The organism is Streptomyces sp. NPDC002676 (genome assembly GCF_053592455.1).
On sequence record NZ_JBSFVT010000008.1, the window covers coordinates 1 to 226748 of the forward strand.

At 70.5% G+C, this 226748-nt stretch carries 214 protein-coding genes, 2 pseudogenes and 1 riboswitch (1 of these 217 running past the window's edge); of the genes and pseudogenes, 96 read left to right on the forward strand and 120 right to left on the reverse strand.

What is annotated here, in order from left to right:
• Positions 1-267 precede the first annotated feature (267 nt).
• The gene (locus tag ACWD3E_RS22790; RefSeq protein WP_451389381.1) at positions 268-2451 is read right to left on the reverse strand and encodes a DEAD/DEAH box helicase; all 2184 of its coding nucleotides are present in this window, start codon (positions 2449-2451) and stop codon (positions 268-270) included.
• Positions 2452-2527: 76 nt separating this feature from the next.
• On the opposite strand from ACWD3E_RS22790, the pseudogene ACWD3E_RS22795 reads away from it, so the two are divergent.
• Together ACWD3E_RS22795 and ACWD3E_RS22800 are read left to right on the forward strand one after the other, a co-directional pair.
• A pseudogene (locus ACWD3E_RS22795) lies at positions 2528-2614 on the forward strand (type II toxin-antitoxin system Phd/YefM family antitoxin); the annotation flags it as partial.
• Positions 2607-2687: pseudogene (locus ACWD3E_RS22800) on the forward strand (type II toxin-antitoxin system RelE family toxin); the annotation flags it as partial. The pseudogenes ACWD3E_RS22795 and ACWD3E_RS22800, both read left to right, overlap by 8 nt.
• Before the next feature lie 95 nt (positions 2688-2782).
• On the opposite strand, the gene ychF reads toward ACWD3E_RS22800, so the two are convergent.
• Positions 2783-3871 carry a redox-regulated ATPase YchF gene (ychF, locus tag ACWD3E_RS22805; protein WP_451389382.1) on the reverse strand — a complete coding sequence of 363 codons (1089 nt, stop codon included), beginning with the start codon at positions 3869-3871 and terminating at the stop codon, positions 2783-2785.
• Between the two features lie 357 nt (positions 3872-4228).
• On the opposite strand from ychF, the gene ACWD3E_RS22810 reads away from it, so the two are divergent.
• Positions 4229-4645, forward strand: a complete 417-nt coding sequence (locus tag ACWD3E_RS22810) for a DUF6542 domain-containing protein (protein WP_451389383.1) — start codon at positions 4229-4231, stop codon at positions 4643-4645.
• Positions 4646-4721: 76 nt separating this feature from the next.
• Here ACWD3E_RS22810 and ppgK read toward each other — a convergent pair whose 3' ends face one another.
• Together ppgK and ACWD3E_RS22820 are read right to left on the reverse strand one after the other, a co-directional pair.
• Positions 4722-5480 carry a polyphosphate--glucose phosphotransferase gene (ppgK, locus tag ACWD3E_RS22815; RefSeq protein ID WP_451389384.1) on the reverse strand — a complete coding sequence of 253 codons (759 nt, stop codon included), beginning with the start codon at positions 5478-5480 and terminating at the stop codon, positions 4722-4724.
• A 73-nt stretch (positions 5481-5553) separates the two neighbouring features.
• Complete coding sequence (locus tag ACWD3E_RS22820) at positions 5554-6570, reverse strand: 4-hydroxy-3-methylbut-2-enyl diphosphate reductase (RefSeq protein WP_451389385.1); 1017 nt, start codon at positions 6568-6570, stop codon at positions 5554-5556.
• Positions 6571-6696: 126 nt separating this feature from the next.
• Here ACWD3E_RS22820 and xseA point away from each other — a divergent pair, with 126 nt between their 5' ends.
• The 3 genes from xseA (at position 6697) to ACWD3E_RS22835 (ending at position 8960) form a co-directional block, all read left to right on the forward strand.
• Positions 6697-7905, forward strand: coding sequence for an exodeoxyribonuclease VII large subunit (xseA, locus tag ACWD3E_RS22825; RefSeq protein WP_451389386.1), 1209 nt, complete (start codon positions 6697-6699; stop codon positions 7903-7905).
• An 85-nt stretch (positions 7906-7990) separates the two neighbouring features.
• Positions 7991-8236, forward strand: a complete 246-nt coding sequence (locus tag ACWD3E_RS22830) for an exodeoxyribonuclease VII small subunit (protein WP_451389387.1) — start codon at positions 7991-7993, stop codon at positions 8234-8236.
• A gap of 133 nt (positions 8237-8369) precedes the next feature.
• On the forward strand, positions 8370-8960 hold the full coding sequence (locus ACWD3E_RS22835) for a malonic semialdehyde reductase (RefSeq protein ID WP_451389388.1): 591 nt from the start codon (positions 8370-8372) through the stop codon (positions 8958-8960).
• A gap of 85 nt (positions 8961-9045) precedes the next feature.
• Here ACWD3E_RS22835 and ACWD3E_RS22840 read toward each other — a convergent pair whose 3' ends face one another.
• A complete protein-coding gene (locus ACWD3E_RS22840) occupies positions 9046-9579 on the reverse strand; it encodes a DUF4245 domain-containing protein (RefSeq protein ID WP_451389389.1) in 534 nt (177 codons plus the stop codon).
• Positions 9580-9706: 127 nt separating this feature from the next.
• Here ACWD3E_RS22840 and glpX point away from each other — a divergent pair, with 127 nt between their 5' ends.
• Positions 9707-10741: a class II fructose-bisphosphatase gene (gene glpX / locus ACWD3E_RS22845; RefSeq protein WP_451389390.1), complete on the forward strand. Its 1035-nt coding sequence runs from the start codon at positions 9707-9709 to the stop codon at positions 10739-10741.
• A gap of 118 nt (positions 10742-10859) precedes the next feature.
• Here glpX and ACWD3E_RS22850 read toward each other — a convergent pair whose 3' ends face one another.
• Positions 10860-11234 (reverse strand): WhiB family transcriptional regulator, encoded by a 375-nt coding sequence (locus ACWD3E_RS22850; protein ID WP_451389391.1) that lies wholly within the window; start codon positions 11232-11234, stop codon positions 10860-10862.
• 128 nt (positions 11235-11362) lie between these two features.
• Positions 11363-12085 (reverse strand): DUF1707 SHOCT-like domain-containing protein, encoded by a 723-nt coding sequence (locus ACWD3E_RS22855; protein ID WP_451389392.1) that lies wholly within the window; start codon positions 12083-12085, stop codon positions 11363-11365.
• Between the two features lie 155 nt (positions 12086-12240).
• Here ACWD3E_RS22855 and ACWD3E_RS22860 point away from each other — a divergent pair, with 155 nt between their 5' ends.
• Complete coding sequence (locus ACWD3E_RS22860) at positions 12241-13911, forward strand: fumarate hydratase (RefSeq protein WP_451389393.1); 1671 nt, start codon at positions 12241-12243, stop codon at positions 13909-13911.
• Between the two features lie 211 nt (positions 13912-14122).
• Here ACWD3E_RS22860 and ACWD3E_RS22865 read toward each other — a convergent pair whose 3' ends face one another.
• Entirely contained in the window at positions 14123-15628 is a 1506-nt protein-coding gene (locus ACWD3E_RS22865) for a ricin-type beta-trefoil lectin domain protein (RefSeq protein WP_451389394.1), read from the reverse strand.
• A gap of 104 nt (positions 15629-15732) precedes the next feature.
• Here ACWD3E_RS22865 and ACWD3E_RS22870 point away from each other — a divergent pair, with 104 nt between their 5' ends.
• From ACWD3E_RS22870 to ACWD3E_RS22880, 3 genes are all read left to right on the forward strand, one after another.
• Positions 15733-17130: a class II fumarate hydratase gene (locus tag ACWD3E_RS22870; RefSeq protein WP_451389395.1), complete on the forward strand. Its 1398-nt coding sequence runs from the start codon at positions 15733-15735 to the stop codon at positions 17128-17130.
• 288 nt (positions 17131-17418) lie between these two features.
• On the forward strand, positions 17419-18108 hold the full coding sequence (gene fomD / locus ACWD3E_RS22875; RefSeq protein WP_451389396.1) for a cytidylyl-2-hydroxypropylphosphonate hydrolase: 690 nt from the start codon (positions 17419-17421) through the stop codon (positions 18106-18108).
• A gap of 295 nt (positions 18109-18403) precedes the next feature.
• On the forward strand, positions 18404-20509 hold the full coding sequence (locus ACWD3E_RS22880; protein ID WP_451389397.1) for a SpoIIE family protein phosphatase: 2106 nt from the start codon (positions 18404-18406) through the stop codon (positions 20507-20509).
• A 72-nt stretch (positions 20510-20581) separates the two neighbouring features.
• On the opposite strand, the gene ACWD3E_RS22885 is transcribed toward ACWD3E_RS22880, so the two are convergent.
• On the reverse strand, positions 20582-22936 hold the full coding sequence (locus tag ACWD3E_RS22885; RefSeq protein ID WP_451389398.1) for a transglycosylase domain-containing protein: 2355 nt from the start codon (positions 22934-22936) through the stop codon (positions 20582-20584).
• A gap of 216 nt (positions 22937-23152) precedes the next feature.
• Here ACWD3E_RS22885 and ACWD3E_RS22890 point away from each other — a divergent pair, with 216 nt between their 5' ends.
• The 5 genes from ACWD3E_RS22890 (at position 23153) to ACWD3E_RS22910 (ending at position 27976) form a co-directional block, all read left to right on the forward strand.
• Positions 23153-24091: an SPFH domain-containing protein gene (locus ACWD3E_RS22890; protein ID WP_451389399.1), complete on the forward strand. Its 939-nt coding sequence runs from the start codon at positions 23153-23155 to the stop codon at positions 24089-24091.
• Positions 24088-24324: a hypothetical protein gene (locus ACWD3E_RS22895; protein WP_451389400.1), complete on the forward strand. Its 237-nt coding sequence runs from the start codon at positions 24088-24090 to the stop codon at positions 24322-24324. The genes ACWD3E_RS22890 and ACWD3E_RS22895 overlap by 4 nt, the downstream gene beginning before the upstream one ends.
• A gap of 93 nt (positions 24325-24417) precedes the next feature.
• Entirely contained in the window at positions 24418-24942 is a 525-nt protein-coding gene (locus ACWD3E_RS22900; RefSeq protein WP_451389401.1) for a PadR family transcriptional regulator, read from the forward strand.
• Entirely contained in the window at positions 24939-25628 is a 690-nt protein-coding gene (locus ACWD3E_RS22905) for an ABC transporter ATP-binding protein (RefSeq protein WP_451389402.1), read from the forward strand. The genes ACWD3E_RS22900 and ACWD3E_RS22905 overlap by 4 nt, the downstream gene beginning before the upstream one ends.
• Positions 25625-27976, forward strand: a complete 2352-nt coding sequence (locus tag ACWD3E_RS22910; RefSeq protein ID WP_451389403.1) for an ABC transporter permease — start codon at positions 25625-25627, stop codon at positions 27974-27976. Before ACWD3E_RS22905 ends, ACWD3E_RS22910 begins: the two co-directional genes overlap by 4 nt.
• Before the next feature lie 20 nt (positions 27977-27996).
• Here ACWD3E_RS22910 and ACWD3E_RS22915 read toward each other — a convergent pair whose 3' ends face one another.
• Positions 27997-28950, reverse strand: a complete 954-nt coding sequence (locus ACWD3E_RS22915) for a LysR substrate-binding domain-containing protein (protein WP_451389404.1) — start codon at positions 28948-28950, stop codon at positions 27997-27999.
• Between the two features lie 133 nt (positions 28951-29083).
• Between ACWD3E_RS22915 and ACWD3E_RS22920 the strand changes: the two genes are divergently transcribed.
• On the forward strand, positions 29084-29638 hold the full coding sequence (locus ACWD3E_RS22920) for a peroxiredoxin (RefSeq protein WP_451389405.1): 555 nt from the start codon (positions 29084-29086) through the stop codon (positions 29636-29638).
• A gap of 5 nt (positions 29639-29643) precedes the next feature.
• Positions 29644-30177, forward strand: coding sequence for an alkyl hydroperoxide reductase (locus ACWD3E_RS22925; RefSeq protein WP_451389406.1), 534 nt, complete (start codon positions 29644-29646; stop codon positions 30175-30177).
• A gap of 26 nt (positions 30178-30203) precedes the next feature.
• Here the strand turns inward: ACWD3E_RS22925 and ACWD3E_RS22930 are convergent, their stop codons facing one another.
• The 5 genes from ACWD3E_RS22930 to ACWD3E_RS22950 form a co-directional block, all read right to left on the reverse strand.
• Positions 30204-31658 carry an AI-2E family transporter gene (locus ACWD3E_RS22930; RefSeq protein ID WP_451389407.1) on the reverse strand — a complete coding sequence of 485 codons (1455 nt, stop codon included), beginning with the start codon at positions 31656-31658 and terminating at the stop codon, positions 30204-30206.
• A gap of 150 nt (positions 31659-31808) precedes the next feature.
• Positions 31809-32510: an aggregation-promoting factor C-terminal-like domain-containing protein gene (locus tag ACWD3E_RS22935; protein ID WP_451389408.1), complete on the reverse strand. Its 702-nt coding sequence runs from the start codon at positions 32508-32510 to the stop codon at positions 31809-31811.
• Positions 32511-32909: 399 nt separating this feature from the next.
• A complete protein-coding gene (locus tag ACWD3E_RS22940) occupies positions 32910-34235 on the reverse strand; it encodes a PhoH family protein (protein ID WP_451389409.1) in 1326 nt (441 codons plus the stop codon).
• A gap of 398 nt (positions 34236-34633) precedes the next feature.
• Positions 34634-35407, reverse strand: coding sequence for an isoprenyl transferase (locus tag ACWD3E_RS22945; protein WP_451389410.1), 774 nt, complete (start codon positions 35405-35407; stop codon positions 34634-34636).
• Between the two features lie 632 nt (positions 35408-36039).
• A complete protein-coding gene (locus ACWD3E_RS22950) occupies positions 36040-36825 on the reverse strand; it encodes a methyltransferase domain-containing protein (RefSeq protein WP_451389411.1) in 786 nt (261 codons plus the stop codon).
• A 52-nt stretch (positions 36826-36877) separates the two neighbouring features.
• Between ACWD3E_RS22950 and ACWD3E_RS22955 the strand changes: the two genes are divergently transcribed.
• Positions 36878-37399, forward strand: coding sequence for a DinB family protein (locus tag ACWD3E_RS22955; protein WP_451389412.1), 522 nt, complete (start codon positions 36878-36880; stop codon positions 37397-37399).
• A 19-nt stretch (positions 37400-37418) separates the two neighbouring features.
• Here the strand turns inward: ACWD3E_RS22955 and ACWD3E_RS22960 are convergent, their stop codons facing one another.
• Complete coding sequence (locus ACWD3E_RS22960; protein WP_451389413.1) at positions 37419-37889, reverse strand: GNAT family N-acetyltransferase; 471 nt, start codon at positions 37887-37889, stop codon at positions 37419-37421.
• A gap of 119 nt (positions 37890-38008) precedes the next feature.
• On the opposite strand from ACWD3E_RS22960, the gene ACWD3E_RS22965 reads away from it, so the two are divergent.
• On the forward strand, positions 38009-38377 hold the full coding sequence (locus ACWD3E_RS22965; RefSeq protein ID WP_451389414.1) for a DUF192 domain-containing protein: 369 nt from the start codon (positions 38009-38011) through the stop codon (positions 38375-38377).
• Between the two features lie 6 nt (positions 38378-38383).
• Here the strand turns inward: ACWD3E_RS22965 and ACWD3E_RS22970 are convergent, their stop codons facing one another.
• The 14 genes from ACWD3E_RS22970 to ACWD3E_RS23035 all read right to left on the reverse strand — a co-directional run bounded on the left by ACWD3E_RS22970 (position 38384) and on the right by ACWD3E_RS23035 (position 49615).
• Entirely contained in the window at positions 38384-39010 is a 627-nt protein-coding gene (locus ACWD3E_RS22970; RefSeq protein WP_451389415.1) for an OmpA family protein, read from the reverse strand.
• A 7-nt stretch (positions 39011-39017) separates the two neighbouring features.
• A complete protein-coding gene (locus ACWD3E_RS22975; protein WP_451389416.1) occupies positions 39018-39596 on the reverse strand; it encodes a hypothetical protein in 579 nt (192 codons plus the stop codon).
• Positions 39597-39629: 33 nt separating this feature from the next.
• Complete coding sequence (locus tag ACWD3E_RS22980) at positions 39630-40220, reverse strand: pilus assembly protein TadG-related protein (protein WP_451389674.1); 591 nt, start codon at positions 40218-40220, stop codon at positions 39630-39632.
• On the reverse strand, positions 40217-40414 hold the full coding sequence (locus ACWD3E_RS22985) for a Flp family type IVb pilin (protein WP_451389417.1): 198 nt from the start codon (positions 40412-40414) through the stop codon (positions 40217-40219). The genes ACWD3E_RS22980 and ACWD3E_RS22985 overlap by 4 nt, the downstream gene beginning before the upstream one ends.
• A gap of 98 nt (positions 40415-40512) precedes the next feature.
• Positions 40513-41268: a response regulator gene (locus tag ACWD3E_RS22990; protein WP_451389418.1), complete on the reverse strand. Its 756-nt coding sequence runs from the start codon at positions 41266-41268 to the stop codon at positions 40513-40515.
• Positions 41269-41291: 23 nt separating this feature from the next.
• Positions 41292-42608, reverse strand: a complete 1317-nt coding sequence (locus ACWD3E_RS22995) for a sensor histidine kinase (protein ID WP_451389419.1) — start codon at positions 42606-42608, stop codon at positions 41292-41294.
• A 101-nt stretch (positions 42609-42709) separates the two neighbouring features.
• Entirely contained in the window at positions 42710-43597 is an 888-nt protein-coding gene (locus ACWD3E_RS23000) for a DUF5936 domain-containing protein (RefSeq protein ID WP_451389675.1), read from the reverse strand.
• 30 nt (positions 43598-43627) lie between these two features.
• Positions 43628-44572, reverse strand: a complete 945-nt coding sequence (locus ACWD3E_RS23005) for a type II secretion system F family protein (RefSeq protein WP_451389420.1) — start codon at positions 44570-44572, stop codon at positions 43628-43630.
• 11 nt (positions 44573-44583) lie between these two features.
• Positions 44584-45921 (reverse strand): CpaF family protein, encoded by a 1338-nt coding sequence (locus ACWD3E_RS23010; protein ID WP_451389421.1) that lies wholly within the window; start codon positions 45919-45921, stop codon positions 44584-44586.
• Positions 45922-45938: 17 nt separating this feature from the next.
• On the reverse strand, positions 45939-46289 hold the full coding sequence (locus tag ACWD3E_RS23015; protein WP_451389422.1) for a TadE/TadG family type IV pilus assembly protein: 351 nt from the start codon (positions 46287-46289) through the stop codon (positions 45939-45941).
• A 1-nt stretch (position 46290) separates the two neighbouring features.
• Positions 46291-46674 carry a TadE/TadG family type IV pilus assembly protein gene (locus ACWD3E_RS23020; protein ID WP_451389423.1) on the reverse strand — a complete coding sequence of 128 codons (384 nt, stop codon included), beginning with the start codon at positions 46672-46674 and terminating at the stop codon, positions 46291-46293.
• 6 nt (positions 46675-46680) lie between these two features.
• Complete coding sequence (locus ACWD3E_RS23025; RefSeq protein WP_451389424.1) at positions 46681-47919, reverse strand: AAA family ATPase; 1239 nt, start codon at positions 47917-47919, stop codon at positions 46681-46683.
• Positions 47920-47932: 13 nt separating this feature from the next.
• Positions 47933-48640 (reverse strand): Flp pilus assembly protein CpaB, encoded by a 708-nt coding sequence (gene cpaB, locus ACWD3E_RS23030; protein WP_451389425.1) that lies wholly within the window; start codon positions 48638-48640, stop codon positions 47933-47935.
• Positions 48641-48721: 81 nt separating this feature from the next.
• On the reverse strand, positions 48722-49615 hold the full coding sequence (locus ACWD3E_RS23035) for a hypothetical protein (RefSeq protein ID WP_451389676.1): 894 nt from the start codon (positions 49613-49615) through the stop codon (positions 48722-48724).
• A 361-nt stretch (positions 49616-49976) separates the two neighbouring features.
• On the opposite strand from ACWD3E_RS23035, the gene ACWD3E_RS23040 reads away from it, so the two are divergent.
• A complete protein-coding gene (locus tag ACWD3E_RS23040) occupies positions 49977-51692 on the forward strand; it encodes a chitinase (RefSeq protein ID WP_451389426.1) in 1716 nt (571 codons plus the stop codon).
• Positions 51693-51810: 118 nt separating this feature from the next.
• Here the strand turns inward: ACWD3E_RS23040 and ACWD3E_RS23045 are convergent, their stop codons facing one another.
• On the reverse strand, positions 51811-52476 hold the full coding sequence (locus ACWD3E_RS23045) for a hypothetical protein (RefSeq protein ID WP_451389427.1): 666 nt from the start codon (positions 52474-52476) through the stop codon (positions 51811-51813).
• Between the two features lie 311 nt (positions 52477-52787).
• On the opposite strand from ACWD3E_RS23045, the gene ACWD3E_RS23050 reads away from it, so the two are divergent.
• On the forward strand, positions 52788-54134 hold the full coding sequence (locus ACWD3E_RS23050; RefSeq protein ID WP_451389428.1) for a M14 family metallopeptidase: 1347 nt from the start codon (positions 52788-52790) through the stop codon (positions 54132-54134).
• 25 nt (positions 54135-54159) lie between these two features.
• Here the strand turns inward: ACWD3E_RS23050 and ACWD3E_RS23055 are convergent, their stop codons facing one another.
• Together ACWD3E_RS23055 and ACWD3E_RS23060 are read right to left on the reverse strand one after the other, a co-directional pair.
• The gene (locus ACWD3E_RS23055; protein ID WP_451389429.1) at positions 54160-54687 is read right to left on the reverse strand and encodes a hypothetical protein; all 528 of its coding nucleotides are present in this window, start codon (positions 54685-54687) and stop codon (positions 54160-54162) included.
• Positions 54688-54751: 64 nt separating this feature from the next.
• On the reverse strand, positions 54752-55162 hold the full coding sequence (locus ACWD3E_RS23060) for a RidA family protein (protein WP_451389430.1): 411 nt from the start codon (positions 55160-55162) through the stop codon (positions 54752-54754).
• A gap of 236 nt (positions 55163-55398) precedes the next feature.
• On the opposite strand from ACWD3E_RS23060, the gene ACWD3E_RS23065 reads away from it, so the two are divergent.
• Both ACWD3E_RS23065 and ACWD3E_RS23070 read left to right on the forward strand, forming a co-directional pair.
• Positions 55399-56664, forward strand: coding sequence for an alanine racemase (locus ACWD3E_RS23065; RefSeq protein ID WP_451389431.1), 1266 nt, complete (start codon positions 55399-55401; stop codon positions 56662-56664).
• Between the two features lie 80 nt (positions 56665-56744).
• Complete coding sequence (locus ACWD3E_RS23070) at positions 56745-58355, forward strand: N-acyl-D-amino-acid deacylase family protein (protein WP_451389432.1); 1611 nt, start codon at positions 56745-56747, stop codon at positions 58353-58355.
• Positions 58356-58362: 7 nt separating this feature from the next.
• Here ACWD3E_RS23070 and ACWD3E_RS23075 read toward each other — a convergent pair whose 3' ends face one another.
• Positions 58363-59229, reverse strand: a complete 867-nt coding sequence (locus ACWD3E_RS23075) for a trypsin-like serine peptidase (RefSeq protein WP_451389433.1) — start codon at positions 59227-59229, stop codon at positions 58363-58365.
• Positions 59230-59413: 184 nt separating this feature from the next.
• Positions 59414-60148, reverse strand: a complete 735-nt coding sequence (locus ACWD3E_RS23080) for a hypothetical protein (protein WP_451389434.1) — start codon at positions 60146-60148, stop codon at positions 59414-59416.
• Positions 60149-60275: 127 nt separating this feature from the next.
• On the opposite strand from ACWD3E_RS23080, the gene ACWD3E_RS23085 reads away from it, so the two are divergent.
• Both ACWD3E_RS23085 and ACWD3E_RS23090 read left to right on the forward strand, forming a co-directional pair.
• Complete coding sequence (locus ACWD3E_RS23085; RefSeq protein WP_451389435.1) at positions 60276-61487, forward strand: pyridoxal phosphate-dependent aminotransferase; 1212 nt, start codon at positions 60276-60278, stop codon at positions 61485-61487.
• Between the two features lie 102 nt (positions 61488-61589).
• Positions 61590-62015, forward strand: coding sequence for an SCO4983 family protein (locus ACWD3E_RS23090; RefSeq protein WP_451389436.1), 426 nt, complete (start codon positions 61590-61592; stop codon positions 62013-62015).
• An 84-nt stretch (positions 62016-62099) separates the two neighbouring features.
• Here the strand turns inward: ACWD3E_RS23090 and ACWD3E_RS23095 are convergent, their stop codons facing one another.
• Both ACWD3E_RS23095 and ACWD3E_RS23100 read right to left on the reverse strand, forming a co-directional pair.
• On the reverse strand, positions 62100-63845 hold the full coding sequence (locus ACWD3E_RS23095; protein WP_451389437.1) for an Ig-like domain repeat protein: 1746 nt from the start codon (positions 63843-63845) through the stop codon (positions 62100-62102).
• A gap of 222 nt (positions 63846-64067) precedes the next feature.
• Positions 64068-65891: a phosphoenolpyruvate carboxykinase (GTP) gene (locus ACWD3E_RS23100; protein ID WP_451389438.1), complete on the reverse strand. Its 1824-nt coding sequence runs from the start codon at positions 65889-65891 to the stop codon at positions 64068-64070.
• 290 nt (positions 65892-66181) lie between these two features.
• Here ACWD3E_RS23100 and trhA point away from each other — a divergent pair, with 290 nt between their 5' ends.
• Entirely contained in the window at positions 66182-66865 is a 684-nt protein-coding gene (gene trhA, locus ACWD3E_RS23105) for a PAQR family membrane homeostasis protein TrhA (RefSeq protein WP_451389439.1), read from the forward strand.
• A 51-nt stretch (positions 66866-66916) separates the two neighbouring features.
• Here trhA and ACWD3E_RS23110 read toward each other — a convergent pair whose 3' ends face one another.
• From ACWD3E_RS23110 to ACWD3E_RS23155, 10 genes are all read right to left on the reverse strand, one after another.
• Entirely contained in the window at positions 66917-68266 is a 1350-nt protein-coding gene (locus ACWD3E_RS23110; RefSeq protein WP_451389440.1) for a phosphomannomutase/phosphoglucomutase, read from the reverse strand.
• A 40-nt stretch (positions 68267-68306) separates the two neighbouring features.
• On the reverse strand, positions 68307-69071 hold the full coding sequence (locus ACWD3E_RS23115) for a nucleotidyltransferase family protein (protein WP_451389441.1): 765 nt from the start codon (positions 69069-69071) through the stop codon (positions 68307-68309).
• A gap of 27 nt (positions 69072-69098) precedes the next feature.
• Positions 69099-69974, reverse strand: coding sequence for a polysaccharide lyase (locus tag ACWD3E_RS23120; protein ID WP_451389442.1), 876 nt, complete (start codon positions 69972-69974; stop codon positions 69099-69101).
• An 80-nt stretch (positions 69975-70054) separates the two neighbouring features.
• Entirely contained in the window at positions 70055-72094 is a 2040-nt protein-coding gene (locus tag ACWD3E_RS23125; RefSeq protein ID WP_451389443.1) for a right-handed parallel beta-helix repeat-containing protein, read from the reverse strand.
• 253 nt (positions 72095-72347) lie between these two features.
• Positions 72348-74174 (reverse strand): right-handed parallel beta-helix repeat-containing protein, encoded by a 1827-nt coding sequence (locus ACWD3E_RS23130; RefSeq protein WP_451389444.1) that lies wholly within the window; start codon positions 74172-74174, stop codon positions 72348-72350.
• Positions 74171-75400 (reverse strand): glycosyltransferase, encoded by a 1230-nt coding sequence (locus tag ACWD3E_RS23135; protein ID WP_451389445.1) that lies wholly within the window; start codon positions 75398-75400, stop codon positions 74171-74173. Before ACWD3E_RS23135 ends, ACWD3E_RS23130 begins: the two co-directional genes overlap by 4 nt.
• A 114-nt stretch (positions 75401-75514) precedes the next feature.
• Positions 75515-76402, reverse strand: coding sequence for a 2-dehydropantoate 2-reductase N-terminal domain-containing protein (locus ACWD3E_RS23140; RefSeq protein WP_451389446.1), 888 nt, complete (start codon positions 76400-76402; stop codon positions 75515-75517).
• 502 nt (positions 76403-76904) lie between these two features.
• Positions 76905-77636 carry a Mut7-C RNAse domain-containing protein gene (locus tag ACWD3E_RS23145; RefSeq protein ID WP_451389447.1) on the reverse strand — a complete coding sequence of 244 codons (732 nt, stop codon included), beginning with the start codon at positions 77634-77636 and terminating at the stop codon, positions 76905-76907.
• Between the two features lie 108 nt (positions 77637-77744).
• A complete protein-coding gene (locus ACWD3E_RS23150; protein ID WP_451389448.1) occupies positions 77745-79799 on the reverse strand; it encodes a thioredoxin domain-containing protein in 2055 nt (684 codons plus the stop codon).
• The gene (locus tag ACWD3E_RS23155; RefSeq protein ID WP_451389449.1) at positions 79780-80370 is read right to left on the reverse strand and encodes an ArsR/SmtB family transcription factor; all 591 of its coding nucleotides are present in this window, start codon (positions 80368-80370) and stop codon (positions 79780-79782) included. Before ACWD3E_RS23155 ends, ACWD3E_RS23150 begins: the two co-directional genes overlap by 20 nt.
• A gap of 199 nt (positions 80371-80569) precedes the next feature.
• On the opposite strand from ACWD3E_RS23155, the gene ACWD3E_RS23160 reads away from it, so the two are divergent.
• Positions 80570-80995: a hypothetical protein gene (locus tag ACWD3E_RS23160; RefSeq protein ID WP_451389450.1), complete on the forward strand. Its 426-nt coding sequence runs from the start codon at positions 80570-80572 to the stop codon at positions 80993-80995.
• A 76-nt stretch (positions 80996-81071) separates the two neighbouring features.
• A complete protein-coding gene (locus tag ACWD3E_RS23165; protein WP_451389451.1) occupies positions 81072-84278 on the forward strand; it encodes a tetratricopeptide repeat protein in 3207 nt (1068 codons plus the stop codon).
• A gap of 9 nt (positions 84279-84287) precedes the next feature.
• On the opposite strand, the gene ACWD3E_RS23170 is transcribed toward ACWD3E_RS23165, so the two are convergent.
• Both ACWD3E_RS23170 and mca read right to left on the reverse strand, forming a co-directional pair.
• Positions 84288-84524: a hypothetical protein gene (locus tag ACWD3E_RS23170; protein WP_451389452.1), complete on the reverse strand. Its 237-nt coding sequence runs from the start codon at positions 84522-84524 to the stop codon at positions 84288-84290.
• Between the two features lies 1 nt (position 84525).
• On the reverse strand, positions 84526-85407 hold the full coding sequence (gene mca, locus ACWD3E_RS23175) for a mycothiol conjugate amidase Mca (RefSeq protein WP_451389453.1): 882 nt from the start codon (positions 85405-85407) through the stop codon (positions 84526-84528).
• Positions 85408-85555: 148 nt separating this feature from the next.
• On the opposite strand from mca, the gene ACWD3E_RS23180 reads away from it, so the two are divergent.
• Together ACWD3E_RS23180 and greA are read left to right on the forward strand one after the other, a co-directional pair.
• Complete coding sequence (locus ACWD3E_RS23180) at positions 85556-85954, forward strand: DUF4307 domain-containing protein (protein WP_451389454.1); 399 nt, start codon at positions 85556-85558, stop codon at positions 85952-85954.
• A 200-nt stretch (positions 85955-86154) separates the two neighbouring features.
• Positions 86155-86655: a transcription elongation factor GreA gene (gene greA, locus ACWD3E_RS23185; RefSeq protein ID WP_451389455.1), complete on the forward strand. Its 501-nt coding sequence runs from the start codon at positions 86155-86157 to the stop codon at positions 86653-86655.
• A gap of 79 nt (positions 86656-86734) precedes the next feature.
• Here greA and ACWD3E_RS23190 read toward each other — a convergent pair whose 3' ends face one another.
• The 3 genes from ACWD3E_RS23190 to ilvA all read right to left on the reverse strand — a co-directional run bounded on the left by ACWD3E_RS23190 (position 86735) and on the right by ilvA (position 90053).
• Positions 86735-87604, reverse strand: coding sequence for an ABC transporter permease (locus ACWD3E_RS23190; protein ID WP_451352402.1), 870 nt, complete (start codon positions 87602-87604; stop codon positions 86735-86737).
• Positions 87601-88629 carry an ATP-binding cassette domain-containing protein gene (locus ACWD3E_RS23195; RefSeq protein WP_451389456.1) on the reverse strand — a complete coding sequence of 343 codons (1029 nt, stop codon included), beginning with the start codon at positions 88627-88629 and terminating at the stop codon, positions 87601-87603. Before ACWD3E_RS23195 ends, ACWD3E_RS23190 begins: the two co-directional genes overlap by 4 nt.
• Before the next feature lie 194 nt (positions 88630-88823).
• Complete coding sequence (gene ilvA / locus ACWD3E_RS23200) at positions 88824-90053, reverse strand: threonine ammonia-lyase (RefSeq protein WP_451389457.1); 1230 nt, start codon at positions 90051-90053, stop codon at positions 88824-88826.
• Positions 90054-90216: 163 nt separating this feature from the next.
• Here ilvA and ACWD3E_RS23205 point away from each other — a divergent pair, with 163 nt between their 5' ends.
• The 3 genes from ACWD3E_RS23205 (at position 90217) to ACWD3E_RS23215 (ending at position 91628) form a co-directional block, all read left to right on the forward strand.
• A complete protein-coding gene (locus tag ACWD3E_RS23205) occupies positions 90217-90723 on the forward strand; it encodes a MarR family winged helix-turn-helix transcriptional regulator (protein WP_451389677.1) in 507 nt (168 codons plus the stop codon).
• A 130-nt stretch (positions 90724-90853) separates the two neighbouring features.
• Entirely contained in the window at positions 90854-91354 is a 501-nt protein-coding gene (locus tag ACWD3E_RS23210) for an RNA polymerase subunit sigma-70 (RefSeq protein ID WP_451389458.1), read from the forward strand.
• Between the two features lie 25 nt (positions 91355-91379).
• On the forward strand, positions 91380-91628 hold the full coding sequence (locus ACWD3E_RS23215; RefSeq protein WP_451389459.1) for a hypothetical protein: 249 nt from the start codon (positions 91380-91382) through the stop codon (positions 91626-91628).
• Positions 91629-91921: 293 nt separating this feature from the next.
• Here ACWD3E_RS23215 and ACWD3E_RS23220 read toward each other — a convergent pair whose 3' ends face one another.
• Positions 91922-93076 (reverse strand): cystathionine gamma-synthase, encoded by a 1155-nt coding sequence (locus ACWD3E_RS23220; RefSeq protein WP_451389460.1) that lies wholly within the window; start codon positions 93074-93076, stop codon positions 91922-91924.
• A gap of 167 nt (positions 93077-93243) precedes the next feature.
• On the opposite strand from ACWD3E_RS23220, the gene ACWD3E_RS23225 reads away from it, so the two are divergent.
• The 6 genes from ACWD3E_RS23225 to ACWD3E_RS23250 all read left to right on the forward strand — a co-directional run bounded on the left by ACWD3E_RS23225 (position 93244) and on the right by ACWD3E_RS23250 (position 101855).
• Positions 93244-94362, forward strand: a complete 1119-nt coding sequence (locus ACWD3E_RS23225) for a hypothetical protein (protein WP_451389461.1) — start codon at positions 93244-93246, stop codon at positions 94360-94362.
• Positions 94363-94617: 255 nt separating this feature from the next.
• The gene (locus ACWD3E_RS23230; RefSeq protein WP_451389462.1) at positions 94618-95259 is read left to right on the forward strand and encodes a DUF6230 family protein; all 642 of its coding nucleotides are present in this window, start codon (positions 94618-94620) and stop codon (positions 95257-95259) included.
• Entirely contained in the window at positions 95250-95690 is a 441-nt protein-coding gene (locus ACWD3E_RS23235; protein WP_451389463.1) for a DUF6114 domain-containing protein, read from the forward strand. Before ACWD3E_RS23230 ends, ACWD3E_RS23235 begins: the two co-directional genes overlap by 10 nt.
• A gap of 149 nt (positions 95691-95839) precedes the next feature.
• Complete coding sequence (locus ACWD3E_RS23240; protein WP_451389464.1) at positions 95840-98275, forward strand: SpoIIE family protein phosphatase; 2436 nt, start codon at positions 95840-95842, stop codon at positions 98273-98275.
• A gap of 97 nt (positions 98276-98372) precedes the next feature.
• On the forward strand, positions 98373-100994 hold the full coding sequence (locus ACWD3E_RS23245; protein ID WP_451389465.1) for an amino acid permease: 2622 nt from the start codon (positions 98373-98375) through the stop codon (positions 100992-100994).
• A 123-nt stretch (positions 100995-101117) separates the two neighbouring features.
• The gene (locus ACWD3E_RS23250; protein WP_451389466.1) at positions 101118-101855 is read left to right on the forward strand and encodes a hypothetical protein; all 738 of its coding nucleotides are present in this window, start codon (positions 101118-101120) and stop codon (positions 101853-101855) included.
• Positions 101856-101912: 57 nt separating this feature from the next.
• On the opposite strand, the gene ACWD3E_RS23255 is transcribed toward ACWD3E_RS23250, so the two are convergent.
• Positions 101913-102953, reverse strand: coding sequence for an NAD(P)-dependent alcohol dehydrogenase (locus ACWD3E_RS23255; RefSeq protein ID WP_451389467.1), 1041 nt, complete (start codon positions 102951-102953; stop codon positions 101913-101915).
• A gap of 203 nt (positions 102954-103156) precedes the next feature.
• Here ACWD3E_RS23255 and ACWD3E_RS23260 point away from each other — a divergent pair, with 203 nt between their 5' ends.
• Positions 103157-104056 (forward strand): helix-turn-helix domain-containing protein, encoded by a 900-nt coding sequence (locus ACWD3E_RS23260; protein ID WP_451389468.1) that lies wholly within the window; start codon positions 103157-103159, stop codon positions 104054-104056.
• Here the strand turns inward: ACWD3E_RS23260 and ACWD3E_RS23265 are convergent.
• The 7 genes from ACWD3E_RS23265 to ACWD3E_RS23295 all read right to left on the reverse strand — a co-directional run bounded on the left by ACWD3E_RS23265 (position 104053) and on the right by ACWD3E_RS23295 (position 113102).
• Positions 104053-104565, reverse strand: coding sequence for a hypothetical protein (locus tag ACWD3E_RS23265; RefSeq protein ID WP_451389469.1), 513 nt, complete (start codon positions 104563-104565; stop codon positions 104053-104055). The two genes, ACWD3E_RS23260 and ACWD3E_RS23265, sit on opposite strands and share 4 nt — an antisense overlap.
• Before the next feature lie 58 nt (positions 104566-104623).
• On the reverse strand, positions 104624-105394 hold the full coding sequence (locus ACWD3E_RS23270) for a globin domain-containing protein (RefSeq protein WP_451389470.1): 771 nt from the start codon (positions 105392-105394) through the stop codon (positions 104624-104626).
• Between the two features lie 91 nt (positions 105395-105485).
• Positions 105486-108788, reverse strand: coding sequence for a S8 family peptidase (locus tag ACWD3E_RS23275; protein ID WP_451389471.1), 3303 nt, complete (start codon positions 108786-108788; stop codon positions 105486-105488).
• 156 nt (positions 108789-108944) lie between these two features.
• Complete coding sequence (locus tag ACWD3E_RS23280; protein ID WP_451389472.1) at positions 108945-109628, reverse strand: ABC transporter ATP-binding protein; 684 nt, start codon at positions 109626-109628, stop codon at positions 108945-108947.
• Between the two features lie 56 nt (positions 109629-109684).
• A complete protein-coding gene (locus ACWD3E_RS23285; RefSeq protein ID WP_451389473.1) occupies positions 109685-111148 on the reverse strand; it encodes an ABC transporter permease in 1464 nt (487 codons plus the stop codon).
• 144 nt (positions 111149-111292) lie between these two features.
• Positions 111293-112540, reverse strand: a complete 1248-nt coding sequence (locus ACWD3E_RS23290) for a L,D-transpeptidase (RefSeq protein ID WP_451389474.1) — start codon at positions 112538-112540, stop codon at positions 111293-111295.
• Between the two features lie 217 nt (positions 112541-112757).
• On the reverse strand, positions 112758-113102 hold the full coding sequence (locus ACWD3E_RS23295) for a hypothetical protein (protein ID WP_451352419.1): 345 nt from the start codon (positions 113100-113102) through the stop codon (positions 112758-112760).
• 109 nt (positions 113103-113211) lie between these two features.
• On the opposite strand from ACWD3E_RS23295, the gene ACWD3E_RS23300 reads away from it, so the two are divergent.
• Together ACWD3E_RS23300 and ACWD3E_RS23305 are read left to right on the forward strand one after the other, a co-directional pair.
• Positions 113212-113538, forward strand: coding sequence for an LPXTG cell wall anchor domain-containing protein (locus ACWD3E_RS23300; protein ID WP_451389475.1), 327 nt, complete (start codon positions 113212-113214; stop codon positions 113536-113538).
• Positions 113539-113590: 52 nt separating this feature from the next.
• A complete protein-coding gene (locus ACWD3E_RS23305) occupies positions 113591-114313 on the forward strand; it encodes a hypothetical protein (RefSeq protein ID WP_451389476.1) in 723 nt (240 codons plus the stop codon).
• Between the two features lie 60 nt (positions 114314-114373).
• Here the strand turns inward: ACWD3E_RS23305 and hutH are convergent, their stop codons facing one another.
• The 3 genes from hutH to ACWD3E_RS23320 form a co-directional block, all read right to left on the reverse strand.
• Positions 114374-115912, reverse strand: a complete 1539-nt coding sequence (hutH, locus tag ACWD3E_RS23310) for a histidine ammonia-lyase (protein ID WP_451389678.1) — start codon at positions 115910-115912, stop codon at positions 114374-114376.
• A 123-nt stretch (positions 115913-116035) separates the two neighbouring features.
• Entirely contained in the window at positions 116036-117178 is a 1143-nt protein-coding gene (locus tag ACWD3E_RS23315; RefSeq protein ID WP_451389477.1) for a diguanylate cyclase domain-containing protein, read from the reverse strand.
• Positions 117179-117255: 77 nt separating this feature from the next.
• Entirely contained in the window at positions 117256-118050 is a 795-nt protein-coding gene (locus ACWD3E_RS23320; protein ID WP_451389478.1) for an enoyl-CoA hydratase/isomerase family protein, read from the reverse strand.
• A 201-nt stretch (positions 118051-118251) separates the two neighbouring features.
• Here ACWD3E_RS23320 and ACWD3E_RS23325 point away from each other — a divergent pair, with 201 nt between their 5' ends.
• Positions 118252-118863, forward strand: coding sequence for a hypothetical protein (locus tag ACWD3E_RS23325; protein ID WP_451389479.1), 612 nt, complete (start codon positions 118252-118254; stop codon positions 118861-118863).
• A 7-nt stretch (positions 118864-118870) separates the two neighbouring features.
• On the opposite strand, the gene ACWD3E_RS23330 is transcribed toward ACWD3E_RS23325, so the two are convergent.
• Both ACWD3E_RS23330 and ACWD3E_RS23335 read right to left on the reverse strand, forming a co-directional pair.
• Positions 118871-119977, reverse strand: coding sequence for an adenylate/guanylate cyclase domain-containing protein (locus tag ACWD3E_RS23330; RefSeq protein ID WP_451389480.1), 1107 nt, complete (start codon positions 119975-119977; stop codon positions 118871-118873).
• 477 nt (positions 119978-120454) lie between these two features.
• Entirely contained in the window at positions 120455-121315 is an 861-nt protein-coding gene (locus ACWD3E_RS23335) for a biotin--[acetyl-CoA-carboxylase] ligase (protein WP_451389481.1), read from the reverse strand.
• 111 nt (positions 121316-121426) lie between these two features.
• Between ACWD3E_RS23335 and ACWD3E_RS23340 the strand changes: the two genes are divergently transcribed.
• Genes ACWD3E_RS23340 through ACWD3E_RS23355 form a run of 4 tightly spaced genes read left to right on the forward strand, consistent with a single transcriptional unit; the run spans position 121427 to position 124094 of the window.
• Entirely contained in the window at positions 121427-123022 is a 1596-nt protein-coding gene (locus ACWD3E_RS23340; RefSeq protein ID WP_451389482.1) for an acyl-CoA carboxylase subunit beta, read from the forward strand.
• A 42-nt stretch (positions 123023-123064) separates the two neighbouring features.
• Positions 123065-123274, forward strand: coding sequence for an acyl-CoA carboxylase epsilon subunit (locus tag ACWD3E_RS23345; RefSeq protein WP_451352427.1), 210 nt, complete (start codon positions 123065-123067; stop codon positions 123272-123274).
• 47 nt (positions 123275-123321) lie between these two features.
• Positions 123322-123450: a morphogenic membrane protein MmpB gene (mmpB, locus tag ACWD3E_RS23350; protein WP_451389483.1), complete on the forward strand. Its 129-nt coding sequence runs from the start codon at positions 123322-123324 to the stop codon at positions 123448-123450.
• Positions 123451-123476: 26 nt separating this feature from the next.
• Positions 123477-124094, forward strand: a complete 618-nt coding sequence (locus ACWD3E_RS23355; protein WP_451389484.1) for a Maf family protein — start codon at positions 123477-123479, stop codon at positions 124092-124094.
• On the opposite strand, the gene ACWD3E_RS23360 is transcribed toward ACWD3E_RS23355, so the two are convergent.
• On the reverse strand, positions 124066-124674 hold the full coding sequence (locus ACWD3E_RS23360) for a hypothetical protein (protein WP_451389485.1): 609 nt from the start codon (positions 124672-124674) through the stop codon (positions 124066-124068). The two genes, ACWD3E_RS23355 and ACWD3E_RS23360, sit on opposite strands and share 29 nt — an antisense overlap.
• Before the next feature lie 375 nt (positions 124675-125049).
• Here ACWD3E_RS23360 and ACWD3E_RS23365 point away from each other — a divergent pair, with 375 nt between their 5' ends.
• A complete protein-coding gene (locus tag ACWD3E_RS23365; RefSeq protein WP_451389486.1) occupies positions 125050-126822 on the forward strand; it encodes an acetyl/propionyl/methylcrotonyl-CoA carboxylase subunit alpha in 1773 nt (590 codons plus the stop codon).
• A 102-nt stretch (positions 126823-126924) separates the two neighbouring features.
• On the opposite strand, the gene ACWD3E_RS23370 is transcribed toward ACWD3E_RS23365, so the two are convergent.
• A complete protein-coding gene (locus ACWD3E_RS23370) occupies positions 126925-127866 on the reverse strand; it encodes a DeoR/GlpR family DNA-binding transcription regulator (RefSeq protein ID WP_451389487.1) in 942 nt (313 codons plus the stop codon).
• A gap of 168 nt (positions 127867-128034) precedes the next feature.
• Positions 128035-129483: an NAD(P)H-quinone dehydrogenase gene (locus tag ACWD3E_RS23375; protein WP_451389488.1), complete on the reverse strand. Its 1449-nt coding sequence runs from the start codon at positions 129481-129483 to the stop codon at positions 128035-128037.
• A gap of 86 nt (positions 129484-129569) precedes the next feature.
• Here ACWD3E_RS23375 and ACWD3E_RS23380 point away from each other — a divergent pair, with 86 nt between their 5' ends.
• From ACWD3E_RS23380 to ACWD3E_RS23400, 5 genes are all read left to right on the forward strand, one after another.
• On the forward strand, positions 129570-130007 hold the full coding sequence (locus ACWD3E_RS23380) for a gamma-glutamylcyclotransferase (RefSeq protein WP_451352434.1): 438 nt from the start codon (positions 129570-129572) through the stop codon (positions 130005-130007).
• A 130-nt stretch (positions 130008-130137) separates the two neighbouring features.
• Positions 130138-130962, forward strand: a complete 825-nt coding sequence (locus ACWD3E_RS23385) for a purine-nucleoside phosphorylase (protein WP_451389489.1) — start codon at positions 130138-130140, stop codon at positions 130960-130962.
• A 66-nt stretch (positions 130963-131028) separates the two neighbouring features.
• A complete protein-coding gene (locus ACWD3E_RS23390; RefSeq protein ID WP_451389490.1) occupies positions 131029-132660 on the forward strand; it encodes a phospho-sugar mutase in 1632 nt (543 codons plus the stop codon).
• A 118-nt stretch (positions 132661-132778) separates the two neighbouring features.
• Entirely contained in the window at positions 132779-133654 is an 876-nt protein-coding gene (locus ACWD3E_RS23395) for a helix-turn-helix domain-containing protein (RefSeq protein ID WP_451389491.1), read from the forward strand.
• Positions 133651-133857 carry a DUF397 domain-containing protein gene (locus ACWD3E_RS23400; protein ID WP_451389492.1) on the forward strand — a complete coding sequence of 69 codons (207 nt, stop codon included), beginning with the start codon at positions 133651-133653 and terminating at the stop codon, positions 133855-133857. The genes ACWD3E_RS23395 and ACWD3E_RS23400 overlap by 4 nt, the downstream gene beginning before the upstream one ends.
• A gap of 563 nt (positions 133858-134420) precedes the next feature.
• Here ACWD3E_RS23400 and ACWD3E_RS23405 read toward each other — a convergent pair.
• Together ACWD3E_RS23405 and ACWD3E_RS23410 are read right to left on the reverse strand one after the other, a co-directional pair.
• A complete protein-coding gene (locus tag ACWD3E_RS23405; protein ID WP_451389493.1) occupies positions 134421-134576 on the reverse strand; it encodes a hypothetical protein in 156 nt (51 codons plus the stop codon).
• Positions 134577-135045: 469 nt separating this feature from the next.
• Positions 135046-135735: a PH domain-containing protein gene (locus ACWD3E_RS23410; protein WP_451389494.1), complete on the reverse strand. Its 690-nt coding sequence runs from the start codon at positions 135733-135735 to the stop codon at positions 135046-135048.
• Positions 135736-135850: 115 nt separating this feature from the next.
• On the opposite strand from ACWD3E_RS23410, the gene deoC reads away from it, so the two are divergent.
• The 3 genes from deoC to ACWD3E_RS23425 are packed head-to-tail and all read left to right on the forward strand — an operon-like array spanning position 135851 to position 139150.
• Positions 135851-136810, forward strand: coding sequence for a deoxyribose-phosphate aldolase (deoC, locus tag ACWD3E_RS23415; protein WP_451389679.1), 960 nt, complete (start codon positions 135851-135853; stop codon positions 136808-136810).
• A gap of 5 nt (positions 136811-136815) precedes the next feature.
• A complete protein-coding gene (locus ACWD3E_RS23420; protein WP_451389495.1) occupies positions 136816-138252 on the forward strand; it encodes an aldehyde dehydrogenase family protein in 1437 nt (478 codons plus the stop codon).
• A complete protein-coding gene (locus ACWD3E_RS23425) occupies positions 138245-139150 on the forward strand; it encodes an aldehyde dehydrogenase family protein (protein ID WP_451389496.1) in 906 nt (301 codons plus the stop codon). The genes ACWD3E_RS23420 and ACWD3E_RS23425 overlap by 8 nt, the downstream gene beginning before the upstream one ends.
• An 86-nt stretch (positions 139151-139236) precedes the next feature.
• Here ACWD3E_RS23425 and ACWD3E_RS23430 read toward each other — a convergent pair whose 3' ends face one another.
• Positions 139237-139662, reverse strand: coding sequence for a hypothetical protein (locus tag ACWD3E_RS23430; RefSeq protein WP_451389497.1), 426 nt, complete (start codon positions 139660-139662; stop codon positions 139237-139239).
• 127 nt (positions 139663-139789) lie between these two features.
• Here ACWD3E_RS23430 and ACWD3E_RS23435 point away from each other — a divergent pair, with 127 nt between their 5' ends.
• A complete protein-coding gene (locus tag ACWD3E_RS23435) occupies positions 139790-140434 on the forward strand; it encodes a uridine kinase family protein (protein ID WP_451389498.1) in 645 nt (214 codons plus the stop codon).
• A gap of 223 nt (positions 140435-140657) precedes the next feature.
• Here ACWD3E_RS23435 and ACWD3E_RS23440 read toward each other — a convergent pair whose 3' ends face one another.
• A complete protein-coding gene (locus ACWD3E_RS23440; RefSeq protein WP_451389499.1) occupies positions 140658-141395 on the reverse strand; it encodes a SigE family RNA polymerase sigma factor in 738 nt (245 codons plus the stop codon).
• Positions 141396-141643: 248 nt separating this feature from the next.
• Between ACWD3E_RS23440 and afsQ1 the strand changes: the two genes are divergently transcribed.
• From afsQ1 to ACWD3E_RS23465, 5 genes are all read left to right on the forward strand, one after another.
• Complete coding sequence (gene afsQ1 / locus ACWD3E_RS23445) at positions 141644-142321, forward strand: two-component system response regulator AfsQ1 (protein WP_031024517.1); 678 nt, start codon at positions 141644-141646, stop codon at positions 142319-142321.
• The gene (locus ACWD3E_RS23450; protein WP_451389500.1) at positions 142318-143913 is read left to right on the forward strand and encodes an ATP-binding protein; all 1596 of its coding nucleotides are present in this window, start codon (positions 142318-142320) and stop codon (positions 143911-143913) included. Before afsQ1 ends, ACWD3E_RS23450 begins: the two co-directional genes overlap by 4 nt.
• On the forward strand, positions 143903-144523 hold the full coding sequence (locus ACWD3E_RS23455) for a hypothetical protein (protein ID WP_451389501.1): 621 nt from the start codon (positions 143903-143905) through the stop codon (positions 144521-144523). The genes ACWD3E_RS23450 and ACWD3E_RS23455 overlap by 11 nt, the downstream gene beginning before the upstream one ends.
• Positions 144524-144621: 98 nt before the next feature.
• Positions 144622-145206 carry a VanZ family protein gene (locus tag ACWD3E_RS23460; RefSeq protein ID WP_451389502.1) on the forward strand — a complete coding sequence of 195 codons (585 nt, stop codon included), beginning with the start codon at positions 144622-144624 and terminating at the stop codon, positions 145204-145206.
• Positions 145207-145318: 112 nt separating this feature from the next.
• Entirely contained in the window at positions 145319-145522 is a 204-nt protein-coding gene (locus tag ACWD3E_RS23465) for a PspC domain-containing protein (protein ID WP_451352447.1), read from the forward strand.
• A gap of 76 nt (positions 145523-145598) precedes the next feature.
• Here ACWD3E_RS23465 and ACWD3E_RS23470 read toward each other — a convergent pair whose 3' ends face one another.
• The gene (locus ACWD3E_RS23470; protein ID WP_451389503.1) at positions 145599-145955 is read right to left on the reverse strand and encodes an ATP-binding protein; all 357 of its coding nucleotides are present in this window, start codon (positions 145953-145955) and stop codon (positions 145599-145601) included.
• A gap of 147 nt (positions 145956-146102) precedes the next feature.
• A complete protein-coding gene (locus ACWD3E_RS23475) occupies positions 146103-147278 on the reverse strand; it encodes an adenosine deaminase (RefSeq protein WP_451389504.1) in 1176 nt (391 codons plus the stop codon).
• A gap of 133 nt (positions 147279-147411) precedes the next feature.
• Here ACWD3E_RS23475 and ACWD3E_RS23480 point away from each other — a divergent pair, with 133 nt between their 5' ends.
• Positions 147412-148176, forward strand: coding sequence for an alpha/beta hydrolase (locus ACWD3E_RS23480; RefSeq protein WP_451389505.1), 765 nt, complete (start codon positions 147412-147414; stop codon positions 148174-148176).
• On the opposite strand, the gene ACWD3E_RS23485 is transcribed toward ACWD3E_RS23480, so the two are convergent.
• On the reverse strand, positions 148173-149132 hold the full coding sequence (locus ACWD3E_RS23485) for a LysR family transcriptional regulator (RefSeq protein ID WP_451389506.1): 960 nt from the start codon (positions 149130-149132) through the stop codon (positions 148173-148175). The two genes, ACWD3E_RS23480 and ACWD3E_RS23485, sit on opposite strands and share 4 nt — an antisense overlap.
• A 63-nt stretch (positions 149133-149195) precedes the next feature.
• Here ACWD3E_RS23485 and ACWD3E_RS23490 point away from each other — a divergent pair, with 63 nt between their 5' ends.
• Entirely contained in the window at positions 149196-150497 is a 1302-nt protein-coding gene (locus tag ACWD3E_RS23490; protein WP_451389507.1) for an MFS transporter, read from the forward strand.
• A 198-nt stretch (positions 150498-150695) separates the two neighbouring features.
• Positions 150696-151709, forward strand: a complete 1014-nt coding sequence (locus tag ACWD3E_RS23495) for a sigma-70 family RNA polymerase sigma factor (RefSeq protein WP_451389508.1) — start codon at positions 150696-150698, stop codon at positions 151707-151709.
• Here the strand turns inward: ACWD3E_RS23495 and ACWD3E_RS23500 are convergent.
• Positions 151593-151979: an STAS domain-containing protein gene (locus ACWD3E_RS23500; RefSeq protein ID WP_451389509.1), complete on the reverse strand. Its 387-nt coding sequence runs from the start codon at positions 151977-151979 to the stop codon at positions 151593-151595. The genes ACWD3E_RS23495 and ACWD3E_RS23500 overlap by 117 nt on opposite strands.
• A 92-nt stretch (positions 151980-152071) precedes the next feature.
• On the opposite strand from ACWD3E_RS23500, the gene ACWD3E_RS23505 reads away from it, so the two are divergent.
• A complete protein-coding gene (locus tag ACWD3E_RS23505) occupies positions 152072-152701 on the forward strand; it encodes a hypothetical protein (RefSeq protein WP_451389510.1) in 630 nt (209 codons plus the stop codon).
• 60 nt (positions 152702-152761) lie between these two features.
• Positions 152762-153682 carry an AEC family transporter gene (locus ACWD3E_RS23510; RefSeq protein WP_451389511.1) on the forward strand — a complete coding sequence of 307 codons (921 nt, stop codon included), beginning with the start codon at positions 152762-152764 and terminating at the stop codon, positions 153680-153682.
• An 85-nt stretch (positions 153683-153767) separates the two neighbouring features.
• Here ACWD3E_RS23510 and ACWD3E_RS23515 read toward each other — a convergent pair whose 3' ends face one another.
• From ACWD3E_RS23515 to ACWD3E_RS23570, 12 genes are all read right to left on the reverse strand, one after another.
• Complete coding sequence (locus ACWD3E_RS23515) at positions 153768-155051, reverse strand: thymidine phosphorylase (protein ID WP_451389512.1); 1284 nt, start codon at positions 155049-155051, stop codon at positions 153768-153770.
• 84 nt (positions 155052-155135) lie between these two features.
• Positions 155136-155540 carry a cytidine deaminase gene (locus tag ACWD3E_RS23520; RefSeq protein ID WP_451389513.1) on the reverse strand — a complete coding sequence of 135 codons (405 nt, stop codon included), beginning with the start codon at positions 155538-155540 and terminating at the stop codon, positions 155136-155138.
• Positions 155537-156823 carry an ABC transporter permease gene (locus ACWD3E_RS23525; RefSeq protein WP_451389514.1) on the reverse strand — a complete coding sequence of 429 codons (1287 nt, stop codon included), beginning with the start codon at positions 156821-156823 and terminating at the stop codon, positions 155537-155539. Before ACWD3E_RS23525 ends, ACWD3E_RS23520 begins: the two co-directional genes overlap by 4 nt.
• Positions 156823-157950, reverse strand: a complete 1128-nt coding sequence (locus ACWD3E_RS23530; protein ID WP_451389515.1) for an ABC transporter permease — start codon at positions 157948-157950, stop codon at positions 156823-156825. Before ACWD3E_RS23530 ends, ACWD3E_RS23525 begins: the two co-directional genes overlap by 1 nt.
• Positions 157947-159506, reverse strand: a complete 1560-nt coding sequence (locus ACWD3E_RS23535; protein ID WP_451389680.1) for an ABC transporter ATP-binding protein — start codon at positions 159504-159506, stop codon at positions 157947-157949. The genes ACWD3E_RS23530 and ACWD3E_RS23535 overlap by 4 nt, the downstream gene beginning before the upstream one ends.
• Before the next feature lie 165 nt (positions 159507-159671).
• Positions 159672-160724 (reverse strand): BMP family lipoprotein, encoded by a 1053-nt coding sequence (locus ACWD3E_RS23540; protein ID WP_451389516.1) that lies wholly within the window; start codon positions 160722-160724, stop codon positions 159672-159674.
• 311 nt (positions 160725-161035) lie between these two features.
• Positions 161036-162277: a M20 family metallopeptidase gene (locus ACWD3E_RS23545; RefSeq protein ID WP_451389517.1), complete on the reverse strand. Its 1242-nt coding sequence runs from the start codon at positions 162275-162277 to the stop codon at positions 161036-161038.
• A 327-nt stretch (positions 162278-162604) separates the two neighbouring features.
• Entirely contained in the window at positions 162605-164443 is a 1839-nt protein-coding gene (locus ACWD3E_RS23550; RefSeq protein WP_451389518.1) for a protein kinase domain-containing protein, read from the reverse strand.
• Positions 164444-164530: 87 nt separating this feature from the next.
• Positions 164531-165685, reverse strand: coding sequence for a hypothetical protein (locus ACWD3E_RS23555; protein WP_451389519.1), 1155 nt, complete (start codon positions 165683-165685; stop codon positions 164531-164533).
• A gap of 41 nt (positions 165686-165726) precedes the next feature.
• Complete coding sequence (locus tag ACWD3E_RS23560) at positions 165727-166665, reverse strand: N-acetylneuraminate synthase family protein (RefSeq protein ID WP_451389520.1); 939 nt, start codon at positions 166663-166665, stop codon at positions 165727-165729.
• Between the two features lie 12 nt (positions 166666-166677).
• Positions 166678-167907: a cytidylyltransferase domain-containing protein gene (locus ACWD3E_RS23565; RefSeq protein ID WP_451389521.1), complete on the reverse strand. Its 1230-nt coding sequence runs from the start codon at positions 167905-167907 to the stop codon at positions 166678-166680.
• Between the two features lie 32 nt (positions 167908-167939).
• Positions 167940-169253: a DUF6716 putative glycosyltransferase gene (locus ACWD3E_RS23570; RefSeq protein WP_451389522.1), complete on the reverse strand. Its 1314-nt coding sequence runs from the start codon at positions 169251-169253 to the stop codon at positions 167940-167942.
• Positions 169254-169451: 198 nt separating this feature from the next.
• On the opposite strand from ACWD3E_RS23570, the gene ACWD3E_RS23575 reads away from it, so the two are divergent.
• The 9 genes from ACWD3E_RS23575 to ACWD3E_RS23615 all read left to right on the forward strand — a co-directional run bounded on the left by ACWD3E_RS23575 (position 169452) and on the right by ACWD3E_RS23615 (position 179238).
• Positions 169452-170429, forward strand: a complete 978-nt coding sequence (locus ACWD3E_RS23575) for a glycosyltransferase family 2 protein (RefSeq protein WP_451389523.1) — start codon at positions 169452-169454, stop codon at positions 170427-170429.
• Positions 170426-171739, forward strand: a complete 1314-nt coding sequence (locus tag ACWD3E_RS23580; RefSeq protein ID WP_451389524.1) for an alpha-2,8-polysialyltransferase family protein — start codon at positions 170426-170428, stop codon at positions 171737-171739. Before ACWD3E_RS23575 ends, ACWD3E_RS23580 begins: the two co-directional genes overlap by 4 nt.
• A gap of 144 nt (positions 171740-171883) precedes the next feature.
• Positions 171884-172864: a glycosyltransferase family 2 protein gene (locus ACWD3E_RS23585; RefSeq protein ID WP_451389525.1), complete on the forward strand. Its 981-nt coding sequence runs from the start codon at positions 171884-171886 to the stop codon at positions 172862-172864.
• Positions 172861-174252 (forward strand): polysialyltransferase family glycosyltransferase, encoded by a 1392-nt coding sequence (locus tag ACWD3E_RS23590; RefSeq protein ID WP_451389526.1) that lies wholly within the window; start codon positions 172861-172863, stop codon positions 174250-174252. Before ACWD3E_RS23585 ends, ACWD3E_RS23590 begins: the two co-directional genes overlap by 4 nt.
• Positions 174253-174343: 91 nt before the next feature.
• Positions 174344-175534 carry an acyltransferase family protein gene (locus tag ACWD3E_RS23595; RefSeq protein ID WP_451389527.1) on the forward strand — a complete coding sequence of 397 codons (1191 nt, stop codon included), beginning with the start codon at positions 174344-174346 and terminating at the stop codon, positions 175532-175534.
• Between the two features lie 21 nt (positions 175535-175555).
• A complete protein-coding gene (locus ACWD3E_RS23600; protein WP_451389528.1) occupies positions 175556-176509 on the forward strand; it encodes an AraC-like ligand-binding domain-containing protein in 954 nt (317 codons plus the stop codon).
• Positions 176510-176560: 51 nt separating this feature from the next.
• Positions 176561-177499, forward strand: coding sequence for a helix-turn-helix domain-containing protein (locus ACWD3E_RS23605; RefSeq protein WP_451389529.1), 939 nt, complete (start codon positions 176561-176563; stop codon positions 177497-177499).
• Between the two features lie 93 nt (positions 177500-177592).
• On the forward strand, positions 177593-178081 hold the full coding sequence (locus ACWD3E_RS23610; RefSeq protein ID WP_451389530.1) for an RICIN domain-containing protein: 489 nt from the start codon (positions 177593-177595) through the stop codon (positions 178079-178081).
• Positions 178082-178137: 56 nt separating this feature from the next.
• Positions 178138-179238 (forward strand): S1 family peptidase, encoded by a 1101-nt coding sequence (locus tag ACWD3E_RS23615; protein ID WP_451389531.1) that lies wholly within the window; start codon positions 178138-178140, stop codon positions 179236-179238.
• 25 nt (positions 179239-179263) lie between these two features.
• Here the strand turns inward: ACWD3E_RS23615 and leuE are convergent, their stop codons facing one another.
• Both leuE and ACWD3E_RS23625 read right to left on the reverse strand, forming a co-directional pair.
• Positions 179264-179917: a leucine efflux protein LeuE gene (gene leuE / locus ACWD3E_RS23620; protein ID WP_451389532.1), complete on the reverse strand. Its 654-nt coding sequence runs from the start codon at positions 179915-179917 to the stop codon at positions 179264-179266.
• 72 nt (positions 179918-179989) lie between these two features.
• Positions 179990-181570, reverse strand: coding sequence for an acyl-CoA mutase large subunit family protein (locus tag ACWD3E_RS23625; RefSeq protein ID WP_451389533.1), 1581 nt, complete (start codon positions 181568-181570; stop codon positions 179990-179992).
• Positions 181571-181650: 80 nt separating this feature from the next.
• Between ACWD3E_RS23625 and ACWD3E_RS23630 the strand changes: the two genes are divergently transcribed.
• Positions 181651-182469: a L,D-transpeptidase family protein gene (locus tag ACWD3E_RS23630; RefSeq protein WP_451389534.1), complete on the forward strand. Its 819-nt coding sequence runs from the start codon at positions 181651-181653 to the stop codon at positions 182467-182469.
• Between the two features lie 215 nt (positions 182470-182684).
• Here ACWD3E_RS23630 and ACWD3E_RS23635 read toward each other — a convergent pair whose 3' ends face one another.
• The 13 genes from ACWD3E_RS23635 to ACWD3E_RS23695 form a co-directional block, all read right to left on the reverse strand.
• Entirely contained in the window at positions 182685-183770 is a 1086-nt protein-coding gene (locus ACWD3E_RS23635) for a hypothetical protein (protein ID WP_451389535.1), read from the reverse strand.
• Positions 183770-184432, reverse strand: coding sequence for an RNA polymerase sigma factor (locus tag ACWD3E_RS23640; RefSeq protein WP_451389536.1), 663 nt, complete (start codon positions 184430-184432; stop codon positions 183770-183772). The genes ACWD3E_RS23635 and ACWD3E_RS23640 overlap by 1 nt, the downstream gene beginning before the upstream one ends.
• Before the next feature lie 261 nt (positions 184433-184693).
• Positions 184694-185548 (reverse strand): hypothetical protein, encoded by an 855-nt coding sequence (locus ACWD3E_RS23645; RefSeq protein ID WP_451389537.1) that lies wholly within the window; start codon positions 185546-185548, stop codon positions 184694-184696.
• Between the two features lie 256 nt (positions 185549-185804).
• Complete coding sequence (locus ACWD3E_RS23650; protein ID WP_451389538.1) at positions 185805-186449, reverse strand: RNA polymerase sigma factor; 645 nt, start codon at positions 186447-186449, stop codon at positions 185805-185807.
• 166 nt (positions 186450-186615) lie between these two features.
• Positions 186616-187332, reverse strand: coding sequence for a L,D-transpeptidase family protein (locus ACWD3E_RS23655; RefSeq protein ID WP_451389539.1), 717 nt, complete (start codon positions 187330-187332; stop codon positions 186616-186618).
• Between the two features lie 135 nt (positions 187333-187467).
• Positions 187468-187638: a hypothetical protein gene (locus ACWD3E_RS23660; RefSeq protein WP_451389540.1), complete on the reverse strand. Its 171-nt coding sequence runs from the start codon at positions 187636-187638 to the stop codon at positions 187468-187470.
• A 47-nt stretch (positions 187639-187685) separates the two neighbouring features.
• Positions 187686-187811 (reverse strand): hypothetical protein, encoded by a 126-nt coding sequence (locus ACWD3E_RS23665; protein WP_451389541.1) that lies wholly within the window; start codon positions 187809-187811, stop codon positions 187686-187688.
• A 42-nt stretch (positions 187812-187853) separates the two neighbouring features.
• A complete protein-coding gene (locus tag ACWD3E_RS23670) occupies positions 187854-188744 on the reverse strand; it encodes a hypothetical protein (protein ID WP_451389542.1) in 891 nt (296 codons plus the stop codon).
• A 167-nt stretch (positions 188745-188911) separates the two neighbouring features.
• Complete coding sequence (locus ACWD3E_RS23675) at positions 188912-189361, reverse strand: DUF5959 family protein (RefSeq protein ID WP_451389543.1); 450 nt, start codon at positions 189359-189361, stop codon at positions 188912-188914.
• Positions 189362-189425: 64 nt separating this feature from the next.
• A complete protein-coding gene (locus ACWD3E_RS23680; RefSeq protein WP_451389544.1) occupies positions 189426-189815 on the reverse strand; it encodes a hypothetical protein in 390 nt (129 codons plus the stop codon).
• Positions 189816-189937: 122 nt separating this feature from the next.
• Positions 189938-190519 (reverse strand): hypothetical protein, encoded by a 582-nt coding sequence (locus ACWD3E_RS23685; RefSeq protein WP_451389545.1) that lies wholly within the window; start codon positions 190517-190519, stop codon positions 189938-189940.
• Positions 190520-190622: 103 nt separating this feature from the next.
• On the reverse strand, positions 190623-191393 hold the full coding sequence (locus ACWD3E_RS23690) for a DUF4328 domain-containing protein (protein ID WP_451389546.1): 771 nt from the start codon (positions 191391-191393) through the stop codon (positions 190623-190625).
• A gap of 138 nt (positions 191394-191531) precedes the next feature.
• A complete protein-coding gene (locus ACWD3E_RS23695) occupies positions 191532-193190 on the reverse strand; it encodes a beta-N-acetylhexosaminidase (protein WP_451389547.1) in 1659 nt (552 codons plus the stop codon).
• Positions 193191-193344: 154 nt separating this feature from the next.
• Between ACWD3E_RS23695 and ACWD3E_RS23700 the strand changes: the two genes are divergently transcribed.
• The 7 genes from ACWD3E_RS23700 to ACWD3E_RS23730 all read left to right on the forward strand — a co-directional run bounded on the left by ACWD3E_RS23700 (position 193345) and on the right by ACWD3E_RS23730 (position 199715).
• Complete coding sequence (locus ACWD3E_RS23700; RefSeq protein ID WP_451389548.1) at positions 193345-193914, forward strand: 2-oxo-4-hydroxy-4-carboxy-5-ureidoimidazoline decarboxylase; 570 nt, start codon at positions 193345-193347, stop codon at positions 193912-193914.
• Positions 193915-194107: 193 nt separating this feature from the next.
• On the forward strand, positions 194108-194488 hold the full coding sequence (gene sdhC / locus ACWD3E_RS23705) for a succinate dehydrogenase, cytochrome b556 subunit (protein WP_451352491.1): 381 nt from the start codon (positions 194108-194110) through the stop codon (positions 194486-194488).
• A 5-nt stretch (positions 194489-194493) separates the two neighbouring features.
• Positions 194494-194973, forward strand: coding sequence for a succinate dehydrogenase hydrophobic membrane anchor subunit (locus tag ACWD3E_RS23710; RefSeq protein ID WP_451389549.1), 480 nt, complete (start codon positions 194494-194496; stop codon positions 194971-194973).
• Between the two features lie 19 nt (positions 194974-194992).
• On the forward strand, positions 194993-196747 hold the full coding sequence (gene sdhA, locus ACWD3E_RS23715) for a succinate dehydrogenase flavoprotein subunit (protein ID WP_451389550.1): 1755 nt from the start codon (positions 194993-194995) through the stop codon (positions 196745-196747).
• Complete coding sequence (locus ACWD3E_RS23720; protein WP_451389551.1) at positions 196747-197511, forward strand: succinate dehydrogenase iron-sulfur subunit; 765 nt, start codon at positions 196747-196749, stop codon at positions 197509-197511. Before sdhA ends, ACWD3E_RS23720 begins: the two co-directional genes overlap by 1 nt.
• Before the next feature lie 152 nt (positions 197512-197663).
• Positions 197664-198284, forward strand: coding sequence for a Uma2 family endonuclease (locus tag ACWD3E_RS23725; RefSeq protein ID WP_451389552.1), 621 nt, complete (start codon positions 197664-197666; stop codon positions 198282-198284).
• A 51-nt stretch (positions 198285-198335) separates the two neighbouring features.
• The gene (locus ACWD3E_RS23730) at positions 198336-199715 is read left to right on the forward strand and encodes an FG-GAP and VCBS repeat-containing protein (protein WP_451389553.1); all 1380 of its coding nucleotides are present in this window, start codon (positions 198336-198338) and stop codon (positions 199713-199715) included.
• A 7-nt stretch (positions 199716-199722) separates the two neighbouring features.
• Here ACWD3E_RS23730 and ACWD3E_RS23735 read toward each other — a convergent pair whose 3' ends face one another.
• A complete protein-coding gene (locus ACWD3E_RS23735; RefSeq protein ID WP_451389554.1) occupies positions 199723-200367 on the reverse strand; it encodes a Uma2 family endonuclease in 645 nt (214 codons plus the stop codon).
• A 296-nt stretch (positions 200368-200663) separates the two neighbouring features.
• Here ACWD3E_RS23735 and ACWD3E_RS23740 point away from each other — a divergent pair, with 296 nt between their 5' ends.
• From ACWD3E_RS23740 to ACWD3E_RS23755, 4 genes are all read left to right on the forward strand, one after another.
• Positions 200664-201074 carry a VOC family protein gene (locus ACWD3E_RS23740; protein ID WP_451389555.1) on the forward strand — a complete coding sequence of 137 codons (411 nt, stop codon included), beginning with the start codon at positions 200664-200666 and terminating at the stop codon, positions 201072-201074.
• A 94-nt stretch (positions 201075-201168) separates the two neighbouring features.
• Positions 201169-201576, forward strand: a complete 408-nt coding sequence (locus tag ACWD3E_RS23745) for a hypothetical protein (protein WP_451389556.1) — start codon at positions 201169-201171, stop codon at positions 201574-201576.
• Positions 201573-202091 carry a thiol-disulfide oxidoreductase DCC family protein gene (locus ACWD3E_RS23750; RefSeq protein ID WP_451389557.1) on the forward strand — a complete coding sequence of 173 codons (519 nt, stop codon included), beginning with the start codon at positions 201573-201575 and terminating at the stop codon, positions 202089-202091. Before ACWD3E_RS23745 ends, ACWD3E_RS23750 begins: the two co-directional genes overlap by 4 nt.
• An 11-nt stretch (positions 202092-202102) precedes the next feature.
• The gene (locus ACWD3E_RS23755) at positions 202103-202867 is read left to right on the forward strand and encodes a TetR family transcriptional regulator (protein ID WP_451389558.1); all 765 of its coding nucleotides are present in this window, start codon (positions 202103-202105) and stop codon (positions 202865-202867) included.
• On the opposite strand, the gene ACWD3E_RS23760 is transcribed toward ACWD3E_RS23755, so the two are convergent.
• Both ACWD3E_RS23760 and ACWD3E_RS23765 read right to left on the reverse strand, forming a co-directional pair.
• Entirely contained in the window at positions 202868-204427 is a 1560-nt protein-coding gene (locus tag ACWD3E_RS23760) for an ABC transporter substrate-binding protein (RefSeq protein WP_451389559.1), read from the reverse strand. It lies immediately after the preceding gene.
• 223 nt (positions 204428-204650) lie between these two features.
• Complete coding sequence (locus tag ACWD3E_RS23765; protein WP_451352508.1) at positions 204651-204890, reverse strand: SCO4848 family membrane protein; 240 nt, start codon at positions 204888-204890, stop codon at positions 204651-204653.
• A 91-nt stretch (positions 204891-204981) separates the two neighbouring features.
• Between ACWD3E_RS23765 and ACWD3E_RS23770 the strand changes: the two genes are divergently transcribed.
• Positions 204982-206229, forward strand: coding sequence for a D-alanyl-D-alanine carboxypeptidase family protein (locus tag ACWD3E_RS23770; protein WP_451389560.1), 1248 nt, complete (start codon positions 204982-204984; stop codon positions 206227-206229).
• On the opposite strand, the gene ACWD3E_RS23775 is transcribed toward ACWD3E_RS23770, so the two are convergent.
• Positions 206177-207121: a YihY/virulence factor BrkB family protein gene (locus ACWD3E_RS23775; protein WP_451389561.1), complete on the reverse strand. Its 945-nt coding sequence runs from the start codon at positions 207119-207121 to the stop codon at positions 206177-206179. The genes ACWD3E_RS23770 and ACWD3E_RS23775 overlap by 53 nt on opposite strands.
• Before the next feature lie 116 nt (positions 207122-207237).
• Here ACWD3E_RS23775 and ACWD3E_RS23780 point away from each other — a divergent pair, with 116 nt between their 5' ends.
• Positions 207238-208041, forward strand: coding sequence for a decaprenylphospho-beta-D-erythro-pentofuranosid-2-ulose 2-reductase (locus ACWD3E_RS23780; RefSeq protein ID WP_451389562.1), 804 nt, complete (start codon positions 207238-207240; stop codon positions 208039-208041).
• On the opposite strand, the gene ACWD3E_RS23785 is transcribed toward ACWD3E_RS23780, so the two are convergent.
• The 3 genes from ACWD3E_RS23785 to ACWD3E_RS23795 all read right to left on the reverse strand — a co-directional run bounded on the left by ACWD3E_RS23785 (position 208038) and on the right by ACWD3E_RS23795 (position 211297).
• Positions 208038-208622 (reverse strand): 2'-5' RNA ligase family protein, encoded by a 585-nt coding sequence (locus tag ACWD3E_RS23785; RefSeq protein ID WP_451389563.1) that lies wholly within the window; start codon positions 208620-208622, stop codon positions 208038-208040. The genes ACWD3E_RS23780 and ACWD3E_RS23785 overlap by 4 nt on opposite strands.
• 133 nt (positions 208623-208755) lie before the next feature.
• Positions 208756-209769, reverse strand: a complete 1014-nt coding sequence (gene trpS, locus ACWD3E_RS23790) for a tryptophan--tRNA ligase (RefSeq protein ID WP_451389564.1) — start codon at positions 209767-209769, stop codon at positions 208756-208758.
• A gap of 76 nt (positions 209770-209845) precedes the next feature.
• Complete coding sequence (locus ACWD3E_RS23795) at positions 209846-211297, reverse strand: glycine hydroxymethyltransferase (protein WP_451389565.1); 1452 nt, start codon at positions 211295-211297, stop codon at positions 209846-209848.
• A gap of 32 nt (positions 211298-211329) precedes the next feature.
• Positions 211330-211436: riboswitch (ZMP/ZTP riboswitch) on the reverse strand.
• A 130-nt stretch (positions 211437-211566) separates the two neighbouring features.
• Between ACWD3E_RS23795 and rocD the strand changes: the two genes are divergently transcribed.
• Positions 211567-212772 carry an ornithine--oxo-acid transaminase gene (rocD, locus tag ACWD3E_RS23800; RefSeq protein WP_451389566.1) on the forward strand — a complete coding sequence of 402 codons (1206 nt, stop codon included), beginning with the start codon at positions 211567-211569 and terminating at the stop codon, positions 212770-212772.
• A 195-nt stretch (positions 212773-212967) separates the two neighbouring features.
• Here rocD and ACWD3E_RS23805 read toward each other — a convergent pair whose 3' ends face one another.
• From ACWD3E_RS23805 to ACWD3E_RS23835, 7 genes are all read right to left on the reverse strand, one after another.
• Complete coding sequence (locus tag ACWD3E_RS23805; protein ID WP_451389567.1) at positions 212968-213489, reverse strand: hypothetical protein; 522 nt, start codon at positions 213487-213489, stop codon at positions 212968-212970.
• A gap of 79 nt (positions 213490-213568) precedes the next feature.
• A complete protein-coding gene (locus tag ACWD3E_RS23810; RefSeq protein ID WP_451389568.1) occupies positions 213569-217882 on the reverse strand; it encodes a golvesin C-terminal-like domain-containing protein in 4314 nt (1437 codons plus the stop codon).
• Between the two features lie 423 nt (positions 217883-218305).
• A complete protein-coding gene (locus ACWD3E_RS23815) occupies positions 218306-218776 on the reverse strand; it encodes a hypothetical protein (RefSeq protein ID WP_451389569.1) in 471 nt (156 codons plus the stop codon).
• Between the two features lie 211 nt (positions 218777-218987).
• Positions 218988-219521 carry an RICIN domain-containing protein gene (locus tag ACWD3E_RS23820; protein ID WP_451389570.1) on the reverse strand — a complete coding sequence of 178 codons (534 nt, stop codon included), beginning with the start codon at positions 219519-219521 and terminating at the stop codon, positions 218988-218990.
• 60 nt (positions 219522-219581) lie between these two features.
• Positions 219582-220556, reverse strand: a complete 975-nt coding sequence (locus ACWD3E_RS23825) for an AraC-like ligand-binding domain-containing protein (protein ID WP_451389571.1) — start codon at positions 220554-220556, stop codon at positions 219582-219584.
• A gap of 141 nt (positions 220557-220697) precedes the next feature.
• Complete coding sequence (locus tag ACWD3E_RS23830; protein WP_451389572.1) at positions 220698-221882, reverse strand: glutathionylspermidine synthase family protein; 1185 nt, start codon at positions 221880-221882, stop codon at positions 220698-220700.
• A gap of 13 nt (positions 221883-221895) precedes the next feature.
• A complete protein-coding gene (locus ACWD3E_RS23835; protein WP_451389573.1) occupies positions 221896-222270 on the reverse strand; it encodes a hypothetical protein in 375 nt (124 codons plus the stop codon).
• A gap of 118 nt (positions 222271-222388) precedes the next feature.
• Here ACWD3E_RS23835 and ACWD3E_RS23840 point away from each other — a divergent pair, with 118 nt between their 5' ends.
• On the forward strand, positions 222389-223246 hold the full coding sequence (locus tag ACWD3E_RS23840) for a DMT family transporter (protein ID WP_451389681.1): 858 nt from the start codon (positions 222389-222391) through the stop codon (positions 223244-223246).
• An 85-nt stretch (positions 223247-223331) separates the two neighbouring features.
• On the opposite strand, the gene pdxR is transcribed toward ACWD3E_RS23840, so the two are convergent.
• A complete protein-coding gene (pdxR, locus tag ACWD3E_RS23845; RefSeq protein ID WP_451389574.1) occupies positions 223332-224729 on the reverse strand; it encodes a MocR-like pyridoxine biosynthesis transcription factor PdxR in 1398 nt (465 codons plus the stop codon).
• Positions 224730-224776: 47 nt separating this feature from the next.
• Between pdxR and ACWD3E_RS23850 the strand changes: the two genes are divergently transcribed.
• Genes ACWD3E_RS23850 through ACWD3E_RS23860 form a run of 3 tightly spaced genes read left to right on the forward strand, consistent with a single transcriptional unit; the run spans position 224777 to position 226433 of the window.
• Positions 224777-225274 (forward strand): carboxymuconolactone decarboxylase family protein, encoded by a 498-nt coding sequence (locus tag ACWD3E_RS23850; RefSeq protein ID WP_451389575.1) that lies wholly within the window; start codon positions 224777-224779, stop codon positions 225272-225274.
• Complete coding sequence (locus tag ACWD3E_RS23855) at positions 225271-225714, forward strand: carboxymuconolactone decarboxylase family protein (RefSeq protein ID WP_451389576.1); 444 nt, start codon at positions 225271-225273, stop codon at positions 225712-225714. The genes ACWD3E_RS23850 and ACWD3E_RS23855 overlap by 4 nt, the downstream gene beginning before the upstream one ends.
• Complete coding sequence (locus ACWD3E_RS23860) at positions 225711-226433, forward strand: isocitrate lyase/PEP mutase family protein (RefSeq protein ID WP_451389577.1); 723 nt, start codon at positions 225711-225713, stop codon at positions 226431-226433. The genes ACWD3E_RS23855 and ACWD3E_RS23860 overlap by 4 nt, the downstream gene beginning before the upstream one ends.
• Positions 226434-226456: 23 nt before the next feature.
• On the opposite strand, the gene ACWD3E_RS23865 is transcribed toward ACWD3E_RS23860, so the two are convergent.
• On the reverse strand, positions 226457-226748 hold the 3' portion of the coding sequence (locus ACWD3E_RS23865; protein ID WP_451389578.1) for an ABC transporter substrate-binding protein. 671 nt of this gene lie beyond the right edge of the window; the window shows 292 of its 963 coding nt (coding positions 672-963); the start codon falls outside the window, past its right edge; its stop codon occupies positions 226457-226459.

A 226748-nucleotide genomic window follows, 5' to 3' on the forward strand; every position in this document is an offset into this window, starting at 1 on the left:
TGGGCCGTTCCGACGAGTGAGACTTTAGCGGATTCCTTGCTCCCGAGCTAATCGGGGCTGCGCTCTTTCGAACGCGGATTCCTCATTTCGCAAATACGCATGCCAAAGAGGTCGACGCAGGGGCGCCGAGTCTTGGCTGGTACTTGCGGAATGGCTGTCCGGGGACCGACCGGAGTCGACGCTCACGTCGGACAGCTCGCAGAACAGTACGGATCGGGGAGCCCTGTGTCAACTTTGGCCCTGGGGCTTGCCCACCGGGCACGTCGCCTACGGGTGTCCCGCGGACTCTTTGCCGACAGCTCCCAGCCGCGCCTGCTCCTCCTCGACGATCTGGCGGGCCATCGCCGTGTCCGAAACGTCGACCGCGTCCGGCGTCGACTCGGCGACCGCGCTGCGGCGCGCGTACGCGTCGAACAGGCGGGTCTTGTTCTTCAGCATCTCCACCATCCGCTCGTCCACCCCGCGGGTGGTGAGCAGCCGGTGCACCCGGACCGAACGCACCTGCCCCATGCGATGGGCCCGCGCCACCGCCTGGTGTTCGATGGTCGGTTTGATCTGGGGCTCACAGATGATCACGACGGACGCGGCCTGCATGTTGAGCCCCACCCCCGCCGCCTCGATCTGCGCCACCAGCACCGCATGACCCGGCACGGCGGCAAACTCGTCCACCAGCTGCTGACGGCGCGCGGGTGGCACGCTTCCCGAGATCGGACCGAACACCTGAGCGCCACCATTGCTCCGCGCGCCATCCAGCGTGTCCTTCACCGTTCCAAGGACATCCCTGAAGTTGGAGAACACCACCACCTTCAGCCCGTTCTCGGCGGCGTCCTCGACGATCTCGCGCAGCCGGTTCAGCTTGGCCGACTTCTCGGGGCGCGCGTACGCCGCTCTGCGCATCGCCATGAAGTTGCCGGCGCGCACGGCCTCGCGGTAGGCATCTTCGTCCGACGCACTCAGTTCCTCCCACTCGTCCGTCTGCTGGAGCGCGGGCAGTTCGGTCAGGACATCCTGCTGGTTGCGGCGCAGATAGACCGGGGCGACGGCCTTCCGGAATGCCTTGGAACCGGCCACTGCGTCACGGTCGCCGACAACCCCTGCCAGGTGCGGCTGGAGAATCTGCACGAGGCTGCGGAACTCGGCGACTCGGTTCTCCATGGGCGTGCCGGTCATGAAGAGAACGCGTTCGCAGTGCCCGGACCACTCCGTCACGGCTTGGGAGCGACGCGTCTTCGCATTCTTCACGTAGTGCGCCTCGTCCACGACCAGCATCCCCAGCTCGCCGCCGCCAGGGGCCGGGAAGCCGCGCAGGGCGTCGAAGGTAGTCACCCCTACGCCGCCCCGGCCCTTCCAGTCGGCGAACGCTTCCTGTCTGTCGGGGCCGTGAAGAGGCGTCACGCGCAGCTTGCTGCGGGCCTCGATCTCGCGTGTCCAGTTGATCAGGACGCTGGCCGGGCAGACGACCATGAAGTGAGTCTGCCCCTCGGCAGCGAGATGAGCCAGAGCGGCGATGGCCTGGATGGTCTTGCCGAGCCCCATCTCGTCGCCAAGGATCACCTTGCGTTGCGCCAGGGCGAAGCGCGCCCCGAAGGCTTGATAGCCGCGCAGCGACACCCGCCGGTGAGTGTCATCAAGCATCTGGTCGCGGACCCGCTCGGCAACCTCGTCGGGCAGGAACCCCTCGGCAGCGGCAGTGTCGGGGCTGCGGCCGGAGATCTCCGCGAGCAGGCTGTAGTACTCGGCGGAACGCAGCTCGAAGTCGACCCAGGCGGCAACCTCGGTCGAGGTACCGCGCAGCAGATCCACCGAGGCCTGTGCAAGCAGCTCCGGCACACCGCCCCGCGCCGCTTCCTCGGCCAGCCTGCGGACCTCTGCAACGGCCTCCAGCACCCGAGCTCGTTTGGCCTGTCCCACCAGCAGCATCCGCAGCCGTCTGGCGGCCGGCTTGGCCTCGGCCAGCAGCGGACCGAGCCGCTCCGAGAGAGCCACGGCCGTGTCGACGGCTCGCCGCGCATCGGGGCCCGCTTCCACCAGCACATGCAGGGCCATGACGAGTGAGGTGGTTCGCGGCTCCGGCCGATCCACGTCGATGTGGACGGCGACGGTCTCCCGGACGGCATCAGATATCTGACGTGCCGCCGCGATGACCTGATCGGCGGTCCGCTGCCCCACGCCAGGAATCTGTCGCAACCGGTAGGAACCGGCATCGAGTACCTGCCGGACCGATCGCAGGCCACTCTTCTCGACTTCCCCGAGCCTGAGCCGACCCTCGGTGACCTCCTTCAACCGGGCCACCGGGATGGCGTCCAGCGCTTGTTCCGCCGCCGTGTCGCAGATCGGCTTCAGCGCCGCCCGAACCGCCTCGACAGCCCGCCCGTGGTCGCCGGCCACCGCCTGCGCCGCCTCGTACAGCCGCCCTCCCGCGGCAACCGCCTCCCGCTCACTGCGCCCCATCCCGCCCCGGCCCCTCTCGCCATGTCCCCGCATACTGCCACCGCCGACCCCGGCACCGGCCGGGGCCCGCAGGTGCCGCATCATCGACGAGCGCATGGCGAGCCCGGCCGTCGGCGTCCCGATCGAGGACGTGATGAGGGAGACGCCGGCACGCAGTGAGTGACTACCGCACGGTGTTCCGGCCCGAGGCCCAGGCCGAGCTGCGCAAGATCCCGCGGGACATGGCGCTTCGCATCCGGCTTCCCGGTTCTGCGGACTGCTGCGGACAGCTGCGGACAGCACAACGGCCTGACCTGCATTCTCGCAGGTCAGGCCGTTTGTCCACGTCCAATCAGACGTTGAAGCGGAACTCCACCACGTCCCCGTCCTGCATCACGTACTCCTTGCCCTCCATGCGGGCCTTGCCCTTCGCGCGGGCCTCGGCGACCGAGCCGGTTTCCAGCAGGTCGGCGAAGGAGATGACTTCGGCCTTGATGAAGCCCTTCTGGAAGTCGGTGTGGATCACGCCGGCCGCCTCGGGGGCCGTGGCGCCCTTCTTGATGGTCCAGGCGCGGGACTCCTTGGGGCCGGCCGTGAGGTAGGTCTGCAGGCCGAGGGTGTTGAAGCCGACGCGGGCCAGGGTGGCGAGGCCGGGCTCGTGCTGGCCGACGGACTCCAGGAGTTCCAGGGCCTCCTCCTCGTCCAGCTCGGCGAGGTCGGCCTCCAGCTTGGCGTTCAGGAAGATCGCCTCGGCGGGGGCGACCAGGGCGCGCTGCTCGTCCTTGAAGCCCTCGTCGGTCAGCTCGTCCTCGTCGACGTTGAAGACGTAGAGGAAGGGCTTCGTCGTGAGCAGGTGCAGGTCGTGGAGCAGCTCGGCGCGCTCGGTGCCCTGGACGATGCCCTGGGAGAAGAGGGTGTCGCCCTTCTCCAGGATCTCCTTGGCCTCTTCGACCGCCTTGACCTTCGGGGCCACGTCCTTCTTGATCCGCGACTCCTTCTGGAGGCGGGGCAGGACCTTCTCGATGGTCTGGAGGTCGGCGAGGATCAGCTCGGTGTTGATCGTCTCGATGTCGTCCTTCGGCGAGACCTTGCCGTCGACGTGGACGACGTTCTCGTCCTTGAAGGCACGGATGACCTGGCAGATCGCGTCGGACTCACGGATGTTCGCGAGGAACTTGTTGCCCAGGCCCTCACCCTCGGAGGCGCCGCGCACGATGCCCGCGATGTCGACGAAGTCGACCGTGGCCGGAAGGATGCGCTCCGAGCCGAAGATCGAGGCCAGCTGGGCCAGACGGCCGTCGGGGACGCCGACCACGCCGACGTTCGGCTCGATCGTGGCGAACGGGTAGTTGGCCGCCAGCACGTCGTTCTTGGTCAGGGCGTTGAACAGGGTCGACTTGCCGACATTCGGCAGGCCGACGATTCCGATCGTGAGCGACACGTTGCGACTTCCCGTAGATGAGTGGGCCAGGGGTGGTGTGCCAGGGGCCAGGGACCAGAGACCGACACTGGCCGATCCACCAGTTTACGGGGTTCCGGGCCACGCCCCCCTGTGAGCTTCGATGCTCGGGCCAAGCTCCCTTCATCGGCGTGTCTGAGGAGCGATTGAGCACATAAACAGACCTAAGTTGGTCCAGTGGAGCAACACAGAACGCGACCCCCGAACGACGGACCGCAAGGAGCGCGACGCGGCTCGCCGCCGCCCGCGTCCCTGCCGCCGCAGGCCCGGCGCCGCCCGGCGGGTGAGCGCAGGCCCGCCCCGGGTCCGGCCGCGCGGCAGGCACATGCTGCGCGGCAGGTGCGGGTCGCACGGCCGGTGCCGCCGGGCCGGAGGATGGCCCGGCCCCGGCTGACGGGGCTCGGTGGCGGGCTGTTCTGCGCCCTCGCGATGTTCCTGCTGGGATGCCTGGACCAGCTGCTGTTCGGCGCGTCCCTGCCGGTGTACGGCGTGCTGTTCCTGCCGGTGTGCGTGCTGACCGCGCTGTGGGTACGCGACAGTGATCTGCTGACCGCGCCCGTGGTCGTGCCGATCGCCTTCGCCGTGGGCCTGTTTCCGGTCTCCGACGGCAGCGCGGGGCTGCCGAGCCGGCTGATGGGGCTGGTCACCGGGCTCGCCACGCAGGCGGGCTGGCTGTACGGGGGGACGCTCGTCGCCGGGGTGATCGTGCTGGCACGCCGGGTGCGGCGGGTACGGCGCCGGCGTCGCCGGGGCTGACCAGCCGCCCCCAGCTCCCCCGGCCGCCCTCAGCTCCCCCGGCCCCCGGCTCCCTCGTCTCCCCCGGCGGCCCGTACTACGCCTGCGCCCCCTGCTGCGCCGCGTGCATCGCCGCGCCCACGATCCCCGCGTTGTTCTCCAGCTGGGCCGGGACGATCTCGGCCTTGATGCCTTCGATGAAGTGCAGGAACTTGTCCGCCTTGCGGCTCACCCCGCCGCCGATGATGAACAGCTCCGGCGAGAACAGCATCTCGACGTGCGCGAGGTACTTCTGGACGCGGCGGCCGGCCCAGTGCTCCCAGGTCAGCTCCTCGTCGTCCTTGGCCTTGCTGGAGGCACGGGTCTCCGCGTCGTGGCCCTTCAGCTCCAGGTGGCCCAGTTCGGTGTTGGGGACCAGGGCACCGTCCACGAAGACGGCGCTGCCGATGCCGGTGCCGAAGGTGAGCAGGATGACCGTGCCTCTGCGGCCCCGTCCGGCGCCGAACTGCATCTCGGCGACGCCGGCCGCGTCCGCGTCGTTGACCACGGTCACCGGCAGTCCGCCGAGCCGGCCGCTGAACAGCGCGCCCGCGTCCGTGTCGATCCAGCTCTTGTCGACATTCGCCGCCGTACGGACCGTGGCGCCGCCCGTGACCACCCCGGGGAAGGTCAGGCCGACCGGGCCCGTCCAGCCGAAGTGGTCCACGACCTGCTTCACCCCGTCGGCGACGCCGTCGGGCGTCGCCGGGTGCGGGGTGAGCACTTTGCACCGCTCCTGGGTCAGGTCGCCTCGCTCCAGGTCCACGGGAGCGCCCTTGATCCCGGATCCGCCGATGTCCACGCCGAAGATCTGCATGGCTCTACGTTACGACGGGCCACTGACAGTCACGCCGCGGACGTACGGGACGGAGTTCAGGACGCAGGGACGGTCACGCGTCCGCCGTACCCGATCCGCCGCGCTCGGCGACCAGGGCCGCCGCCTCCTCGCGCAGGTCACGGCGCAGTTCCTTGGGCAGCGAGAAGGTGATGGACTCCTCGGCCGCCTTGACCAGCTCCACGTCGCCGTAGCCGCGCTCGGCGAGCCAGTCCAGGACCTGCTCGACCAGGACCTCAGGGACGGAGGCGCCGGAGGTGACGCCGACCGTGGTGACGCCCTCCAGCCAGGCCTCGTCGATCTCGGCGGCGAAGTCCACCAGGTAGGCCTCACGGGAACCGGCCAGCTTCGCGACCTCGACCAGCCGCTTGGAGTTGGAGGAGTTCCGCGAGCCGACGACGATGACCAGCTCGGCCTCGGCGCCCATCTGCTTCACGGCGAGCTGGCGGTTCTGGGTGGCGTAGCAGATGTCGTCGCTGGGCGGGGAGACGAGCCCCGGGAACTTCGCCTTCAGGGCGTCGACGGTCTCCATGGTCTCGTCCACGGAGAGGGTGGTCTGGGAGAGCCAGACGACCTTCGACTCGTCGCGGACCTGGACTTTCGCGACGTCCTCGGGGCCGTCGACCAGCTGGATGTGGTCGGGGGCCTCGCCGGAGGTGCCGATGACCTCCTCGTGGCCCTCGTGCCCGATCAGGAGGATGTCGTAGTCGTCCTTGGCGTAGCGGACGGCTTCCTTGTGGACCTTGGTGACCAGGGGGCAGGTCGCGTCGATGGTGGCCAGGCGGCCCTGTCGGGCCTCCTCGTGGACCACCGGGGCGACGCCGTGCGCGGAGAACATCACGATGTTGCCCGGCGGCACCTCCTCCGTCCGCTCGACGAAGACGGCGCCCTTCTTCTCCAGGGTCTGCACGACGTACTTGTTGTGGACGATCTCGTGCCGGACGTAGATCGGGGCCCCGTACTGTTCGAGGGCCTTCTCGACGGCGATCACGGCGCGGTCCACACCGGCGCAGTAGCCACGGGGGGCGGCGAGCAGGACACGGCGGCCAGGCGAAGCGGTCATGGGACCCATCGTAAGGCCGCGTCCGGCGGGCCCTGTAAGCCGCTTCGGCCCTGAACGGGCCACGTCCTCACATGTCGGACGGGCCGGAAAGGCGGCGTCGGACAGAATGTCGGCGGCGGCCATTACCCTCGCGGCATGGCTGCCAACACGTCCCCGGAAGCTCCGCTCCCCGTCGGTGAGGTCTCCCGGCTCATCGGGGGGTGGATCGATCGGCTCGGGGCGGTGTGGGTCGAGGGGCAGATCACGCAGTTGTCGCGACGGCCGGGGGCCGGCGTGGTGTTTCTGACCTTGCGCGATCCGTCGTACGACATCTCCGTCAGCGTGACCTGCTTCCGGCAGGTGTTCGACGCCGTGGCCGACGTCGTCGGCGAGGGCGCCCGGGTCGTCGTCCTGGCGAAGCCGGAGTGGTACGCGCCGCGCGGGCAGCTGTCGCTGCGGGCCGCCGAGATCAGGCCGGTCGGCGTCGGCGAGCTGCTGGCCCGGCTGGAGCAGCTGAAGAAGGCGCTCGCGGCCGAGGGGCTGTTCGCGCCGGAGCGGAAGAAGCCGCTGCCGTTCCTGCCGCAGCTGATCGGGCTGGTCTGTGGCCGCGCCTCCGCGGCGGAGCGGGACGTGCTGGAGAACGCCCGGCACCGCTGGCCCGCCGTCCGCTTCGAGGTGCGCAACGTCCCCGTGCAGGGTGTGCACGCCGTCCCGCAGGTCGTGCAGGCCGTGAAGGAGCTGGACGCGATCGAGGACGTGGACGTGATCATCGTCGCGCGGGGCGGCGGCAGCGTGGAGGACCTGCTGCCGTTCTCCGACGAGCAGCTCGTGCGGGCGGTGGCGCAGTGCCGTACGCCGGTCGTGTCGGCCATCGGGCACGAGCCGGACAACCCGCTGCTCGACCACGTCGCCGACCTGCGTGCGTCCACGCCCACGGACGCGGCCAAGAAGGTCGTCCCGGACGTGGGCGAGGAGTTCGAGCGGGTGCGGATGCTGCGGGACCGGGCCCGGCGGTGCGTCGAGGCGTTCGTGGAGCGCGAGGAGAGGGGGCTGGCGCACGCGCTGGCCCGGCCCTCGATAGAGGATCCGCACCGGATGATCGACGAACGGGCCGATCATGTGGCCGCCCTGCTCGACCGCTCCCGGCGCACCCTCGGCCACCTGCTGGACCGCGCCGACTCCGAGCTGACGCACACGCACGCGCGCGTGGTGGCCCTCTCCCCCGCGGCGACGCTCCGGCGCGGGTACGCCGTCCTCCAGAACGCCGAGGGGCACGTGGTGCGCGGGCCGGACGAGGTGACCGCGGGCGAGCGCCTGCGGGCGCGGGTCGCCGGAGGCGAGTTCTCCGTACGAGTCGATGGCTGAGTTCTCCGTGCGAGTTTGTGGCTGAGTTCGCCGTACGCGTCGATGTCCAGTCGATGCCCAGTGGATCTTCGAGAAGGGTGAGTGGATGACCAGCAAGGTGGACGAGGCGCTCTCGTACGAGCAGGCGCGGGACGAGTTGATCGAGGTCGTACGGCGGCTGGAGGCGGGCGGCACGACGCTGGAGGAGTCCCTGGCGCTGTGGGAGCGCGGCGAGGAGCTGGCCGCGGCGTGCCGGCGCTGGCTGGAGGGGGCGCGGGCCCGGCTGGACGCGGCGCTCGCCGAGAAGGAAGAGGGAGCCGGGGAGGGCGAGGGAAGCGGGGACGCCGGGTAGGCAGGCGCGCCTCGCTGTGAAGCGGATCACCATGCTCCCGTTTTGGTTGAACGTTAAACCTAACCGGCGTATGGTCGGTGTTGTCAGCCGGTCCAGCACCTCGGACCGGGACACGCACCTGAGGAAGTCACGTATGTCTCTCGTTCTTGACCCCGCCGCCCAGGACCTGCTGTTCCGCGAGGCCCGCACCGCCAACACCTTCACCGACGAGCCGGTGACCGACCAGCAGGTCCAGGCCATCTACGACCTGGTCAAGTACGGCCCCACCGCCTTCAACCAGAGCCCGCTGCGCATCACCCTGGTCCGCTCCGCCGAGGCCCGTGAGCGCCTGGTCCAGCACATGGCCGAGGGCAACCAGCCCAAGACCGCCACCGCCCCGCTGGTCGCGATCCTCTCCGCGGACAACGAGTTCCACGAGGAGCTGCCGGCCCTCTTCCCGCACTTCCCGCAGGCGAAGGACGTGTTCTTCGGCGAGCGCCCGGTCCGTGAGGGCTCCGCCGCGCTGAACGCCGCCCTGCAGGCCGCGTACTTCATCGTCGGCGTCCGTGCCGCGGGTCTCGCCGCCGGCCCGATGACCGGCCTCGACTTCGAGGGCGTCCGCAAGGAGTTCCTGGACGACGACCACACCCCGCTGATGGTCGTCAACATCGGCAAGCCGGGCGAGGACGCCTGGTTCCCGCGCTCGCCGCGCCTGGCCTACGACGACGTCGTCACGACCGTCTGATCCGAGACGGCAGCACAGCGCAGTGAACGAGAAAGAGGCCCCCGGCACCGCCGGGGGCCTCTTCTCACGTCCGCTTCCGGACCTGCTAGCCCTTCGCCATCTTCAGGGCCGCCGCCATCTTCGTCAGCTGACCGAAGGACGCCGTGCCCGCCACGACCGTGGTGGAGCCGGAGGTGTCCTCCAGGACGAGGGCCTCGTACCGGCCGCCCGAGTAGCGGGTCCAGGTCCGGCCGCCGATGTTCTCGGTCTGCTTCGTCGCCTTCGCGCCCTGGCTGGCCTCGTGGATGAAGTCCCCGCGGTTCTGCCTGCCCTGCTCGATCTGCACGTACTGGCCCTCGGGGTCCTGGAAGCCCAGGTGCCAGTGCTGGGCGTCCTTGCTGTCGTAGGTGACCGAGGTCGCCTTCCAGTCCTTCGACAGCCCCTCCGGCGCGGCCACCGGATAGCTCGCCGCGCGGCGCGCCGTAACCAGCTCCACGCTGTAGTCGACCCGCTTGATCCCGGGAGCGTGATCGTCGTGCGGGACGACGAGATAGACGATCGCCGCCGCCATCACGCACACGCCCAGGGACTGGACCAAGCCCCGGACCGTCTTCTTCTGCTTGCCGTAGGAACCTGCCACGCCCCCTATCGTCGCAGGTGCCCGAGGCGCTCATCCGTGGGGTCCCCTGCTCATTTTGTCTGCCTAACGATAGAGTCGTGGCCATCACCCTCATCCGGCCGTCGTCGTATCAGAAAGGTGCGCTCCGATGACCGAGCACCATCACCTGCCGTCAGAACTCGATGTGCCCTCCGAGGCCCCCGACCGCAACCTCGCCCTGGAGCTCGTCCGGGTGACCGAGGCCGCGGCCATGGCCGCCGGCCGCTGGGTCGGCCGCGGCGACAAGAACGGCGCCGACGGTGCCGCGGTGCGCGCCATGCGGACCCTCGTCTCCACCGTCTCGATGAACGGCGTCGTCGTCATCGGTGAGGGCGAGAAGGACGAGGCCCCGATGCTCTTCAACGGAGAGCGCGTCGGCGACGGCACCGGGCCCGAGGTCGACATCGCCGTCGACCCGATCGACGGCACCACGCTGACCGCCAAGGGCATGCCGAACGCGATCGCGGTCCTCGCGGCCACCGAGCGCGGCGCCATGTTCGACCCGTCCGCCGTGTTCTACATGGACAAGCTCGTCACCGGGCCCGAGGCGGCCGACTTCGTCGACATCGACGCGCCCGTGGCCGTGAACATCCGCCGGATCGCCAAGGCGAAGCGGTCCGCGCCCGAGGACGTCACCGTCGTCATCCTCGACCGGCCCCGGCACGAGGGCATCATCAAGGAGGTCCGGGAGGCCGGCGCCCGCATCAAGCTGATCACCGACGGCGACGTCGCCGGCTCGATCCTCGCCCTGCGCGAGGGCACCGGCATCGACCTGCTGCTCGGCATCGGCGGCACCCCCGAGGGCATCATCTCGGCCTGCGCCGTGAAGTGCCTGGGCGGCACCATCCAGGGCAAGCTGTGGCCGAAGGACGAAGCGGAGCGGCAGCGGGCCCTCGACGCCGGGCACGACCTCGACCGGGTGCTGACCACCGAGGACCTGGTCCAGGGCGAGAACGTGTTCTTCGTCGCCACCGGCATCACCGACGGCGAGCTGCTGCGCGGCGTCCGGTACCGGTCGGAGACCGCGACCACCGACTCCATCGTGATGCGCTCGAAGTCCGGCACCGTGCGGCGGATCGACTCCGAGCACCGGCTGAGCAAGCTGCGGGCCTACAGCGCGATCGACTTCGACAAGGCGAAGTAGGCGGACGGCCGGTGTTCACATGACCGGCCCTTGAACGGGGAAGCGCCCTCTGTGCGGAGAGGGCGCTTCCCCGTTCGGCGTATCAGCCCGCCAGGCGGCTCAACCCGTCATGCGGCGCTCAACCCGCCATGCGGTTCGCCGTCGCCCTCGCCGCCTTCTTCAGCTCCACGTCGCGGCGGCGGCGCCGCGCCAGGACCACCCGGCGCTCCGCCGCCGTCAGGCCGCCCCAGACGCCGTACGGCTCGGGCTGCAGCAGCGCGTGCTCCCGGCACTCGACCATGACCGGACAGCGGGCACAGACCCGCTTGGCGGCCTCCTCGCGGGACAGCCGGGCGGCGGTCGGCTCCTTCGACGGAGCGAAGAAGAGGCCTGCCTCGTCGCGCCGGCACACCGCCTCGGTGTGCCAGGGTGTGTCCTGGTCCCTGTCACGCGCCGGCACCCGCTGGACCGGAACGGCGGCTAGCTGCAGGGACGAATGCGGCGGTTGAGGCACGGTCTACTCCTGACGACGGCTTCGCGAGCGAGAGACGATGCAGCAAGGCCTACCCGCTGTGCGCGGGCCTATGCACAGAGTTCCCAACAGCGGGCGCACAGGGGCTTGTTCACGCCCCTCGCGGGCCGTCAGCCGTCCAGGTGTTTGCGCAGCTTCCGGTCGACCTTGTCCTGCACCTTCTCCTGGACGCGTTCGAGGATGTCCGCCACGCGCTTGCCGCGCCTGGGGCGCGCCTCCACATTGCCGAGTACGGCCCACCCGTCGACGTAGACGACGGGCGCGTCGGACTCGACGGAATCCAGCGTGTCCACCTCGAAGTTGCCGAGCACACCGCCGCCGGTGCCGCGCAGCGACACGTTCTCCGGGACCCTGATCTGCACGTCACCGAAGACGGAGACGGCCTTGATGACGACCTGCTGGTACTCGAAGATCGCCTCGCTGAGGTCGATCTCCACGCTGCCGAAGACCGAGTACGCATGCAGCCGGCGGCCCGCACGCCAGCGGCCCTTGCGCGCCGCCGCACTGAAGACGGCCACCACGTTGGCGTCCGCCACGGCCGGGACCGCGCCGGGCGTGGGGCCGGGCGGGGCCGGGGTGTACGCGCGGGCCGTGGGCCGCTGGTGGGCGGCGGGCAGGTCCCGGATGAAGACGTCCAGCTCACCGACCGTCTTGGCGTGCAGCACCCCCTCGACGCGCTCGGCGTGTTCGTCCGCGGTCAGCCGGCCCTCGGCGAGGGCCTCGCGGAGGATGTCGGCGACGCGGTCACGGTCGGCGTCCGAGGCGCGCAGTTCGGTGACGCGCGGCTCGGCGTCCTGGAGTCGGGCGGGCTGGGCGGGCTTCTGAAGGTCCACGACAGCAGCGTACCGAAACGCGATAGATCGCGACTAGGGGGTGTGGACACGTACTGAGCCCTACCTCACAGGTTCCGCGCCCACGGCAGGTTCTACGCTGGTGTGGCCCGCCAGCGTCGGCGGGCCGCCGTCGTCAGAGTGAGGAATGGGCTGAGATGCCTGAGTTCGCGTACACCGATCTGCTCCCCCAGGGTGAGAACACCACCCCGTACCGGCTGGTGACGTCCGAGGGCGTCTCCACCGTCCAGGGGCCCGACGGCCGTACGTTCCTCAAGGTGGAGCCGGAGGCGCTGCGCAAGCTGGCCGAGGAGGCCATCCACGACATCCAGCACTACCTGCGCCCGTCCCACCTCGCGCAGCTGCGCCGGATCATCGACGACCCCGAGGCGTCGAGCAACGACAAGTTCGTCGCGCTCGACCTGCTGAAGAACGCCAACATCGCGGCGGCCGGCGTGCTGCCCATGTGCCAGGACACCGGCACGGCGATCGTCATGGGCAAGCGCGGCCAGAACGTCCTCACCGAAGGTGAGGACGAGAAGAACCTGTCGCACGGCATCTACGACGCCTACACCAAGCTCAACCTGCGCTACTCGCAGATGGCTCCGCTCACCATGTGGGAGGAGAAGAACACCGGCTCCAACCTGCCCGCGCAGATCGAGCTGTACGCGACCGACGGCGGCGCCTACAAGTTCCTGTTCATGGCGAAGGGCGGCGGCTCGGCCAACAAGTCGTTCCTGTACCAGGAGACGAAGGCCGTCCTGAACGAGGCCTCCATGATGAAGTTCCTGGAGGAGAAGATCCGTTCGCTCGGTACGGCCGCCTGCCCGCCCTACCACCTGGCGATCGTCGTCGGCGGCACGAGCGCCGAGTACGCGCTGAAGACCGCGAAGTACGCCTCCGCGCACTACCTGGACGAGATCCCGGCCGAGGGCTCGGAGCTGGGCCACGGCTTCCGGGACAAGGAGCTGGAGGAGAAGGTCTTCGAGCTGACGCAGAAGATCGGCATCGGCGCGCAGTTCGGCGGCAAGTACTTCTGCCACGACGTGCGGGTCGTCCGTCTGCCGCGGCACGGCGCGTCCTGCCCGGTCGCGATCGCCGTCTCCTGCTCGGCGGACCGCCAGGCCGTCGCCAAGATCACCGCCGAGGGTGTCTTCCTGGAGCAGCTGGAGACGGACCCGGCGCGCTTCCTGCCGGAGACGACGGACGAGCACCTGGAATCGGAAGGTGACGTCGTCAAGATCGACCTCAACCAGCCGATGGACACGATCCTCGCGGAGCTGACCAAGTACCCGGTCAAGACCCGCCTGTCCCTGACCGGCCCGCTGGTCGTGGCGCGTGACATCGCGCACGCGAAGATCAAGGAGCGGCTGGACGCGGGCGAGGAGATGCCGCAGTACCTGAAGGACCACCCGGTCTACTACGCGGGCCCGGCGAAGACCCCCGAGGGCTACGCCTCCGGTTCCTTCGGCCCGACGACGGCCGGACGCATGGACTCCTACGTCGAGCAGTTCCAGGCGGCGGGCGGCTCCAAGGTCATGCTCGCCAAGGGCAACCGCAGCAAGCAGGTCACCCAGGCGTGCGACGCCCACGGCGGCTTCTACCTCGGCTCCATCGGCGGCCCGGCCGCCCGTCTCGCCCAGGACTGCATCAAGAAGGTCGAGGTCCTGGAGTACGAGGAGCTGGGCATGGAGGCCGTCTGGAAGATCGAGGTCGAGGACTTCCCGGCGTTCATCGTCGTGGACGACAAGGGCAACGACTTCTTCCAGGACCCCGCTCCGGCGCCGACGTTCACGACGATTCCGGTGCGCGGCCCGGGCCTGGCGTAGTGCCTGTGGGCGGCGGGGGAGGGTTCTCGCCCCCGCCGCCCCGACCCGTCCCATCCCCCAGGGGCTCCGCCCCTTCGACCCCGTCGGCCCCTGAGGGCCTCGTCCTCAAACGCCGGACGGGCTGGTTGATGGCCCCCCGCCTTTCTTCCGACCGAGTCGGGTGGTGGGTGGGCAAAGGCCGGGGGGCAAGGGGGCGGAGCCCCCTGGCCGGTCAGCTGAAGTGCTGGCCCGCTGAACCGTCGCAGCTCTGCAGCCGGACCCGGTCCCGGGCGGCTGCGTGCGTCAGGCACAGCCCCTGCGCCCCTGCCGGGCGGATCGTGCCGGACTGGCGGACGAACTGCTGGTTGGTGCCGCCGTGGCAGTTCCAGATGATCAGGCCCGTGCCGGCGGTGTAGTTGCCGCCCGGCACGTCCAGGCACCGGTCCTGGGTCAACTCCACGTGCAGGGAGCGCTGTTCGGGGTCGTACCACCAGCCCTGGTTGCGCCCGCCGTGACAGTCCCAGCCGAGCACCTCGGTGCCGTTCGCGCTCGACCCGCCCGAAGCGTCCAGGCAGTTCCCGGTGGCCTGGTCGGTCAGCGGGCGGTAGGCGTCGTCCCAGGCGCCCTGGTACAGCTTCGGGCTGCCGGTGCTCGCCGGGTCGGTGCAACCGGCCTCACGGTAGCCGGAGTTGTAGAACTGGGTCAGGCAGGACGCGAAGGCCCCGTGCCCCCGGTAGTTGGGGTGGAAGGACTGCCGTACCGAATTGGAGTCCGGCGGGAACGGGTTGGAGAGGTCGACGTACAGGCCCCGCGCCCACGTGTCCTCCATGCAGACCTCGTGGCCCTGGAAGAGGCGGGAGTTGTCGAGGTAGTACGCCCCGCTCTCCTCGGCCGCCCTGCGCATCCCGCGCTCGAAGGCCGGCACGGCGGTGTTGCGGCCCCAGGCGGCGTCGGAGTCGTAGCCCTCGCAGCCGCCGGCGAGCTTGCCCGGGAAGTTCGGGTTGTCGCGGAAGTCGGGGCTGATCGGGCTCGGGTAGCCCATGAGGACGAGCTTGTAGTCGTCGTCGCCGTAGCCCGCGTCCCGCATGACCGTCTTCAGGTCGGCGACGGTCGACTCCACCTTCGGGACCAGCCCGTCGACCCGGGCCTGCCAGCCGGGGGCGTACTTGGGCTCGCAGGTGCCCTGGAGGGTGAGATAGCGGGTGACGCAGTCGGTCATGACCGGGCCGAACTGGAGGTCGTCGTTGGCGCCGACGACCAGCACGATCATCTTGATCCGGGTGTTGCGGGCCTTGATGGCGAGGCTGTCGCTCTGGACCAGTTCGTCGGCGTACTGCTTGCTGCCGCCGATGCGGATGTTGCCGGTGTAGGCACCCGAACAGGCGACGTTGTAGGTGACGTCCGCGGGGATGCCGGTGCGGTGGATGGCCGAGTCGGGCGAGCGGTGGCACCAGTTGTCCGGGCCGTTGGTGCCGGGTTCGTAGGAGCCGACGCCCTCGCCGGAGATCTCGCTGTCGCCCAGGGAGATCAGGGCGGTCTTGCGGTCGGCGAGGGGCCGTTCGGCCGGGTCGCCGTAGAGGGCGGTGGCCTCGGCGGCCCGGATGCGTTCCAGGTCGGCCGGGAGGGGGGTGGTGGTCTGGGCCGCGTGGGCGGCGGGGGCCGCGAGGCCCGCGAAGACGGTGGCCGCCGCCGCGACAGCGACGGCCGTCGATCTGATCCTGGATCTGACGCGTTTCATGACGCCTCCCCGAAGCAGGTGTTACCCCCGGTATTTACTGGTGGGTAGGCCGCTTTGGGAATACGCGCGACATGACAAGTGCTCACCTTTTCGGAGGTACGACGATGACGACCGAAGATCCGCAGTACCGCATCGAGCACGACTCCATGGGCGAGGTCCGGGTCCCCGCCCATGCCAAATGGCGCGCGCAGACACAGCGCGCCGTCGAGAACTTCCCCGTCTCCGGGCAGCGGATCGAGCGGGCGCACATCGAGGCGCTGGCGCAGATCAAGGCGGCGGCGGCGAAGGTGAACGCCGAACTGGGCGTGCTGGACAAGGAGGTCGCCGAGGCGATCCAGGAGGCGGCCGGCGAGGTGGCCGAGGGGAAGTGGGACGAGCACTTCCCGGTGGACGTGTTCCAGACGGGCTCCGGGACCTCCTCCAACATGAACGCCAACGAGGTCGTCGCCACGCTGGCGAGCGAGCGGCTCGGGCGGGACGTGCATCCGAACGACCATGTCAACGCCTCGCAGTCGTCCAACGACGTCTTCCCGTCGTCCATCCACATCGCGGCCACCGCCGCGGTCACCAACGACCTGATCCCGGCGCTGGAGCACCTCGCCGCCTCGCTCGCCCGCAAGTCCGAGGAGTTCGCGGACGTCGTGAAGTCGGGGCGGACGCACCTGATGGACGCGACGCCCGTGACGCTCGGGCAGGAGTTCGGCGGGTACGCCGCCCAGGTGCGGTACGGGGTCGAGCGGCTGCGCGCCTCGCTGCCCCGGCTGGCCGAGCTGCCGCTGGGCGGGACCGCGGTCGGGACCGGGATCAACACCCCGCCCGGGTTCTCCGCCGCCGTGATCGCAGAAGTGGCCCGGACCACCGGGCTGCCGCTCACCGAGGCCCGCGACCATTTCGAGGCGCAGGGCGCCCGGGACGGGATCGTGGAGACCAGCGGGCAGCTGCGGACCATCGCGGTAGGGCTGACGAAGATCGCCAACGATCTGCGCTGGATGGCGTCCGGACCGCGCACCGGGCTCGCCGAGATCCGGCTGCCCGACCTCCAGCCGGGGTCCTCGATCATGCCCGGGAAGGTCAACCCGGTGATCCCCGAGGCGGTACTCATGGTCGCGGCCCAGGTCATCGGCAACGACGCGACCATCGCGACGGCCGGGGCCGCCGGGAACTTCGAGCTGAACGTGATGCTCCCGGTCATCGCCAAGAACGTGCTGGAGTCCATCCGGCTGCTGGCAGGCGTCTCCCGGCTGCTGGCCGACCGCACGGTCGACGGCATCACCGCGGACCGCGAACGCGCCCGCGAGTACGCCGAGTCGTCACCCTCCGTGGTCACCCCCCTGAACAAGTACATCGGCTACGAGGAGGCCGCGAAGGTCGCCAAGAAGTCGCTCGCCGAACGCAAGACGATCCGCCAAGTCGTGCTGGAGAGCGGCTATGTGGAGCGCGGCGATCTCACCCTGGAGCAGCTCGACAAGGCCCTGGACGTCCTGCGGATGACCCGCCCCTAGGTCCTGTCGTCAAATTCCCGTCGTCCGCCCGGAGGGCGGGCCCGGCGGCGTCTGGTGCGTGCGATCGCAAGGCGCCGGAGCGCCCTCGTGGCGGAGTCACGTGGGCGCTCCGGCAACGCGGCGAGCGTGCGTGCCAGGCGTCGCCGGGCAGGCGGGAATTTGACGACAGGGCCTAGGTCCTGTCGTCAACGCGCCGGCAACCGCCCGTGATCGCCTGCGAGAAGTGGCGCGGCTTCAACCGTGACCCGCGCCGCAGCGTCCTATGCCCACGGCACCTAATATCTGTCCATGGCGGACGACGGAGCGGTGAGTCGAGTGGGAGCGGGAGCTGCGCGGTACTGGACGCCCGGGACGCAGATCCTGTGGCGCTACCGCGAGAACGCCGGGGAGCACGTCCACATCGCCCGGCCCGTCACGGTCGTACGCGACGACGCGGAACTGCTCGCGGTGTGGATGGCGCCGGGCACGGAGTGCGTGAAGCCGGTGCTGGCCGACGGCACCCCCGTGCATCTGGAGCCGCTCGAGTCCCGCTACACCAAGCCTCGCGCCGTGCAGCGCGACCGCTGGTTCGGCACGGGTGTGCTGAAGCTGGCCCAGCCCGGCCTGCCCTGGTCGGTGTGGCTGTTCTGGGATCCGGGCTGGCGGTTCAAGAACTGGTACGTCAACCTCGAACGCCCGTTGGCCCGTTGGGCGGGCGGGGTGGACTCCGAGGACTACTTCCTGGACATCACCGTCCACCCGGACCGCAGTTGGCACTGGCGGGACGAGGACGAGTTCGCGCAGGCCCAGCGGGACGGGCTGATGGACGCCGAGACCGCCGAACTCGTACGGGCATCCGGACACTCCGCGGTGGAGGTGATCCGCGCCTGGGGCGCGCCGTTCTCGGACGGCTGGCAGCACTGGCGTCCGGATCCGTCCTGGACGGTACCGTCACTCCCCGATGACTGGGACCGTACTCGCGCGTACGTGTCCTCATGAGACCCTTGATGCGCCCCCGGGCAAGAAACGTAGGATCATCCTCCGCAAGGGGCCGCAACAGCAACTCCCGGAACACCAGCCGGGCCTGACCATACGTCACCGAGGGGCATCAGGACGTGAGCGAGGGGTACGAGGGCATTACGACCGCGAGCCGCACAGGGTTCGCCGGTGGCACAGGCACAACCTCTGACCACGCGGGAATTCCGTTCCTGGGGCACGTATTCCGGGTATCGGCATTTCGGCGGGACCAACTGCGCGCCAGGCCTTTGGCCCCCGACGGATGGATGCGACACCCGTGACGGAGCAGCCGACCTCCTACGAGCGCCCGCAGCCGGGCCTCGACCCCGCGGAGGGCCGCGGGGCGCTTCTGCGTACCCCGGCGCCGCCCGGCAGCCCCGCCTTACCGGCGCAGGCCCGCTCCGAGGGACCGCCGTCCGGGCCGGGCACCACCACACCCTGCGCCAAGGGGGACAAGGGGAACAAGGCGAACCAGGGGAAGGAGCCCGCAGTCAACGGCCCCGAGCACTCGCAGCCCGCCGCCGCCGAGCCCGGCACCCACCGGCCGCGCCCCGCGCCGGAGGGCATTCCGCCGCAGCCCGGCGCCGAGCAGGAGCGGGCGCCGGGCGGCCAGGAGCGCCGTACCGGGCGCGGTGTGCCCGCGGGACGGCCGATGCCGATGCGGCGCGACGGGGACCGGCTCAGGTTCGTGGGCGCGGCGACCCGCCGGATCGCCCGCGGCATCGACCTGGACGAGATCGTGATGGGGCTGTGCCGGGCCACCGTGCCGACGTTCTCGGACGCGATCCTGGTCTATCTGCGCGACCCGCTGCCCGTCGGTGACGAGCGGCCCACCGGCCCGGTGGTGCTGCGGCTGCGCCGCACCGACCGGATACCGGAGGAGCGGGACACCGACGGCGGTTTCCTGCTGCCGCCGGTGCCCGAGCCGGCCGAGGCCTCGCCGCTGGCGGAGCTGTCGACGCTGACCGCCGAGCTGTGCGAGGTGCGGCCGGGCGGCGCCCTGAACGAGGTGCTGCGCGGAGTGCGGCCGGTGTTCGCGGACGCGCCCGCCGCCCGTGCCGCGCTGCCCGAACTGCTCGGCGAGGGCGGCGAGGCGGTCGTACCGGAAGGGCAGCACGCGATCCTCGCGCCGCTGCGCGGCCGGCGCCGGGTGATCGGCGCGGCGGTGTTCCTGCGCCGCCCGGAGCGGCTCGCGTTCGAGGCGGACGACCTGCTGGTCGCCGCCCAGCTGGCCACGCACAGCGCGCTCGGCATCGACAAGGCGGTGCTGTACGGCCGCGAGGCCTACATCGCCGACGAGCTGCAGCGCACCATGCTGCCCGAGACCCTGCCCCGCCCGACCGGCGTCCGGCTGGCCTCCCGTTATCTGCCCGCCGCGGAGACCGCGCGGGTCGGCGGCGACTGGTACGACGCGATCCCGCTGCCGGGCAGCCGGGTCGCGCTGGTCGTCGGCGACGTCATGGGGCACTCCATGACCTCGGCGGCGATCATGGGCCAGCTGCGCACGACCGCGCAGACCCTGGCCGGGCTCGACCTGCCCCCGCAGGAGGTGCTGCACCACCTGGACGAGCAGGCGCAGCGCCTGGGCACCGACCGCATGGCGACCTGCCTGTACGCGGTCTACGACCCGGTCACGCACCGCATCACCATCGCCAACGCCGGCCATCCGCCGCCGGTCCTGCTGCACCTGGGCGGCCGGGCCGAGGTGCTGCGGGTGCCGCCGGGCGCGCCCATCGGGGTCGGCGGGGTCGACTTCGAGGCCGTGGAGCTGGACGCGCCCGCCGGGGCCACGCTGCTGCTCTACACCGACGGCCTGGTGGAGTCCCGGCTGCGGGACGTGTGGACGGGCATAGAGCAGCTGCGCGAAAAGCTCGCCGCGACGGCCCAGTTGACCGGCCCGGACCATCCGCCGCCGCTGGAAGCGCTGTGCGACGAGGTGCTGGACATGCTCGGCCCCGGTGACCGGGACGACGACATCGCGCTGCTCGCGGCCCGCTTCGACGGGATCGCGCCGAGCGATGTGTCGTACTGGACGCTGGAGCCGGACGATACGGCCCCCGGCCAAGCCCGCCGGCTGGCCCGGCGCGCGCTCGCCCGCTGGGACCTGGAGGACCTGACGGACTCGGTCGAGCTGCTGGTCAGCGAGGTCGTGACGAACGCCGTGCGGTACGCCTCGCGGCCCGTGACGCTGCGCCTGCTGCGCACGGACGTGCTGCGCTGCGAGGTCGGCGACGACGTGCCGCAGCTGCCCAGGCTGCGGCAGGCACGGGCCACGGACGAGGGCGGGCGCGGCCTGTACCTGGTCAACCGGCTGGCCCGGCGCTGGGGCGCGACCCGGCTGAGCACCGGCAAGGTGGTCTGGTTCGAGCTGAACCGGGCCTGAGCCCGGTCCTCCCCGTACGACAGCGCGAAGGGCGCCCGGTGTCCGCCGGGCGCCCTTCGCCGTGTCCGCCTGCTACTGCTGGTCGCCCCCGCCGGGGTCGAGCGGCTTCTCGGTGATGTCGCTCGTCGGCGGAGTGCTGAAGGTCGGCGTCTGGGTCGGGGTCTGGGTGGGCGTCCGGGTCGGGGTGTGACTCGGCGTCTCGGTCGGCGGCTCGGAGGTCGGCTTCTTCGACGTCGGCGGTTCGCTGGTCGGCGTCTTCGACGGGGTCTGGGACGGCGTGTCGCTCCACCTCACCGTCGGAGTCGGCTCGACGGCCGCGCCCTGGGTGGTGTTCAGGTCGAAGGTGGACTTGTGGGTCACGCCGAAGGTGTACGCGGCCCAGATCTCGGCCGGAGGGCCACCGCCGTTGACCCGGCCGGGCGGCGGGATCTGGCCCGTGGCGCCCTGCAGGCTCACATGGCGGCCGGACCCCTTCTGCTCGCCGAACAGGCCCACCGAGGTGACCAGGTCGGGCGTGTAGCCGGTGAACCAGGCGGACCTGTCCTCGTCGGAGGTACCGGTCTTGCCGGCCACCTGCTGCCCGTCGCGCAGCTGGTTCTTCGCCACCGATCCGTTCGCCGTACCGTCGTCGACCACGCCGGTCAGCACGGAGGTCACGGAGTCGGCGGCGGTCCGGCTGATGACGCTGCCGCCGACAGGGTTCGGCATCTCGACCGAACGGCCCTTCTGCTCCGCCGACTTGACGATGCTCGGGGTCACCTTCTGGCCGTGGTTGTCGAGCGTGGCGTAGATGCCCGCCATCTCCAGCGGGCTCGCGCCCATCGAGCCGAGCGTCTGGGCGGGCACGGCCTGCATGCCCGTGGTGTCCATGCCCAGCTTGTTCGCGGTGCTCATGACCTTGTCCATGCCCACGTCGACGCCCATCTGCGCGAAGACGGAGTTGACGGACAGGTTCATGGCCTGCTGGACGGTGATCGGGCCGTAGCTCCGGTGGTCCTCGTTCGGCGGGCCGAAGCCGACCTTGCCACCGTGGTCGACGGCCTGGCGCCCGCTGGTGCCGTCGTAGATCGTGTCGGCGTTGATCGGCTTGCCGTTCTGCGTGGTGGCGTTCTGCTCCAGCGCGGCGGCGAGGATGACCGGCTTGAAGGTGGAGGCGGGCTGGTAGTCCCGGCGGGTGGCGTTGTTGTAGAAGTGCTTGAGGTAGTTCTGGCCGCCGTACATCGCGACGATCTTGCCCGTCTTCGGGTCCACCGAGACGGCGCCGGCCTGGACGTTGGCGTCGACCTTGCGCTGCTTCGGTTCCAGCTTGCTGGTCAGCTGGTCCCTGACCGCCTGTTCCAGCGCAGCCTGCTTCTTCTTGTCGATGTTGAGGGTGATGGTCCAGCCGCGCTTGACCACCTGCTGTGCGGCATCCGTGCGGCTGATGCCCTCCTGCTTCATCAGCTGGTCCTCGAGCTGCTGGTTGGCGAGCTCGACCAGATAGCCCTTCTGTCCTTCCTCGCCGGGCGCGCCCTTGGGCTGCTTCGGGAACGGGAACTTCATGCCCTGCCGCTGGGCCGGGTCCAGCCAGTGCTTTTCGACCATGTTGTTCAGGACGTAGTTCCAGCGTTCCCGAACCAACCTCTTGCCCACGGGACTCGCGGTCGCCCAGTCGTACTGGTTCGGCGCCTGGAGCAGCGCGGCGAGGTAGGCACCCTGCGCGACGCTGAGGTCCTGGGCGTCGACCTGGTAGTAGGCCTGGGCGGCGGCCTGGATGCCGTAGGCGTTGCGGCCGTAGTAGCTGGTGTTGATGTAGCCCGCGAGGATCTCGTCCTTGGTCTTCTTCTGGTCGACCTTCAAGGAGATGACCATCTCCTTGAGCTTGCGGGTGACGGTCTGATCCTGGTTCAGGTAGTAGTTCTTGACGTACTGCTGAGTGATCGTCGAGCCGCCCTGGGTGCCGCGGCCGGTCACCGTGTTGAACAGACCGCGGGCGAGGCCGCGCAGGTCGAGGCCGGAGTCCGAGTAGAAGCTCTTGTTCTCGGCGGCGACGAAGGTGTGCTGCACCTCCTTGGGCACCTTGGCCAGGTCCACGCTCTCGCGGTTGGTCTCGCCGACCCGGGCGAGGAGCGTGCCGTCGCTGTACTTGTAGATGTTGCTCTCCTGCTTGGCGAGCGCGTTGCCCTCAGGGACATCGACGTACAAGTACAGGGCGGCGAAACCGCCGATGCCGAGCAGGCAGAAGCCGAAGAAGGTGCCGAGGATCTTCTTCCAGGTGAAGAGCCGGCGTATTCGGCCCTTGGGCGGCTTGGCGGCCGGGCCGGCGCCGCTCGCGGTGGCGGTCGCGGGTGCGCCCGCGGGTGCGCTTGCGGGGGTGGAACGGCGGCGCTTGGGCGCCGCGCGGCGGCCACCGCGCTGTCGCGCTCGTCTCTCTTCCGCTCGTCCCATGGGTACCTACGCTCCGCTTCCTCATCGGGGTCAGCTCCGAAAGCTAACACCCGTCTCTATGACAAAGGCCCTGCGATCCGCACTTTTACGGACGTGACAATCAGCACCCGCCCCAAAGGAACCGACGGCTGTGGCTGCCCCGGGGTTGCCCGGAGCGTTAAAGTGATATCACTTAGATAGACCGAAGCTAGGGCTTACGAGAACGGGGGACCACCCATGTCCGCACACGCCCACGAGGCGGCCACCGCCGACGTACCCGACATGCCCGCACCACGCGTGAGGGAGTTCACCGCGCACAGCATCGGCGGCGGGCTCGCCCTGCTGCTCGGCCTGCTCGGACTCGGCGCCGCCGTCGCCCTGTTCGCGGCGGGCTCGGCGGTCTCCGCGCCCGGCGCCAAGGCCGGGCTGATCGTCGCCGGGGCCCTCGTCCTCCTCGCCGCCCTGACCGCGATGCGCGGCCTGAACACGGTCGCGCCGGGCGAGGCGCGGGTCGTCCAGCTCTTCGGCCGCTACCGGGGCACGATCCGCGAGGACGGCCTGCGCTGGGTCAACCCGTTCACCTCGCGGACCCGGATCTCCACCCGGGTGCGCAACCACGAGACCGCCGTCCTGAAGGTGAACGACGCCTACGGCAACCCGATCGAGCTGGCCGCGGTCGTGGTGTGGAAGGTGCAGGACACCGCCCAGGCCACCTTCGAGGTCGACGACTTCGCCGAGTTCGTCGCCACCCAGACCGAGACGGCGGTCCGGCACATCGCGATCGAGTACCCCTACGACGCCCACGACGAGGACGGCCTCTCGCTGCGCGGCAACGCCGAGGAGATCACCGAGAAGCTCGCGGTCGAACTCCAGGCGCGGGTGGAGGCGGCCGGAGTGCGGATCATCGAGTCGCGCTTCACGCATCTCGCGTACGCTCCGGAGATCGCCTCCGCGATGCTCCAGCGCCAGCAGGCCGGCGCGGTCGTGGCCGCGCGGCGGCAGATCGTGGACGGCGCGGTCGGCATGGTGGAGGCGGCGCTCTCCCGGATCGCCGAGCAGGGCATCGTGGACCTGGACGAGGAGCGGAAGGCGGCGATGGTGTCCAACCTGATGGTGGTGCTGTGCGGCGACCGGGCACCCCAGCCGGTACTCAACGCGGGGACCCTCTACCAGTGACGGACCCGGCGGAGCAGACTCCGCGGCGCCGGCCGCAGCAGCGCAAGCAGGTGCTGCTGCGGCTCGACCCGTCGGTGTACGAGGCGCTGGCCCGCTGGGCCGGGGACGAGCTGCGCTCGGCCAACGCGCAGATCGAGTTCCTGCTGCGCAGGGCCCTGGCGGACGCCGGGCGCCTGCCGCGGGACGCCGGACCGCTGCCACGCAGGGGCCGGCCGCCTGTCGCAGAACCGTGACAATGGCCCCTCACCTGCACTGAAACCCTCCAGGCCGTGATCTACACACTGCGCGTATACACACGACGTATACACCATGTGTAGAGTGCGGCCATGTCCATCGGTCACACCCTCCTAGGGCTCCTGGAGTCCGGCCCGCGTCACGGCTACGACCTGAAGCGGGCTTTCGACGAGAAGTTCGGTCACGACCGGCCGCTGCACTACGGCCAGGTCTACTCCACGATGTCCCGGCTGCTGAAGAACGGCCTCGTCGAGGTCGACGGGATCGAGGCGGGCGGCGGGCCGGAGCGCAAGCGGTACGCCATCACCGACGCCGGCATCACCGATGTCGAGCGCTGGCTCGGGACCCCGGAGAAGCCCGAGGAGTACCTCCAGTCGACCCTCTACACCAAGGTCGTCCTCGCGCTGCTCACCCACCGCAACGCGGCCGACATCCTCGACACCCAGCGCGCCGAGCACCTGCGCAGCATGCGGATCCTGACCGACCGCAAGCGCAAGGGGGACCTCGCGGACCAGCTGATCTGCGACCACGCCCTGTTCCACCTGGAGGCGGACCTGCGCTGGCTGGAGCTGACCGCCGCGCGCCTCGACAAGCTCCGTGCGGAGGTGGCCAAGTGACTCCCCCTCCCGGTTCCCTGCTCATCGCCCAGGACCTGCGCAAGGCCTACGGGCCGACCGTCGCGCTCGACGGCGCCGGGTTCTCCATCCACCCCGGCGAGGTCGTCGCCATCATGGGCCCCTCCGGCTCCGGCAAGTCGACGCTGCTGCACTGCCTCGCGGGGATCGTGCCGCCGGACTCGGGCTCGATCACGTACAACGGGCAGGAACTCGTGACGATGAGCGACGCCCAGCGCAGTGCGCTCCGGCGGTCCGAGTTCGGCTTCGTCTTCCAGTTCGGGCAGCTCGTACCGGAGCTGACCTGCGTGGAGAACGTGGCACTGCCGCTCAGACTGAACGGCACCTCCCGCAAGGCGGCCGAGAAGGCGGCCCTGGGCTGGATGGAGCGCCTCGAGGTCGACGACCTCAAGGGCAAGCGGCCCGGCGAGGTCTCCGGCGGCCAGGGACAGCGGGTCGCGGTGGCACGCGCACTGGTCACCGGGCCCCGCGTGCTGTTCGCCGACGAGCCGACCGGCGCGCTGGACTCGCTCAACGGCGAGCGCGTGATGGAACTGCTCACCGACGCGGCCCGCTCGACCAACGCGGCCGTGGTGCTGGTCACGCACGAGGCGCGGGTGGCCGCCTACTCCGACCGCGAGATCGTTGTACGCGACGGGAAGTCCCGGGACATGGAGCGCGCCATATGAACGCCCGGCAGTGGACCAGGGATCTGAGCATGGGGGCCCGGTTCGCGTTCGCCGGCGGGCGCGAGGGCTGGGTCCGGGTGCTGCTGACGGCGGTCGGTGTCGGGCTCGGCGTCGCGCTGCTGCTGCTGACGACCGCCATTCCGAACGCCCTCGCGGTACGGCACCAGCGCGACGAGGCCCGCCTGGACTACACGTACGACCAGAAGCACAGGCCGAAGGCCGCCAACACCCTGGTGATCTCGGACGCCGACACGAACTACCACGGCTCCGACATCCGCGGCCGTCTGGTCGAGCCCGAGGGGCCGCGTGCGCCGCTCGCACCGGGCCTGGCCAAGTACCCGGCGCCGGGCGACATGGTGGTCTCCCCGGCGCTGAAGCGGCTGCTCGACTCCACCGACGGGAAGCTGCTGCGCGAGCGGCTGCCGTACCGGGTGGTCGGGACCATCGGCGAGCAGGGGCTCATCGGCTCGCACGAACTCGCCTACTACGCCGGCGCGAAGAACCTGGCACCGCGCATCAACGGCTGGCAGACTGCCCGGATCAGCGCGTTCGGGAATCCGCACCCGAGTCCGCCCGACAGGACGGACCCCGTGCTGATCCTGCTGGTGCTGGTCGTGTTCGTGGTGCTGCTGATGCCGGTCGCCGTGTTCATCGCCGCGGCCGTACGGTTCGGCGGCGAGCGGCGCGACCGCAGGCTGGCCGCGCTGCGGCTGGTCGGCTCCGACAGCCGGATGACCCGGCGGATCGCCGCGGGCGAGGCGCTCGCGGGATCCCTGGTCGGGCTGGTCTTCGGCACTGTCTTCTTCCTGCTGGGCCGTCATCTCGCCGGTTCGGTCGAGATCCTGGACATCAGCGTGTTCCCCAGCTATCTCAACCCGACGCCCGCCCTGGCCCTGCTGGTCGCCGTCGCCGTCCCGGCGGCAGCGGTGCTGGTCACCCTGTTCGCGATGCGCGGGGTGGTCATCGAGCCGCTGGGTGTGGTCCGCGCGGCCAGGCCCTCGCGGCGCCGGCTGTGGTGGCGGCTGCTGCTGCCGCTGGGCGGCCTCGCGATGCTCGCCCCGATGCTCGGCCAGGGCCGGTCGAACGGCGATTTCAACCAGTACCTGGTGATCGGCGGCGTCCTGCTGCTGCTCGTCGGCGTGACCGCGCTGCTGCCATGGGTCGTCGAGGCCGTGGTCGCCCGGCTCGGCGCGGGCCATGTCGGCTGGCAACTGGCGGTACGGCGGCTGCAGTTGAACAGCGGTTCGGCGGCCCGCATGGTGAACGGCATCGCCGTCGCGGTGGCCGGGGCGATCGCCCTGCAGATGCTGTTCTCGGGCGTCGAGAGCGACTACACCAAGGCCACCGGCCAGAACGTCGAGCGGACGCAGATGGAGGTCCAGATATCGCGGGACGGCGCCTTCTTCTCGGTCGCCGACAAGTTCTCCGCCACCAAGGGCGTACGGAAGGCCACCGCGCTCGCTGTCCTCGACGTGGCCAACCGGAGCTGGAACAACGACGACGGGCCGATCACCTCGACGAGCGTGACCGTCGGCGACTGCGCCGCGCTGCGCGAGGTGGCACGGCTGACGTCCTGCCACGACGGGGACATCTTCGTGGCGCGGGGCGGGGACAAGGAGATGGACGCCGACGTGGCGAAGCTCGCCAAGCCGGGCCGCAAGCTCTACTTCGACACGGGCAACGGCTTCTACAAGGGCCGGGATTTCGTCTGGTCCGTGCCTGGCGGCCTGAAGCAGGTGCGCTCGATCGAAGGCCCGAACAGATACAGGGACAGCGGCTTCCTGATGACCCCCTCCGCCGTGCCGCACCGGATGGCCGGGCTGGCAAGAGGTCAGGTGTACCTGTCGCTCGACGAGTCGGTGCCGGACGTGCACGAGTACGTCCGCAACACGGCGGCCCACGTCGACCCACTGGCGAGCACGATCGTGTGGGCGTCCAGCGAGAAGTCCACGAAGTTCACCTCCATCCGGACCGGCCTGCTCGTCGGTGCCACCTGTGTGCTGGCGCTGATCGGCGCGAGCCTGCTGGTCTCCCAGCTGGAGCAGCTGCGCGAGCGGCGCAAGTTGCTGTCGGCGCTGGTGGCCTTCGGTACCAAGCGCCGCACGCTGGGCCTGTCGGTGCTGTGGCAGACGGCGGTCCCGATCGCCCTCGGTCTGCTGCTGGCCTCGGTGGTGGGCCTGACGCTGGGCGCGGTCCTGCTGAAGATGACGGCGACACCGGTAACCGTGGACTGGTCGAGCGTGCTGTCGCTGACCGGCATCGGCGCGGTGGTGGTCCTCGCGGTGACCCTGCTGAGCCTGCCGCCGCTGCTGCGCCTGATGCGCCCGGACGGGCTGCGGACGGAGTAGCCCGTCCTTACCGAATCCGGCTAGGCCCGCTCGTCCAACACCCGTACCGGCAGCAGGCGCATGGCCTCGCGGAGGGCTGATGCCAGTTCCTGGTACTCGGCGCCGCGGGCCGCGCCGGTGCGCATGGCGAGGGCGATACGGCGGCTCGGGGCCGGGTCGGCGAAGTAGCCGGTGAGCAGCTGGTTGCTGCGGGTCGTCTCGACCCGCAGCGCGGTGCGCGGCAGCAGTGTGCAGCCGAGGCCGCCGGCGACCAGCTGGACGAGCGTGGACAGACCCGCCGCGGTCGTGGTCACCGGATTGTCCTCGCGGCCGGCCTCCCGGCAGATGTCGAGGGCCTGGTCGCGCAGGCAGTGGCCCTCGTCCAGCAGGAGCAGGTTGAGTTCCTTCAGCGCCTCGCGCGGGATGCCCTCCCGGCCGCCGAGCCAGTGGTCGAGCGGGGTGACGAGCACGAAGTCCTCGTCGAAGAGCGGGAGTTCGACCACTCCGGGGATGCCGAGGGGGACGGCGAGGAGCAGCAGGTCCAGGCGGCCGGTGTTCAGCCCGTCGAGGAGGCTCGCGGTCTGCTCCTCGTGCACCTGGAGGTCGAGGTCCGGGTAGCGCTCGTGCACCAGCCGCAGCACGGTGGGCAGCAGATACGGCGCGACGGTCGGGATGACCCCGAGCCGCAGCACCCCGGTGAAGGGCGCCCGGACCGCCTCGGCCTCCTCCATGAGCGCCCCGACCTCCGCCAGCACCGCCTTCGCCCGTACGGCGAGACGCTCGCCGGCGGGCGAGAGCAGTACCTTGCGGGTCGTACGCTCGAGGAGGGTGACTCCGAGGGTCTCCTCCAGCGCCGAGACGGCGCCGGACAGCGCGGGCTGGCTCATCCCGATGGCCGCCGCGGCGTCCCGGAAGTGCAGATGCTCGGCCACGGCGGCGAAGGCACGCAGCTGCGCGAGGGTCGGCTGCCTCCGCTTGCCGTTACTACTGGTCACTGATAGCTCCCTCCGATCAACATGACCGAGTGTAGCTATTTCCCTAATCAATGCCGCCTGTGCCACCATCGTCGGCGTCCAACCCAAGGGAAACGCCCTCAAAAGGGGTGCTCCCTCGCTGCAAGGAGAGCGTGTGCTCACTGTCGGTGACAAGTTCCCCGAGTTCGAACTGACCGCCTGCGTCTCGCTGGAGAAGGGCAAGGAGTTCGACACGATCAACCACAAGACCTACGAGGGCAAGTGGAAGATCATCTTTGCGTGGCCCAAGGACTTCACCTTCGTGTGCCCGACCGAGATCGCCGCGTTCGGCAAGCTGAACGACGAGTTCGCCGACCGTGACGCCCAGGTCCTCGGCTTCTCCGGTGACTCCGAGTTCGTCCACCACGCCTGGCGCAAGGACCACGACGACCTGCGTGACCTGCCCTTCCCGATGATGGCCGACTCCAAGCACGAGCTGATGGGCGACCTCGGCATCGAGGGCGAGGACGGCTTCGCCAAGCGCGCCGTCTTCATCGTCGACCAGAACAACGAGATCCAGTTCGCCATGGTGACCGCCGGCTCCGTCGGCCGTAACCCCAAGGAGGTCCTGCGGGTCCTGGACGCCCTCCAGACGGACGAGCTGTGCCCGTGCAACTGGAGCAAGGGCGACGAGACCCTCGACCCGGTCGCGCTGCTGGCTGGTGAGTGACCCCCATGTCGCTCGACTCCCTGAAGTCCCGCGTCCCTGACTACGCCAAGGACCTGAAGCTCAACCTGGGCTCGGTCATCGGCAACTCGGAGCTGCCCGCGCAGCAGCTGTGGGGCACGGTGCTGGCGACCGCCATCGCCTCCCGTTCTCCGATCGTGCTGCGCGAGCTGGAGCCGGAGGCGAAGGCGAACCTCTCGCCGGAGGCGTACAACGCGGCCAAGTCGGCGGCCGCCATCATGGCGATGAACAACGTCTTCTACCGCACCCGGCACCTGCTGTCCGACCACGAGTACGGCACCCTGCGCGCGGGTCTGCGGATGAACGTCATCGGCAACCCGGGCGTGGACAAGGTCGACTTCGAACTGTGGTCGTTCGCGGTGTCCGCCATCAACGGCTGCGGCATGTGCCTGGACTCGCACGAGCAGGTGCTGCGCAAGGCCGGTGTCGACCGCGAGGTGGTCCAGGAGGCGTTCAAGATCGCTTCCGTGGTCCAGGCGGTCGGCGTCACCCTTGACGCCGAGGCGGTGCTGGCCGAGTAGTCCGGCCGCGCTCTACGGAACCCCGCTCACCCTTCGTGGGCGGGGTTCTCGGCGTTTTCGCCCTGGACCGCCGCGGGGGCCGACTTCTGCCGGACCTCCTCCGCATACTGCTTGAGGTACCCCACCACCGTGTTCGTCACCGCCACCAGCGGTACGGCCACCACCGCGCCGCCGATGCCGGCCACCAGACCGCCGGCCGCCACCGTGAGGACCACCGCGAGCGGGTGGACGCGGACCGCGCGGCCCAGGATGAACGGCTGCAGGATGTGGCCCTCGATCTGCTGGACCGCAAGCACCACGGCGAGGGTCATGACGGCCGTGAAGACGCCCTGGGTCACCAGCGCCACGATCACCGCAAGCGCGCCGGAGGCGACCGCGCCCACGAGCGGGATGAAGGAGAACAGGAAGATGAAGACGGCCAGCGGCACGGCCATCGGGACGTCGAGGAAGTAGATGCCGATGCCGATGAAGATCGCGTCGATCAGGGCGACGAGGACCGTGCCGCGGACGTAGGCGGTCAGCGTGCGCCAGGCGCGCGGGCCGGCGCCGGCGATGGCGGGGCGGGCGGCGGCGGGCACCAGCTTCAGGAACCACTGCCAGATGCGCGCGCCGTCGTAGAGCAGGAACAGCGTCGAGAAGAACACCAGCAGGATGCTGGTGAGCGTCTCGATGATGACCTGAACGCCCTCCAGCCCGGCGGAGGTTATCTGGTCGGCGTTGGCCCCGATCGCCTCGCGGAGGTTCTTGGCGATCTGGTTGATCTGCTTGTCGGTGACGTGGAAGGGGCTCCTCAGCAGCCAGTCGCGCAGATCGTCGATGCCGCTCTGGATCTGGCTGGAGAGGCTGTCGATGTTCTCCATGACCTGCCAGGTCACGAACCAGCCCATCAGCCCGATGATGGCGAAGCCGCCGATGGCCGTGAGCGCGGTGGCCAGGCCGCGCGGCACGCCGAGGCGGCAGAGCCGGTCGACCGTCGGCTGGAGCAGCGCGGTGATGAGCAGGGCGATGACGAAGGCGAAGACGACCAGTTGGACGGAGCTGATGACCCGCATCAGCACCCATACGGTGCCGGCGAGCACGAGCAGCCGCCAGCCCGCCTCGGCGGCGACCCGGACACCCCAGGGCACGGCCTGCGCGGGGTCGGGACGCGGGCCGGCCGACGCCGGGGCTGGGGCTGGGGACGGGGCCGGAGGAGCGGGCGGCGCTACGACACTCGGCTCCGGGTCGGTGACACGGGAGTCGGCGACGCGGGTGTCGGCCTCGGCGGTGCCGGAGTCGGCCGTGCCGGCAGTGCCGGAGTCGACGGTGCCGGAGTCGGCGACGCGGGCGTCGGCACCACGGGTCTCGGCGACAGCGGAACCGACAGCAACCGGCTCGGGCGCGTGATCCTGCTCCACCTCCGCGCGGCGCTCGTCCAGGCGCTCACTCATCTCCGTGAGACCGGCGCCGAGCCGGCCGAGCCACCCTGGCACTCGCGACATCATCCGCCCTCTTCCCCCGCGTCCCCGGGTGATCGCCACCACTCCCCCCTGGAGTCGTTCGCATACGACCGTACAGGGCGAAAGCCCCTCCCCTAAGGACGGGGAGGGGCTGCGCAAGGTTGAGCCGGAACCAGCCGGACCGGGGCGGGCCTAGTACCAGTGGTTGGCCTGCCAGAACGACCAGGCCTGGCACGGGCTGTGGTACCGGTCGTTCATGTAGTTGAGGCCCCACTTGATCTGGGTGGCCGGGTTGGTCCGCCAGTCGGCACCGGCCGAGGCGTACTTGCCGGCGGGCAGGGCCTGGAAGAGGCCGTAGGCACCGGAGCCGGCGTTGACCGCGCGGTAGTTCCAGCTGGACTCGTGGTCCACGATGTTGCTGAAGCAGGAGTACTGCCCCGCGCCCACCATCTGACGGGCCATCGCCTGGATCTGCGCGACGGTGTAGCTGCTCTGGGTGGGGAAGCTGGAGGAGTCGCGAACGGTGTCACGGCTCGCCGCGGCCTTCGCCTCGATGCGCTCCTTGGCCGCCTTGGCCGCAGCCTGCTCCGCAGCCGCCTTCTTCGCGATCGCGGTCTCCGCGGCGGCCTTGCGGGCCGCTTCCTCGGCGCCCTTCTTGGCGCTCGCGTCCGCGGCGATGGCCTGTGCGTCGGCCTGCTGCGTCAGGGAAGCGCTCTGCACCTGCGCCTGCTCACCCGCGGGGATGTCCGCCAGGAGCGCAGTGTCGGCTGCCGTCGCCTCGGCGTCGTTGTTGGGCTGTGCGGTGCTGCCCGAGGCAACGCCGACGACACTTCCAACAGCGGTGACCGCGGTGGCCGAGGCCACTGCGAATCCCCGGACCGAAATCCGGCTCACACGGTTTCCTTCCAGCATCGCCCGCTTCGGTGACCCTGGCGGACGCAATCGTGCCCCTGGCACTGGCCTCCCAACTGCAGGGTCACGGGAGGCACGGGCCCGGTGGGCAACTCCCCCGAAGGGAGCGCCGCGTGAAGCTCGGGCGGCATACGACGAACGCTATGGAGTTGATGCTGCTTCTGTTGTGCGGTACCGCTGGGGGTACAGCTGTGTCGTATGCGGGGCCTGACAGGAGTGAGACTCTGCCGCACCCAGACGCCGCGTGGCAATTCTGCGTTGCGTGTGAAAGCTCACATCCCGTTTGGCCCTGGGGGTTTCCGGAAAGCTCCACGCGCGAGGGCGCCGCCCGGCTAGGCTCTTGGCCTTTGCCGGACGGCGCCAACGCGTGTCAGACGAACGTCAGATGTGCCCGTCCTCCAGCATTTCGGTCACAAGCGCTGCAATCTGGGACCTCTCGGACCGCGTCAGCGTGACGTGCGCGAACAGCGGGTGTCCCTTCAGCTTCTCCACGACGGCGACCACACCGTCGTAACGGCCTACGCGCAGATTGTCCCTTTGCGCCACATCATGCGTAAGAACCACCCGTGAATTGGCGCCGATTCGGGACAGAACGGTCAGCAGGACGTTCCGTTCGAGCGACTGCGCCTCGTCCACGATCACGAACGCGTCGTGCAGGGACCGGCCGCGGATGTGGGTGAGTGGCAGCACCTCCAGCATCCCGCGCGCGGTGACCTCCTCGATGACCTCGCGGCTGGTGACCGAGGACAGCGTGTCGAAGACCGCCTGCGCCCACGGGCTCATCTTCTCGGCCTCGGTGCCCGGCAGGTACCCCAGTTCCTGCCCGCCGACCGCGTACAGCGGCCGGAAGACCATGACCTTCTGGTGCTGACGGCGCTCCAGGACGGCCTCCAGGCCCGCGCACAGCGCGAGCGCCGACTTGCCGGTGCCGGCCCGGCCGCCCATCGAGACGATCCCGACGTCCGGGTCGAGCAGCAGGTCGAGCGCGATGCGCTGCTCGGCGCTGCGGCCCTTGATGCCGAACGCCTCCCGGTCGCCGCGCACCAGGCGGACGTTGCCCTCGGCGCTGACCCGGCCGAGCGCCTTGCCGCGCTCGGACTGGATGGTCAGGCCAGTGTGCACGGGGAGGTCGGAGGCCTCCGGGACGTACACGTGTCCTTCCTCGAAGAGGATGTCCACCTGCTCGCCGGGCAGGGTCAGTTCGGACATTCCGGTCCAGCCGGAGTTCTCCGTGATGGCGAGTTCGGCCCGGTACTCCTCGGCGAGGAGACCCACGGACGACGCCTTGATCCTGAGCGGCAGATCCTTCGAGACGACGGTGACGTCGTACCCCTCGGCCTGCAGGTTGCGGGCCACGGCGAGGATGCGGGAGTCGTTGTCCCCCAGGCGGTAGCCGGTCGGCAGCACGCTGGGGTCCGAGTGGTTCAGCTCGACACGGATCGTCCCGCCGAGTTCCCCGATCGGGATCGGGGCATCGAGACGGCCGTTCTTCACCCGGTAGTCGTCGAGCAGGCGCAGCGCCTGGCGGGCGAAGTAACCGAGTTCGGGATGGTGCCGCTTGGCCTCCAGCTCAGTGACCACGACGATGGGGAGCACGACCTCGTGCTCGTCGAAGCGGGTCAGGGCGTTCGGGTCGGCCAGCAGGACGCTGGTGTCGAGAACATACGTGCGCCGGTCTGGCTTGTGGCGCTTTGTGCTGGTCACCACGGAAGGACGTACCCCCTCGGATGAGGTCGGGGAGCGACGAGGTGGAAGCTGGGCCGGGAGGAGGGAGCATGCATGCCGATGCCTGGCCCCCGCGTACGGAGGGCCGGGTACCGGCCCTCCGTGGCTGCTTCCGTGCAGTGGCCGCACGGGTCGGGCTGTTGCAAAAGGGCCTCCCGGGCGGACGGCCCCGAGCCGCCCGCTGAGATACGACGCCCGGGGTTCGGGTGTCGACCTGCTTGGCTTATGCCCTCGAACAAGCGCTGCCATGCAAATGCGGCTGAGAGCGGCCTGGTGAACTCCTTGTTACTTCCGCACCAACCGGGGTATAGGGAACGCCCCGCCGCCAAGACGGCGAGCGGGGCGTGCGGTTCGGCTCCGGCGGGGCGGACTCTTCGGCCTCAGCCGCCGTAGCGGCGGTGACGTGCGGCGTAGTCGCGCAGGGCGCGCAGGAAGTCGACCTTGCGGAAGGCGGGCCAGAAGACCTCGCAGAAGTAGTACTCGGAGTGTGCCGTCTGCCAGAGCATGAATCCGGACAGCCGCTGCTCGCCGCTGGTGCGGATCACCAGGTCCGGGTCGGGCTGGTCGCTGGTGTAGAGGTGACGGCCGATCATGTCGATGTCGACGGACTCGGCGAGGTCCTCCATCGACACGCCCCGGTCCTGGGCGTCGAGGAGCATGGAGCGCACGGCGTCGGCGATCTCCTGACGTCCGCCGTAGCCGATGGCCACGTTGACGAGTATCCCGTCGCGGTGCGAGGTGGCTGCCTCGGCCTCCTTCAGGGTGCGCTGCAGCCCGCCCGGCAGCAGGTCGAGCGCGCCGACGTGGTGCACGCGCCAGCGGCCGTCGGCGGCGAGGGTGCGCACGGTGTCCTCGATGATGCCGAGCAGGGGGCGCAGCTCCGCCTCCGGCCGATCGAAGTTGTCCGTGGACAGCAGCCACAGGGTGACGACCTCGACGCCGGCCTCGGTGCACCAGCCGAGGAACTCCTCGATCTTGTCGGCACCGGCCTGGTGCCCGCGGACGGTGCTGGAGCCGGCAGCCTTCGCCCAGCGGCGGTTGCCGTCCATGATGACGCCGATGTGCTTGGGCACCTGAGCGTGGTCGAGGTGGCCTTCCACCCGGCGCGCGTAGAGCCTGACGAGCAGGCCGCGCAGGTTGTCACGCAGGTTCACGGGACCTCCGGGGTTGTGCAGGTGTTGAAGCGTACCCCTGCCCGTCGGCTTGGCCCGGGCTCGGGGTTCGGGCCCCCTGCGTGGGGACGCCGGTCCCTCGCTGTGTGGTTCCCAAGAAAAACGGGCCGGTCCGTGGGGGGGAGACGGACCGGCCCGAGGGGGGGTTTCCACCATAACCCTTCGTAAGGGCTGATGGGTGCATCGGCGTGCCACAACTACTCTCCGCGCACACCTGGCGACGCCCCGGTGTGCAGGGAACACTCGATTCAGGGGTGTCTCACGGCAAATTCACAGCGGATTCCCAGGCAATCCGACCGGATAAGGATCGAACCAGAGGGTTTGGGCCGTCTTGATGACGCCTCGGCGAGTTGTCCGACCGTCCCCTGGACGGGCGAGTCGCGAGCGAACGTTGACTTGACGGTTCCGCTGAGCGGCCACGCGGAGATCATCCGGCATCACGGCACCGCGCAGCCCCCTCCGCTGCGCGACACCGCCCGCGCAGCTTTGCTGACGCGAATTACCTTGGTGTGAACCTATGTGACACGTGGGACGGATGTGAACTCTGCGCGATAACGATGCGGAAACCATGGGGGAACGCGAGATGAACGTGATCCCGAAATGCCCGATCTCCCTCAGTTCGCCGGCTTCCGGATGTCGAAGAGCTGCCGGGCGCTGTGCGCGACGAACGGTCCCTCCCTCTCGATCCGCTCGTGCAGCGAGCGGAGTTGGGGCTCGTACGCCTCCACGGTGAAGCCGGGGACCAGCCAGACCACCTTGCGCAGGAGATGGACGACGGCGGCGATGTCGCGGAACTCCATCCGCAGCCGCTCCGCCCGCAGCCCCACGACCTCCAGACCCGCCGCCTCCGCGTCCGCGCGCTCGCGCTCGGGGTCCCGGCCGCTGCGCACCGACTCGGGCTGCGGCCCGAGGAAGTACTCGATCAGCTCGAACACGCTGGCCGGCCCCACATGCTGGGCGAAGTACGTGCCGCCCGGCCGCAGCACGCGCGCGGTCTCCGCCCAGTCCGGACGCACCGGGTGCCGGCTGAGGACCAGGTCGAAGGCCTCGTCGGCGAACGGCAGCGGTACGTCGTCCGGGGCGCCGACGACCACGACTCCGCGCGGTCGCAGCAGGGCGGTGGCCTTGGCCAGGTTCGGCGGCCAGCCCTCCGTGGCCGCGACCAGCAGGGGCCGGGCCGGAGCGGCCGTGGCCAGGGCGAAGTCCAGTACCTCGCCGCCGCCGGTCTGGATGTCGAGCGCGGCCTCGGCTCCGGCCAGCCGCTCCCCCGCCGAGCGGGCGTACCCCCACGAGGGCCGCGCCTCGGTGGCCCGCCCCTCGAACCACGAGAAGTCCCACCCCTCGGTGGGCACGGCGGCCCCCTCCGCCACGAGGTCCTCAAAGGTACGGTTCCCTGCCATGAACCCCATGGTCGCAGGGGGTTGTCAGTGGGGCCTGCTAATTTCCGCGCGCATGACGAACTCCGAGACGAGCTCCGAGACGAACTCCGAAGAGAAGGACATCCTGCACGCGAGCCTGAACCGGCACCGGGACGCCGTGCTCTGGAAGCTGGAAGGGCTGGACGACGAGCAGCTGCGCCGCCCGATGACTCCGTCCGGGACGAGCCTGCTCGGCCTGGTCAAGCATCTGGCCTCGGTCGAGTACGGCTGGTTCGTGGAGACGTTCGGGGGCGAGCCGGAACCCCTGTGGTTCGACCCGTACAAGGGCGAGGACATGCAGGCGGCCCCCGACGAGACGACGGAGCAGATCGTCGCCTTCTACGCCCGCGCCCGCGCCGCCGCCGACCGCATGATCACCGAGCTGCCCCTGAACACGCAGGGCCGCCCCGCCTGGCTGGACGTCTCGGTCTCCCTGCGCCGGACCCTCGTCCACATGACCACGGAGACCGCCCGGCACGCCGGGCACATGGACATCCTGCGCGAGCTGATCGACGGGGCGACCGGGGACCGCCCCCGGGCCACGGGGACGGACTGACCAGGTCGCACGCGGCGTCTCAGCTGCTGGGCTCGCCCGGCGCCCCGAGGACGAGCAGAACGTGCTCGTCCTCCCCGTGCCGGACCGTGCCCGCGCGCTCGAAGCCGTGTCTCTCCAGGAGGCGGACCGAGGCGGTGTTGCCGGAGAAGGGGTCGGCGTACAGCGGCCGGGTGCGGTCTTCGTCGAGAAAGAGGGCGAGGGCCCGGGTGCCGATGCCGCCACCCCAGTACGGCCGGCCGAGCCAGTACCCGATGAACCGCCGCTCGTCCTCCGTCCAGGACACGACGTTCCCGGCGGTCTCCCCGTCCACGACGACCGTCCGCACGAGACAGTCGGGGTCCGGGAGCACCCGCTCGCGCCAGTGCCGGAGGAACGCCTCCCGTGGCCGGGGCGTGAATCTCGACCGCCGGACGGCTTCCGGGTCGTGCTCGAAGGCGAGGAACAGTTCGAGGTCGTCGTCGACCACGGCCCGCAGGCTCACGTCTGTCATACCGGTCACTCTGACAGGCACCACTGACAATGCCCTTCGGCGGACTTGGGCCCCTTCCCGGTGGGGAGGAAGGGAAGGGACAACTGGCTTCGGGCCACTGGTGTGCGGGAGGGGACGGCATGGGAAGACGCTGGCGGGACGGGCACGGCAGGCTGCTGGTCCCCGGGGACGAGGGCGGCCCGGCGCTCGTGCTCCCGCTGGAGATCGCGGCCTCCTACCGGGCCCGCACCAAGGGGCTGCTGGGCCGGGACTCGGTCGACGGGGCGATGCTGCTGTCACCCGCGAGCGGGGTGCACACCTTCGGCATGCGGATGCCCATCGACGTCGCCTACCTCGACCGCCGCCTGACCGTCGTCGCCGTACGCACCATGCGGCCGGGCCGGATGGGGCTGCCACGGCTGCGGGCGCGGCACGTGCTGGAGGCGGCGGCGGGGGCGATGGCGGGGTGGGGACTCGCGGCGGGGGTGCGGGTGTCCGTCGAGACGTGACCCCCGTCAGCCCTGGGTGCGCGGGAAGGAGACCTCGACCCGTCGGTTCTTCTTGCGGCCCTCCTCGGTGGAGTTGTCGGCGATCGGGTACTGCTCGCCGTAGCCGCGGACCTCGAAGGTGACGTCCGGGTCGTTCAGGTCCTGGTCCAGCACAGCCTGCACGGCGTTGGCGCGCTGCCTGGACAGGATGTCGCCGTGGGCGGCGGAGCCGAGGTCGTCGGTGAAGCCGAAGACTCGGACCTGGGTCGCGTTCTGCTTCTTGATCTCCTCGGCGATGGTGGCGATACGCGCCTTGGCCTCCGCACCGAGCTTGGCGCTGTCCTTCCCGAACAGCACCTCGGCCTGGAGCGCGAAGGTCACGTCGGCGTTGGTGTCCTCCCGGCGCTCGTCTCCGCTCTGGTCTTCGACGACCGACTTGATGTCCAGCACCTTGGGCTCGGCGAGGGTGGCGCCCTCGGGGAGCTTGAGATCCGGGTCGGTTGCGTCGACCTTCACGGGGGCGGTGGCGGAGGGTTCGGTGCCCGGGGGGTCGCTGGGGCCGGAGTCGGCGTGGGCGAGGGCGGCAGAACAGAGGTTCGCGGCCACCAGAAGCACGGCTGCGGTCAGGGCCAGGGGGAGGCGTGGTGTGGTCACGGGGGCCTCACCCGGAGATCTGGATGGTGGCGGCGGAGAAGGTCGGCAGTTGGAACTCCACCTGGGTGATGTTCGCCGGGGGTGCCGGGAACTGCATGAAGACCGCGAGGGTGTCACCGGCCTTGAGTGACGAGAAGCCAGTGGTGGTCAGCGGACGACCGTCCGTGTCGCGCAGGACGTAGTACCGCTTCTTGCCTTTGGGATCGACCAGGGTGGCGCCGCCCAGCGATGTGCCGTTCCTGATGATCTCGGTTTCGTTTCCGCTCAGCGCGGACGGGATGAGGACGCTCTTGGCCCCGTCGTTCTTCAGGGTGCCGTTCACCGTGACGAAGCCGCCCGAATCACGTTGCGCGGAGGTGATCTGGAGCAGCAGGCCGTCCGAGCCCTTCAGCTCGGCCAGGGGGGTATCCGACTGCCCTTCCTGAGTACTGGGGCTGGATCCACTGGCCCGGGAAGCGGACGCCGACTTGTCGGGCTTCTTGTCGCCGCCACTCCCGCCGCAGCCGGCCGCACCGAGCGCCAGCCCGGCAACGACCGTCAATGCGACCATCCCCCTGCTGGCCCTCGCGGTGAACCGAATGCTCATGACTCTGCTTCCTTCTTTGTTCGTGACTTGCTGTCACTTGGCCAGGTGGACATCGAAGAGATCTTCGGGCCGGGGAAGATGGGTGGGGTCATCCGGCTTCAGAACCCAGTCCTGGTGGTCCTTGCAGATGAGCTTCGGCAGTGCGTCGTCGCCCGCGTCCTCACCGGGCTTGCAGAGCGGTTGGATCACGGCACGGGCGGAAGCGTTCCCGTGGTACCGCTCGGAGCCGGGGACCACGGATTCTCCAACGTTCTTGATCGTCACGGCATGAACCACGTAGCTCAGGGGCGAATCGTGGTGGCAATACGCCGTCGCGCCGTTCTGCGCGCCAAACTGAGTGACACTCCGACTCCGGCACCAGTCGCTGCCCCCCTCGCCGTGGAAGATGGCCTGCCACTTGGTCGGGTCGAGTACGTCGTCCACCCACAGGGCCGCAAGTTGGTCCCGTGTCTTCTGGGCTGCCGCAAGCGCCGTCGCATCCGCCGCAGTCTGGGCACCGCTCCGACTGACCGCGGCCTGGCCGACGGCCAGGTAGGCCAACGCAAGGAAAAGCAGGCCCGCCACCACCGTGATGTAGATGGGGAAGGCCTGCCCTGCGTCGCGATACCGGCGCGGCTGAATCAGCTGCCGGTTACCTCTGAGATCTTCGTCCTGATCGCGTCGAAGATCGTCTGCCCGATGCTCGTACCCGTGATCGCCAGCACGATAGCCACGACCACGGCGATGATGCCGAGGTATTCCACCGCGGTCTGTCCACGGTCGTCGCGGGCGGCGCGGGCCTGCAAGTACGCCACGGTGGTGTGGAACCAGTTGCTCACGGTCTTCCCCTCCAGCTCGGCCTGCGATCCCGGAACCGTACTGCGCGACACCCCACCCGGCAGAGGGTCCCAGGACCCAATTGCGGACCCAGTTCATCTCAGGCCACCCCCAGCCATTTGGCCGTGGCCTGGGATCTGGTGGTGCTGTGGAGCTTGGCGAAGATGCGGTTGATGTGGTTCTTGACGGTCTTCTCGCTGATGAAGCACGCGGCGGCGATCTGCTGGTTGCTCATGCCGGACGCGATGAGGTCCATGATCTCCGCCTCCCTCGTACTCAGTTGGAACGCCGACCGCCATGACTGTCCCACATTCGATTGCTTTTGTGAAAGGTCTGGGGAGGCTAACGTCCTTAAATGAAGCGGTCGTTCCACGGTCTCGTGTGCATTCGCACTCGACCGAAGCTCAACCAGCAACGCCCTCGCCGCCCCCGGCGTCACATGGGGCCGCCCCTCCCGTACGTCCCGCACCGCCCTCACCAGCTGCTCCGTCGTGAACTCCCCGTGGACCAGATATCCCCCGGCGCCCAGCCGCAAAGCCTCCCGGACGGTATCCGTCTCGTGGCTGTAGGTGAGCATCATGACCGGGGCAAGGCGCACCAGGTGTGGCAACGCCGAGATTCCGTCGACGCCCGGCATGCGGACGTCGAGCAGGATGACGTCCGGCCGGTACCTGAGCGCCGCTTCGTACGCCTCGCGGCCGTCCGCCGCCTCCGCCACCACCGTGGTGTCCTCGCGGCCCGAGAGGAGGGCCGTGAGGCCCGCCCGGACCACGGGGTTGTCGTCGGCCACCAGGAGCCGGAGTGGTGCCGGCGCGGTCGGTGGCGGGAAGTCCCGCCCGGGGTGAGTGTGCTGCATCTTGTGCCTCCTCTCGCGTCTCTCTACGTGTCCTGGAGTGCCGTCAGGGGGAGTTCCACGCGGACCTCCGTGCCTCGTTCGTGGCCGCCTCGGCCGATCCGGATGCGGGCGCCCGCCTGCGCGGCCCGTTCCACCATCCCCAGCAGGCCGAAATGACCGGAGCGGCGCAGCTGTTCGAGGGTGGTGTCCGGTGGCAGGCCGCGGCCGTCGTCGTGGACGGTGAGGCGAAGCAGACCGTCGTGGACTCCCGCGCGTACGTCGACCCGGGTGGCCGCCGCGTGCCGGTGCGCGTTCTCCAGCGCCTCCGCGGTGATGGAGAGGAGGTGGCGGGCCAAGGGGGCCGGTATGGGCGGGAGACCCTCGCCCTCCAGCCCCTTGCCCTCCAGAACGTCGTACGTGACCGGGAGGCCCGTTCGGGCGGTGAAATCCCTGAATTGGGACCTCAGTTCGCACCACACATCCGTCGGGCGGCTCTCGGCCATGGGCGGGTCCCGCCGCAGCTCCGTCAGCAGTTCCCGTGACTCCGCCGCCGCCCGGCGGGCCGAGCGGGAGACCAGTTCCGCCTGTTCGCGGATGCGGTCCGGGTCGGGGACGGTCGCGGAGGCCGTGGCCGCCAGACCGTCCGCCGCGAGCGCCACGCCGTACAGGGTCTTGGCCACCGAGTCGTGCATCTCGCGGGCCAGCCGGGCCCGTTCCGCGCTCACCGCCTCCGTCGCCGCCAGGCGGGCCTGCACCGCCGTCAGGGCCTCGGTGGCGGAGCCGAAGCGGAGCATCAGGTTGCGCAGGGTGGAACCCATGGCGCCGGAGATGACGCACAGGCCGGGCAGGAGCAGGGACTCGGCAACGCCCGCCTGGCGGTCGGCCTTCAGCGTGGCGTGGACGAGCAGCAGGATCAGGGACTGGAGCGAGGCGAAGCAGGCCGCGCCGCGCCAGCTGTAGACCAGGCCGGCGAGGAGGGGGGTGCAGACGCTGACGTAGGCGAGGGTGGTGTCCGGGCCCGCCGAGATCAGCAGCAGGGAGCCGAAGAGGGTGTCGGCGGCCAGGAGGCTGGGGTGGCGCAGGAGGAGGGGGCCGAAGCGTTCCCAGTCGCGGAAGAGGACGTACGACACCATGAAGGTGACGACGACGGCCGCGCCGACCAGACGGACGCCGACGCCGGGGGCAGCGTTGAGGAGGGCGGCGGGGGCGGCCACGGCGATCATGGCCAGCCGGAACCCGAAGACCTGCCGGCACATGGCCTGCAGGGCACGGATCTGGATCTTCTCCGACGGCCGGAACGGGGTCTCCTCCGACGGCTGGGACCGTGTCTCCTCCGACGGCTGGGACCCTGCCGCCTCCACCGGACGGGACCATCGCTCCGACTCCGGCGGGCGGAATCGCCGTTGCTCCGACTCCGCCGGACGGAATTGCCCTTCCTCCACTGCGACCGCCACCCCGCCCCTCACTTCCCCGTGAGCGAGCCGAAGTCCACGCCCGAGCCCAGGATCAGCCCCGCGCCCAGCAGGAGCATCGTCGCCGGAACCATGAACGTGGTGATCATCAGCGTGGCCTTGGGGACCGCGCGGGCGGCCTTGCGGCGGGCGTTCTGGGCGTCGGTGCGGCGCATGTCCTTGGCCAGGGCGACCAGGGTGTCGACGATGGGCGCGCCCAGTTCCTCCCCCTGCTGCAGGGCCGTGACGAACATGGCCACCTGCTCGGAGTCGTTCCTGCGCCGCAGCTCCGCGAAGGCCTGTCGGCGGCTCATGCCGAGGTCCATCTGGCGCAGGGTGATGCGGAGTTCGTCGGCCCACGGGCCCTCGTACCGCGAGGCGACCCGGTCCATGGCCTGCCGGAAGCCGAGCCCGGCGCTCACCACCACCGCGAGCACGTCCAGGAAGTCGGGCAGGGTCCGTTCGATCACGTCCTTGCGGATGCGTATCGCCGACCAGATGCCCACCTCGGTCCAGAAGGCGCCGAAGAGCAGGAGCAGCAGGGCGACGAACCACTGGCCCCGGAGCAGGAAGACCAGGAAGCCCACGGCGCCCAGCGCGCCGTAGACCGCGCGGCGGGCCGCGTAGCGGTCGATGGTGAGGCCGCCGGGGTTGCCCGCGAGGTCGATCCTGCGGCGGTACCTGGCGACCAGGCGCGGGCCCATCAGGCGTAGCACCGCAGGGGCGTAACGCATGCCCAGGCGGTCGACGACCGAGCCCACCGCACCCGTGCGGGTGGCGCCGACCTCCAGGGCGACGGCGAGGTCGCCGGGGAGTTTGGCGTCCGCGCGGTACATGCGGATGCCGGTGAAGATGCCCAAAACGCTCGCGCCCATCGCCAGGGCCAGGAGGAGTCCCACGAGTCCGGTACCCATCAGGCAGCCGCCCCCTCAGACGTCGATCCGGCTCAGGCGCCGGATGAGGACGAAGCCGACGGCGTACAGGCCGAACGCGATGATCACGCACGCCTGCCCGATCGGTGAGCCGGTCATGCGGTCCAGGGCGCCGTCCTTCACGGCGTTCATCAGGAACAGGGCGCCGACGCCGAGGACGGGGACGGCGTACGAGGTCATCGTCACCTGGGAGAGCTGGGTGCGGATCTCGCGCCGGGTCTCCTTGCGCTCCTCCAGCGTCTCGGTCAGGTTCCTCAGCGCCGAGACCACCTGGCCGCCCGCCCGGTTCGACAGCACCAGGGTGGTGACCAGCACGACCAGTTCCCGGGACGGCAGCCGGTCGGCGAGTTCGCCGAGCGCGTCCTCCATCGAGTGACCGATCGCCAACTGGTCGGAGACCTTGGCCAGTTCCTGGCCCGCCGGAGCCTCCAGCTCCTCCGCGGCCATGCCGATCGCGGTGCGCAGGGCGAGGCCGGCCTGGGTGGCGTTGGCCAGGATGCGGGCCAGTTCGGGCAGTTGGTTGATGAAGCGCTCGATGCGCTTCTGGCGCTGCCAGTTGAGGAACTGGAGCGCAGCCCAGACGCCCAGGAGCCCTGCCAGGGGGCCGAAGAAGGGCGCCAGGGTGGCCTCGCCGATCAGCCACAGGGCGGCGACCGTGGCGAGCATGTAGGCGAAGAACTCGCCCGGGGTGACGTCCAGGCCGGTCGCCGCGAGCCGCAGCTCCAGCTTCCGGCCCAGTGCCGTACGGCGCAGCCGCCGGTCCAGGTTGCGGAAGCGGCGCCGGCGGCCGGTGACCGCTGCCGCCCCGGTGTGCGAGAGGCGGTCGATCAGCTCCGCCCGCTGGGCCCGGCCCGCGGCGTAGCTGTGCACGCCGGCGACGGCCAGGACGCAGGTCAGCAGGGCGACGCCGCTGGTCAGCTGGACGAGGGTGTGGAGTTCCATGGTCCTGGGTCCTACCTGGCTTCTCGGGTGGCGAGCTGCTCCGCGGAGCGGGCGACTCCGAAGGCCTGCGGGATGGGCTGGCTCGCCATGTAGAGGCGGTCGGCGGTACGGCGTGGGAGCGGGTGGTACTCGAAGGTGCCGTACACCCGGCCGTCGGGGGTCATGGGCTGGGCGTGGAAGCGCGCCACGGTCGCCAGCCGGTACGGCTCCCCGCCGTGGCTGTCGAGCAGCGCGATCTCGGTGATGCGGCGGGCGCCGTCGGCGAACCGGGTGAGCTGGACGATGACGTCGACGGCGCTGTTGATCTGGTCGTGCAGGGCCACGAAGGGGACCTCCACGTCCGACATGGACGCGAGGGTCTGGAGGCGGGTGAGGGCGTCCTCGGCGCTGTTGGCGTGCACGGTGGCGAGGGAGCCGTCGTGGCCCGTGGACATCGCCTGGAGCATGTCCAGGGACTCACCGCCGCGCACCTCGCCGACCACGATCCGGTCGGGCCGCATGCGCAGCGAGTTGCGCACCAGGTCGCGGATGGTGACCTCGCCCTTGCCCTCGACGTTCGGCGGCCGTGACTCCAGCCGGACCACGTGCGTCTGCTGGAGCTGGAGTTCGGCCGAGTCCTCGATGGTGATGATGCGCTCATGCGGCGGGATGAGGCCGGAGAGCGCGTTGAGCAAGGTCGTCTTCCCGGTGCCGGTGGCGCCGGAGACGATGATGTTGAACTTCGCCTGCACCAGGCCCGCCAGCAGGAACACCATGTGCTCGTCGAGCGAGCCGAAGCCGATCAGCTCCTGGAGCGTGAACGAGCGGGGGAAGCGGCGGATGGTGAGCGTGGGGCCGGTCAGCGACAGCGGCGGGATGATCACGTTGACGCGCTCGCCGGACGGCAGCCGGGCGTCCACCATCGGATTCGACTCGTCCACCCGGCGGTTGACCGTCGACACGATCCGCTCGATGGTCTGCATCAGCTGGTCCACGGAGACGAAGCGCAGCGGCAACTGCTCGACCCGGCCACCGCGTTCGACGAAGATCGCGTCCGGTCCGTTCACCATGATCTCGGTGATCGACGCGTCCTCGAGCAGCGGCTCCAGGATGCCGAGGCCGAGCGCCTCGTCCACCACCCGGCGGATCAGCTGCGAACGCTCCACGGTCGACAGCACCGGGCCCTCACGGCTGATGATGTGCCCGAGCACCCGCTCCAACCGCGCCCGCCGTTCGGCGGCGGCCAGCGCGCTCATCTCCGCGAGGTCGATCTCCTCCAGCAGCTTGGCCCGGTAGGAGGCGACGAGATGCCCGTCCTCACCCCGGCTGCCGTGCTCCTCGGGTGAGTTGATCCGTGCCCGCAGACTCATGGGTGGCACCTCCTCGTTCAGTGGTGGTCGAGCGGCATGGTGGCGGTCTTGGTGGCCGTGCCGAAGTTCCAGAGGATCTGGGGGATGGCGACGGTGGCGGTGACCTTGACCGAGTCGGTTCCCAGGACGGGGTCGCAGTGCACCTGGAGGCCGGCCGCCTCGTCGCACGCCCCTTGCGCGCCATGCCCCAGCGAGGCCGCCCGCGCCCCCGCCCGAGCCGCCGTGCTGGCCTGCTCGGCCGCGTAGGCAACCGCCCCGATCTGGATCCCGGCCAACCCGACGATCAGCAGTACGGGTATGAACCCGAGGTACTCGATGGCGACTTGGCCTCCATCACGCCGTCTCCGCCGTATCCGTCCGTACGACATCTCAGTCCTTCACCTCCTCCACGGCACCGGCATGGCCCCACACCCTGACGGGAAAGTTGATCAGCCCGGGAAAGAGCACGGGAACCTTTATGCCTACGTCCGCCTTCACGTATCCGGTCCCGCCGCACTGTCTGAACTTCACGCCCGATCGCCACGCCCTGGACAGATGGTGCAGTGCCGCGTGCCGACACACGCCCCTCCTCTCCCCCTGAGTCGCAGCCGTCCCCGCCCGCACCCCCTCGTCCGCAGCGTTCCCCGCGAGCGTGAAGGTGTACCCCACCAGCACGGCCTGCCACATCAGCACCAACGTCAGCACGATCAGCGGAGTCATCCCCAGGAACTCGATGCTGACCTGCCCCCGGTCGTCCTTCCCCAGGCGTCTCATCGGCCCTCACTCCTTCCGCCGCCGGAAACCGACCGACCCACGCGCCCCGCCCCCGCGATGGGAGGCCCCCTCGACGGCCTTGGCCAGCCCCAGCTCCCCCGCAAGGGTCCACAGCGCCTGCCTCACCGTGCTCTTGCCGTCGAGTTCGTGCAGACGCCCGGCGTCCACGACTCCTTGCAGTTCCTTGAAGGCCGCTGGCACGGCCGTACGTGCCATCGCCGTACCCGTGATGCGTTGCACAAGCGCCGGCTGGATCTCCGTACCCCGGCTGTGGCGGTTGACGACGACGGTCGTCTCCTCGGCCTTGCGGATCTGCAGCCGGTCCCACATGCGCACGGTCCGCTTGGCGGCGCGTACGGCGATCACGTCGGGGGTGGCCACCAGCAGGGCGGTGTCGGCCATCTCCACCGCCGCCGCGCCGGCGCCCCCGAGCTGGGCGCCGCAGTCCACCACGACCACCTCGTACCGGGAGCGCAGGGCGCTGACGATCTGCCGGGCTGCGCGGTCGCTGACCTCCTCGCCGCGTTCGCCCTCGGCGGGGGCGAGGAGCAGGGCGAGGCCTGTGTCGTGGCGGAAGACGGCGTCGGCGAGGACGCGCGGGGAGATGTCGGTGATGGCGGCGAGGTCGACGACCGAGCGGCGGAACTGGACGTCCAGGTAGGAGGCGATGTCGCCGGTCTGCAGGTCGAGGTCGACGAGGGCGGTGGACCGGCCGGAGGCCTGGGCGGCGAGCGCGAGCTGGATCGCCACCAGGGTCGCGCCGACCCCGCCCTTGGCTCCGCTGACCGTGACGACCGTACCGCCGGTGCCGCCGAACACGTCGGCTCCGTGGCCGAGATGGCGCCGTACGCCACTGGACCACTGGGCGACGGCCTGCACGCGGCTGGCGAGTTCGTCGTACGACAGCGGGAGCGCGACGAGGCCGCGGGCACCGGAGTCCATGGCGGCGGCGAACAGGCCGGGGCTCGCGTCGGTGGTGACGAGGATGACGCCGACGGCCGGGAAGCGCAGGGCGACCTCGCGGATCAGCTCCAGCGCGGGGACGGGCCCGATGCGCTCGTGGACGACGACCACCTCGGGCAGTTCGTCCACGGACTCCGTCGCGAGGCGGGCGAGGGCGTCGACCAGCTGGGTGGAGTCGCCGAGGGGCGGCTGCGGTTCGGCGTCGGGGAGCTGGCTGAGCAGGGTGACGAGGGAGCGGACGGCGTCCGGGTCCGCGCCGGCCGGGAGGATCCTGGTGGGCATGCTCGGCCGCCTCTCACTTGTCCGTCGCGAGTTCGTAGGTGCGGTCCTTGTCGGGGACGCTGGTCTCGCTGCCGGGGGCCACCAGGGCGAGCCGGACCCGCTGGGCGAAGGACTCGGCGTAGGTGATGCGCTGGGCGTCGAGGGTGGACAGCGCGAAGGTGATGGGGACCGCCTCGGTGGGCTGCTGCTGGTCCTTGCTGCTGTCGGGGTCGAGGGCGGTGATCCGGCCGACGTCGAGGACGCGCGCGTTGGTCACGATGATCTTCGACTGGTCTGGGTCGCCCTCCTTCTTCCCCTCGAAGGTGGCATAGACGTTGACCCGCGAGCCGGGGGTGATCTTGCCGGCGACACCGGTGGCGGCGTCGATCATGATGGCGACCTCCTGCTGCCCCGACTGGAGGGCGGGCTGGTCGACGATCATGTCGGTCTGGAGGAGGGAGCCCTGGCGCAGCGTGGTCACCGCGATCTTGCCCTGGATCTGGCGGAGATCGGTCACGGCGTTGCCGGACAGCCACCGCTTGGGCATCTTGATCTTCTCGAACTGGCCGGTGTCCAGGGCGGTGTACGGCTGCACGTCGGACCTGACCCGGTAGGCGGTGACCTCGTGGCCGACCTTGGACTGCACGTTGTCGATGACGGAGAGCACGCCGGCGAACGCGCCGAGAGCGCACAGGACCGACAGGGTCAGGAGTATCACGCCGCGGCGCTGACGGGAGTTCATGAACCGTGCAACCTCATTGGGGGAATCGGTCGAGCGGGATGTGTGCGGGTGCTTGCGGGGCCGGACCCGGGCCCGGGCCGGTCAGGCGGGCGTGCGCTGCTCCAGAGCGCGTTGTCCTCGGCGGTTGCCTTGTTCCAGGGCCCGTTGACCCGGGGCGCCCTGCTCCAGGGCGCGGTGCGCGGGTGGTTCGTGGACGGGCGGGTTGGCCGAGCAGAAGACGCAGCGGTCGCCGATGACGTCGATGCCGCACCAGTGGCAACTGCTCTGCCGTACGGAGGTGACGAGCTGGTAGAGCACCGACAGGTCGGCGAGATAGCTGCAGAACTCGACGGCCCGCCCCGTGCCCCACCACACCGACGACTCGGCGGGCAGCGGGGCCTCACGCAGCCCGTGCACGCCCCACTCCTTGGCCAGCTCGCCGATCCATTCGCTCTGCAACTGTCCCCTGGCGACGAGCATCCAGGTGCTGAAGTCGGGGCCCTTGAGCGGGGCGGCGCCGGGCCCGATCCGCACGAGCTGCGGCTCGGGATGGGCGAGCACGGCGAACTGGCTGCCGGGGACCCAGGACTTGGCGTGTGCCTTGAGGCTGACGGGTACGCGGTCCAGCCGGGCCACCGAGCCGAGAACGGCACCGGCGTGGATGTAGTGGGTGAGCAGCCGTCCGGCGGAGGCCAGCACGCCCGGACTCAGGTCGCAGGAGGCGAGCTGGCGCAGTTGCCGGGCCAGTACGGCGATGCCGAGGGGCGGCAGTTCGGGCCGGAAGACGGCGACCCGGTCGCTCTCCAGCAGCGAGCGCAGGGTGTGCAGCCGCCGTAACACGGGCTCCGGGGTGGCGCTGGAGCACACGACGATCACGTACCCGTACTGCTCTATGAGGCCGTGGAGTTCGGTCAGCGCGTGCTCCAGCGGCCGTCGGTCGAGGCCGTCCAGCACGACGGCAGGCATGGTCCGTTCGTCCTGCGCCGGCAGTGCCATGTCGGCACTGGTCACGGCAATGGCAGTTGGCACGCGCGCACTCCGCTCTTCACACCCGCCGGCCCACCGGAGTCGCTCCAGCGCACCAGGACGACTTCACTGCGTGACTACGTGAGCACTGTATCCACGGCTGAATGACCGGAGAACAGCGTTTGTGTAGCTCGCGTGGAACTCACAGCACCCAAGTCACTTCAAAACAGGACAGGTTGAGCATCGAACCGAAGGCGATTCTGGTCTGGACCTCTTGACACTCGGATTGGTCTGGACCAACTTGTAGGCCACGAGGACCATCACCCCTTCCTCTCTCCTCTCCCTGTTTTCCCCTCCTCCCGCTCCGTCAACTCCCCCACCGGAGGCCCCAGTGGACCGTGCAGCAGGCATACCCAGACGCAGACGACGGATCGCCACCTGGTCCGCCGCCACCGCCCTCGCCCTGTCCGTGGCGGGCCTCGCCGCCGGCCCCGCGTCCGCGGCGGACGTCAACAACGTCAAGAACGCGGGCTTCGAGTCCGGCCTCGCCAACTGGACCTGTACGGCGAACAGCGGCACGACGGTCTCCTCCCCGGTGCACGGCGGCTCGTCGGCGCTGAAGGGCACACCGGCCGGGCAGGACAACGCCCAATGCACCCAGACGGTGGCGGTCAAGCCCAACTCGACGTACACGCTGAGCGCATGGGTGCAGGGCGGCTACTCGTACCTGGGCGTGACGGGCACGGGCACGACGGACGTCTCGACCTGGACCCCCGACACGGCGAGCTGGAAGCAGCTGTCCACCAGCTTCACCACCGGCGCGTCCACGACCTCCGTCACGCTCTACACCCACGGCTGGTACGGCCAGGCCGCCTACTACGCCGACGACATCTCGGTCCACGGCCCCGACGGCGGCGGTGGCGGCGACCCGGCCCCCACGGTCCCGGCCGCCCCGACCGGCCTCGCGGTCACCGGTACGACCTCGTCGTCGGCCTCCCTGTCCTGGAACACGGTGTCGGGCGCGACGGGCTACAACGTCTACCGGAACGGCACGAAGGTGACGGCGGCGACGGGCACCTCGGCAACCGTCACGGGCCTGGCCGCCGCCACGTCGTACAGCTTCCAGGTCACCGCGACCAACGCGGCGGGCGAGTCGGCGAAGTCGGCGGCGGTGACGGCCACGACGGCCTCCGGTGGCGGAAGCGGGGGCGGGGGTGGCGCCGTGCCGAAGCACGCGGTGACGGGCTACTGGCAGAACTTCAACAACGGCGCGAAGGTCCAGAAGATCTCCGACGTCCCGTCGGCGTACGACATCATCGCGGTGGCCTTCGCGGACGCGACGACGACACCGGGCGCGGTCTCCTTCAACCTGGACTCGGCCGGCCTCGGCGGTTACACGGTCGACCAGTTCAAGGCGGACATCAAGGCCAAGCAGGCCGCCGGCAAGAAGGTGATCATCTCGATCGGCGGCCAGAACGGCACGGTGTCGGTCAACGACCCGGCATCGGCGACGAACTTCGCGAACTCGGTGTACTCGTTGATGCAGACGTACGGCTTCGACGGCGTGGACATCGACCTGGAGAACGGCCTCAACGCGACGTACATGACCCAGGCGCTGCGCGCACTGTCGTCGAAGGCGGGCCCGTCCCTGGTCATCACGATGGCCCCGCAGACGATCGACATGCAGTCGACGTCGAACGCGTACTTCCAGACGGCCCTGAACATCAAGGACATCCTGACGGTCGTCAACATGCAGTACTACAACAGCGGTTCCATGCTGGGCTGCGACGGCAAGGTCTACAGCCAGGGCTCCGTGGACTTCCTGACCGCCCTGGCCTGCATCCAGCTGGAGGGCGGCCTCTCCCCGTCCCAGGTGGGCCTGGGCCTGCCGGCCTCGACAAGCGGCGCGGGCAGCGGCTACGTCTCGCCGACGGTCGTGAACAACGCCCTGGACTGCCTCGCGGCAGGCACGAACTGCGGCACCTTCAAGCCGTCCAAGACCTACCCCGACCTGCGCGGCGCGATGACCTGGTCGACCAACTGGGACGCGTCGTCGGGCAACGCGTGGTCGAACGCGGTGGGGGCGCATGTGCACGCACTGCCGTGACGTGTGATTCGGCTGTATTCGGCTGTATTCGGCTGTATTCGGCCAGCGACGACGCCCGGCCCCGGGAAGGGTCCGGGCGTTGCTGCCCTACGGCGAGCTGTGAGGCGCAGAAGGCCCGCTACGGCGTGTAGACCTGCTCCAGGCTGTGGATGGCGCCGTCGTCGCCGGTCTCGTACTTGAACACCAGGCCGGAGTCAGGGTGCGCCTTGATCCAGTCGATCAGCTCCTGCACGCCGATGCGCTGGTTCTTGCTGCTGCTGGTGATCGGATTGGTGGCGGTGACGTATGCGGCCTGGTCGAGGGCCCAGCGGCTGTCCTCGCCGGTGACGACGAACGGCGTGCCGTCGGAGTCCTTGCCGGGGCACCCCCAGGCCCCGTGCTGGATGACCAGGTTCACTTTCCCGGTGCTGCCAGGGAGTTCCTCGACACGGTAGACGGCGATCTCGTCGGGGTCGACATGGTCCGGGTCCGGCGCCTTCGTGGCGCAGCCGGCGGCCGGTGGCGTGGTCTTGGCCGAACCGGGAGCCTTGGATGCGGGCTTCGCCGCGGGCGTCCCGCCGCCGGCCGCACCCGGTGACGCGGTCACGGTGGCACCCGAGCCCGCTGAGCCCCCCGCGGCCCCGCCCTTGCCACCGGACGCGCCGGACGACGGGCGCGCCGTGGCGGCGACGCTCGGCGTGCCGTCGGCTCCAGCGGTGTCGTCCCCCTGGCACCCGGTGAGTACCGCGGCCAGCGCGACGGCCGCGAGCGCGATGACGGCGGGTCTGAGGCGATGGGCATTCATGTGGATCGTCCCCCCTGTTCACGGGCGGCCCGACCGGCCGCACCCGGATCCGGACCGTAACAACGGCCTGCTCGCGCCGCACTACTCGAAGGTCCCGTGTCACGGACTCCGGACAATGCCGTCACGGGGCACGGACCATGTGATGGAAGAGGGAATCAGAAGGGGCAGGACCCCCTTGCCCGCAGGTCTTGACCAGTTCATGCCAACACTTCACCATGAGCCTTGAGTCATGAGTGCCAACTCCGCACCCTCCAGCACCCCACCCCCCACATCCGGCGACCCCGGAATTCCTGGAGAACCAAGGAGAGTTCATGCGACTTCGCATCCGCGGCTCCGGCGCGCGCGGCGGCACACGTACCGCCGCCATCGGCGCACTTCTGGCCCTCGCCCTAGCCTCCCCCGTCTCGGCCACCGCCACGCACGCCACCGCCGACAGCGCCCGGAAGGCCACCGCGCCCACCGGTGATGACATCCGGCAGTACGAGATCCACCAGGGCACGACTCCCGTCACCCGTACAGCCATTCAGGCCGCCGGTGTCAGCGTCGACGAGGCCGACGAGGAGACCGTCGTCGTCTCCGGGCGGGCCGCACAGATCCGTAAGCTGCGGCAACTCGGCTACGACGTCAGCCCGTTGGGCGCCGCGCCGCAGCGAGCCGGCACACGGCTGTACGACTTCCCGAGCGCCGACTCGAAGTACCACAACTACGCCGAGATGAACGCCGAGATCGACCAGCGGCTCGCGGCCTACCCGAACATCATGAGCAAGCGCGTGATCGGGAAGTCGTACCAGGGGCGGGACATCGTCGCCATCAAGGTCAGCGACAACGTGGGCACGGACGAGGACGAGCCCGAAGTGCTGTTCGCCTTCCACCAGCACGCCCGTGAGCATCTGACCGTGGAGATGGCCCTGTACCTGCTGCGCGAACTCGGCGCCGGGTACGGGACCGACCCACGGATCACCAACCTCGTCAACACCCGCGAGATATGGATCGTCCCCGACCTGAACCCGGACGGCGGGGAGTACGACATCGCCACCGGGCACTACCGCTCCTGGCGGAAGAACCGGCAGCCCAACTCCGGGTCCTCGTCGGTCGGAACCGACCTCAACCGGAACTGGAACTACAACTGGGGCTGCTGCGGCGGGTCCTCCGGGTCGACCTCGTCCGAGACCTACCGCGGTTCCGCCGCCGAGTCCGCGCCCGAGGTGAAGGTCGTCGCCGACTTCGTGCGCAGCCGGGTCGTCGGAGGCAAGCAGCAGATCAAGGCCGGGATCGACTTCCACACCTACAGCGAGCTGGTGCTGTGGCCCTTCGGGTACACCTACTCGGACACCGACACCGGCATGACCGCCGACGACGCCGCCGCGTTCAAGGCCGTGGGCCAGAAGATGGCTGCCAGCAACGGGTACACGCCCGAGCAGTCCAGCGATCTGTACATCACGGACGGCACGATCGACGACTATCTCTGGGGCACGCAGAAGATCTTCGACTACACCTTCGAGATGTATCCGACGTCCAGCGCGAACGGAGGGTTCTACCCGCCCGACGAAGTCATCGAGCGGGAGACCTCCCGGAACAAGGACGCGGTGTTGCAGCTGCTGGAGAACGCCGACTGCATGTACCGGTCGATCGGCAAGGCCGCCCAGTACTGCAGCTAGGTCCTGTCTGGAGCCGGCCGGCCGGCTAGGCCTCTTCGAAGTACGCGTCGAGGACCTCGTCCAGCTGTGACTCCCACTCCTTGAAGCTGGCCCTGGCCGTCGCCTCGATCTCTATCGGGTACCAGCGGCGGTCAGGGGTGTGGACCGTGATCGTGAAGCGCTTGCCGAAGCGGGAGGACTCCGTCTCGACCGCCGCGATCTCGTCCCAGCGGAACTCGCACGCCTCCTCGTCCAGGCGGAGGCGGACGCCCTTGCCGTCGGCGACGATCCTGGCCCGGCGGTCGGACGCCTCGAAGACGGGGCCGCCGCCGTCCGCCGGCGCGTCCTCCGACTCGGCCCCGGGCTCGGACGCGGACGCGTCGGACTCGGAGACGACCGGGGCCGCCTCCACGGACTCCGACTCCGGCTTCGCGTCCTCCGGCTTCGCGTCCTCCGGCCCTGCCGCTGCCGGCGCCGGGCCCGTGAGTCCCGGGATGAACGCCGGGTCGAAACCGGCGCCCGCGACGGGCTCCCCCTTCAGGGGCTTGCTGCTCGATCCTATGCGCTGCTCCACGGCGGCAGTATGGACGACTTCCCTGTGCCGGAACCAGTCAGCCCAGCCATAACTCCGTGAACTGTCACCCCAGGACGGCGAGCGCGTCGATCTCGATGAGATGCCCGGCGGGCAGACCGACGTAGACGGTGGTCCGGGCGGCGGGCGCCTGGGTCAGGCCCTGCTCGTCGAAGTAGGAGTTGTAGATCTCGTTCATCTCGGCGAAGTGGCCGGTGTCCGTGAGGTAGACGCGGATCATCATCACGTCGTCCCAGGAGGCACCGCCCTCGTCGAGAACGGCCTTGACGTTGGCGAGGGTCTGCAGGGTCTGCTCGCGCAGGCCCGGCCCGACGAGCGTGCGCGGCTTGCCCTCCTCCGCCGGGAGGAAGGCGACCTGCCCTGCGACCTGGAGGATGTTGCCCTTCTTCACGCCGTGGGAGAACTTCGCGGGCGGGGCGGCGTGGGTCTTCGGAGTGACTGCGATCTTGTCCGTCATTCAGGTTCCCTTAGGTCCTCAGGTCCGTCACTGGCGTTCTTCCCGTTCGGCGCGGACACCGGCATCCCGGCCGCCACCCGGCCACGACTGCCTCGTCAGTAGCGTCGACGAGGATGACTCCTGTCGCTATCGTTGCGGCAATCGTGCCGTTGATCGGGTGTCAGCGAGATGCTAGACACCAGTACGCATTGCATGCAGTGGCCGTTGCACATACTGCAACGGCAGAGAGGGGTTCCATGAGCACCGAAGCGCTCGCCCGCCTGGCCGAGGAACGCATCGACCACCGCTTCAAGGGACTCCCGCCGGACGCCGACGGCCTGACCGTCGCCGAGCTGACCGCCCAGCGCCGCAACCTCTTCACCGGCGGCTTCACCACCCCGGTCCTCGCCCTGTCCGCCGAGCGCCTGGAGCACAACCTGGCGCTCATGGAGACGTACATCGTCCGGCACGGCCTCGCCTTCGCCCCGCACGGCAAGACCTCGATGGCCCCGCAGCTCTTCCAGCGCCAGATCGAGCACGGCGCCTGGGGCATCACCCTCGCGGTGCCGCACCAGGTGCGGGTGGCGCGGGCCTTCGGCGTGCAGCGGGTCTTCCTCGCCAACGAGCTGGTGGACGCCCCCGCCCTGCGCTGGATCGCCGCCGAACTCGCCGCCGACCCGGAGTTCGGGTTCGTCTGTTACGTCGACTCCGTACGCGGGGTGGAACTGATGGACGCGGCGCTGCGCGGTGCCGCCCGGCCGGTGGACGTCGTCGTGGAACTGGCCGCGGGCGAGGGGGGCCGTACCGGCGTGCGCACGGAGGAGGACGCCCGGGCGGTCGCCGACGCGGTGGCCCGTACGGAGACGCTTCGGCTGGTGGGCGTTGCGGGGTACGAGGCTCAAGTACCCGGCGCCGACCCGGAGTCGGTGCGGGCCTGGCTGGGCCGGCTGGTCACCCTCGCCGCCGAGTTCGACAAGGCGGGCCGGTTCGCCGGGGCCGAGGAGATCGTGGTGAGCGCCGGCGGCAGCGAGTGGTTCGACGCGGTCGCCGACGTCTTCGCCGTGATCCCCGAACTCTCCTTGCCCGTCCTGAAGTTGCTGCGCTCGGGCGCGTACGTCTCGCACGACGACGTGCACTACGCGAGGCTCACCCCGTTCAACCGGATCCCCGAGGAGGGCGCGCTGGAGCCCGCGTTCCGGCTGTGGACGCAGGTCGTCTCCCGCCCCTCCGCCGAGCAGGCCTTCGTCAACGCGGGCAAGCGGGACGCCGCCTACGACCTCGACTATCCCGTGGCCCACGTGGTACGCCGGGACGGCGGCGAACACCCGGCGCACGGCATCGAGGTGACCGCGCTGTCCGACCAGCACCTGTGGCTGGGCACCGCCCCGGAGGCGGACGTCGAGGTCGGCGACTGGATCGGCTTCGGTCTGTCCCACCCGTGCACGACCTTCGAGAAGTGGCAGCTGATCCCGGTGGCCGAGGCGGACGGGACCGTCGTCGACTACATCCGCACCTACTTCTAGACCCCCTTCCAGACCCCCTTCCAGATCCACTTCTAGACCCACTCCTAGAGCCACTTCCAGACCGCTTGTGGGGAGCCCTGGTGGAGGACCTGGTCATCCGTGACGCGGACGTCGTCGACGGCAGCGGTGCGCCGTCGTACCGCGCCGATGTGGTGGTCGACGGCGGCCGTATCGTCTCGATCGTCAAGGAGGCGGCTGCCGCCGGCTGCCAACGGCCGGTCGCCATGTGCGAGTTGGATGCCGAGGGCCTGGTCCTCTCCCCCGGCTTCATCGACATGCACGCCCACTCCGACCTGGCCCTGCTGCGCGACCCCGAGCACACCGCGAAGGTGGCGCAGGGGGTCACCCTCGAAGTCATCGGCCAGGACGGGCTGTCGTACGCGCCCGTGGACGACCGCACTCTGGAGGAGGTGCGCCGGGCGATCACCGGGTGGAACGGGTACGGCGACGACCTCGACTTCGACTGGCGCACGGTCGGCGAGTACCTCGACCGGCTCGACCGCGGTATCGCCGTCAACGCGGCCTATCTCGTCCCGCAGGGCACCGTCCGCGCCCTGGCCGTCGGCTGGGCGGACCGGGCGGCGACACCCGAAGAGCTGGACCGGATGCGGCAGTTGGTGGCCGAGGGGCTTCAGCAGGGCGCGGTCGGGCTGTCGTCCGGGCTCACCTACACACCCGGCATGTACGCCGAGGACGCCGAACTCACCGAACTGTGCCGGGTGGTGGCCGAATACGGCGGCTACTACTGCCCGCACCACCGCTCCTACGGCGCCGGCGCCCTGGCGGCGTACGCCGAGATGCTCGCCGTGACGCGGGAGGCGGGCTGTCCGCTCCATCTCGCCCACGCCACCCTGAACTTCGGCGTCAACAAGGGGCGCGCGCCCGAACTGCTGGCCCTGCTCGACCAGGCGCTGGACGCGGGCGCGGACCTCACCGTGGACACCTACCCCTACACCCCGGGCTGCACCACCCTCGCCGCGCTGCTGCCGAGCTGGGCGAGCGAGGGCGGCCCGGCGGACATCCTGGCCCGCCTCACCGACCCGGCGACCGCCGAACGCGTCCGGCGCGACCTGGAGGTGACCGGCTCGGACGGCAACCATGGCGTGCCGGTGGAGTGGGACACGATCGAGATCTCCGGTGTCACCGACCCGGCCCTCGACGGCTTCGTACGCCGTACGGTGCGGGAGGCGGCAGAGCTGCGCGGCGAGACCCCGTGGGCGTTCGCGCGCCGGCTGCTGGTCGAGGACCGGCTCGGCACGACGGTCCTCCACCACGTGGGCCACGAGGAGAACGTCCGCGCGATCATGCGGCACCGCGCCCACACCGGCGGCTCCGACGGCATCCTCCGGGGCGCCAAGCCGCACCCTCGCGCGTACGGCACCTTCCCGCGCTATCTGGGCCACTACGTACGGGAGTTGGGCGTGCTGTCCCTGGAGGAGTGCGTCGCCCATCTCACCGCGCGACCCGCGGCCCGGCTGCGGCTGCCGGACCGCGGGCTGGTGCGCGAGGGCTACCGGGCCGACCTGGTCCTGTTCGACCCGGCCACGGTCGCCCCCGGCGCCACGTTCGCCGCGCCTCGCACGCTCCCTACGGGGATCCCGTACGTCCTGGTCGACGGCCGTTTCGCCATCGACGACGGCCGGCGCACGGACGTTCTCGCCGGGCGCTCGGTCCGCCGTACTCGGCTCTAGGCGCCGGTCACGGCTTGGGCAGCGTGCAGCCGGCCGCGGTGAGGTCCAGCTTGTTGCCGGTCGTGAAGCAGGCCGGGATCTGGTAGGTCTCCTCGGCGTAGTTGATGCCCATGCGGACCGTGACGTTGCCGTTCGCGTCCACCTCGCACGGGTTGTCCACCGTGCAGGTCTCGCCGTTCTCGTTGCCGGTGTTGTTGACGGCCACGACCTTGCCGGTGGTGGTGTCGATCACCGGGGAGCCGGAGGTGCCGCCGATGGTGTTGCAGGCGGAGGTGTAGCGGACCGAGTCCTTCCAGGTCCAGTCACCCTCCTTCAGCCGGTACACGAACCCGTCGATGTTGCAGCTGTAGATCCGCTTCCAGTAACCGGAGACGACCTTGATGGCGGTGCCGGCGACCGGGTGGGTGTCGCTGACCGTGAGCGCGCTGATGCCGTAGGAGCTCTTGATCTGCGCGTAGGTGGTCTTCAGGCGGTAGATCGTGACGTCCGTGTCGGTCATCGTCGAGTAGACGACCTGGTTGGCGCGGAGCGTGGCGATCTTGGTGCCGGCGGAGTTCAGCAGGCCGAAACTGCGGCTGGAGGACTGGCCGGTGATGACCTGGCCGGGGCTCGGGAAGCCGGTCTCCAGGCAGTGGCCGTTGGTCATGACGAGCGCCGGGTCGGTGTCGGCCGAGTTGGGGAAGCGGATCACCGAGCCGGAGCAGTTGCTGAGCGAGACGGTGCCGGCGAAGTCGACGGTCGCCTTGACCGACTTGGCCGCCGTGATCGAGTGAGCCGACGGGGCCGCCTTGGCGTGCGGGGCGGCGACCGCGGGGGCCGCGCCGAGCCCGGCAATGGCCAGGGCGGAGATCGCGGCAAGGAGAGGCTTGTGCATGTGGGGTCCCCTCTTCAGACGTGAGCGACCGGAAATCTTCCGGCCGCCTATCGTCTTGTCATGAGCATTCTCATGAGAGGGGAGTGTCCGGGCAAGGACCCGTATGCAACTCGCTCCGACTGACAGCGTGTCACATACCGGTCCGCGGTGTTCGATTGACGTACAAGAAGAGCGAGCCTGCCCCCTACTTGGACTTCCACGGGGGACGACGCCCGTGCCCATTGCCCGGACCGCCGGAGGCGACGGTGGTGGCCGACGCGGTGGGGGTGGCCGTCGGCGTCGCAGGCACGGAGGAGCTGGCGGCCGGTGACGTGGTGACCGAGGTCGGCTGCCCGGTGGCGCTGGTTGCGGCTCCGCCCGTCGGCATGCCGGTGGCCGGGGCCGCGGCGGACGCGGAGACCTCAGGGCTGCCGTCGGCAGCGGCCGGAGTCGCGGCGTCCGGGCGGGCGCTCGCGGTGTCCGGAGCGCCGCCGGAGGTGCTCGGGCGCCCGTCGGAGCGCGGCCCGGACGAGGACCCGGAGTCCGCCAGCCCCGCGATCACCGCGACGCCCGCGCAGACCACGCCGAGGGCACCCGCGGCGACGGCCACCCGGCGACGACCGCCACGCCTCCGCTGCCGCCTGCGATCGGCGCGGCCGTGCCCCTCGACAGGGCCGACGAACGCCGGGGCGTCCGCGTCGGGGTCGGCGTCGGCGTCGGCGTCGGCGTCGGGGTAGGCGTCGGCCGGCGGGACGGGCGGAAGCTTGCGCGTCTCGTCGTAGGCGTTCTGCCAGCCGTGGGCGACGGCGGGGTCGGCGTACTCCTCGTACGACGGGGCCGTCGCCTGCTGCGGGTGGTACACGTTCGGCAGGCCCTCGGCCGAACCGACCGGTCGGTGTGCGCCGTACGCCCCCGCCCCGTACTCGCTTTCGGTGGACATGACCGTGGATTCTAGGGACGCAAGTGGCCCGTGAGACAGCTACCGGCGATAACAGCGCAAACCTCCGCGCCTCAAGTGGCGGAAAACACGACCCATGGGTCCTCACCGGGGTCGTAAGCTGCGTGGCATGCAGGTGATCCAGTCGACCAAGCTCGCCAACGTCTGTTACGAGATCCGGGGCCCGGTGCTCGAAGAGGCGATGCGGCTGGAAGCGGCTGGTCACCGCATCCTGAAGCTCAACACGGGCAACCCGGCCGCCTTCGGCTTCGAGTGCCCGCCGGAGATCCTGGAGGACATCCTCCGCAACGTCTCCACGGCGCACGGCTACGGCGACGCCAAGGGCCTGCTGGCCGCCCGCCGCGCGGTCGTCATGCACAACCAGACCCTCGGCATCGAGACGGACGTCGAGCACGTCTTCATCGGCAACGGCGTCTCCGAGCTGATCGTGATGGCCATGCAGGGCCTGCTGGACGACGGCGACGAGGTGCTGGTCCCGGCCCCTGACTACCCCCTGTGGACGGCGGCGGTGTCGCTGTCGGGCGGTACGGCGGTGCACTACCGCTGCGACGAGCAGTCCGACTGGATGCCCGACCTCGCCGACGTCGAGCGCAAGGTCACCGACCGCACCAAGGCCATCGTCATCATCAACCCGAACAACCCCACGGGCGCGGTGTACGACGAGGCGATGATCAAGGGTCTGACCGACATCGCCCGCCGGCACAACCTGCTGGTCTGCTCGGACGAGATCTACGACAAGATCCTCTACGACGGCGCGACCCACACCCCGACCGCGAAGGTCGCCCCCGACCTGCTCACCCTCACCTTCAACGGCATGTCGAAGGCGTACCGGGTGGCCGGCTACCGCGTCGGCTGGATGTCGATCTCCGGCCCGCGCGCGCACGCCGACTCCTACATCGAGGGCCTGACGATCCTGGCGAACATGCGCCTGTGCGCGAACATGCCGGGCCAGCACGGGGTGGTCGCCGCGCTCAGCGGGCGCCAGACGATCAACGACCTGGTGCTGCCGGGGGGCCGGCTGAAGGAGCAGCTGGACACGGCGTACGAGCTGCTGACGCAGATCCCGGGCGTGAGCTGCGTACGGCCCAAGGGCGCGCTGTACCTCTTCCCGCGTCTCGACCCGCAGGTCTTCAAGATCAAGGACGACCGGCGGATGGTCCTGGACCTGCTGCGCCAGGAGAAGATCATGGTCGTCCAGGGCACCGGCTTCAACTGGCCCGAGCCGGACCATTTCCGCGTGGTGACACTGCCGAGCGTCGGGGACCTCAGGGACGCGGTGACGCGGATCGGGAACTTCCTGGACGGTTACAGCCAGACGTAGCCGAGCCGGCCGTAGTCGGCGGACCGCAATCCGTGGCAAGGCTCAACTTTAGACGAAATCCAAGCTAGGATGGCTTCCTGTCAGAGCACAGGAGGCCATCCCATGTACGAACCGATCCGCACGAAGTCGGTCCACAGCACGATGGGCGGCCCCGTCCCCGACTTTCCCCACCGGTCGCGCGAGGAGGAGCTGGACATCCAGCTCGCAGGGCATCTGGCCGCGCTCCTCGCCGTCACCGACGAGCTGCGCGCGCTGACGCCCTGCGCCGACCTGGACACGGCAGCGACACGCCTCGCCGGGCAGGTGGCCCGGCTGCGCGGCGGACGTACACCCCTGCGCGCGGCACCGTCCGCCGGCGGCGACGCCGACCCCGCGGCGCTGCACCAGCGCGCCCACACCCTCGCGGGCCGCGCCCTCGTCGTCGCCGCCTCCCGCGCCGACACGGCGGCGGCGATCCTCGCGGCCGAACGCATGGACGCCCACACCGCCGCCCTCGCCGAGCCGCAGCACCTCAGCAGCACCCACTGACCCCGAGAGGGTCCCCAGACGGCCCCGGTCCGCGTGCACCCGCAGCGACACGCGGACCGGGCGCCATTCAGCACCGCGTCGGCGTCACCGCCTGACGAACACCGTCGCCTGTGCGCTGGACCCCTCATGCAGGTCGTCGCCGGGCCAGCTGACCATGTAGGTCACCTCGCGACGGGTGCGCGGGATGTCGTTGATGGTGAACGTGCCGTCGGCGGCGACGGTGACCGAGCTGAGGGTCCCGGTGCCGAGCCGGTCGGTGCGCTCGACCTTGAGCACCGCCCGGTCGGGGAGGGCCTTGCCCTGCGCGGTGAACGTGCCCGTGATCGTGAGCCCGCCGTCGGTCGTGGCCTCCGCCGGCGCGGTGAGCGCGATCGCCGTGGGCGCCTTGGCGACCGTCACGGTGGCGGTGAGGTCGTCGGCGGGCCGGTGGGTCAGGTCGCCGAGGAAGGACACCGTGTAGGCGGCGTCACCGGTCAGGTCCGGCTCGTCGAGGACGGTGAAGGTGCCGTCGTCCTTGACGGTGAACGTGCCCAGGTCGTGGGTGCCGTTCGCGTCCGTGCGCGTCGCCCGCACCTTCAGCGGCTGGGCCGGCGCCGGGCCGTCGTACTCCAGCCGGCCGCGCACCGACAGCGGCTCGCCCGCGACCGCCGAGGCGGGGCTGTGGGTGAGGCCGCCGGTGAAGCGGGTGCCGTACTGGACGGGCGGCGGCTGGATGATGTGCAGCCAGAACTGGTTGCCGGCCGCATTGGTGGTGATCGCGAACAGCCGGGAGCCGTCCGCCGACCACTCCAGGCCGTGCGGGGTCACCCGGTCGCCGTCGAGGGCGCCCTCGAAGGCGAACTCCAGCGGGGGCGTGGCGTCCGTCGGGTCGGCGGGCGAGAGCAGCAGGTCGGGCGTGGACCCGGTCGCCGACGCGCCGCGCGCCAGGTACTTGCCGTCGCCGCTGAAGGCCACGGCGGACGCGCTCGCGCCGGCCGGGAGCGCCGGATAGGCGGTCGCCGCGTCCGACAGGTCCGAGGCGTTCAGCAGCCGCGTGCCGGCAGTGGCGTCGGCGACGGCCACCTTGCTGCCGTCCGCGGAGAACGACACGTCCTTGAAGTTCAGCGCGCCCTGGCCGTCGGCGTCGGCGAACCGGCGGGAGGCGATCTTGACCGGGCCCCCGCCGCTCGTGTCGAACACCGCCACGTAGGGGTTGGGCGCATTCGCGTTGAGCGGCTGGCCCATGGCCATCCGGTCACCGGGGCCGGCCTCCAGCTGGAGCCTGCCGTTGTCGTACCAGCCGGTGCGCGCCGCGGCGGTGCCGTCGAAGGAGTCCAGCTCGGTCGTCGCGGTGTCGCACCGCTCGAGGTAGTCCGAGTACGCCGAGGTGACGTACGCCCTCCCCCCGGAGAAGGCGGCGCTGCCCCCGCAGACGTCGGTGGCGATGTACCCGATGCCGGTGGCCTGGTAGGTGGAGGTGTCGTACTTCAGGATCTGGTCGCGCGCACCGGCGTAGAGGTAGGAGCCGTCGGCACTGAGCGCGATTCCGGAGACGTGGTGCTGCGTGGTGATCGTCGTGACCCGCGCGCCGTCGAAGTCGTACACGGCGATGGTGCCCTGGTTGTAGTAGCTGCCGAGGTTGCTGTCGGCGACGTACACGCGCTGGTGCACGGAGTCGACGGCGAGCGCCGAGTACGTCGGCATCGGCAGCTTGACCACCGCGTCGGCCACCGCCGCGTGGGCCACGGGTGCCACCGCGACACTCAGGCCGGCTCCGGCGAGGACGGCGGCGAGCATCGTGGCCGCCAGACGTCCGGGACGCTGTGCTGTATTCAGGCGTGCTGTATTCAACTGTGCCCCCCACAGGCCGAGTTGAGTCTCACTGGGACCAGTGACACTCGCGTGCACCATAAAAGCGAGGCAAAGTTCTCGCGATCAAGGGGGGCGCAGACGGCCCGGCCCCGCACGCCGTTGTGCGGGGCCGGGCCGTCTGGGAAGGTCACACCGCGGCCGGTCGTGACGATCGCTGGTCAGGGCACATCCGGACCGGCCGCGGAGTCTTTCGGGCGGGGATCAGCCCAGCCGCTCCACCAGGGCGCGGTACTGGTCCCACAGCTCCTTCGGGGTGTGGTCGCCGAAGGTGTTGAGGTGCTCGGGGACGAGGGCCGCCTCCTCGCGCCAGACCTCCTTGTCGACCGTGAGCAGGAAGTCCAGGTCGGACTCGGCCAGTTCGAGGCCGTCGGTGTCCAGGGCGTCCCGCGTCGGCAGGATGCCGATCGGGGTCTCCACGCCCTCGGCCTTGCCGTCGAGGCGCTCCACGATCCACTTCAGGACGCGGCTGTTCTCGCCGAAGCCCGGCCAGACGAACTTGCCCTCGTCGTTCTTGCGGAACCAGTTGACGTAGTAGATCTTCGGCAGCTTGGACTGGTCCTTGTCCTTGGCCACGTCGATCCAGTGGGCCATGTAGTCGCCCATGTTGTAGCCGCAGAAGGGCAGCATCGCGAAGGGGTCGCGGCGCAGTTCGCCGACCTTGCCCTCGGCGGCGGCGGTCTTCTCGGAGGCGACGTTCGCGCCCATGAAGACGCCGTGGTTCCAGTCGAAGGACTCCGTGACCAGCGGCACCGCGCTGGCACGCCGGCCGCCGAAGAGGATCGCCGAGATCGGCACGCCCTTCGGGTCCTCCCACTCCGGCGCGATGATCGGGCACTGGGACGCGGGCACGGTGAAGCGGGCGTTGGGGTGGGCCGCCGGGGTCTCGGAGGCCGGCGTCCAGTCGTTGCCCTTCCAGTCGGTCAGGTGCGCGGGCGCCTGCTCGGTCATGCCCTCCCACCACACGTCGCCGTCGTCGGTCAGCGCGACGTTGGTGAAGACCGCGTTGCCCCACAGCGTCTTCATCGCGTTGGCGTTGGTGTGCTCACCGGTGCCGGGCGCGACGCCGAAGAAGCCGGCCTCGGGGTTGATCGCGTACAGGCGGCCGTCCTCGCCGAAGCGCATCCAGGCGATGTCGTCGCCGATGGTCTCCACCGTCCAGCCGGAGACCGTGGGCTCCAGCATGGCGAGGTTGGTCTTGCCGCAGGCGCTCGGGAAGGCGGCGGCCACGTACTTCGCCTCGCCCTGCGGCGGGGTGAGCTTGAGGATCAGCATGTGCTCGGCCAGCCAGCCCTCGTCACGGGCCATGACGGAGGCGATGCGCAGGGCGTAGCACTTCTTGCCGAGCAGCGCGTTGCCGCCGTAGCCGGAGCCGTAGGACCAGATCTCGCGGGTCTCCGGGAAGTGGGAGATGTACTTGGTCTGGTTGCAGGGCCACGGCACGTCCTGCTGGCCCTCCTCCAGCGGGGCGCCGAGAGTGTGCACGGCCTTGACGAAGAAGCCCTCGTCGCCCAGCTCGTCCAGGACCGCCTGTCCCATGCGGGTCATGGTGCGCATGGACACGGCGACGTACGCGGAGTCGGTGATCTCCACGCCGATCGCGGACAGCGGGGAGCCGAGCGGGCCCATGCAGAACGGGACGACGTACATCGTGCGGCCCCGCATCGAGCCACGGAACAGGCCCTTCTCACCGGCGAAGATCTCCCGCATCTCGGCGGGGGCCTTCCAGTGGTTGGTGGGGCCTGCGTCCTCCTCCTTCTCGGAGCAGATGAAGGTCCGGTCCTCGACGCGCGCGACGTCGGTCGGGTCGGAGGCGGCGTAGTAGGAGTGCGGGCGCTTGACCGGGTCCAGCTTCTTGAAGGTGCCCTTGGCCACCAGCTCCTCGCTCAGCCGCTCGTACTCGGCCTCGGAGCCGTCGCACCAGACCACGTTGTCCGGCTGCGTCAGTTCGGCGATCTCGTTGACCCACGAGACCAGTTCCCGGTGGTTGGTGGGAAGGACGGAGGGAGCCGCGTTGTCGCGCGCCACGATTGCTCCTAAGTGAGGGATTTTGTCTTGTCGCCCCGTGGGGGCCGCGACCCGGATGCTTCACAGTGTCGACTGATTGGCGCTCATCCGGTGCCGACCGCACTCATTTGATCATCCGACGTCGATGCGCATCTGTCCAGGGGACCTCACAGGTGAGCAACGTGAGGAATGCCACGGTTTCCGTGATTCTTTGCGTCCATGTTGGATTCAACTGAAGGTCTTTTTGCGTTCGAGGGGTCACCGCGGGGTACTGACGACCGACTTACGGTCACGTAGGTACGATGCGGCCCATGACTGCGCCCGTCCCCGCCGCGCCTGCCGCGCCCGCCGTGCAGCGCCAGATCAAGCCCAGGCTCCGCGGCTGGCTGCACCTCGGGATGTTCCCGGCCGTGCTCGTCGCGGGCTTGGTGCTCACCGCCCTCGCCGACTCCGCCCGGGGCCGGATCGCCTGCGGGATCTACGTTCTGACGGCCTGCCTGCTCTTCGGCGTCAGCGCCCTCTACCACCGGGGCAACTGGAGCCCCCGCATGGACGGCATCCTGCGCCGCCTCGACCACGCCAACATCTTCCTGATCATCGCGGGCACCTACACCCCGCTCACCATGCTGCTCCTGCCGGGCGCCAAGGGTCAGTGGCTGCTGTGGGGCATCTGGGGCGCCGCGGCGGCCGGCATCGTCTTCCGCGTCTTCTGGGTGGGCGCCCCTCGCTGGCTGTACACGCCCTGCTACATCGCAATGGGCTGGGCGGCCGTCTTCTTCCTGCCCGACTTCATGCGCAGCGGCGGGATCGCCGTCCTGGTCCTGGTGATCGTCGGCGGCGTGCTCTACAGCGCGGGCGGAGTGATCTACGGCATCAAGCGGCCGAACCCGTCACCGCGCTGGTTCGGCTTCCACGAGGTCTTCCACTCCTTCACCCTCGCCGCCTTCGTCGTCCACTACGTCGGCATCTCGCTGGTCGCCTACCAGCACGCGTGACCTCTGCGGGGCGCCGGTGCGGCGGACCGCCCGGCGCGCAGGTCGTCGCCGTCAGCCGCGCACCAGGGCGAGCACCCGGTCGCGCAGCTCGTCGACTGCCTCCTGGACGGGTGCCTCGACGTTCAGCCGCAGCAGGGGCTCGGTGTTCGAGGGCCGCAGATTGAACCAGCGGCCGTCGCCCAGGTCCACGGTGAGCCCGTCCAGCCGGTCGGTGGTGACGCCGTCCCCGCGGTATGCGGCCTCGACCAGGTCCAGCGTGCCGGCCACGTCGGCGACCACCGAGTTGATCTCGCCGGAGGCCGCGTAGCGGGAGTAGTCGGCGACGAGCTCGGACAGCGGGCGGTCCTGCTCCCCGAGGGCGGCCAGCACATGGAGGGCGGTCAGCATGCCGGTGTCGGCGCGCCAGAAGTCCCGGAAGTAGTAGTGGCCGGAGTGCTCGCCGCCGAAGACGGCGTCGTGCTCGGCCATCGCGGCCTTCATGAACGAATGGCCGACCCGGGAACGCACCGGGGTGCCGCCGTGCTCGCGGACGATCTCGATGGCAGCCGCGGAGGTGATCACGTTGTGTACGACGGCCGAGCCCGGGTGGCGGGCCAGTTCACGGGCCGCGACCAGGCCGACGACCGCCGAGGGGGACACCGCCTCACCCCGCTCGTCCACGAAGAAGCAGCGGTCGGCGTCGCCGTCGAAGGCGAGGCCGATGTCGGCTCCGGCCGCGCGGACGCGGGCCTGGAGGTCGACCAGGTTCTTCGGGTCCAGCGGGTTCGCCTCGTGGTTCGGGAAGCTGCCGTCGAGTTCGAAGTACAGGGGGACGACGTCGACCGGCAGCCCGTCGAAGACGGCCGGGACGGTGTGGCCGGCCATGCCGTTGCCGGCGTCCACGACGGCGGTCAGACGGCGGTTGCCCTTGAGCGGGACGAGGGCGTTCAGATGGGCGGCGTAGTCGCCGAGCAGGTCCCGGGAGGTGGTGGTGCCGGGGTGGGCAGCCGCCGGCGGGATGTCGTCGGCCTCCAGCCAGGACCGGATCTGCACCAGCCCGGAGCCCTCCCCGATGGGTGCCGCTCCGGCCCGGCACAGCTTGATGCCGTTGTCCTTGGCCGGGTTGTGGCTGGCGGTGATCATCACGCCGGGCAGGTCGAGGCTTCCGGAGGCGTAGTAGAGGTAGTCGGTGGAGCCGAGCCCGGCGTCCACGACGTCCGCCCCGGCCGCATTCGCCCCGGCTGCGAACGCCGCCGCCAGCTCCGGGCTGCTGTCGCGCATGTCGCGGGCGATCACGATCCGCGGCGCGTCGGTGAGCCGGACGAAGAGGGCGCCGGCCTTGCGGGCCAGGCCGGCGTTCAGCTGTGCGGGGACCTCGCCGCGGATGTCGTAGGCCTTGACGAGACGGGAGTAATCGGGCAAGGGAAACCCTTTCGTTGTCGGTGTGGGTCCAAGACCTTGTCTAGGCCGGGACGGCGCGGACCCAGCCGAACGCCGTGATCTCCTTCGTCGCCGTCTTCAGGTCCTTGGCGTTGTCCACCCCGCGCCAGTACCCGTTGATCCGGTACGCCGACAGCCGGCCCTGCGTCGCCAGCTCGGGGAAGGTGGTGTCCTCGTGGTCGCCCAGGTCCGGCAGCAGCGCGGTGACCTCGGGCTCGAACAGGTACACGCCCGCGTTGATCCAGTGCGGCAGCACCGGCGCCTCGGTGAAGCTCGTCACCCGGTCGGAGTGGGTCAACTCCACGATCCCGTACGGCGACTTCAGCGGCGTGACCGCCAGCGTGGCGAGCGCGTCGCGCTCGACGTGCGCCCGCGCCAGGTCGCGCAGCGAGAAACGGGTGAGGATGTCGCCGTTCAGGCCCGCCCACCGCTCCCCGGGGAACGGGAGATGGGCGGCGGCGTACTTCAGGCCGCCGCCGCGGCCGAGCGGCTCGTCCTCGACGACGACCTGTACGTGCAGCGGGAGCTGGTTCCGGTCCACGTACTCGCGCAGCACGTCGGCCTTGTAGCCGCAGGAGATGACGACCTCCTCGATGCCCTCGGCCGCCAGCCAGTGCGCCTGGTGCTCGAAAAGGGGCCGTCCGGCCACCTCCACCAGGGCCTTGGGGATGTGGTCGGTGTAGGGGCGCAGCCTGCTGGCCTGGCCTCCGGCGAGGATGACGGCCTGCCGGACGTGCGAGCCGCCCCAGCCGGTGATGGCGAGAGCCGTGTCATGGGTGGTGGTCATGGTGGGATCTCTCCTAGGACGAGATGTTCAGATGCCGGACAACGGGTTGATCGGCCGGTCGGACACGGCGAACGCCGCGAAGTCGGCGTACTGCGAACGCGGTGTCGCCCAGGTCGCGTCGCTGCCGCCGAAGAAGGTCGAGAACAGCACCCCCTCGATGCCCAGCCGGTCGGTGGTCCGGAATTCCAGGCCGCCTCGGTTCAGCACCTGACGGCCATTGACGAAGACGGTCACAGAGCCGTCGAGGCTGCCTGGCCGGTTGAGGTGTACGGCCTGTTCGACGCAGGTCCAGCGGCCGAGCGGCCAGCTCCAGGAGCCGCGGCCGAGCGAGGTGCCGTGCTCGACCGACGTCGGCAGGTAGGCGTAGACCTCGGCGGCGCCGTGCGCGCGCCACATGTAGCGGGTGGACAGCCCGTTCTCGCCGTCGGGGATGCGGCGGCCACTGGTCACCGTCCCGCCGTAGAGGCCGGGCAGCTTGCCGCCCTTGACGAAGTCGAAGTCGTCCGGGAACCGCACGTAGTACCGCAGGTGGAGGAAGTCGACGGGGCCGGAGCGCAGCTTCAGGTAGAGCTGCGCCCCTCCCTGGGGCCGGCCGTACTGCCGCATCACGGTGGGACTGGCGGAACGTGCCGGGTAGTGCACGCGCAGCAGGCGGCCCAGCGTCGGGTGGCTTCCCGGCAGGAACACGGCGCGGGAGAGGCCGAACGAACCACCTGGGCGCGCCGTCAGCCGGGGGCCGAAGAAGCGGGCCGCAGCGGACAGGTTCGCGCTCAGCGAGTCGGCCGAGCCGGAGGAGCGGACCGGGGATGCGGATGTCCGCGTCCCCGGTCCGGAGGAGCAGGCGGCAAGGCCCGTACCGATCATCGCGGCCCCTGTGGCCGTGACGAACTGCCGTCTACGCATTGCCTCTGCTCTCCATCTCCTGGTGTGGAACTGTCGGTCTGCGGGTCAGCCCGCTCTGTGAAGTCGCTCGGGAAGGTCGCTCAACTCGCGCTCACGATCTGGTAGTCCACCTCCCTCTTCGTGCCCGGCACCGTGTGCAGGGTGAGGGTGCCGTCGGCCGCGGCCGTGCCGGTGGCGAGCGTGGCGCCGCCGGCCGTCAGCGCGTACCGCGTGCCGGGCGTCAGCCGGGTGGCGGTGAAGGCCAGGTTGGTGCCGGCGATACCGGGCGCGACCAGGACCTCGTACGCTCCGGCGCCGGAGGGCACCCGGCCGGTCGCGGTGCCGGACGCGGGCACCACCCCGACCGACTGCGGGGTCACGCTCACCGCGGAGGTGCCGACGGCGGCGGCCGTCAGCGTCGCCGAGCTCCCGGTCGCGGAGGGGGCGAGCTGCGTGGTGACGGCCGGGTAGCCGCTCACCTTGTAGACGGTGCCGCCGGAGCCGGTGAAGGACGCCGAACTGACCGAGTCCACGGCCACCTTCGTGGCCTGCTTGATGTCCTTGAACGTCATGTCGCCCGGCGTGACGGAGTCGCCCTTCACCGAGTACGTCAGCGAGGTGGGCACGGTGTTGCGGGAGAACACCGTGCCCGTGCTCCACTGCGTCAGCACACCGGAGGAGAACGTGCCGGTGAAGGTGTTGCCGGAGAACACCGTCCCGTCGGTCTGGTTCAGCTTGATCGCGTTGCTCGCGGTCGTGTCGAAGGTGTTACTGGTGAAGGTCAGGCCGGTCGGCCTGCCGGTGCTGTTGGTGTACGCCGGGTCGTCCGAGCCCTCGTAGGCGAAGACCGCGTACTGGCTGCTGTCCGTCACCGTGTTGCGGGTCGTGGTGATGTCCGTCGAGCCGACGCTGTAGCGCAGGCCGTACTTCGCGCCGGTGATCCGGTTGTTGCGGATGGTGTCGCCGCTGCTGTCGAAGACCGCGATGCCGGCGCCGTTGGGCTGGTCGTGGACGTAGTTGTTCTCGATGACGGAATCGGTGACTCCACGGTGAATCATGATGCCGTGGATCTGGTTGTCCGAGGGGTCGTCGTCGCCGACCGGCGTGTACGGCGGAATGCCGTTGTGATCAGCCTCGTTGTAGGCGATCTCCAGGTGGTCGCACCGCTGTGAACAGATGATCCCGTGGTCGCCGTTGTCGTGCGCGTGGTTGTGGGTGATCGTCAGGTAGTCGGAGTCGTCGTGCGGATCGAGCCCGTACATGACGTTGTGGTCGTACTCGTTGCCGGTGAAGTGCATGGCGTACGCGTTGAACGTGTACGTGCCCATGAAGTTGTCGTGGAACCGGCTGTTGGTCTCCGAGCCGTAGACGTTCAGCGCCGCGCAGACGTTCAGGTGCGTGGCGTCGCAGCCGCGGCCCTTGTAGGACACGCCGTAGCTCTCGGCGTCGTGGAAGCCGAGGTAACCGAGGTCGCTGTCCTTGATGTCCATCCGCGACTCGCGGGGCGTGCCGTCGGTGTCGAGGTACGAGACCGCTCGGATGAACGCACGCGCCCGTGCGTCGGACGGGGCGCCCACGGGCAGGTACGGGTCCTTGTCCGGGGCGCCGGTCGCGTCGTCCCACGAGGTGATGTCGACCTTGTCGATGTCGATGCCGCCGTACTGCGCGGTGATGACGCTGACGTGGGTGGCGACGTTGTCCGACAGGCTGCGCAGCCGCAGGGTGTCGACATCGCCGCCCACCGAGGTGCCGTGCAGCGTGAGGGTGGCGCCGTTCTGGACGTCCAGGTCCGCGCTGAGTTCCCAGGTGTTGGTCGCGGGGTCCGTCTCGGCGAGGGGCGCGGCCGGGCACAGGGCGTCGATGTCGGACAGGCTCACGGTGCCGGAGGTGACGTAGATGGTGTTGCTGCTGGCGACGTAGCGGACCTGGCCGGTGCACGAGGCGGCCTGGGCCGTCGCTCCGGCCAGCACCACCGAACCGGTGAGCAGGGTGAGGACGGTGAGGGCGGCGGGGAGGCGGTGGGCGCGGCGGCCCGTGGGGATACCGCTCCCGGCCTGCCGGGTGAGGAGGTGCGGCGGGTGACTCGCCCGTGGCCTGTCGGCCGGGGCGATGGCGTCCGGGGTGCGTGGCTGGTCGTTCATGCGGGCTCCTGTCCCGCCGTTCCGCGCTGAACGGCGGAGTTGCGTGTGCGGTGGGGAGACGGGCGGAGCGCGTGCCGGGAGGATCCCCGGCCGCCCGGTGGTGCGCGCCGTGTCCGACGGAACGGTGCGCTGTCCGCCCGTGGCCGGCCGTCTCTCGTGCGGCGGCGGCCACGGTGGCCTCTTCGGCGGGGCGGGCCGGTGGTGGCCCGGTAACCAGTCCCTCCCGGTCACCGGGCCTCCCCGCACTCGCGGGTCATGCGGTGTTCCGCACGTGGGCCGCCACCTGGGGCCGCGGTGTCCTGCGGTGGCGGACCTGGTGGATGGTCTGCAGCACGACGGCGAGGGTGAGCGCGACCAGCGCCGCGAACCCGAGCCAGGGGAACGGCGGCAGGGTCACCTCGGTGTGCCCGAGCCGCTTGATCGTGCCGTCCCCGGAGAGGGCGATGGGCGCCCGGACCCGCGAGTCCTCGATGCTCATCCACGCACCGTCGTCCGCCTGTATGCCCTTGCGCTCGGCCAGGATGTCCAGGCCCTTTCCGGTGGCGTGCACTCCCGCGGCCAGGTGCACTCCCCGGCGGACACCGCTCACGTCGAGCGTGTCCAGGCTGGCGGCTGCGCCGAGATCGACGGCCGTGGTGGCGCCGGAGACGGACCCTCCGGTGACCGTCAGGCCCGGAGAAGCGGAGGCCAGGCCCTTGCTGGAGGTGCCGCTGATCCGGACGCCGGACAGGGCGACGTTCTTGGTGGTGCCGGAGGCGGTGACCCCGGCACGGCCGCCGCGGACGACGACGCCGTCCAGCGCGACCTGGCGGGCGCGCCCGTAGACCGCGATGCCGGTGCCGGCCCCGGTGACGGTCGTGCCGTGCACCCGGACGTCGGGGCCGTCGATCGCGATGCCCCGGTCGAAGCCGTCGATCGTGCCGCCGGTGACGGTGGCACCGGCGATGTCCGCGGCGAGCGCCACCCCGGCACCGCTGTCGCCGCCGTCGAGCCGCGCGTCTCGTACGGTCACCCGGGCATCCGGGCCGGAGACGCTGATCGCGGTGGGCGCACCGTCCACCACGGCCTTGGCGACGGTGCAGGAGACGCAGGAGGCCAGCCGGACACCGTCGCCGGCGTCGTGGCGTGAGGCGGTGCCGGTGAGGGTGAGGCCGTGCTGGGCGGTGGCCTTGATCCCGGCACCCTTGCTGTTGCTGGTGGTGACGCCGGACAGGCTGCGGCCGTCGGTGCCGCCGACGGCCACGCCGTTGCCGCCGCTGCCCTCGACGGTCAGGCCGCGTACGGCGGTGCCCCGGTCGCCGGCCAGTACGACGCCGTCCTGGGCGGAGTCCTTGACGGTGACCTTGTTCAGGGTCACGCCGGTGGCCCCGCTGAGCCGCAGGCCGGTGCGGTCGCCCTGGAACGTCGAGCCGGTGGCGGACCCGCCGCTCGCCCGGCCCCAGGTGACCCCGGACTCCCGGGGCGCGGCGTCGCCCGCCCGGCCGAAGCCCTTCACCGTGGTGTCACTGATCGTCATGCTGCCGCCCGCACCCATGGCGAGGTACGGGCGTCCGGCCAGGTCCGCGGGGGCCGGGCTGGTCCCGTCCTCGGTGGCGGAGGCCAGGGTGACGCCGTCGATGTCGAGGGTGGCCTGGCTTCCGCTGATCCAGGTGCCGGAGGCGGCGGTCTTCCCGGCGGTCAGCAGCACGGTGGACGTGTGGTGGCCGATCCGCAGAGTGGTGCGGGGAGTGAGCAGCACGGCCGCGTTGATCCTGACGGTGGTCGGCTCGCCCTCCTTCACCGGCGCGTAACCGACCCATTCACGGCCGGCGTTGGCGGCCAGCCAGCTGAGCGGAAGCGGTCCGTACGGCGGGTTCAGCCGACGCACGACGGTGCCCTGCCTGACCAGCGCGACCGTGCCGGGCCTGATCACCATGAGCCGGTCCGGGCTGCCGCTGCGCTGCCAGGCGGCGACGTCCGGGTCGGTGCCGGTGGCACCGGCGGCGTGGGCGGCGGGTGCGACGGCGGCCAGCACGGCGACCGCGGCGAGGGCGGTGCGTGCGACGCGGCCTGCGCGTGCGACGCGGGTGACGGGGCTCATGCGGCGGCCTCCGCCCCGGTGGTCTGCGTGGTCCGGACGACGACGCCGTTCTCCACGGACACCTGGCGCGTCAGCCAGCGCTGCTTGCGGATCGTGGCGAGGGCACAGAGCTTGACGACGGCCATCACGAAGGAGATCGCTACGAATCCGGGCACCAGGAGGAGTGACGACGGCTTGCGCACGAGGTGCGGCAGGATCTTCATCGACCGGCTCACCCACCACCAGCCGAACAGACAGGCGACGAAGAACCAGTCCTGGCGGATGATCGCCCAGGTCATGAAGAACGGGGAGAACAGCAGGGTGAAGCTGCTGACCCCCTTGTCGATCATGGTGTAGGCGAGGAAGGGATGCCGCCAGACCCAGCGGCTCGACAGCGCCCTCAGGTCCGAGCGCCAGGTGTTGCGGGCCCAGCGCAGCCGCTGCTTGACGAAGATCCGCAACGTGCCGGGGAAGGTCGACCACACGCGGGCGGAGCGCTGCATGTAGGTGAGGTGACCGCGTTCCAGGATCAGCGTGGTCAGCCGCTTGTCGTCGCCGGACATGCAGGGGACGCCCCAGAACGACTCCTGCATGAAGTCCTCGGAGATCTCCAGCAGCAGTTCGCGCCGGTAGACGGCGGTGCGCCCGGACAGACACGAGACGGCCCGGCCCATGACGGTCTGCGCGGCGTTCTCGTCGAAGTACCGGTAGTCCAGGTACATGTCGTTGACCCGCTGCAGGAAGCCCTTGGGGTTGTAGACGTTCTGCCGGGTCCCCACCCCGCCGATCCGGGGATCGGCGAAGGGCTTGCAGACCTCCTGGGCGACGTCGTGCGCCCAGATGGTGTCGGAGTCGACCAGCGCCACCAGGTCGGTGGAGCACGCCTCCCACCCCTTGCGCAGGGCGTCGCGCTTGCCGGGCACGTCGGTGATGACGACGGTGACGGGATAGCGCGCCGCGATGTCCTGACAGGCCTTGTCGGTGACGTCGATGACCAGGACGACCTCGTCCACTTCGTTCGCCAGCCACGACTCGATCGCGTGGGCGAAGATCTCCGGGTCCTCCTGGTACACCGGCACGACGACGCTGAGCGGCAGGGAGTGGTCGTTCTTCACGGGCTGGTAGAGAGCCGCGGGTGCGCGCCGGAGGAGCCAGCAGGTCCAGCGGACCAGGCCGAGTATGCCCAGCGGCAGATAGACGAGGTAGTACCGGAAGTCCAGCAGGGTGTTGTCGATGAGTCCGCTCATGGGCCTGTTCTCACTGAATGCCTCGGGTGTCTGACGACCTGCGCTGCCGCGCCGTCGTGCGGCAGCGCAGGAAAGTGCCGTCCGGTCGGAGCCGGCCTGATCCGGAGGAAGGCCCTAGGCGGTGAGGGCCTCCGCCTCCAGTTCGGCCACCTCGGCGAGCTTGTCGTTCACCGCGACGACCGCCTTGAGCAGCGGCATCTCGACGCCGATCGAGGAGGCGAGGCCGAGAAAGCCCTGGGTGTCCTTCGGGAGGCAGACGCCGCCGTACGGGGCGCCGCCCCGGATGCCGTAGGACGGGTTGTAGGAGGCCTCGGCCGAGCGGGCCACGGTCTGCGCGATGGGGTCGAGGTCGATGCCGAGGTGCTGTCCCACCAGCCACATCTCGTTCCAGAAGCTGATCTTCGTGGCGTTGTAGATGTTGTGCGCGCACTTGACGAACTCGGCCTCGGCCGGGTTCGAGAACATGCGCGTCTCGCCGCCGAAGGGCGCCAGCAGTTCGGCAAGCCGCTCCCGGGTACGGACGCTGCGCGAGGCGATGACGGTCATCCACGGATGGCGGAAGTCCTCGACGGCGGTGGCCGCGCGGAGGAACTCCGGGTTGCTGGCGAGGGAGAAGCCCTCGCCGACGGTTTTGCCGGAGTGCTTCTCCAGCAGGGGCTGCACGAGGCCCTCGGCCGTGCCCGGCGGAACCGTGGAGCGGACGACGACGGTGTGCGTGTCGTCGGCGTCGGCCAGCGCCTCGCCCACCGAGGCGGTGCCCGCCTCGAAGGCGGACAGGTCATAGCGGTGGCCGACGTTGGGAGTGGGGAGCGTGAGGAAAAGGAACGCGTCCTGCTCCGCCCTGAGATCCAGTTCGTCGCGCGCGTCCAGGCCCTGGGAGCGCAGGTAGTCGAGACGCTGCGGCGCCACGTCGATGAAGGTCACCTGGTGCCCGGCGTGGAGGAACCCCTTGCCCGTGGCCGTACCGACGACACCGGAGCCAACAATGAAGATCCTGGTCATGTGAATCTTCTCCTTTTCGAATTCGGGCGCACAAAGCACACGCGAATGCGGAAGCGGGATACGGAAGTCCGATGGCAGAGAAAGGTGCGGCCCCACGAAAAAAATGCAATGGCGACCGCCGGAAAACCGCACCGAGCAACACAAGTGCAGTTCACCGTGCATTGATGTGAATCCGTCCGACGTCAATGCGCATCCTCGTAAAGCGCATGACCGACGGCGCCGACGGCGCGACAGGACGCCGTCGACTACACCCCCCTCAACCCCCCTGTCATCACTACTGCATCGGGCGCCAATCCCCCAACCGGCGCCCGCCCTTCGAGGTCAGACAGTAAGAGTTATACACGATATCTACACACATGCGGGGGCGAACGCCTGTTAATTTCCCATGACGCAAGTTAAAGGTCGTCCCGCAACTCGCAAAGCCATGCACCGGGCATATGCCAGCGGATAGCAGTGCACCGCGCTGCACGCGGAAAAGGCGAGGTGACGGCAGGGGCGCCGACTAGCCCCGGCTCGGGAACTCGGTGAGGGCGCGCTCCACGATGGCTTCCAGCTGGTCGTGGTGCGCGCCCTTCCAGTAGGCGCGACCGCACTCCCGGCAGCGGGCGAAGACGTCGTACGTCCGCAGCGTGCCGTGCGCGAGCTGGCCGGCGACCTCATCCTTCGTGGCGTCGCACAGCAGACCGTTGCAGGCGGTACACCGCGTCCACGGCCGCAGCTCGGGCGCGAACCGGTCGAGTACATCCCGCAGTTGCTCCTCCGGCCGGGTGTGGTAGACGAACGCGCCCGCCCACAGCTCCCGGCGGCGCAGCAGCCCCCGGTCGCGGCTGAGCATCACCCGGCTCTCGGCGGCGGAGCGCGCGGCGAGGGCCGGGTCGCCGATGTCCGTGGACTCGTACGCGGCATCCACACCGAGCAGCCGCAGCCGGCGGGCGAGGGTGCCGAGGTGGACGTCCAGGAGGAAACGGAGCGGAGCGCCGGGCACCCGCTGCGGGCGCTGCACAGGACGGACCTCGACGCACTCGCCGTCGGCCGGCACATGGGAAGGGGGTGTGACACGGCCGTCCACGACGAGCGCGCCGACCTCGGTCAGCGGCACGCCCAGCGACTCGACGACATGGCCGAGCGAGGAGGCGCCGTCGGTGACGACCTTCGTGGCGCGCCCGCGCCGCCCGTGCGGGACGAAGAGCCCCAGCTCAGGGGCGAACTCGACATGGATCTCCGGCCTGCTCACCTGATCAGGATCCCATGGGGACGGCTCGGGACGCCTGAATTTTCCTCCGGCGGGAGACCCCCTCCCCTTCAGTGGACGAGACGTAGAGGAACCCCTCCCCGATGCGTGTCAGCCGTCGAGCGCGCTGCGCAGCCGCTCCGGATCGGTCGTCGGGGCGTCGCACGTGAAGTTGCGGCAGACGTACGCGGCCGGTTCACTGCCCACGAGCGGCCGGTCTGCAAGCAGTGGGAACTCGCCGCTCTCCGGAGCGCCGACGGCGACGACGGCCCCCGGGGCGTTGGCCAGAAGTGCCGTACGGTGCAGGGCGGCCGTCTTCTCGTCGGTGAGGGACGGACCGACGATCGCGACCTCCTTCGGCCCGTCGAGGAGTGCCTCGGCGACGGCGAGCCCCCAGCCGATGAACCGGGGCACGCGCGGCCCGAGCGCCTTGACGACGCCCAACGCCCGCTCGGCGGCGGTCCGATGCACGTTGACATCAGCCGCTGCCGCGGCGGGCGACCCGGTATGCGCGGCGTAGCCCAGCAGGGCACCGGCCGCGGCGGTCCAGCCGGAGGGCGTGGCGTTGTCGGTGGGGTCCTGGGGGCGGCGGATGAGCCGCTCGGCGTCGGAGGCGGTGTCGTACAGCGCCCCGTTCTCGGGGTCGGTGAAGCGGGCGAGCACATGGTCGAGAAGCAGCCCGGCGAAGTCCAGCCAGACGCCCTCCCCGGTCACGGAGGCGAGCGCAAGGAAGCCTTCGGCGACGTCCGCGTAGTCCTCCAGCACACCGGCGTTGGGGCCGACGCGGCCGTCCCGGCTGGTCCGGGCGAGCCGCGCATGCTCGTCGAGATGCACCCGCACGAGGAGATCGGCGGCGCCGACCGCGGCCTCGACGAGGTCGGGCCGGCCGAAGTAGGCGCCGGTCTCGGCGAGCGCGGCGATCGCGAGCCCGTTCCAGGCGGCGACGACCTTGTCGTCCCGCCCGGGCGCGGGGCGCTCGGCGCGCCGCTCCAGCAGGCGCCGCCGGATGTCCGCAACCTTGGCGGCATCGAACACGCGCTCACTCTGCGGGAGTTGGAGTACGGACTGACCGTGCTCGAAGGTGCCCTCGTCGGTCACCCCGAAGTACGTGGCGGCGAGTTCGGCGTCATCGTCCCCGAGGACCTCGCGGAGCTGCTCGGGCGTCCACACGTAGTACGCGCCCTCGACGTGCCGACCACTGCCGTCATCGCTGTCCGCGTCCAGGGCGGAGGCGAACCCGCCGTCGTTCGTACGCAGTTCACCGACCAGGAAGTCGGCGGTCTCCAGCGCGACCCGGCGCGCGAGATCCGATCCGGTGGCCCGCCACAGATGCGCGTACACCCGGCACAGCAGGGCGTTGTCGTAGAGCATCTTCTCGAAGTGCGGCACGATCCAGTCGCGGTCCACGGAGTACCGCGCGAACCCGCCCCCGAGCTGGTCGTAGATCCCGCCCCGGGCCATCCGCTCACACGTGTCCTGGGCCATCTGCAGCGCACCCTCGGCACCGGTGCGCGCATGGTGCCGCAGCAGGAACTCCAGCACCATGGACGGCGGGAACTTCGGCGCGCCGCCGAATCCGCCGCGCTGCGGGTCGTACTCCCGGGTGAGCCCGAGCAGCGCCTGCGCGAGCTCCTGCTCTCCGGGGACCTCGGCGGCCTGATAGCCGATCTCCCGCTCCGCGAGATCCCGCACGATCTTCCCGGCGACCTCCCCGACCTCGTCCCGCCGGTCGGCCCAGGCCTGCCGGACCCCCTCCAGCACCTGCCGGAAGGAGGGACTGCCGTGCCGGGGCTCGGGCGGGAAGTAGGTGCCGAAGTAGAAGGGTTCGGCGTCCGGGGTGAGAAAGACGGTCATGGGCCAGCCACCGTGCCCGGTGGCCGCCTGGACGGCTTCCATGTAGACGGCGTCGACGTCGGGGCGCTCCTCGCGGTCCACCTTGACGCTGACGAAGTGCTCGTTGAGGTAGTCGGCGGTTGCCTGGTCCTCGAAGGACTCGTGGGCCATGACATGACACCAGTGACAGCTCGAATACCCGACGCTCAGCAGGACGGGCCTGTTCGTCTTGCGGGCCTCGTCGAAGGCTTCGGCCGACCAGGGCCACCAGTCGACGGGGTTGTCGGCGTGCTGGAGCAGATACGGGGACGTCTCATGGGCCAGTCGGTTCACCGTTCCACTCTCCCACGGCCTCCGGCACCGCGTAGAAGCGCATCGAAACCGGGCGCGCCCCCTCGGGTGCCTCCTCGCGCGGGTGGGCGTAGCGGCCCAGCAAGGCGTGGTACTCGCTCATGAACGCGAGCAGTTCCTCCCTGGTCAGCCAGGTGCCGCTGCGCTGGACCTGGGCCCAGCCTTCGGGGCCGCGATACTCCTGGTGGGCGCGGCGGAAGAGGGCGGTGTCGACCTCGATCTTCAGGTGGGCGAGCTGCGCGGCGGCTGCGTACTCCTCGGCGGGCATCGTGACCGGGTCGGGTGTGACGTGGCTGAACGGCAGCGCCCGCCACCAGCGCTCGCGCCCGCCGGACTTCTCCGGGATCTCCTCGATGAGCCGCTGCTCGGCGAGTTTGCGCAGGTGGTAGCTGGTGGTACCGGAGCTTTCGCCGAGTTCGCGGGCGAGGCCCGTGGAGTTCGCCTCGCCGTGCCGGCCGAGGTATTCGAGGATCCGGCGGCGCAGCGGGTTGCCCAGGGACTTGTAGAGCGCGGTGCGCTCCAGGCTGGTCATCTCGGGCATGCCGTCGGTCATGCGGCCACGGTAACCCTGAGAACCCTGAGCCGTCCCTGACCTGTCCCTGATGTCTGCCGAATTTTCTTTGCAGAACTTTCTCGGCGATCTAGCGTTGTGGGTGGGACGACGACCGCCGGAAGACGGCGGATGGCAGACGGCAGACGGCAGACGGCAGACGAACGGCTGAGCGGGGACGGCGATGGGGACGGGGACGGGGATGGTGCGGAAGGCGGCGGTCAAGAGGTGGACGCTGATCCTGCTCGGCGCGGGAGCCGTGCTGCTCGTGCCGTGGATGGTGGTGCTCGCCCTGACCCTCCCGGGCGACGCGGAGGTACGACACTGGTCCCTGGCCTGGATCGGCCTGGACGTCCTCATGGCGGCGGGCTGCGCGGCGACGGCCCTGCTGGGCCTGCGCGGCGACCCCCGCGCCCGCCTCACCGCCTCCGCGACCGCGTCGGTGGCGGTGCTGGACGCCTGGTTCGACATAACGACGGCCCAGGCGGGCACCGCCCTCACCCAGGCCCTGGCCTGCGCGGTCGCGGAGGCGGCCCTGGCCGGTGTCTGTGTACACCTGGCGGTGTCGCCGCGCCGCTCGCCACATGGCGCACGGCAATTCAGCACGAAACCCCCACCTGCCCCCTGATCGCCACCCCTCCCCATCCCGCCGCCCCCGAAGGACACTCGTACGCGGAGGAGTTGCCACCGGAGGGGGACGGGACATGCGGGACAGCCATCGGGCGGAGGCCGAGCGTCTCCTGGTGCGGGCCGTGGAGGAGGAGGTACGGCGCTCGGGCGGGCGGATCGACGGGCAGCTGCTGCTGTCGCGGGCGCGGGACGCACTGGACGCCATGGGGCAAACGGCCGCCGAGGAGTACGACGCCTACGCCCGGGCGCTCGACGAGTCCCAGGCCGGCCGGCTGACCTTCGGTCAGCGGTACGCGCGCGAGGGTGCCGGAACCGCCTTGCTGGCGGCCGTCGTTGCCGCGGGCGCCGCGGCCGTGGCCGACCTGTCCCTCGGCACCGGCGCGGGCACGGCCGTCGGCGCGGGCGTCGCCGCGGGCGTGGCGGGCGCCGCCGCCACGGTGGTGAAGGTCGCCGGGTCCCATCTGCCCGCCGCCCATCACCGTGCGGGCGAGGCGGGACAGCCGGGCGGGCCCGAGCAGTTGCGGCTGGAGTGGCTGACGGCGCTGGAGGTACGGGGTATCCGCCCGTTCCTCGACCAGCAGCGGGTGCTCAGCGCCTCCACGGGCCCGAAGACGACGGGCGCGCCCGCTGCTTTGCGCGGTGCGGACAAGAGCGCGGCGGCGCGCAGGCGCACGGTGCTGGAGCAGTCGTTCGCTCAACTCCCCGATCCGGAAGGCCCGTTCGCGGGGCGCCGGGCGGAGCTGGCGCGGATCAGGCAGTGGGCGCAGGCGGCCCGGGCGGCCACGGAGACCCGGCCGACGGTGGTCGTGCTGCACGGTGAGCCGGGCTCCGGCCGCACGACGCTCGCGGTGCGCGCGGCGCACGAGCTGCGGGACCACTTCCGTGGCGCGGTCGTCGTGGACCTGCACGGCAACCGGCGGGAGGAGTCGCCGCTGCCCACCCGGGACGCCCTGCTGCATCTGCTGAACCGGCTCGGGGCGCCCCGGGAGCAGTTGCTGTTCCGGGAGCGCTCCTCCCCCGACCAGCAGGTCAAGCGGCTCGGCGAGCTGTACCACCGGCAGCTGACCGGTCTGCCCGTGACGATCGTGCTGGACGACGCCTCGGACCCGGAGCAGGTGCGCGCGCTGGTCCCGGAGCGCTCCGACAGTCTGGTCCTGGTCACCGCCCGCACGGCCCTCGACCTGCCCGCGGACCTGTCGGCCTGGGTCCATCACCTCCCGGTGGACCCGCTGGACACGGCGGGCGCCGAGGAGCTGCTGAACGCGTCCGCGCAGGACGCGTCGGGGCCGTACGACGGCGAATCCGCCGACCAGGTCCGCCAGTTGTGCGGGGGTCTGCCGCTGGCGCTGCGGATCGCGGGCTCCTCGCTGGGCCCCCGTTCGCCGCGCGGGCTGGCGGCGGACCTGGCCGCGTACGGTCCGGTGGAGCCGGTGGAGCGGGTGCTGTGGCTGCGCTACACCGACCAGCCCGATCCCGCGCGCCGGCTGCTGAGAAGGCTCGCCCTGGCCGGGCGTGCCTCGCTGGGCGGGGCAGCCGCCGCCGCGCTGCTCGCCACCGACGAGCAGGAGGCCGGCCGGCATCTGGGCGCGCTCGCGCGGGCCGGTCTGCTCGACCATGTGCGCGGCAGCCGGTACCGGCTGCACGATCTGGTCCGTTCCTTCGCGCAGGCCCGGCTGCTGGACGAGGAGGAGCCGGCCGAGCGTACGGCGGCGCAGGAGCGGCTGATCGTGAACTACGCGGAGCTGGCCGAATCGGTGCTGCGGCTGGTCGACGGCAACATGTCGACGCGCTCGGACCGGTTCGGCTCGCACGGCTTCACCTCGCTGGAAGAGGCGCTGCGCTGGCTGGACGACGAGTCGAGCTTCATCACGGCGGCCCTGCGGCAGGCGGAGGGCGTGGACCAGGCGGCCGTGCTGAACCTGCTGGGGGCGCTGTGCGACTACTGCCTGCTGCGAGGCGATCTGTACCGGCTCGGCGAGATCAGCGAGCTGGCGCAGTCCGTGGACCAGGGTCTGCTGGTGCGCTCGGTGCAGTGGCGGACCGGTATCGCGGCCCGGCAGCTGGGTGAGCTGGACAAGGCCCGCACGACGCTGGCCTCCGTGGTGGACCTCTACCGGGAGGCCCAACACGACGCGGGCGCGGCCCGTGCCCTGTGCTCGCTCGGGATCACGCTGCACCACCAGGGCAACCTCACCGAGGCCGCCGCCAAACTCCAGGAGGCCCTGGAACTCCAGGCGGCGCCCGCGCTGGCGACGGACCGGGCCTGGACGATGCACGCGCTGGCGGCGGTGCAGCGCGACCGGGCACGCCTGCCGGAGGCCCTGGACCTGCTCACCCGCTCCCTGGTCCTGCACCGCGAGGGCGGCTCGCTGCACGGCGAGGCGTGGGCCCACTTCCAGCTGGGCCAGCTGGCGCTGCGGATGGGCGACGTACCGCGGGCGGAGACGGAGCTGCGGGCGGCACTGGACCGATACGGACAGACGCGCGACGCCCGCGGGGAGGCGTGGGCGCTGACACAGCTGGCCCGGGCGCGGCTGGTCGGCGGCGACGCCCCCGCTGCCGCCGAGAGCCTGCGGCAGGCGGCCGTCCGGCACCGGGAGAACGAGGACGCGCGGGGCGAGGCGTGGACGCTGTACTACCTGGGGCAGGCGCTGGAGGAGGCCGCGAGCCCGGACCAGGCGGTCCGTGAACTGGAGCGCTCCCGCACGATGTTCTCCCGGATGCGTGATGTCTACGGTCTGGCCTGTGCCCGGCATCACTCGGCGCGGGTCACCCGCGACCAGCGGGCCGCGCAGACCGGCTCGCTACGCAACTCGGGCTTCGCCCGGCAGCTGCTGGTGGACGCCCGCGCCGATTTCCAGCGCATCGGTGTCGCCCACGGCGAGGCGTGGACGTGCCTGGAGCTGGCGGTGGTGGACGCGGGCAACGCCCGTACGCAGCAGGCGCTGGCCCTGTGCGACGAGGCGCTGGCCCTGTTCACCTCGTACGGCGACCGGCGGGGCGAGGACTGGGCGCGCTTCCTGCGCTGCACCCTGCTGCCGTACGCGGCGCCGGGCGGGGTGGAGGTGGGCACGGCGGTCGCCCAGGAGGAGCTGGCCCAGCTGGCCGGAGCCGCGCATCCGCTGCGGGACGAGAAGCTGGACGACTGCGTGACGGCGTACGCCCTGCTGCTGGAGCGGGGCGTGCAGCTGGAGGCGGGCTGGCAGGCCTGGCGGCTCGGCATGGTGCCGAGCCGCCACGCGCGGGAGGTGATGGGGGTCGCCGTGCCGGCCGGGCACTGACCCGCCGGGTCAGCCCCGCTGGGCCTTGGGCGTCGCCTTGGTGCCGGCCTCGGCGCCGGTCTCGGCGTCCGGGGCCTCCTTGAAGTCGACCTTGTGCATGTGCTTGTTCATCGACTTCATGAGGCCCCACACGGCCAGGGCCATCAACGCGAAGACGATGAAGCCGAGGACGCCGGGGGTGACCTTGTTCTCGTCCACCTCCTTGGCGAGGGGGACAAGATGCGTCAGTGCCAGGCTTGCAGTCATGTCAGGCATTGTCGCGGATGCCCGCGAAGAGGTCGTCCTCGGGGAGGGAGGTATCGACGAGGGACTTCGCCAGCTCGTACTCCTCCGTCGGCCAGACCTCCTTCTGGAGCTCCATGGGCACCTTGAACCAGCCGCCGTCGGGGTCGATCTGCGTGGCGTGCGCGATCAGCGCCTTGTCACGGATCTCGAAGAAGTCCGCGGACGGGACGTGCGTGGTCAGCGTGCGCTCGACGCGCTGGATCTCCTTCCAGCGCTTGAGCCACTCCCCGTAGGGCGACTCCAGGCCGCGCTCCAGCATGGCGTTGTGCAGCGCCTCGGTGCGGGGGCGGTTGAAGCCCTGGTTGTAGTAGAGCTTCAGCGGCTGGTACGCCGGGCCGAACTCGGACTCCGGGTACTTCTCGGCGTCCGCCGCGCCCTCGAACGCCACCATGGAGATCTTGTGGGTCATGATGTGGTCGGGGTGCGGGTACCCGCCGTTCTCGTCGTAGGTGGTGATCACCTGCGGGCGGAAGGCGCGGATCTTGCGGACCAGCTCTCCGGCCGCCTTGTCGACGTCCTCCAGGGCGAAGCAGCCCTCGGGCAGCGGGGGCAGCGGGTCGCCCTCGGGCAGGCCGGAGTCGACGAAGCCGAGCCACTCCTGTTTGACGCCGAGGATCTCGCGGGCCTCGTCCATCTCCTTCTTGCGTACCTCGTGGATGTGCTCCTCGATGTACTTGTCGCCCTGCAGCTTGGGATTGAGGATGGACCCACGCTCTCCGCCGGTGCAGGTCACCACCAGCACGTCCACCCCCTCGGACACGTACTTCGCCATGGTGGCCGCGCCCTTGCTCGACTCGTCGTCGGGGTGCGCGTGAACGGCCATCAGTCGCAGCTGGTCAGTCAAGACTCAATCCTCGGTAACTCGGCGCCCCCGTAGCTCCGGGCGCGATTGGCGGCTTCTATAGTGACCGAATCGGGGGGCGAATAATTCCGGGGCGCTGCTTCGGGGCCCCATTCGGGACACCCGTCCCGTCCCTGCCGAGAGGACGATCATGAGTACGGCGAGCACCGGGCTGCCCGAGGGCCGCTACGGCCGTTCCTCGGACGAGCGTGCCGACCGCAGACTCAAGATCGCCGGGGCCACGTTCGGCGCGGTGCTGCTCGCCCTGGTCGGCTACTTCGGCTACCACTACGTCGTACAGAACAAGATCAGTGCCCAGGTGATCACGTTCCGGGCCTCCGACGACGCGGTGAAGATCCACCTCGAGGTCCACAAGGACGCGGGCGCCTCCGGCTACTGCACGCTGCGGTCCCAGGCGGCCGACGGCACCGAGGTGGGCCGGGCGGACTTCCGCTTCACCGGCTCGGCCACGCGCATCGACAAGGTCGTCACGCTCCGTACGACGGCCCCGGGCACGACCGCCGAGCTGCTCGGCTGTCACGCCGGCTGATCCTGCCGGAGCACCGGCCGACATGACCGGATCTCACCCGGAATACGGACCGGCCGACCTGCATTGATGCAATTCATGTGGCTTATGTCCTCCCCCTTCCGCTCGTGAATTGTTAGGCTCGTGGTTTCGCCCACCCGAGAGGGAACATTCTTCTGGGTAGGGCGATGCTTTGTATTCCCAGTACCGACGAGGAGCACCCTGTGACCCAGACCAGCGAGAACGTCACCTGGCTGACCCAGGAGGCGTACAACAAGCTCAGGGACGAGCTTGCGTACCTTACTGGTCCTGCGCGCACCGAGATCGCGGCCAAGATCGCCGCCGCGCGCGAGGAGGGCGACCTGCGCGAGAACGGCGGGTACCACGCGGCCAAGGAGGAGCAGGGCAAGCAGGAGCTGCGCGTGCGCCAGCTGACCCAGCTCCTCGAAAGCGCCCAGGTCGGCGAGGCCCCGGCCTCGGCGGACGGCACCGTGGCGCCCGGCATGGTCGTGACGATCGCCTTCGACGGTGACGAGGACGACACCCTGGCGTTCCTGCTCGCCTCCCGTGAGTACGCGAGCACCGACATCGAGACGTACTCCCCGCAGTCCCCGCTCGGGTCGGGCGTCATCGGCCACAAGGTCGGCGAGGACGCGGAGTACGAGCTGCCGAACGGCAAGAAGGCTTCGGTGAGGATCCTGAAGGCCGAGCCCTACTCGGGCTGATCCCGGCCCCCTGATCCACGTCGATGCCCCCGGCGTCCGCCCATCGGACGCCGGGGGCATCGTCGTGCCGGGGGCGTCCTCAGGCCGTGGCCGAGCGGTACTTGCGGACCGCGAGGGTGCGGAATATCGCGATGATCAGGAACGAGTAGATCAGCGACGCCCAGACCGGGTGCTCCATGGGCCAGGCGTGCGAATGGGACTGGCCCGGGTTGGCGAAGAGCACACGGCAGGCCTGTGCGGTGGCGGAGAAGGGGTTCCACTCGGCGATGTGCCGCAGCCACGGGGTCATGTGACCGGTGTCCACGAAGGCGTTCGAGATGAACGTGACCGGGAACAGCCAGATCAGTCCGCTGGACGTGGCCGCCTCGGGCGTGGGCACGGACATGCCGATCAGGGCGCCGATCCAGGTGAACGCATAGCCGAGCAGGAGCAGCAGGCCGAAGGCGGCGAGGACCTTGCCGACGTTCGTGTCGCCCTCGGTGCCGACGCGCCAGCCGACCAGCAGGGCGACCACGGCGAGCACGACCAGGGTCAGGGCCGTCTGCACGAGGTCGGCGAGCGTGCGTCCGGTCAGCACCGCACCGCGCGCCATCGGCAGGGAGCGGAACCGGTCGATGAGGCCCTTGTGCATGTCGTCGGCGATACCGGCGCCGGAGCTGGCGGTCGCGAACGTGACGGTCTGCGCGAAGACGCCCGCCATGAGGAAGTTCTTGTAGTCCGCGGCGCTGGTGCTGCCGCCGATCTTCATGGACCCGCCGAAGACATAGGTGAACAGCACCACGAACATGATCGGCTGGATCAGGCCGTAGATGATCATCTCGGGGATCCTGGACATGCGGATCAGGTTGCGCTTGGCAACGACCATCGAGTCGCGGAAGGACTGGGCGACCGGGTTGGTCGACGGTGCGGCCGGCGGCACGCCTCGCACGGCTTCGCTGACGGCACTCATTTCGCGGCCTCCTCGCCCTTCGCGCCCTTGGCACCCTTGGCGCCCTTGCTGTCGCTCTTCGCCGCGCCGTTCTCCTCGTCCTTCACCTCGGCCACGTGTCCGGTCAGGGACAGGAAGACGTCGTCGAGGGTGGGGCGGCGCAGTCCGATGTCGTCTATCTCGATCCCGCGGGTGTCCAGCTCCCGGATGACCTCGGCCAGCAGCTTGGCGCCGCCGGTGACGGGGACGGTGAGCTTGCGGGTGTGCTCCTCGACCGTGGCCTCGCCCTTGCCGAAGCCGCGCAGCACCTCCACGGCCCCCGCGATGTGCTCGCGTTCGTGCACCACGACCTCGACGCGCTCGCCGCCGGTGCGGGCCTTGAGCTGGTCGGAGGTGCCCTTGGCGATGACGCGGCCGTTGTCGACCACCGCGATGTCATGGGCGAGGTGATCGGCCTCTTCCAGGTACTGCGTGGTGAGCAGCAGGGTCGTACCACCGGAGACGAGTTCGTTGATGACGTCCCACAACTGCTGCCGGTTGCGCGGGTCGAGGCCGGTGGTCGGCTCGTCCATGAACATCACGGGCGGTGAGACCACGAGGGCGGCGGCGAGGTCGAGCCGGCGGCGCATGCCTCCGGAGTAGGTCTTGGCGGGGCGGTCGGCGGCGTCCGCGAGGTTGAACCGCTCCAGCAGTTCCGCCGCGCGCGCCTTGGCCGCCTTGGCCCTCATCTGGTACAGCTGCCCGACCATCTGCAGGTTCTCCCGGCCGGTCAGGTATTCGTCGACCGCCGCGAACTGGCCGGACAGGCCTATGGAGCGGCGGACGGTGTCGGGATGCTTGAGCACGTCGACGCCCGCGACGACCGCCTTGCCGCTGTCGGGGCGCAGCAGTGTCGTCAGGCAGCGGACGGTCGTCGTCTTGCCGGCGCCGTTCGGCCCCAGCAGGCCGAGGACCGTGCCCTCGGGGACATCGAGGTCGACGCCGTCCAGTGCCCTTACGTCGCCGAAGGTCTTCACCAGGCCTTCGGCATAGATGGCGCCTGGCATGTGAGTCTCCACGTCGTCGGGGATTTCATCGGGGAAGGGACAGGCTAGGTTCGCGCGCCCGGATCCGCCCTTGGTTTTCCGGATGCGGGCAGGCGGTCGGCGAGCACAACAGGACACACAGTAACGCGATGTATCGCGTCTCTCAATGGATTTCCACGAACGAGTGACACAACTGCTTTCCGCGCTGCCCGGCCTCAGTCGATGACCGTGTAACCGGCCGCGCGCAGGGCCTGGCCGACCTCGGCGCAGTGCGCCGGACCCTTCGTCTCGAGGTGCAGCTCCACCTCCGCCTCCGTGAGCCCGAGCCGCGGGTCGGTTCGTACGTGGCTCACGTCGAGGACGTTGGCGTCCACCACCGACAACACCCCGAGGAGCGTGGCGAGGGCGCCCGGCCGGTCCGTCAGCAGGAGCCGGACGGCCAGGTAGCGGCCCTGCGCTGCCATGCCGTGCCGCAGCACCCGCTGGAGCAGCACCGGGTCGACATTGCCGCCGGAGAGCACCGCGACGACCGGTCCGGGAAACGCGCCGGGCTCGCCGAGCAGCGCCGCGACCGGGCTCGCCCCGGCCGGCTCGACCACCAGCTTGGCCCGCTCCAGGCACAGCAGCAGCGCGGCCGACAACTGGTCCTCGCTGACCGTGCGCACCTCGTCGACCAGCTCCTCGACGATCCCGAACGGCACCACGCCCGGCCGCCCCACCTTGATGCCGTCCGCCATCGTCGTCGGGTTCTGCACGGACACGGGGTGCCCGGCCGCGAGCGAGGGCGGGTAGGCCGCCGCGCCCTCCGCCTGTACGCCGACGATCCGGACGTCCGGCCGCAGCGCCTTCACCCCGACCGCGATACCGGCCGCGAGCCCGCCGCCGCCCATGCCGACGACGATCGTGCGCACCTCCGGGCACTGCTCCAGGATCTCCAGGCCGACCGTCCCCTGGCCGGCGATGACGTCCGGGTGGTCGAAGGGGTGGATGAACACCGCGCCGGTCTCGGCGGCGTAGTCCTGCGCGGCGGCCAGCGTCTCGTCCACCACCTGGCCGTACAGGCGCACTTCGGCGCCGTAGTCCCGGGTGGCGCTGATCTTCGGCAGCGGGGCGCCCTTCGGCATGAACACCGTGGCGTGCACGCCGAGCAGTGAGGAGGCGAGGGCCACGCCCTGCGCGTGGTTCCCGGCGCTCGCGGCCACCACTCCGGCCGCCCGCTCCTCCGGCAGCAGCCCGGCGATGCGCACATAGGCGCCGCGCAGCTTGAACGAGCCGGTCCGCTGGAGGTTCTCGCACTTGAAGTGCACCGGCGCGCCGACCAGCTGGGACAGGTGCCGGCTGCCCTCCATAGCGGTCACCCGTGCCACGCCCGAGAGCATCTTCTGGGCTCCGCGCACGTCGTCGAGGGTGACGGAACGCAAGGAGCCAGTGGTGCCGTAGCTCATGACTCAAGTCTCGCAGCCCACGTGGCCGAACGGCGGTGACGACCAACCTCCGAGACCGGTTCGTGCAGCGCCGGTACGGCCTGGCTCCGGGCCGCGTACCCTGTCCCCCAACCCACAGCACCCTTCATGAAGTGAGCCCCCGGCCATGCCCACAACACCAGGAATGTCGATGGACATGACGACCGTCGGTGACACCGGTCTCCTCGACACCCTCCAGCACGAGGTGGCGGTGTTCGCGCGCCGTGCCGAACAGACCCGGCTCGGCGGCGTCGGGCAGGTGCGCACGTCCATGGACCGCGCCGCGTACCTGCTGCTCAACCGCCTCGACAACGAGGGCCCTATGGGCGTCAAGGCGCTCGCCGCGAGCATGGGGATCGACTCCTCCACGGTCACCCGGCAGGTGGCTCCGCTGGTCGACACCGGGCTCGTCAAGCGCACCTCGCACCCGGAGGACGGGCGCGCGGTGGTGCTTCAGCTGTCCCCGCGCGGTGTCTCCCGGCTGGAAGAAGTGCGCTCTTCCAGGCGTCAGTTGATGGCCGAGCTGACGCAGGACTGGGCGCCGGAGGAGCGCGAGCAGTTCTGCACGCTCCTGACGCGCTTCAACACCGCGCTCTCCTCGCGGATGGCGGTGCACGTGGTGCAGCCGGCGGAGCAGACGCCGGCGTCCTGAACCCCGCGCGGGAGTTGGGTTCCGGACTCTTGACCCCGGGCCGCCACTGGCCTCATATGAGATCGGGTCCTGCGTCGTACGCGGTCCGCCTGTCCCGTACCGGGCAGGGCCCCGTCCAGGGGGAGGCGCGGTGCGTGATCGGCAGGCATTGCGTGGTGCCCGTCGGGCCCGGGAGTTCGAGGCGTTCGTCGCGGGCGCGGCAGGGCGGCTGCTGCATGCCGCCACGCTGCTCACCGCGGAGGCGCCGGACGCCAACCCGCGCGCGCGGCGCCTGCTGACACTGGCGCTCGCCCACACCTACGCCCGCTGGGACCGGCTGCGCGGCGAGGACCCCTACGACTGCGCCCGCCAGTACCTGGCCACGCGCTTCGCGCGCGGGATGTGGCAGCAGTACGGCGCCTTCGGCCGCGCCCGCCCGCATCCGGACAGCCCGCTCGCAGTCCTCGGGCTGCTGGAGCGGCTCATCCTGGTGCTGCGGCTGTACGAAGGCGTCGCCGCGGAACAGGCGGCGGCCCTGCTCGGGATGCCCACGGAGCGCGTGCACACCGTCTGCGACCGCGCGACCGCCACCCTGCTGCATCCACGGCCGACCGCCCCGCGCGCGGTGGGCACGAAGGTCGCACCCTCATGAGCCCACGGCACGCGGGGAGGCCCCGGTGAACCGGCCCGAGCGGGAGGCCGCCGCGCGGCGGCTGATGGAGCGGACGCCGCCGCCGGTGCCACCGGATCTGCACCCGGAGGCGGTGCGCCGCGGCACCCGTCTGCTGCGGCGCCGGCGGCTCGCGCAGCGGGTGCTGTGGCTGCTGCTGTGTGCCGCCGCGGTGGCGTTCACCGTGTGGGCGGCGCAGGCGCACCCGTGGGTGGAGCCGCCGTCGCAGACGACTCCGGAGGTCACCGGCTGGTGACCGGCCCGCCGGCTCAGGGCCTGGGGCCGCCCACCAGCACAGGTTCCGCTAAGGCCCTGTCGTCAAATTCCCGCCTGCCCCGCGACGCGGCCGCGCCCGACGCGCCGCCGCCGCCCAGCCTGGCACGCACGCTCGCCGCGTTGCCGGAGCGCCCACGTGACTCCGCCACGAGGCCGCTCCGGCGCCTTGCGATCGCACGCTCCCCCACGCTCGAACACGCTCGCGCGGGGGCACCCCCATCGCCGCCGCGGGGCCCGCCCTTCGGGCGGACGACGGGAATTTGACGACAGGACCTAGCCCAGGGCCTGCTGGAGGTCCTCCAGCAGATCGTCGACGTTCTCGATGCCCACGGACAGGCGCACCAGGTCGGCGGGGACCTCGAGGGCGGAGCCGGCCGCGGAGGCGTGCGTCATGCGGCCCGGGTGCTCGATGAGGGACTCGACGCCGCCCAGCGACTCCCCCAGGGTGAACACCTTGGCGCGGTTGCACACCTCGACGGCCGCCTCCTCGCCGCCCTCGACCTGGAAGGACACCATGCCGCCGAACGCGCGCATCTGCTTGGCGGCGATCTCGTGGCCGGGGTGGTCCGGCAGGCCCGGGTAGAGAACCCGCGTCACGCGCGGGTGCCGGGTCAGCATGTCGGCGACCTTCGTGGCGTTCTCGCTGTGCCGGTCCATGCGCACGGCGAGGGTCTTGGTGCCGCGCAGCACCAGGAAGGAGTCGAAGGGACCGGCGACGGCCCCCATCGCGTTCTGGTGGTAGGTCAGTTCCTCGCCGAGCGTCTCGTCGGAGACGATCAGCGCACCGCCGACCACGTCCGAGTGGCCGCCCATGTACTTGGTCAGGGAGTGCACGACGACGTCGGCCCCGAGCGCCAGCGGCTGCTGGAGGTAGGGCGTGGCGAAGGTGTTGTCGACGACGAGCTTCGCGCCCGCTTCGTGGGCGATCTGAGCGACGGCGGCGATGTCGGTGATGCCGAGCAGCGGGTTGGAGGGGGTCTCCACCCACACGGCCTTGGTCTTCGGGGTGATCGCGGCGCGCACGGAGGCCGGGTCGCTGGTGTCGGCCACGGACCACTCCACGCCCCAGCGGCTGACCACCTTGGCGAAGAGACGGAAGGTGCCGCCGTAGGCGTCGTTGGGGATCACCACGTGGTCGCCGGGCGTGAGCAGCGTCCGGAGCAGGGTGTCCTCGGCTGCCAGGCCGGACGCGAACGCGAGTCCGCGGCTCCCGCCCTCCAGCGCGGCGAGGTTCTCCTCCAGGGCGGTCCGGGTCGGGTTGGCGCTCCGGCTGTACTCGTAGCCGCCGCGCAGCCCGCCGACGCCGTCCTGCTTGTAGGTCGAGACCTGGTAGATCGGCGGGACGACCGCGCCGGTGAGGGGATCCGCGGTGTTGCCCGCATGGATCGCGAGGGTCTCGAAGTGCTGACTGATATGAGTGTCGCTCATTGCACCGAGCGTAGTGCGCCTGGTCGGATGATGACGTACGGACGTCGGGCTCGCCCGGCCGTACGGCGGTGCTGCCGTACGCCCCCTGTCATGAACCGGCCCGAAGTTTTCCACAGGCAGGCGGGCGGGGTTGGCCAATTGTCGGCGGCGTCTGGTTCGCTTGAGTCATGGTGATTCTCTGGCTGCTGATTGCCCTGCTCATGCTGAGCTTCGCGCTGCTCCCGGTCCTCCGGCGCAGGCGCGGGCTGATCGAGCAGGTCACGCCGGACCACCCCGACGCCGCCGACCCGGCGAACTACGGCTTCGTACGCCAGGAGGAGCTGGACGTGCGCATGCCCGGCCCGGACCAGGACCTGCTGGACGTCCTGGACCTGGTGCAGCGCACGGGGGACTACCGCGCGGCGGCCCAGCTGCTGGCGGGTACGGAGACGGAGGGGGAGCTGCGCTGGCAGCGCGTGCAGGCGTTCGCCGGTGCGGCGGCCCTGGAGCTGCAGCAGCGGCCCGGCGGGGTGCACGAGACGCCCGGCGGTCAGTGGCTCAGGGTGTGGCGGGCCGAGCAGCCCAAGGACGCGGGCGGTGCGGCGGTGCACGCCGAGTTCCTGGTGCAGCAGGCCTGGCGGACGTCACAGCCAGGCACGGACGAGTTCCGGATCATCATGGAGGAGGCCCGGGACGCGTGCGGGCAGGCGGCGCTGCTGGCACCCGGCGACCCGGTCCCGTACATCGTGGAGCTGTCCGTCGCCCGCGGCCTCGCCCATCCGCAGCCGGAGTTCGAGCAGCTGTGGCTGAAGATCCTCGACCGCGCGCCGAACCACATGGGCGCGCATCTGGCGGCGCTGCACTACTGGTGCGAGAAGTGGCACGGCTCGCGTGAGCTGGCGTACTCCTTCGCCGAGAGCGCGGCGGCCCGCGCCCCGCAGGGCTCGCTGCTCGCCGCGCTGCCGCTGTTCGCGGTGTTCGAGCACCTCCCCGAGGTGAACCTGGTCTCGAGCTTCTACCAGAGCGAGGTCGTCACCAAGGCGATCCACGGCGCGCTGCACGCGGTGCACGCGGCCCGCCCGGACGACCCGATGCTGTCGCACGTCGGCCACCTGCTGACGTTCTTCCTGGTCCGGTCCGAGCGCTGGGCGGAGGCCATGCACCAGCTCATACACGTCGACGGCCATGTCGGCGCTCTGCCCTGGACCCTGTGCGCCGACCCGGCAGCCGAGTTCGCGCTCTACCGCGCCCTGGCGGTGGCCGGCTACGAGGCCAACGGCGGCAGCCCGGCGACGCTGCCCGGCTGAGGCGCGGAACGGCGGCCAGGGCTTCCCCCAGGGCAACGACGTGGGCACCCCAGTACCGCTCGGCGATCTACGCCCACACGCCAGGACAAGCAGCATCGAGAGCCTTCTCCATCCGGGCCCGAAGGGCCGGTCAACATGTGCTTCACCCGTACGGCGGCCCTGGCGTGCAGCCGATCGTCACAACCGGAAGCCTAGGATCCACTACTGGGAAGCGAGGTAAATGTCCGCTTTGTCCAGGTAGAGGCGGCTCGCGCCATGACCGAAGGAGACGGGATGTCGCCCCGCGCCGGCAAAACCCGTTGGCGGCGCTTCGCGGCAGTCCTGGTAGCCGGCGTCGCAGCCTGTGCGGCCCTCGCCATCGCCATGGGACAGGGTGTACTGGCCGCGTCGTTCCTCATTTCCGGCAAGAAGTTCCAGGTCACCGCGGACACGCTGAACGCTCGCGGGTTGAGCATCTACGGCATGGTGGACGTGACCAGGCAGGGCCGGCTTGTGCCGGTCCAGGTCACCGGATCCCGGCACTCGACGATCAGCAGGCTGTGCCAGTCCGTACTGGTCGAGGTCCCGGTGCTGGGCGTACAGACGCTGAAGCTCACCGGCGGAAACGAACGACCGGTCGAAGCGACGAACCTGTTCCTCGACACGACATTCCAGTCGGCCGGGCAGGCGGATTTCCGGGGCCTCGAACAGGGAATCGCGCAGGGGAATATCACCAAGGGTCCGATCAACCCGGGCGACAGGAACTCCCGCTTCTTCGACCCCAACGGCTTCGGGCAGCAGGCCACGTCGGTCGCCCTGACCGACGTGCGCGTGACCGCGGTCGCGCTCTCCGCCGGTACGTTCAACATCCCCGGCCTGCGCGTGCAGATCGAGCACGGCCGTCACGAATGCTTCTGAGACCTGGGCGGGCCGAACCCGCCGAACGCCCCCGACCGCGCGTCACCGCAGCGCGTGCCCGGCACGCATTCAGAACCTGGCGCGGCGAACGTCCCTTCTGGGCGGGGCTCTTTACCCTTACGGCGGGATTGCCCATCCTGTACTGGCCGTACGCGAATCTGGACCTGGGCGGAATTCCGCTGGCCTTGTCGACCACGTCCGGTGCCGGAGCCCTGATCATCGGCGTCCTGCTCATCGTCCTGGGGCTCACCCTCTGGTACCAACCGCACCTGCGCGTGTTCTCCGGGATTGCCACTCTCCTGCTCACCCTCATCTCCTTCCCCGTCGCGAACTTCGGCGGCCTCTTCCTCGGACTGATCACCGGTCTGATCGGCGGCTCCCTGGCCTGCTCCTGGACTCCCCTCGCCACCGAACCCGTATCGGAGAAGTAGCCGAACCAGCCTGAGTCCGGCCCGGCCGGCCATGGCATCGATCGTCATTGGCGCGGTGCCACGGCCGAGTCGTCTCGCTGAGGAACGGGAGAGTCGCGGACGGAGACCACGGGGAGGAACATCGGAGTCACGGAGGCAAGGTGGTGGCTATGGGGACACCGTCGATGCATTTCAGCGAGAGTCCTGAGGACCCATTCGCCCTAGGGCGTGGGGCATCGGCCGTGCTCGACGATCGAGGCACCGTGGTCGGCTGGAGCGTACGTGCACAGGAGCTGCTGGGCTATCCGGCCAAGGAAGTGATCGGACGAGCATGGCAGGACTTCCTGGTCGACGCCCGTGACCTGTCGCTCGCGCGCTCCGTGGTCGTAGACGCCATGAAGGCGGGAGGCTGGTTCGGTGTCCTGCCCGTCCGACACCGCGACGGACACCGTGTGGAGATGGGCTTCCGGGCCCGTGCGGTCACCCGGGAGGGTGGTGGTCGGGAGTGGCTCCTCGTCGGTGCTCCTGCCGAGGAGGTCATTGCCTGGCAGCGGGACCGTGCGCTCCTGGACGGCCTGTACCACCGCTCCCCGATCGGCCTGGTCACTTACGGCCCGGACAGGAGAGTGATCCGGGTCAACCGTGCGGTCGAAAAGGCGAGCGGCGTCCCGGCCGAGGCACCGGTAGGCCGTCGTTCCCGCGAATTCATGGTCGACGAGGACGCGGGTCCGGCAGAGGACCGAGTACGGCACGTTCTGGAGACCGGCGAGCCGTTGATCTTCACAGAGCAGTCCGCCCGGCCACGCCACGATCCGGGTCGGGAACGGATCGTGTCCGTCTCGGCGTTCCGGATGGAAGACCCCTCGGGCCGGGTTCTCGGCGTGGCCGAGACGATCGAGGACGTGACCGACCGCCACCGGGCGCAACGCAGGCTCGCCCTGCTGAACGAGGCGAGCGCCCGGATCGGAACCTCACTGGACGTGACCCAGACCGCTCGGGAACTGACCGAGGCGGCCGTCCACGGCCTGGCCGACTACTGCTCGGTGGACCTCCTGAAGCCCGTGACACTCGGCGACGAACCAGTTCCCGGCTTGGCAGGTCCGCTGCTCCGGGCTGCCTTCTCACCACCAGAACACCGCGTCCCGTTCCGGGAGGGCGATGTGGTCCCGCTGCTTCCGGAATCTCCGCAGGCGCGGTGCCTGGCGGAACGTCGCCCGATTCTCGAGGGGCTGCTGTCCCTCCGCCCCGAGTGGTACGCCATGGACCGGCGGCGGGTCGAGATCGCCCTGGGGCTCGGCGTTCATTCGCTGATCGCGGTTCCCCTGGTCGCGCGCGGCCTGGTACTGGGCGTGGTGAGCCTGTGGCGGTCGCGCAATTCGGAGCCTTTCGAGGACGACGATGCTGCGGTGGCCCAGGAGCTTGCCTCCCGTGCGGCCGTCTGCATCGACAACGCGCGCCGCTTCACCCAGCAGCAGAGCGCCGCCCTGACCCTTCAGCGCAGTCTGCTGCCGAGCGCGGCGTCCGACCTGCCGGCCGTGGAGGTGGCCTGCCGGTACCTCCCGGCCAGCGGTGAACCGGGCATCGGCGGTGACTGGTTCGACGTGATCCCGTTGTCAGGAGCCAGGGTCGCTCTCGTGGTGGGAGACGTGGTCGGCCACGGGATCCACGCTGCGGCCTCCATGGGCCGTCTGCGCGCCGCCGCGCGGACCCTGGCCAGCCTCGACCTGGAACCGGACGAGGTGGTGGCGCGGCTGGACGATCTGGTCAGTCTGCTGGCCACCGAGCTGGAGGCGAACGCCGACGACAACCCCTCGGCGATTGAGCAGGTGCTCGGGGCCACCTGCCTCTACGCGGTCTACGATCCGGTCTCCCAGCGCTGCTCCCTGGCACGCGCCGGCCACCCGGCGCCGGTGGTGTCCACCCCGGACGGCGAGGTGACCGTGCTCGATCTGCCCGCCGGTCCGCCGCTGGGCCTGGGCGGACTGCCGTTCGAAACGTACGATCTGGACCTCCCCGAGGGCAGCCTGCTCGCGCTCTACACCAACGGCCTCCTGGAGGCACGCAACGGCGACATAGACGTCGCGCTGGAGAACTTGCGCGCATGTCTCACCCGCGCCACAGAACCTCTGGACCACACCTGCCACGCCGTGGCCGAAGCGCTGCTGCCCAAGTACCACCTCCCCACTGACGACGTCGCGCTGCTCATCGCACGTACCCGGGTGCTACGGCCACAGAATGTCGCCTCATGGCGGCTGCCCCTGGAAGCGACCGCTGCCGCCCGTGCCAGGGAGCTGACCACGGCGAAACTGACCGAATGGGGGCTGGCGGATCTGACCTTCACGACGGAGCTGGTCGCCAGCGAACTCGTCACCAACGCCTACCGGTACGCAGCCGGCCCCGTCACCCTGCGCCTCATCCGTACGCACTGCCTGATCTGCGAGGTGTCCGACACCAGCCACACTTCCCCCCACCTCCGACGGGCCCTCAGCACGGACGAGGGCGGACGCGGGCTCTTCCTGGTCGCGCAGCTCACAGAGCGGTGGGGCACCCGCTACACCCACGACGGCAAGACGGTCTGGACGGAGCAGTTCCTCCCGCCCGCATGACCCGCGGCCGGCTACCGCGGAGATACACCCGGTGTCGGGGTCGGCAAGCGGCCGACGCGCTGTTGCGGAGGTGAGCGACCCGGCGTTGGAATCAAGTGTGAGGCACTTTGGCGGCGCCGAGTCCCCAGGCCGCCCCGCCCCCGGGACAGGGCCGGGACGCAAGGGGCTCAAGAACGACGCGCTGGGCATGTTCTCCTCGGTGGTCATGGGCCTTGCCTCCACCGGCCCGGCGTACAGCCTGGCCGCCACGCTGGGCATCATCGTGGCCGGGGTGGGACTGCAGGCCCCGATCATCACGATGCTGGCGTTCGTCCCGATGCTGCTGGTCGCGTACGCCTTCCGGGAGCTCAACGCGAGCAACGCCGACTGCGGGACCACCTTCGCCTGGACCACTCGCACCTTCGGCCCGCGCACGGGCTGGATGGGCGGCTGGGGCATCATCGTCGCCGACGTCCTCGTCATGGCGAGCCTCGCCCAGATCGCCGCTGCCTACGCCTTCCGACTGGTGGGCCAAAACGGACTTGCGGAGAACCGGCTGTGGACCACGGTGGCGGGCGTCGTCTGGATCGCCGTGCTGACCGCGGTCTGCTACGTGGGCATCGAGTTCTCGGCGGCTGTCCAGCGCTGGCTGCTGTGTCTGGAAGTGGTGATGCTGCTCCTGCTCGCCGTCTCCGCGCTGGTCAGGGTCTACACCAAACCTCCCCCGACGGCGATCCACGTGTCCGCCTCCTGGTTCAACCTCTTCGAGGTGCCTTCGGCATCGGCCCTGACCTCGGGCGTCCTCGCGGGGGTCTTCCTGTACTGGGGCTGGGACACGGCTTTCTCGGTCAACGAGGAGACCATCGACAGCAGGCATGTCCCCGGGCGTGCCGCGGTCGTCTCCATCGTGCTGCTCCTGGTCGTGTACGGGCTGGTGTCCACGTCGGCACAGGCGTTCGCGGGAGTCGGCACGTCGGGCATCGGGCTCGGCAACGCGGCCAACGCGGACGACGTGTTCTCGGGACTGGGCGAGGCCGTGTTCGGGAGCCACAACACGGGCCTGCTCCTGTCGCGGCTGCTGATCCTGATGGTGCTGACCTCCGCGTTGGCCTCCGCTCAGACCACCATCCTGCCCCTGGCCAGGACCGTCTTCTCCATGGCGGTCCACAAGGCCGTCCCCGCCCGGTTCGCCCGGATCCACCGCAGGTTCCTCACCCCGACCTGGGGGACCCTCGGTATGGGAGCGGTCTCGATCGCCTTGTTCGTCCTGCTGACCTCGTTCAGCCAGAACGTCCTGGCCGACACGGTCGACTCGGTCGGTCTGGCGATCGCGTTCCAGTACGGGCTGACCGGCTTCGCCTGCGTCTGGTACCACCGCAGGGTCCTCACCCGCAGCGTCAGCGACCTGGTCTTCAAGGGCATGCTGCCGGGGCTGGGCGGGCTGGTGATGGTCCTGCTGTTCCTCTACGCCGCCTTCGTGGTCTACGCGAACCCCAACTACGGCACGACCGCCGTAGACCTGCCGCTGATCGGCAGGACCGGCGGGGTCACCGTCCTTGGCCTGGGCGCCCTGCTGATCGGCCTCCTGCTGATGCCGGTGGTCACCCGTGGCCACAGCGTGGCCCTCAAACTCCAGCAGAGCATGCTTCCGCGCCGCCTGCCGCCGCACGCCGCCTGCGACTCGGCGAGCCGCTATCAGCCCGCCGACAGCGGGTCGGGGGTGGGCGGCGACTGGTACGACGTCATCCCCCTGTCGGGAACCCGGGTCGGACTGGTCGTCGGGGACGTGGTCGGTCACGGCCTGCGTGCCGCGGCCACCATGGGACGCCTGCGCACGGGTGTGCGCGTGCTGGCCCGGATGGACCTGAGCCCGGACGAGCTGCTGTCCCGCATGGCCGACCTGGTCGAGCAGACCGCGCACGAGAGGGGGCCCGGCCGCGGCCCGGGCCGCCTGAGACCGCACACCGACGAGGCCCTGGGCGTGAGCTGCCTGTACGCGGTGTACGACCCCGTCTCGGGGATGTGCAGCCTGGCCCGGGCCGGGGAGTCGGTGCTGGTGGTCGTCGAACGGCCCACAGGCGTCGTCGACCGTCCGGAGCTGCCGCCCGGACCACCGCTGGGCATGGGTGGCGTGCCCTACCAGAGCATGGAACTGGAGCTCACGCGGGGCAGCCTCCTCGTCCTCTTCACGGGCGGCCTCCTCCAGGCGGCCGTCGACTGTGACGCCGGGCTCGCGCAGCTGTCCCAGGTCCTCGCCGACGACCGGAGCTCCCTGAAGGAGCTGTGCGACCGGGCGGTGGCCACCCTGCTGCCCGGGGCGGTGGACGTGGACGCGACGCTGCTCGTGGTCCGCACCCGCCTGCTCGACCGGAACCAGTTCGCCGAGTGGGCGCTGCGGCCGGACCCGGCGGCGGTGTCCACCATCCGTACCGCCGTCAGCAAGCAGCTCGGCGACTGGGGGCTGGACGACCTGGCGTTCACCAGCGAGCTGATCGTCAGCGAACTGGTCACCAACGCCATCCGCTACGTCGGCGGTCCGATCCAGGTACGCCTGATCCGCGACCGGAGCCTGATCTGCGAGGTCTCCGACACCGGCCACACCACGCCCAATCTGCGGCACGCCGCGAGTGACGACGAGGGAGGCCGGGGCCTGTTCATCATCGCCCAGATGACCCACAGCTGGGGCACGCGCTACACCGCCACCGGCAAGACGATCTGGACCGAGCAGGACCTGCCGTGACCGGACGGCCGTCAGGAGACTTCGGACCGCTGCCGAGCGTGGAAATCAGGCGACGGCTACCGGGGCCGCGTCGTACATTCGCCGCTCACGCAGGGAGCGTGTGCGAGGGGGAGGCGAGTGAGGATGGCCGGGCGTCAGGTGTTCTTGGTCGGCGGTGGGTGGGACGCCGCCGAGTTGTACGCGCCGTTCGTGCGGGCCGCGGGTGGGGACGGGGCGCGGATCGGGTGTGTGGTCGTGGACGAGGGGGACGGGGGCGCGCAGTTCGAGCGGTACGCGGGCGCGCTGCAGAAGGCCGGTGCGACGGGTGCGCCCGTGCCGCTGCTCGTGCCGCTCGGCGGGCGGTTCGAGCCGGAGCCGGCGCTGGACGGGATCGACGGGCTGCTGGTGTGCGGTGGGCTGACGCCCGCCTACCAGGAGGCGTTCGCCGGGTGCCTGGACCGGTTGCCGCAGCTGCTCGCGGAGCGTGGTGTGCCGTACGCGGGCTTCTCCGCCGGCGCCGCCCTCGCCGCGCGGCGGGCCGTGGTCGGCGGGTGGCTGCTGGACGGGGTGCCCGTGTGTCCGGAGGAGACCGGGGAAGACCTGGCGGAGATCGACGTACGGGCGGGGCTGGGGCTCGTCCCGTTCGCCGTGGATGTCCACGCTGCTCAGTGGGGGACGCTGGCGCGGCTGGTCGCGGCGGTCGGTCGCGGCGACGTGCCGTACGGGGTCGCCGTGGACGAGAACACCCTGCTGGAGGTGACCGGTACGAGGGCCCGGGTGACGGGGCGCGGGCGTGTCCATGTCGTACGGCCCGGTGGGGAGGCAGGCGTGCTCGTGCGGTCGTACGGGGAGGGGGACAGCTTCAGCGCCGAGACCGCGTGAACCGGGTGAGCCGGTGAAGGACGGCCTCGGCGCTGACCACTGCTGTGGACGGTCCCGTCAGATCGTCGCCGTGTCGATCACGAAGCGGTAGCGGACGTCGCTGGACAGGACCCGCTCGTACGCCTCGTTGATCTGGTCGGCGTTGATCAGTTCGATCTCCGCGCCCAGGCCGTGCTCCGCGCAGAAGTCGAGCATCTCCTGGGTCTCGGGGATACCGCCGATCATGGAGCCCGCGAGGGTCTTGCGGCCCCCGATCACCGAGAAGAGGTTCAGGGAGACGGGCTCCTCGGGGGCGCCCACGTTCACCACCGCGCCGTCCACCTTCAGCAGGGACAGGAGCGCGCCGAAGTCCTGCGGGGCCGACACCGTCGAGATGATCAGGTCGAGGGTGCCGCGCAGTTCCTCGAAGGTCTTCGGGTCGCTGGTGGCGTAGTAGTGGTCGGCGCCCAGCTTCAGGCCGTCGTCCTTCTTGCGCAGGGACTGCGAGAGGACCGTGACCTCCGCGCCCATCGCGTGCGCGAGCTTGACGGCCATGTGGCCCAGGCCGCCGAGGCCGACGATCGCGACCTTCTTGCCGGGGCCGGCGTTCCAGTGACGGAGCGGGGAGTACGTGGTGATGCCGGCGCACAGCAGCGGGGCGGCCACGTCGAGGGAGAGGCCGTCCGGGATGCGGACGACGAAGTTCTCGTCGACGACGATCTTCTCGGAGTAGCCGCCGTACGTGGGCTCGCCGTCCTTGCCGATGGCGTTGTAGGTGCCGACGCCGCCCTTGAGGCAGTACTGCTCCAGGCCCTTCTGGCAGTTCTCGCACTCGCGGCAGGAGTCGACCAGGCAGCCGACGCCCACGCGGTCGCCGACGGCGAACCTGGTGACGCCGGAACCGACCTCGGAGACGACGCCCGCGATCTCGTGGCCGGGCACCATCGGGAAGATCGCCTCGCCCCAGCCCTCGCGGGCCTGGTGGATGTCGGAGTGGCAGATGCCGGCGAACTTGATGTCGATCAGGACGTCGAACTCGCCGACCGCGCGCCGCTCGATGGTCGTCCGCTCCAGCGGGGCCTTCGCGGCGGGCGCGGCGTACGCAGCAACAGTGGTCATGCCGGGGTTCTCCTAGCGGACTGGCGGGGGTCTCGCGCCCGGTTGTCAGGTTCAACCAGGTAGTTCGACCGGTTATGGCCTCCAGCCTGCCGGAAGGCTCCTACGGCACCCAGACCACGCCTTTGCGTACGACTGCCGTGCCTACTACTGGCGGGGTCAGGTTCCCGGGCATACGACCAGCCGGGACCGCCGATACTGGCGGTATGGACGAACAGCCGGAAGCAGCCGCGACGCGGCCCCTGGACCGGCGGGCCGAGCTGAGCGAGTTCCTGCGCAGTCGGCGGGCCCGGCTGAAGCCGGAGGACGTGGGGCTGCGCGACTTCGGCCGGCACCGCCGGGTGCCGGGGCTGCGCCGCGAGGAGCTGGCGCAGCTGGCCGGGGTGTCGGTGGCGTACTACACGCGTCTGGAGCAGGGCAACGGCCGGAACGTGTCGGCGGAGGTGCTGGACTCGATCGCGCGTGCCCTGCGCCTGACCGATGCCGAGCACGCGCATCTGACCCATCTGGCGAAGCCGAAGGGGCACAAGAAGAAGCCGGCCGCGCGGCAGCAGCAGGTGCGGGCCACGCTGCGGCATCTGCTGGACGCGATCGACGGGGTGCCGGCCTACGTCGTGGGGCGGCGCGCGGAGATCCTGGCCTGGAACCGGACGGCGGCGGCCCTCTTCGGCGACTGGGGCGAGCTGCCGCCTGCCGAGCGCAACTGGGCGCGGCTGGTGTTCCTGAAGCCCGAGTACCGCGAGCTGTTCGCCGAGTGGGAGCAGAAGGCGATCGACATCGTCTGCGCCCTGCGCATGGACGCCGGCTGCCATCCGGACGACCCGCGGCTGTCCGCCCTCGTCGGTGAACTCTCCGTCAAGAGCCCGGAGTTCCGCCGGCTGTGGGCCACGCACGACGTCAAGGAGAAGACCCACGGCGTCAAGCACCTGCACCACCCGCTGGTGGGCGACCTGTCCCTGAACTTCGAGTCCTTCCGCCTGCCGGGCGACACGGACCAGGTCCTGGTGACGTACCACGCGGAACCCGGCTCCCCCTCGGTCGAGTCCCTGCGCCTGCTGTCCAGCTGGGGGGCGGACGCCTCCCGCCCGGTGTCGCAGCCCTACTAGTCCTCGACGCCCAGGTCGGCCCGCATCAGCCGGCGCATGGCCGTCAGCAGCGGCTCGGCCTCCTTCAGGTCCACAAGGGCCCGCTCAGCGCTCTCGCCCTCGCGGGCCAAGTCCCGGTCGAGCCGTTTGACGACGGCGTCGATGCGGGCGAGCACACGGTTGAGGTCCCGCGAGGCATCCAGGATCCGCTCCGGTACGACCATCTGCGCCTCCGCATAGCGATCCCGGTACTCCCGGCGGGCCTCCTCCAGTTGCTCGCGGTCGTGATCGGTGTAGACGCCGTCCCGGAGCCGGTGCAGGGCGTCCTTGAGGAGGGTGTGGAACTGCCGGGAGGCGCGGTTCATAGCGGTGTAGGCCGTGCGCCGCTCCTCGAACAGCCGCCTGTGCTCGGCGCGTTCGGCCTCCCGGTCCTCCCGGCGTACCGCGTGGCGCTGGCTCAGCACCGGGGCGAGGAGCGTACCGAGGACACCGACGACGGCGGTGATCATGGCGGAGAGTGCGGCGGTCACGAAGGGACCCTATGTCGGCCCGCGTGACCGTGCCCGCCGCTTCCGGAAGCCCTGCTGCTCACCCTTGATACGGCGGCATCGCCCCCCACGTCCACCTCGGCACCGGCTGCTCCGCCGGAGGCTTCGCGTCGGGGCCGGAGAAGTAGAGGGCCAGGCGGGTGCCCCATTCCACGTAGGCGAGGAAGGCCGAGCGGAACTCGGCGTCCGTCGGGAGGCCTGCCTCGTCCGCCGCGTCCTGGATGAGGTTGACCCAGCGGCGTCGCTGGGGCTCGGTGATGTGCTTGCCGAAGTGTTTGGCCACCATGTGACCGTGGCCGCCCTCGGTCCCCGAATAGCCTGCCGGGCCGCCGAAGACCTCCGCCAGCCAGAGGGAGACGTGGGCGGCGTGGTCGGGGGCCAGGTCGGCGAAGAGGGGCGCGAGGAGGTCGTCCTTGACGACCTTGGTGTAGAAGACCTCGGTGAGGCGGGAGAAGGCCTCGGCGCCGCCCGCCCAGTCGTACAGCGACGGGACCGCCGCGCCGGTGCCGCGCACGGAGGTCGGCGCGTAGTGGCGCATCTCCTCGATGTTCTCCACGTACGGGCGGATCTCCGCGAGGAACGGCGGGAACAGCGGGGACGTGCGGAAGCCCTGCACGTGCTCCTGCACCGACGTCCAGGTGATCCGCAGAATCCAGGACTCGGGGTCCTCTTCGCAGCGCGCGAGGTCGTAGTCGACGCACTGCGGGGCCGCCGCCAGCTGGGCGGCGGCGCGGGTGTAGGCGGCGAGGAACTCCGCCGACTGCTGCTCCGGGACGCGATAACGGATGTACTCGACCGTGTGAGCCGTCATACGTGCACACAAACACGAACGGCCCACCGGAAGCTGTCCCTCCGGCGGGCCGTTCGCTCACGGCCTACTCAGGCCACGCGGGTACGGCGGCTCACTTGCCGTAGTACGCGTCGTGGATCGTGATCACCGACGTGTTGCCCTGCTTGTCGACGATCTTGGCGCGGAAGGAGATGGACTTGCCCTTCGCCGGGTTCTTCACGGTGACCTTCTCGCCGCCGCGGACCTCGGCCTTCTTCCAGGTCTTGCCGTCGTAGGAGACGTACAGCGCCAGCGACTTCAGGTTGTCGCCCGCGGCCGAGCCCTCCACGGTGACCGGGAAGCTGATCCTCCTGCCCGCCTCGACGCGGCTGTCCAGACCGGTCACGGCGCCGAAGTGGAGGACGGAGGCGGGGAGCTTGGCGGTGGGGGTGGACGGCCTCTTGGAGCGGAAGGTCCAGGTGGCGTCGATCCGCGAGGAGGCCGCCGCGACCTTCGCCGAGCGCTTGACCGAGGTGGTCAGCTTGTAGGCGGCGTCACCGGCGGGAACCTTGAAGTTCTTGTCGCCGTACAGCGGGTCGTCGTTGGAGCCGACCTTGACGCCGTCGCGGTACAGGGTGGTGGTCGCCGAGGTGAACTCCGAGTACCCGGCGTGCTTGGCGGAGTCGGCGAACAGCGGCAGCGCGCCGTAGATCTTGTTGCCCTCACGGAAGAGACCGAAGTGGGCGTTCAGGTGCGGGCCGAAGACGGCGGTGTTGATCGTCCTGGTGTAGGTCCCGCCGGCCTTGAAGGTCTGGTCGCCGAGCGAGTACCCGGCGTCGGTGACCGGGAAGCCGTCGTGGTCGACGCCGCCGTGCTGCTCGAACTCCAGCCCCCACTTCACGTCCTTGGCGGACAGGTGCAGGGTGCGGGTGCCGGGCAGCGTCTGCTGGATGGCGACGGAGGAGGCGCTGGAGCTGCCGGTCAGCCAGCCGACCGCGTCGACGGTGCCCTTCTTGCCGCTCGCGGCGGCACCCATGCGGACCTTGACGGTGGCCAGGTCGCTCGCCTTGTAGTGCCTGGTGTAGCCGGTGGCGAGCCGGGTGACCGGGCCGCCGCCGGTGACGTCGTACTCCTCGGCCGTGCCCTTGGTCCAGTGGCCGTCCCACTGCTGGAACAGCGAACCGGCGGGCAGCTGCGGGCCCAGGTGGGCGGAGCGGAAGTTCTTGTACGAGTCCAGGAACCAGCCGTAGCCGTACTGGTTGTTGCCGATCGTGACGTCGTACTCAGGCGCGGCGAACGCGGACTTGAGGTGCGTGGCCCGGACGGTGATGTCCACCGGCTTGGCCTTGCGCGCGTCGATCGTGATCGTCTGCTTCTTGCCGATGGTCAGCTTCGGCTGGGCGATCCAGTCGGTGCCCTTGGCGCCGTCGTTCGGGTCCACGAAGACGGAGCTGTTGAGGATGTATGTGCCCTTGGGCGCGCGCACCTTCACCGTGCCGGACGGGTCGTACGGGCTCAGGGCGGTGCCGTTCGCCAGGCCGGCGACGCCGTTCAGGTCGGCGTTGTAGAACTTGGCCGGCTTGCCGTCACGGCCGACGAACTTCAGCGTGACGTCGTACGACTCCACCTCGCGCTGCACCGCGGCGGCCGTGCGGACGCTCTGCCCGCCGTCGGTCGCGGTCACGTACGCCGAGTACGCGCCGTCGAGGGTGCCGCCCAGCTTGGTGTCGACCGTGAGCTTGACGGTCGCCTTGCCGTGCGCCGGGACGGTCACCTTGGTCGTGCCGAGCTTGAAGAAGCCCGCCGGAGCCGCCTGGCCCTTGGGGTTCTTGGCGGTGGCCGCGAGGTCGAGGGTGACGGGCTTGGCGCCGAGGTTGCGGTACGTCACCTTCTTGGTGACCGGCTTGTCGTCGGTGTGCGGCCACGCCTGCGTGCCGAAGCTCACCGAGACCGGGTCGGCGATCACGGACTGCTTGATGGCCTTGTCGACCGCGATACGGCCCGAGCCCTGCTCGAACGGCGTGTAGTCGCCGCCCTTCGCGGAGCCGGTGAGGGCGCCCTTCAGCTGGGCGTAGCCCCAGTCGGGGTGCTCCTGCTTAAGGATCGCGGCGGCGCCCGCGACGTGCGGAGTGGCCATCGAGGTGCCGGAGATGGTCAGGTAGCCCTCGGGCTTCTCGCCGACCTCCTTGTCGATGACGCTGCCCTTGGCCGCGGCGGCCGTGATGTCCACGCCGGGCGCGGTGACGTCCGGCTTGATCGCGCCGTCGCCGGTCCGCGGTCCGGTGGAGGAGAAGTCGGCCAGCTTGTCCTTCTTGTCGACGGCGCCGACGGTGAGCGCGGCGTCCGCGCTGCCCGGCGAACCGATCGACTGGGGGCCCTCGTTGCCCGCGGCGATCGCGAACAGGACGCCCTTCTCGGCGGAGAGCTTGTTGACCTCGGCCTCGAGCGGGTCGATGCCGGGCGAGTCGTAGCCGCCGAGGCTCAGGTTGATGACGGAGGCGCCCTGGCCGGCCGCCCACTCCATGCCCGCGAGGATGCCGGAGTCGTCGCCGGAGCCCGTGTCGTCCAGGACCTTGCCGTTGAGGAGCTTGGCGTCCGGGGCCACACCCTTGTACTTGCCGCCCGACTTGGCGCCGGTGCCCGCCACGATGGAGGCGACGTGGGTGCCGTGGCCGAAGTGGTCCGTGGCGTCGGCGGCGTGGGTGAAGTTCTTGGACGCGATCACCTGGTCCTTGAGGTCCGGGTGGCTGGTGTCCACGCCCGTGTCGAGGACCGCGACCTTCACGCCCTTGCCGGTGTAGCCGGCCGCCCACGCGGTGGGGGCGCCGATCTGCGGCACGGACTGGTCGAGGGCGGCCTTGCGGACGCCGTCGAGCCAGACGTGGGCGATGCCGGAGGCGGCCTGGTCGCCGTGGGTGACGGCGTGCCACAGCTCGGCGGTGTCCTTGGCCGGGGTCTGCACGGCGTCCGCGTTCAGCGCCGTGAGGCTGCGGCGCAGGGTGCCCGCACCGCGGACGCCGGCCTTGGCGGCCGCGGCGGCACCGCGGTACTCGACGATGACCTTCAGGCCGTTCTGCTGGGCCCTGCGGGTGGCGGCCTTGTTCAGCTCGGTGATGTCGAACAGCCGCTGGTCCAGCCGGCCTGAGGCGAGCAGGTGGGCCGCGTCGGCGGGGACGACCAGGGTGTGTCCCTCGGCCTTGCGGACCTGGAAGGGTACGTGCTCACGGCCCTTGGCCCGCTCCAGGCCGACGACCCGGCCCTTGGCGTCGAGGGCGACGCGGTCGCCGGTGATCAGTGTGACGTGGTGCGTGGCGGTGTGCGCGGAGGCAGCGGCAAGGGCGCGCTGCTCGGGCTTCGCCGACGCGGGGGTGGTCATGCCCGCCGCGAGGGCGACGGCTGCGGCGGTGGCCACGGTGGCCGCAGCTGCTCTCTTCACTTGTCTGCGCAAGTTCTCCCCCTGGAGATGGTGTACCGGGCGAATTCCCCTTCACCCGGCCGGGGGTGGTCTCGTGCACATGTGCGACACCCCCCGGATCACAAAGTATGCCGGGGGGCTGTTCGTGCGGATGGATACCGTTACAAAACCAGTAGGTTACGCGCCAGCGCTCTCCGTGATCGTGATCTTTCCCTTGCGGATGGTCGCGAGCCGCGGGGCCTTCTTCGCGATCACGGAGTCGTGGGTGACCATGATGAACGTCAACCCGCGCTCCTTCCACAGGCGTTCGAGTACGTCCATGATCTCGTCGCGCATGCCCTCGTCGAGGTTGCCCGTCGGCTCGTCGGCGAGCAGCACCTTGGGCTTTTTCACCAGGGCCCGGGCGATGGCCACGCGCTGCTGCTGCCCTCCGGACAACTCCGACGGCAGATGCGCGAGGCGTTCGCCGAGGCCGACGGATTCCAATGCCTCCGCGGCGAGTTCGCGCCGTTGCTTCACCGCGATTCCGAGCGGTACGAGGGCGGTCTCCACGTTCTCCTGGGCGGTGAGCGTGGGGATGAGGTTGAAGGACTGGAAGACGAAGCCGATGTTCTCGCTGCGGACCCTGGTCAGCCGGGCTTCGCTCAGCTTGGCCAAGTCGGTGCCGTCGAGGGCGACTTCGCCGGAGCTGGGCCGGTCGAGGCCGCCGAGCATCTGGAGGAGGGTGGACTTGCCGCCGCCGGTGGGGCCCTGGATGACGAGCCTGTCTCCGTCGGGGACGGTGAGGTCGACTCCGTCGAGGGCGTGGACGGTTTCCCGGCCCTTCGTGTAGCGCTTGGTCACGGTTCTGAGTTCGTACATGGTGGCTCCTGGCGGGTTGGGGAATGGCGAGGGGTGCGTCGCTGCCGTCGAGTCCGCTACTCCACCCGCCTCAGCGCGTCCGCCGGGCGCAGCCGGCTCGCCCGCCAGCCGCCGAACGCCCCCGCGATCAGGCCGCCGGCCACCGCGAGGCCCACCGCCAGGGCCACCGTCGTCACGCTCACCGGGGCCGTGAGGGCGACCTCCAGGGTCTTCGCCGCCTGGCGGCCGGGGCCGCCGAAGCCACCGCCGCCCGGGCCGCCTCCGAAGCCGCCGCCGGAGCCGCCGCCCAACTGCGCCTGGAGCGTGGGGCTGATCGCGGTGACGGCGTACGCGCCCGCCAGGCCCAGGGCGATGCCCAGCGCGCCGCCCAGCAGGCCGTTGACGACGGCCTCGCCGACCACCTGCCGAGTCACCCGGCCCGACCTCCAGCCCAGCGCCTTCAACGTGCCGAACTCGCGTACGCGGCGGGAGACCGCCGAGGAGGTGAGCAGGCCGGCGACCAGGAACGCGGCCACCAGCACCGCGATGGACAGCCACTTGCCGACCTTGGTGGCGAGGGAGGAGGCGGTGGACAGGGAGCCCGAGACCGTCTTGGCGAGGTCGGAGGAGGTGGTGACCGTCGTGCCCGAGACGTTCTTCTGGATGGCGCTCTTGACGGAGTCGATCTTCTGGGAGTCGGTCGCCTTGACGTAGACCGTGGTGACCTTGTCCTTCTGGCCCGCGAGGGTCTGCGCCCGCTGCAGCGGGATGTAGAGGTTGGCCGCCGCGTCGCCGCTGTCGGCGGTGGCGATGCCGATCACCGTGAACTTGGTGCCCTTGACGGTGACGGTCGAACCGACCTTGTACTTCTTCTGCTTGGCGTACTCCGAGTCGGCGACGGCGACCGGGGCGTTCGTCTCGGTGGTCCTGAAGGTACGGCCGCTGGTGATCTTCGAGGAGGTCAGCGGGCCGAGCGCGGACCGGGTGACGTCGGTGCCGAAGACGGTGTACTGGTTGATGTCGAAGGCCGCGCCCCCGCCACTGACTTCGCCCTGCGGCTGCCCGTTGCCCTCGCCGCCGCGCTGGAACCCGCCGCCGGCGCTGCCGTTCTTGTTCTGCTGGAACTGGCCGCGCGTGAACTGGCCGCTGACCTTGAACACGTTGAGGCTGAGCCCGCCGACGGCGGCCGAGACGCCCTGCTGGTCCGCGACCTTGGTGACGGTCGAGGAGGACAGCGTGCTGAAGCCCTGCACCATGACCCGGTCGCTGCTCTGCGTCGAGTCGTCACCGTCGCTTCGCGCGCCGAACTGGAAGCGGGGCCGCTGCGAGCCGCTCCCGGTGGGCGTCTGCGCCTTGGTGACGGTCATGTCCGTGCCCAGGCCGTAGAGCGACTGGAGGACCTTGTCCTGGGCCCTGCCCATGCCGTTGGACACGGAGTTGACCACGATGACGAGCGCGATGCCGAGCGCGAGACCGGAGGCGACGACGAGGGCCGCCTTTCTGCGGCGGCGCAGTTCGCGCCTCAGGTACGTGAAGAACATGGCCCGCAAGCTAGGGACGCACCCTGATGGCACCATAAGGCCGGCCTGAGAGCCGCATGAGAAGACAAAAACGACGATGCCGCCCCTGAGGGGCGGCATCGAAGAAACTGTGGACGGGCTGTCAGGGCAGCTGTGGACAGCGTGTCAGACGGCCGAACCGGCCTTCCACTGCGTCCAGTCCATGTTCCAGCCGTTCAGGCCGTTGTCCGGGGAGACGGTCTTGTCGCCGGTGTTCTGGACGACCACGACGTCACCGACGAGCGAGTGGCCGAAGAACCAGGCGGCCGGCATGTTCGCGTCGCCCGCGCCCTTCTTGTCCTGCAGGCCGACGCAGCCGTGGCTGGTGTTGACGCTGCCGAACACCGAGGGGGCGCCCCAGTAGTTGCCGTGGATGAAGGTGCCGGAGTTGGTCAGGCGCATGGCGTGCGGCACGTCCTTGATGTCGTACTCGCCCTTGCCGTCGTCATCGGTGAAGCCGACCGTGGCGCCGTTCATGCGGGTCTCCTTGAACTTCTCCGAGATCACCATCTGGCCCTCGTACGTGGTGTGCTCGGGGGAGCCGGCGGAGATCGGGATGGTCCGGATGACCTTGCCGTCCTGCGTGACCTTCATCTGCTTGGTCTTCGCGTCGACATAGGAGACCTGGTTGCGGCCGATGTGGAAGGTGACCGTCTTCTGCTGCACGCCATAGACACCGGAGGCGCCCTCGACACCGTCGAGCGCCAGCTTCAGCGTGACGGTGGAGCCCCCCTTCCAGTAGGTCTCGGGGCGGCAGTCCATGCGGTTGGCGTTGAACCAGTGGCAGGCGACCTCCTGGCCGCTGCTGGAGGTGACCGTGACGCCCTTCTGCACGGCCGCCTTGTTGGTGATCGCCTTGTTGAAGTTGATCGACACGGGCATACCCACGCCGACGGTGGAACCGTCCTCCGGCGTGAAGTTGCCTATGAAGCTGTTGGCCGGGGAGACCGTGGTGAAGGAGGCGTTCTCGTGGGCTATGCGGCCCGCGGAGTCCTTGGCCTCGGCGGCGAGCTTGTAGGTGGTGGACCGCTCCAGCTGGACGCTGGGCTTCCAGCTCAGCTTGTCGGCGGAGAGCTGACCGGCGACGGCCTTGCCGTCCGCGGTGGTCATCGTGACGCCCGTGAGCGTACCCCTACTGACCGTGACGGCGGCCGAGTTGTTGATGGAGGCGTTGTTCGAGCCGTCCTTCGGCGTGATCGTGATCTGCGCCTCGGACGACTTCTTGGCCGCTGCCTCGTCGACCTTGGCCTGAGAGGTGTCGCCGTTGTCGGCGGCCTTGGCGTCACCGCCGCCGGAACAGCCCGTGAGCACGAGCACGCCACCGAGCAGTGCGGACGCGGTCATCAGACCCTTGCGCCACTTACTGTCCGTCATCACAAGCTTCTCCATCGTTGCCGATCCACGAAAACCCCGAGAGTCCCCCCGTTACGGAGCCATCAACGCTAAGGACGTTTCGTCCCTTTCCACACCCCTTTGTGGGGCACACCACGCCTCCGTCACGACGGGTGGTACGAGTGGTCCGTGTGGTCCCCGAGACGACGAAACCCCGGACGGCGGTTGCCGTCCGGGGTGACAGGTGCCCCCGTGACGCTCAGCCGATGCCGTCTTCTTCGTCGTCGTCCTCCCCATCATCCTCGTCCCGCTCCCAGTCGGGCGCATCGGGGTCGTACTCGATGTGCTCGCTGGACCAGGACGCCTGCTGCAGTTCCAGCCCGGGCACCTCGCTGACCAGGTCGAACGGGTCCACGAGATAGGCGAGGGCCTCCGCGGTGTCCTCCGTCACAGCGGTCTCGGCGTGCGCCCGCTCCTCCTCGGGCACCTCGGGATCGGCGGCGAGCCTGCGCAGTGCCGCCTTGGTCACCTCGTCCGCGTCCTGCACTTCGAGGACCAGCTCCACACGAAGCCGTACAAACTGTGCTGTCTCTTCGACGTTCATGGCGCGAGCGTACGACTGAAACCTCCCGTGACTTTCCCGTGACCCGCGATTTTCACTAACATCACCTCACACGGCCAATTCACCAGCGTCACAAGGGGATCGATATTCCGTGTCATCCGCTCGCCGCCCGCTGCTGACCGCCACCGCCGCCGGCACCCTGCTGTGCGCCCTGTGGTTCGTCCCCTCCGCCCACGCGTCGCAGGACGACCCGGCGAGAGCTGTGGTGACGGAAGTCGCGTCGACACAGGTCACCCAGCAGGCCAAGGCGGTGTCGACGGTGACCGCCGAGGCCGCCGGAACCGCCACGGACGGAGCCGAACTCGCCGACACCGGAAGCTTCGACACCACCCCGTACGTCGTCGGCGGCACCGCCTTCCTCGCCCTGGGAGCCGGCTTCGTGGCGTATTCGGTACGCCGGGAACGGCTGGGTTTTTAACTTCCCTTGAATTGCCTTGACTATTCTTTGGCGGACCACGCATAGTCCGCTCATGAAGAGATCATCGGGCGTGCGGCTGTGCGCCACCGCAGCTGTGAGCGTACTGTCGCTCGCCCTCATCACCGGCTGTTCCGAGGGAAGTTCGAAGGACTCCGGGAACGCCAAGGGCACGGACGCGGCCGGGCCGGCCGCGAAGGCACTGAGCGCCGCGGAGTTGAAGAACCGGATCATCGCCGAGGGCGAGGTGCCCGGGCACAAGGTCACGGCCGTCCAGGGCGGCATCCCGGCCAAGAGCACTCTGAAGGTCACCGACGCGGCATGCCAGCCGGTGGCCTACGCCCTGTTCGGGCAGTCGCCGGGCGACGCGGCGGCGCAGACCAGCCGCGAGGCCGCGGCGGCGGAGAAGTCGATGAACGCGGACCTCACCGTGGTCACCCTGTCCTCGTACAACGGGGACGGCGCCGAGAAGGCCCTGCAGTCTGTCTCCGACGGGGTGAAGGCCTGCGCGGGCGGCTTCGCGGTCAAGCCGGACGGCGACCGGCAGCAGATCACGAAGATCGCCGAGGAGAAGTCCTCGGGCTCGGGTGACGCGTCCGTGGCCTTCGCGGCGACCAGCAAGTCCGACGGCGAAGAGGGCGTCATGCACGTCGAGGTCGTACGGCACGGGAACACCGTCGTGTCGTACACCACGGTCGACCTCGGCGCGATGGTAGCCAAGAAGGCGTACTCGGTGTCGGCCCCGGTGGTCAAGGCCCAGTCGGCCAAGCTGAAGTGACGTAGGAGCAGAGAAAAAAAGGAGGGGCCCTGTCCGGCGACAGGGCCCCTCTTTCGCTGCCTACTGGAGCGGGCCGGTGACCGACTCCGCCGCGGTGACGAGGTGTCCGCCGCGCACGAAGGCGTCGGCGGCGGCCAGGTCGGGGGCCAGGAAGCGGTCCGGGCCGGGGCCCTGCACGCCGGCGGCGCGCGTGGCCTCGATGACGGCCTGGGAGGCGGGCGCCGGGGTGAGTCCCTCGCGCAGCTCGATGGCGCGCGTGGCGGCGTACAGCTCGATGGCGATGACCCGGGTGAGGTTGTCGACGGCGGTGCGCAGCTTGCGCGCGGCCGACCAGCCCATGGACACGTGGTCCTCCTGCATGGCGGAGGACGGGATGGAGTCCGCGGAGGCCGGTACGGCGAGCCGCTTCAGCTCGCTGACCAGCGCGGCCTGCGTGTACTGGGCGATCATCAGGCCGGAGTCGACACCCGCGTCGTCGGCGAGGAACGGCGGCAGGCCGTGGCTGCGGTTCTTGTCCAGCAGCCGGTCGGTGCGGCGCTCGGCGATGGAGCCGAGGTCGGCGGCGGCGATGGCGAGGAAGTCCAGGACGTACGCGACGGGGGCGCCGTGGAAGTTGCCGTTCGACTCGACGCGGCCGTCCGGCAGGACGACGGGGTTGTCGACGGCGGAGGCCAGCTCGCGCTCGGCGACGGTCCGGGCGTGGGCCATGGTGTCGCGGCCGGCACCGGCGACCTGCGGGGCGCAGCGCACCGAGTAGGCGTCCTGGACGCGGGGCGCGTCGTCCTGGTGGTGCCCGGTGAGCTGGGAACCCTTCAGCACGGCCAGCATGTTGGCGGCCGAGGCGCCCTGTCCGGGGTGGGGGCGGATGGCGTGCAGCTCGGGCGCGAGGACCTTGTCGGTGCCGAGCAGCGCCTCCAGGGTGAGGGCGGCGGTGACGTCGGCGGACTTGTACAGGGTGTCCAGGTCGGCGAGGGCCATGATCAGCATGCCGAGCATGCCGTCGGTGCCGTTGAGGAGGGCCAGGCCCTCCTTCTCGCGCAGCTCGACGGGCTGGATGCCGTGCTCGGCGAGCAGCTCGCCGGCCGGACGTACGACGCCGTCGCGGCCCTCCGCGTCGCCCTCGCCCATGAGGGTCAGGGCGCAGTGGGAGAGCGGGGCCAGGTCGCCGGAGCAGCCGAGGGAGCCGTACTCGTGCACGACCGGGGTGATCCCGGCGTTGAGCACGTCGGCCATGGTCTGGGCGACCTCGGGCCGGACGCCGGTGTGCCCGGAGCAGACGGTCTTGAGCCGGAGGAACATCAGGGCGCGGACGACTTCCCGCTCCACCCGCGGGCCCATGCCGGCGGCGTGCGAACGGACGATGTTGCGCTGCAGCTGGGCGCGCAGTTCCTGGCTGATGTGCCGGGTCGCCAGGGCTCCGAAACCGGTGGAGACGCCGTAGACCGGGTCCGGCTTGGCCGCCAGCGCGTCCACGATCTCCCGGGCCGCCGTGAGTGCCGCGACCGCCTCAGCAGACAGCTCGACGCGGGCGCCGCCGCGCGCCACGGCGAGAACGTCGGACGCCGTGACACCGGACGTCCCCACCACCACAGTGTGCATATCCATATTCAGGAGCGTACGCATTGAATGCGGGGATGTCACTAGGGTGGATGTCACCAGTGGGGAACGGGAGCGCCCCTTACCTCCGGCGACGGCCGCCTCATGACTTCCGGCCCGGACACCTCATGGCTGCCGGCCGCGGAACGAGCGCCGCTCGGCCTGCGCGGGCGTGGGCTCGTCCGCCAGCCGCAGGACCGGGTCGTCCGGGCCCTCGCGGCCCGCCACCACCGGCCGCCGCGCCCGCATCGCCTTCGCCCGGTACTGCGCGGCGTCCGCCAGCCGGAACAGCCGGCGCGCGGAGCGGACGGTGCCGATCGGATCCGCGGTCGAGGCGATACCGCACGCCACACCCTCCCCCAGCTCCAGCTCCGCCGCCCGGCGGCACAGTTCCTCCGCCGCCTTGACGACGTCGTCGGCGGACGGGCCGACCGCGAGCAGACAGAACTCGTCCCCGCCGAGCCGCGCGGCGAGCGCGCCCGGCACCATCGCCCCGCACAGGGACAGCACCGAGCCGAAGCGTTCGAGGAGCCGGTCGCCGACGGCGTGGCCCTGGGTGTCGTTGACCCGCTTGAGCCCGTTGAGGTCACAGACGACGAGACTGACGACCGCCCCTTCGGCACGGTGGCGCTCGACGGCCTCCTCCAGGCGCACATCGACGGCGCGCCGGTTGGCGAGCCCGGTCAGGGCGTCGGTGTACGCGAGCCGGCGGGCCTCCTCCAGCCGCTCGGTCTGCGCGATGCCCGCGGCGACGACGGCGGCCAGGACGGTGGCGAAGTCGGCGTCGGCCCGCTCGAACACGGGCTCGCCGACCGGGCGGGCGACGTACAGCTCGCCCCAGGCCCGGCCGTGCAGCACGACGGGGGCGACGACACAGCAGCCACGGCCGCGGCGGCGCAGGGCGGCGACGCGCCGATGGTGGTACCCGGGGGTCCCGGCGGCGGTCCCCTCGGCGGTCTCCACCCACGCGTTGGGGCCGCCCCCGCCGGCCCACCGCTCGTGCAGGAACTCGGTGATCTCCGGGAACTGGTGCACCGGATAGGTCTCGGCCTCCGGGAACTCCTCCTCGTCCGGGCGCCGGTCCCCCACGTTCACGAGGACCCGCAGCCGCCCCAGCCCCCGCTCCCACACCGACAGCGCGGCGAAGCTCCCGTCAAGCGCCCGGCACGCACCGAGCGCGGCGGCCCGCCACGACTCCCGCGGAGTGTGCGCCCCCGCCATCCACTGAGCCAGCGCCACGACGGCGGCGAGCCGCTTGTCCTCACCCATCATTCCAGATTAGGGAGTAAATCAGACAAACGGGTGCATTGATGTGCAGCTGCGGGCAGTCGTGCCGCAGGGCAGCCCTACTCCCCCGGCCACTGCGGCTTCCGCTTCTCGTTGAACGCCGCCACGCCTTCCGCCCGGTCCCCCGAGAACGCCACCGAGCGCCACGCCGCGTCCTCGACCTCGAGGCCGGCCCGCAGGTCCAGCCCGTGCCCCAGCCGCAGCGCCCGCTTGGCCGCACGCAGGCCCACCGGGGAGTTCCCGGCGATCCGCTCACCCAGCGCCAGCGCCTCCTCGCGGTCCCGGCCCGCCTCCACCAACTGGTCCACCAGGCCCAGCTCGCGCGCCTCCTCGGCCTCCAGCCGCCGCGCCGAGAAGATCAGCTCGGCCGCACGCGCCGCGCCGACCCGCCGCGGCAGCAGCTGCGTACCGCCGCCGCCCGGAATCACGCCCACGGACACCTCCGGCAGCCCCACCACGGCCGTACGGTCGGCCACGATCAGGTCGCAGGACAGGGCCAGTTCGAAGCCGCCGCCCAGCGCGAAGCCGTGCACGGCCGCGATCGTCGGCATCGGCAGCTCCAGCACCCCGGTGTACGCACCGCGGGCGACCGGCCGCTGCCGCACCAGGTCCGCGTCGCTGAAGGAGTTCCGCTCCTTCAGGTCCGCGCCGACACAGAAGGCCCGCTCGTGCGACGAGGTCAGGACGACGACCCGCGCGTCCCGGTCGGCGGCCAGCGCCGCGCACGCGCCCGCGATGGAGCGGGCCATCTCCGTCGAGACGGCGTTCATGGCCTTGGGCCGGTCCAGCACCAGCTCTGCCACGTGTCCGTGCCGCCGCACCAGCACGAACTCCCCGAACCGCTCCTCGCTCATGACACCCTCCGGTTAACGCGGGTTAACTCACTGTCGGCCTGATCATCGCAGCCGTACCCCGCCCCGCGGAAGAGCCGCCCCTGTCGCCGCCCCTACGCCCGTTCGAGTGACATCCCGCCCTTCTCACCCCACACCGCCCACGGCACCGCATAGCGTGCGCTGCGCCATGACGCGCCCCCGGCGCGCGGCGGGGAGGGAACCATGACACCGATACGCACAGGTGCACCGTCCACGACCGAGTCCGACATACGACGCGGGCGGCACCGCAAGCCCCCGCCCCGCAAGCTGCTGCTCGCCGCCGGGGGGCTCGCCCTGGCCGCGGGCGTGCTCAGCCTCGTGCGGGTCTCGCCGGAGTCCGGGGTCGGCGCCCCCGGCACCGCGGAGGCCGAACCGCGGCTCGGGCCGGACGCCGGGGCCACGGACGGCTCGGCGAAGCCCGTCGCCACCGTCGCCGCCGACCCCTCGGCCGTGCCCTCCGCGACCTCCGTCATGGGCGGCGTGAGCGCCGTACCGGCGTCCCCGGGCAGCACGCCGACCGCGCCCGGCGCCGCGCCCACGGCAGCACCCGCCGGCAGCGCCGGACCGACCACCGTCCCGACCCCGGCCCAGCCCGCGCCGAGGACCACACCGCGGCCTGCGGCGACGACGTCCGCCCCGCGCCCGGCCCCGACGACTTCCTCCGCCACACCGACGCCCACCCCGGCCCCGAGTCACAGCACGGCCGCGCCCGACCCGGGCCCCGTGTGTCTGCCGGTGCTCGGGCTGTGCGTGGACCTGGACCTGTCGGGAAGCGCGGAGAAACAGCAGAGGTAGCGGGCGTCTACGGCTGCGCCTCACGGCGCGCCAGCAGCCACGGTTCCACCACGCCGAGGCCACGGACCGGGCGCTGCCACATCGGCTGGAGTGCGAAGCGGTACGTCGGCGGCTCCTCGCCCTCCTTCTCCGCGGCTGCCGCCGCCTCGGCCGCCTCCGCCTCCGAGGCGGGCGCCTCACCGGTGCGGATCAGCTCCTCGGCGAAGGCGCTGTCGACGAGGACGGCGTCGCGCGGGGCTATGGACGTCAGGCGGGAGGCCAGGTTCACCGTCGTACCGAAGACATCGCCCATCCGGGTGGTCACCGTGCCGAAGGCCATGCCGACGCGCAGTTCCGGCATCGTCTCGTCGTTGGCCATCGTCTCGACCAGCCGCAGCGCGATGTCCGCGGCCGTCCCCGCGTCGTCCGCGGAGTACAGCACCTCGTCGCCGAGGGTCTTGATGAGCCGGCCGCCTCGCGCGGCCACCAGGTCGGCGGCGGTGGTCTCGAAGGCCTCGACCAGCTCGCCGAGTTCCTCCTCCTCCATCCGGCGGGTCAGCCGGGTGAACCCGACGAGGTCGGCGAAGCCGACGACGAGCCGCCGGTCCACCATCTCCTCGTCGTCCCCGGCCTGGACGACCCGCCCGGTCGCGGCGGCGAGCTGACGGCGCCAGACGTAGACGAGGAACTCCTCCAGCTCGGGCAGGAGCAGCTCGACCAGCGGGTACGTGACCTCCGTGCGGGTCATGCCGGGCTCGGGCGGCTCGGTCAGGCCCTCCAGGAAGGAATCGATCTGCCATTCGGCCAACCGGGCGGTGGTCTGCCCCGTGGACCGGGCCACCTGCACCGCCATGGCCTCGCTCAGCAGGCCCGCCTCGACCAGGCCGGCGAGCCGGCGCAGGGCCAGTACGTCGGCCTCGGTGAGGGCCTTGGCCTGGCCTATGTCCGCGAAGCCCATGGCCCGCCAGAACCGCGAGGCCAGCTCCATGGAGACGCCGGCGCTGCGCGCAGCCTGGAAAGGCGTGTAGCGCCGCTCGGCGCCCAGGATGAGCTGTTCGAGACGCAGGGCCAGCGGGTCCTCGCCGGTGTCGGCGGCGTCCGCGCCCGCGCCGGAGCCCGTGTCGTCGACGGTCACGCCTGCTGCCCTTCCGATCTGCCGCGGTCACGTATCGACCGGCCTCAACTCTACGGCAGGTGTGGGTTAGCTCACTCCCGGGAGGCGAGCGTTGCCTCAGGTGCACTCATCTGGGCCGAAGGGCCGGTCACGCAGCTCGCAAGCCGCACTCGCGCCGGCCGCGAGGGGCCGCGCGCACCGGTCGCAAAGGGCGGCTCACGAGAGTCACACGCTGGGCGCACGCCGGTCGCACGAGCGCGCCCACGAGGGTCGCTAGGTCCTGTCGTCACATTCCCGTCGTCCGCCCGAAGGGCGGGCACTGCGGCGTCTGGTGCGTGCGATCGCAAGGCGCCGGAGCGCCCTCGATGGGGGTCCCCCCGCGCGAGCGTGTTCGAGCGTGGGGGAGGAGTCACGTGGGCGCTCCGGCAACGCGGCGAGCGTGCGTGCCAGGCGTCGCAGGGCAGGCGGGAATGTGACGACAGGGCCTAGGGGGTGCGCTCACGCCGGGCGCAGGTGGACGATGTCGCCCGCACCCACCGGCTCCTGCAGCCCGTCCGCCGTGGCGATGACCAGCCGCCCGTCACTGTCGATCGCGACCGCCTCCCCGACGACCGCCCGGCCCCCCGGCAGCTCGGCCCGTACGGAGCGGCCGAGCGTGGCGCAGCCCGCCGCGTACGTCTCCTGGAGGCCGCTCGCGGCCGGGTCGCCGCCCGCCGCGCGCCAGCGGCCGTACCAGGTCTCCAGTTCGCGCAGCATCGCCCGGAGCAGCGGGTCCCGGTCCGTGCTCACCGCGTCGGCCAGCACCAGCGAGCCCGCCTGCGGTACGGGCAGTTCCTCCGCGCGCAGGGTGACGTTGATGCCGACGCCGACGACGACGCCGTCCTCCCCGGCCCGCTCGGCGAGGATGCCGCCGGCCTTGCGTTCCTCGCCGCCGACGGTCACGAGCAGGTCGTTGGGCCACTTGAGTGCCGTGTCGACCCCGGCAGCCCGGGACAGGCCCGTCGCCACCGCGACGCCGGTGAGCAGCGGCAGCCAGCCCCAGCGGGCCACCGGCACCTCGGCCGGCTTCAGCAGGACGGAGAAGAACAGGCCCGAGCGGGCCGGTGCCGTCCACTGGCGGTCCAGCCGGCCCCGCCCGGCGGTCTGCTCCTCGGCGACCAGGACCGCACCCTCGCCCGCCTCACCGGCCTTGGCGCGGGCCACCAGGTCGGAGTTGGTGGAGCCGGTACGCAAAACCACGTCGAGCTGCGACCACAGGCCCCCCTCCCGCAGCAGGCCCCGGCGCAGTGCCGTGGCATTCAGCGGAGGGCGGTCCAGATCGGACCAACGGTTGTCGTCTGCTGCATTGTGCGGCGTCATGCAAGTCACCCTAGGTGTGGGAAACGCCGCACTGCTGACCGGCAGGCGCGCCACTACTCTACGGCTGAGTAACCGTTCCCCCATTTGAGCAGGCAGGGAGCCGCGATCCCGATGTCCGAGCCGGTACAGATCGACATTCACACGACCGCGGGCAAGCTCGCGGATCTGGAGCGCCGTAACCACGAGGCGACGCACGCCGGCTCGGAACGCGCCGTAGAAAAGCAGCATGCCAAGGGCAAACTGACGGCCCGTGAGCGGATCGAGCTGCTGCTCGACGAAGGGTCGTTCGTCGAGCTGGACGCGTTCGCGCAGCACCGCTCCACCAACTTCGGGCTGGAGAAGAACCGCCCGTACGGTGACGGCGTCGTCACCGGGTACGGGACCGTCGACGGGCGGCCCGTCGCCGTGTTCTCGCAGGACTTCACCGTCTTCGGCGGTGCCCTCGGCGAGATCTACGGCCAGAAGATCGTCAAGGTCATGGACTTCGCGCTGAAGACCGGCTGCCCGGTCATCGGCATCAACGACTCCGGGGGCGCCCGCATCCAGGAGGGTGTCGCCTCCCTCGGTGCCTACGGCGAGATCTTCCGCCGCAACACGCACGCCTCCGGTGTGATCCCGCAGATCAGCCTGGTCGTCGGACCCTGTGCGGGCGGTGCGGTGTACTCCCCCGCGATCACCGACTTCACGGTCATGGTCGACCAGACCTCGCACATGTTCATCACCGGGCCCGACGTCATCAAGACCGTCACCGGCGAGGACGTCGGCTTCGAGGAGCTGGGCGGCGCCCGCACCCACAACAGCACCTCGGGTGTGGCCCATCACATGGCGGGCGACGAGAAGGACGCCATCGAGTACGTCAAGCAGCTGCTGTCGTACCTGCCGTCCAACAACCTCTCCGAGGCCCCGGTGTTCCCGGAGGAGGCGGACCTCTCCCCCAGCGACGAGGACCGCGAGCTGGACACGCTGGTCCCGGACAGCGCGAACCAGCCGTACGACATGCACTCGGTCATCGAACACATCCTGGACGACTCCGAGTTCTTCGAGACGCAGGCCCTGTTCGCGCCGAACATCCTCACCGGTTTCGGGCGGGTCGAGGGCCACCCGGTGGGTGTCGTCGCCAACCAGCCCATGCAGTTCGCGGGCTGCCTGGACATCGACGCGTCCGAGAAGGCCGCGCGCTTCGTGCGCACCTGCGACGCCTTCAACATCCCGGTGATCACCTTCGTCGACGTGCCCGGCTTCCTGCCCGGCGTCGACCAGGAGCACACCGGCATCATCCGGCGCGGCGCCAAGCTGATCTACGCCTACGCCGAGGCGACGGTCCCGCTGATCACGGTCATCACCCGCAAGGCCTTCGGCGGCGCCTACGACGTCATGGGCTCCAAGCACCTGGGCGCGGACCTCAACCTGGCCTGGCCGACCGCCCAGATCGCCGTCATGGGCGCGCAGGGCGCCGTCAACATCCTGCACCGCCGGACCCTCGCCGAGGCGGAGGCGAGCGGGGAGGACGTGGAGGCCGTGCGCGCCCGGCTGATTCGGGAGTACGAGGACACTCTCCTCAACCCGTACGTGGCGGCTGAGCGCGGTTACATCGACGCGGTGATCATGCCGTCCGACACCCGCTCCCACATCGTCCGCGGCCTGCGTCAGCTGCGCACCAAGCGGGAATCCCTGCCCCCGAAGAAGCACGGCAACATCCCGCTCTAGCCCTGGCCCCGGCCGATCGAGAGGATCGAGGAGAAAGCCGTCATGACGATCAAGGTCGTACGAGGCAATCCCACTCCGGAGGAGCTGGCCGCCGCCCTGGCGGTGGTCCGCGCCCGCGCCGCGGCGGCAGCGGTGACGCCGTCCGGCGCGACAGGACCGCGCGACGCGTGGTCCGACCCGTCCCGCATCGCCGCGGCCCACCTGCCGAAGCCGGGCCCGGCGTCGTGGACGCGCACTTACTGGCCAAGCTGAGTACGGGTACTCAGGCACTCGCGGCTCCCTCCGGCCACGCTGGAGGGATGCTGTGGTCAGACCCCGAGAACGAGCCGCCCGAAGAACTGCGCGACATGCAGGAGATGCTGCGGCGGCTCGGCCTCCTCATGGCTCTGGCCATGGTGCTGGCGATGATCGTGATCGGCCTGAGGTAGCGCAGCGACACCGCTAACCTGGCCGCATGACTGCTAAGCCCCGCAGGCGCCTCGTCCTCGCCTCCGCGTCCCCCGCCCGGCTGGGCCTGCTCCGGCAGGCCGGACTCACCCCCGAGGTGATCGTCAGCGGGGTCGACGAGGACGCCGTCACCGCGCCCACCCCGGCGGAGCTGGCGCTCGCCCTTGCCGAGGCGAAGGCCTCCGTCGTGGCGGCCAAGCCGGAGGTGCAGGGCGCCCTGGTGATCGGCTGCGACTCCGTGCTGGAGCTGGAGGGCCAGGCGCTCGGCAAGCCCGCCGACGCCGAGGAGGCCACCGCCCGCTGGAAGTCGATGCGCGGGCGGGCGGGGATCCTCCAGACGGGGCACTGCATCTGGGACACGACGGCCAAGCGGTTCGTCGCCGGGGTCGCCTCCACCGTCGTCCGCTTCGGCGAGCCCTCCGACGAGGAGATCGCCGCGTACGTGGCCTCCGGCGAACCCCTCTACGTCGCCGGGGCGTTCACCCTGGACGGCCTTTCGGCGCCGTTCATCGAGGGCATCGACGGCGACCACGGCAACGTGATCGGCATCAGCCTGCCCCTCGTACGGCGCCTGCTGGCCGAACTGGGGATCGGCATCACGGAGTTGTGGGCACCAGCTGAGTGACCTGCGCGGGAACGACCTGGGACGGGACCGAGTCCTGCGGCTCGTCGTCCCCGTCCTGGGGTTCACCCGTACAGCCCTCCGGCTCGCCCGCCCCGCCAGGCGCCGCGGCCGGCGGGGCCGGCTCGGTCTCGGCCTTCGGGTCGCCGCCCGCGCCCGGGGCACCGCCTGAGGCGGCCTGTTCCGGGCCCGCCGCGCGGTCGTACGTCATCAGGAGCAGCACGATCAGCCCGAGGACGACGACCATGAACAGGAACGCCGTCCAGCCGACCAGGCCCCAGGCGAACGCGCCGAGCAGGCCGTGCACCACCGCCATGCTGATCAGCAGGATGCGCCCGAAGCCGGCGGGCGCGCGGTCGCGTATCGCGACCAGCACGGCCACCAGGGCGCACAGCGCGAAGTAGAGGCCGAAGACGACTCCGCCGACCTTCGAGGACATCGACATGACGTCGGGGTCGAGGCCGGCCAGCGACATCCTCTGCCGGTCCACGACCACTCCGAGGAACCAGTTCAGAGCGGCGATGCCGAGAGCCTCCGCCAAGAGGACGACCGCCACGGCCAACGCCACCGGTCTGCGCACCACCGGCCCCCACCCACTTTCGACCTCAGCCCAAGCAGAGCTGCTGTTACCTGAAGTACGTTCGAGTCATCGCGAACGCTACTAACGGGTAAACCCAGGGACAAGGGTCTGTACCGCAGCAAAGAATCGTTGGGCCATTCGTAGGGACTCGACAAAGAAACAGAGTGGGGCGCGGCACGCTCTCACAGAGACCTTGGCCACATGACAGGGCTAGGGTTTTCCGGAGGAGTCCTGCGTACCGGGGTACGACAAGGGATTTCGCAGGTCGAGCGAGCCTCGAATCACACTCCGTGTGGGCAAGCTCACCATTGGGGATGGGTCGATGCGCCGTGTCGGCAGTCCCTAAACTCGGCTTGTTTCAAGGAGGGAGCCTCAATCGTGCGCAAGGTGCTCATCGCCAACCGTGGCGAAATCGCTGTCCGCGTTGCCCGGGCCTGCCGGGACGCCGGTATCGCGAGCGTGGCCGTCTACGCCGACCCGGACCGGGACGCTCTGCACGTCCGGGCCGCGGATGAGGCGTTCGCCCTGGGCGGTGACACTCCGGCCACCAGTTACCTGGACATCGAGAAGGTCCTGAACGCCGCGCGCGAATCCGGCGCGGACGCCATCCACCCCGGCTACGGCTTCCTCTCCGAGAACGCCGACTTCGCGCAGGCGGTGCTGGATGCGGGCCTGATCTGGATCGGCCCGCCGCCGCAGGCCATCCGCGACCTGGGTGACAAGGTCGCCGCGCGTCACATCGCGCAGCGCGCGGGCGCCCCGCTCGTCGCCGGTACGCCCGACCCGGTCTCCGGCGCCGACGAGGTCGTCGCCTTCGCGGAGCAGCACGGCCTGCCCATCGCCATCAAGGCCGCCTTCGGTGGCGGTGGCCGCGGCCTGAAGGTCGCCCGGACCCTCGAAGAGGTCCCGGAGCTCTACGAGTCCGCGGTGCGCGAGGCGGTCGCCGCCTTCGGTCGTGGCGAGTGCTTCGTCGAGCGTTACCTGGACCGTCCGCGCCACGTGGAGACCCAGTGCCTCGCCGACAAGCACGGCAACGTGGTCGTCGTCTCCACCCGTGACTGCTCGCTGCAGCGCCGCCACCAGAAGCTGGTCGAGGAGGCGCCGGCGCCGTTCCTGAACGACGAGCAGGTCGCCGAGCTGTACCGCGCCTCCAAGGCCATCCTGAAAGAGGCCCGCTACGAGGGCGCCGGCACCTGTGAGTTCCTGGTCGGCCAGGACGGCACGATCTCCTTCCTGGAGGTCAACACGCGTCTCCAGGTGGAGCACCCGGTGACCGAGGAGATCACCGGCATCGACCTGGTCCGCGAGATGTTCCGCATCGCCGACGGCGAGGAACTCGGCTACGACGACCCGGCGCTGCGCGGTCACTCCTTCGAGTTCCGCATCAACGGCGAGGACCCGGGCCGCAACTTCCTCCCGGCCCCCGGCACGGTGACGCGGTTCGACCCGCCGGCCGGCCCCGGTGTCCGCCTGGACGCGGGCGTGGAGTCCGGCTCGGTCATCGGCCCGGCCTGGGACTCGCTGCTCGCCAAGCTGATCGTCACCGGCCGCACCCGCAAGGAGGCCCTGGAGCGGGCCGCCCGCGCCCTGGAGGAGTTCCAGGTCGAGGGCATGGCCACGGCGATCCCCTTCCACCGCGCGGTGGTCAAGGACCCGGCGTTCGCCCCCGAGCTGACCGGCTCCGAGGGCCCCTTCTCGGTCCACACCCGCTGGATCGAGACGGAGTTCGTCAACGAGATCAAGCCGTTCACCGCTCCCGCCGACGCCGAGGCGGAGGAGGAGACGGGCCGTGAGACGGTCGTCGTCGAGGTCGGCGGCAAGCGCCTCGAGGTCTCCCTCCCGTCCTCCCTGGGCATGAGCCTGGCCCGCACGGGCCTCGCGGCGGGCGCCAAGCCGAAGCGCCGCGCGGCCAAGAAGTCCGGCCCGGTGGCGTCCGGCGACACCCTCGCCTCCCCGATGCAGGGCACGATCGTCAAGGTCGCGGTCGAGGAGGGCCAGGAGGTCAAGGAGGGCGAGCTGGTCGTCGTCCTGGAGGCCATGAAGATGGAGCAGCCCCTCAACGCCCACAAGGCGGGCACCATCAAGGGCCTGACCGCCGAGGTCGGCGCATCGGTCACGTCCGGCGCGGCGATCTGCGAGATCAAGGACTGACGGAACCTTCTACGACACGCCCGGTGGACCGCTACGGTCGGCCGGGCGTTTCGTTTTCAACACCGGCAGGCTGCAACACCCTTGGGGGCGCGATCAGGCACCTCAGCGCCGCCGGAGGTCGGCAACGCGCCCCCGCTCAGCCCCACCTGACGGCTCCCCCAGCATCCCCCGCAGTCCACCCCCGGGTACCTGTCCCCGCCGAGGCCCCGGCAGGGAGGCGGCACGCCGCGCTGCAGCCCCCTGCTCACCCCCCGGGAGGGATCCGGCCCCGGCCACAGCGATCTGCACCCCCTGATCCGCAAGGGCCTGGAGTTCGGTCGCGGCGCGGTCGTCGTGGGCCGGAGGCTCGTCGGTCACGAGCCGCGTGATGACATCCGTCGGCACCGTCTGGAACATCGTGTCCGTACCGAGCTTGGTGTGGTCCGCGAGGACGACGACCTCCGCGGCGGCCTGCACCAGCGCCCGGTCGACGGACGCCGAGAGCATGTTGGACGTGGACAGCCCGCGTTCCGCGGTCAGGCCGCTGCCCGAGAGGAAGGCCTTGGACACGCGCAGCCCCTGCAGGGACTGCTCCGCGCCGGAGCCGACGAGGGCGTAGTTGGAGCCGCGCAGGGTGCCGCCGGTCATCACGACCTCCACCCGGTTGGCATGGGCCAACGCCTGGGCCACCAGCAGGGAGTTGGTGACGACGGTCAGCCCGGGCACCCGCGCGAGCCGGCGGGCCAGCTCCTGCGTGGTGGTCCCCGCCCCGACCACGATGGCCTCGCCCTCTTCGACGAGGCCGGCGGCGAGATCGGCGATGGCCGTCTTCTCGGCGGTCGCGAGATGTGACTTCTGGGGAAAGCCGGACTCCCGCGTGAACCCGCCCGGCAGTACCGCACCGCCGTGCCGGCGGTCGAGGAGTCCTTCTGCCTCCAGTGCCCGCACGTCCCGCCGTACGGTCACTTCGGAGGTCTGGACGACGCGGGCGAGCTCACGGAGCGACACGGCTCCGTTCGCTCGCACCATTTCGAGGATCAATTGGCGACGTTCAGCAGCGAACACGAAACTGACAGTAACCCCGGCGACCGTCTGGTTTCAGCAGTTTGCGCCGAATAACAGAAGATGACCGCACGGTGGGGCGGGAAGTGGTATAGGACCTGCCCGCCCCGACCATGCCGCACGCACGCGCGGCAACTCCCCGTGACCAGCGGGGAGTTCGCGCCGGGCCCGTCAGGCCTCGCCGGCCGCCTTGCGGGTGGCGAGCTGCCGCGCGACCTCCGCGATCGACCCCGAAAGGGAGGGGTACACGGTGAAGGCGTTCGCGATCTGTTCGACCGTCAGATTGTTGTCGACGGCGATCGAGATGGGGTGGATGAGTTCCGAGGCGCGCGGCGCCACCACGACACCGCCCACGACGATCCCGGTGCCCGGCCGGCAGAAGATCTTGACGAAGCCGTCCCGGATGCCCTGCATCTTGGCGCGCGCGTTGCGCAGCAGCGGGAGCTTGACGACGCGCGCGTCGATCTTGCCCGCGTCCACGTCGGCCTGCGTGTAGCCGACGGTGGCGATCTCGGGGTCGGTGAAGACGTTGGACGAGACCGTCTTCAGGTTCAGCGGGGTCACCGTCTCGCCGAGGAAGTGGTACACGGCGATACGTCCCTGCATGGCCGCCACCGAGGCGAGGGCGAAGACACCGGTCACGTCACCGGCGGCGTACACGCCCGGCGCGGTCGTACGCGACACCTTGTCGGTCCAGATGTGGCCCGACTCGCGCAGCTTCACGCCGGCCTCCTCCAGGCCGAGCCCCGCGCTGTTCGGGATGGCGCCGACCGCCATGAGGCAGTGCGTGCCGCTGATGACGCGCCCGTCGGCCAGCGTCACCTCGACCCGGTCGCCGACCCGCTTGGCGGCCTGCGCACGGGAGCGGGCCATGACGTTCATGCCACGGCGCCGGAACACGTCCTCCAGGACGGCGGCGGCGTCCGGGTCCTCGCCCGGCAGCACGCGGTCGCGGGAGGAGACCAGGGTGACCTTGGAGCCCAGGGCCTGATAGGCACCGGCGAACTCGGCACCGGTCACACCGGAGCCGACCACGATCAGCTCTTCGGGCAGCTCGGTGAGGTCGTAGACCTGGGTCCAGTTGAGGATGCGCTCGCCGTCGGGCTGGGCGTCGGGCAGCTCGCGCGGGTGACCGCCGGTGGCGATGAGCACGGCGTCGGCGGTGAGGGTCTCCTCGGTGCCGTCGGCGGCGGTGACGACGACCTTCCGGGAGCCGTCGAGGGCCTGCATGCCCTCCAGCCGGCCGCGACCGCGCATGACCCGGGCGCCGGCGCGCGTCACGGACGCGGTGATGTCGTGGGACTGGGCGAGCGCGAGCCGCTTCACCCGTCGGTTGACCTTGCCGAGGTCCACGCCGACCACCCGGGCCGCCTGCTCCAGCGGCGGGGTGTCGTCGGCGACGATGATGCCGAGTTCCTCGTACGACGAATCGAAGGTGGTCATCACCTCGGCCGTGGCGATCAGAGTCTTCGACGGCACGCAGTCGGTCAGCACCGACGCTCCGCCCAGACCGTCGCAGTCGACGACGGTCACCTCCGCACCGAGCTGGGCGGCTACCAGGGCCGCCTCGTATCCGCCGGGTCCGCCACCGATGATCACGATCCGAGTCACGTACCCCATTGTCCCGCACGCCTCAAGGTGCCACTGCCCGGGGGCGCCCGTGAGACCGGTGGGGCGGGAGTTTCCGGCTGCCGTACCCTCTCCCCATGTCGCTCTATGCCGCATACGCCGGCAACCTCGACGCGCGGCTGATGTCCCGCCGCGCCCCGCACTCCCCGCTGCGCGCCACGGGCTGGCTGAACGACTGGCGGCTGACGTTCGGAGGCGAGCAGCTGGGCTGGGAAGGCGCGCTGGCGACGATCGTCGAGGCGCCCGGGGCGCAGGTGTTCCTCGGCCTGTACGACCTCGCACCCATGGACGAGGAGTCACTCGACCGGTGGGAGGGTGTGGGCCTCGGCATCTACCGCCGGGTCCGGATCCGCGTACACACCCTGGACGGCGAGGAAGCGGCCTGGACGTACGTCCTGAACGGCTACGAGGGCGGCCTGCCCTCGGCCCGCTACCTCGGCGAGATCGCGGACGCGGCCGAGTCCGCGGGGGCACCGCACGACTACGTGATGGAGCTGCGCAAGCGTCCGTGCTGACGGACCTGTGGACCGACCTGGCGACGGGCTTGCCGGCGGATGTCCTTGTCGGAAACGACAAGACAACGATCGCGATCCCGTGAGCTCTGTCATCTACGCGCGTAGGCGAAGAGCGGTTACTCTCGTTCACGTGAACGCATCTCTTCTTCCGGACGACATCCAGGGCGACCCCTACGCCGCCGCCGACGCCGCCGCCGCGCGCCTGCGCGAACTGACCGGCGCCGAGACCCACGACGTCGCCCTCGTGATGGGCTCCGGCTGGGCCCCGGCCGTCGACGCCCTCGGCGCCCCCGAGGCCGAGTTCCAGGTCACCGAGCTGCCCGGCTTCCCGCCGCCGGCCGTCGAGGGCCACGGCGGCAAGATCCGCTCGTACGCCTTCGGTGACAAGCGCGCGCTGGTCTTCCTGGGCCGCACGCACTACTACGAGGGCCGCGGTGTGGCCGCCGTCGCGCACGGCGTCCGTACGGCCGTGGCCGCGGGCTGCAAGACCGTGGTCCTCACCAACGGCTGCGGCGGTCTGCGCGAGGGCATGCGCCCCGGCCAGCCGGTCCTGATCAGCGACCACATCAACCTGACGGCGACCTCCCCGATCGTCGGCGCCAACTTCGTCGACCTGACCGACCTGTACTCCCCCCGCCTGCGCGCCCTGTGCAAGGAGATCGACGCCTCCCTGGAGGAGGGCGTCTACGCGCAGTTCCCCGGCCCGCACTACGAGACCCCGGCCGAGATCCGCATGGCCCGTGTCATCGGCGCGGACCTGGTCGGCATGTCCACGGTCCTGGAAGCGATCGCCGCGCGCGAGGCGGGCGCCGAGGTGCTCGGCATCTCCCTGGTCACCAACCTCGCGGCCGGCATGACCGGCGAGCCCCTCAACCACGAGGAGGTTCTCCAGGCGGGCCGCGACTCGGCGGCACGGATGGGCCAGCTGCTGGCGCAGGTGCTGGGCCGGCTGTAAGCGACCTTTCCGGCCCACCGAGTCAGGTGGGCGGGTGGGCACGACCAACGAAAGGTTGACCACGACGTGCACGACGATCTCATCGCCAGGGCCGAGGCTTGGCTCGCCGAGGACCCCGACCAGGAGACTCGCGACGAACTGGCCAAGCTGATCGAGGCCGGTGACGTGACGGAACTGTCGGCCCGCTTCAGCGGCACCCTGCAGTTCGGCACCGCCGGCCTGCGGGGCGAACTCGGCGCCGGCCCCATGCGCATGAACCGCAGCGTCGTCATCCGCGCCGCCGCGGGCCTCGCCGCGTACCTGAAGAAGAACGGTCACGGCAACGGCGTCGTCGTCATCGGCTACGACGCCCGCCACAAGTCCGCCGACTTCGCCCGGGACACCGCCGCGGTGATGACCGGCGCCGGTCTGCGTGCCGCCGTGCTCCCCCGCCCCCTGCCCACCCCCGTCCTGGCCTTCGCGATAAGGCACCTGGGCGCGGTCGCGGGCGTGGAGGTCACCGCCAGCCACAACCCGCCCCGGGACAACGGCTACAAGGTCTACCTCGGCGACGGCTCCCAGATCGTCCCGCCCGCCGACGCGGAGATCGCCGCCGAGATCGACGCGATCGCCTCCCTGCACGACGTGCCCCGCCCGGAGAGGTGCTGGGAGACCCTGGACGACACCGTCCTGGAGGCCTACCTGGCCCGTACGGACGCCGTCCTGTCCGCCGGCTCCCCGCGCACCGCCCGCACCGTCTACACGGCGATGCACGGCGTCGGCAAGGACGTGCTGCTGGCCGCGTTCGCCCGGGCCGGCTTCCCCGAGCCGGTGCTGGTCGCCGAGCAGGCCGACCCGGACCCGGACTTCCCGACGGTCGCCTTCCCCAACCCGGAGGAGCCGGGCGCGATGGACCTGGCGTTCGCCCAGGCCCGTGCGACCGACCCGGACCTCGTCATCGCCAACGACCCCGACGCCGACCGCTGTGCCGTCGCCGTCAAGGACGGCGGCGAGTGGCGGATGCTGCGCGGCGACGAGGTCGGCGCGCTGCTCGCCGCCCACCTGGTCCGGCGCGGCGCGCAGGGCACCTTCGCCGAGTCGATCGTCTCCTCCTCCCTGCTCGGCCGTATCGCCGAGAAGGCCGGGCTGCCGTACGAGGAGACCCTGACCGGCTTCAAGTGGATCGCCCGCGTCGAGGGCCTGCGCTACGGCTACGAGGAGGCCCTCGGCTACTGCGTGGACCCCGAGGGCGTACGGGACAAGGACGGCATCACCGCCGCGCTCCTGATCACCGAGCTGGCCTCGGTGCTGAAGGAGGAGGGCCGTACGCTCCTGGACCTCCTCGACGACCTCGCCGTGGAGCACGGCCTGCACGCCACCGACCAGCTGTCGGTGCGCGTCCAGGACCTCTCGCTCATCGCCGACGCGATGCGCCGCCTGCGCGAGCAGCCGCCGACCGAGCTGGCGGGCCTGGCCATCACCAAGGCCGAGGACCTCACCCAGGGCACCGACAGGCTGCCGCCCACGGACGGCCTGCGCTACACGCTGGACGGCGCCCGTGTCATCGTCCGGCCCAGCGGCACCGAGCCCAAGCTGAAGTGCTATCTGGAGGTCGTCGTGCCGGTCGCCGAGCACGCCGGTCTGCCGGCGGCCCGCGTCCGCGCGAGTGAACTCCTCACCGCGATCAAGCGGGACCTGTCGGCGGCAGCCGGCATCTGAGCCGTACGACACGATGGGGTGCCCCTGGCTGGGGGGCGCCCCATTTCGTCATTCCCGGGGTTGGTGACTCTGTGGATGCATACGATGACGGAACGGAGTGAGGCCGGAGGGGTGTGGGATGTCGGTCGACGCAGACGTGGAAGGGCTCAAGACCGAGGCGGACGAGCCGGGTTGGGAGGTCGATCCGGACGACGAGTGGGGCGTCGCCGTGATCACGACAGTCGGACGCCAACTGAGGCTGCGCCGCGAGGCGTTGGGCCTGGGCGCCGCGAAGTTCGCGGAGGCGGTGGGCTACAGCGAGGACCTCGTCTACAAGGTCGAGGGCGGGAAGCGGATTCCTCGTCAGGAGTACCTGAGCAAAGCCGATGAGGTGCTGGACGCGGACGGCCTCATCGCCGCGACATGGGAGGACGTGAAGCGGGTCCGGTACCCCAGGAAGGTCCGGGAGCTGGGGAAGCTGGAGGCGCAGGCGGTTGAGATCGGGTTATACGTCTGCAACAGCATCAGCGGGCTGTTGCAGACGGCGGAGCATGCCCGCGCCCTGATCGAGGCAGCGCAGCCGCCGTACTCGCCGGACGATGTGGACCGCATGGTGGCCGCCCGTATGGCCCGGCAGTCGGTCTTCGCACGGGACCCGGCCCCGTCCCTCCACTTCGTGCTGGAAGAGGCACCGCTACGCCGTCAGGTCGGGGGCACAATGGTGTGGCGACAGCAGCTCGAACGCCTGTTGGAAGTAGGGCGGTTATGGAATGTGCGACTCCAAGTGATGCCGACCAACACCGATGCGCATCCAGGGGTGGACGGCAAGATCGAGCTGCTCAAGTTCCCGGACGGTACGGCTGTAGGGCGCTCCGACGGTGCGTTCAACGGTCGGCCGACCACCGAGCCCAAACAGCTGCGCATCCTTGAGCTGCGGTATGGCACCATCCGGGCGCAGGCTCTCCCACCGCGGGAGTCGCTGGCCTTCATCGAGAAACTGCTGGGAGAAACATGATCCGCAAGGCCCCCGCCGGGGACGCCTCCGAACTGGCGTGGTTCAAGAGCAGCTACAGCGACGGCACCGACGGCGAATCCTGCCTCGAAATAGCCACCACCCCCGGCACCATCCACGTCCGCGACTCCAAGAACACCGAGGGCCCCAGGCTCGCCCTCTCCCCCGCCGCCTGGGCGGACTTCCTCCCGTACGCCGCAAAGTGACCGTGGGGCCACTCGCTTCTCGGCCAGTGTCGTGCCTCCGCGACCCGAGTAAAGGGCGCTCCCGTTCCGCTGCGCTCCACTCCCGCGTCGCCTTCGGCGATGGCCCTGCGGGCCACCCTTGACTCGGCTCGCTCCAGCACGGGGAGGAAGCGAGCGAGCGGCCCGGAAGGGCAGTGGCCCAGCCGGGGTTCGCGGGCAACGGTCGGCTGCGTCGGCACCGTCGGTGGACGGGCGCAGCAGCGGGGTGGCGGCACGCCGGGTGGGCTTGGCGGCTTGCGGCCGGAACGGGCGGGGCGCGAGAAGCGCAATTGGCAGATTTGGGCCACCGGCAACGCCCACGGTTGGGCATTTCCGCAGGTCAGGAAGGTGGGCGAATTTTCGGAGTGGAACAAATCCACCACTCACAGGCCCTCGTGTGACGAGAGAGGCTGATGAGGCGCGCACGGGATCCCCAGGTCGCGGGCCGGGGGGCCGGGGGGGCCGGGCAGCACGATGGCCCCTTTGAGCGCGCACGCCGCCGGTCTGCACCCTGGCCGCAAGCCACCGGCAGCGCGCCCGCCCCATCACCTCACCGCCCGCAAACCGGCGCCGCCCTCGCCCGCGCCGAGCTCCAGATCGCCCTCGGCACGCTGCTCGCCCGGCTGCCCGGCCTGCGCATCGCCATCGCTGACGAGGACCTCGTGTGGATCCCAGCCGTCCTCGACCCCGGCACCCACCACCTGCCCGTCGGCTACGACCTAGCCAACGGCACGTCCGCCCCACCAGGGCCACCCGCACCCGACCAGGAAAGCTGCACGGGTGGTGGTGCGGGTGGAACCCCGAACCCGGCCGGAGGCCGGGTGCCCACCCACCGACCCGCAAGCCGCCAAACCCACCCGGCGTGCAGGCGAGGCGCGACCGCGCCCCCTCGGCCAACGGTGCCTGGGCAACTAGCGGAGGGGTCCCACGCCGGTCAGGGCCACCGCCCTTCCGGGCCGCCCGCTCGCTTCTTCCCCGTGCTGGAGCGAGGCGAGTCAAGGGTGGCCCGAAGGGCCATCGCCGCAGGCGACGCGGGAGTGGAGCGCAGCGGAACGGGAGCGCCCTTTACTCGCCTCGCGGAAGCACGACACTGGCCAAGAAGCGGGCGGCCCCACAGCCATGCCTCCAACAGGCGTTCAGGCACCCGACCTCACCGGCGGCGCGATCCCCTCACCCCACCGCCAGCAGAATCGCCAGCAGCACCGCGCCGGCCACGGCGGGGGCGATCACCTCGTAGGCCCAGCGGACCGTGACCTCGCCCTGGGCCGACTCGGCCGTCGCGCGCCGTTCCTGGAGGTCACGCAGGTCGGTCATGATCTGGTCGCTCTCGGCCCGCGTACGGCCCGTCGCGCCCGCACCGCCGCCCAGGCCGCCGAAGCCCGGACGGCCGAACCCCAGCCGCCCGGCGGGGCCGCCACCGGCCGCCTCCGCCGCCGCGCGGGCCGCACGGTCGGCCGCCTTCTTGCGGCCCCGCAGCGAGACCGGGATGGACCACAGCTGGTACTTGGCGCCGGACTTGGCGACGACCTCGTTGGAGTAGCCGGAGCGCAGGGCGGAGATCTCGCCCCAGGGCAGGCTGATGATCCGGAAGGGGTTGCGGACCCGCAGCCGGTCCTCGTTCGCGAACACCGCCGGGCGGAGCGTGAAGGCGACGGTCAGCGGCACGATCAGGATCAGCCCGGCGAGCGCCAGCCACGGCGTCCGCCCGTGTCCGCTGAACAGCGCGTCGAAGCCCAGCCAGCACACGAGCGCGAGCAGCAGCACACCGCCCACGAGCGCCATGGGCGAGCGGTAGATCCGGTCCTTGGCAGCGGGCTGCGGCGGCTGTGGCGCGGGTGACTGGTGGTCCGGCGTCGTCATGCCGCCGATTCTGCCCGACACCCGGGGAAACGCTCATACGCGCGGTGCCCGATGACGAGATGAGCACCCGGGGCTGTACACCAGCTACGCGCGTAGATATGCTCGTCTGGTGACCATGCCCAGTACTGCACCCACAGCTAGCGCTCTCGCAGACGTCACCGCGTCCGACAGCACGCTGCGCCGCTTCCTCCACGGGCTGCCCGGCGTCGACGCGGTCGGCCTGGAGGCGCGCGCCGCGTCTCTCGGCACCCGTTCCATCAAGACCACCGCGAAGGCGTACGCCATCGACCTCGCCATCTCGATGGTCGACCTCACGACGCTGGAAGGCGCGGACACCCCGGGCAAGGTCCGGGCGCTCGGCGCCAAGGCCGTCCACCCCGACCCGACGGACCGCACGACCCCGGCCACGGCCGCGGTCTGCGTCTACCCCGACATGGTGGCCGTCGCCAAGGAGGCCGTCGCCGGTTCCGGCGTCAAGGTCGCCTCGGTGGCCACCGCCTTCCCGGCCGGCCGTGCCGCGCTCGACGTGAAGCTTGCCGACGTGCGTGACGCCGTCGCCGCGGGCGCCGACGAGATCGACATGGTCATCGACCGGGGCGCGTTCCTCGCCGGCAAGTACCTGAAGGTGTACGACGAGATCGTCGCCGTGAAGGAGGCCTGCGGGACGAGCGCCCGGCTGAAGGTCATCTTCGAGACCGGCGAGCTGTCGACGTACGACAACATCCGCCGGGCGAGCTGGCTGGGCATGCTGGCGGGTGCGGACTTCATCAAGACGTCCACCGGCAAGGTCGCGGTCAACGCCACCCCCGCCAACACCCTGCTGATGCTGGAGGCGGTGCGCGACTTCCGTGCGCAGACCGGCATCCAGGTCGGCGTGAAGCCGGCCGGCGGCATCCGCACCACCAAGGACGCCATCAAGTTCCTGGTCCTGGTCAACGAGACCGCGGGCGAGGACTGGCTGGACAACCACTGGTTCCGCTTCGGCGCCTCCTCGCTGCTGAACGACCTGCTCATGCAGCGTCAGAAGCTGGCCACCGGCCGCTACTCCGGCCCCGACTACGTGACGGTGGACTGATCACCATGGCATCCGCATTCGAGTACGCACCGGCGCCCGAGTCCCGCTCGGTCGTAGACATCGCCCCTTCCTACGGCCTGTTCATCGACGGCGAGTTCGCCGAGGCGGCCGACGGCAAGGTCTTCAAGACGGTCTCGCCGTCCACCGAGGAGGTTCTCTCCGAGGTCGCCCAGGCGGGCGAGGCGGACGTCGACCGCGCGGTGAAGGCCGCCCGCAAGGCCTTCGAGAAGTGGTCGGCGCTGCCCGGCTCCGAGCGCGCCAAGTACCTGTTCCGCATCGCCCGAATCATCCAGGAGCGCAGCCGTGAGCTGGCCGTCCTGGAGACGCTGGACAACGGAAAGCCGATCAAGGAGACCCGCGACGCGGACCTCCCGCTGGTCGCCGCGCACTTCTTCTACTACGCGGGCTGGGCCGACAAGCTCGACCACGCCGGGTTCGGCCCGGCGCCGAAGCCGCTGGGTGTGGCCGGCCAGGTCATCCCCTGGAACTTCCCCCTCCTCATGCTGGCGTGGAAGATCGCCCCTGCCCTGGCGACGGGCAACACGGTGGTCCTGAAGCCCGCCGAGACCACTCCGCTGTCGGCCCTGTTCTTCGCGGACATCTGCCGCCAGGCGGGCCTGCCCAAGGGTGTCGTCAACATCCTTCCCGGCTACGGCGACACGGGCGCCGCGCTCGTCGCGCACCCCGACGTCAACAAGGTCGCCTTCACGGGTTCGACGGCGGTCGGCAAGGAGATCGCGCGGACCGTCGCGGGCACCCGGAAGAAGCTCACCCTCGAACTGGGCGGCAAGGGCGCCAACATCGTCTTCGACGACGCCCCGATCGACCAGGCCGTAGAGGGCATCGTCAACGGCATCTTCTTCAACCAGGGCCAGGTGTGCTGCGCCGGCTCGCGCCTCCTCGTCCAGGAGTCGATCCAGGACGAGCTGCTGGAGTCCCTGAAGCGCCGCCTGTCGACGCTGCGCCTCGGCGACCCGCTCGACAAGAACACCGACATCGGCGCGATCAACTCCGCCGAGCAGCTGGCCCGGATCACCGCGCTCACCGAGCAGGGCGAGGCGGAGGGCGCCGAGCGCTGGTCCCCGGCCTGCGAACTGCCCTCCTCCGGGTACTGGTTCGCCCCGACGCTGTTCACGAACGTCACCCAGGCCCACACCATCGCCCGCGACGAGATCTTCGGCCCGGTGCTGTCGGTCCTCACCTTCCGCACGCCCGACGAGGCCGTCGCCAAGGCCAACAACACGCAGTACGGCCTGTCGGCGGGCATCTGGACGGAGAAGGGCTCCCGCATCCTGGCGGTGGCGAACAAGCTCCGCGCGGGCGTGATCTGGTCCAACACGTTCAACAAGTTCGACCCGACCTCGCCGTTCGGCGGTTACAAGGAGTCGGGCTTCGGCCGCGAGGGCGGTCGTCACGGCCTGGAGGCGTACCTCGATGTCTGAGAAGACCGAAAAGACTGAGCGACTCTCCGTCTTCAAGACCTACAAGCTGTACGTCGGCGGGAAGTTCCCGCGTTCCGAGAGCGGCCGGGTGTACGAGGTGGCGGACTCAAAGGGCAACTGGCTGGCCAACGCACCGCAGTCCTCCCGCAAGGACGCCCGTGACGCGGTCGTGGCCGCGCGCAAGGCGTTCGGCGGCTGGTCCGGCGCGACGGCGTACAACCGCGGCCAGGTCCTGTACCGCGTCGCGGAGATGCTGGAGGGCCGCAAGGACCAGTTCGTCCGCGAGGTCGCCGAGGCCGAGGGGCTGTCCAAGTCGAAGGCCGCCGCCGTCGTGGACGCGACCGTCGACCGCTGGGTCTGGTACGCGGGCTGGACCGACAAGATCGCCCAGGTGATCGGCGGCGCCAACCCGGTCGCGGGCCCGTACTTCAACCTCTCCTCCCCCGAGCCGACCGGCGTGGTCGCCGTCCTGGCCCCGCAGGAGTCGTCCTTCCTGGGCCTGGTCTCGGTGCTCGCCCCGGTGATCGCCACCGGCAACACGGCCGTCGTGATCGCCTCCGAGAAGGCCCCGCTCCCGGCCCTCTCCCTGGGCGAGGTGCTGGCCACCTCCGACGTGCCGGGCGGTGTCGTCAACGTCCTGTCCGGCCGTACGGCGGAGCTCGCGGCCCCGCTGGCCGCGCACCAGGACGTCAACGCGATCGACCTCGCGGGCGCCGACGAGGTGCTGGCGAAGGAGCTGGAGATCGCGGCGGCCGACAACCTGAAGCGCGTCCTGCGTCCACAGCCTGTGGACGACTGGTCGGCGACGCCGGGCATCGACCGCATGACGGCCTTCCTGGAGACCAAGACCGTCTGGCACCCCACCGGGTCGCTGGGCGCGTCGGGCTCGTCGTACTGAGCCACCCGCGAGCGAGCCGCGCCGCCCCTCCGTCCGGGGGCGGCGCGGCTCTTCACGCGCGTGCTGCGCGGACGTACCTGCGTGGGTCAGCCCAGCGGGGCGCCCCGGCCGGAGCCCAGCAGCCCCGTCACCAGCCCCACCCCCGGCACCGCCCCGAGCGACTGCGCCTGGGCGACCGGGCCCGTCAGCATCCGTGAGTCGACCGGCTTGAAGTCGGCCACCTGTGTGCCCACCCCGTTGTCCAAGGGGTCGGCCCCCGTGCCGGCCAGCGGGTTGGGCTTGAGGCCGGCGACCGGGCCCGTGACATAGCCGACCGTGCCGGTGAGGGCGGCCAGGCCCGTCTGCGGGTCGATCCTGCCGAGCGAGGTGGGCCGCGACGGCACGTCCACGAGCGGTGCGGCGGCCTCCGCGTGGGCCGTCGCCGCACCCGCCCCCAGGGCCGCTCCGGCGGTCGCGAGGGCGATCAGGGCGCGCTGCACGGTGGGGTGCTGGGGAGAGGTGTGTCGAGCCATCGCTGGTGCCACCTTCTGGTGCGCAGGGTAATGAGGTCAACACGTAGGGTAGTTGAGGTACGACTCACGCTCAAAAGCCGACCCGCGGGGTCGGCAGGCGGCCCCCCATACGTCAAACTGGTGTTCCGTGAGCATTCATCCCCCGTCCCCCGCCCGTGTCGTGCTGCTGTGCGGCCCCTCGGGCTCGGGCAAGTCCCTCGTCGCCGCCCGTTCCGGGCTTCCCGTTCTGCGCCTTGACGACTTCTACAAGGAAGGCGACGACCCGACTCTGCCCCTGGTGGCGGGGAGTTCGGACATCGACTGGGACCACCCCGAGTCCTGGGACGCGGACGTCGCCGTCGAGGCCGTCGCCCGGCTGTGCGCCACCGGGTCGACGCCGGTGCCGGTGTACGACATCGCGCAGAGCGCCCGTACCGGCGAGGAGACCCTGCACATCGGCCGTACCCCGCTGTTCATCGCGGAGGGCATCTTCGCCGCGGAGATCGTGCAGCGGTGCCGGGAACTGGGCGTGCTCGCGGACGCGCTGTGCCTGACCCGCGGAGCGGTCACCACCTTCCGGCGGCGCTTCCTGCGGGACCTGAAGGAGGGCCGCAAGTCGGTGCCGTTCCTGCTGCGCCGCGGCTGGCGGCTGATGCGCGCGGAGCGGTCGATCGTGGCCCGCCAGGTCTCCCTGGGCGCCCACGCCTGCGACCGGGACGAGGCGCTGGGCCGGCTGGCGACTGCCGCGGCGGGGCGCCATGTGTCCACGAAGAGCACCGCAACCATCAACTGAGGAACCACGACGGCGATCGGCCACGTCCGCGAGAGCGGCGCCGGTCCAGGCGCAAAGAAGCGCGGGACTGGACGGACCCCCCGGCCCTCCAGTCCCGCTTCTGTGCTCCCCCGTGTTCCCCCGTGGTCTCCCCCGGTACCCCCTCTCGGGCCCACCCCCCAGTGGTCCCCCGTGTTCCCCCGTGTTTCCCCCGTAGGGCCACCCCCCAGCGGCCCGTCTGCCTTCAGGCGACCAGTTCGCCGAAGGCGTCCTCCTCGTCACGGCCGAAGCTGAGGACCTCGTCCTCGCGCAGCCGGCGGAGCGACCGCCAGATGCTGGACTTCACCGTGCCGACACTGATGCCGAGGATCTCCGCGATCTCCGGGTCCGTGCGGCCCTCGTAGTAGCGCAGGACCAGCATGGTGCGCTGGAGTTCGGGCAGCCGGGCCAGCGCCTGCCACAGGACCGCGCGCAGTTCGGTGCCGCGCATCGCGTCCGTCTCGCCGACCGTCTCCGGCAGTTCCTCGGTCGGGTACTCGTTGAGCTTGCGCCGCCGCCAGGCGCTGATGTGCAGATTCGTCATGGTGCGGCGCAGGTAGCCGCCGACCGCGGCCTTGTCGCTGATCCGGTCCCACGCCTTGTACGTCGAGAACAGCGCGCTCTGCAGCAGGTCCTCGGCCTCGAAGCGGTCACCGGTGAGGTGGTAGGCGGTGGCGTACAGGGAGGCGCGGCGCTCCTGGACGTAGGCGGTGAACTCCGCCTCCGTCAGCGAACGACGCTCCCCCGAGTCCTCCCTGTACGCGGCTCCCCCGTGCGTTTCCCCCGTGAAACCGTCAACCACCGTCATGATCGCGGTGTGCTGACGTCCGGTGCCGCGAGCGCACCCCCGCCCGCTCACGGCACCGGACTTCTCGGAACCCCGGTGCACGTCGTGCAGACGCGTGACAACTGCGCTGGTGCTCATGCTGTGCAGCGTGTTCATCTCGCGCTCCCCGTCGTGGACGTCCGGAAATTCGGCTTGCTCGGGCCGGGCCGGCCTGCTCGTTTCGCCGCCCTGCCTGTGCCCAAAAGACTGCCGGGGCCACTTCATGGCCGTGTCCGTCGACTGTCACAGACCTGTCACAGGGGCCGGTCCGAGCGTCGTCACAGAAAGCGCACACGTGGTTCCGCTAGCGAAGGCCTGGTGTCATCAGGTCGTACGACACCCCCTCCATGGGCCAGAATGAGCCCGTGCCTTCCCTGTTGCTGATCGAGGACGACGACGCCATCCGTACGGCCCTGGAGCTCTCCCTGACGCGCCAGGGACACCGGGTGGCCACCGCTGCCAGCGGTGAGGACGGACTGAAGCTGTTGCGCGAACAGCGCCCGGATCTGATCGTGCTGGACGTGATGCTGCCCGGCATCGACGGGTTCGAGGTGTGCCGGCGCATCCGGCGCACCGACCAGCTGCCGATCATCCTGCTGACCGCGCGCAGCGATGACATCGACGTGGTCGTGGGGCTGGAGTCCGGTGCCGACGACTACGTCGTCAAGCCGGTGCAGGGCCGGGTGCTGGACGCCCGGATCCGGGCCGTGCTGCGGCGCGGGGAGCGCGAGTCCAGCGACTCGGCGACGTTCGGGAGCCTGGTCATCGACCGTTCGGCGATGACCGTCACCAAGAACGGCGAGGATCTGCAACTGACCCCGACCGAGCTGCGGCTGCTGCTGGAGCTGAGCCGGCGGCCCGGTCAGGCGCTGTCGCGGCAGCAGTTGCTGCGGCTGGTGTGGGAGCACGACTACCTGGGCGACTCACGCTTGGTGGACGCGTGTGTGCAGCGGCTGCGCGCCAAGGTGGAGGACGTGCCCTCGTCCCCGACCCTGATCCGTACCGTCCGTGGTGTCGGCTACCGCCTGGACGCTCCTCAGTGACCGACAAGCAAGGTGGGCTGCGCGGCTGGGCCGCGGGCCGTGTGGGAAGTCTGGCCCGGCTGCGTTTCACCAGCCTGCGGCTGCGGCTGGTGGTGGTCTTCGGGCTGGTCGCCCTGACCGCCGCGGTGTCGGCCTCGGGCATCGCCTACTGGCTGAACCGGGAAGCGGTGCTGACGCGTGCTCAGGACGCGGTGCTGCGCGACTTCCAGCAGGAGATGCAGAACCGGGCGGGCGCGCTGCCCGTGCACCCCAGCCAGGACGAACTCCAGCGCACGGCTGGTCAGATGGCCTCCGGCAGCCAGCACTTCAGCGTGCTGCTCGTCGGCCAGGACGCGAGCGGCAAGACGGTGTACGGCAACTCGGGCGGTATCAACGGCTTCGCGCTGGAGGACGTGCCCGAGTCGCTGCGCAAGGCGGTGGACCGACGGCAGAAGATGACCGACGAGAACACCTCGCCGTACCACCTCTACTGGCAGCGGACCGAGGAGCACGGTACGCCCTATCTCGTCGCCGGTACGCGGCTGATCGGCGGCGGTCCGACGGGCTACATGGCCAAGTCGCTGCAGCCGGAGGCCAAGGACCTCAACTCCCTTGCCTGGTCGCTGGGGATCGCCACCGGCCTCGCGCTGATCGGCGCCGCGCTGCTCGCGCAGGCCGCCGCCACGACCGTGCTCAAGCCGGTGCACCGGCTGGGCGTGGCCGCCCGGCGGCTCGGCGAGGGCAAGCTGGACACCCGGCTGCGGGTGTCCGGGACCGACGAACTCGCCGATCTGTCACGGACGTTCAACAACGCGGCCGAGGCGCTGGAGAAGCGGGTCGCGGACATGGCCGCCCGGGACGAGGCCTCGCGCCGCTTCGTCGCCGACATGTCGCACGAGCTGCGCACCCCGCTGACCGCCATCACCGCCGTGACGGAAGTGCTGGAGGAGGAGCTGGAGTTCGAGTCCGGGAGCATCGACCCGATGATCGAGCCGGCCGTACGACTCGTGGTCAGCGAGACCCGGCGGCTGAACGACCTGGTCGAGAACCTGATGGAGGTCACCCGCTTCGACGCGGGCACCGCCCGGCTGGTCCTGGACGACGTCGACGTCGTCGACCAGATCACCGCCTGCATCGACGCCCGCGCCTGGCTGGACGCGGTGGAACTGGACGCCGAGCGCGGTATCCACGCCGTCCTCGACCCGCGCCGCCTGGACGTCATACTCGCCAACCTGATCGGCAACGCGCTCAAGCACGGCGGGTCGCCGGTGCGGGTGTCGGTGCGCATCGACGGCGACGACATGGTCATCGCGGTGCGCGACCACGGGCCCGGCATCCCCGAGGACGTCCTCCCGCACGTCTTCGACCGCTTCTACAAGGCGAGCGCCTCCCGGCCGCGCTCCGAGGGCAGCGGCCTGGGCCTGTCCATCGCCCTGGAGAACGCCCACATCCACGGCGGCGAGATCACCGCGGCCAACTCCCCCGAGGGCGGCGCGGTGTTCACACTGCGGCTGCCGAGGGACACCTCACGGGTGACGGAGGAGGACGGCGAGAACGGCGAGATCGGCAAGAAGGATGACAAGGGAACGGAAGGGAGGGGTGATGACCGCTAGAACCACTGGACGTGTACGGCGGCTGCTGGCACTGTCCCTCCTGGGCGCGCTGGTCACCGGGTGCGGGATCCAGACCACGCAGGTGCCGACCGACTTCGGCGGAGCGCCCTCGCGGGTGCCGTGCTCGCTGGCCGGACCCGACCTGTCGACCCAGTCCTCGCACGGGGTGCCCGTACAGGTGTTCCTGCTGTGCGCCTCGTCCCTGGTGACCGTCGACCGGACCGTGCGCGTCCCGGACGGCACCCCGGACGCCAAGCGCCGGGTGATCGTGGCGCAGGGCCTGCTGGACCAGCTCGCGCAGTCCCCGTCGGCCGCGGAGAAGGAGGCGGGGTACAGCACGTACGTGCCGGGCGGCATGAGCGTGACCGGGCCGGGCCCGCTGGACCCCGAGGACACCCTGCGGCTGAGCACCGCCCCGGACCGGCTCACCTCCTATGCCCTCGCGCAGGTGGTGTGCACCCTCTCCGACTCGGCGGCGGCCGAGGGCGACGGCTCGGTGATCCTGGGCGGTCCGTCCTCCGGTCCGCTGCGCCGCTACGAGTGCACCGACGAGGTCCGCAGCCGCCCCGGCACGACCGAGCCGCCGTCGAGCGGGGTCGCGCGGGGCTAGGGATCGCGCGGGGCTAGGGATCGCGTGGGGACAGCGGGGTCGCGCGGGGCTGAGGTCGTGCGGGAACCGTTCGTGCGGGTGGGCGCGTCTAGGGGTGCGTGCAGCGTCAAGGCTCCATCGGCGGCAGCGCCGCGATCCGCATCCGTGTGACAGGGGGTGTCCTCCTCGTCGCCCATCTCGCGCTCGTCGCCTGGCTGATGCTGCGGCCCCTGGACGTGCCCTGGGTGATGCCCGCCAACCTGCACCCACTGGCCGGCATCCGGGCCGACCTGGCGCTGGGCTGGCCGGAGGCGGCCCGGCGCATCGGCGAGGGGCTGGCGCTGCTCGCGCCGCTGGGCGTGCTGCTGCCGATGGCGCACGGCAGGCTCGCCGTGTCCCGGCTCTCCTCCCTGGTCCGTACGACCGCGGCGGGTGCCCTGCTCTCCGTGGGGATCGCCCTGTTGCAGACGGGGGTGCCCGGCAGGGTCGTGGACGTCGACTCGCTGCTGCTGAACACGACGGGCGTGCTGCTGGCCCATGTGGCCGTGGTGCCCGCGGGCCGCGCCTGGCTTCGGCGGCGGGGCGAACGTGAGGGCCGGGAGGGCCGTGGGGCCGAGGGCCGGGAGGTCGAGCCGGTCACCGTCTTCGAGGACCGGCCTCAGGGGCGCACCCCGACGATTCCCAGGGTCGGCATAGCTCCGTAGAGGGACGTTTCGTCCCGTTCGGCTCCGTATGGTGGAACACAGTTGGGGCGGCCACACCGGCGGCTCCGAACGAGCGGCTCACCAGCGAGCCGACGACCACGGAGGAGCCGACATGACCGCTCTCGCCCGCCCCACCCACGGCCGCATGCTCGGCGGAGTGTGCGCAGCGCTGGCACGGCGCTTCGGCACCTCCGCGTCGACGATGCGGGTGATCTTCCTGGTCTCCTGCCTGCTGCCCGGCCCGCAGTTCCTGCTGTACATAGCCCTCTGGATCCTGCTGCCGTCCGAGGACAAGGTCCGTTCCACCGACTGGTGACCTCCGACCGGGCGTGCGAACGCCGTTGGGGCGCTCCCGGATGGCACCGGTGCGCCCCAACGGCGGTGGGGGTGGCTCAGCCGAGCGGGATCCCGTTCACCGGAAGACCGTGCGCGGGCAGCCCCTTGCCGATCGGCAGTCCGCCGAGCAGCCCGGCGACCGGCTGGGCCGGCCCGTCGGCGAGGACCCGCTCGGCAACAGGCTGCGCGGCGGCCAGACCGGTGCCGAGGCCGCCCTGCCCATGGGCGAGCGCCCCGGCGGCACCCGGCAGCACCTTGCCCACGTTCTCGGTCGGCAGCGTCTTGGTGACGCCGTCCAGGGTCTGCGTGGCGTCCGGGACGGCCGGGGCCGCGTTGGCCGCTCCCGCGCCGACGACGGCGAAGGCGGCACCGAGGGCGGCGACACCGAGGGTCTTGGCAGCAGACTGCTTCATGGTGAATGCGTCCTTAAATGCAGACGGAGAGAAAAACGATCCAAGCGGTCCACGACCGTAAACATGCCGAGCCACCCGCCGCAAACACCGAAATGCGGACGGCTCGCGAAAGCCCGTCCGCATTCCGTACGGCCGATCAGGCCGCCGTCACCCCTCCGAGCCCGCGGAACCGCTGGTAGAGGCGGTCTGCTGGAACAGCCATTCGGCCTTCAGCTCGGAATATCCGGGCTTGATGACGTCATTGATCATGGCGAGTCGTTCATCGAAAGGAATGAACGCTGATTTCATCGCATTGACGGAGAACCATTGCAGATCATCGAGCGTGTAGCCGAATGCGTCGACCAGGTGCTCGAATTCCTGGCTCATGGTGGTGTGCGACATCAGCCGGTTGTCGGTGTTCACCGTGGCCCGGAAGTGCAGCCGGCGCAACAGCCCGATCGGGTGCTCCGCGTACGAGGACGCGGCCCCGGTCTGCAGGTTGGAGCTGGGGCACAGCTCCAACGGGATCCGCTTGTCGCGGACGTAGGACGCCAGCCGCCCGAGCCGCACGGAGCCGTCCTCGCGGACCTCGATGTCGTCGATGATCCGCACGCCGTGCCCGAGCCGGTCGGCGCCGCACCACTGGAGCGCCTGCCAGATGGACGGCAGCCCGAAGGCCTCGCCGGCGTGGATGGTGAAGTGGTTGTTCTCGCGCTTGAGGTACTCGAAGGCGTCCAGGTGCCGGGTGGGCGGGTAGCCGGCCTCGGCACCGGCGATGTCGAAGCCGACCACGCCCGAGTCGCGGTAGCGGTTGGCGAGTTCGGCGATCTCCAGGGCGCGGGCCGCATGCCGCATGGCGGTCAGCAGGGCGCCGACCCGGATGCGGTGACCGTTGTCCCGGGCGAGCCGCTCCCCTTGCCGGAAGCCCTCGTTGACGGCCTCGACCACCTCTTCGAGGCTCAGCCCGCCCTCCAGGTGCTGCTCGGGGGCGTACCGCACCTCGGCGTAGACGACCCCGTCCTCGGCGAGGTCCTCGGCGCACTCCCGGGCGACCCGGCTCAGCGCGTCCCGGGTCTGCATCACGGCGACGGTGTGCGCGAAGGTCTCCAGATACCGTTCCAGCGAGCCGGAGTCGGCGGCCTCGCGGAACCAGACGCCCAGCTTGTCGGGGTCGGTCTCGGGGAGGTGGGCGTAGCCCGACTCGCGGGCCAGTTCGACGACGGTTCCGGGGCGGAGCCCGCCGTCGAGGTGATCGTGCAGCAGAACCTTGGGCGCCCGGCGGATCTGGTCCGGCGTCGGAACGTTCGTCGGGACGGTCCCAGTCGAAGCAGTCTGGCTCGTCATTTCCGCACTCTAACGCCTACGCGCGTAGAGAACCCCTCAAATGGCACGAATCGCTCCGCACGTTTTCCGTCGATACGGAACGGTGACCGCCGGGACGGGTTTCGTACACCACTCCTTCTGACACTGTTCTGTCATGGGACAGCAACCGACGCCGGTCCGAACGGCCGGGCTGGGCAGGGCAGTCGGCCAGGAGCCGAACGCCGTGAGCGGAGCGGTACTCCTGCTCCCCGGAGGGGAGGAGGTCTCCGCCCGCAGGCCGTCCCTCGTGCGGGCGACGGCCCTCGTCCGCTCCCTGAGCCGCAGGCTCGCGCGCGCGGGCCGCGCCGACGGACTCGTCGTGCACACCGTCCACTACCGGTACCGGGGCTGGAACGGCAGCGAGGCGCACCTCGCGGCGGACGCGTCCTGGGCCGCCGACGAGATCCAACGGCGGTACGGCGACGTCCCGGTGTGTCTGATCGGGCAGGACATGGGCGGGCGGGCCGCCCTGCACGCCGGGGGCCACGAGGCCGTCAACTCCGTCGTGGCACTGGCCCCCTGGCTGCCGGAGGACGACGTGGCCGCCCCCGCCGAACCGGTCAGACAGCTGGCGGGGCGACGGGTGCTGATCGTGCACGGCACGAACGACGAACGGACCGACCCCGAGCTGTCGTTCCGGCTGGCGGCACGGGCGAAGAAGGCCAACCGCGAGGTCTGCCGGTTCGAAGTGCACACCGACGGCCACCGATTGCACGGCTACCGGGAGGAAGTGCTCTGCCTGGTGGCCGACTTCACGATGGGGGCCCTGTTCGGGCAGCCGGTGTCGCGCCCGGTGGAGGATGCGCTGGCCGCTCCGCCGCCGATCGGGTTGCGGATGCCCTTGGCCGCGGGGTTCGGACGGTCGCTGCACAGGGTCTAGGGAAGAAGGTTCCCCCTTCTCGACAGCAGGAACTTCTTGAATGCAGCCACCGGAGGGGTGTCCGGGCGGTCGGCCAGCCACGCCACACCGATCTCTCGTACCGCTCTCGGGGCCGTCACCGTCAGTTCCACGACCCCCGGCCTCGGCACGGTCGGCGGGGGCAGGAGGGCGACCCCGAGGCCGGCCGCGACCAGGCCCCGCAGGGTCTCCGCCTCCTCGCCCTCGAAGGCGACGCGGGGCTTGAAGCCCGCCTCCCGGCACAGGGCGTCGGTGATACGGCGCAGGCCGTAACCCGTTTCCAGGGTCACGAAGGTCTCCTCGGCGGCTTCGGCCAGGCGGATACGGCGGCGGGCGGCGAGGCGGTGGTCGGCGGGGACGACCAGGCGCAGCTTCTGCTCGTCCAGGCGGCGCGCGACGAGGTCGGGGGCGTCCGGGACCGGGGAGGTCAGGCACAGGTCCAGTTCGCCCACCCGCAGCCCCTCCAGCATCGCCTCGCCGTAGTTCTGGACGAGGCTGAAGCGGACGCGCGGATGGTCGGCACGGAAGGCGTGGATCAGGCCCGGCACGGTCTCGGCGCCCATGGTGTGCAGGAAGCCGAAGGCGACCTTGCCGGTGGCCGGGTCGGCGTCGGCGCGGACCTCCTCGGCGGCGCGCTCGATCTCGGCGAGGGCGCGCTCGACGGAGCCGAGGAAGGTGCGGCCGGCGGGGGTTAGGGAGACCGTACGGCCGTGGCGGGCGAACAGGTCGACGCCCAGGTCCTGCTCCAGTCGGGCCATCGCCCGGGAGAGGGTCGACTGCGGGACGTTCATCTCGTGGGCGGCCCGGGTGACGTGCTCGGTACGGGCCACTCCGGCGAAGTACGCGAGGCGCGGAGCCAGCACCATCGACATCGCAGACGTGTCTTCTGTGTCACCGGACGGTGACAGTCGAGGCTGTGAGCTTTGCTGATGCACCATGGGAACGATTATGGCCATTCCATGCATTGGACGGATGAGCGGGATCGTACAAAGCTTCGGGGTATGAATCCCGCCAGTACCGGGGCGTCCACCACCGTGGACGCCGTTGTGCCCGTCCGTTCCTCCGACGCCGTGTCCGGCCTCGCGTCCGACTCGCGCATGACTCCGGGCGGCCCCGGCTACCGCCGGATGAGCTTCGCCCTCTTCCTCGCCGGTGTCGCGACCTTCGCCCTCCTCTACTCCACGCAGGCCCTGCTGCCGCTGATCTCCGGGGAGTTCGGGGTCGCGGCGGGCGAGGCGAGCTGGACGGTGGCCGCCGCGACCGGCGGTCTGGCGCTGTGTGTGCTGCCGATGAGCGCCCTGTCGGAGCGCTTCGGCCGCCGTACGGTGATGACGGGTTCGCTGGCGGTCGCGGTGACCGTCGGCCTGCTGGTGCCGTTCGCTCCCTCCATCGGCGCGCTGGTGGTGCTGCGGGCGGTGCAGGGCGCGGCGCTGGCCGGTCTGCCGGCCTCGGCGACGGCATACCTGGCCGAGGAGGTCCGGCCGAAGGCGCTGGTCACGGCGATCGGCCTGTTCGTCGCGGGCAACAGCGTCGGCGGGATGAGCGGCCGGGTGATCACCGGCTGGGTGGCCCAGGAGTGGGGCTGGCGGGTCGCGGTCGGTGTGATCGGCGTGGTCGCGGTGGTCTGTGCGGTGGCCTTCCGGCTGCTGCTGCCCGCCCCGCAGCACTTCAAGGCCGGTTCGCTGCGCCCGCGCGTCCTGCTCGGCACGGTCCGCGACCACCTCTCCGACCCGCTGCTGCGCCGCCTGTACGCGATCGGCGCGCTGTTCATGACGGTGTTCGGCGGCGTCTACACGGTGATCGGGTACCGGCTGACGGAAGAGCCGTTCGGGCTGCCACAGGGCATCGTCGGCTCGATCTTCCTGGTCTACCTGGTCGGCACGGTCTCGGCGTCTACGGCGGGCCGGCTGGTGGGCCGCCTCGGCCGCCGGGGCGCCCTGTACCTGGCGGGCGGTACGACGGCGGCGGGCCTGCTCCTCTCCCTGGCCGACTCCCTCCCCCTGGTCCTGCTGGGCCTGGTCCTGATCACGGCGGGCTTCTTCGCGGGCCACGCGGTCGCCTCCTCGGCGGTCAGCAAGACGGCCACGCACGGCCGCGCCCAGGCCGCGGCGCTCTACCAGTCCACGTACTACATCGGCTCCAGCGCGGGCAGCACGGTGGGCGCGATGGCCTTCCACGCGAGCGGCTGGTCGGGCACGGTCGGCGTCGGACTGCTCGCGGTCCTCGGCGTCGTCACGATCACGGTGCTCGGCTCCCGGGCGGCCCGGGTGGCGGCCCGCCGAGAGCCGGTGCCGGCGCACTGAGGGAACCGGTTCGCCGGGGCGCGCGGTTCACCGGACCGCGCGCCCTGCGGCATCCGCTCAGGTCCGTAAGAAACTGATCCGGACCGCTCTGAGCTGCGCTTTTTCGCACTCCCCGGGCCATTGTCAGTGGGCCGCTGTACCTTCCCAATTGCTGGGGCGCACAGGCGCGCACGGAACGGCCACAGGGGCGGGTGGACGATGGGCAACGGCACGGCGACGGCGGACCTCGAAGTCGCACTGGAGAAGCACCGTACCGAGCTGACCGGTTACTGCTACCGGATGCTCGGCTCCTCCTTCGAGGCCGAGGACGCGGTGCAGGACACCCTGGTGCGCGCCTGGCGCAGCTACGAGAAGTTCGAGGGCCGTTCCAGCCTGCGCTCATGGCTGTACCGGATCGCGACGAACGTGTGCCTGGACATGCTGACGGCGGGCAACAAGAGGGCGAGGCCGATGGATCTGACGGACTCGACCCCGCTCGCCCAGGCCGCGCTCGCCCCCCGCCCGGACAACACCTGGCTGGAGCCGGTGCCGGACGCGCGCGTGCTGCCCTCGGTGGAGGACCCGGCGGAGGCGGCGGTCGCCAAGGAGTCGATCCGGCTCGCCTTCATGGCCGCGCTCCAGCAACTGCCGCCCAAGCAGCGGGCGGTGCTGATCCTGCGCGAGGTGCTGGCGTGGAAGGCGAGCGAGGTCGCCGAGCTGCTCGACACCTCGGTCGCCTCGGTCAACAGCGCGCTGCAGCGGGCGCGGGCGACGCTCGCGGAGCGCGCGGACCAGGGCGCCGAGGGCGCGGTGTCCGACCCGCTGGACGAGGAGCAGCAGAAGCTGCTGGAGCGGTACGTCAAGGCCTTCGAGGGCTACGACATGACGGCGCTGACGGCCCTGCTCCACGAGGACGCCATCATGACGATGCCGCCGTTCGACCTGTGGCTGCGCGGCACGTCCGACATCACCGGCTTCATGACCACCCTCGGTGCCTCCTGCGCCGGTTCCCGTCTGCTGCCGGTCCAGGCGAACGGCCTGCCGGGCTTCGCGCACTACAAGCCGGACGAGGAGAAGGGCGGTTTCACGCCCTGGGCGGTGCAGGTGCTGGAGATCTCAGGCGGCCGGATCACTGGTTTCCACTTCTTCCTCGACACCCAGCGCTGGTTCCCCCTGTTCGGCCTGCCCCTCCACCTCGAAGCGGAGGCCGACGAGGTCGAGCAGGGCGAGTAGCGCCGGGTCGGGATCACGCAGCCGTATCCGCCCCCCGGCCCGGCGGGCGGCCAGCTGCAGCCACGCCAGCAGATCGACGGCCGCCAGCCCCGGCGGCCTCAGCCGGCCCACGTCGCACACCACCACCCCGGCCCCTCCCGCCTCCAGCAGCGCCCGCGCGGAGGCACACAGCCTCGGCACCTCGTCTCGGTCGACGGGGCCGGCCAGCACGAGCACAGCAGGTTTCTTGGTGTCCACGGGCGTTAGACCGGCGGGGCGGACGGAACTCATCGAAGCCCCGCGCAGTCCGCTCTCGCTTGAGTACTCCGGATGAGTACGAGCGCTCAGGCCCTGCCCGTGCCGCGCGGCGCAGGATGCTGTGCATGACGAGAACGCGCATGGCGGTGAGGGTCCTGGCCGTGACCGGGGCCGCGGCGGTGTCCCTCTGGCTGGGGCGGCAGGCGTGGTTGCTCTGGACGGGCGAGCCCTTCCCGGTCGCCGATCCGGCCTCCGTCGCCCAGCAGCTGGACGAGAGCACCCAGGAGGCCTACGACGCCCTCGGCCTGCCGGACGCGCGGCTGGACACCGCGTGGTCCGGGACCGGCCGGGCGGCGGAAGAGGGCGAGTGCTACTACCGCGGCCTGAGCCACTTCGGCGACCAGATAAGTGACGCGGCACCGCCGAGCGTGCCCGGTGTGGTCGTCGTACGCACCGAGTGGGCGCTGAAGGGCGTCACCGCGCAGGCGGGACAGGCGGCGCTGCGGCGGGCCCGGGGCACGCTGGAGGAGCGGGGCTGGCACGTCACCACGTACAGGACCCTCGGCGGGGACATCGACCTGGCGGCGACCCCGCCGGAAGGCGGCGCGACCGTCCGCCTGGCCGCCGACCCCGGTGACCGCCTCGAAGTGTCCGCCCGCTCGGAATGCACCCGCGTGCCCAAGGGCACCCCCATCGACGACGCGGGAGAGGTCCCGCTCCCGCCCCAGCAACTGCCGTTGCGGCTGCGCGGCTGAGGCGACTCCGACCGAGATCACATTGACCCGCACGCCGGGTCGGCCGGAGGGTTGGATCCCGTGGAGGGGGTACTGAGCGGGTTCGCGGTCATCGCCGTCGTCATCGGGGTGGGGTATGTGCTCGGGCGGCGCGGTTCGCTCGGCGGTCAGGGCCAGGAGGTGCTGACCGGGCTGGCCTTCTCGGTGGCGACACCGGCGCTGCTCTTCACGACCCTGGCCAAGGCCGACCTCTCGGTGCTGTTCTCCAGCCGCCTGCTGGTGACGGTGCTGAGCACGGCGGCGGTCTCCGGGGTGTTCGTGGCGGTCGGCGCGGTACGGGGCTGGGGGGTGGGCCGCACCACGATCGGCGCCCTGTGCTCCGGGTACGTCAACTCGGGCAACCTCGGCATCCCGATCGCCGCGTACGTCCTGGGCGACGCGTCCCTGGTGGCACCGGTGCTGCTCTTCCAGGTCGTCCTGGTCGCGCCCGTCGCCGTGACGATCCTGGACCTGTCCGGCATGGGCGAGAAGGCCACGGTGTGGCAGCGCCTGCTGACGCCTTTGCGCAATCCGGTGGCGATGGGCTCCCTCGCGGGCGTCGTGGTGTCGGCGGCGGGCCTACGGGTCCCCGGCCCGGTGATGAACCCCCTCACCCTGATCGGCAACATGTCCGTCCCGGCGGCCCTGCTCGCCTTCGGCATGTCGTTGCACGGCAACGCGCCCCTCAGCCCCGGGCGGGACCGTCAACTGGTCCTGCTCTCGGTGGCGTTGAAGTCCCTGGGCCAGCCGGCCACCGCCTGGGCCCTGGCGACGGCCCTCTTCGGCCTGCACGGCGCCCCCCTCCGCGACGTCGTGGTCACCTCGGCCCTTCCCTCCGCCCAGAACCTCTTCACCTACGCCAGCCGCTACCGAGTGGCCAAGTCCCTGGCCCGCGAGTCGATCCTGCTGTCGACGGTGGCCTCGGTACCGGTGTTGGTGGGGGTGGCGACGGTGTTGGGGTGAGGGCCGGCCCCAGGCCCGTCCGACATGCCGAACGGGACCGGTGGTGGTCCACCGATCCCGTTCACCTCGAAGAGGAAGCAGCAGGTCAGGCAATACGCTCCAGCACCACCGGCGAAGCCGAGAACTCAGTCCCCGGGGCCGCGATGTCGTACGAACCCTCGACCGCCTGGAGGGCGTACTCGAAGCGTTCGGGGGTGTCCGTGTGGAGGGTGAGCAGGGGCTGGCCCTCCGTCACGGTGTCGCCCGGCTTGGCGTGCATCTCCACGCCCGCCGCCGCCTGCACCGGGTCCTCCTTGCGGGCGCGGCCGGCGCCCAGGCGCCAGGCGGCGATGCCGATGTCGTAGGCGTCCAGACGGGTCAGGACACCCGAGGACGGGGCCTTGATCACGTGCTGTTCCTTCGACGTGGGGAGCACGGCGTCGGGGTCGCCGCCCTGGGCCGCGATCATGCGGCGCCAGGCGTCCATCGCCGAGCCGTCGGCCAGGGCCTTGGCCGGGTCGGCGTCCTTGATGCCCGCCGCGTCCAGCATTTCGCGGGCCAGGGCGATGGTCAGTTCCACCACGTCCGCCGGGCCACCGCCCGCCAGGACCTCGACCGACTCGCGGACCTCCAGGGCGTTGCCCGCCGTGAGGCCGAGCGGGGTGGACATGTCCGTGAGGAGCGCGACCGTCTTCACCCCGTGGTCCGTGCCGAGGCCGACCATCGTCGACGCCAGCTCACGGGCGTCCTCGATCGTCTTCATGAAGGCTCCCGTGCCCACCTTCACGTCCAGGACCAGGCTGCCCGTGCCCTCCGCGATCTTCTTCGACATGATCGAGGACGCGATCAGCGGGATCGCCTCGACCGTGCCGGTCACGTCACGCAGGGCGTAGAGCTTCTTGTCGGCGGGGGCCAGGCCGTCACCGGCCGCGCAGATCACCGCGCCGACACCGTCCAGCACGGACAGCATCTCCTCGTTGGAGAGCAGGGCGCGCCAGCCCGGGATCGACTCCAGCTTGTCCAGCGTGCCGCCCGTGTGGCCGAGGCCCCGGCCCGAGAGCTGCGGGACGGCAGCCCCGCACGCGGCCACGAGCGGCGCCAGCGGCAGGGTGATCTTGTCGCCCACGCCGCCCGTCGAGTGCTTGTCCGCCGTCGGGCGGGACAACGACGAGAAGTCCATGCGCTCGCCGGAGGCGATCATGGCCGCCGTCCAGCGGGCGATCTCACGGCGGTTCATGCCGTTGAGCAGGATCGCCATGGCGAGCGCGGACATCTGCTCGTCGGCGACCTCGCCGCGGGTGTAGGAGTCGATGACCCAGTCGATCTGCTCGTCGGTCAGCTCACCGCGGTCCCGCTTGGTGCGGATGACGGAGATGGCGTCCATGGCCATGGCTGATGGCTTCCTTCCGGGAGGTGCGAAGGTGGTGCGAAGGTGTACGGCCCTCCTGAGCGGGTCAGGAGGGCCGTACGGGACTTACTTGGCGAGATGGTCCGGGCCGAAGGCCTGGGGCAGCATCTCGGAGAGCGGGAGGACGCCCGCGGGGGTGTCCAGGAGCAGGTCGGGGCCGCCGAACTCGTAGAGCAGCTGGCGGCAGCGACCGCACGGCACCAGCAGCGCGCCGGTGCCGTCGACGCAGGTGAAGTGCGTCAGCCGGCCGCCGCCCGAGCGCTGCAGCTCCGAGACCAGCCCGCACTCGGCGCACAGGCCGAGCCCGTAGGAGGCGTTCTCGACGTTGCAGCCGGAGACCGTGCGCCCGTCGTCGACCAGGGCCGCCACGCCGACCGGGAAGCCGGAGTAGGGGGCGTAGGCGTGGGACATCGCCTCCCGCGCCTGGGCCCGCAGCGTCTCCCAGTCGAACTCGGCGGCCGGCGTCGTCACTTGCCCTGGCCCTTCCGGTACCGCATGCCGTCCGCCTTCGGCATCCGCAGGCGCTGCGCGGACAGCGACAGCACGAGCAGGGTGACGACGTACGGGGTGGCGCCGACGAAGTCGCTCGGGACCTCGTCCGTGAACAGGTACCAGACCAGCACGAGCGCGGCCATGACGGCGCTGATGACGCCCTGCCACAGGGCCTTCTTGTACAGCTTCCAGCCGGCCAGCCCCGCGAGGAGGACGACCAGGAGGAGCAGCAGGGCGTGGACGGTCACGCCGCCGTTGCGCAGCTGGAGCGCGTCGGAGTAACCGAACAGGCCCGCGCCCATCGCGAGGCCGCCGGGGCGCCAGTTGCCGAAGATCATGGCAGCGAGGCCGATGTAGCCGCGTCCGCCGGTCTGGCCCTCCAGGTACGTGTGCGAGGTGACCAGCGCGAGGAAGGCGCCGCCGAGGCCGGCGAGGCCGCCGGAGACGGCCACGGCCGCGTACTTGTACTTGTAGACGTTGACGCCGAGGGACTCCGCCGCGGTCGGGTTCTCACCGCAGGAGCGCAGCCGCAGACCGAACGGGGTGCGCCACAGGATCCACCAGGTGCCGACGAACAGCAGCACGGCCAGGATCGTCACCACGGACAGGTTGGTGACCAGACCGCCGAGGATGCCCGCGATGTCGGAGACCAGGAACCAGTGGTGCTTCTCGATGGAGGCCAGGCCGTCCGACAGACCGGGAATGGTGAAGTCGGGCAGCGAGTCCACGGGCGGGGACTGCTTGGGGTTGCCGCCCGCCTCCGCCGCCTTGCCGCCGGCGAAGAACAGCTTGGCCAGGTACTGGGTGGCGCCGAGCGCGAGCAGGTTGACCGCGACACCGGAGACGATGTGGTCGACGCCGAAGGTGACGGTCGCGACGGCGTGCACCAGGCCGCCGAGGACACCGAACCCTATGCCGCACAGCAGGCCGAGCCAGGGGTTGGTCTGCCAGCCGATCCAGCCGGCGCCGAAGGTGCCGAGGATCATCATGCCTTCGAGGCCGATGTTGACCACGCCGGAGCGCTCGGACCACAGGCCGGCGAGACCGGCGAGGCCGATCGGCACGGCGAGGCCGATGGCGGCGCTCACCTGTCCGGCGGAGTCGAGCTGGTTCGCGTCGGTGATCACGCGGACCGCGGCCAGGAGCAGCAGGGCCCCGGCGACGAGTATGAGGATCTGGCCGAGCGAGCGGCCGGAGGCCTTCGCGGCGGAATCCGCCTTGGGCGCCGCGGGCGGCGGCGCGTCGGTCATCGTGGCAGTCATCACGCCACCTCCTGGTTCTCGTTCGGAGCGGCGGCCTGGGCGGCGAGTTCGGCGCCGACCTTCTGCTGCTGGCGCTTCAGGCCGTAGCGGCGCACGACCTCGTAGGCGATGACGACGCACAGGACGATGACGCCCTGGATGACGCCGAGGATTTCCTTGTCGTAACCCTGGAATTCCAGGTGGTTGGTGGTGCGCTCCAGGAAGCCCCACAGGAGGGCGCCGAGCGCGATGCCGATCGGGTGGTTGCGGCCGAGCAGCGCGATGGCGATGCCGGTGAAGCCGATGCCCGCCGGGAAGTCGTTGCTGAACTGGTGGCTGTCGTTGAGGAGGGTCGGCATACCGACGAGACCGGCCACCGCACCCGAGATGATCATGCTGGTCGCGACCATCTTCTTCACCGACACACCGCTCGCGGAGGCGGCGGTCTCGGACTGGCCGACGGTGCGCAGGTCGAACCCGAACCGGGTGCGGCCGAGCACGAACCAGTACGCGATGCCGACGAGCGCGGCGACGACGACGAAGCCCCACAGCTCGCCGGCCGGGCCCGTGTCGATGCTGAAGAAGTACGACGACGACGGCAGCGGCTTGGTGGAGATGACGGTGCCGCCCTGCGAGAGCTCGGCGAGCCGTCCGGGCTGCAGCAGGTAGGCGATGATCGCGGTGGCGATCGAGTTCAGCATGATGGTCGAGATGACCTCGCTGACACCTCGGGTCACCTTGAGGATGCCGGCGATGGCCGCCCACAGGGCACCGGTCGCCATGGCGCACAGGATGATCAGCGGGATGGAGATCCAGCCGGGCGCGGTCAGCGCGCCGCCGAGGACGGCGGCGATGAACGCGGCGAGCCGGTACTGGCCGTCGACACCGATGTTGAACAGGTTCATGCGGAAGCCGATGGCCACCGCGACACCGGCAAGGTAGTACGTCGTCGCCTTGTTCAGGATGTAGACCTGGCTGTCGCTGGCGAAGCCGTAGGTCGTCATGTCGCTGAAGGCGTCGCCGGGGTTCTTGCCGGTCGCGAGTATCACCAGGGTGGTGACGACGAGCGCGGCGACGATCGCCAGCAGCGGCGCGGCGATCCCGAGGAACAGCCGCTCCTTGTCGATCCGTGAGGTCAGCTTGTTCATCGCTCGTCGTCCTCTGTGTGCTCCAGGTGGCCGGAGGCCGCACCCGTCATGGCGGAGCCCAGCTCTTCGGGGGTGATCGTGGCGGGGTCGGCGTCGGCGACCAGACGGCCGCGGTACATCACCCGCAGGGTGTCGGAGAGCCCGATCAGCTCGTCCAGGTCGGCCGAGATGAGCAGCACGGCCAGGCCCTCGCGGCGGGCCTCGCGGATGTAGTCCCAGATCGCGGCCTGCGCGCCGACGTCCACGCCACGGGTGGGGTGGGCGGCGATGAGGACCTTGGGGTTGTGGCTCATCTCGCGGCCGACGATGAGCTTCTGCTGGTTGCCGCCGGACAGCGAGGCGGCGGTCACTTCGATGCCGGGCGTGCGGACGTCGTAGGCCTCGACGATGCGCTCGGTGTCGGTGCGGGCGGCCTTGAGGTCGAGCAGTCCGCCGCGCGAGTTCGGCTTCTCGGAGACATGGCCGAGGATGCGGTTCTCCCACAGCGGCGCTTCGAGGAGCAGGCCGTGGCGGTGGCGGTCCTCGGGGATGTAGCCGATGCCGGCCTCGCGGCGGTGGCGGGTGGCGGCGTGGGAGATGTCGGTGCCGTCGAGGGTGATGACACCGGCGTCCGGGTGGCGCATGCCCATGATCGCCTCGACCAGCTCGGACTGGCCGTTGCCCTCCACACCGGCGATGCCGAGGACCTCGCCCTTGTGGATGGTGAAGGAGATCTCGTCGAGGATGATGCGCTCGATGCCGTCGAGGTCGGTCTGCGCCAGGTGCACCCCGGCCAGCTTCAGCATCGGGACGTCCGTGACGGTGGACTCCTCGGTCTCCGGGGTGGGCAGTTCGCTGCCGACCATCATCTCGGCCAGCTGCTTGGACGTGGTGGACCGCGGCTCGGCGGTGCCCACGGTGGTGCCGCGCCGGATGACGGTGATCTCGTCGGCGACCGACAGCACCTCGCCCAGCTTGTGGGAGATGAAGATGACGGTGAGCCCCTCGGCCTTCAGCTCGCGCAGGTTGTCGAAGAGCGCGTCGACCTCCTGCGGCACCAGGACGGCGGTGGGCTCGTCCAGGATGAGGGTCTTGGCGCCGCGGTAGAGGACCTTGAGGATCTCCACGCGCTGGCGGTCGGCGACGCCGAGCTGCTCGACGAGCACGTCGGGCCGGACGTTCAGGCCGTACGCGTCGGAGATCTCCTTGATCTTCTTGCGGGCCTTGGCGCCGATGCCGTACAGCTTCTCCGCGCCGAGGACGACGTTCTCCAGCACGGAGAGGTTGTCGGCCAGCATGAAGTGCTGGTGCACCATGCCGATGCCGCGCGCGATGGCGTCGCCGGGGTTGTGGAAGGTGACCCGTTCGCCGTTCACGGTGATGGTGCCCTCGTCCGGCTGCTGCATGCCGTAGAGGATCTTCATCAGGGTGGACTTGCCGGCGCCGTTCTCACCGCACAGGGCGTGCACGGTGCCGGTGCGGACGGTGATGTCGATGTCGCGGTTGGCGACGACACCGGGGAAGCGCTTGGTGATGCCGCGCAGTTCGACGGCAGCGGGAGGGCTGGACGCGTTGATGGCGCACTCTCCTCGGGGAAAAGGGGCTGCGGGGAGGGGGCTGGGCGTCGGCGACGCTAGCGCGGCAACTCCACGCTACACGCGTAGAGTTGACACATTGTTATGGCTCGGCGAAGGGGCTGCGAGGCCCCCTCGCCGAGCCGGGGTCCGAGCGGACCCATCAGGTCACGGGGTGGTCTTGACCTTGATGGTGCCGTCGACGATCTGCTTCTTTGCTGCGTCCAGCTTGCCCTGGATGTCGGCGATGAAGCCACCACTAGTGGCGAGCGACACACCGCCCTTGCCGAGCGAGTAGGCGTTGACGCCGGTCAGCGGCTTGCCGTCGTGGACGGACTTGATGAAGTCGTAGACACCGACGTCCACGTTCTTGACCATCGAGGTCAGGATCGCGTTCTTGTACTTGGCCAGACCCGGGATGTTGTACTGGTCCGAGTCGACGCCGATGGCCCAGGCGCCCTTCTTGCCGCTGATGGCCTCGATCGCGCCGTTGCCGGAGGAGCCGGCCGCCGTGTAGATGACGTCCGCGCCGTTGTCCAGCATGCCCTGCGCGGCTTCCTTGCCCTTGTCAGGGCTGGCGAAGCCGGACATGTCCGAGCCGTGGGACAGGTACTGGACGTCGACCTTGATCTTCTTGTCGGTGGCCTTGGCGCCCTGGACGTAACCCGCCTCGAACTTCTTGATCAGCGGGACGTCGACACCGCCGATGAAGCCGATGTGGTGGTCCTTGGACTTCAGCGCCGCGGCGACGCCGGCCAGGTAGGAGCCCTGCTCCTCGGTGAAGGTGATGCTGTCGACGTTCTTGGCGTCCACGACCGAGTCGACGATGCCGAAGCTGGTCTTCGGGTACTTCGCGGCGACCTTGGTCATGGAGGCGGCGTAGGAGAAGCCGACACCGATGACGGGGTTGTAGCCGGCGTCCGCCAGGTCCGACAGGCGCTGCTCGCGGTCGGCCTCGGTGTCCGAGGTCTTGGCGGTCAGCTCCTTGATGTCACCGCCGAACTCCTTCTTGGCCTGGTCGGCACCGCGCGCGGCGGAGTCGTTGAAGGACCGGTCACCACGGCCGCCGACGTCGAAGGCGAGACCGATCTTGACACCCTTGCCGCCGCCCGAGGCCGACGGCTTGGTGTTGTCAGAGGAGGTGCTGCCACAAGCAGTGGCAGTCACGGCGAGAGCTGCGGTGGCGATACACGCAGCGGAAAGCTTGGCTACCCGGCGCACGGGAAGGCTCCTTCACCTGACCTGAGCGCCATGTCGGCGCTTGATGTGAGCACCATGCCAGTGCTCGAGCCGAGACGCCCCGGCGGCGTCGGCTTCGCGGCATCGTAACGCGCGTAGATGTCAGAAAAACACCTCTCGCGAAGCCGTTATCGATTCGAGGCAAACAGTGTCTGAACTCGGGATCTTCGGCCTGACACGGCACTGGTGCGCCCGCTGTGGGAATGGCTGGAGGGTCTGTTGCGCCGAACAGGGGAATGACCCCGCAGGGACCTCCAGGTCAGAGCGAGGGACGGCCCCGCAGGGCCGTCCGCTCAGAGCTGCGCCGAGTCCGCCTCCAGGAGGGCCGCCGCGGTGAACAGCTCCACCCCGACCGTGATCGCGCGCTCGTCGGCGTCGAAGTCGCCCTGGTGCAGATCGCGCACGGTCCGCTCGCCGGGCCGCCGCACGCCGAGCCGGGCCATGGCCCCCGGCACCCGCTCCAGGTACCAGGAGAAGTCCTCGCCGCCGAGGCTCTGCTCGGTGCTCTCGACGGAGTGCATGCCGCGCCGGGCGACCATCGCGCGGCGCAGCAGCTCGGTGGACTCCCGTTCGTTGACGACCGGCGGCACGCCCCGCACGTAGTTGATCTCGGACTTGGCCCGGTGCAGGGTCGCGACCTCGTCGATCGCCGCGTGCACGAGGTCCGGCGCCTGCCGCCAGGCGTCCAGGTCCAGGCAGCGCACGGTCCCGGACAGCTCGGCGTGCTGCGGGATCACGTTCGGGGCGTGCCCCGACTCGATCCGCCCCCAGGTGACGGCGAGACCGGCGCGGGTGTCGACCCGGCGGGCGATCACCGCGGGCACGTCGACGGCGACGCGGGCGGCGGCGGTGACCAGGTCGGTGGTCAGGTGGGGCCGGGCGGTGTGCCCGCCGGGCCCGTCCAGCGCGATCTCCAGCCGGTCGCACGCGCTCGTGACGGGCCCTTGCCGCAGCCCGATCTTCCCGACGTCGACCTTGGGGTCGCAGTGCACGCACAGGATCCGGCCGACCCCGGTGAGCACCCCGTCCTCGATGACGTCCAGGGCGCCCCCGGGCAGCACCTCCTCGGCGGGCTGGAAGAGCAGCCGCACGGGGCGGGGCAGCAGGCCGAGCGCGTGCAGCTCGGCGAGGACGAGGCCGGCGCCGAGCACGACGGTCGTGTGCACATCATGCCCGCAGGCGTGCGCGCGCTCGGGCACGGTCGACCGGTACGGACAATCGGTCTTGGTGTCCGGGATGGGCAGGGCGTCGATGTCGGCGCGCAGCGCGAGTATCGGTACGGCCGGCCGCTCCCCCTCGCCCTCGGCGAGGCCGATGTCGCACACGAGTCCGGTTCCGGTGGACAGGACACGAGGGCGCAGCCCGGCCCGCTCGAGCCGCTCCTTGATCGCAGCCGTCGTACGGAACTCTTGGTTGCTCAGCTCAGGGTGCATGTGCAAGTCGCGACGGAAGGCGACGAGTTCGGCGTGCAGGGTCTCGCTGAGCACGCCGGGGAGCACATCCCCGGGGAGGTCTGCCTCGGACTCAAGGGACATCAATTGGTTCACCCTCTGAAGGGTAGGACGCCCGACTGATCAACTACCCCTCGATCAACAAAAGTTCAGCCCGTTAGGGGAAGAAAATCCGACCGGCGGACGCATGGCGGAGGACTTGGATGGGTAAAACCCTTCTTTCCCCTACACGGATACCACGTCACACCACAGTCCCGCTCGACTTGTCCATGGGACGGGATTCGGCGGGGGCAGGGAGCGGCTGGGGGACGGGCGTAGTCCGTCCGAGGGGCACGCGGTAGCGCCTCCAGACCACCCGCTCCTCCTACGACGCGATCGCCAAGCACTACCGCGCACCCCCAACTCCGTTACTTACGTGGCCGGTACCGCGTCACGCCAGATGCTGATGTCCAAGGTGACGTAGCGGCTGGCGCTGCTGCTGGACGACTGGCCGTCGAAGGTCACCAGGGCGACGATGCCGTCCTGCGTGATCGCGCAGAGCTGCCTGCCCTTGGAGAACCGGCTCACGGACACCTCCTGGGGCAGGAAACGGGTGTCCTGCTTGCAGGTGTCCAGCGAGCCCTTCTCCCCCTGGTCGAGCAGGACGAGTTTGGTGTTGTACGACCCGAAGGTGCAGGAGTCTCCGCACATCAGGTACAGGTCGTCGTAGTTGGAGTCCTGCGGCACCAGGGGCTGGTCGCTGAACTTGAGGTGGTAGCCGTCGGACAGGTTGAAGTTCTTGTAGACCGTGGGCGTGGGGGCGCTGCTCGCGGAGGCGCTGGGCTGCGCGCCGGTGGTCGCGCCGCCCGTGGGCCGGGCACCGGTGCTGTGTCCGCCGGCCGGGGCCGCGGCGGCGCCGGTGTGCTTCCCGCCCCCGCTGTCACCGCCGTTGTCGGTCAGATAGCCGATGACACCGAGGACGAGCACGACGGCTCCCGCGACACCGCCGAGGACGACCCCGGTCCGCCGGCGCCGGGCGGGACGACCGGGCTGCCCCACGACGACGGGGGGCGGCCCGGGGTACGGGGTGGCGGGCTGGAAGGGCTGCACGGGCTGGGCCGTCTGGGTCGGGGCATACGCAGGCTGCACGGGCTGGGCCGTCTGGGTAGGCGCATACGCAGCCTGCACGGGCTGGGCCGTCTGCGTCGGCACGTACGCAGGCGGCGGAGGTGTCGCCGGCTGCGCCGGGGCGGCTGCGGCCACGGCCGTCGGGGGGTGCTGCGGCGGCGCGGCCGAAGACGCGGTGGGCTGCTCGGCCGGCACCGGGCCGGGCGCCGGATCCGACACCGGTCCCGGCAGGGGCGCGCTGTAGCGGTCGGTGATGACCGTGGTGACCGCGCCCGGCAGCCAGTCCTCCGGACGGCGCAGCTGCGTGGCGCCGGAGGCGGCACCGCACAGGGCGAGAACCTCACTGAGCGACGGACGCGCGTCCGGCTCCTTCGCAAGGCACCGGCGTACGAGTTCGGTGAGTTCAGCAGGCAGTCCGCTGAGGTCCGCCTCCTCATGCACGATCCGGTAGAGAACGGCGTGGGAGGGCCCGTCCCCGTGGGCGGACCTTCCCAGGGCGGCGAAGGCGGCGACCTGCCCGAGGGCGAAGACATCGGACTGCGGCCCCACGGCCCGCCCCGCCGCCTGTTCCGGCGACATGAAGGCGGGTGTGCCCACGGTGACCCCGCTGCTGGTCAGCACGGTGGAGTCGGCGGCGCGGGCGATACCGAAGTCGATCACCCGGGGGCCGTCGGCGGCGAGCAGTACGTTGGACGGCTTCAGGTCGCGGTGCACGATGCCGGCGCCGTGCACCACCTGGAGGGCCTCGGCCACCCCGGCCGTGAGCAGCAGGACCGTGGACGTGGGCAGCGGCCCGTGCTCGGCGACGGCGGTGGCGAGCGTGGGCCCGGAGACGTAGGCGGTCGCCAGCCAGGGCTGCGATCCCTCCGTGTCACTGTCGATCACCGGAGCGGTGTACAGCCCCTGAACCCGCTCGGCCGCCCGCACCTCCTGCGCGAACCGCCGCCGGAACTCCGGGTCTTCGGCGAACTCGGGCCGAATCACCTTGATGGCGACGGGCCGTCCGCCCGGAGTGTGGGACAGATAGACCTTGCCCATCCCCCCGGCCCCGAGCCGTGCGGCGATCCGGTACCCGGCGATCGCCCGCGGGTCGTCCTCGGTCAGCGGCTGAAAGGCCCCTGCGGGCATGGCGTCGCCGGTCACTGTTCCCCCGTGTGTCAACTCGTCTGCGGCGCAGGGATCTTAGCGCGGCGCAAGGATCACGCCAGAACTGAAAGAGCCGCAACGCCCTTAGGCCAAGCCGGGCACCATCGCGAGCCGATGCACGTCCCGCGCCGTCCCCGTAACCCCCGACAGGAAGCCCTGTGCACGCGGAGACGCGTTCTCCGTCAGCCACGACGGGTCGATGTCGCACACCGCGACACGCACTCCCGTGCCGGCCAGCGCCAGCGGCAACGTGTGGACGACCGTCGACGGGAAGCTGAGGATCGTACGGCCTATCGGACCCCGGCGGGCGATCAGCTCCAACGGGAGGTCCGGGCGGACTATCTCCAGGCCCGTCTCCCCGGCCAGGCGGTGCAGTTTCTCCGCGCTCTCCCTGCGGTGGGCGAAGTAGCGTGTGGCGCCGTGGGTCTTGGCCAGGCCGCGGACCGCCTCCAGGTAACGGTCGCCGTCCACCACGCCCGTCTCCACCAACGACGTGCCGACCATGTCCGCGCCCTTGGTGATGCGCGGCGGGCCGAAGCGGTCGCGGGTCCAGGCGAAGGCGTTCGCGGTGACCGTGACGCCGTCGGGGGTCTCCTCGACCGGCATGGAGGAGAAGACCTCCACGCGGCGGTGCGCGCTCGGGGTCAGACGGCGGCGGGCCGACGAGGAGACCGGGGCGAAGAGGAGGTCACGAGGGCCCGGCCGGCCACCCTTGCGGTGCCAGCGGACCAGGCGTTCGCCGCGGGCCAGCTGGGCTACGAACTCCATCGTCGCCGTGCCGTCGTCGACCACGACCAGGTCACGCGCCCGAGTGATCGTCAACAACAGCTGCACATAACGCGAGAACGGGTCGCCCATGACGATCCGGTCGGCCCGGCGGAGGGAACCCGCCAGGCCGCCGATCGTCGAGAAGGGCGCGGTCGTGCCGCCCCGCGCCTCCTCCCAGCGCACCCGGTACCCCTCGTCCCGGGCCAGGTCCGCCATGCGGCGCAGCTGGCCCCGGGTCATGGGGTCCGTCGGGGACAGGACGACCACCGTGAGTTCCGCGCCGTCCGGTGGCGACGCATCACCGTCCACCGTCCGCCGTACCTGCGCGGGCACGGACCGCAGGAAGTCCGGCTCCGCGCCACGCAGGCCCTGCAGGTGGGCCCACTCCAGTACGTTCAGCAACTGGACCGGGCTCTCCACGAAGGCGAGCGTGCGGGGAGGCTGGCCGGCTTGACCGGCGCGGGGGCTCATCGGCGTACGACCGTCCCGTCGTAAGGGGCTCAACGCAGGCTTCAGACCGTGACCGGCTCGCCCGCCGCCGCGGCGATCTCCGCCTCGGCGACGACGCCGGCGACGCGGCGCAGCTTCTTCATCGGGCCCAGCTCGGAGTCGTAGACCTTCTTGACGCCGTCACCGAGGGAGGCCTCGATGGTGCGGATGTCGCGCACCAGGCGCGTGAGGCCCTGCGGCTCGACGGAGGCGGCCTGGTCGGAGCCCCACATCGCGCGGTCCAGGGTGATGTGCCGCTCGACGAACACGGCGCCCAGGGCGACCGCGGCCAGCGTGGTCTGCAGGCCCGTCTCGTGGCCGGAGTAGCCGATCGGGACGTTCGGGAACTCCTTCTCCAGCGTGTTGATCACGCGGAGGTTCAGCTCATCGGCCTTCGCCGGGTAGGTCGACGTGGCGTGGCACATCACGATGTTGTCGCTGCCGAGGACCTCGACCGCGTGGCGGATCTGCTTCGGGGTCGACATGCCCGTGGAGAGGATGACCGCGCGGCCCGTGGCGCGCAGGGCGCGCAGCAGCTCGTCGTCCGTCAGGGACGCGGAGGCCACCTTGTGGGCGGGGACGTCGAACTTCTCCAGGAAGGCGACGGCCTCGGTGTCCCACGGGGAGGCGAACCAGTCGATCCCCTTCTCCTTGCAGTACTCGTCGATCTGGCGGTACTCGTCCTCACCGAACTCCACACGGTGGCGGTAGTCGATGTAGGTCATCCGGCCCCAGGGGGTGTCGCGCTCGATGTCCCACTGGTCGCGCGGGGTGCAGATCTCCGGGGTGCGCTTCTGGAACTTGACGGCGTCGCAGCCGGCCTCGGCCGCCACGTCGATCAGCTTGAAGGCGTTCTCCAGCTCACCGTTGTGGTTGATGCCGATCTCGCCGCAGATGTAGACGGGACGGCCGGGGCCGACCTCGCGCGAACCGAACGTACGCAGACGGGAGTTGGTGCTCATCGGGGGATGTCCTTACTTGGGGAGGGAATCGAGAGAGGGGCCGAGGATCCAGCTGGCGATCTCTCGGATCGCGCCGTCACCGCCGGGGACGGTGGTGACCGCGCGTGCGGCGCCGCGTACGACGTCGTGGGCGCTCGCGACCGCCACGGGCCAGCCGGCGAGGGCGAAGCACGGGAGGTCGTTGACGTCGTTACCGACGTAGAGCACGCGCTCCGGCGCGATGCCCTGCTCCTCGCACCACTGCTTCAGCGCGAGGTCCTTGCGGTCGATGCCGTGCAGCACCGGGAGCTTGAGCTTCCGGGCGCGGGCGGCGACCACCGGGTTCTGTTCCGTGGACAGGATCAGCATCTTCAGGCCGCTCTTGCGCAGGGCGGCGATGCCGAGCCCGTCTCCGCGGTGCACGGAGACGAACTCCCGTCCGTCGGAGTCGATCAGCACCCGGTCGTCCGTCTGGGTGCCGTCGAAGTCGAGGACTACGGCGTCGATGTCGTCGTAGGCGGGAAGGGCGCCCGGGCGGTCCGCGTCGAACAGGGGCGCCAGGGCGCGGGCCCGCGCCAGGTCGTGCGGGTCGTCGATCTCCAGCACCCGGGCCGGGTCGGTGCGGACCAGCTCGGTGTGGCCGAAGAAGCGGTGGTTGTACTTGCGGAAGCCGGCCGCGTCCATGGCGTAGGCGGCGCCGGTCTCCAGGAAGTCCTGGGGGCGGTCCTGGCGGCGCGGGCGGAAGGACTTGTCGTGGTTGACGCCCACCCCGCCCTCGGACTCCGCATCCGCCTCGCGCCAGACGAAGCCGTGGAAGGGGGCCACCGTCACGGCGGTGTCCGCGCCGTTCTCCACGACCGCGCCGGCCACGCCGTCGATGTCCTCGCGGACGATGAACGGGCTGGTGCACTGCACGAGGAGCACCACGTCGACGGTCGCGCCGTGCAGCGCCTCGTGGGCGTCCATGGCGTGCAGGACCGCGGCCTCGGAGGTCGCCGTGTCCCCGGCGATGGCGGCCGGGCGCAGCACGACCTCGGCGCCGGCCTGCCGTGCGGCGGCGGCGATGGCCTGGTCGTCGGTGGAGACGACCACGTCGGTCACCAGCCGGGTGGCCCGGCATTCGCGGACCGCGCGGGCCACCAGCGGGATGCCGCCGACGGGCGCGAGGTTCTTCGCGGGAACGCCCTTGGAGCCGCCGCGCGCGGGGATGACCGCGAGCACTCGGCGAGCCGAAGTGCCTGGGCCGCCTTCCGAGTTGGACATGGCTTCTTCTCCTTGAGGTGGGATCCGGCCGCTCACAGTTCCCCCATGCGTCGGATGACGGGGGCCACGCGCTGCACACCGTGGCGGTAGGCGCCGCGCGCGGCCCGGCGCACGATCTGGCGGACGGGTCCGGGCGCCTTGTCGACGGCGGGCGCGCCGGGCAGCGGGGCACCGTCGGGGCCGAGGTGGTGGCGGGCGAGGATGCCGGGCAGGTAGCCGGGCGCGGTCTCGGGTGTGTAGTAGGGGTTCAGGGGCGGCAGGCCGCCGGGGCGCTCCAGCAGCCCGGCGATGCGCTCGCGGGCGGCGTCGAAGGCGGTGGAGTAGGAGCCGTCGGCGGCCACGCCCTGCCGGGCCACCCATTCCTCGTCCGCCGCCGGACGGTGCCCGGCGTCGAGCTGGTCCCAGGAGGCGAGGCACCCGGAGCCGGTGAAGTGGTGGTTGCCGAGCGTCTCGCGTACGCCGAGGTCGGTCAGGACGACCGTCGGGATGCGCCGGTGCAGGGCCTCCAGGGCGGCGGTGGAGCTGACCGTGACCAGCAGGTCGGTGCGGTCCAGCACCTCGCCCATGTGGCCGTACACCAGGCGGAAGTTGGCGGGGACGTCCTTGCCCTGCACCAGCTTCTGGTACGGCAACTCCTCGATGTGCGTGGTGTGTTCGCCGGGCTTGGAGCGCAGCTTCAGCAGCACCTCGCGCTCGGGGTGCTTGCGGGCGTGCTCGATCAGCCGGCCCAGGAGGTACGTACGGTCCTTGCGGTTGTCCGGCACGGACGGCTGGACTGCGAACACCACGGTGTACGGGTCGTGTTCACCGGTGTACGGGTCGCCGCCGAGGAAGGGCAGCGCCACCTCGGTGACCGAGGAGGCGTCGGCGCCCACACCCTCGTACACGGCACGGAAACGGTCGGCATCGTGGCGGGAGTTGGCGAGGACGAGGTCCGCGCCGTGGCGCAGCAGCAGACCGTCGGCGAGCTTCTCGTAGACGACGCCGACGTAGCCGGTGACGACGACGGGACGCTGCCCGGAGCCGCCCCAGATGTTCCTGAGGCCGTGCAGCATCGCCTGCACTCCGCCGCCGACCAGGGCGAGGACGAGGAGGTCGTAGGACTCCTCGCTCATCGCGCGCAGGAACTCGACGGCGGTGACCTCGCGGAGGGAGTCCGCGCGGACGCCGACCTCGTCGAGCTGACGGGCGGTCGGGGTGGCGCGGCCCCGCAGGAGGTAGCCGTCGAGCCGGATCTCGGCATCCGCGGGAGTGAGTCGCTGGGCGGTGAGCCCGCCCCACTTCCATCGGGTGTCGGAATCCGCGAGGACGGCGATCCGCAGGGCCTTCGTTGCACTTGCTGGCACGCCGGAGACGCTAGGAAGCCATTCCGAGGTTCCGCCCAACCCGAATGCAACAAACGGTTAACAGCACACCGCCGAATGGCGAATCGGGCCGCGATCGGCGCGGAATCTTGCCGGGTTCACTATTCCGCCACGCGCCGTTCACCCAACATCTCACCGACGGTCAAGACGAATGCCGGGCCACCGCCTACCGTCGACCGGGTGGTCAAGCTCTCCGTCATCCTGCCATTCTTCAATGTGCAGCGATATGCCCCAGAAACCGTGAAGAGCCTGCGCGCCAACACGCGGGACGACTTCGAATTCATACTCGTCGACGACAATTCGACCGACGGGACGCGCGAGATCTTGGAGCGCGCGGCACGCGATCTTCCGGGGGCCGTACTCATACGGCGCCCGGAGAGCGGGGTGTCCGGTGCACGCAACACGGGAATCGACGCCGCCCGTGGTGAGTATCTGACGTTCCTGGACGGGGACGACTGGGTCGCCCCCGGGTACTTCGAGCAGCTGGTGGCCGCCTTCGAGAAGCTGGACTGCGACTTCATGCGCACCGACCACGTGCGGTGCACAGGCAACGAGCGGACCGTCTACCGGGTGCCGTACGGGCTGCGGGACACCGTCATATCGCCGCGTGACGTGATCCTTCCGGACAACCGCTCGACGCCTGTCGACTACCCCTACTCCTGGGGGGGCATCTACCACCGCAGGCTCGTCGACCGCGGCCTGCTGCACTTTCCCGAGCATCTGCACACCGCCGAGGACCGGCCCTGGATCTGGCGCCTGCACCGCGAGGCGGAGTCCTTCGCCGTGGCCGGGCGGCTGCTCGGAATCTTCTACCGGCGCGGCGTCGCCTCGTCCCTGACGCAGATCGGCGACGTACGCCAGCTCGACTTCATTCCGGCGTTCGACCAGGTGATCGCGGAGACGGCCCAGGACCGGGACGGCGACCTCTACCTCCCCAAGGCCGTGCGCACGTACTGCGCGATCATCGCCCACCACCTCAACACGATCGAGAAGTTCGAGCCGACGGTGGCCCGCAAGCTGCGCACCATGAGCGCGGCGGCCCTCAAGCGGCTGCCGCAGGACATTCTCGACGACGTACTCGACTCGATGGACTGGGAGCGCGCCTCGCGACTGCGTCGGCTGCGCCGCCGCCCGGTGACGGAGAACGCTGCCGCATGACCACCCAGATCTTCTGCGCGTCCACGCTCTACGGCGTCGCGACGCTCGCCGCGGCCATCGACGCCGACTGCTTCCAGCCCGCCGACCGGCGCATCCTGCTGGTCTCCAACAATGCGACGAACCCCGAGGTCACCAGCGCCGTCGACGAGATGCCGGGCTTCGCCCTGTTGCGCGACCGCTTCGACGACGTCCTGTCGTGGAACGAGACCATCGCCCCCTTCCACCCGGGCGGCTGGTCGCCGCGGGCCGACGACACCCTGCTGTGGGAGCGGTATCTGCGGCTGCTGTGGGGCCTCGGGGACGACGACGTCGAGCTGGCCGTGGAGTCCATCCAGGTCAACCCGGCCCTCGCCGTGAGCCAGATCTTCTCCGTCGCGCCCATCGACGTGTACGCGGACGGGCTGATGAGCTACGGCCCCACCCGCTTCAAGATCGACCAGCTGGTCGGCACCCGTGTGCGCCGCCTGCTGCACCTGGACCTGGTGCCGGACCTCGAGCCGCTGCTGCTCACCGAGTTCGGTGTCGCACCCGAGCTCGTGCCCACGGACACCTTCCTGAAGGTGCTCGGCACGATCGGCGCCGCGGCACCGAACCTGCCCGAACTGCCCGGCGACGCCGCGCTGCTGCTCGGCCAGTACCTGTCGGCGCTGTCCATCCTCACGCCCGAGGAGGAAGAGGACCTGCACATACGGATGTTGCGGGGCGCCGTCGCCCAGGGACACCGCCAGGTGATCTTCAAGCCGCACCCGACCGCGCCGGCCCGCTACAGCCGGGCCCTGGAGGAGGAGGCCGAGCGCCTCAGCGTCGAGCTGACCGTCCTCGACGTGCCCGTGCTGGCCGAGGTGCTCTACGAGCGCGTGCGGCCCGCGTTCGTCGTCGGCTGCTTCTCCACCGCGCTGTTCACCGCGAAGACCTTCTATGGGCTGTCCACCGCGCGGGTCGGCACCGAGCTGCTGCTGGAGCGGCTGACCCCGTACCAGAACAGCAACCGCATCCCGGTCACCCTGGCCGACGCACTGCTGCCCGACCTGGAGAGCGGTCGGACGGCGAAGATCGGTGAGCTGAAGGGCCTGGTGGAGACCGTCGGCTTCATGATGCAGCCGCAGATCTACCCCGGTCTGCGGCAGGCGGCCACCGACTACCTCACGCACCGCCCGGCCGGCATCGACCACTTCTTCAAGCGCCGTCGGCTCACCGCGCTCGGCCTGCCCGGCGGGCTGCCGACCCGGCTCGCCTTCATTCCGCGCAACGCCACGGTGCGGCGGGTGGCGCGAAGGGTGCGCACCATCAGACAGTCGGCACTCAAATAGCCCTGCGGCCCCGGACAGGAGATCGCACGCATATTCCACATTCGCTCAGAGGTCAAGAGGGTTAACGGAGTCTTCTGTCTTCGTTAACCCGACGCCCCCTCTGCGGCCAGAAGAGCGAGCTGACCCCGGCCTAGCGTCGAGCGAGTGGTCAAGCTCTCCGTCATCGTGCCGTTCTACAATGTTCAGCAATTCGCTCCTGACACGCTCAGAAGTCTTTACCTGAACGCCCGCGACGATTTCGAGTTCCTGCTCGTCGACGACTGTTCGACCGACGAAACTCCCGGAATCCTCGAACGAGCGGCACGGGACATTCCCGGCGCCATACTCCTGAGGCACGAGAAGAACGGCGGCCTGGCCGCCGCGCGCAACACCGGTATCGACGCGGCCCGCGGCGACTACCTCACCTTCCTGGACGGCGACGACTGGCTCGCCCCCGGATATCTGCCCCAGCTCCTCGCAACGGCCGAGACGCTGGGATGCGACTTCGTCCGCACCGACCACGTCCAGTGCCAGGGGCGCGCCCGGACGCTCCACCGGGCCCCGGTCGGGCCGCGGAACGTCGTCCTGCCACCGCGCGACGCGATCCTGCCGGTCCACCGTTCGACGTCCGTCGACTACGCGTACGCCTGGGCGGGCATCTACCACCGCCGCCTGGCCGACCGCGGCCTGCTGCACTTCACCGACGGGCTGCGCACCGCCGAGGACCGGCCCTGGATCTGGAAGCTGCACCGGGAAGCGGACACCTTCGCCGCGGTGGGCCTGCTCGGCGTCTTCTACCGGCGTGGCGTCGCATCGTCCCTCACCCAGATCGGAGACGTACGCCAGCTCGACTTCCTGCGTGCCTTCGACCAGGTGATGGCGGAGACCGCCGAGGACCGCGACGCGGACGCGCTCCTCCCCAAGGCCGTGCGCACCTACTGCGCGATCATCGCCCACCATCTGGCGTCCATCGAACGGTTCGAGCCCCTGGTGGCGCGGAAGTTGAAGGTGATGAGTGCGCAGGCGCTGCGGCGCATGCCGCAGCCCCTGCTCGACGAGGCCCTCGACTCGATGGACGTACAGCGCGCGGCACGCCTGCGCCGACTGCGCCACCGCCCGGTCGCGGCCACGGGGGTGCCCGCATGACGACACAGGTCTTCCTCGCGTCCACCTCGTACGGCACGGCCACGCTCGCGGCAGCGCTTGACAGCGGCTGCTACGCGCCCGCGGGCCGGCGCGTCCTGCTCGTCTCCAACAACACCGCGATCCCCGAGACGACGCCCGCCATCGACGCGATGCCGGGTTTCGAGCGGCTGCGCGACCACTTCGACGACGTGCTCTCGTGGAACGAGACCATCTCCCCCTTCCATCCCGGAGACTGGGGGCCGAGATCCGACGACGTGCCGCTGTGGGAGCGCCATCTGCGGCTGGCCTGGGACCTGGGCGACGACGACATCGAGCTGACCGTCGAATCCCTCCAGGTCAACCCGGCGCTCGGCCTCGCGCAGATCTTCACGGACGCGCCCGTCACCGTCTACGCGGACGGCCTGATGAGCTACGGCCCCACCCGCAACAAGATCGACCCGCTGGTCGGCGCCCGGGTGACCCGGCTGCTCCACCTGGACCTGGTGCCGGGCCTGAAGCCACTGCTGCTGACCGAGTTCGGTATCGCACCCGAGATCGTCCCGGCCTCCGCCTTCACCAAAGCGCTCGCCGGACTCGCGGACGCCCGCGACGAGCCGCCCTCGATCGACCGGCCCGTCCTGCTCCTCGGCCAGCACCTGTCCGCGCTCGGCATCCTCACCGCCGAGGAGGAGGAACACCTCCATGTGCGGATGCTGACGGGCGCCGTCGCGCTCGGCCATACCCGCGTGGTGTTCAAGCCGCACCCCGCGGCCCCGGCCCGCTGGTCGCGCGCCCTTCAGCAGACGGCGACGGAACTGGGTTCCGACCTGACCGTGCTCGACTCGCGGGAGCTCGCCGAGGTGCTCTTCCAGCGGATGCACCCCGCACTGGTCGTCGGCTGCTTCTCCACCGCGCTGTTCACCGCGTCCACGCTGTACGGCCTGCCGGTCGCCCGCGTCGCCACCGACACCCTGCTGGAGCGCCTGACGCCGTACGAGAACAGCAACCGTGTCCCCGTCACCATCGCCGACGCGCTGCTGCCCGATCTGGCGGACCGGGCAGCGGTCACCGGGCAGCGGCCGGGCATGGACGTCGCCGACCTCACCGCGCTCGTACGGGCCGTCGGGTTCGCGATGCAGCCGCAGATCCACCCCGACCTGCGCCCGGCCGCCGCCCGCTATCTGGCCACACGCCTCGGCCCGGACACCCGGCGGTACTTCAAGCGTCGGCGTCTCACCTCGCTGGCGCTGCCGGGTGGCGTCCCGGCGCGGCTCGCCTTCCTGCCGCGCAACGCGACCGTCCGCCGTATCGCACGCCGGCTGCGCTCTCTGCGCCGTACGGTCCGGGAGGCACGCCGCTCAGTGCATCGCAGGCGACCTCCAGATGAACTCGTCCCGCCCGAGGCGTGAAGCGTTGATCCGACCACGGCATCCCTCCCGACAATCGGACTAATGTGCTGAGGAATTCCTGGAAACAGAACGTCGAGGGTAGGGATCACCCGTGAGCAACCTTCCCGAGGCGGCGCGCGGGACTGCCACAGACACGGTGGACCACGCCGTCCTCTCTCCGGCCACGGCGGAACTGCGGCCGGAGCGGGCCAAGCCCCGGGAGACCCGGCTGCGCGCCCTGGACGGGCTGCGACTCATCGCCGCGCTGATGGTGGCGGCGTACCACTACGGTGGTCGCGACGGCGAGATCTCGACCGCCTGGGGAAGCTCGCCCAGGCAGCAGTTCCCGAAGCTCCACGAGTTCTTCGCATACGGCTGCCTCGGTGTCGAGGTCTTCTTCGTGATCAGCGGGTTCGTGATCTGCATGAGCGGCTGGGGCCGGACCCTGCGCTCCTTCTTCGCCTCCCGCGCCTCACGCCTGCTGCCCGCCTACTGGGTGGCCGTGATCCTCGTGGCGGCGGTGTTCGCACTGCCCGTCGTCGCCTTCAAGGCGGTGTCGCCGAGCGACGCCCTGGTGAATCTGACGATGCTCCAGATGCCGCTCGGTGCCGACCGGGTGCTGGGCGTGTGCTGGACACTGTGGGTGGAGGTCCGCTTCTACGCGCTGTTCGCCGTGTGCATCGTGCTGCCGGGCGCCAACCGGCAGCGGATCATCCTGTTCTGCGCCGGCTGGACCCTTGCGGCGGCCATTGCGCAGGCCGCGAACGAGCCGCTGCTGAACCTCGTCCTGATGCCGCAGTACGCGTCGTACTTCATCGGCGGCATCGGCCTCTACCTGATCCACCGCGACCGGCACGACGCGTACGCCTGGGGCATCGTCGGCGTCAGCTGGCTGATCGGCCAGCACTACGCGGTGGCCGACCTGTGGCACAAGCCGAACCCGGCCTTCTTCTCCTACCGCTCCTCGTTCGTCATCATCCTGATCGTCACACTCGGCTACCTGGCGGTGGCGGCCATCGCACTGGGCTGGCTGAACTGGGCCAACTGGCGCTGGCTGTCGGTCGCGGGCGCGCTCACGTACCCCTTCTACCTGATCCACGAGCACCTGGGCTGGGTCGTCATAAAGGCCTATCACCGCACCCTGCACATCCCGTCGTACGCCACGTTCCTGGGCGCCGTGGCCACCATGCTGCTCCTGGCGTGGCTCATGTGCCGGTTCGTCGAGAAACCTCTCGGTTCGCGCCTGAGGCGAGCGCTGACGGCACGGAAACCGGCCGACCGTTCACCGCACCTTGGGTTTTGAACCGCAGGCGCGCACAGGACCGTGATCAACACGGTGTTTCGCAGCGAGGACCTGCCTCCGGACCTGCGCCTGGACCGCTTCGACAGTTTCCTGCTCGGCAGCGGGTATCCGATGCGGGTGACCAGCACGGATCCCGAACACTTCCGGGCCACGGCACGGGCGCTGGACCTCGGACCGGTGACCGTCATGGAGCTGACCTGCTCGCCGTCCCTCATACGGCGCACCGCCGCGCTGATCCACCGGTCCGACCCCGAGGTGTACTCGGTGGTGTTCCCCGTGCGAGGCGGTCTGACGGTGTTCCAGGCGGGCCGCGAGGCGACGCTGAGCGGGCAGGACTTCGCACTCTGCGACAGTTCAGAGCCGTACGACGTGCGGATCACCGGTGAGGGACTGACGACGCTGGTGTACGCGCACGCGCACCGCGCACTGCTCCCGTTCCCGGCCGGACAGACCCACCGGCTGCTCGGCACACGACTGCCCGGGCGAGTGGGGGTGGGGGCACTGCTCACCCGGTTCCTGGCCGACGTGACCACAGGCCCGTCCTCCCGGGCCGCAGGCGTCGTGGCGCTGAGGACGATGGCCCTGGACCTGATGGCCGCCGTACTGGCCCATCACCTCGACGACTCCACCGAGCCGGAGGACGACTCGCGCCGGCGTGCTCTGCTCCTGCGCATCGAGTCGTTCATCCACGAGCACCTGCCCGATCCGGACCTCTCCCCGCAGAGCATCGCCGCCGCCCACCACATCTCCGTCAGTTATCTGCACCGGCTCTTCCGGGCCCACGACACCACGGTCATGGAACTGATCCGCAGTCAGCGACTGGAACGCGCCCGCCACGATCCCGCCGACCTGCGACTGCGGGACATACCGGTCCACCGCATAGCGGCCAGCTGGGGGTTCAGGGACCACGCCTCGTTCACGCGGGCCTTCCGCTCCGCTTACGGCATGCCCCCGTCGCTAGCGCGACGCAAATAGAACACCTGCCGTTCACCGGAAGGACTCAACTCCCCTTTTACCTTCTTTGCGTTGGCGACACGCGAAGCACGGGGCTCGACGGGGGAGTTCGTGGAAGCGTTCACAGGCATGTCCGGCTGCCGTTTGACGGGTCTCTCGGGGCGGCTGCAACTCACCGAGGTCGGGGCGATGTCGGTGTGGGCGGCGTCCTTGCGGGCACAATGCCTCGAACAGGCCCTTGAACCTGCCGCGGACTTCGCCGCCAGGCACTACCATCTGGCGCTTCTCCTCTCGGGTGGGGCGGTGGTCAGCCAGGAGCACGGGGAGACGGCCCTCGGTGCCGGCGACTTCTTCTTTCTCGACTGCTCCCGGCCCTACGAGCTGCGGTCCGGTCTGATCAGGGCCGTCGGCATCGTCATCCCCGAGGCCCTGCTGCCCCTGCGCCGGGACCAGGCCGACCTGACGCTGGGCCGCCGCATCGGGAGCCGCGACGGCATGGGCGCCCTGCTCGCCCAATTCCTAGAGCAGCTGACGGAGGACACCGGCGACCACAAGCCCGCCGACGGACCACGTCTGGCCGCCGTCCTCGGCGACCTGGTCGCCGCGCTGTTCGCCTCCGCCCTGGAACCCGGCCGCCGCCTGCCTGCGCGACAGCCGCACCCCACCCTGACCTGGCACATCGTGCGGTTCATCCAACGCCACCTGTCGGACCCGGAGTTGACCCCTCAGCGCATCGCCGCCGCGCACGGCATCTCCCTGAGCTATCTCCACCGGCTGTTCCAGGACCAGAGCGAGACCGTCGCCGCCTACATCCGCCGGCAGCGCCTCGAACGTGCCCGCTTCGACCTGGCCGACCCGGCGCAGGGCACCACGCCCGTCCATGCCATCGCCGCCCGCTGGGGCTTCTCGCGCGCCACCGACTTCGCCCGGGCCTTCCGCACCGCGTACGGCGTCGCGCCCACCGCCTTCCGCCACCACTCCCACGCCCTCGGTCGACGGATTGCCACATGAGTGTGCTCTGATCGCCAAGGCCCCAACTGCCCCTTCCCGGCAAGCTGTTCGCGAGTAAGCGCTCCACCGTCAGCTTTCGAGGAAGAGGTTGCAGTGAAGAAACTCCGTCTTGCCGCTGTCAGTGCCCTTGGCACCCTCGCTGTCGGCGCCGGCCTCGTGTTCCCGGCTTCCGCCCAGGCGGCGACCTACTGGACCTTCCAGAACGAGCGGTTCGGCACCTGCCTGACGGCCGGCGACGCCGGCTCGGCCTACGCCACGACCTGCCAGGGCTCGAACCGTCAGAAATGGGACTGGGTCGGCACCGGTCACAACGGCTACCACCAGCTCAAGAACGCCGAGACCGGCAAGTGCCTGATGACCGACGACAAGACGCAGACCAACGCGGTCTGGATGAGCGACTGCGGCACCGGCGCCGCCGGCCAGTGGTGGTACTACGACGGCTCTTCGAAGGTGCTCTTCAACGAGCTCGGTCTGGTCGACGACTTCTACCTCCGGACCAGCGACGTCAAGGACGCGGTCTACTCCACCAACATCAACCAGGTGTCCTCCTCCTACTACCACTGGTCCGGCACCACCGGCTGACCGACCGAACTGCCTCCTGTTTCGGCTCGAACGATCCAATGGAAGGTGCGACATCCGTGTCCCGGAAACTCACGTTCACCGGCAAGACCCTGCTCGTCGTCTCGCTGCTCGGCAGTGCCCTGACGGCGGCGCCGCACGCGAGCGCCCAGGCCGAGCCCGCCGCTCGTCCGACGCATGACGTCCCCGTGGCCGGGGGCCCGAGCGGCGCTGCGAGCCAGCGGCTCGCCGACCGTCTGGGCAGAAACCACACCGCCGGTGTCTATCTCGACCGCAGCAGACGCCGGTTCGTCGTCACCGTCACCGACGACAGGACCGCGCAGGCGGTGAAGGACGCCGGCGCCATCCCGCGGCGGGTGGCCTACGGCACCGCCCGTCTGGACGGCATCAAGACCAAGCTCGACGCCGCCTTCAGGACTCCCGGGACGATGTGGGGCGTGGACATCCCCGCCAACCAGGTGGTGGTCCGCGCGGACAGCACGGTCAGGGCCCGTGACTTCGCGGCGCTGAAGAAGTTCGTCGCGCCCTACGGCAACGCCGCTCGCGTCATACGCATAGCGGGCAAGACCGAGCGGGCGGCAGGGGCCATCAACGGCGGGGACTACATCGAGAACGGCGTGGTCTCGTGCTCGTACGGCTTCACCGTGCGCAAGAAGACGGACGCGAACTACAAGGCGTTCCTCACCGCGGGCCACTGCACCAACACGTCAGGGACCGACTGGCGGAAGTCCGACGGCACCTACATCGGGTACACCACCGGGCACAACGTCGCCGACGGGAACGACTTCGGCCTCGTCCGGGCCTACAACGCGGACGTGACGTACTACGGCAACGTCGAGGCCGCGAACGGCGTGTCCCAGGACATCACCTACTCGCGCGACAGCAAGGTCTACGAGACCGTCTGCGTCTCCGGTTACCGCAGCGGGTACGGATGCGGTGAGCTGGGTCTCAAGAACCAGACCATCAACTACAGCGACGGCATGACGGTCACCGGCATGGACGAAGCGAGCATCTGCCGCAACCACGGCGACAGCGGCGGCCCGCTCTACGCCGGCGACGCCGCGCTGGGCCTGATGTCCGGGTTCAACACGGGCTCCTGCTTCAGCTACTACCAGCCGGTCAACGAGGCTCTGGCCTGGTACGGGATGGAAGTCTTCTGATCCCGGCAGGCGCGTTCCCAAAGGGCTAGGCGCCGGCCAGCGACAGCTTCACCGCGAAGCCGAGGAACAGCGCACCCGCCGCCGTCGTCGCCGTGGCCGACAGCCGCTTGCGGCGGCGGAAGGCGGCGGCGAGGCGGGTGCCACCGAATATCAGCGCGCTCAGGTAGAGGCAGCTGGCCAGCTGGGCGAAGGTGCCGAGCACGACGAAGGACAGGGCCGGGTAGGCGTAACCCGGGTCCACGAACTGCACGAAGAAGGCGACGAAGAACAGGATCGCCTTGGGGTTGAACAGGCTGACGACGAAGGCGCGCCGGAAGGGCCGCTCGTCGGCGGCGACGGCGGCCGGGCCGCCCTCGTCGGCGGCCTGCTCCCGCCGGGTCCGCCACAGCTGCCAGGCGGCGCGCAGCATCCCGACCGCCAGCCAGGTCAGATACCCGGCACCGGCGTACTTCACGATCCCGAACAGCACGGCGTTGGCCTTCAGCAGCGAGGCGACGCCCGCGGCGGACAGCGTCATCAGCACGGTGTCCCCGCACCACACGCCCGCGGCGGCGGTGTACCCGGCCCGCACTCCGCGGCGGGCGGCCACGGACAGCACGTACAGCGAGTTGGGCCCGGGCAGCAGGACGATCAGGGCGAGCCCTGCGAGATAGGTGGGGAGATCGATGACGCCGAACATGAGAAGGAGTGTCGCACGCAGGTCTGACACTCCGCCGCCGTCGCTCACATCCCGGAACCTCAGGGGCCGGGCTCAGAACGCATCGCTCGGCACGTACCTGCCCCACACCGCGCGCAGCGCGTTGCACACCTCCCCCACGGTCGCCCGCGCCCGCAGCGCCTCCTTCATCGGGTACAGGACGTTGTCCTCGCCCTCCGCCGCCTTCTTGAGCGCGGCCAGGGCGGCGTCCACCGCCCCCTGATCCCGCGCGGCCCGCAGCTTCCGCAGCCGCTCCGCCTGCCGCGCCTCGATCGCCGGGTCCACCCGCAGCGGCTCGTACGGCTCCTCCTCGTGGAGCTGGAAGCGGTTCACGCCGACCACCACCCGCTCCCCGGAGTCCGTCTCCTGGGCGATGCGGTAGGCGTTCCGCTCGATCTCGGTCTTCTGGAAGCCCTGCTCGATCGCCGCCACCGCCCCGCCCAGGTCCTCGACCCGGCGCATCAGGTCCAGCGCGGCCTGCTCCACCTCGTCCGTGAGGCTCTCGACGGCGTAGGAGCCCGCGAACGGGTCCACCGTCGCCGTCACGTCCGTCTCGTACGCCAGCACCTGCTGCGTCCGCAGCGCGAGCCGCGCGCTCTTGTCCGTCGGCAGGGCGATCGCCTCGTCGAAGGAGTTGGTGTGCAGGGACTGGGTGCCGCCGAGCACGGCCGCCAGGGCCTGTACGGCGACCCGGACCAGGTTCACCTCCGGCTGCTGGGCGGTCAGCTGGACCCCGGCGGTCTGGGTGTGGAAGCGCAGCATCAGCGACTTCGGGTTGCGCGCGCCGAACTCCTCCCGCATCACCCGGGCCCAGATCCTGCGCGCCGCGCGGAACTTGGCGATCTCCTCCAGCAGCGTCGTACGGGCCACGAAGAAGAAGGACAGCCGGGGCGCGAAGTCGTCCACGTCCATGCCCGCTGCCACCGCCGTACGGACGTACTCGATGCCGTCGGCGAGCGTGAAGGCGATCTCCTGCGCGGGGGACGCGCCCGCCTCCGCCATGTGGTAGCCGGAGATCGAGATCGTGTTCCATTTCGGGATCTCGGCCGTGCAGTACTTGAAGATGTCCGCGGTCAGCCGGAGGGAGGGCTTCGGCGGGAAGATGTACGTCCCGCGCGCGATGTACTCCTTCAGGACGTCGTTCTGGATCGTGCCCGTCAGCCGGTCCGCCGGCACCCCCTGCTCCTCCGCCACCAGCTGGTACAGGAGGAGCAGCAGCGCGGCCGGCGCGTTGATCGTCATCGACGTGGAGACCTGGTCCAGCGGGATGCCGTCGAACAGCACCCGCATGTCCTCGACCGAGTCGATCGCCACGCCCACCTTGCCGACCTCGCCGTGCGCGAGGGGCGCGTCGGAGTCGTGGCCCATCTGGGTGGGCAGGTCGAACGCGACGGACAGACCCGTGGTGCCGTGGGCGATCAGCTGCCGGTAGCGGGCGTTCGACTCGGCGGCCGTGCCGAAGCCGGCGTACTGGCGCATGGTCCAGGGGCGGCCGGTGTACATGGTGGGATACACGCCCCGGGTGTAGGGATACGCCCCCGGTTCGCCCAGTTTTCCGGCCGGGTCCCAGCCCTCCAGGGCCTGCGGCCCGTAGACCGGCTCGATCGGCAGTCCCGACTCCGACTCACGTGCCATGGGTGCCTCCGCAGTACCTCGTATCTCCCCTCACCATGCCCCGTAGTTCGGCGGCGCTCACGCGGGGAAACATCCCGGGCATGAGGATCTCGGGCAGACCCGCCGTCGTACTCGCCTCGGCCGCCGCTCTCGCCGCCCTCTGCGGCTGCACCGTGCAGCCCATGACCGCCGACGGCAAGCCCCGGGCACCGGTGCGGGCCCAGACCCCCGGGAACCACCCTGCCGGTCCCGGCCGTACGGCCCAGGAGTCGCCGGCCGCACCCGCGCCCCAGGTGCTGTGGGCGCCCGGCGACAGCGGCTCGCGGGTGCGGGAGCTGCAGGCCCGGCTCCGGCAGATCGGCTGGCTGTTCGACGGGCCGACGGGGACGTACGACGACCTGACCGAGCGGGCCGTCAGGGGCTTCCAGGGCAAGCGCGGCCTGCCGCGGACCGGAGAGACGGACACGGTCACCTGGCAGCGGCTGCTCGCGATGACACACCGGCCCGGGCAGTGGGAGCTGTACCTGATGGGCGGCCAGCCGGCCGCCGCGCCCGATCCGCGCTGCCTGACCGGCAGGGTGCTGTGCATCAGCAAGACCAGCCGGACGCTGCGCTGGATGGTGGACGGGCGGACCCTGTCGACGGTGTCCGTGCGCTTCGGCACGCAGTACACCCCGACCCGCGAGGGTGTGTTCCACATCTACTGGAAGTCACGGCACCATGTGTCGACGCTCTATCACTCCCCGATGCCGTACGCGATGTTCTTCAGCGGCGGCGAGGCGGTGCACTACTCCTACGACTTCGCGGCGCGCGGTTATGCGGGCGGCTCGCACGGGTGCGTGAACGTCCGGGACGAGACGGCGATCGCGGAGCTGTTCGCTCAGGTGAAAGTCGGCGACAAGGTCGTCGTCCACTGGTGAGCATCTGCCGGTGAGAGCCTTCGGCGAGAGCGGGGCGCGGGCGGGACCGGGGGAACGTGTCCCGCCCGCGCCATGTGCACGAGCCTCGGGTACGGGGGGAACCCCGGCTCAGTGCGACGGCCGATGACCAGTCGGCTCACTCATTACTGCGTAGGGGGCTCCAGAAACGTCACACCTTGCGCGAAGAAATTTCCACAGAACTGAGAAAGCGCAGGTCAGAGCGAAAGCGTCGGCTTCGGGGACGGCTTCGGCGAGGTGCCGCCCTTCCGCATGAGGAGGGTGGGAGCGAGGGCCCTGGAGGTGCCCCTGGGGGTGGGTGAGACCTCGCTCAGGCTCCGGTCCTTGCCCCCGTCCCGGTCCTTGTCCTTGCCGCCCCGGCCGGGGTGGCTGTCGTCGTCACCGCCCTTGCCGCCGCCCTTGCCGTCCTTGCCGCCGTCCTTGTCATGGGCGGCGGCCTCGGACGCGGCCAGCACGGCCTTGCAGTAGGCGCTCACGCGGGTGGAGCCGCCCGCCAGGCCCTCCAGGGTGCGCCGGCGGCGGGCGTCCAGGCCCTTGCCGTCCCGGAGGTCACGGCAGACCGCGGTGGCCGCGTGCCACCAGGTGCCGGCGGCCCCGGAGGGGTTGGCGGAACCGGGGACGCCCTTGCCGGTGCCCCGGCCGGTGCCCTTGTCCGTCTTGCCGGTCCGGCCGGAGCCGTCGCGGTCCGCCCCGCTCGTACCGCCGTCGGGCGAGGCGGTGGCGGAGCCACTGCCCGGAGTCGTCCGCGGGGACGCCGAGGTGAGCGGGCCGTCGGGGCTCTGCGCGGTGGAGACCGTGGCGGCGGGGCCCGGGTGGTCCTGGCCGAACGGGCCGGGCAGCACTCCGGTCCCGGCGGCCACGGCGACCCCGCCGAGCGTGCCCGCGGCCACCGCCGCGGCGAGCGCCAGCCGCACCGGACGGGCCCAGCGCGGGCACCCGGAGCGGATTCCGGTACGGGCCCGGGCGCCGATGCGGATCAGGCCCGCATCGTGGCCGGGCGCGGTCGCGGCGGAGCGCCGGCCGGGGGTGCCGTCGGCCAGGGCGGCGGCGGTCCGCTCGGCCTCGGTGGCCTCGCGGGCCTTGCGGAACGCGGCCAGGGCGGCCTGCTCGCCGGGGAGTTCACCGGCGGCCGGGGCCACCTGCGCGGACAGTGCGCCGAGCGCCTCGGAGAGCGCTTCGGCCTGCTCATGGGCGGCGGCGTCGACGGCTATCTCCAGCGACTCACCGCGCAGCAGCCGTTCGGCCCTCTCACGATTAAGCCACTTGTAGTGCTCGTCGGCCATCACATGTCCTTCTGCGTCCGTGCTCGCGTATGCGTCACAGTCACAGACGTTTTCGCGCCTCGGCGGGGTTCACGCTGGGGCGGAAGAGCATCGAGCACGCCCGCGGATTCCGGATCGTCACCGAGGAGTTCCGCGAGCCGCTTCAGCCCGCGGTGCGCGGCGGTGCGTACGGCGCCCGCGCGCTTGCCGAGCGTCTCGGCTGCGGTCTTGGCGTCGAGGCCCACCACCACGCGCAGGACGACCGCCTCGGCCTGGTCCTGCGGGAGCCGCGCGATGAGGGAGAGGGTGCGGTCGGTGGTGAGGGCTTCGAGGGCCTCGCCCGCGGTGTCGGACTCGGCGGCCCGGCCGGTCAGTTCCGTCTCGTCGCCGCCTATCGCGGGGCGGCGCCCGCGCATGCGTATGTGGTCCAGGGCGCGGTTGCGGGCGATCCTGGCGGCCCAGCCGCGGAAGCGGTCGGCGTCGCCGTCGAACCGGTCGAGGTCGCGGGCTATCTGCAGCCAGGCCTCTGACGCTACGTCCTCGGCGTCCGGATCACCGACCAGCGTGCGCACGTAGCCGAGCAGGCGTGGGTGCACAGCGCGATACACAGTACGGAACGCGGTCTCGTCCCCGTCCTGCGCCGATCGCACCGCGGCGGTCAGCTCCGCGTCGTCCCCCAGCACCTGACTCCCTCTACGCCCGTGGTCTGTCGGCGCGAAAGGCACGTTACGGCGTTAAACCGCTGCTCGTCCATGTCCGTAGAAGATGCAACTAACTCGTGACGCAATCGGATGCCGACGGGGTGTGACAGAAAAGGCACGCACGGCGCTGTAGAGAGTACGGGCCGCCGCGCGGCCCGTGCCGCGCGACGGCCGGGGCCTCTCCTGTGGGGGGTGGCGGCCCCGGCCGTTGCCTCGGCGCCGAGAGGACGTTGTCCCACGGCCTCAATCCCTGCCTTTGCCCTGCCCGGTGGTCACGGAGCCGCTGCTGCCGGACTTGCCGCTGTCGCCCTTGTCACCGCTGCTGCTACTGCTGCTGCTGTTACTGCTATTGGTGCCATTACTGGCACTACCGGCATTACCGGCATTACTGGTGTTACCGGCATTGCGACTCTTGTCGGGGTTCCGCTCCTGCTCACGCGTCAGTTCCTCGGCTTGTCCGGCACAGTAGGCGGAGACCTTCTCCTCGCCGCCCGCGGCGGTGACGAGCCGCCGCCAGGCCGTGGCGTCCAGGGCGCTGCCCCGTCTCCCGACCTGCTCGTAGGCACGGCAGTGCGCCAGGGCGTCCTTGGCGGTCTCCGGATGGTGCGGACGGGCGGAGCCGGACCCCGCGGCACCGGCCCCCTGGCCGGCGGACCCACCGGACGCGCCCGCGCCCGTCCGCTCCGGCGCGCTCGCCGACGGGTCCGCACTCCGCGCAGGGTCGCCGCCGTGCCCGCCGAACTCGCCCGAACCGATCGCCGCGACGGCGACACCGCCCAGCGCGAGGCTCGCGACCGCCACCGAGAGCGTGCCCTTCAGCGAGAGCCGGAGCCGGTGCGGCTCACGGGGCCGCCAGTCGTCCCGGCGCCGGGTACGCGCCCGGTGTGCGCCGGCGTCGCGGGCGGCACGGAACGCGGCCACGGCCCGCTGTTCGCCCTCGGGGTCGGCGCCGTCCGCGCGCAGGGTCGCGCCGAGGCGCTCCCCGAGCAGGGCGTCCACGTCGGCCCCGGGGTCGACGGGTCCCGGCGAGGAGACGGCACCACGCGGGTGCGCGCGGCGAAGGCCGGACAGCCGACCGCCGCTCTCCCGTTCACCCATGCCCGTTCCAGCTCCCGTTCCCGTACCCGTACCTGCTGCTGTTCCTGTTTCCGTGGTCGTCCGGCCCGCCCGGTCGCCCGAATCGGGCGAATCGGCCGAACCGGCCACCGCATCTGACTTCATACGGCCCTCAGCCGCCCGCCCGCATTCATCACGCCCTCGGCCGTTGTGCACTCATCGAGGCCCTCGGCCGTCCTGGATGCATCACGGCCCATGGCCGTCCTGGATTCCGGCACCCGCCCATGGCTGTCGCCGGTCATGTCGACTCACCCAGCGTCCGGGGAGCCTCATCCGTCACACCTGGGTCCACACCTTGGTCCGCCGCGCGCTGGACGCCGAGCTGCCGGGCGAGGCGTTTCAGCCCCCGGTGGGCCGCCGTACGGACCGCGCCGGGGCGCTTGCCGAGGACGCGTGCGGCGGCGGGGCCGTCGAGGCCGACGACCACCCGGAGCAGCACGGCCTCGGCCTGGTCGCGCGGCAGCCCCCGGACCAGCTCCAGAGCGCGGGCGGTGGAGAGGGACTCCAGGGCCTGCTCGTGAGTGCTGTGCGGTCCGGGCAGCTCCAGTACGTCCTGTTCGAGCGCGCCCGTCCGGGGCCGTACCCGCTGTTTGCGCAGATGGTCCAGGGCCCGGTGGCGGGCGATGGTGGCGGTCCAGCCGCGGAAGCCGGCACCGTCGCCCTTGAACCGCCCCAGATCCCGGGCGATCTCCAGCCAGGCGTCGGAGGCCACGTCCTCCGCGTCCTCGCCGACGAAGCCGCGCAGATAGCCCAGCAGACCGGGCTGCACGATCCGGTAGGCCACCGCGAAGGCGGTCTCGTCACCGTCCTGGGCCCGCGCGACGGCCGCGTCCAGCTCCCCGTCGTACGCCTGCCGGCGGCGGGGTTCCCCTCCGTGACTCAAGAACCGTCCTCGTCCATGCCGAGCCCGTGCCCCCGCCCGCGCCCGCAGCGAATCCGCAGTGTGTGACACGACTTTCCGTGTCCCCCGTCCCCCAGGGACATCAGCGTCACGGCTCACAGAAGTGTCACAGCCGCCGGTGCCGCAGCACGCAAGTCATGTGTGTGGGTCAGCCGATGGCGATGCGCGGGTGGGCGCCGGGCTGGATCCAGGCCATGATCCGGTCCATGGCGGGGCGCGGCACGGACACACAACCGGCCGTCGCACCGCTGCCGTTGACATGCAGGAAGATCCCGGCGCCGCGACCGGGCACGGCGGGCCACCGGTTGAAGTTGATGACGAGCGCCTTGGCGTACTGGACGGGGTGGTTGATCAGGTGCTCGCTGCCCCGGTCACCGGCCTCGGTGAGCGGGAAGTCGGCGCCGACCGAACTGTGCATCGAGTTGTAGTACTTGGACTGGGGGTCCTCCACCCACCAGTCGGTGCTGTTGACGACGTGGTACGGCATGCTCGTCCCACCCGCCGAGACGCCGAAGCCCTCGGTGATGGTGTAGGTCCCGGAGGGCGTGGTGTACGTCCCCTGCTGCCGTGTGGCCCCGTCGGTGACACCGTTGGCCCCGACCCGCCCGGCCGTCGTGGTGAACTGCGCCTTCCAGCCCCGGGCCTGCTTGGCCCAGGCGGTGACGGTGGCGTACGACCCGCTCGCCTTCACGGTGATGAGCTGGGTGGCGTCGCCTGGGGAGGCGGGGACGGGGAAGCGCTGGGGGACGTAGGGGGCGGCGGCGGACGCGGGCTGGGCCGCCGCCAGCAGCAGGAGCCCGACGACGGTGGGGGCGACGACGGAGCCCGTACGGACACGGACACGGGCGCGGAAAGCGGTCAGCACGAAGATCCCCTTCGATGGGAAGCAGGACAAGAAGGCACGGCCGAGAGGTGCGGCGGCCGACCAGAACGAGGGCCGGTTATACAACAGCGGGAGCGCCGAGGGCGACCGACGCACCAAACCGGGCAATCCGTCCCCTCAGCCGACCTCCCGCCGTGCCCGTCGCCCGTGCAGCGTCAGCCAGAAGATCTGCAACGACTCCTCCGGGCCACCGAGTTCGAAGCGATTGAGCACCTTGCCCAGCGGCTTCCACACCCTCTCGTCCGGCATGCGTACCCCCACGACGTACGCCCCGAGCCCGAAGAGCACACCCTGCGCCCGTTCCTCGTCACCCCCGCCCCTGCGTAACCCGTCGATCAGAAAGTCGACACACGCAGGCTGCGCTCGGAGTAGTCCAGCGGCAGCCGGTTGCGGACGGTGGCACGTGCGACGAACGCCGCCGCACATGCCCGCATCGCCCCGGCGGACGGCCGTGTGTCCACGCCACCCATGCAACCTTCCAGCCTTGTTGCGGGTCGCACACATCACCCCATACCGGAAGGCAGGGCCACGCGCCCACGGAACACGCCACGGTTGTCCGCCCGTACCTCCTGACTGACCGTGATGTCTCCGCCCTGGTAGGGCACGAGGAAGGTGAACGCGTAGCGATGCGCTGCGGGCCGGTAGCCATGTCCGGCATCCAGTTCCCACGTCTCCGTGTAACTCTTCAGCGTGATCCGACCATCGGTCGCGGTCACCCCCGCCTTGCGCAACTGGGCCAGCGTGGGCTCGACTTCCCGCACAGCTCGCTTGAGCGCGGGCCGATCACGGGCAGCCGACAACTGCCACCCGGAAGCGGCAACTTGAAGCCGTACGACCCCGCCGCCGCCCGCCCCCGTACGACTGACCGTCGCACTCTTGGCATACGACGCGAAGGCATCGAGCTCGGCCACAGGATCCTCGACATCATTGGCGATGTCGGGCTGGGACAACGGCCCCTTCTTCCACCTCGCGGCACCCTCCTTCACGTAACCGGTCCCACCGACGACGTACACCACCTCGGCCTTGCGTTCCCCCTTGCTCGTGGTGATCGTGCCGCTCTGCTGGAGCGCGGCGGGGCCGGTGGTGCGATGCACGGTCGCGGCGAACGTGGCGGAGGAGGGCGCCTGCCCCTGCAGGACGGCGGACTCACTCCCCCGCAGCGCAAAGGTCCACCCCTTCTCGGCGCTCACGGCCTGCCGGGCACGGGCGACGAACTGCGCGGCGGTCTTCGGCGTCACCGGGGCGGGCGCGGTGGTGGAATGCGACGTGCCGGCGGCCTCCGGATGGGCCTGCGCCGCCTTCGACGAACCGTGCCGCCCAGCGGCCTTCCTCTTGCCGCCGTGCGGGGAGCACCCGGACACCCCCACGACCACGGCGGTGGCGACGACCAACACGACGCCGACGGCACGACGCCCACTCGGGCAGAGGGAATTTCCGGTTCCGGGCAACACGACATGACCCTTCGGCTCGGACAGGGGTTCGATGAAGGCCCGGTTATACATCAACGACCAGGGGAACAGCGAGCGCCGAGACGAACCGGGACGAACAGCCCCTTCACACCTCAGGCTCCGTCCAGGGGCCAGGTCTCCCAGGTCATGTCCAGGCGGCGGTATGCGTCGTCGAACCAGGCATCGGTCAGCGGGACGGTCACCGTCACCGCCGTCAGGGACGTCGAGTGGTCCTCGATCGTGACACGGCACCGGTCATCGTCCTTGTCGAATTCGATGAACAGCGACGGGGACCGTGTGTGCTCGCGCCACGCAACATCCAGCCCCGTGTCGAGCATGTCGAGGGCCTTCTGCCACTGCCGCAGGTCCTCGGGCACGAGCCGGGTCTCCAGACTGCCGCGCACGAACGGCGTGTCGACGAGGAACTCGGCGACCAGGACATCGGTTGCAGGCTCGGACTCGGTCCCAGTACGGCCAGTCCGCGCCTCCTTCCCCATGACCCGGAGAACGACGCTGTTGCCCTCGCCCTCCAGACGGATCAGGTCGATCGGCTCCTCAGCCATTGCTACCCCTCCCGGCTCACGCATGTCGCCGAACACTAACCGCCGGCAGACCACCGAAGGCCGTTCACCCCGAGGCGGTCGCGTCCCGGCACAGCAGGCGCAGCGAGCCGTTGCCTTCGTAGCAGCGCCGGGCCTCGTCGATGGGGTCCCAGAGCCGGCCGTCGGGCGTACGGATCCAGTGGTCGCCGCCGGTGGACCACCACTCGGCGCCGCTCTGGCGGACGATCACCTCGCCGGCGTACGCACCGAAGCCGCGCAGCACGTTCTCGACCGCCGCGTACGGCGGATCCTCGCGCCGTATCTCCTCGATCATCCGGTCCACCCGCCACAGGCTCTGTGCCGAGTAGTCGAGCCGCACCCGCGCACCCTCGCGCATGGTGGCCACCGCGTCCGCCGCCCATCGCACGGGCTTCGTCGCGGCGTTCGGCCTGGTCGTCTCCTGCTGTGCTGTCACGTACTGGGCTGTCACATAGGAAAGAGCGGCCTGGGCAGGGCATTCGTCACTCGGTTCCGCTTGGTTTCGGCAACCGGCGCAGGACCGCCTCAGCTCCACCGCACGACAGCCACAGGACCCCCTCAGCAACCAGGTTTGACTCCGATGCGGGCCCGGCGGGAGACCACCGCCCTCAGCACCCGGCGGCCCTCGACCGAGACGTCCAGGGCGCGGCGCAGGCCCTGCTTGCCGTGTTCGGCGAGGAGTTCCAGGACGAGGATCTGGCGCCGCAGCTCGGCGGCGACCAACGGGGACGCGCTCTCGGGGCCGCCGGCCCGCTCGGCCTCCACGTCGTCCTCCGGGGTGGTTTCGTCGACGGCGGGGTCGAGCAGCCGGTGGATGCGCAGGGAGGCGACGGAGCAGGCGTCCGCCCAGGTCCGCAGCACGTCGGCGGTGCGCTCGGCCGGGGCGGCCTCCAGCATGCGGCGGGCGAGCAGCCCGGCCTCGTCCTTTGCGGTCTCCTCGCCCGCGTTGCCCGGGTCGAGCGCGGCGCGCGCCTTCTCCAGGCTTCCGGCCCAGTCGGAGCCGTCGGCGAGGTGCGTCCACAGCGGGCGCAGCGCCTCGTCGTCGCCGCCGAGCAGGGGCACGCACCGATCCAAACAAGCCAGTCCGCCGGCGGCGAGCCCGCGTTCGTCGGCCTGTGCGATCCGTTCCAACAGGCTCATGAAAAGCCTCCCTAGCCGGGGCACCGACCGATACGGAGCCCGCACTTCCCCTAACTGCGTGCGACGGCGCGGGAGTGTCACAGTAACGGGTTTTCAGCCAAGGTCAGCCAAGGACCGGGACCGGGACGGGGCCCGCCAGGGCCTTGCCGTGCTGCATCCTTGTGAGCTTGAGAACGACCAGGATGGCGAGCACGGCGGCCACGATGTCGACCGCGTCGGAGAACAGCATCATGCGGGCGGCGTCGTGCAGTTCGGCCGCACCGTCGGCGTGCCGGTACTGCGTGTCGGCGGCCCGGCCGGCGAACACGCAGATGATCCACACCGTCCACCAGGAGTTCACCAGCCCATGGCCGGGGCGCTCGGCCCAGGCGGCGCTGGAGTCCCAGATGTCGAGGGTGATCCGGCGCGGGAACCACAGGTTCACGACCGGGCAGAACCAGCCCCCGATCGTCCAGCCCCGCGACCTGCTGTGCCCGCCGGGGTTGAACACCTCGGCGTTGACCCGCACCCGCCAGAACCAGCACAGGTACACGGTCATCGTCGCCAGCAGGGCGAGGACCTGGACGAGGCCGGCGGCGTTGTAGAGCGCGTCGGCGTGGTCGGCCCGGTGGAGGACATCGGCACCGGTGACCCCGTCGGCGATGTCCCCGGCGACGTTCATCTCCAGCGTGTCGGCCACGACGGCGAACAGGTCGGCGGCGATGACCACGCCGAGCAGCACGGCGGCGGCCCGGCCGAGCCCGACCGGAGAGCGCACGACGGCGCCGGGCACGAAAGGCGCGGCGGGCATCACCGGCGGGGCGGTCACGGCGCACTGGGCGCACAGGGTGCCCCCGGGAGCGGCGGCGAACTGCCGGCAGCGGGCACAGATCATGAAGGGGTCCCCCCGAAACGACGTGGAAGCGCGCGGCTCTCCCCAGAGCCGGATCCGTTGAACCGGGTCCGCGCGGTGACGAACACCGGAAGATACGGTTCGCACTACTCGCACGTCCACTCGAATCCGGGTGGGACCTCAACCCAGACGGGCCGCCAGCTTCCTGAAGTCGGACCAGGTCAGCGGTGGGGCATCCGGATCCCACAGCTTCTGCACGGTGGCCCGCAGCGGCATGCGGATACCCGCGGCGACCTGGTCCTGCGTCTGGGCGTACGGCCGGTCGCTCCACACGGCGAAGAAGCCGCCGAGGATCTGCCCGTCGTAGCGCGCCGGCACGGCGGCCGTGCCGCGCACCACCCGCGGGTTCCACTGCTGGTAGATCCGCTGCCCCGTCGGATACACGAAGCTCTGCGGCTGCCCGAGGACGTAGTAGAGGTACTCGTCGTTGTAGTTGATGAGCTCCCGGCCCGCGCTCAGATACTCCGCCGGCGGCCGGGCGCCGTACTCCTTGCCGGTCCAGTAGGCGACCTGGAGGTCCTTGGCGGGCTGCACGGAGGTGCTGCGGAAGAAGCCGTCGTTCCAGGCCCGCATCGTCCTGTCGTGGGCGCGGACGGTGTCGGCGCGGTCGTTGAGCCAGCCGGTGGCGAGGTCGGCGACGGTGCCGCCGGAGCCGTACTTCGTCCGGGCGGCGGCGGCCAGTTGCGGATAGGAGGCCTGCGGGTTCGCCACGGTCAGCGCCTGGTACTCGTCGCCGCCGAGATGCCACTGGCTGCCGGTGAACAGGCCCGCGTACTCGTTCAGGAGCTGGTCGATGAGCTGCGCGGAGGCGGGCTTGGAGATGTCGATCGCACCGCGCGTGGCGACCCCGCTCGCGTTGCGCAGTTGCAGGTCGGGGTGGGCGGCGAGGACCGCGCCCAGGTGTCCCGGCGAGTCGATCTCCGGGACGACGGTGATGTGCCGGCTGTTCGCCAGGTCCACGATCCGCTTGACCTGCGCCTTGGTCAGATGGTCCTTGGAGACGATCTCGGGGTGGGTGCTGGACTCGATCCGGAAGGCCTGGTCGTCGGAGAAGTGCAGCCCCAGCTGGTTGAACTTCAGGTCCCCCAGCTCGCGTATCCGGTCCTCGATCCAGGACTCGGTGTACGGCTTGCGTGCGATGTCCAGGTTGAACCCGCGCACCTGCTTGGCGGGCTCGTCCCGCACGACCCCCTCCGGCGCCGTACCCCCGGCGTGGACCTCCTGCTTGAGGGTGCGGGTGCCGTAGAAGACCCCCGCGGCACCGGGCCCGCTGATGTCGACCCGCCCGCCGCGCACGGTCATCGTGTACGACTCCTGGTTCCCGCCCCCGCCGAGCGCGAGCCGTACGTCCCCCGTCCGTACGTCGTCCTTCTCGCCCGCGTACGCCAGCCCGAGCTCCCCGGCTATGAGCCGCCCCTCGTCGGCCAGCTCGGCGTCGCTCACCACCACGCGCCGCCCCTTGCCGGGCTGCCAGCCGGGGCCGCGCGCCGGGGTGTGGGAGCGCACCGCGGGTATCGTGCGCGGCGCCCGGGACAGCGGGTAGGTCCGGCTGGGCGTGGGACTGGCGCTGGGGGTCGCATCCGTGTCGGCCTCGCCGACGCCCGCCCGTTCCGACGAGGCCTCGGACGGCCCCATCTCCGGCTTGCCTCCGCCCCCGTCCGCCGAGGCCCACACGCCGACGCCCACCCCGAGCGCGACGGTCCCCGCGAACGCGGCGGCAACTACCGCCCGCTTACGTCTGACCTGCTGCGCCGAAGGACGGCGCCGGTGCTGGCTCACCCAGCCAACGTACGACCACTTGCCGCGTCGTTCGTCATCGAGACCTTCCGAAACTCTCCCGTTCGAGTGAAATTCGGGCATCCGTCGGACACACTGTGACCACTCTCGATAACGTGAAGACACGCCTTTCACAGCATTCCCCGCCACACCACATGTGACTCGAGGACCCACGCTGCCCGCCCACCGCCTCCCCTCTCTTCCCCACCCGCTGGACGCCTTCAACGCCACCCACGTCGACGAGGCCCGCGCGCTCCTCCTCCACTGCCTGCGCAGCCTGCGCTGGGCACGCCGGGTCGCCGACCACCGCCCCTACCCCGACCTGGACTCCCTCCTGGCCGCGGCGGACGAGGCGGCGTACGACCTGACCCCGGGCGATCTGGCCGAGGCCCTGGCGGGCGAGTCCCTGCCCGAGCTGCCGGAAGGCACGTATTCGGCGGCCCACATGGCCCTGAGCGCGGCCCACGCGGCCTACGAAGCCAGATTCGGACACGCGTTCGTCATCTATCTGGGCGACACCCACCCGGACGAGGCCATCGACCGCATCCTCGAAGGCATCCGGTCACGGTTGACGAACGATCCGGAGGACGAGCGGGTGGTGGCCTGGGACGAACTGCGGCGCCTGGCCGGATACAGGCTGACGACCTGCCTGACGGGCGCGGGGTCGTTGCATCCCTCGGCGGCTCCGGGCGCGAGCAGCCCAAAAGCACCGGCACCCGGCAAATAACAGCGGTTCCCACCCCCGTGGCGGCCCGTCCGCTACCCCATCCGGTGCCATTTTGATCACACAAGGTAGGCCCCCCGTAAAGCACGGCACGGCGCATGGCTACGATGCTGAGGGCCGGTGGACCAGATCCGGCCGGGCCCGACCGACAGTGAAGCCGGCGCGGCCCTAGTCCCCGCTCCCGGAGGGTTCTTTCGTGCCGGCTGGAACGCTGTACCGCGGCCGGGAAGGAATGTGGTCCTGGGTGGCTCACCGAGTCACCGGCGTCCTCATTTTCTTCTACCTGTTCGTCCACGTCCTGGACACGGCTCTCGTCCGTGTCAGCCCCGAGGACTACGACAGGGTCGTAGCCACGTACAAGACGCCGATCATCTCGGCGATGGAATACGGCCTCACCGCAGCCGTCCTCTTCCACGCACTCAACGGCCTGCGCATCATCGCCGTCGACTTCTGGTCGAAGGGCCCGCGCTACCAGAAGCAGATGCTCTGGGCGGCCGTCGGTATCTGGGTCGTGCTCATGGCCGGGGCGGTCTACCCCATCCTCGGCCACGCCGCTCGTGTTCTGTTCGGGAGCTGACGCCCATGTCCACGACTGAAATCACCACCGGAGTCGGCCCCGTCGAGGGCGCCCCCGTCTACTCCGTCGACAACCCGGCCCCGCTCATCGAGGCGCCGCGCAAGCGGACCAAGAAGACCCCGAAGTCCACCCGGGGCAACTTCGAGATGGCCGCCTGGCTGTTCATGCGCCTGTCCGGCGTCGTGCTGGTCGTCCTCGTCATCGGCCACCTGCTGATCCAGCTCGTCCTGGACAACGGCGTCACCAAGGTCGGCTTCGCCTTCGTGGCCGGCCGCTGGGCGTCCCCGTTCTGGCAGGTCTGGGACCTGCTGATGCTGTGGCTCGCGATGCTGCACGGGTGCAACGGCCTGCGCACTGTCATCAACGACTACGCGGAGCGGCCCAACAGCCGGCTGTGGCTGAAGGGTCTGCTCTACACCGCCACGGTGTTCACCATCCTGCTGGGCACGCTGGTGATCTTCACCTTCGACCCGAACATCCGCTAGGCACGGGGCTGCGAGAATCATGAAGATCCACAAGTACGACACCGTCATCGTCGGCGCCGGTGGCGCCGGTATGCGCGCCGCCATCGAGTCGACGAAGCGCAGCCGCACCGCGGTCCTGACCAAGCTCTACCCGACCCGCTCCCACACGGGCGCCGCGCAGGGCGGCATGGCCGCCGCGCTCGCCAACGTGGAGGAGGACAACTGGGAGTGGCACACCTTCGACACGGTCAAGGGCGGTGACTACCTGGTCGACCAGGACGCCGCCGAGATCCTGGCGAAGGAGGCCATCGACGCCGTCCTCGACCTGGAGAAGATGGGCCTGCCGTTCAACCGGACGCCCAACGGGACGATCGACCAGCGCCGCTTCGGCGGTCACAGCCGGAACCACGGCGAGGCCCCGGTCCGCCGCTCCTGCTACGCGGCCGACCGCACCGGCCACATGATCCTCCAGACGCTGTACCAGAACTGCGTCAAGGAAGGCGTGGAGTTCTTCAACGAGTTCTACGTCCTGGACCAGCTGATCACCGAGGAAGACGGCATCAAGAAGTCCGCCGGTGTCGTCGCCTACGAGCTGGCGACCGGCGAGATCCACATCTTCCAGGCGAAGGCCGTCATCTACGCCTCCGGCGGCACCGGCAAGTTCTTCAAGGTGACGTCCAACGCGCACACGCTGACCGGTGACGGCCAGGCCGCCGTCTACCGCCGCGGTCTGCCGCTGGAGGACATGGAGTTCTTCCAGTTCCACCCGACCGGCATCTGGCGCATGGGCATCCTGCTGACGGAGGGCGCCCGTGGTGAGGGCGGCATCCTCCGCAACAAGGACGGCGAGCGCTTCATGGAGAAGTACGCGCCGGTCATGAAGGACCTCGCGTCCCGTGACGTCGTCTCCCGCTCCATCTACACGGAGATCCGCGAGGGCCGCGGCTGCGGTCCCGAGGGCGACCACGTCTACCTGGACCTCACCCACCTCCCGCCGGAGCAGCTGGACGCGAAGCTCCCGGACATCACGGAGTTCGCGCGCACCTACCTCGGCATCGAGCCCTACACGGACCCGATCCCGATCCAGCCGACGGCCCACTACGCGATGGGCGGCATCCCGACCAACGTCGAGGGTGAGGTCCTGGCGGACAACACGACGGTCGTCCCGGGCCTGTACGCGGCCGGCGAGGTCGCCTGCGTGTCGGTCCACGGCGCCAACCGCCTGGGCACCAACTCGCTGCTGGACATCAACGTGTTCGGCCGCCGCGCGGGCATCGCCGCCGCCGAGTACTCCCACAAGGCCGACTTCGTCGAGCTGCCGGAGAACCCGGAGGCGTTCGTCGTCGAGCAGATCGAGCGTCTGCGCACCTCGACGGGCAACGAGCGGGTGGCGGTCATCCGTCGCGAGCTGCAGGAGACCATGGACGCGAACGTCATGGTGTTCCGCACCGAGCAGACGATCAAGACGGCGGTCGAGAAGATCGCCGAACTCCGGGAGCGCTACCAGAACGTGGCGATCCAGGACAAGGGCAAGCGTTTCAACACGGACCTCCTTGAGGCGATCGAGCTGGGCAACCTGCTCGACCTGGCCGAGGTCATGGCGGTGTCGGCCCTCGCCCGCAAGGAGTCCCGCGGTGGTCACTACCGCGAGGACTACCCGAACCGCGACGACGTCAACTTCATGCGTCACACGATGGCGTACCGCGAGGTCGGCGCCGACGGCGCGGAAACCGTCCGTCTCGACTACAAGCCGGTCGTCCAGACCCGCTACCAGCCGATGGAGCGTAAGTACTGATGGCTACCCCTGTTCTGGACAAGGCCGAGGCGGACGCCCTGGCGGCGTCCCCCTACATCACGGTCACCTTCCGGGTCCGCCGGTTCAACCCGGAGGTCTCGGCGGAGTCGACGTGGGAAGACTTCCAGCTGGAGATCGACCCGAAGGAGCGTGTCCTCGACGGCCTCCACAAGATCAAGTGGGACGTCGACGGCACCCTCACCTTCCGCCGCTCGTGCGCGCACGGCATCTGCGGCTCGGACGCGATGCGGATCAACGGCAAGAACCGTCTTGCCTGCAAGACCCTGATCAAGGACATCAACCCCGAGAAGCCGATCACGATCGAGCCCATCAAGGGCCTCACGGTCCTCAAGGACCTGGTCGTGGACATGGAGCCGTTCTTCCAGGCGTACCGCGACGTCATGCCCTTCCTCATCACGAAGGACACGAACGAGCCCACGCGTGAGCGTCTCCAGTCGGCCGAGGACCGCGAGCGCTTCGACGACACCACGAAGTGCATCCTCTGCGCCGCCTGCACCTCGTCCTGCCCGGTGTTCTGGAACGACGGCCAGTACTTCGGTCCGGCCGCGATCGTGAACGCCCACCGCTTCATCTTCGACAGCCGTGACGAGGCGGGCGAGCAGCGCCTGGAGATCCTCAACGACAAGGACGGCGTCTGGCGCTGCCGCACGACCTTCAACTGCACGGACGCCTGCCCGCGCGGTATCGAGGTCACGAAGGCGATCCAGGAAGTGAAGCGCGCGCTGATCACGCGTCGCTTCTGAGGTTTTCCCGACCTCCGCGAGGGCCCCGTTTCCGCTGGAAACGGGGCCCTCGGGCATATGCCACACGATCGGGTGAGCGTGGTTGCAAGGGACGCAAGGGCTGGGTCCGACCTACGATGATGCTCTCGACGCCAGCCCCTAGGAGGCATGCGATGTCCGCTGCATCCGTCGAGCAGCCCTTCGACGACGAGCCGTTCTCCCTCACGGCTATCGCCGACGAGATCATGGAGCGCCATCCGGGCTACCGAGTCGAGATCATCGGAGGCCATCTCCTCGTGACCCCTTCACCGGATGCCCCCCACGCCCGTGCCCTGACCAAGCTGATGCGGCCCTTCATCGCTGCCGGACTTGACGACGGCGAAACCGAGGTCCTGCAAAACGTCGGACTCTGGCTCCCCACCGGCGCCGAGGACTACGCCATCCCCGACCTGGTGGTGGTCGACGCCGATATCGACGACCACTTCATCGAGAACAATGCCTACGACCCGGTCTGCTTCCGCCTCGTCCTGGAGGTCACGTCCAGCAACTGGAAGGACGACCTGAAGACCAAGGTCGCCGCCTACGCCGAGGCCCAGGTCCCCGTCTACGTCGTGGTCGACCGCAAGCACCAGCGCCTCCACGTCCTCACCGAGCCCGCCCAGGGCGAGTACGGAAGCCACCGCATCCACTCTCCCGGTGAGTCGGTCACCCTGCCGGACTCCGTCGGAGCCAAGGTCACTTTGGACGCGACCGAGATCATCGAGGCAGGCCGACCTCGGAGCGTACAACCCTGACGCCTCCTCACCAGTCTCCACGGTGCACACGAATCGCACACAGGAGACTCATTGCTCACTCACAGAACACTCCGCCTGGCTCTCGCGACGGCGACGGCCGCCTCGCTGACCGGCGGACTGTTGGCCCTCTCGACAGCGTCGGCGACCGCGGCCACGCCCGCCAAGTACGCCGACGACTTCAACGGGGACGGCTACCGGGACTATGCGTCCGGCTGGGCCGGTGAGGTCACCGTCACCTACGGCACGGCGACGGGCCCCGGCACCACGACGAAGACATTCACGCAGGACAGCCCCGGCATCCCCGGGACGGCCGGCGACGCCGGAGGCTACGGCGACGGCTTCGGCGACCAGCTCGCGAACGCGGACTTCAACGGCGACGGTTACGCCGACCTCGCGGTCGGGGACCGCAGCGAGAAGGTGGGTACGCAGGCCGGAGCGGGCGCGGTCACCATTCTGTGGGGCGCCGCCTCGGGCCTGGGCACGAAGGCCACGCGCATCCCCGTCACGGCCCACGCCGACTACGGCTTCGGCGCCGCCCTCGCCTCCGGCGACTTCAACGGCGACGGCAAGGCGGACCTGGCTGTCGCCAACGGCGTCGACACCGTCTACATCTACCGCGGCGGCTTCTCCCAGACCGGTACGACGGGCCAGGTCACCAAGCACACGCGGCCCCCCGGCCCCGACGACGACATCCTGGAACCGACCGCCCTCGTCGCCGGCAAGGTCACGGCGGACAAGGCGACCGACCTGTACGTCCTCGGCCAGGGCTACAAGAACGACAAGGTGACCCAGGCCGCCTGGTTCCTGCGCGGCGGCACCACTGTCACGTCGGGCAAGTTCACGACGTACAACGCCACGTCCCCGGACTACAGCCCGACCGGAGTCATCGCCGACTTCGACAAGAACGGCTACGGGGACCTCGCGGTCAGCGACGTCCCCTACAACCACGGCGCGGGCTCCGTCGTCGTCCTGCGCGGCGGCTCCACCGGCCCGACCACGTCCTACCGCCTCACCCAGTCCACATCGGGCGTGGCCACCGCCGCCACGGCGCACGACGGCTTCGGCTACGCCCTCTCCGCCGGCGACACCAACCACGACGGTTACCCGGACCTGGCGGTGGGCGTGCCTGAGGAGCAGGTCGGCACGGTCAAGGAGGCGGGCGGCGTCCACATCCTCCGGGGCGGCACGAACGGCCTGACCGGCACCGGTTCCCAGTGGTTCAGCCGCGCCACGGCAGGCGTACCGGGCAGCGCGACGGAGTACGAGCAGTTCGGCATGTACGCCCGCCTGCGCGACTTCGACCGGGACGGCGACGCGGACCTGCTGGTGTCGGGCGGCTCCGGCCCAAGCGTCCTGCTCCGGGCCGGCACAACCGGCATCACGACGGCCGGCGCGACGGAAACCGAACTGACTCCCGGTTTCCCGCAGTAGACGCCTCTCAGCTCTCCGTCTCCTCCGGCCGACGGCCCGGACGCTCGTTGATCGCGGTCAGGTCGATCTCGATGTCGAAGGGGACGGAGAGCTTGAGCCGGTCGTGGAAGATGCCGGTGGGGCTGTAGGACTTCGTGGCGGGGTCGAGTTCGTAGACGTAGACGACAGGCAGGCCTTGCTCTTCGTCCTTCTCGACCCGCCAGAAATGCGGCACACCGGCCGCAGCGTACTTGCGGGGCTTGACCTCGCGATCACGCTCACGGGAGTCGTCCGAGACGACCTCGACGGCCAAGACAATGTCTTCGGCCCTGTACCAGGTCTGGTCAGGCCCGGTGACCGCCTCTGCCGGAAACACGACGATATCCGGCTCAGGCCGATTCTTCGGGTCCAGTTTGATCGTCATTTCCCGGTCGACGTCAAGGTGCTCCGGCACCTGCACCAACAAGGCGTTGTCCAGCAGACGCAGGGTGCGCGAGTGGAACCGGGTCTGCGGACTCCTGAAGACGAGACTCCCGTCGATCAACTCCGTGTGCGGCGGGAGGCCCGGAATCCGGTCGAGGTCGTCCGCGGTCCAACCCCCGGACGGCGGGATCGGCCAGCGATACCCAGGCTCGCCGCCCTGCCCTGCCTCATGCTCGGATGCGGCGCTCATCAGTGCTCCCATGGGGCCGGAGCCTCGCCTGTCGCTTCAGCCTACTCAGGCGCAATGCAGGGCGCCTCACCTGAACGAGTGATCACGCCGTCCGCCCACACGCCGCCCGTATGCCCCGGAACCCTGGGAACTCGACGACCGAACCGTTCTGGGCTCCTCGCTGAGCAGCTCAGTGGACTCATCCGAGATTGCCAGCCGGCTGCCGGTGATGCGGGGCCTTGTTTCTGATGCTCCGGAAGCAGGGCCCTCGGGCGTTTTTGTGCGGGTTCTCTTTCCCGCCGCTCTAATCTGACGACATGTCAGACGAAGAGTCGTACGAGCTGCTCGGGTTCGACAACGTGCTGCTGCCCGTCGGGGACCTCGCGGAGGCCGTCGGGTTCTACGAGCGGGCCGGGTTCGGGGTGGGGTTCCGGTTCGACGAGGCCGGGATCGCGCTGCTGAAGGTCGGCAAGGAGACGCCCGGGATTCTGCTGCGGGTGGACGAGGAGCTGGGGTATCGGTCGCCGCCCTGGCACTCGGCGCGCATCTGGCTGGAGGTGCCCGACGCGCGGGCGACGGCGCGGGGGCTGGCCGCCGCCGGGATCACGCCGCTGGACGAGGCGTTCCCCGTGGCCACCGGGTGGACCGTGGAGATCGCCGACCCATGGGGGAACGTCCTCGGCTTCACGGACTACAGCAAGCGGCCGGAGTTGGGGCGCAGAAGGTGAAGCACCTCTCCCCGCCTTTGAGTTGAACACGTTCAAAAGCAGGTCTACAGTCATCCCTGTCAGCGTTTTGAACGCGTTCAAGAAGGGGTGGGGCATGGACCGCACCGTCATCGCCTACGTCATCTACCTGGTCGTCAGCATCGCGCTGACCATCTGGGTGGCCCGCACGCTCAGCCGCAACGGCCGGATCTTCCTCGCCGACGTCCTGCGCGGCAACGAGCAGCTCGCCGACGCGGTCAACCACCTCCTGGTGGTCGGCTTCTACCTGGTCAACCTCGGCTTCGTGGCGCTGTACCTGAGCGGGGACGAGACGATCGAGGACACCCGCGGCGTCTTCGAGGCCCTGTCGACCAAGCTGGGCGTGGTCCTGCTGGTGCTCGGCGCGATGCACCTGGGCAACGTGTACGTCCTCAACAAGATCCGGCGGCGCGGGATCATGGAGCGCGAGCAGCGTCCGCCGGTCAACCCGCAGGAGTGGATCGCCCCGACGGCCGGGGCGTGACCATCGTGACCACCCCAGCCGCCGCTCCGGTCCGCGGGCTCACCGTTCTGTACGACGCCTCGTGCGGCCTGTGCGCCCACCTGCGCGACTGGCTCGTCCGGCAGCCGCAGCTCGTGCCGCTGGAGCTGGTGCCGGCGGGCTCGGAGCAGGCACGGGCCCGCTTCCCGGGGCTCGACCCCGCAAGCACCCTTGAGGAGATCACCGTCGTCGGCGACTCCGGGCAGGTCTACCGGGGCTCCCGGGCCTGGATCGTCGTCCTGTGGGCCCTGCGCGAACACCGCCCGCTCGCGCACAGGTTGAGCACTCCGGCCGGGGCCAAGGTGGCCCGGGGAGCGGTCCTGGCCGCCGCGAAGTGGCGGGGCGCCCAGTGGCCGGGCGGAGGGGAGCGGAGCGGGCAGGGCGGGGCCTGGGGAGGGCAGTCGTACCGGCGGGCCGACGGGTGGGTGTATCACCCGAGCAGCGGCTGGGTCCACGAGCCGCCCTCCTGCTCCGGCGCGGCCGACGGCACTCGTTAGGCTCTCCTCTCGTGCCCGCGAAGAACGACGGCCCCGAGGCGGCCGGCCCCCAGAGCAGCAAGTCCGAGCAGACCCGTGCGCTGATCCTTGAGACCGCCATGCGGCTGTTCCAGGAACGCGGCTACGACAAGACCACGATGCGGGCCATCGCCACGGAGGCCGGGGTCTCCGTCGGCAACGCGTACTACTACTTCGAGGGCAAGGAACACCTCATCCAGGGCTTCTACGACCGGATCGCCGCCGAGCACCAGGTGGCGGTCCGGGAGGTCCTGGAGCGGGAAACCGACCTGGAGGCGCGGCTCGCGGGAGTGCTGACCGCGTGGCTGGACATCGCCCGGCCGTACCACGAGTTCGCCGTCCAGTTCTTCAAGAACGCTGCCGATCCCGACAGCCCGCTCAGCCCCTTCTCCCCGGAGAGCGAGCACGCGCGCGAGCAGGCCATCAGCGTGCACCGGCAGGTCCTGGCCGGCTCCAAGTCCAAGGTCGCACCCGAACTCCGGGAGGTTCTCCCGGAGTTGATGTGGCTCTCCCAGATGGGCCTGGTCCTGTACTGGGTCTTCGACCGCACGGAGGGGCGCGAGCGCAGCTACCGGCTGGCGAGGCGGGGTGCCCGCCTCACCGCACGGGGGGTCGCCCTGGCCCGCTTCCGGGTCCTGCGCCCCCTCGTGCTGGAGGTCCACGAACTGTTCACGGACTTCCTGCCGGGGATGACGAAGGCGCTGCCGGACCCGGGGAAGAAGAGCCGGGAGGGCCGGGAGGGCCCAGAGGCCGGCTGATCAGATCCACTCCAGTCGCCACAGCCGGAACACGCCCGTGCCGTCGGACAGGTACTGGCCGCCGCCCACGTCCTCCGTGCTGACCACGTACTCCTTGCGCTGCCACAGGGGGATCAGCGGGACGTCGGTGGCCACGGTCGACTGGATCTCGCGGAAGTCGTTCGCCGCGCGGCTGCGGTCCGCGTACTGCCGGCTGCCGAGGATGAGGTTGTCGACCGCCTTGTTGCTGTAGCCCGTGTTCATGGTCGAGCCGGTGCCGACGAGCGGGGAGCCGAAGGTGTCCGGGTCGGGGTAGTCCGCGACCCAGCCGACCGCCCAGGCGTCCATCTTCCCGGCGGCCCAGCGCTTCTGGAAGTCGGTCCACTCGTACCCCTGGACGTCCACCTTGAACAGGCCGCCCTGCTCCAGCTGCGTCTTCAGCGCCGCGGCCTCCTCCTCGCCCGCGCCCCGGCCCTTGCCGTAGCCGAAGGTGAAGCGCACCGGGAGGGTGACGCCGGCCTGGGTGAGCAGTTCGCGGGCCTTGGCGACGTTCTGCGTCGGGTAGGTGTCGAAGAACGACGTGGTGTGGCCGGTGATGCCGGTCGGGATCAGCGAGTACAGCGGGTCGACCGTGCCCTGGTACACCGTGGCGGCGAGCTTCTCGCGGTTGACCAGCCAGGCCATCGCGCGGCGCACTTGCACGTCGTGCAGCGGGGAGCCGGCGCGGGTGTTGAGGTAGAGGTTGCGGGTCTCGGAGCTGTCGGCCTCGGAGACGCGCTGCTTGGGGTCGCTCGGGTTCAGCCGGGAGAGCACGTCCGGCGGCAGCGTCCGGGTGGCGACGTCGAGCTTCTTGGCGTTCCAGGCGCTGTTCAGCTTCTGGGAGTCGCCGAAGTAGCGCAGCTCGACGGGGCTGCCGGTGCCGCTGAGGTCGCCCTTGTAGCTCGAGTTCGGCGCGAGGACGGCCTTCGTGTCCTTCACGTACGACGTCAGCCGGTACGGCCCGGTGCCGTCGGCCGCGGTGTCGGTGCGCAGGCTGTCGGCCGGGTACCTGTCCTTGTCCACGATGGCACCGGCGCCGGTCGCCACCTTCTGCGGGAACGTGGCGTCCGGGGACGACAGGTGGAAGGTCACGGTCGTCGCGCTGTCGGCCGTCACCGAGCCGAGCGTGGCGAACAGGGACGCCGGGCCGACATCCGAGTCGATCTTCTTGACCCGGTCGAAGGAGTACTTCACGTCCGCGGCGGTCATCGTGCGCCCGCTGGGGAAGGTGATCCCGTCGCGCAGCGTGCACTGGTAGGTCTTCAGACCCGCGCCCTGGAAGGAGCAGCTCTTCGCCGCGTCCGGGACCGGCTCGACCCCGCCCGGCTCGAACGTCAGCAGCGACTGGAAGACGTTGCTGAACAACGCCCAGGAACCGGCGTCGTAGGCTCCGGCCGGGTCCAGCGACGTCACCGCGTCCGTCGTACCGACCACGATGGTCTTGTTCTTGTTCTGCTCCGACGGCAGCAACTGCCAGCCGCCGATGCCTACGACCCCGAGCACGATCAGTGTCACGAGAACGCGCATGCGAACAGATCGCATGGTGGTGCCCTCCCCAGGCCTTTTGAGCCCTACCCATGGCCAGCACAATTTCGCCACTCCCCTAAGCGGCGCGGCTCACCTAATCACAGGTCTCTCACCTGGGGGAAGGGCTTTCTGACCAGATGGGGAAAGAACTTACCGAGCGTGTTGTTACCGCCCGGTTTCACAACGCCTTCACGGAAGGAAAGCGGTTCCAGTCACGCGCGCGTGACCGCACCCTCCGCTATGAAGTGCGGCGCAGTGCGCGCAGTCCGCGCAACCCGATGACCCCGATGACCGTCCCCAGTACGAAGGAGACGATCGCCAGCAGCAGATGCACCCAGAAGTACGCGGTCGGGTGACCGTCGTCGAAGGCGAGTCCGCTGCTGTCCTTGACGAGATTCTTGACGAAAGTGACCCAGATGACCCAGCTCCACACCCCGAAGGCGAGCAGGAACCAGGAGACAGGGCGGCTGAGCTTCATGGGGTCAGTATCGCTGGCCGGTGTCCGGTTCCCTGCCGGGGGTGGGGTGGTGCGCGGGACTTCGGCGTCCGGTCCAGGTACGTTCTCGATCGTGTCCGCACCGAACAAGACCATCAGGCGATCACTGCTGGTCACCTCCGCCACACTGCTGTCCCTTTCCGTCGCCTCCGTCGCCGCGCCCGCCGCGCTCGCTGCCCCGCGCCCCTCGACGACACCGACGGCCACGCCTCCGGCCGGTATGTCGACGGTGGGCGGTGTGCGGCTCGGGCAGCCCGGCACGCAGGTGAACTCCGCCCCCGGTGTCCCCGCGCTGCCGAAGGACCTCACCGCCCGCTCCTGGATCGTCTCCGACGCGGAGTCGGGCCAGGTGCTGGCCGCACACAACGCGCACTGGCGGCTGCCCCCGGCTAGCACGCTGAAGATGCTGTTCGCGGACACCGTGCTGCCCCGCTTCCCGAAGTCGATGACGCACAAGGTGGCGGCGTCCGACCTGGCGGGCATGGGCGCCGGCTCCAGCGTGGTCGGGATAGAGGAGGGCCACAGCTACAACGTGCACGACCTGTGGCTCGGCGTCTTCCTTCGCTCGGGCAACGACGCGGTGCACGTGCTGTCCGCGATGAACGGCGGCGTCCCGCAGACCGTCAAGGACATGCAGGACCACGCCGACGAACTCCAGGCGCTGGACACGCATGTGATCAGCCCCGACGGCTACGACGCCCCGGGGCAGGTGTCGTCGGCGTACGACCTGACGCTGTTCGCGCGCTCCGGGCTGCAGAAGAAGGACTTCCGCGACTACTGCTCGACCGTGCGCGCGAAATTCGGTCCGGCCGAGATCCAGAACACCAACCGGCTGCTGAGCGGCGACACCGACGTGCCCGTCTACCAGGGCATCGCGGGTGTGAAGAACGGCAACACCACCAACGCGGGCGCCACGTTCACCGGTGTCGCCGAGCGGAAGGGCAGGGTGCTGCTGGTCACCGTGATGAATCCGGAGAAGCACGAGCACAACGAGGTCTACAAGGAGGCCGCGAAGCTGCTCGACTGGGGCTTCCGGTCGGCCGGCAAGGTCGCGGCGGTGGGCGAGCTGGTGCCGCCGAAGAGTGCCGTGCAGGCCGGCGCGCAGCCGAGCGGCGGTGCCTCCGCCGGGAAGGAGGGCTCCGCGGCCGGCGGGTCCGGCTCGAAGCCGGTGACGAGCGCCACCGCCGGGGGCGGCTCCGGCGGGATCGGGATAGCGCTGGCCATCACGGGCGGGCTGCTGGTGCTGCTCTCGGGCGGGGTGTTCCTGGTCAACCGCCGTTGGCCGCTGCCGGATCTGATGCGCCGTCGGTCCCGTCCCTGACGTCCTCCTCTTCGGCCTCCTCCTGTACGTCGGTCTCCGACTGCTCCTCGGTCTGCGTCGCCGTCCAGGCGGCGCAGAACAGGAGGATTCTCGAGGTGAAGTTGATCCACAGCAGCAGGGCCACGGGCACGCCGAACGCGCCGTACATGCTCTTCGCGGCGACTCCCTGGATATAGCCACTGAGCAGCAGCTTCAGCGCCTCGAAGCCGACCGCGCCGAGCAGCGCGGCCACCAGCAGCCGTCGGCGCGGCGGCTCGACCCCGGGCAGCAGGGTCAGGACGTAGAGCAGAACCAGGAAGTCGGCGAGCACGGCGACGGCGAACGCGGCGATGCGCAGCAGGAGGCTGCCGAAGCCCGCGCCGGCCAGGCCGAGCACATGGGACACCCGGCCCACGGCCGCGGAGGCGAGGGTGGAGGCGGCGAACGTCACCAGCAGGGCGCCGCCGAGGCCGATCAGGATGCCCGCGTCCTTGGCCTTGGCGAGGAGGGGGTTCTCCTCGCGGTCCGGCAGTTCCCACACCGCGCGCAGGCAGTCCCGCACCTGGCCGACCCAGTTGATGCCGGTGAACACCAGGACGGCGCCCGCGATGATGCCGACGGTGCCGGCGTTGTGGACCAGGCCGCTGATGTCCAACTGCTGGGAGAGGCCCGGGAACTGGTCGGCGATCCGGTGCTCGACGGCCTTCTGGCGGGCCGGGCTGAGCGTGGCGGCGGCGACCGCGGCGGCCACGGTGAGCAGCGGGAACAGCGCCACGAAGCTGACGAACGTCATGGCGGCGGCCAGCCGGGACCACTTCACCCGGTCCAGGCGCTCGTAACAGTGCCATGCGTGGGTGGCCGTCAGCCGGGTGACGACCGGCCCGATGACAGGCAGTCTCTTCAGCCAGTCCATGATCCGTTCCTGCCCCCAACGCAAAGACCTACGCAAACACCTGACGACAAAGACCTAATGCCAATATGGCGCGTCATCCCATTAACCACCCGTAGCCGGGCGATACGGTCGCTGGCATGCCCGGAGCCCCGCAGTCCCTGCTCGTCCTCGGTGGCACGTCCGAGATCGGGCTGGCCATCGCCCGCCGACTGATCGCCCGCCGTACCCGCACCGTGTGGCTGGCGGGCCGCCCCTCCCCCGCGCTGGAGCAGACCGCCGAGGGCCTGCGCGCCCTCGGCGCGGACGTCCGTACCGTCGCCTTCGACGCCCTCGACCCCGAGTCCCACGAGACGGTCCTCGGCAAGGTCTTCGCCGAGGGCGAGGTCGACATGGTGCTGCTCGCCTTCGGCATCCTCGGCGACCAGGCCCACGACGAGCGCGAACCCCTGCGCGCCGTCCAGGTCGCCCAGACCAACTACACCGGAGCCGTCTCGTCGGGCCTGGTCGCCGCCCGCGCCCTTCAGCAACAGGGTCACGGCTCCCTGGTGGTCCTGTCCTCCGTCGCCGGCGAGCGGGCCCGCCGTACCGACTTCATCTACGGCTCCAGCAAGGCCGGCCTCGACGTCTTCGCGCACGGCCTCGGCGACGCCCTCTACGGCACCGGCGTGCACGTCATGGTCGTACGCCCCGGATTCGTCCGTACGCGGATGACGGCGGGCCTTCCCAAAGCCCCGTTCGCCACCACACCCGAGGCGGTGGCCTCGGCGATCGAGCTGGGGCTGCGCCGCCGCTCGGAGACGGTGTGGGTGCCGGGGGCGCTGCGGCTGGTGATGTCGGCGCTGCGGCACGCGCCGCGCGCGCTGTTCCGCAGGCTGCCGGTCTGGCCGACAGGGCCTGGCAGCGGCCAGAAGCCGGAAACGACCGGAAACGACCAGCCCTAGAGGCTGGCGATCGTGTCTCGCTCGACGTCCGCGTGGCCGGCCTGCGGCGGCACCACGGATCCGCCGAACATGTACTCCCGCAACTTGCGCCACACCCCGTCGGCACCCTGCTCGTACAGCGAGAACCCGGCGCACGGCCACTCGGCGCCGTAGTCGGCCAGTTCCGCGAAGGCGCGGTCCATCGCCGCCTCGTCGATGCCGTGGGCGACGGTCACGTGCGGGTGGTACGGGAACTGCAGGTCACGGGCCACGGGCCCGGAGGCGTCGCGGACCCGCTGCTGCAGCCAGGCGCACTCCTCGGCGCCCTGGACGACCCGGACGTAGACGACCGGGGACACGGGCCGGAAGGTGCCGGTGCCGGACAGCCGCATCGGGAACGGCCGGCCCGCCGCGGCAACCTCGGTGAGGTGCGCCTCGACGGCAGGCAGCTCGGCCTCGTCCACCTCGGTCGGCGGCAGCAGGGTGACGTGCGTGGGAATGTCGTGAGCCGCGGCGTCGCCGAAGCCCGCGCGCCGCTCCTGGAGCAGGCTGCCGTGAGGCTCCGGGACCGCGATCGACACGCCGATCGTTACGGTCCCCACGTCGTCTCCCGTCGTCCGGTTTGTCCGGTATTCCCCGTCTGCCCGGGCAGGGAGGCCTGCTCGGGCAGCATTCAGCATCGACTGTACGGCTACCGCCGTCGAGTTGTGCGGCTCTGGCCGTGTGCTCTACAGCTCAGTGCTTCGCCGGCAGGAAACCGACCCGGTCGTAGGCCTGCGCGAGCGTCTCCGCGGCGACCGCGCGCGCCTTCTCCGCGCCCTTGGCCAGGATCGAGTCGAGTGTCTCGGCGTCGTCCAGGTACTGCTGCGTGCGCTCGCGGAACGGCGTGACGAAGTCAACCATGACCTCGGCGAGGTCGGTCTTGAGCGCGCCGTACATCTTGCCCTCATACTCCTGCTCCAGCTCGGCGATCGACTTGCCGGTGAGCGTGGAGTAGATGGTGAGCAGGTTCGACACGCCAGGCTTGTTCTCCGCGTCGTAGCGGATCACCGTGTCCGTGTCGGTGACGGCGCTCTTGACCTTCTTGGCCGTGGCCTTCGGGTCGTCCAGGAGGTTGATGAGGCCCTTCGGCGTGGACGCCGACTTGCTCATCTTGATCGACGGGTCCTGGAGGTCGTAGATCTTCGCCGTCTCCTTGAGGATGTACGGCGACGGGATCTTGAAGGTGTCGCCGAAGCGGCCGTTGAAGCGCTCGGCGAGGTCGCGGGTCAGCTCGATGTGCTGGCGCTGGTCCTCGCCGACCGGCACCTCGTTGGCCTGGTACAGGAGGATGTCCGCGACCTGGAGGATCGGGTACGTGAACAGGCCGACGCTCGCCCGGTCGGCGCCCTGCTTGGCGGACTTGTCCTTGAACTGGGTCATGCGGCTCGCCTCGCCGAAGCCGGTGAGGCAGTTCATGATCCAGGCGAGCTGGGCGTGCTCGGGGACATGGCTCTGGACGAAGAGCGTGCAGCGCTCCGGGTCGAGTCCGGCCGCCAGCAGCTGGGCCGCGGCGAGGCGGGTGTTGGCGCGCAGGTCCTTCGGGTCCTGCGGGACCGTGATCGCGTGCAGGTCGACGACCATGTAGAACGCGTCGTGGGACTCCTGCAGGGCCACCCACTGGCGGACGGCGCCGAGGTAGTTGCCGAGGTGGAACGAGCCGGCGGTGGGCTGGATTCCGGAGAGCACGCGGGGTCGGTCAGAGGCCATGTTCACCATTCTCTCAGGTGTTGGGGGCCTCTTTGACGGGAGCGCCCCGGAAAGGCGCTCCCGTCGGAGCCGGGCGTCAGCCGAGGTCGATCTCCGGGTACAGCGGGAACGCCGCCACCAGGTCCGTCGCCCGCTGGGCGATCTCGTCCGCCACCTTCGCGTCCAGGACGTGGGCCGCCTTGGAGGGGGCGCCGGACTTGGTGGTGCCCGGCTCGGTGGTGGTCAGGACGCGGTCGATCAGTCCCGCCACCTCGTCCATCTCCGCGGTGCCGAGGCCGCGCGTGGTCAGGGCCGGGGTGCCGATGCGGATGCCGGAGGTGTACCAGGCACCGTTCGGGTCGGCCGGAATGGCGTTGCGGTTGGTGACGATGCCGGAGTCGAGGAGCGCTGCCTCCGCCTGGCGGCCGGTGAGGCCGTAGGAGGTGGCGACGTCGATCAGGTTCAGGTGGTTGTCCGTGCCGCCGGTCACGAGCGTCGCGCCGCGGCGCATCAGGCCCTCCGCCAGCGCGCGCGAGTTGTCGACGATGCGCTGGGCGTAGTCCTGGAAGGAGGGCCGGCGGGCCTCGGCCAGGGCGACGGCCTTGGCGGCCATGACGTGCGGGAGCGGGCCGCCGAGGACCATCGGGCAGCCGCGGTCGACCTGCTCGCGCAGGGAGTCGTCGCACAGCACCATGCCGCCGCGCGGGCCGCGCAGGGACTTGTGGGTGGTGGTGGTGACGATCTGGGCGTGCGGGACCGGGTCGAAGTCGCCGGTCAGGACCTTGCCCGCGACCAGGCCCGCGAAGTGGGCCATGTCGACCATCAGGGTCGCCCCGACCTCGTCGGCGATCTCGCGCATGATCCGGAAGTTCACCAGACGGGGGTACGCCGAGTAGCCCGCGACGATGATCAGCGGCTTGAAATCGCGGGCCTGGGCGCGCAGGGCGTCGTAGTCGATCAGGCCGGTGGCCGGGTCGGTGCCGTAGGAGCGCTGGTCGAACATCTTGCCGGAGATGTTCGGGCGGAAGCCGTGGGTGAGGTGGCCGCCCGCGTCCAGGGACATGCCGAGCATGCGCTGGTTGCCGAAGTCCTGGCGCAGCGCGGCCCAGTCCTTCTCGGAGAGGTCGTTGACCTGGCGGGCGCCGGCCTTCTCCAGGTAGGGGGCCTCCACTCGGTCCGCGAGGACGGCCCAGAAGGCGACGAGGTTGGCGTCGATGCCGGAGTGCGGCTGGACGTAGGCGTGCTGGGAGCCGAAGAGCGCCTTGGCGTGCTCAGCGGCCAGGGACTCGACGGTGTCGACGTTGCGGCAGCCGGCGTAGAAGCGGCGGCCGACGGTGCCCTCGGCGTACTTGTCGCTGAACCAGTTGCCCATGGCGAGCAGGGTGGCCGGGGAGGCGTAGTTCTCGGAGGCGATCAGCTTCAGCATCTCGCGCTGGTCGGCCACCTCCTGGCCGATGGCGTCGGCGACCCGGGGCTCGACCGCGCGGATGACGTCGAGGGCCGCGCGATAGGCGGTGGACTCGGTGGAAAGGGGCTGCTGCTCTGGCATCGGGACCTCCGGACGGTGTGCTTACAGCGTTCACGTTCGGCCCAGGCGCACGGCACTGTTTTCCTGCCGGGCCGCTCCCCGATGGTCCGTCCCATCCTGGGCTCTGCCAGAGCCCCGCGCGCCAGTCACGGCCCGCCGATCAGCCTACCGGGCACCGCACGGCGCCACGCGACGGTGACCGCATGTTGAACGCGGCCCGCGTCCGTCTTCAGGGGGAGGATGGGAAACGAGGACAGGCAGGGGGGTCAGCGTCGTACCCGGGAGAGGCCGTGACCACTACAGAAGACCTCATCGCCGCTGCGGACGCGCACAGTGCGCCGACCTACCATCCGCTGCCGGTCGTCGTGGCCACGGGTGCGGGCGCGTGGCTGACGGATGTGGCGGGACGCCGGTATCTGGATCTGCTGGCCGGCTACTCGGCGCTGAACTTCGGGCACTGCAACCCGCGGCTGGTCGAGGCGGCCAGACGGCAGCTGGAGCGGGTCACGCTGACCTCCCGCGCCTTCCACCACGACCGGTTCGCCGCCTTCTGCGCGGAGCTGGCCGAGCTGTGCGGCATGGAGATGGTGCTGCCGATGAACACCGGCGCCGAGGCGGTGGAGAGCGCGGTGAAGACGGCCCGGAAGTGGGGGTACCGGGTGAAGGGGGTGCCCGCGGAGATGGCGAAGATCGTGGTCGCGGGCGGCAACTTCCACGGGCGTACGACCACGATCATCAGCTTCTCGACCGACCCGGAGGCCCGCGCGGACTTCGGCCCGTACACGCCCGGCTTCGAGATCGTGCCGTACGGCGATCTGACCGCGATGAAGGCCGCGCTCACCGAGAACACCGTCGCCGTGCTGCTGGAGCCGATCCAGGGCGAGTCCGGGGTGATCGTGCCGCCGGAGGGCTATCTGCCCGCGGTGCGGGAGCTGGCCCGCGAGCGGAACGTGCTGTTCATCGCCGACGAGATCCAGTCGGGGCTCGGCCGGACCGGGCGGACCTTCGCGTGCGAGCACGAGGGCGTCGTACCGGACCTGTACGTGCTGGGCAAGGCGCTCGGCGGCGGGATCGTGCCGGTGTCGGCGGTGGTGGGCAGTGCGGACGTGCTCGGGGTGTTCCGGCCCGGCGAGCACGGGTCGACGTTCGGCGGCAATCCGCTGGCCTGCGCGGTGGCGCTGGAGGTGATCGCGATGCTGCGCTCGGGCGACTTCCAGGAGCGGGCCACGCTCCTCGGCGAGCATCTGCACCGCGAGCTGGCCGGGCTGCTCGGCACCGGCAAGGTGACGGCGGTGCGCGGGCGCGGGCTGTGGGCGGGGGTGGACGTCTCCCCGCGGCTCGGCACCGGGCGGGCGGTCGCCGAGCGGCTGCTGGAGCGGGGCGTGCTGGTGAAGGACACCCACGGCTCGACGATCCGGATCGCTCCGCCGCTGGTGATCAGCGGGGAGGACCTGGACTGGGGGCTGGAGCAGTTGCGGGCGGTGCTGGGGATCTAGGGGCGATGCTGGTGACTTCGGTGTCTTGGGCTCGTTGGGCGGCGAGGGCCGGCCGAGCAGCGTAGCCGGCTGCTGCCCGCGAGGGTGGTGGTCCACTCCCGACGACAGTCACCATCGCCCGGCCAGGAACAACCTGAAGTCATTTCTGTCGGTGAGTTCGAACCGGGGGTGCCGGTGAGGCCGGCACCCGGTCCCTCAGCTGCCCCTTCGCAGCGCCAGCAGGGTCACCGCGCAGATCACGACGGCGAGGGCCAGACACGTCCAGCCGACCAGATGCAGGAGTGTCCCTGCCGCTCCGCCTGTGGACACGTGCAGTGCGACGGCAGTGATGAGGCACAGTGGCACGGAGGCGGTGACCGCGCCCCGTCTTCTGTCCTGGGCCAGGGTCCAGGTGCCCCAGAAGCTGAGCAGGCCGAGGAGGCCGAAGGCGAGTACGAGGAAGGGTGCGAAGACGAATCCGTAGTAGACGGAGCCCACGACCAGGCACCCGAACAGGGACGTCGACACGCACCCGGTGAGGGCGGCAGGGCGCAGACGGCCGTGTCGGCCAAGGATGCGGCTCGCCAGCCAGCCGGAGAGCACGGCCGGGAAGAGGCCGATCGTCGAGGCGAGGACCAGCTGGCCCGCGGGGAGGCCGGACGGCAGCGCCACGGCCGGAGGGAAGAGCAGGGGCGGCAGCGCCATCAGCAGTCCCGGCGCGGTGATACGTCGCGCCATGGTCCGGGTCCTCCTTCGTGGGCACGGGCGAAGGCCCCGGCCGGGCCCGCGGTGGCGGACCCGGCCGGGGCCCGGGACATCAGCTGGAAGCGTGGCTCCCGTCATCGCAGAACATCGGGATGGTGGGGACGCCTCCGGGGAATCCGGAAGGCACGGCCTTCAGGCTCCAGGGGTTTCCTCCGTTGCCCTTGATCTCGGTGCCGCAGGATCCGTAGCCGGTGTGGTGGTCGTCGCCGAGCGGCATGTTGGAGAACGACTTGAAGTCGCCGCGCTGCACGGGACCATTGGTCGGCTGCCCGGTCTCGTCGACCATGTGACCGTCGAGGTAGAGGTACAGGTTGGGCATGTAGCTCTGGTACACGAGCCCCGTGGTCGGGTCGTCGTCGATGTTCGCCGCGGCCGTGGACTTGACGCTTCCGCCCGCACAGAAAGCCATGCTGACGTTCTGCCAGATCGGGGGCGCCATGTTGAACAGCGAACCCTGGGGGTTGCCGCCGCCGTCGAGCGCGGGCGCGCGGAAGAACAGGCTGTAGATGTCGCCCGCCGTGTCCGCGACCTCGACCGGGATCTTCCGCTGGTCGGCGAGGCTCTTGAGCTTGTTCACCCAGGCGCTCATGTTGGCGTCGGTGTTGGGCGCTTCGTCGAGTGGGCGGTAGCCGATGCTGCCGCCGCTGACGAACTTGGTCGTCACGCACTTGCCGGTGGAGTCGATCGTGGTCGGCTGCTGGCCCGAACGGTAGGCCTGCCCGGGCGTGATACCGGTCTCCAGCGGATTGGCCACGTGGATGGTCCGACCGGTGACGTTGCCGTCCTTGGCGTCGAAGGAGAGGTCGGGCAGGGTGACGCCCAGCGAGCCGTAGTCCTTGACCGTCGCCTGGATGAAGTTGCGGGCGAACGGGGCGATCTCGGTATCGCCGGTGCGGCCCGAGTCCGCCATCTCCTCGGTCCCCGGGATGATCTTGCCGTCCGGGCCGACGATGTACGAGGTGTCGATGTGCGTGCGGATCTTGTACGAGCGGTTCTCGTCGAAGGTGTGCTCGTCGATCGTCGCCGGAGGCGCAGGAATCGCGAATCCCAGCCAGTCGGCCTCGGAGGGGTGAGCGTTCGGGTCGGTTCCGGCCGCCTCTACGTCGGCCTGCCAGGACTTGACTGCGGCGGAGACGTTGTCGCCGAGACAGAGGTCGTTGTACGCCCCGCTGTTGCAGACCTGGAAGTTCGACAGGCCGACCAGCCGTCCGCTGTTGTCGAAGGTCGTTCCGCCGGCCGTACGTGAGCGCGCCCAGTCGTAGATGGTCCGACGCGTCCGCATCGGGGTCTTCATCAGCCAGGGAGTGTTGGTGTCCAGGTCCTGGTTGCTCTCGAAGATGGCCGCCGCGTCGAAGGTGTGGTGCTCGTACGTCCCGTCCACCGGGACGAACGCGAGCGCGTCGTACGCCACGTCCAGGTCGCCGGAAGTGGAGTCACTGGTGACGTTGGACAGGGAGACCTTGGCGTTGGCACCCAGCTGGAAGTAGCCGACCGTCACCCAGGCGTTGTTGGCCTTGGACTGGTCGACGATCCGCTCGCGGGTCCTGCCGTCCTTGGTCGTGATCTCGTAGCGGGCGCTCTTGGTGGTGTGGGAGGGGTACGGGACGAACGCCTGCACCTTGTAGACGTGATCGGCCAGGTTGGGCTTCCACGTGCCGTTGGTGGTCAGGTAGTTGTCCCAGTTGTTGGGCTGACGCGCGTGGGAGAACCAGTAGTGGCCACCGAAGCCGCCGCCGATCTGGTGCAGGTCCTCCTTGGCCTCGTACTTGCCCTCGTCGTCCGTGCGGAACTCCCAGGAGAAGGTGCCGTTGTTGGACCAGCCGCGGGATGTGCAGCGGTTCTGCGGCGCGTCGTCGGGCAGGTCGTCGACGAGCACCGTGCCGCTGGGCAGGGCAGACGTGTCACAGGGGCCGAGCGTGGGATGGGCGTCACCGGGCTCGCCGCGCACCGTCTTGTAGGTGAGGTACTCGTTGCCGCACTCGTTGACGAGCCCATTGGGGGTCGTCGGCTGGCTGCCGCAGTTCTTCCACGTGACGTCGTGGTGGAACCAGTGCTGGTTGTAGCAGGCGACAGTGTGGCAGACCGGCGGGTTGATCGGGTCGCACCCGTTGGTGGTGTCGCAGAACGTCGACGGCGGCGGCTTGATGGCGTCGGTGCGCTCCGAGGCGTTGGACCACCAGGCCGGGGAGAAGCCGTGCGTGTTGCCCTTGTTCATGGTGCCGTTGTCGTCGTAGGAGCGGCCGGTGTCGATGGGGAAGGCGCCCCACCCCATCACCTTCTCCTCGTACGCCCAGTTCTGCGGCTTCGCGGCGTCCGCGTAGTGGTTGTTGTCCAGGAACGCGCCGCGGTCCATCGGGTACTTGGGGTTGGAGGGGTTGTTGGCCCAGCCCAGTCCCCAGGCCGACGGGTCGTCCGGGTTGCTGCCCGGCACGTTGAAGCCCGCGTTGTAGTTCCAGACGGCGGCGAACCAGTTCTCCGGACGCGTCGGGTCGTCGTTGTTCAGCTTGATCTGCGTACCGGCGGTGTGCAGCTCGTTCCACTTGTCCTGCAGGATGCGCACCGAGTAGGCGATGCCGGTGGCGTAGTCCATGGCGACGGCCCGCTGCTGGTCCGGCGACAGGAGCACTTCCCCTTCCTTGGGGTGCCCGGCGATGCGCATGCCGTCGGTGGCCTGGCCGATGCCGTAACCGCAGTCGGCCTTGTCCCAGTTGATCTTCCATATGCGCTTCGGGTCGTAGCCCGTCGTGCCGGCGTAGATGTTGGTGCCGTAGAAGTTGCCGACCAGCGGGTTGCCGTATTCGCCCGGCATGGCGTGCGAGCTGGCCTGCCAGAGGTTGGACTCCTGGGTCAGGATCCCCAGCATGACCTGTGCGGGGATCCGGCCGCCGGTGACCAGGGTGCGCGGCGGAAACATGCCCTGCGGCGACCAGGCCGGCAGCCCCGAGTTGCGCCAGTTCGCCGGCCTGTTGACGTTTCCGGACGTCAGCAGGCCCCGGATGGCCATGTCGGCGGCCCACTCCACCTGGTTGGGGGTGGGCTGGTAGACCTGCGTGTTCACGTCGTTGCGCGGCACCGAGCAGTAGCGGTCGCCGTCCACCGGGTCGCTGCCCGGGTCGCCCGAGGCCGCGGCCTTGGCGCCGGGCGCCGAGAGCACCTTCTTCACGCTGCTGCGGCCGCCGGCGATGAACGGCAGCAGCGGCGAGGGCTTCGCACCGGCGTCGGCCTGGGCCGGAGTCTGCTGGGTGGCCACGGTGAAGGCCAGCGGCTTGTTGGTGCCGGTGGCCGTCGCCTTGATCTCGACGGCCTCGGCCACCGGGGCGGCCCGCCGCAGCGGCGCGGCGACCTTGTCCGCGAGGTGCTGGGGAACGGCCTGGACGATGGCCAGTTGGCCGTTGGTCGACAGCTCCGCCTGGGCGGGTGCCTCGGTGATACGGCGCACCGTCGAGGGCAGGTCGCTCGCCGCTGTGGACTTGCCGGTCAGGAAGACCTTGCCGGCCGCGCCCTGGACCAAGCCGACCTGTCCGAGTTTGCCGACGGCCAGGGTCTTGACCGTACGGCCGCGCAGATGCTCGACGCCGACCTTGCCGCCCTTGGCGGGCTCCAGGAAGGCGACGTTGCCGTCGGCGTCCGGGTGCAGTCGCATCGCGGTGCCGTGCGTGGTGGCCACCACCTCCGCTTTGCCCGCCCGGTTCACCTTGATGAGGTGCGGCCCGGCCGCGGCTAAGACGTCCTTGCCGACCGGGACCGCGGAGGTCGCCTGGCCGTCGACCGTCCCCGTGGAGACGATCTTTCCGGTGGCGGCGTCGACGGTCTGGAACTGGGTCTGCTCACTGTGGCTGTCGGCGCTCGCCTGCGTGACGACGGCGGTCTCACCTGCACCGCAACCGGGGTCGAAGTAGGCCAGGCTGGCGTTCAGCGGCAGCTTGGTCACCTTGCCCGAGTGCAGGTCCACGACCGCGGTGAAGGCACCCCGGTCGAAGAGGTCGCTGCGGTTGGTGAACGCCCGCGGTGCGTAGACCACCACGGCCCGCTTGCCCGAGCCGGTCACACAGGCGTTGCCGATCCACTGATCGGTCTCCAGGCCCGGCTCCGACAGCGTCGCCACGGTGCGCCAGGTGTAGCCCGCGCTGGCGTCGGCGACCAGCACGTGGAACCCGGTCGCGTCCCCGGCCGTCGTCCACGCGCGGTCGGTCGACTTCTTCCAGTCCTTGCCGAGGGCGTCGCCGCGCTGCTCGGGCGCCACCGTATTGGGTGCGGCCGCACCGGGCGCCAGGGGCTGGGCCTCGGCGGCATTCGACTGCCCGGCCCAGGCCATGCTGCCCGGCAACAACCCGGCGACCATGGCCAGGCCTGCCGACGCGAGCACGGGCCCTCGTGCTCTGCGGGCGGTTCTGCGAGGTCTCAAGGGAGATCTCCCGTTTCGTATGTCGTAGGTTCACGCATCACGGCGAAGCGTGAGGGTGGGGCATGACGTCACGACGCCGTGCGGACTTGAGGGTCGTGACGACTTGAGGGGGGAACGGCGTGTTGCCGCGACGGTCGCAAGCCAACCAGTGGGCATCCGCCGCACGTTGGCGGTCTTCACGGACTGCCTGCCGTCAACTGAGCTGCTGCGGTCGCGTGGTGTGGTGATACCGGTCCGATGCCAGGTCGGCGGAAGGAAGCGAAAGCAGGAAAGGGCATGACAGCGAAGCGCGCGACAGCAGGCTGCCGCGCGCTTCGCGCGTCGCCGCCCAGCTCGTCGAGCAGCCCCGGGACACCGGCGACACTCGCCCGGACCGCTCCTTGTCTAGATCCAGCCCGTGCACTCCTCGCGGCCCGCGCCTCGCAGACACACGCGGGCCGTGCGGGCCGCCGGGTCGTAGAACATGCCGGTGTGCCTGATGACCGTGTTGCCGTCCATGCCCTCGTACGTGATCTGGTCCGCGCGTGACTCCCCGAGGCTTTCGCACATGCTGTGGTCCAGCCGGCAGCGCTGGACGAACACGGTGTAGTCGTACGGGTTGCTGCCGCTGGGATAGCTGACCTTGCCCCAGGCGTAGAAGTCCCCGTCGGTCGTGCCGGTCCACAGCTCGACGCCGAACCCGCTCCCGTGATCCCGGCCGTCCCGGTGGGTGGGGCCGCTCTCCCAGCTCTGGATGTCGGGGTTGTGTCCGTCACAACCGAAACCGGCGCAGGAGGTGACGGTGGCCGAAGCGGAGCCGGGCGCAGCCATCAGCGTGGTGAAGGCGGCAAGAACGGACGCGAGGATGAGTCCCATGCGGGACAGAAAGCTGTTTCCCTTCAGCGTGAAACGCACTAGCGTTCCTTTCAGTTGCGGCCTTACGGCCGAAGGTGGAATGCCTCGGGTCGGCGGGCGGCGGGAGCAGGGCACACCGCCCCCGAGCGGTGCAGGGGTGTCGGCCGGGTCGGCGACCGAGAGGAGGTATCGGGCCGGGTGACGCCGGGTGGGCGGACGGCCGGGGGCAGGTTCAGCCCCCCGTGTACCACTCCTGGTTGCCGGCGGCCTCGCTGCGGCTCTTGGGCCACCACTGGACGGCATCGGTGTCGTTGGCCGTACTGAATCCCGGCATGTCCAGCGCCATGCCGCTGTTGACGTTGCGGACGGACACGCCGGCCTGACCGACCTCCTCGACCCACTGCTGGTTGGCTCCGCCGGTGCACTGCCACACACGCACCGGAGCCCCCGCGTCCTTGCGCCAGTCGGCGACTTCGAGGCACTTGCCGCTCTCGGCGTTCCGGTACGTCCATGCCAGGCGGCCGTCGGCCGTCTGCGTCGCGTCCACGAGCCAGGTCTGGTTGGAGCCGCCGTTGCAGTCCCACTGCTGAGCCGGGGCGCCGTCGTAGTCATGGTTCATCGGGATCTCGAGGCACTTGTTGCTCGCCACGTTGACGATCCGGTGGGCGTTCGCACCCCCGGCGTTCGCCGGAGATGCAGTGATCACTCCGAGGACGGCCACCGCAGCCGTCGCCATGGCCACCTGAACGCTTGTCTTCCTCACCACGGTCTTCTCCCCCTGTGCTGGTGGTCGATCAGTCGCCACCGAGCCTAGGAAGGAAGATCGTCACCGTAGTTTGCGCTCAGCGCAGAGTTCCTTGATCTTCAGTGCACGGAACTCGGAGGGGCTGAGTCCGTACGCCTCGCGGAAGGTACGGCTGAACACCGCCGGCCTGCTGAAGCCCCAGCGGGCCGCGATGGCCTGTATCGGTGCGCGCAGGTCGGGGCGGGCCAGATCGGCGCGACACTGTTCGAGGCGACGTCGGCGGATCCTGGCGTGGACACTTTCACTCGTGCCGTGGAAGAGGTTGTGGAGTGCGCGTACCGACATGTTGTGGTGGGCCGCGATGACGGAGGGAGTCAGTTCCGGGTCGCCGAGGCGGTGCTCGATGAACGAGTGGATCTGCCGCAGCAGCGCCTGTGCGCGGACTTCGGCGGGCAGGTCTTCCCCGGCATCGAGGTGCTGGGCCAGGCAGGCCACCGCAAGCTCGGCCGTGATGGTGCCGAGGCGGTTCAGCTCCGCCGCCGTGCATTGGTCGCCGTTGTCCACGAGGACCTTCATGAAGGAGGCCAGCATCGCCGCCATACCGCGACCGCCGGGTATGCGGCGGGCCAGAAGGCGTTCGAGCTGACGGGTGCGCAGCGGGAGGGCCGACCGGGGCAGTTGCAGGACGACCAGCTCGCCCAAGTCGCCTTGGGACTGGGCAACGGAGGGCCGGGAAGTGTCCCACATCACGAGATCCCCGGTGACGGCGCTGCAGTCGTTGCCATGCTGGGACAGCAGCATGGAGCTCTTGGTCACCAGGGCCAACTGGTACTGTTCCGGATCACTGCGCCTGATCAGTGCGGGTGTACGCCGCGAGCGCAGAGGTGAGTAAGCGAGCCTCGACATACGAAGGCCACCCAGGCCCAGAACGGCGGCCTCGGCCTGGAAGCCGGCCGGGCACTCGCTGCTGATCGCGGTGGGCACCACCTCACGCGACACCATGTCCGCGAACCAGTCGAAGCGCTCCGCCGCGGGCACCCCGCTCGACGACACCACTGACCACACCTGCTGCCCCCTAGTTTTGATCTTCTACAGGACAGGATGTGATGGCTGCTTCGGGGGTTCGTGGCTCGTAGAAGGTTCCGTCGCGGAGAGTTGGAGCGGCCCTGTCCCGAGTGCCGAGGCCAAAGGCAGGCCTTAGAGGATCACATGGGGCAGGAAGCGGGCGTACTCGTCGGTGATCAGGCCCGAGGACTCGCGGATGCCGAGGCCGGCCGGCTCGTCCTGGACGACCCAGGCGCCGAGTACGACATGGTTGCCGTCGAAGGCGGGCAGCGGGGCCAACTGCTGGTAGCAGCACGGTTCTTCGCGTACGACGGGCTCGGCACCCGGTAGGTGCACAGTGACGCCCGCGCCCTCGCGGCCGAGCAGCGGCTTGGCCACGTAGCCCTCGGTGGCCGCGAGTTCGCGGGGGCCGTCCAGGTAAGCGGGCAGGAGGTTGGGGTGGCCCGGGTACAGCTCCCACAGGATCGCGAGCAGGGCCTTGTTGCTCAGGAGCATCTTCCAGGCCGGTTCGATCCACAGGGTGCTGCCGGTGCCGCCGCCGTTGTCGAGGGTGTCGAGGACGTGCCCGGCGAAGGCGTCGGTGGTGAGCCACTCCCAGGGGTACAGCTTGAAGATGCTGCGGATGAACCGGAGCCGGTTGTCCACGAAGCGGCTGGAGAGGGTGTCCCAGCCGATCTCCTCCATGGAGAGCCAGTCGGTCTCCATGCCGGCCTGTTCGGCGGTCTCCTTCAGATAGGCGACCGTCATGAGGTCCTCGCCGAGTTCGTCGGCCGAGGAGTGCGCGAAGTGCAGCGGGCTGCCGGGCGGGAGCAGCCCGGCCTGCTTGCGCCAGGCTTCGACGAGGCGTTCGTGCAGGGAGTTCCACTGGTCGGCGCCCGGGAAGCGGTCCTCCATCCAGAACCACTGCGGGGAGGCCGCCTCCACCAGCGAGGTGGGCGTGTCGGCGTTGTACTCCAGCAGCTTCGCCGGGCCGGTGCCGTCGTAGCGGAGGTCGAAACGGCCGTAGACGGAAGGGAGTTCGGCGCGGCGGTGCCAGGCCTCGGTGACGGCCGCGGCGAGGCGCGGGTCGGTGATGCCGAGGTCGGCGAGGCGGTCGTTCGCCACGATGTACCCGGCCGCGGCCAGGCACATGCGGTGCAGTTCCCCGACGGTCTCCTCCAGCACCTCGACCTCGTCAAGGGAGAAGACGTAGTAGGCGCTCTCGTCCCAGTACGGGCGCAGGGAGCCGTCGGGGTGCCGGGTGAGCGGGTAGACGAGCCCCTGTTCCTCGACGGTCTGCTGCCAGCCGGGGCGGGGGGTGGTGGTACGGCGTTCCATGGGGCGGGACCTGTCAGCCGCCGGAGCTGTGGTGACCGCCGCCGAAGCCGCCGCGGTGGACTCCGCTGCGGTGACGGTCGCCCGAGCCGCCCGAGCCCCCGTGGGGCTTGACGAAGGAACCGCCGTCGACCCAGCCGTGCTTCTTCTTGCCGCCGTAGTACCAGGCCGTGTTGACCTTGACCTTGAGGAGCTTGCCGGACGGGATGGAGTTGCCGGTCTTGCAGTACTTGTCGGCGACGACCTTGTAGCCCTTGGCCAGGTTGTAGCTGTCGCGGTCGACGCAGCGCTTGTCCGGCTCGGAGGAGCAGGCGGTGAGGGCGGCGGCCAGCAAGCCCATGCCGCCGAGGACGACCGTGGTGGAGCGGAGTCGCCTGCGGGTGTTCGCCACGTGTGTCTCCCCCGTCGGGTGTGCGGTGTTCGGCGGCCAGCCTAAGGATCGGTGTGAAGGCCCCCGCGGGCGGCCCCGTGATCCCTCCTTCCCCTAGAGTCCCTTTGTGTTGTTTGGAATGGTGTGCGCCCTCGGCGCGGCGGTCTGCTTCGGTACGGCGACGGTTTTGCAGGCGGTGGCCGCCCGGGCGGCGACCACGGACGGGGATGCCGGCGGGGACGCGGCGCTGCTCCTGCGCGCCCTGCGGCAGTGGCGGTACATCGCCGGGCTGGCGCTGGACGGGCTCGGTTTCCTGTTGCAGATCGCGGCGCTGCGGTCCGTGCCGATCTACGCGGTGGGCGCGGCCCTGGCGGCGAGCCTCGCGGTCACGGCGGTCGTGGCGGCGCGGCTGCTGCGGGTCCGGCTGAGCGGGCTGGAGTGGGCCGCGGTGGGGGTGGTGTGCGCGGGGCTGGCGATGCTGGGCCTGGCCTCGGGGACGGAGGGCGACCGGCGCGCACCCGACTGGCTGGCGTACGCGATGGTCGCGGCGGCGGTGGGCGTGCTGCTGCTCGGCGGGGTGGGCGGGCAGCTGTCCGGGCGGACGCGGGCGCTGCTGCTCGGGCTCGGCGCGGGCTTCGGCTTCGGGGTGGTGGAGGTGGCGGTACGCCTGATCGACTCCCTGCGGCCGGCCGACCTGTTCGCCAACCCGGCGACGTACGCCCTGCTGATCGGCGGGGGCGCCGCGTTCCTGCTGCTGACCTCGGCCCTGCAGCGCGGCTCGGTGACGACCGCGACCGCGGGCATGGTGATCGGCGAGACGATCGGCCCGGCGGCGGTGGGCGTCATCTGGCTCGGCGACCGTACGAGAGAGGGCCTGACGTGGCTGGCGACGCTGGGGTTCGCGGTGGCGGTGGCGGGGGCACTGCTGCTGGCGAGGTTCGGCGAAGCGCCGGCCTCCGGCGGTGAAGCCGCGGAAGCAGCAGGTTCGTTGGGCTGACCGCCCCTGGCGGCTGCGCCCCAGACCCCCTTCGGCCCTGCCGGGCCTCGCCCTCGAACGCCGGACGGGCTGAAGGTTCACGCAGTCACGGCAACACCCTGCACAACGCCTCCAACGCCCCGCCCCACGCGCTGTCCGTCGGCGTTCCGTACCCCACCACCAGCGCGTCCACCGGCTCGGTCACGGCCTCCGGATGGCGGTGGAAGGCCAGGCCGTGGAGGGCCAGGCCCTGCCAGGCGGCGGCCTGGATCACCGAGCGCTCCGTGCCGGGCGGCAGCCGGAGCACCGCGTGCAGTCCGGCCGAGATCCCGGTGACCCGTACCCCGGGTGCCCGGTCGGAGACCGCCGCCGCGAGGGCGTCGCGGCGGCGCCGGTAGCGCAGGCGGGAGGAGCGGACGTGGCGGTCGTACGCGCCGGACGTGATGAACTCCGCGAGCGTCAGCTGGTCCGGCGCGCCCACGGTGTCGGCGCCGCCCTTGGCCGACGTGACCTCCTCGACCAGGGACGGCGGCAGCACCATCCAGCCCAGCCGGAGGCCGGGCGCGAGGGACTTGCTGGCGGTGCCGAGGTAGGCGACGTGGTCGGGGTCCAGCCCTTGCAGCGCGCCGACGGGCTGGCGGTCGTAGCGGAACTCGCCGTCGTAGTCGTCCTCCAGGACCAGCCCGCCGGTCCGCCGCGCCCAGTCCACGAGCGCGGCCCGCCGATCGGGGCGCAGGGCCGTGCCCATCGGGAACTGGTGGGCGGGGGTCAGCAGCACCGCCCCGGCCTCGTCCGTCAACTTCGTCGTATCCGTGCCGCGTTCGTCGTACGGCAGCGGGGGCGTCGACAGGCCGGCCGCGCGCAGCAGGGCCCAGTGGACGTCGAGCCCGTACGACTCCACCGCCACCGTCCGCACCCCGCGCGCCCGCAGCACCGTGCCGAGGAGGCGCAGGGCGTGCGCGAAGCCCGCGGTGATCACCATGGTCTCGGGGTCGGCGCGGACGCCGCGTGCGCGGGCGAGGTAGCCGGCGAGGGCCGTGCGCAGCTCGGTCCGGCCGCGCGGGTCGCCGTAGCCGAGGGCGTCGTACGGGGCGGCGGTCAGGGCGCGGCGGGCGGCCTTGAGCCACTCGGCGCGCGGGAAGGACGCGAGGTCGGGGGTGCCGGGGATGAGGCTGAGGGCCGGGAGGCCGGGCTCGGGGCGCCGGGGTGCCCTGCCGGTGCCCGGCGGCGCGGCCACGGCCCGGTCGGAGACCCGGGTGCCGGAGCCCTGCCGGGCGGTGAGCCAGCCCTCGGCGACCAGGTCGGCGTAGGCCTCGGCGACGGTGTTGCGGGCGATGCCGAGGTCGGTGGCGAGGGAGCGGGAGGAGGGCAGCCGGGTGCCGGGGGCGAGGCGGCCGGTGCGCACCGCGTCCCGCAGGGCGTCGGTCAGGCCCCGGCGCAGCCCGCCGGAGCGGGCCGGTTCCAGGTGCAGGTCGACGCCCAGAGTGGCCCAAGTTCTTGACATGGAAATGGACCATACTCCTGGGCTGCCTGCCCCCTAGGGTCGACGGCATGAGCACAGAGGAAGCCGTCGAGTACGCCCCCGAGCACACCCCCCGCCTGCACTGGTACCGGCACGCCCCCGAGGTCTACAAGGCGATGGCCCGGCTGAGCGAGGCGGCCGAGCAGGGCCTGGACCCCTCACTGGTGGAGCTCGTCCGGCTGCGCGCCTCGGCGATCAACAAGTGCGCGTTCTGCCTGGACATGCACACCAAGGACGCGCTGGCGGCCGGTGAGAGTGTCCAGCGGATCGTGCAGCTGAACGCGTGGGAGGAGTCGAAGCACTTCTACACGGAGAAGGAGCTGGCCGCGCTTGAGCTGACCGAGGCGGTCACCGACCTCACCGACGGGTTCGTCCCGGACGAGGTCTACGAGCGGGCCGCCCGGCACTTCGAGGAGGCCGAGCTCGCCCAGCTCATCGCGACCATCGCGGTGATCAACGCGTGGAACCGCTTCGGCGTGTCGACCCGCGCGGTGCCGGGCCACTACAAGCCGGGGCAGTACAAGTGAGCCGTACACAGCTGCTGGACAAGGAAGTCGCACAGGCGATGTCCGCGCTCAGCGCGGCGGCGAAGAAGGGGCTCGGCGATCCGGTCCTCGCCGAGCTGGTCATGATCCGCGCCTCGCAGATCAACCACTGCGCCTTCTGCCTCGACATGCACCTCCAGGTCGCCCGGAAGAACGGCGAGTCGGAGGACCGCATCCAGCTCCTCAACGCCTGGGAGGAGACCGAGGACCTCTACAGCGAGCGGGAGCGGGCCGCACTGGCCCTGACCGAGGCGGTCACCGTGCTGACGGACGGCTTCGTGCCGGACGCGGTGTACGAGCGGGCCGCCGAGCAGTTCACCGAGGCCGAACTCGCCCATCTGATCGGCCTGATCACCGTCATCAACGGCTGGAACCGCCTGATGGTCAGCCGCCGAGTCCCGCCAGGGGGTTACCAGCCGTGAGCAAGGCCGAGGTTTTCCGCGCACTGCACCTGGGCCGCGCCCAGGGCGACCCGCTCGTCCTGCCCGGACCGTGGGACGCGGCCAGCGCCCGGGTGTTCGCCGAGGCCGGGTTCCCGGCGCTGGCCACGCCCAGCGCGGGAGTCGCCGCCAGCCTCGGGTACGCGGACGGGTCGACCCCGGCGGACGAGATGTTCGCGGCGGTGGCCCGGATCACGCGGGCGGTGGACGTGCCGGTGTCGGCGGACATCGAGGGCGGGTACGGGCTCGCGCCCAAGGAGCTGGTGGAGCGGCTGCTGGAGGCGGGCGCGGTCGGGTGCAACCTGGAGGACTCGGTCGGCGAGTCCCTCAAGGACCCGCGCGAGCACGCCGAGTTCCTCGCCGAGGTCCGCTCGGCCGCCGCCGGGCGGCTGTTCCTCAACGCCCGGGTGGACACCTTCGTCCACGGGGACGGCAACATCGAACAGGCCATCGAGCGGGCCGCGTTGTACGTGGCGGCGGGCGCCGACTGCGTGTACCCGATTCTCGCCCCGGTGGACGCACTGCCGCTGCTGCGGGCCGGGATCCAGGGCCCGCTGAACATGGTGACCCGCGTGGGCGGCGAGGGCCCCTCGCCCGCCGAACTCGGCGCGCTCGGGGCCACTCGCATCACCTTCGGGCCGGGACTCCAGTGGGCGGCCACCGCCGCGCTGCGGGAGATCGCCGACCGGCTCGTGAAATAAGGGCGTTCAGAACAGCTGGTGTTCTAGGACAGCCACTGCTTCCACACGGAAGGGTGGCTGTCCACCCACTTCTTCGCCGCCTCCTGCGGGCTCAGCTTCTGGTCCGCGATCATCAGCGAGACCTCGTTCTGGTCCTCCGTCGTCCACTTGAACTTCTTCAGGAAGGCCGCCGCCTTGCCGCCGGACTTGGCGAAGCCGGCGTTGAGGTACTTCTGCAGCGGGGTGTGCGGGTAGGCGCAGGTGATCTTGGCCGGGTCCGCGTCGCAGCCCTCCTTGTACGGCGGCAGCTGCACCTCCGTCAGGGGGACCTTCTTG

Coding starts and splice junctions, on each gene's coding strand:
- ACWD3E_RS22790 (WP_451389381.1), bottom strand. CDS start 2,451: ATGGGGCGCAGTGAGCGGGAGGCGGTTGCCGCGGGAGGGCGGCTGTAC.
- ppgK (WP_451389384.1), bottom strand. CDS start 5,480: ATGCAGATCTTCGGCGTGGACATCGGCGGATCCGGGATCAAGGGCGCT.
- ACWD3E_RS22820 (WP_451389385.1), bottom strand. CDS start 6,570: ATGGGTCCCATGACCGCTTCGCCTGGCCGCCGTGTCCTGCTCGCCGCC.
- xseA (WP_451389386.1), top strand. CDS start 6,697: ATGGCTGCCAACACGTCCCCGGAAGCTCCGCTCCCCGTCGGTGAGGTC.
- ACWD3E_RS22830 (WP_451389387.1), top strand. CDS start 7,991: ATGACCAGCAAGGTGGACGAGGCGCTCTCGTACGAGCAGGCGCGGGAC.
- ACWD3E_RS22835 (WP_451389388.1), top strand. CDS start 8,370: ATGTCTCTCGTTCTTGACCCCGCCGCCCAGGACCTGCTGTTCCGCGAG.
- glpX (WP_451389390.1), top strand. CDS start 9,707: ATGACCGAGCACCATCACCTGCCGTCAGAACTCGATGTGCCCTCCGAG.
- ACWD3E_RS22860 (WP_451389393.1), top strand. CDS start 12,241: ATGCCTGAGTTCGCGTACACCGATCTGCTCCCCCAGGGTGAGAACACC.
- ACWD3E_RS22865 (WP_451389394.1), bottom strand. CDS start 15,628: ATGAAACGCGTCAGATCCAGGATCAGATCGACGGCCGTCGCTGTCGCG.
- ACWD3E_RS22870 (WP_451389395.1), top strand. CDS start 15,733: ATGACGACCGAAGATCCGCAGTACCGCATCGAGCACGACTCCATGGGC.
- fomD (WP_451389396.1), top strand. CDS start 17,419: ATGGCGGACGACGGAGCGGTGAGTCGAGTGGGAGCGGGAGCTGCGCGG.
- ACWD3E_RS22885 (WP_451389398.1), bottom strand. CDS start 22,936: ATGGGACGAGCGGAAGAGAGACGAGCGCGACAGCGCGGTGGCCGCCGC.
- ACWD3E_RS22890 (WP_451389399.1), top strand. CDS start 23,153: ATGTCCGCACACGCCCACGAGGCGGCCACCGCCGACGTACCCGACATG.
- ACWD3E_RS22900 (WP_451389401.1), top strand. CDS start 24,418: ATGTCCATCGGTCACACCCTCCTAGGGCTCCTGGAGTCCGGCCCGCGT.
- ACWD3E_RS22910 (WP_451389403.1), top strand. CDS start 25,625: ATGAACGCCCGGCAGTGGACCAGGGATCTGAGCATGGGGGCCCGGTTC.
- ACWD3E_RS22925 (WP_451389406.1), top strand. CDS start 29,644: ATGTCGCTCGACTCCCTGAAGTCCCGCGTCCCTGACTACGCCAAGGAC.
- ACWD3E_RS22930 (WP_451389407.1), bottom strand. CDS start 31,658: ATGTCGCGAGTGCCAGGGTGGCTCGGCCGGCTCGGCGCCGGTCTCACG.
- ACWD3E_RS22950 (WP_451389411.1), bottom strand. CDS start 36,825: ATGGCAGGGAACCGTACCTTTGAGGACCTCGTGGCGGAGGGGGCCGCC.
- ACWD3E_RS22955 (WP_451389412.1), top strand. CDS start 36,878: ATGACGAACTCCGAGACGAGCTCCGAGACGAACTCCGAAGAGAAGGAC.
- ACWD3E_RS22960 (WP_451389413.1), bottom strand. CDS start 37,889: ATGACAGACGTGAGCCTGCGGGCCGTGGTCGACGACGACCTCGAACTG.
- ACWD3E_RS22965 (WP_451389414.1), top strand. CDS start 38,009: ATGGGAAGACGCTGGCGGGACGGGCACGGCAGGCTGCTGGTCCCCGGG.
- ACWD3E_RS22975 (WP_451389416.1), bottom strand. CDS start 39,596: ATGAGCATTCGGTTCACCGCGAGGGCCAGCAGGGGGATGGTCGCATTG.
- ACWD3E_RS22990 (WP_451389418.1), bottom strand. CDS start 41,268: ATGCAGCACACTCACCCCGGGCGGGACTTCCCGCCACCGACCGCGCCG.
- ACWD3E_RS23005 (WP_451389420.1), bottom strand. CDS start 44,572: ATGGAACTCCACACCCTCGTCCAGCTGACCAGCGGCGTCGCCCTGCTG.
- ACWD3E_RS23010 (WP_451389421.1), bottom strand. CDS start 45,921: ATGAGTCTGCGGGCACGGATCAACTCACCCGAGGAGCACGGCAGCCGG.
- ACWD3E_RS23015 (WP_451389422.1), bottom strand. CDS start 46,289: ATGTCGTACGGACGGATACGGCGGAGACGGCGTGATGGAGGCCAAGTC.
- ACWD3E_RS23020 (WP_451389423.1), bottom strand. CDS start 46,674: ATGAGACGCCTGGGGAAGGACGACCGGGGGCAGGTCAGCATCGAGTTC.
- ACWD3E_RS23025 (WP_451389424.1), bottom strand. CDS start 47,919: ATGCCCACCAGGATCCTCCCGGCCGGCGCGGACCCGGACGCCGTCCGC.
- cpaB (WP_451389425.1), bottom strand. CDS start 48,640: ATGAACTCCCGTCAGCGCCGCGGCGTGATACTCCTGACCCTGTCGGTC.
- ACWD3E_RS23035 (WP_451389676.1), bottom strand. CDS start 49,615: ATGGCACTGCCGGCGCAGGACGAACGGACCATGCCTGCCGTCGTGCTG.
- ACWD3E_RS23045 (WP_451389427.1), bottom strand. CDS start 52,476: ATGAATGCCCATCGCCTCAGACCCGCCGTCATCGCGCTCGCGGCCGTC.
- ACWD3E_RS23050 (WP_451389428.1), top strand. CDS start 52,788: ATGCGACTTCGCATCCGCGGCTCCGGCGCGCGCGGCGGCACACGTACC.
- ACWD3E_RS23060 (WP_451389430.1), bottom strand. CDS start 55,162: ATGACGGACAAGATCGCAGTCACTCCGAAGACCCACGCCGCCCCGCCC.
- ACWD3E_RS23065 (WP_451389431.1), top strand. CDS start 55,399: ATGAGCACCGAAGCGCTCGCCCGCCTGGCCGAGGAACGCATCGACCAC.
- ACWD3E_RS23075 (WP_451389433.1), bottom strand. CDS start 59,229: ATGCACAAGCCTCTCCTTGCCGCGATCTCCGCCCTGGCCATTGCCGGG.
- ACWD3E_RS23080 (WP_451389434.1), bottom strand. CDS start 60,148: ATGTCCACCGAAAGCGAGTACGGGGCGGGGGCGTACGGCGCACACCGA.
- ACWD3E_RS23085 (WP_451389435.1), top strand. CDS start 60,276: ATGCAGGTGATCCAGTCGACCAAGCTCGCCAACGTCTGTTACGAGATC.
- ACWD3E_RS23090 (WP_451389436.1), top strand. CDS start 61,590: ATGTACGAACCGATCCGCACGAAGTCGGTCCACAGCACGATGGGCGGC.
- trhA (WP_451389439.1), top strand. CDS start 66,182: ATGACTGCGCCCGTCCCCGCCGCGCCTGCCGCGCCCGCCGTGCAGCGC.
- ACWD3E_RS23115 (WP_451389441.1), bottom strand. CDS start 69,071: ATGACCACCACCCATGACACGGCTCTCGCCATCACCGGCTGGGGCGGC.
- ACWD3E_RS23120 (WP_451389442.1), bottom strand. CDS start 69,974: ATGCGTAGACGGCAGTTCGTCACGGCCACAGGGGCCGCGATGATCGGT.
- ACWD3E_RS23125 (WP_451389443.1), bottom strand. CDS start 72,094: ATGAACGACCAGCCACGCACCCCGGACGCCATCGCCCCGGCCGACAGG.
- ACWD3E_RS23130 (WP_451389444.1), bottom strand. CDS start 74,174: ATGAGCCCCGTCACCCGCGTCGCACGCGCAGGCCGCGTCGCACGCACC.
- ACWD3E_RS23135 (WP_451389445.1), bottom strand. CDS start 75,400: ATGAGCGGACTCATCGACAACACCCTGCTGGACTTCCGGTACTACCTC.
- ACWD3E_RS23140 (WP_451389446.1), bottom strand. CDS start 76,402: ATGACCAGGATCTTCATTGTTGGCTCCGGTGTCGTCGGTACGGCCACG.
- ACWD3E_RS23155 (WP_451389449.1), bottom strand. CDS start 80,370: ATGACCGACGGCATGCCCGAGATGACCAGCCTGGAGCGCACCGCGCTC.
- ACWD3E_RS23160 (WP_451389450.1), top strand. CDS start 80,570: ATGGTGCGGAAGGCGGCGGTCAAGAGGTGGACGCTGATCCTGCTCGGC.
- ACWD3E_RS23165 (WP_451389451.1), top strand. CDS start 81,072: ATGCGGGACAGCCATCGGGCGGAGGCCGAGCGTCTCCTGGTGCGGGCC.
- ACWD3E_RS23170 (WP_451389452.1), bottom strand. CDS start 84,524: ATGACTGCAAGCCTGGCACTGACGCATCTTGTCCCCCTCGCCAAGGAG.
- ACWD3E_RS23180 (WP_451389454.1), top strand. CDS start 85,556: ATGAGTACGGCGAGCACCGGGCTGCCCGAGGGCCGCTACGGCCGTTCC.
- ACWD3E_RS23190 (WP_451352402.1), bottom strand. CDS start 87,604: ATGAGTGCCGTCAGCGAAGCCGTGCGAGGCGTGCCGCCGGCCGCACCG.
- ACWD3E_RS23195 (WP_451389456.1), bottom strand. CDS start 88,629: ATGCCAGGCGCCATCTATGCCGAAGGCCTGGTGAAGACCTTCGGCGAC.
- ilvA (WP_451389457.1), bottom strand. CDS start 90,053: ATGAGCTACGGCACCACTGGCTCCTTGCGTTCCGTCACCCTCGACGAC.
- ACWD3E_RS23205 (WP_451389677.1), top strand. CDS start 90,217: ATGTCGATGGACATGACGACCGTCGGTGACACCGGTCTCCTCGACACC.
- ACWD3E_RS23220 (WP_451389460.1), bottom strand. CDS start 93,076: ATGAGCGACACTCATATCAGTCAGCACTTCGAGACCCTCGCGATCCAT.
- ACWD3E_RS23225 (WP_451389461.1), top strand. CDS start 93,244: ATGGTGATTCTCTGGCTGCTGATTGCCCTGCTCATGCTGAGCTTCGCG.
- ACWD3E_RS23230 (WP_451389462.1), top strand. CDS start 94,618: ATGACCGAAGGAGACGGGATGTCGCCCCGCGCCGGCAAAACCCGTTGG.
- ACWD3E_RS23235 (WP_451389463.1), top strand. CDS start 95,250: ATGCTTCTGAGACCTGGGCGGGCCGAACCCGCCGAACGCCCCCGACCG.
- ACWD3E_RS23240 (WP_451389464.1), top strand. CDS start 95,840: ATGGGGACACCGTCGATGCATTTCAGCGAGAGTCCTGAGGACCCATTC.
- ACWD3E_RS23250 (WP_451389466.1), top strand. CDS start 101,118: ATGGCCGGGCGTCAGGTGTTCTTGGTCGGCGGTGGGTGGGACGCCGCC.
- ACWD3E_RS23255 (WP_451389467.1), bottom strand. CDS start 102,953: ATGACCACTGTTGCTGCGTACGCCGCGCCCGCCGCGAAGGCCCCGCTG.
- ACWD3E_RS23260 (WP_451389468.1), top strand. CDS start 103,157: ATGGACGAACAGCCGGAAGCAGCCGCGACGCGGCCCCTGGACCGGCGG.
- ACWD3E_RS23270 (WP_451389470.1), bottom strand. CDS start 105,394: ATGACGGCTCACACGGTCGAGTACATCCGTTATCGCGTCCCGGAGCAG.
- ACWD3E_RS23280 (WP_451389472.1), bottom strand. CDS start 109,628: ATGTACGAACTCAGAACCGTGACCAAGCGCTACACGAAGGGCCGGGAA.
- ACWD3E_RS23285 (WP_451389473.1), bottom strand. CDS start 111,148: ATGTTCTTCACGTACCTGAGGCGCGAACTGCGCCGCCGCAGAAAGGCG.
- ACWD3E_RS23290 (WP_451389474.1), bottom strand. CDS start 112,540: ATGACGGACAGTAAGTGGCGCAAGGGTCTGATGACCGCGTCCGCACTG.
- ACWD3E_RS23295 (WP_451352419.1), bottom strand. CDS start 113,102: ATGAACGTCGAAGAGACAGCACAGTTTGTACGGCTTCGTGTGGAGCTG.
- ACWD3E_RS23305 (WP_451389476.1), top strand. CDS start 113,591: ATGAAGAGATCATCGGGCGTGCGGCTGTGCGCCACCGCAGCTGTGAGC.
- hutH (WP_451389678.1), bottom strand. CDS start 115,912: ATGCACACTGTGGTGGTGGGGACGTCCGGTGTCACGGCGTCCGACGTT.
- ACWD3E_RS23315 (WP_451389477.1), bottom strand. CDS start 117,178: ATGGGTGAGGACAAGCGGCTCGCCGCCGTCGTGGCGCTGGCTCAGTGG.
- ACWD3E_RS23320 (WP_451389478.1), bottom strand. CDS start 118,050: ATGAGCGAGGAGCGGTTCGGGGAGTTCGTGCTGGTGCGGCGGCACGGA.
- ACWD3E_RS23325 (WP_451389479.1), top strand. CDS start 118,252: ATGACACCGATACGCACAGGTGCACCGTCCACGACCGAGTCCGACATA.
- ACWD3E_RS23335 (WP_451389481.1), bottom strand. CDS start 121,315: ATGACGCCGCACAATGCAGCAGACGACAACCGTTGGTCCGATCTGGAC.
- ACWD3E_RS23340 (WP_451389482.1), top strand. CDS start 121,427: ATGTCCGAGCCGGTACAGATCGACATTCACACGACCGCGGGCAAGCTC.
- ACWD3E_RS23345 (WP_451352427.1), top strand. CDS start 123,065: ATGACGATCAAGGTCGTACGAGGCAATCCCACTCCGGAGGAGCTGGCC.
- mmpB (WP_451389483.1), top strand. CDS start 123,322: ATGCTGTGGTCAGACCCCGAGAACGAGCCGCCCGAAGAACTGCGCGAC.
- ACWD3E_RS23355 (WP_451389484.1), top strand. CDS start 123,477: ATGACTGCTAAGCCCCGCAGGCGCCTCGTCCTCGCCTCCGCGTCCCCC.
- ACWD3E_RS23375 (WP_451389488.1), bottom strand. CDS start 129,483: ATGGGGTACGTGACTCGGATCGTGATCATCGGTGGCGGACCCGGCGGA.
- ACWD3E_RS23380 (WP_451352434.1), top strand. CDS start 129,570: ATGTCGCTCTATGCCGCATACGCCGGCAACCTCGACGCGCGGCTGATG.
- ACWD3E_RS23395 (WP_451389491.1), top strand. CDS start 132,779: ATGTCGGTCGACGCAGACGTGGAAGGGCTCAAGACCGAGGCGGACGAG.
- ACWD3E_RS23400 (WP_451389492.1), top strand. CDS start 133,651: ATGATCCGCAAGGCCCCCGCCGGGGACGCCTCCGAACTGGCGTGGTTC.
- ACWD3E_RS23410 (WP_451389494.1), bottom strand. CDS start 135,735: ATGACGACGCCGGACCACCAGTCACCCGCGCCACAGCCGCCGCAGCCC.
- deoC (WP_451389679.1), top strand. CDS start 135,851: ATGCCCAGTACTGCACCCACAGCTAGCGCTCTCGCAGACGTCACCGCG.
- ACWD3E_RS23420 (WP_451389495.1), top strand. CDS start 136,816: ATGGCATCCGCATTCGAGTACGCACCGGCGCCCGAGTCCCGCTCGGTC.
- ACWD3E_RS23425 (WP_451389496.1), top strand. CDS start 138,245: ATGTCTGAGAAGACCGAAAAGACTGAGCGACTCTCCGTCTTCAAGACC.
- ACWD3E_RS23430 (WP_451389497.1), bottom strand. CDS start 139,662: ATGGCTCGACACACCTCTCCCCAGCACCCCACCGTGCAGCGCGCCCTG.
- ACWD3E_RS23440 (WP_451389499.1), bottom strand. CDS start 141,395: ATGAACACGCTGCACAGCATGAGCACCAGCGCAGTTGTCACGCGTCTG.
- ACWD3E_RS23455 (WP_451389501.1), top strand. CDS start 143,903: ATGACCGCTAGAACCACTGGACGTGTACGGCGGCTGCTGGCACTGTCC.
- ACWD3E_RS23465 (WP_451352447.1), top strand. CDS start 145,319: ATGACCGCTCTCGCCCGCCCCACCCACGGCCGCATGCTCGGCGGAGTG.
- ACWD3E_RS23470 (WP_451389503.1), bottom strand. CDS start 145,955: ATGAAGCAGTCTGCTGCCAAGACCCTCGGTGTCGCCGCCCTCGGTGCC.
- ACWD3E_RS23475 (WP_451389504.1), bottom strand. CDS start 147,278: ATGACGAGCCAGACTGCTTCGACTGGGACCGTCCCGACGAACGTTCCG.
- ACWD3E_RS23480 (WP_451389505.1), top strand. CDS start 147,412: ATGGGACAGCAACCGACGCCGGTCCGAACGGCCGGGCTGGGCAGGGCA.
- ACWD3E_RS23485 (WP_451389506.1), bottom strand. CDS start 149,132: ATGGTGCATCAGCAAAGCTCACAGCCTCGACTGTCACCGTCCGGTGAC.
- ACWD3E_RS23490 (WP_451389507.1), top strand. CDS start 149,196: ATGAATCCCGCCAGTACCGGGGCGTCCACCACCGTGGACGCCGTTGTG.
- ACWD3E_RS23495 (WP_451389508.1), top strand. CDS start 150,696: ATGGGCAACGGCACGGCGACGGCGGACCTCGAAGTCGCACTGGAGAAG.
- ACWD3E_RS23500 (WP_451389509.1), bottom strand. CDS start 151,979: ATGAGTTCCGTCCGCCCCGCCGGTCTAACGCCCGTGGACACCAAGAAA.
- ACWD3E_RS23505 (WP_451389510.1), top strand. CDS start 152,072: ATGACGAGAACGCGCATGGCGGTGAGGGTCCTGGCCGTGACCGGGGCC.
- ACWD3E_RS23515 (WP_451389512.1), bottom strand. CDS start 155,051: ATGGCCATGGACGCCATCTCCGTCATCCGCACCAAGCGGGACCGCGGT.
- ACWD3E_RS23525 (WP_451389514.1), bottom strand. CDS start 156,823: ATGACTGCCACGATGACCGACGCGCCGCCGCCCGCGGCGCCCAAGGCG.
- ACWD3E_RS23530 (WP_451389515.1), bottom strand. CDS start 157,950: ATGAACAAGCTGACCTCACGGATCGACAAGGAGCGGCTGTTCCTCGGG.
- ACWD3E_RS23545 (WP_451389517.1), bottom strand. CDS start 162,277: ATGTCCCTTGAGTCCGAGGCAGACCTCCCCGGGGATGTGCTCCCCGGC.
- ACWD3E_RS23555 (WP_451389519.1), bottom strand. CDS start 165,685: ATGAGCCCCCGCGCCGGTCAAGCCGGCCAGCCTCCCCGCACGCTCGCC.
- ACWD3E_RS23560 (WP_451389520.1), bottom strand. CDS start 166,665: ATGAGCACCAACTCCCGTCTGCGTACGTTCGGTTCGCGCGAGGTCGGC.
- ACWD3E_RS23565 (WP_451389521.1), bottom strand. CDS start 167,907: ATGTCCAACTCGGAAGGCGGCCCAGGCACTTCGGCTCGCCGAGTGCTC.
- ACWD3E_RS23580 (WP_451389524.1), top strand. CDS start 170,426: ATGACCACCCAGATCTTCTGCGCGTCCACGCTCTACGGCGTCGCGACG.
- ACWD3E_RS23590 (WP_451389526.1), top strand. CDS start 172,861: ATGACGACACAGGTCTTCCTCGCGTCCACCTCGTACGGCACGGCCACG.
- leuE (WP_451389532.1), bottom strand. CDS start 179,917: ATGTTCGGCGTCATCGATCTCCCCACCTATCTCGCAGGGCTCGCCCTG.
- ACWD3E_RS23625 (WP_451389533.1), bottom strand. CDS start 181,570: ATGGCACGTGAGTCGGAGTCGGGACTGCCGATCGAGCCGGTCTACGGG.
- ACWD3E_RS23630 (WP_451389534.1), top strand. CDS start 181,651: ATGAGGATCTCGGGCAGACCCGCCGTCGTACTCGCCTCGGCCGCCGCT.
- ACWD3E_RS23635 (WP_451389535.1), bottom strand. CDS start 183,770: ATGGCCGACGAGCACTACAAGTGGCTTAATCGTGAGAGGGCCGAACGG.
- ACWD3E_RS23645 (WP_451389537.1), bottom strand. CDS start 185,548: ATGGGTGAACGGGAGAGCGGCGGTCGGCTGTCCGGCCTTCGCCGCGCG.
- ACWD3E_RS23675 (WP_451389543.1), bottom strand. CDS start 189,361: ATGGCTGAGGAGCCGATCGACCTGATCCGTCTGGAGGGCGAGGGCAAC.
- ACWD3E_RS23685 (WP_451389545.1), bottom strand. CDS start 190,519: ATGAGCCTGTTGGAACGGATCGCACAGGCCGACGAACGCGGGCTCGCC.
- ACWD3E_RS23690 (WP_451389546.1), bottom strand. CDS start 191,393: ATGATCTGTGCCCGCTGCCGGCAGTTCGCCGCCGCTCCCGGGGGCACC.
- ACWD3E_RS23710 (WP_451389549.1), top strand. CDS start 194,494: ATGTCCACGACTGAAATCACCACCGGAGTCGGCCCCGTCGAGGGCGCC.
- sdhA (WP_451389550.1), top strand. CDS start 194,993: ATGAAGATCCACAAGTACGACACCGTCATCGTCGGCGCCGGTGGCGCC.
- ACWD3E_RS23720 (WP_451389551.1), top strand. CDS start 196,747: ATGGCTACCCCTGTTCTGGACAAGGCCGAGGCGGACGCCCTGGCGGCG.
- ACWD3E_RS23725 (WP_451389552.1), top strand. CDS start 197,664: ATGTCCGCTGCATCCGTCGAGCAGCCCTTCGACGACGAGCCGTTCTCC.
- ACWD3E_RS23735 (WP_451389554.1), bottom strand. CDS start 200,367: ATGAGCGCCGCATCCGAGCATGAGGCAGGGCAGGGCGGCGAGCCTGGG.
- ACWD3E_RS23740 (WP_451389555.1), top strand. CDS start 200,664: ATGTCAGACGAAGAGTCGTACGAGCTGCTCGGGTTCGACAACGTGCTG.
- ACWD3E_RS23745 (WP_451389556.1), top strand. CDS start 201,169: ATGGACCGCACCGTCATCGCCTACGTCATCTACCTGGTCGTCAGCATC.
- ACWD3E_RS23760 (WP_451389559.1), bottom strand. CDS start 204,427: ATGCGATCTGTTCGCATGCGCGTTCTCGTGACACTGATCGTGCTCGGG.
- ACWD3E_RS23765 (WP_451352508.1), bottom strand. CDS start 204,890: ATGAAGCTCAGCCGCCCTGTCTCCTGGTTCCTGCTCGCCTTCGGGGTG.
- ACWD3E_RS23775 (WP_451389561.1), bottom strand. CDS start 207,121: ATGGACTGGCTGAAGAGACTGCCTGTCATCGGGCCGGTCGTCACCCGG.
- ACWD3E_RS23780 (WP_451389562.1), top strand. CDS start 207,238: ATGCCCGGAGCCCCGCAGTCCCTGCTCGTCCTCGGTGGCACGTCCGAG.
- trpS (WP_451389564.1), bottom strand. CDS start 209,769: ATGGCCTCTGACCGACCCCGCGTGCTCTCCGGAATCCAGCCCACCGCC.
- ACWD3E_RS23795 (WP_451389565.1), bottom strand. CDS start 211,297: ATGCCAGAGCAGCAGCCCCTTTCCACCGAGTCCACCGCCTATCGCGCG.
- ACWD3E_RS23805 (WP_451389567.1), bottom strand. CDS start 213,489: ATGGCGCGACGTATCACCGCGCCGGGACTGCTGATGGCGCTGCCGCCC.
- ACWD3E_RS23815 (WP_451389569.1), bottom strand. CDS start 218,776: ATGGGACTCATCCTCGCGTCCGTTCTTGCCGCCTTCACCACGCTGATG.
- ACWD3E_RS23830 (WP_451389572.1), bottom strand. CDS start 221,882: ATGGAACGCCGTACCACCACCCCCCGCCCCGGCTGGCAGCAGACCGTC.
- ACWD3E_RS23840 (WP_451389681.1), top strand. CDS start 222,389: ATGGTGTGCGCCCTCGGCGCGGCGGTCTGCTTCGGTACGGCGACGGTT.
- pdxR (WP_451389574.1), bottom strand. CDS start 224,729: ATGTCAAGAACTTGGGCCACTCTGGGCGTCGACCTGCACCTGGAACCG.
- ACWD3E_RS23850 (WP_451389575.1), top strand. CDS start 224,777: ATGAGCACAGAGGAAGCCGTCGAGTACGCCCCCGAGCACACCCCCCGC.